This window comes from uncultured Arthrobacter sp. (assembly GCF_947493765.1).
Taxonomy (GTDB): Bacteria; Actinomycetota; Actinomycetes; order Actinomycetales; family Micrococcaceae; genus Arthrobacter_D.
The window spans coordinates 285,512-516,197 of sequence record NZ_CANLSZ010000001.1; the positions used below are offsets into that span (position 1 = coordinate 285,512).

Sequence of the window (230,686 nt, forward strand, 5' to 3'; positions counted from 1 at the left end):
CGTGGCGTCGAGGTGCGCGAACGTCGTCGCCGGGGCCGGGTCGGTGTAGTCGTCGGCCGGGACGTAGATCGCCTGCATCGAGGTGATCGAGTGACCCTTGGTCGAGGTGATGCGCTCCTGCAGCAGACCCATCTCGTCGGCCAGGTTGGGCTGGTACCCCACGGCGGACGGCATGCGGCCCAGGAGGGTGGAGACCTCGGAGCCGGCCTGCGTGAAGCGGTAGATGTTGTCGATGAAGAGCAGCACGTCCTGGTTCTGCACATCGCGGAAGTACTCCGCCATGGTCAGCGCCGACAGCGCCACGCGGAGGCGCGTTCCCGGCGGCTCGTCCATCTGGCCGAAGACGAGCGCGGTGTCCTTCAGGACGCCCGCCTCCTCCATCTCCACCCAGAGGTCGTTGCCCTCACGGGTACGCTCCCCGACGCCGGCGAACACCGAGGTACCGCCGAAGTTCCGGGCCACACGGGTGATCATCTCCTGGATGAGGACCGTCTTGCCCACGCCCGCGCCGCCGAAGAGACCGATCTTGCCGCCCTTGATGTAGGGGGTGAGCAGATCGATGACCTTGATGCCGGTCTCGAGCATCTCCGTGGAGCCCTCGAGGGAGGCGAAGTTCGGGGCCTTGCGGTGGATGGGCCAGCGCTCGGTGATCTCGAGGGCCGACTCCTCGACGTCGAGGGGCTGACCCAGGACGTTGAAGATGTGGCCCTTGACGCCGTCGCCCACGGGCACGGAGATGGCCGATCCGGTGTCCTGGACCTCGGAGCCGCGGACCAGGCCGTCGGTCGCCTGCAGGGAGATCGCGCGGACGAGGTTGTCACCCAGGTGCTGGGAGGTCTCGAAGGTGATCTTGCGGGTCTCACCGTTGAGGGTCACCTCGGTGGTGAGGGCGTTGTACATCTCGGGGATCGCATCGGCCGGGAACTCGACATCGACGACCGGGCCGATGACACGTGCAATACGGCCGGTGGCACCGGGGGTCACGGAGTCCGAACCGCGTTCAACAGTCTGGGCAGTCATCTCTCTCACTTCATTCATGTAGCTGGCTTAGGACATAAGTCTAGTGCTGCGCCCGGCGTCCGCGAGGGCCCCGGGAGTGCCGTCAGGACGCGCTCAGCGCGTCCGCACCGGCCACGATCTCGGAGAGCTCCTGGGTGATCTCCGCCTGGCGGGCCGTGTTGCGGAGCCGCGTGTACTTCTTGATCAGCTCGGTGGCGTTGTCACCCGCGGACTTCATGGCACGCTGGCGTGCCGCGAGCTCACTCGCCGCGGACTGCAGCATGGTCGCGAAGATCCTCGACTCGATGTAGCGCGGCAGGAGTGCGTCCAGGACCTGTTCCGGCTCCGGCTCGTACTCGTAGAGCGGCAGCAGCTCGCCCGACTGCTGGACATCCTCCTCCACCACCTCGAGGGGCAGGAGGCGGAGCACGGAAGGCTCCTGGACCACCATGGAACGGAACTTCGTGTAGACGATGTGGATCTCGTCCACCCCGCCCTCCTCGAAGTCCGCGAGGAACGTGGACAGCAGCGCCTCGCCCACCTCGCGGGCGGTCTCGAACTCGGGCGCGTCGGTCCCGCCGGTCCAGACCCGCTCGTAGTCGCGGCGCCGGAAGTCGAAGTACTGCTGGGCCTTGCGCCCGATCAGGTAGGAGTGCACTTCCTTGCCCTCGGAGCGGAGCACCTCGAACAGTCCTTCCGCCTCCTTCAGCGCACTCGCCGAGTACGATCCCGCGAGACCGCGGTCGGAGGACAGGACGAGCACGGCGGCACGCCTGACCTCGCCGTGCTCCGTGGTCAGGGGGTGATCGATCTCCGACTGTGACGAGACGGCCGAGACGGCGCGGGTGATCGCATTGGCGTACGGCAGTGCCGCGGACACCCGCGAGCGTGCCTTGCCGATGCGGGACGTCGCGATCAGCTCCATCGCCTTGAAGATCTTCCGCGTCGACGTTGTCGAGGCGATCTTCTGGCGGTAGACCCGGATCTGGGCTCCCATGAATGTCCTTTCCTCCGCTCCCGGTCCGGGAGCGATTCTGCCTGGGTCCTGCTGGCCGGGAGGATCTGTTCTCCCGGCCGGGCAGGTCCGCTAGCGCCTCTGCCTGACGATCTTTTCCTGCTCCACCGAATCGGCGTCGATCGCCTCGTGCTCCTCGTGGCCGGGACCGAACCCGTTCGCGCCCTCGCCGAAGAAACCCTGCTTGAAGTCGGTGATGAGCGTCTTGAGTTCCTCCGCCGTGGAGTCCTCCATCTTGCCCGTCTGCTCCAGCGTGTTGAGGACCTGGGAGGTGTGTCCCAGGTGCTCCAGGAACTCCGTCTCGAAGCGATTGATGTCGTCGACCGGCACATCGTCCAGGTAACCGCTCGTTCCGGCCCAGATGGACACGACCTGCTGCTCCACCGGCATCGGCGAGTACTGCCCCTGCTTGAGCAGCTCCATCAGGCGCGCACCACGCGTCAGCTGCTGGCGGGAGGCCGCATCCAGGTCCGAGGCGAACATCGCGAAGGCCTGCATGTCGCGGTACTGCGCGAGATCCAGCTTCAACGTGCCCGAGACCTTCTTCATCGACTTCACCTGCGCGGCGCCGCCGACACGGGAGACCGAGACGCCGACGTCCACGGCCGGTCGCTGGTTCGCGTTGAACAGATCCGACTGCAGGAAGATCTGGCCGTCGGTGATGGAGATGACGTTGGTCGGGATGTAGGCCGAGACGTCGTTGGCCTTCGTCTCGATGATCGGCAGGCCCGTCATGGACCCGGCGCCGAGATCGTCCGAGAGCTTGGCACAGCGCTCGAGCAGGCGGGAGTGCAGGTAGAAGACGTCACCCGGGTAGGCCTCGCGTCCCGGCGGGCGCCTGAGGAGCAGCGACACCGCGCGGTAGGCCTCCGCCTGCTTCGAGAGGTCGTCGAAGACGACGAGGACGTGCTTGCCCGCGTACATCCAGTGCTGCCCGATGGCGGAACCGGCGTAGGGGGCGAGGTACTTGAAGCCGGCCGGGTCCGACGCGGGCGAGGCGACGATGGTCGTGTACTCCAGCGCTCCCTTGTCCTCGAGCGTCTGGCGCACGGCCGCGATGGTCGAGGCCTTCTGGCCGATGGCCACGTAGATGCAGCGGACCTGCTTGTTCACATCACCCGAGGCCCAGTTGGCCTTCTGGTTGATGATGGTGTCCACCGCGAGGGCGGTCTTGCCGGTCTGGCGGTCACCGATGATCAGCTGGCGCTGGCCGCGGCCGATCGGGATCATCGCGTCGATGGCCTTGAGGCCGGTCTGCATCGGCTCGTGCACCGACTTGCGCTGCGTCACGCCCGGGGCCTGGGTCTCGAGGGCACGGCGGCCCTCCGCGACGATCTCGCCGAGGTCGTCGATCGGCTGTCCCAGCGGGTCCACCACGCGGCCGAGGAACGCGTCACCGACCGGGACCGAGAGGATCTCGCCCGTGCGGTGCACCTCCTGGCCCTGCTCGATCCCGTTGTAGTCACCGAGGACCACGACGCCGATCTCGCGGGTGTCGAGGTTCTGCGCGAGCCCCAGCGTACCGTCCTCGAACTTCAGCAGCTCGTTGGCCATGACCGAGGGCAGTCCCTCGACACGGGCGATTCCATCACTGGCGGTGGTCACACGTCCTACTTCGACGCGCTCCGCGTTACCGGGCTCGTAAGACGCCGCGAAGTCGTTCAACGCACTACGGACATCTTCGGCGTTGATGGTCAATTCGGCCATCTCAGTCCCTGCTCTCCTGTGTTGTAGGTCCCCGTGACATTCCTGGCGACCAGTGTGTGATTCTGTGGTTGTGACTCGGCGGCAAGGGCGCGCATGCGCCTATCCCGCCAGCTTCCGGCGGAGCTCCGACAGCCGGGTGACGACCGTGGAATCCACCATCTCGTCCCCGACACTGACCCGGACGCCGCCGATGAGTGACGGATCGACGGTGACATTGATCTTCAGGTCACGACCGTACAGCCCGTTCAGACCCGCCTGCAGCCGTTCGAGCTGGTTCGGGAGCAGCGGGCGCGTGACGCTCACCTGGGCGATCCAGCGCTGCTGGCGTGCAGCCACCAGATCCAGGAAGCGCTCGACCAGTGCCGACGGCCGCAACCCGCGGGGGGCACGCACCGCCTGGGTGATCAGGAGGGACCCCGCGGGCCCCGCCTCCGGAACGAGCTTCAGGGCGAGCTCGATCTTCGCCTCGTCCGTGGCCTGCGCGTCCGACAGCGCCCGCTGCAGGGCGTGACTCGTGTCGACGACCCGGATGAACGAGAACAGTTCGTTCTCGAGCCGATCCAGCCCCTCCACACCGTCACCCTGCTCGGCGACCGCGATCACCACCGTGGCCGCGACCTGCTCCAGAGCGTCCCCGAGATCCCGGACGGAGGCCCAGCGCTCCATGACGAGGCTCCGCACGAGGCTGGTGGCCTCGGGCGACACGCGCCCGGCAACCAGCTGGTCCACGAGCGCGGCCTTGTCCTCACCGGTGCGGGAGGGATCCGTCAGCGCCCTGCGGAGCCCGGCATTGTCGTCGAGGATCGCCAGGACCCCGAAGAGGTCCTCGGCGAGGGACAGCTGTGCCCCTGACAGGTGCGGCTCCAGTCCGTCGAGTACCGTGGCCAGGGAGAGGCTCGATATTCCTGCCATTACCGGGTTGCACCTGCGCTCTGCGAGGAGGTCTCCAGGTCGGAGAGGAACCGGTCGACCACGCGCGCGGAGCGGTCGTCGTCGGCCAGTGACTCACCGACGATCCGGCTCGCCAGATCCGTGGCGAGCGTTCCGACCTCGGCCCGGAGCGAGACCAGCGCGGTCTGCCGCTCGGCGTCGATCTGGACCTGCGCCTGCTCGGTGATGCGTGCGGACTCCGCCGCAGCCTTCGCCTTCAGGTCGGCGAGGATCTGCGCTCCCTCGGCCCGGGCTTCCTCGCGGATGCGGTTCGCCTCGGTGCGGGCGTCCGTGAGCTGCTGCTTGTACTCGTCGAGCGCCGCGTTGGCCTCGGCCTGTGCGGCCTCCGCCTTGGCGATGCCGCCCTCGATCGCCTCCGTGCGCTCTGCGAACGTCTTCTCGAACGCCGGCATGACGTACTTGATGACGATGAACAGCAGGACGGCGAAGCCGACAACGGTCACCAGCAGTTCCCAGAGATTGGGGATCAGAGGATTGGAGCCCTCTTCCGCCGCCATAATCGCTGCATTAAGCATGTGTCACCCGTCTTTCTTCAACGTGTCGTCGATCTGTCGGGACGGCTGTCTAGGCGCCGATGACGAAGGCGAAGACGAGTCCGAGGATCGCGAGGGCTTCCGTCAGCGCCAGGCCGAGGAAGGCGATGGGCTGCAGGACGCGCTGTGCCTCGGGCTGGCGGGACACACCGTTGATGTAGGCCGCGAACACGAGACCCACACCGATGCCACCGCCGATTGCGGAGAGACCGTATCCAACGAGGTTGAGGCTACCCTGTACTTCCATTGTGTTCCTTTCAAGATGCCGCTGAGGTGCGGCAGGTTGCTTGGGATCATCCCCGACGGGGAAGACGTGTGTGAATCAGTGGGCGTCGGCGTGCAGCGCGCCTTCGATGTAGATCGCGGCGAGCAGCGTGAAGACGTAGGCCTGGAGGACCATGATCAGGGCTTCCAGCATGTACATCGCGACGAAGCCGATCAGGACCAGCACGCTGGTGCCCTGGAGGAGGATGCTCCCCGTGCCCACCATGTAGGCGATGGCGGAGCCGGCGAGGGTCACGATGAGGTGACCGGCGAGCATCGTCGCGAAGAGTCGGAGGGAGTGGGTCACCGGGCGGACGATGAAGTTCGAGATGATCTCGATCGGTACCACGATGATCAGGATGGGCCAGGGCACCCCGGCGGGGACGACGGCCAGCTTCAGGTACCGGAGTCCGTGCTTCTTCAGGCCGATGCCCACCCAGAGGACGAAGAAGATCGCGGCGATGGCGTACGCGCTGCCCGGGTGCGAGAAGGTGGGCACCTGCAGGAGCGGGATGGCGCCGAAGATGTTGTTCACCAGGACGAAGAAGAACACCGTGAAGAGCCAGGGCACGTACTTGAGGAAGTCACGCCCGCCGATGATGTCCTTGCCGATGGAGTTGCGGACGAAACCGTAGGCGGACTCCCCGAGGAACTGCAGCTTCCCGGGAACCAGCTGGTTCCGTCGCGAGGCGATGAGGAAGAAGGTCGCGATGAGGACCACCGAGAGGATCATCAGCAGCATCTGCTTGCCGAAACCCGGCTCCAGCAGCACGCCGTACTCGCCACCCCAGGGGAAGATGTTCGGGTAGTGGGTGTCCTCGATCGTCGGGGCGATGAAGCCCTCTTCGGTAGTTGTGGCCGGGAGCGCAAGCGCGATCAACGCGTTTCCTCTCTGCAGTGTCCATCGTTGGGCAGGATGTGTTCGGCCACGGTGTTACAGGTCCGACGCATGAAGCATGTGGGGATCATGGCGTTCCCGCACCGTCGTCGGGCGCCCGTGATCCGCCGGGCGGGTCCTGGGGGTGATGCCGGGTGAGGTTGTGCATGTGGGAGAGATAGAACCCTCCCACTGCACCGAGGAACGCTCCCGCCAGCACCAGAAAGCGCGTGTCGAGGACATAATCCAGGCCCCAGCCTATCAAACTCCACACCAGGATCCCGCCAACGATGTAGCTGAAGACGGCGATCCCGGCGTTGTAGCCGCCGTTGGAAAAACGCCCGTCGTCGCGGTCCGCGGGGGGCTCCACGGGGCCGTCCGTCCCGCGTGCCCTATCCCTCACTGCGACCTCGTTCCTGCTGCCGGTCCGGGGCGGGGTCGACCGGCGTCAGAGCCGGGGCCGTCTCGTCGTACAGCAGGGTGCGGATGCGCGAGAAGGCGACGACCTCCGCGATCTGCCAGGTGATCACGGTCGAGAGGGCGCTGATGAAGAACCAGGTGCTCTCCAGCCAGGCAGGGGTGCCGAAGAGGAACAGGACGGCCCCGAAACCCACCACCTTGACGGCGTAGGTGAGGACGAACAGGCCCAGGGCCCCCGAGGGATTGGAGGCCCCGACGAAGTGCCCGATCAGCAGGGAGATGGCGAAGAACACCATGACGAGACCGGAGCCCAGCAGCGCGCTCAGCACGGCGCCGGGCGTGGCCGCGAGGAACGCCGCGGCAGCCAGGACCAGGCCCGTCGCCCCTCCGGCGAGGGCGCTCCGGGCGAGGATGCCCAGCCAGGGGGAGGGCGTGGGGTTCGATGCCCCGATCAGGGTGGGGTGTCCGGCTCCGGTGGCCGGGGGATCCGGTCGTGGCACGCGCTGTCCGCTCTGTCGATGTCGCCTGGCAGCGCCCTCCTGCTCGTCAAGGACGGCTGGTCCGTGGGACGCGGCGGGAGGGCCTGTGGTGGACGACGGCTCCGGTGAGCCCGCGCGTCCGCGCCTCGTAGCCTACCGCACCGCGGCGGCCGGGCCTCAGACCCCCGCACCCGCGCGGGAGGCCCGGACGGCGCGGAACATGCGGGGAGAGTAGAGGTACACCGCGACCACGACGGCCGTGAACAGCGAGGCGCTCACGGCCAGGGGCGGTGCCGCCGTCGCCGCCACGAAGCCCGCTGCGCCGGTGAGAGCCGACATGATGCTCACGAAGACCGCCACCTGCACGTGGCTCAGGCCGGTCTCGGTGAGGCGCTGGTAGACGTGCTGGCGGTGCGCGGCGTACAGCCGCTCACCGCGCCGGGCGCGCTGCAGGAGCGTGGTGAAGGTGTCCGCGAGGTAGATGAGCACCGGCGAGAGGAGGTACTCGAGGTACACCCCCGCCAGCAGGCCGGTCACGGCGATCGCGGCGATGGCCGCTCCGAGCAGGTAGCTGCCCACGTCGCCCAGGAAGACGAACCCCCGACCGAGGTTCCAGGGCAGGAACCCCGCGAAGGCGGCCGCGACCACCAGCCCCGACACGGTGAGCCAGAGCTGGTCGCTCAGCATGCCGGCCCACGCGTAGAAGAGCCCGACCACGATCCCGTGCATCCCGGAGATGCCGTTGATCCCGTCCATGAAGTTGGCCGTGTTGATGTAGGTCGCCACGGCGATCGCGCCGACCGGGACCCACCAGTAGCTGCTGTCCTCGATGGTCGTCGCCAGCGCCGCGGTACCGATCACGCCGATGAGCAGCTGGACGGACGCGCGGATCCTGATCGACAGTCCGCGGAAGTCCTCGATCCACCCCAGGGCGGCAGCAGCGCCGGTCATCGCGATCACCGCGAGGACGAGCGAGCGGTCGACGGCGACCAGCCCGGTGGCGAGCGAGAGCACCAGGGCCACGAGGACGGCCGCGCCGACGGCCAGGCCCATGCCGCGGATCACGGGCGTGGAGTGCGAGGACCTGTCGTTCGGGATGTCGATGACACCCAGTCTCCGGAGCAGGGGCGCCACCACGAACGGCAGGAGGACGGAGAGACCGAACGCCACGACTCCCACGAGGAGCAGGAGCGGGTTCACGGCACACGCCCCTCGATGGTCGGAAGGGCGGGATCGTCCACCGGCGGGTCCAGCCGGCGGGCGCCGAAACCGCCCTGGGTCTTCCACTGCCGCAGGCTCAGTCGATCGGGGTCCAGCGCCGCGACCGAGGTGTGCGAGATCTTCGGGTGCAGCGGCCGGGAGTCGTCCTCGCCGATGCCCATGAGGTCCTCGTGCATCTTCTCCCCCGGGCGCAGGCCGGTGAAGACGATGCCGATGTCCTTCCCGCTCATCGCGATCATGCGCTGTGCCACGTCGAGGATCTTCACGGCCTCCCCCATGTCGAGGATGAGCACCTCGCCTCCCCTGCCGATCGCCCCGGCCTGGATGACGAGCTGGCAGGCCTCCGGGATGGTCATGAAGAAGCGCGTCACGGCGGGGTCGGTCACGGTGATGGGACCTCCGGTCCGGATCTGCTCCGTGAAGAGGGGGAGCATGGACCCCCGGCTGCCGATGACGTTGCCGAAGCGCACGGAGACGTAGCGCTGCCCGGTCCGTTCCGCGTGCCACGACGTGAGCTTCTCCGCCACGCGTTTGGAGTGGCCGAGAGCACTCGTGGGATCGGCCGCCTTGTCCGTGGAGATGTTGACGAAGTTCGTGACCCCGACGGCGCTCGAGGCACGCAGCACGTTGAGCGTGCCCTGCACGTTCGTCTTCCAGGCCTCCTCCGGGTACTGCTCCAGGATGGAGACGTGCTTGAGGGCGGCGGCGTGGAAGACGACCTCCGGCCGGCGGTCCTCGAAGATGTCGAGGAGGGCGTCGGCGTCCCGGATGTCGGCCAGGACGGTGTCGCGCCCCGTGAGCAGTCCGCGGCCCGTGAGGGTGATCTGGGTGGACTGCAGACCGGTCTCGTCACGGTCCAGCATGATGAGTTCGGACGGGGAGAACGCCGCGAGCTGGCGGCAGAGCTCGGAGCCGATCGACCCGCCGGCCCCCGTCACCAGTACGCGCTTGCCCGTCACGTACCCGGCGACCTCGTCGGGATGGATGTCCACCGGACGCCGTCCGATGAGATCCTCCACGGCCACCTCCCGGAAGTCGGTCATGGCGGCCCCCGCGGCACCGGCGCCGCCCAGGATGTCGCGCAGGGGTGGCAGGACGAGGACCTTGATCCCCAGGCCCGCCACCAGGTCCGAGACCCGCCGCACCTGGGCCGCCTCCACCTCGGCGAACGCGATCACGAGGACCGAGGCCTGGGTCCTCGCGGCGATCGCCGGCAGGTCGTCGATGGTCCCGAGGACGGGGACGGAGGACAACCGGAGGTGCTTCTTCGAGGCGTCGTCGTCGATGAGGCCCACCGGGAAGTACGGGGACCCCGGATCCTTCATCATGCGGTCCACGAGCGAGTTGCCGAGGAAGCCCGCGCCGTAGATGAGGGTGCGCTGGGCGTCCTCCCCCGGCTTGGCCTTGCTCTCGACGTACATGCGCTTGAGGTACCGGGTGGCCGCCAGGAACATGCAGGCGAAGGGGAACGCGATGATGCCGATGCTTCGCGGCACGGCGAGCACCGGGAAGAACGCGACACTCACCAGGACGAGGATGACGCCCACGAGGACCGCCACGATCACCAGGAGTTTCGCCTCGTGGAAACTGCCGAAGCTGTATCTCCCCCGGTACAGCGCGAAGCTCAGCCCCACCACGAGCTGGGCCACCACGGCCACGGCGCAGAAGACCACAATGCCGGGATCGTTGATCTCGTTGACCAGCAGCTCGTAGCGCAGGATCAGGGCGAGCAGGATCGCGACGATCCAGGCGGCGGCGTCGAGCAGGTACTGCGACCACAGCCAGATCGCCGGTTTGTCGCCGGAGGACGCCCCTCCGGCGGAGCCTGAGGTTCCGGAGGCGCCCCGGTGTTCGTTGAGTCCCATATGTCCTAACGGTGCCATGCAGGTGACCACCGCGTTCCCGGTGATCGGCGCCCACCCGCGGCGGAGGAGCCAGGACGGGCCGGGCGGGGTCGGAACACGGTGCAATAGACTGCTTCTACGAAGAGAATACCAACTGCACCACCTGTGCCTGATCCGTTGCGCACCGCCCGGCGCGGCCCGGAAGGAACCCGTTGCACGATCCGGACGCCGACGCCCAGCACGTGTTCATCGTCATCACCACCTTCAACCGGGCCGGTCTCCTGGACGAGCTGCTCCGGTCGATCGCCCGGCTCGACCCCCTCCCTGGAGGCGTCGTCGTCGTCGACAACGCGAGCACCGACGGGACGGCCGACGTCCTCGCCGCGGCACGGCTGCCCTGTCCGCTGCTGATCGAGCGGCTGCCGCACAATGTCGGCGGTGCCGGCGGATTCGCGGCCGGCATGGCCCGCGCACTGGACGAGGGTGCCGGGTGGCTCTGGCTCATGGACGACGACGTCGTCGTCCTTCCCGCTGCGCTGGAGTCCTTCCGCCCGTGGATGCGGCGCTACCCGTGCATCCACGGCAGGCGGTACGACGCCGCGGGCGAGCCCTTCTTCTGGCAGCACCTCCTCCACGAGTCCCTCGGGGTGCACCTGCCGGTGCGCGGGGACGTCTTCGAGGACTCCCCGGTCTTCCACACCAATGTGGGCTGTTTCGAGGGCATGCTGGTCTCCGCCGCCGTGGTGCGCGAGATCGGCCTGCCCGATGCCCGGTTCTTCCTCAACGGCGACGACCTGACGTACGGCTGGCTCATCTCCCGGCGTCATCCTGTGGCGTACGTCGACGCGTTCGTGCTGCGGAAGACCCGGGCGCAGCGCCAGATCGATCTCGGGGTGCGGCACCTGAACGACTCCAGTGACCTCTCACGCTTCTGCGGCATGCGCAATCGCGGGCACCTGGCGCGGTACCTCCGGCTCCACGGCAGCTACAGCAGGGTGGGGTTCGGGGTGGGGACGCTCCTCGCGGCCGGCAAGGAGCTGGTCCGGCTGGTCGCCGTCGAGCGCTCGCTCACCGGGCTGGCCCCGGTCTGGCGGGGCTGGCGGGCCGCACGGACCATCCTGCGCGATCCGCACTGGCGCCCCGAGCCCCCGTTCCGCGACCGGCGTGCGGGCGGTGCCGCGTGAGCTGGGCCGTGGTGGGCGGCTCGGGCTTCGTCGGAGCGGCGGTCCTCGACGCGCTCACGGCTGCCGGGATCGACGCCCGCACCGTTCCCGCACCCCGGCTCACCACGGAGGCGGAGAGCGCTGCCGCGCTCGTCGCGGAAGCCCACCGGTACGACGTCGGCGCACTGGGAACGGCGCTGCGCGGGCACGACGTCGTGGTCAACGCCGCCGGGATGGCGACCCCCTCGGCCCCTGCCGGGCCGGAGCTGCTGGGCGCGAACGCACTGCTTCCCGCCGTCGTCGCCTGCGCCGCGGCCAGGGCCGGCGTGCACCGCGTCATCCACCTCAGCAGCGCCGCGGTGCAGGGCAGTGCCCGACGACTGGACGAGACGACCGCGGTGCAGCCGTTCTCCGCCTATTCACGCAGCAAGGCGCTCGGCGAGCAGGCGCTCACCGCACTGGACCCGCCGGAGCTCTCGGTGGTGATCCTGCGGGCCACGTCGGTGCAGGGCCACGGACGACCCACGACGGCGTCACTCGCGAAACTGGCGCGCTCGCCCCTGGCGTCGGTGGCCGCCCCCGGGACCGCGCCGTCGCCCGTCACGTCGGTCGGCGCGCTGGCGGACCTCGTCGTCGCGATCGGCCGGCACGGGGCAGCCGTGCCGGGCATCGTCCTGCAGCCGTGGGAGGGCCTGTCGGTACGGACCGTGCTCGAGGCCGCGGGCGGCCGGCCGCGCCTGCTCCCCGCCGTCCTGTGCAGGACCGCGGTCTCGGCCGGTTTCAGGATCTCGTCACTGCTGGGCGGCCGCCTCGACGGCCAGGTGCGCCGCGTCGAACTGCTCTGGTTCGGGCAGGACCAGGTGCCGGGGTGGGCCGCGGAGCAGGGACTCGCACCCCGGCCCGCGGTGCGGGACGTCCTGGCCCGGGCCGGTCGCGGCGACCGAGCCGGGCGGTAGCTGTGGTCGGCGGCCTCGGTCGGTAGCGCCTCGGCCAGTATGCCCGGCGTCAGAGCTTCAGGCAGCCGGGCCCCTGCCCTCCGGTGCTGCGTCTACCGCCGGCGCTGCGTCCGCCGGGTCCCTGTCCTCCGGTGCTGCGTCTACCGCCAGCTCGGCGTCGTCGCCTGCACCGGCGAGGCCCGGCACCACCTCCCGCAGCCGTGCCGCGGAGAGGTTTCCCTGCCGGACGATCCGGAGGACCTCGCCCGTCGCGTCGACGATGGTGGAGCCGATGCCGTCGGCCGCGGTCCGTGGACCGGCGTCCAGGTAGACGGCCACCGATTCGGCGAGCTGCGCTGCGGCATCGGCCGCCGTGGTGGCCGCGTCCTGCCCCGTCCGGTTGGCCGAGGAGACCGCGAGGGGGCCCGTGAGGGCCAGCAGCTCGAGTGCGACGTCGTCGTCGGGGACCCTCAGGGCCACGGTTCCCAACGTGTCGCCCAGGTCCCAGCTCAGGGACGGCTGCGCATGGCAGATGAGTGTGAGGGCTCCCGGCCAGAAGGCCTCCGCGAGTCGCCGGGCGTCCGGGTGGACCTCGACGGCGAGGCCGTCGAGCGTCTGGAGCCGCGGGATGAGGACGGGCGGGGGCATGTTCCGCCCGCGCCCCTTGGAGGCGAGCAGTGTCGCCACGGCCTGCGGGGAGAACGCGTCGGCCCCGATGCCGTACACGGTGTCCGTCGGCAGGACCACGCACTGCTTGCGCTCCACCGCCCGGTGGGCGGCGGCGAGGCCGTCGCGTCGCTGGGCAGGATCGGAGCAGTCGTAACTGGTAATCACGCACTCATCCTTCCACTGCGGAACCGGGCGGCGCACATCGCCCGCCGGCACCGGCATGCGCCCGCGGCGCGCCACCTCAGGAGGACGGCGGAGGGCCGAAGCCCCTGCCCCGCAGACCGCCCGCATAGGCGGAGAACCAGGCCCGCAGTCCCGGGAGGTCGCGCCGGGTGAGGAAGTAGTAGGGGAAGCCGATCACGTCCGCCCCGAACCAGCGGAGATTGCGGTGCTTGCGGGCCAGGTGCGCCCTGTTGCGGAAGTAGGAGAAGCGCTTGAAGTCACCCTCGGGGATCACCGGCGTCAGGAAGCCTCCGAAGATCGGTTTCATCTCGGACCAGGTCGCCGGATGGCGTACCGCGACACTCGTCAGCGTCCCGTAGCGGAGACCGGCCTTCCTCACGCGGGCCAGGAAGTCCACCTCGTCGCCGCGGATGAAGTACTTCATGTCGGGCAGGCCGATCGTCGAGAAGACCTCCGCCCGGATCAGGGCCCCGTTGAAGAAGTGCACCATGTCCGGGAGGTAGCCCCGGGCCTCCAGGGTCGCCCTGTCGTTCGTCAGCAGTCCGTTGATGCGGAAGTTGAAGGACAGCCGCGAGGGATCGGAGGTCGCCGCGACCAGCGGGCTGACGATGTCGAGGTCGTGCTCGCGTGCGGCGTCGAGCAGCGCCGCGAGGCACCGCTCGTCCTCGGGGTGGCCGTCGTCGTCCATCAGCCAGATCCACTGTGCACCGCTGGCGATGGCGGCGAGGATCGCGAAGGCGAACCCGCCGGCGCCGCCGAGATTGGCCTTTGAGCGGAGATAGTGGATGTTGCCCTCCGCGGCGTCGACGACGGCGGTGGCCGGCGTCGTGCCCGAATCCACGAGGGCGACGGTCCTGATGGGTGCGCTCTGCGCCGCGAGCTTCTGCAGCAGCAGCGCGAGTTCCGCCGGCCGGTCGTAGGTGACGGCGGCGACCGCCACCGTCGCGGGTGGTGCGGCGCCCTCGGTCCGTGTGGTCATGGTCTGGTCCCGTCCGTCGTCGACCCGCCGGGCCGGTCGCTGTTCCTCACGGCACTCGTTGCCCGGTCCCGGCCCGTGAGGTCCTGGTGCGTGGTGACCGCCTGCCACTGTCCTGCCTCCGCGAGGAAGCCCGCCACCGCGGGAGCCTGTACCTCGGCGTGCTCCATGACGAAGTAGCCGCCGGCTCTCAGGAGCCTCGCCGCGGTCCTCGCGGCGGCACGCGGCAGGTCCAGACCGTCCGCTCCCCCGCCGTAGAGGGCCAGGTGCGGATCGTGGTCCGCCACCTCGGGGTCCACGGGCACCGCGTCGGGAGGGATGTACGGCGGGTTGGACACGACGACGTCGAACGAGCCGTCCTGCTCCGGCAACGCCGTCGCCAGGTCGCCCTGCGTGAGCTGCACGCCGAACGGGGCGAGATTGCGGTCCGCCCAGGCCAGGGCCAGCTCGCTGAGCTCGACGGCGTGCACCTCGGCGCCGGGGACCTCGTCGGCGACAGCCGCCGCGATCGCGCCCGAGCCCGTGCCCAGGTCCACGATCCGGGGAGCGTCCAACGTCCAGGCGCGGTCGATCACGAGCTGCGCCACCGACTCCGTCTCCGGTCGCGGGATGAAGACCCCCGGGCCCACCGCGAGGTCCACCCGGCGGAAGGACGCCGTGCCGGTCAGGTGCTGCAGCGGGACGCGCTCCGCCCGCTGCTCGACGAGTGCCTCGAAGCCGTCCGGCACGCGGGCGCCGGTCAGGACCAGTGCCCGCAGGCGCCCCCGGGAGACGCCCAGCAGATGCGCGGCGAGCAGTTCGGCGTCCACGCGCGGGCTGGGCACTCCGGCCGCGCGGAGCCGCTGCTCGGCCGAGCGCAGCGCGTCCTCCACGCCTACTCGTCCGCGCCGATGGCGTCGAGCCGCGCCTGCTCGTCCAGCTCGATCGCCGACTGCACCACCGGCTCCAGATCGCCGTTCATGACGGCGTCCAGGTTGTACGCCTTGTAGCCGGTCCGGTGATCGGCCACGCGGTTCTCCGGGTAGTTGTAGGTGCGGATGCGCTCCGAGCGGTCCATCGTGCGGATCTGCGACTTGCGGATGTCGGAGTTCGCGGCGTCGATCTTCTCCTGCTCGTGCGCCAGGATGCGCGAGCGCAGCACCCGCATGGCCGCCTCACGGTTCTGCAGCTGCGACTTCTCGTTCTGCATCGCGACGACGATCCCCGTGGGCAGGTGCGTGATCCTGACCGCAGAGTCCGTGGTGTTGACCGACTGGCCCCCGGGCCCCGAGGAGCGGTAGACGTCGATCTTCAGGTCGTTCTGACTGATGTCGACCTCCTCCGGCTCGTCGACCTCCGGCAGGACGAGCACACCCGCGGCGGAGGTGTGGATGCGTCCCTGCGACTCGGTGACCGGGACGCGCTGCACGCGGTGCACGCCGCCCTCGAACTTGAGGCGGGCGTAGACGCCCTCGGCCGGGTCGTTGGAGGACTGCTTGATCGCCATCTGGACGTCCTTGTACCCACCGAGATCGGACTCGTTGGCGGAGAGGAGTTCGGTCTTCCAGCCGCGCGACTCGGCGTACCGCGTGTACATGCGCAGCAGGTCGCCGGCGAAGAGGGCTGCCTCGTCGCCGCCCTCACCACCCTTGACCTCGATGATCACGTTGCGGCCGTCGTTGGGGTCGCGGGGGATGAGGAGGCGGCGCAGGCGCTCCTGCGCCGCGGCGAGCTGACCCTCGAGGACGGGGACCTCGGCGGCGAACTCCGGGTCCTCCCCCGCCATCTCGCGGGCGGCCTCGAGATCCTCGTCGAGCGCCGTCCACCGGTTGTGCGCGTCGACGATGCGGCCGAGCTCGGCGTACCGGCGTCCGAGCTTGCGGGCCAGCGCCTGGTCCGCGTGGACGGCCGGGTCGGCGAGCCGGTCCTGCAGCTCGGAGTGCTCATCGAGCAGTCCCTGGATGGATTCGAACATCGGGTGTACCTCTTTCGGCGTGTGCAGCCAGTCTACGAAGGACGAGGTGGCAGGAATGACCGTCCGCCACGCGCCGGGCCGGTCGTTCCTGCTGTCTCGGCGCCGGCCTTAACAGCCGCAGCCGCTCGGGACACGACGGCTGGCGGCGTGTCCCGAACGGCTGGTGGAGTGCTAGTCGGAGTCCTTGGAGCCCAGCGTGGTCTTCTGGACCTGCATCAGGAACTCCACGTTGGACTGCGTCTCCCGGATCTTGTTGGTGAGCAGCTCCAGTGCCTGCTGGGTCTCGAGACCCGACAGCACGCGGCGCAGCTTCCACATGATCTTGACCTCGTCGGGCGAGAGGAGATTCTCCTCGCGCCGTGTGCCGGAGGCATTGACGTCGACGGCGGGGAAGATCCGCTTGTCCGCGAGATTGCGGGAGAGGCGGAGCTCCATGTTGCCGGTGCCCTTGAACTCCTCGAAGATGACCTCGTCCATCTTGGACCCGGTCTCCACGAGCGCCGTGGCGAGAATGGTCAGCGAACCACCGTTCTCGATGTTGCGCGCCGCACCGAAGAAGCGCTTGGGCGGGTAGAGCGCCGCGGAATCGACGCCGCCGGAGAGGATCCGTCCCGACGCCGGAGCGGCCAGGTTGTAGGCCCGCCCCAGGCGCGTCATCGAGTCCAGGAGCACGACCACGTCCATGCCCATCTCCACGAGGCGCTTGGCGCGCTCGATGGAGAGTTCGGCGACGGTGGTGTGATCGTCCGCGGGGCGGTCGAAGGTCGAGGCGATGACCTCACCCTTGACCGTGCGCTGCATGTCGGTGACTTCCTCGGGGCGTTCGTCCACCAGGACCATCATGAGGTGCACCTCAGGATTGTTGATCGTGATGGCGTTCGCGATCGCCTGCAGGATGAGCGTCTTGCCGGCCTTGGGCGGGGAGACGATCAGACCGCGCTGGCCCTTGCCGATCGGCGCCACGAGATCGATCACGCGGGGACCGATCTTCTTCGGGTCCGTCTCGAGGCGCAGACGGTCCGAGGGGTACAGGGGCACGAGCTTCGAGAACTCCACGCGGTCCGTGAGCTCCTCCGCCGGTTTGCCGTTCACCGAGGTGACGCGGACCAGGGCGTTGAACTTCTGGCGTGTGCTGGCCTGGGTCTCGCCCTCGCGGGGAGCGCGGATGGCTCCCACGACGGCGTCGCCCTTGCGCAGACCGTGCTTCTTGACCTGCGCGAGCGAGACGTAGACGTCGTTGGGGCCCGGCAGGTAGCCGGAGGTGCGGACGAAGGCGTAGCTCTCGAGGATGTCGAGGATGCCCGCGACGGGCAGCAGGACGTCGTCCTCGGTGACCTCGACGTCGTCGACGTCGGGGTTCTGGTTGCGCCCGCGCCGGCGGTCGTTGCGCTCGTTGCGGTCACGGAACCGGCTGTTGCGGTCCTCGGAGGAGTTCCCGCCGCGGTTGGACCGGTTGCGCCGGTTGCGGCCGCGACCCTCGTCGTCGTTCGAGGAGTTCGACCGGTTGTCGTTCCGGTTGTCACTCCGGTTGTCACTGCGCGAGCCGTCGTTCCGGTTGTCACTGCGCGAGCCGTCGTTCCGGTTGTCACTGCGCGAGCCGTCGTTCCGGTTGTCGTTCCGGTTGTCACTGCGCGAGCCGTCGTTCCGGTTGTCGTTCCGGTTGTCACTGCGCGAGCTGTCGTTACGCCCGCCGTCGTTGGCGGCGTCGTCCCCTGCCGGGCTGGTGCCCGCGGTGCCGGACGAGGAGTCGTCCCGCCCGTTGCGTGAGCGGCTGCGCCGATCGCCCCGGCCCTCGGACGACGCGGACTGGGCGTCGGTCGAGGCAGCGTTCTGCCCGCCGTCCCTGCCTGCGCTCTCGGAGCCGTCCTGGGCATCACCCTGGTCCGCCTGGGAGTCGGCGCGATCCTCGCCCCGACGGTTCCGGCGGTTGCGCGAGGGCCGACCTCCGGCGTCGCGGTCGGTGCGGTCCTGCTGCTCGCCGGCCGGGGCCGAGACGTCCGCGTCCGCCGTGTGGCTCTCGGTCGAACCGTCTCCCGTTCCGGCCTCGCCCGTGGACACCACACCGTCACTGCCTGCGCGGCGATTCCGGTTCCGGGTGCGCGGCTGGCGCTCCGCCGGAGCGGACTGCCCGCCGCCGGACCGGTCTTCCCCGGAGGCGTCCGCGGCGGCAGGAGCCTCGGATGCCGGCTTCTCCGCCGCGACCTTGGCCGTGTCGGCACCGCGTGCGCCGGAGCTCTTCTGACGGTCCGCCACGGCTCCACCGCGCTGGTGGTCGGAGATCGCGGAGACGAGATCGCTCTTGCGCATCCTCGATCCGCCGGTGATGCCGAGTTGACCGGCAAGAGCCTGCAGTTGTGCGAGTTTCAGGCCGGCAAGGCCGCTGCTCTTGGAAGCTGGTGCGCCGTCTGCTGCAGCGTCTTGGGTGGCCACACCTGGTAACAGGTCGGTGGTGTCAGTCACGAAGGATCCTTCCCCCTCGTCGGGCGGCCATCAGATCGGTGGTCCGCGGTGGTGTGCCCGTGCCGCTGTGCGGAGTGGGCGGCCGGTGATGGTCCGGCGTCGGCTGTGTACTGGGAGCCTGAGGATGTCCGCGTGCGGCAGCCCTGAGAGCCGCGCACGAGAAAAAGATCGGAGGCTACACCGAGGTGGGCAACTGCTGAAGGGGAGCTGCAGTGGTGCGGCGGTCTTCAGAGGACGGCCAGATCAGCAGGAGCACACGATGTCCGGTGGACGACGAGCGTCATCACGACGCCGGTGCCCGGGAACACGGTAGGACCGAGGGGCGCACGCTGTGCGCCGGAACGATCTCTACCCTTGGTGCACCTCCACATTAGCACCTTCCCGCTCCACCGCGAGCCTGATAATCCGCCAGTCGCTCGGCGTTTCGTCCTGCTCCAGCAACGCCCGCAGGGCGTCCTCCGCCGCGCGCGCATCGGACTCGCCCACGGCGAGGGTCAGGACGCTCGGGCCGGCGCCCGAGATGGTGCTGGCGAAGCCCTCCGCACGCATCCCGCGCATCAGGGTGGCGCTGGGCAGCATCGCCGGCGCGCGGAAGTCCTGGTGGAGTGCGTCCTGCGTCGCGGCCGGGAGCAGCGACGGATCGGCTCCGAGGGCATGGATGAGCAGGGCTGCGCGGCCCGCGTTGGCGGCAGCACTGCGGTGGGAGACCGATGTGGGCAGCAGCGCCCTCGCGCTCTCCGTGGACAGCGCGGTGTCCGGGACGGCGAGGACCGGGACGATGTCCGGGTGCACGTCCACCCGGGTGCTGTGGTACACCCGGCCGCTCTCCCACGAGATGGCGAGCGAGCCCAGCAGCGCCGGGGCCACGTTGTCGGGGTGGCCCTCGAGGGACGCGGCCCACTGCAGCAGCTGGGCCGGCGCGAAACGCTCCCCCGCGGGCAGCAGCGCGTTCCCCGCCAGGACCCCGGCGACGATGGCCGCCGCCGACGACCCGAGCCCCCGGCCGTGCGGGATGACGTTGAGCGTGTCGAGTTCGAGACCGTCCGCTCGGTACCCGGCCCGCTGCAGCGTACTGATCAGCGAAGCCGCCACGAGGTGCGTCCCGTCCGTCGGCAGGCCGTCGACACCCTCGCCCTCGGAGCGGACCAGGACCGTCCCGGAGGCGGAGGTACGCACGCGCACGGTGTCGTGGAGCGTCAGCGCGAGACCGAGGGCGTCGAAACCCGGCCCCAGATTCGCACTCGTGGCGGGCGCCCTGACGGCGATATCCTGTCCGGCCTCCACGGCGGGCAGGGCGAGGACGTCCGGCAGCACCGGTACGGCAGGCAGGCGGGCCATCTCAGTCCTCGAGACCGAGGGCCGCGGCCACGCTGACGACGTCGAACTCCACCTTGGTGGGTTGGATGTCGGCACCGTCCGCCGTCCGGAGGGCCCACTGCGGGTCCTTCAGGCCGTGCCCGGTGACGGTGATGACGATCGTCTTGCCCGTGGGGACCTTGCCCTCGGCGTGCTTCTTGATGAGGCCGGCGACCCCCGCGGCGGAAGCCGGCTCCACGAAGACCCCTTCGCGGGCGGACAGCCAGCGGTGCGCGTCGAGGATCTCCTCGTCGCTCACGGCCTCGATGAGTCCCCCGGAGTCGTCGCGGGCGGCGACGGCGAAGTCCCAGGAGGCGGGGTTCCCGATGCGGATGGCGGTCGCGATGGTGTCCGGCTCGGTGACGGGGTGACCCTTGACCAGGGGCGAGGCCCCTTCGGCCTGGAAGCCCCACATGATCGGGGTGCGCGTGGCGACGGGGGCTAGCTCACCGTGGTGCATGGAGGCGTACGGCGCGGCGTACTCCCTGTACCCCTTCCAGTACGCACTGATGTTCCCCGCATTGCCGACGGGCATCAGGTGGTAGTCGGGTGCGTCGCCGAGGGTGTCCACCACCTCGAAGGCCGCCGTCTTCTGCCCCTCGAGCCGCGCCGGGTTCACGGAGTTCACGAGGAAGACCGGGTAGGACTCCGCGAGCTTGCGTGCCACGTCGAGGCAGTTGTCGAAGTTGCCGTCCACCTGGAGGAGCTGCGCGCCGTGGGCGATGGCCTGGCTGAGCTTGCCCATCGAGATCTTGCCGTCCGGGACGAGCACCGCGCAGGTGATACCCGCCTGGGTGGCGTAGGCCGCGGCGGACGCCGAGGTGTTGCCGGTGGAGGCGCACACCACCGCCTTGGCGCCGGCGGCGACGGCCGCCGTCATCGCCATGGTCATGCCGCGGTCCTTGAAGGACCCCGTGGGGTTCATGCCCTCCACCTTGAGGTGGACGCTGCACCCGGTGAGCTCGGACAGGTGGCGCGCGTACACGAGCGGCGTGCCGCCCTCACCGAGCGTGATCACCTCCGTGGCGTCGGTGACCGGCAGGCGTTCGGCGTATTCGCGGATGACTCCGCGCCACTGGTGGGCCACTTAGATTCCCTCTACTCGAAGAACGGATGAGACGGCGGTGATGACCTCGAGCTCGGCGACCTGCCGCACGGTGGCTGCCAGGGATGCCTCGACGCCCCGGTGCGTGACGATGCGCAGCTCGGCCGTGGTGGAGCCGTGGGGCCCGCCCTGCCGGATCCGCTGGCGCATGGTCTCGATGGAGACCCCGTTGGCCGCGAAGATCTGGGCGATCCGCGCGAGGACGCCGGGTTCGTCGACCACCTGCAGGGCGATGCAGTAGCTCGTGCGCACGGCGTCGATGCCGAGGGCCGGCACCTGGGCGGTGGTCGTCTCCGTGCGGCCCGGTCCCCCGAGGACCCTGCGGCGCGCGGCACTCACGACGTCTCCCAGGACGGCGGAGGCGGTGGGCGTGCCCCCGGCGCCCTGCCCGTAGAACATGAGCTCGCCGGCGTTCTCCGCCTCCACGAAGACGGCGTTGAAGGCCCCGTGCACCGCCGCCAGCGGGTGGGTGCGCGGCAGCAGGGTGGGGTGCACGCGGACACCGATCCCCTCGGTACCGGACGGATCGGTGAGCAGTTCCGCGATGGCGAGCAGCTTGATGACGTAGCCGTCCTCCGCCGCGGCGGCGATGTCGTCGGCCGTGACGGACGTGATGCCCTCGCAGGAGACGTCCTCGAGGGCGAAGCGCGTGTGGAAGGACAGGGACGCGAGGATGGCGGCCTTGGCCGCGGCGTCGTGGCCCTCGATGTCGGCCGTGGGGTCCGCCTCCGCGTACCCGAGGTCCTGCGCCGCCTGCAGCGCGTCGGCGAACTGGGCCCCCGTGGAGTCCATCTGGTCGAGGACGTAGTTCGTGGTGCCGTTGACGATGCCGAGGACACGCGTGATGCGGTCCCCGGAGAGGCTGTCGCGGATGGGGCGGAGGATGGGGATGGCACCGGCGACGGCGGCCTCGTAGGACAGCTGCACCCCTGCCGCGTCGGCCTGCTCGTAGAGCTCCGGACCGTCCAGGGCCAGCAGCGCCTTGTTGCCGCTCACCACCGCGGCGCCGTGCGCGATGGCGCGCAGGATCAGCGACTTGGCCGGCTCGATCCCGCCCATGAGTTCGATGACGATGTCCGCGTCCGCGACGAGCGCGTCGGCGTCCGTGGTGAGGAGCCCGTCGGGCAGCTCGACGTCGCGCTCGGCGTCGAGGCTGCGGACGGCCACACCGACGAGGTCGAGCCGGGCGCCCGCGCGGCCGGCGAGGTCGTCGGCGTCGTCGAGGAGGATGCGGGCCACCTGCGAACCGACCGTGCCGCAGCCGAGCAGGGCCACGCGGAGCGCTCCTGCGGAAGATGGTGCTGGAGTGGTCATGGGCGTGCGTCTCCTGGATCGGTGGCGGGTTCGCGCTGGACGTCCCTGCGGAACAGGTCGTCCTCGGTCTCACCGCGGACGATCAGCCGGGCGACGCCGTCGGCCACCGCGACGACGGGTGGGCGCGTCAGGTAGTTGTAGTTGCTCGCGAGCACCCAGCAGTAGGCGCCGGTGCCGGGAACGGCGAGGAGGTCGCCGGCTCCCGTGTCCTCCGGGAGGTAGGCGTCACGGACCACGATGTCGCCGCTCTCGCAGTGCTTGCCCACCACGCGGGAGAGCACCGGGGCGGCCTCGGGCGGGCGCGAGGCCAGGACGGCGGAGTAGTCCGCCCCGTACAGCACAGGGCGGGCGTTGTCGCTCATACCGCCGTCCACCGACACGTACCTGCGCGGATGGGTGGCGGGCGCCCCCTGGCCCTGCTCGCTCGCGGCGGCGTCCACGCGCACGGTCTTCGTGGTGCCCGCGGTGTACAGGGTGAAGGTGGTGGGGCCCACGATCGCCCGTCCGGGCTCGATCGAGATGCGCGGCACGGCAAGGCCCAGCTCGCGGCAGGTGGAACCGACGACGCCGGCCATGGCCCGGGCGATCTCGGCCGGCGGGCGCGGCTCGTCCGCCTCGGTGTAGGCGATGCCGTAGCCACCGCCGAGATCGAGCTCGGGCAGTTCGACGCCGTGCCGGTCGCGGACGGCGGCGAGGAACCCCAGGAGCCGTTGCGCCGCGAGCTCGAAGCCCTCGGGCTCGAAGATCTGCGATCCGATGTGGCAGTGCACCCCGAGCAGTTCGATGCCTGGGTGCGCGAGGGCGTCGGCGACGGCGCGCTGCGCGGGGGACGTGCCGCCGCCGTCGGCCGGGCCGCGACCGGCCGGCGTATCGCTTGCCGTGTCGGTCGGCGCATCGGCCGGCACATCGGCGGCCAGGGACAGACCGAACTTCTGGTCCTCGTGGGCCGTCGCGATGAACTCGTGCGTGTGGGCGTGGACACCGGGGGTGAGGCGGAGCATGACGTTGGCGATCCGGCCGCGCTGCACCGCGAGATCGCCCACGAGGGCCACCTCCTGCAGACTGTCGACGACGATCCGTCCCAGTCCGGCGTCGATGGCCCGGGTGATCTCGGCGGCCGACTTGTTGTTGCCGTGCAGCCCGAGCCGGTGACCGGGTATGCCTGCGCGCAACGCGACGGCCAGCTCACCGCCCGAGCACGTGTCGAGGCCGAGGCCTTCCTCCCGGACCCAGTGCGCCACCTCGGTGCACAGGAAGGACTTGCCCGCGTAGAAGACGTCCACCCCGTCGCAGAGTTCACGGAAGGCGTTGTCGAACGCGTCACGGAAAGTGCGCGCGCGGGCGCGGAAGTCCCGCTCGGAGACGACGAACAGCGGTGTGCCGTACTGCTGCGCGAGTTCGGTGACACTGACGCCGTCGATCCGCAGGACGCCGTCGTCGCCGCGCTCCACGTCCTCGGCCCACAGCTTCGCGTCGAGTCGTGACGGATCCTCGGGGACGCTGAGCCAGGCGGGGGCGAGCGGTGACGCCGCCGCGGAGGCGGTCACCCTCACATCCGCTCCGGGGCGGAGACGCCGAGCAGGGTCAGGCCGTTCGCGAGGACCTGCTGCGTCGCATTGTTGAGCCAGAGCCGTGAGCGGTGGACGTCCTCCACCGGTTCGTCGCGGAGCGGCGCGATGCGGCAGGCGTCGTACCAGCGGTGATAGGTCCCGGCGATGACCTCGAGATGACGGGCCACGCGGTGCGGTTCCCGGAACGCCGCGGCCTGCGCCACGACGCCGGGGAACTGGCCGAGGGCCGCGAGCAGTTCGCCCTCCGTGGGGTGACTCAGCGAGGCGGCGTCGAACGCACTGGTGTCCACGCCCGCGGAGACGGCATTGCGGGCGACGGCGTGGGTGCGCGCGTGGGCGTACTGCACGTAGAACACGGGATTCTCGTTGGTGTGCCGGGTGAGCAGATCCAGATCGATGTCGATGTTCGAATCGGCCGAGAAGCGGGCCAGGGTGTAGCGCGCGGCGTCCACGCCGACGGCGTCGACCAGGTCCTCGAGCGTCACCACGGTTCCTGCGCGCTTCGACATCCGCACCGACGCGCCGTCCCTGACCAGATTCACCAGCTGACCGATCAGCACCTCGACGGCGTCGGGATCGTCTCCCAGTGCCGCGGCTGCGGCCTTGAGCCGGGCGACGTACCCGTGGTGGTCCGCCCCCAGCATGATGATGTTGAGATCGAAGCCCCGACGACGCTTGTTGACGAAGTACCCGATATCGCCCGCGATGTACGCCGGGGAACCGTCGGACTTGATGACCACGCGGTCGCGATCGTCGCCGAAGTCCGTCGACCTCAGCCACCAGGCGCCGTCCTCGAGGTACAGATTCCCGGAGGCCTTCAGCTGGTCCAGCAGTCCTTCCACGAAGTTGTCCTGGAACAGGGAGTGCTCGTGGAAGTAGACGTCGAAGTCGACGCCGAAGTCGTGCAGCGACGCCTTGATGTCACCGAACATCGCATCGACGCCCAGTGCGCGGAAGCGCTCGATGGCCTCGTCCCGCTCGAGATCCAGGATGCCCGGTTCCGCCGCGAGGACCCGCTGGGCGATGTCGACGATGTACTGGCCCGCGTAGCCGTCCTCCGGTGCGCCCTGACCCGTCGCCGACGCGTACAGCGAGCGCGCGAACCGTTCGGTCTGGGCGCCGTGGTCGTTGAAGTAGTACTCCCGCGTCACACTGGCACCCTGGGACTGGAGGATGCGGGCCAGGGCATCCCCCACGGCCGCCCAGCGCGTGCCACCGATGTGGATGGGGCCGGTGGGGTTGGCGGAGACGAACTCCAGATTGATCTTCTGACCCGCGAGCGCGTCGTTCGTCCCGTAGGCCGGGCCGGCCTCGACGATGGTGCGCGCGAGCTCGCCGGCGGCACCGACGTCGAGCGTGATGTTCAGGAAACCGGGGCCGGCGATGTCGACGCTCTTGACGCCGTCGATCCCCGCCAGGCGAGCACTGAGCAGCTGCGCGAACTCGCGCGGATTCATCCCCGCCTTCTTGCCGAGCTGCAGGGCGATGTTCGTGGCCCAGTCGCCGTGCTCGCGATTCTTCGGTCGCTCCACGCGGACCTCCGAGGGCAGCTCGATGCTGATGTCGCCGGCGTCGACGGCGGCCCGGAGGCATGCGGAGATGGCTGAGGAAAGTTCATCGGGAGTCACTCCTCCAGCATAGCGGCGCGGCTGCGCGGGGCCGGAGCGCGCGCCCTGCATGACGCACCTCCGGCTACCGTCCGGGACATCCTCAGGAACGAATGATGTCATGGGACTGTGGCACGACCTGCGCACGAGCACCAGAGCGTCCACGTCCCGCCGCGCGAACCACCGTCCGCCCGGGCCCGCCAGGTGATGTATCAGGAGCACCCCGTGACCAGAACACCCCCGACCGCCGTCCGTCCCGCAGCGCCGACCACGCCGACGTCCGTGTCGCAGTCCACGCCGCAGTCCGGCGCGCGCTTCCCGCACCACAGGCGCGCCCTCACGATGCTCGCCACCGTGTCGATCCTCGGGGCCGCAGGGTGCGCGGGAGCGGATGCTCCTGCCGACGACGCCGCCGATCCTGCCTCCGGGGCTCCTTCCGCCGACGCCCCGGCTGCGGCGAAACCCCCCGCCGCCGGACAGGTGTACCAGGACGGCGAGTACCGCGAGACCGGCAACTACCAGTCCCCTGCCGGGCCCGAGGAGGTCGGCGTCACACTCACCCTCGAGTCGGACGTGGTGAGTGCCGTCGAGGTGGAGCCCATGCCGGACAATCCGACCACCAAGGTCTACCAGGAGCGGTTCGCCGGAGGAATCTCCGAGGCGATCGTCGGCAAGAAGCTCGACGAACTCTCGGTGGACAGGGTGGCCGGTTCCTCCCTGACCAGTGGCGGCTTCAACGACGCCGCCGACAAGATCAAGAGCGAAGCCCGGCTCTAGATGTCTTCGGCCCACTCCTTTTGCTTCGTGGCGATCGGCACGAGCTGGCGCGTGGACAGCAGCATGCCCCTGCTGCCGGAGCAGCAGGCCGGACTCCTGCGCCTCGCCGAGAACTACGACGCGCTCTACTCCAGGTTCCGCGCCGATTCGGGCATCACCCGGCTGGCGGTTACCGGCGGATCGCTGCCGCTACCGCCGCATGGCGAGGCACTGGGCCGGCTGCTGCGCTCGCTGCACGAGCTGACGGACGGCGCCGTGTCGCCGCTGATCGGTGAACGGCTCGCCGAGCAGGGGTACGACGCCGCGTACTCCTTCGTCCCCACGATCGCGCCCTCCCCCGCCCGGAGTTGGGACGACGTCCTGGAATGGAGCGTGGACACGGTTACCGTGCGGGAACCGGCCCTGCTCGACGTCGGAGCCGCCGGCAAGGGCCAGCTCGTGGATCTGATGTTCGAGTACCTCGTCGCCGAGGGCCACGACGACGTGGTCGTCGATGCGAGCGGGGACCTGCGGCGGAGCGGATCCGGCTCCATCACCGTGGCTCTCGAGCATCCCTACGACGCGTCGCTGGCGATCGGGACGGTGGAGCTCGGTAGCGGCGCCCTGTGCGCCTCGGCGTCGAACCGGCGTGTCTGGGGCGACGGGCTCCACCACATCGTCGATGCGCGGACGGGGAGCTGCGTGGACACCGTCGTCGCCACCTGGGTCCTCGCCGCCGATGCCATGACCGCCGACGGTCTGTGCACCGCCCTGTTCTTCGCGGACCCCGCCGAGCTCTCGCGGTCCTTCGACTTCGACTACGTCCTGGTGTACTCGGACGGACGCGCCCGCTTCTCCGCATCCCTCCAAGGAGCCCTGTTCCCATGACCGCAGCACTGGACGCCCTGCTGGGACGACTGACCCTGTACCGGCTGATGCTCGCCCTGCTCCTGGTCCTCGCGGTCGAGGCATTTCTGCTCTCGGTCACGGGGCTGCTCGCCTACACGCCCGCAGAGCTCGCCGGTACCCTCGCGGCCGCGGTCGGGGGCACGTTCATCGGCACGCGTCTCATGGCCCTGATCCTGCGCCTGCGGCCTCACCAGGACTCCTCCCTCATCACGGGTCTGATCCTCTTCCTCATCATGTTCCCCTCGGACACCGCCGCCGGGCTGGGCGGCGTCCTCGCCGCAGGGGCTGCAGCGGGCACGTCGAAGTTCCTCCTGGCCTTCCGGGGCCGGCACATCGTCAACCCGGCCGCGATGGGCGCCGTCGTCGCGACCCTGTTCGGCGTGGGAGCGGCCGCCTGGTGGGTCGCCAACGCGTACATGCTGCCCGTCGTCGCGCTCGGAGCGTTCCTCATCCTCCACCGCATGCGGAAACTGTCCATGGGGGTGGTGTTCCTCGTCGTCGCCCTCGGTATCCTCGTCACGGATCTCGTCCTCGGAGGCATGGGGCTCGGGGCCGGTCTGCAGCTCGTGGTGACGTCGTACCCGGTCCTGTTCCTGCTCGGCTTCATGCTCACCGAGCCGCTCACGCTGCCGCCCCTGCGCCGGCAGCAATGGCTCTACGCTGCGATCGTGGCCGCCCTGTTCGCCCTGCAGCTCTCCGTCGGTCCGGTGTTCCTCGGCCCGGAGTACGCCCTGGTGATCGGCAATATGGTGGCCTTTTTCCTGGGCCAGCGCCGGAGTGTGCGGCTGGCCTTCTCCGGATCGCGGCAGCTCACCCGCACGAGCACGGAGCTCGTCTTCGACGCCGCTCGGCCCGTGCGGTTCAGGGCCGGCCAGTACATGGAGCTGGACCTGCCGCATCAGGGGGCGGACAGTCGCGGCAGTCGCCGGATCTTCAGCATCACCTCGGCACCCCAGCGAACCGATGCCGTGACATTCGGTCTGCGGACGTCGGAGTCCGGGAGTTCCTTCAAGAACGCGCTCCTGTCGCTGCCCGCGAGCGCCCGCGTGACCGGCACCGTCGTCGGCGGCGACTTCCTCCTGCCACGGGATGCGTCTGTGCCGCTGCTGCTCGCTGCCGGCGGTATCGGCGTGACCCCCTTCATCTCGCAACTCCGTGATCTGGCCGCCCGCGGGGAGGAGCGCGACGTCGTCCTGGTCTACGTGGTGCGGGACGATCAGGACGTCGCGTTCCAGGACGAGCTGGTGGAGCTGGGGACCCGCGTGGTGCTGTTCAGTCCGGGTGGCCTCGGCGCTCCGGCTCTTCCACCGGCGTGGACGCGCGCCGGGGCGGAGCCGACCGCGGAGCTGCTCCTCGCCGCCGTGCCGGATCTGACGGAGCGAACGGTCCTGGTCTCGGGGGCACCGCACTTCATCCGCGACCTCCGTCGCCTGCTCCGCGCCGCAGGCGTTTCGCGTGTGCGGACGGATGCCTTCCTGGGGTACTGAGTACTGTGACTCTTCGCCAGCGCGGCGACGTCCTGTCGAGGAGATCGACAGGAAGTAGCCGTGGCTGGGTACCAGGATGGACTGCAAATGATGAAGACGGCGGCCAGCCCCTACTATGTGAAGCCATGGAACTACGGTGCCTTTCCGAACGGGATATGCCCCAGGCGCTCCTCGCCCATCAGGAACTCGCAGCAGAGGAATTCGACTTCCTTCCGGGCTACGATCCCGGGACCGAGTGGAAGGATTTTCTCGAGCTCGTAGAAGCCGCTCGCCAGGGCCGACGTCTTCCTGCCAGCCACGTCGCCGCCACATTTCTCATTGCTGAAGCCGAGAACCACATTGTAGGACGGGTGACAATTCGCCATCGTCTGACGCCGTTCCTGCGGACCGTCGGCGGACACATCGGCTATGTCGTCCGACCCGGGTTCAGGAGACGTGGGTACGCACAGCAAATGCTGGGGCTCGCCCTGATCGAAGCGAAGCGACTGCGCATCGATCAGGCCTTGCTGACATGCGATGCGCACAACGATGCGTCCAGAACCGTCATTGAGAAGTGCGGAGGGGTCCTCGAAGCACCACTGGAGACTGACGCTGCTATGACAATGAAGCTTCGCTACTGGATCGACACATAGGCCTTGCTGCCGGCGCGCGTACTGACGCACTCCGTCAAAGGCTGCCTCCGGCGTCGGGCTCACCTCTTCCTGCAGGATCGGCTGCCTGCCGTTTTCCCACCCATGCGGCACCTGCTAAGCTCGACGAGTCCCATTCGGGCACGGGATCGATCCCGTCCCCGCCTTCGTAGCTCAGGGGATAGAGCGTCTGCCTCCGGAGCAGAAGGTCGTAGGTTCGAATCCTATCGAGGGCACACAACGACTCAGAGTTCACCGCCGTCGGCCCTTGGGCAGACGGCGGTTCTGTTTTCCCGGCTGGTTCCCCCCGTCGATCCCATTTTTCGCCGGTGGAAGTAGGGCAGGAACCGTCGTTCCCGGCGGCAGCTGCCTGAAGAGTGGGATCGACAATCTGAGTCTGACGCCGTGAACCACCACTCCCGGACCTTCCAGCAGGATGGCGGGCACCGACGACCCGCTGAGGCGATGCTGCGTCGCGCTGGGGATCCTGCGCGGTATACAGACATGGGGCAGGTAGCATCGGGCCCATGAATCGGGGGACAGCAGCAGGCCGCACGCGATTGGGCTCGGCCCTGGCAGCAGCAGGGCTGACGAACGGGCCGATCGAGCTCCTCGACTTCCTCATCCCGCTCTGGGCCGGCATAGCCCTGCACGCCACTCCTGCCCAGGTGGGGTTCCTCGTCGCCGTCGAGCTCATCGTCTCCTTCTTCACCCGTCCGGTTGCGGGATACCTGGCCGACACCAGGAAGCGCGAAGTCGTCGCGGCCCTCGGCGCCCTCCTCTACGGGCTCTCGTGCCTGGGTTATGCCCTGGCCGGGTCACTGTCGGTCGCCTATGGTGCAGCGGTGGTGGGCGGCCTGGGCGGTGCACTCCTCTGGGTGGCGCTCCGCGCCATGGTCGGGGAGCAGCTTCGATCGGATTCAGGAGTCTTCGCCCGCTTGATGTCCGTACAGGAAACCGGTGTGTGGATCGCTTTCGTCGCCGGTCTCCTGCTGCTGGGTCAGTTCGATTCGTTCCCACTGGTCTTCCGGGCCTGCGCCGGGGCATGCCTGATCGGCGCACTGATCCTGTTCCTCAGCCCAACCACGCCGACTGCACACCCCGCGCTTCAAGCCGACGGAACGGTCAACGACCACGAGGGTTCTCGGATCCCGGCACCGCCGGTCACCCGCAGCGCACGGGTCATGGTGCAGTCGCTGCGCCCGATGCTCATCGCCACCGTGGTGACAGCGTTGGCCGAGACCATGGTCGCGATCCTGCTGCTCCTGCGTCTTCAGCGCGACCTGGATCTGGACGTCATCGAGATCGCCTATGTCTTCCTTCCGGGGGCCATCGCCCTGGGAGTCCTCCCGCCGGTCCTCCACACCCTCGTCCTGCGGATCGGGCGCCGCAGAGCGATGGCCGCTGGTTCGGTCCTCAGCGGACTTTTCGCCATCTCCCTTGCCTATGCGGCCGGACCTGTGGTCGTAGCGGCCCTGTGGGTCCTGTGCGGCGTGGCCTGGGCGATGGTGATACCGATAGAACAGGCCGTCGTGACCGAGAAGTACCCACTCCAGCTCGGGGCGGCGATGGGAATCTACACCGCCACGACGCTCATCGGCGCAGCGATAGGAGCATCGCTCGCGGGAATCCTGTACGACGTCGTGCCGTGGCCCGTCACCTGCATGGTGGCGGGCGCCATCATCCTCTCGGGCGCCGTCCTGGGTCCGTGGGCCATCACCAGACTCGGCGTCGCGGACAAACCAGCACCGAGCACTCCCGAGCCTCGGCCCACCGGTCCCGTCGCGTAAGGGCGGTGGTCAGCCGACTGACTGCTGTAGCTCTAGTCCTGATCGCGCCGGTGCTCTCCGCAACGGGAGAGCACCCGACCGAGCCAATGGGATCCGACTAGAATCCCGTGCTCTCCAATCGTTCGTGGGAGATCCGCTCCCGCAGGTCGTCGTCGTTCTGCCGGGTTAGATTGGGGTGACCATCGCCGCAGTAGATGGGCTCGAGATCGAGTCGTGAACGGGGCCGGTGCCACTCAACGCGTTGCTGCGATGGCTCGCCGTCGCACACGCACCAAGTAGTAGAAGGAGAGGCGTTCAATGGACGACTTCATTACAGGAGGAGACTCTGGTCTGGTCATCGACTGGACCGAGATGCCGACCTACAACACCATCATGGCGATCGCCGCTGGTGCTGGTCTCATCTTCATCGTGATGATCGGACGCGCACTGACCCGCAATGAGCGTTTCAAGCCCGAGGGCTGGGCCCTGACGGCTGGCGTGCTCGGTTTCCTGTTGACCACGACCGGCCTGCACATGACCCTGACCTGGCCATTCGCGCGCTACTTCCCCTTCGACAACATTGTCTTCGGCGAGCCCAGCCTCGCCTTCGGGGTGCTGCTGCTGGCAACCGCCCTGTACCTCTGGAAGCGAGGCGGCCAGATCACCGAGGCCGAGGACCAGGCTGCAGAAGCCGCGAGCGTCGCTCGTCCGCTGGGGATCTTCGTCGTCGGCCTGGGCCTGGCTCTGTTCGGGATCGCCGCGGCGGGTCTCATCTTCCAGCTGTTCGCGGCCCCTCCTGAGGAGCCCGTCGCCGGGGTCTTCGCTGCCTACCCGATGGTCGAAGCAGTCTTCATCTCCGGGCTCTTCGCGCTCATCGGATTAGGCGCGGTGCTGTTCCCCCTCGCGCTCAACACGTTCTCGTCCCACGGGAAGCTGACGCCCCTCGTCCGCACTGTCGGGATTCTCTGGCTTGTGACGGGAATTGTCTTCCTGCTCTTCGGAGCAATGAACTTTTACACGCATATCGGCCTGATCGTCAATACCATGCAGTAGCCAGCTGTCCCTGTCAGTTCTGCCGGTAGTGGGCGGGAATCGACAGCCGTCCTACTCGTCGGGATGCGCGTCCGTCCTCTCGACGTCGTCACGACCCGGCATGATCACGCCGCCCAGTGCTTCGACCGATTTGAGCAGGACCTTCGTCAGTTCCGCGTGGGGCTCGGGCACTTCGTCCGCCTCGTACTCGAACCGAATGGGCTGAGTGGGGGCCAGCCAGACGCTCATGGCAGCACGTCGCCCGTCGATCTGCCCCGAGGACCTGAGGAACAGGCCCTTGCCCGCGCGAAAGGTCATGATGATCACCGCTTGCATGGAACGCGTCAGGTTGTCCGGCATGTCAAACACCAGGTCTGTCTGGTATCCACCGATTCGTATCGCACCCATAACAGCGTCCTCCCGTTAGCCCGTTACCTGCGTACGCCGAGAGTAGGCGGTTCTCGAGGTGAGCGGGAGTGCATCGATCACCGTCCACCGTCCACCGTCCACCGTCCACCGGGCAGACTGATCGGTATGAGCACCACCGGAAGTCCCTCCCCCGTCCTCCGCAGCGGTCCCATCGAGCTGCGGCCCTACACGGAGACGGACGAAGAAGCCTTCGTCGCCCTGTTCCAGGATCCCGAGGTCGTCCGGTACGTCGGCGACGGCCTGGAGACCGAGGAAGCCGATCGCGCTCTATTCCACCGCGTCTTCTCCGAGGTGTATCCCGTGGACAAGTTCGCAGTATGGGCTGTGCTCGCCGAGGGCTCCGTCGTCGGACACGCTGAACTCAAGCCGTCACCTCGCGACGACGTCGACGGCTGGGAGCTCGTCTATGCGATCCGGCGCTCCCATTGGCGCAGGGGCTACGGTCGCCTCGTGGCATCGCTTGTCATCCGCTACGGGTTCGACGAACTCCGACTGCCGATGGTGTTCGCGACCGTCGACCTGGAGAACACGGCTTCGCTGGCGTTGCTGAAGGGCCTCGGCTTCGCGCAGGTCGGGGAGACTGTCGACAACGGGCAGCGGATCGCGGTCCTGTCGATACAGGCGCCTGAGTGAGAGCTGGAGCGCGAAGCGCGGTCGATGATCAAGGGGACAGGCCGCCGTCGTCGCGGCACACTCTCCCTGTTTCACTCCACTGCGTACTTGAATCCGCGATGTGAGCCGACGAATCCCAGGCGCTCGTAGAAGCGATGGGCGTCCTGCCGTGCCTCGTCGGAGGTGAGCTGTACCAGCCGTGCCCCGACCGAGAGGGCAGCGCTTTCCATGACCCACCGCAGCATCGCTGAGCCGATGCCACTCGATCTGTTGCCGCTGCTGACGCGGACTGCTTCGACCAGCAAGCGGGTCGAGCCGCCCCGCGCCAATCCAGGAATCCGCGTCAGTTGCATCATGGCCAGTGGTTCGTGCTCGGCGCCACTTACCACGAGCAGGTCGTTGGAGGGGTCCGCGACAATCGCCCTGAGAGCAATTCCGTAGGCGTCAGCATCTGCATCAGCAGCGTTGTCACCCCGTGTCGCACTGATCGGGTCGTCCGCGAGCAGGAGCCTCAGCGCGTCGAGGTCGTCAGGGGTAGCCCTGCGTAGAGTGAGGTCCTGGTCCTTGACATGGAGGGGAACCGGAAGGTTCAGCGACTGAATCACTCCTGAAGTGTCCCACTCACCATCGGCAGTGTTCGGCTGCACGGTCGAGCCAGTGCGCAAGGACGCTTTCGCGCTCGTATGGGTTCAGATCGACGCCCCACGGCAACGGTCACGTCTTCTGGCGAACCGTGGAAGCGCCACGCGCTCTGACGTCGTCGACGGGGTGATCCCTGGGCAGATTGAACATTTCGACGAGCCGGTCGATGAGGAACCGATCATTAACGACGCCGACGACACCGCGTCGAGCAACAGGGTGCAGGAAGTCGTCGACGCAATTCGGTGCCGACGCAGTCACTGATCAACCGGCGCGTCCAAGAGTAGTTCAATCCCACCCCTGGCTGCTGGACCGTGGGATCGGGCGGTCGATCCCACTGCTGGCGGCTGAACTTTGGGAATGGGCGACGTCAGTCGGTCGATCCCACCGAAGCTACCGGAAAACTCGGACTGAACGGCGTCGGACGGTTGATCCCACGGTCAATCCCACCGCTGGCGGCTGAACCGTGGGATCGGTCGGTCGATCCCACCGAAGCTACCGGAGAAGTGGGAGCGGTCAGACCGAGTGCGGCGTCGCGGCCGCAACTGCCCTCGTGCTCTGGTGCACCGGCTCGCAATTCATCTGCTCGCGCGGCATTGCACCACAGTCCGAATATCGCGGCGGGAAGATGTCGGGCCCAGGAACCTGAGCATCCGACACGGAAACGGTCAGCACCAGTACACATCGCTGCGGTGGCCCGGGGTTATCTTTGCCACGACGACGACATTGTCATCGACGGTATACATGAGGCAGTAGTTCCCGACGCGAGCCCGGAGTCCGGCGCGCCCCTGGAGTGGCGTGGCTTCCGGCGGCCGCGGGTCCGTAGCAAGGAGTGCTATTGCTCCGCGACGACGGTCTCGATCCTGCTGGCCGATTCGCTTCAGCGCGCAGACCGCGGCGGGGCGCAACTCGATGCGGTACTTCACGTCCAGCCCAGGTCGGCCTTCACCTGCGCCCACGGGATGCCGGGGCCCTCCTCGGCCATCGCCTCGTCGAACGCCTTGACGTCCTCAGCGTCCTCGAAGGCCTCGAGCATCCGCTCGTACTGTTCAGGACTCACGACGACGGCTGCCTGTGTTCATGCGCTCGATACATGCTGCTTCGCCCTTGGCGCGGGCGATGACGTCGGAAAAGTGATTGCGCGCGTCGGCAATGCTGATGGTGGACCTGACTTGATCACACATTTGGTACATGGGGGTGTATATCAAAGAACGCAGCGAGGCAGCTGACCCAAAGCTCGTGTCAAGCTCGTCACCGTTCTGGGCTACCAGATCCACCTGGTGGAGACTGAAGCAGTGGTCCCGGCGGAACCGAACGCGCACGAACACAGCTGCAGTGAGTCATCATCGAGAAGGAACCTCATGTCACAGCACAAGATTCACGAGATCCGATTGGCGAGCTTCGTCGAGGAAACCTTCCAACCCGATAATTTCGACGTCGCTGAAGCCGAGATCGAGACGACACTCGAGGACGGCCAGGTGCTCGTCAAGGCTCTGCGTTTCGGTCTGAATGCCGGGTTGGCGAATCGCATCTCGGGTGGCTCCGGGCCGAGCACCCGCGCCCAGATGGCCGTGGGCGAGGTGCCGCAGAGTGATGCAGTCATGGAGGTGATCGAGTCGAAGACCGAGGACTTCTCCCCCGGCGACCTGGTGGTACAACAGTGGGCGCCGTGGCGGACCCAGGACGTGGTTTCCGCCAGCCACCTCCGCAAGATCCGGGACGAAGTGCGAGATCTGCCGCTGGAATACCACCTCACGGTCCTCGGCCACGTGGGCTTCACCGGCTGGGTAGGACTGGTCCATGTAGGTCAGGTGGACCCTGAGGATGTCGTCTTCGTCTCTGCTGCCTCGGGCGGCGTGGGCAGCTGCGTGGTCCAGTTCGCGGCGGCGAAGGGCGCCCGCGTGATCGGCAGCGCGGGCTCCGCGGAGAAGGTCGCACTGGTTCAGGACCTCGGTGCGGACTCCTGTATCAACTACCACGAGGGCGATCCGACGGAGCTTCTGGCCAGCGCCGCCCCCGACGGCATCACGCTCTACTTCGACAATGTGGGCGGGCCCCTGCTGGAGGCAGCACTCGACCAGTTGCAAATGCACGGGACAGTGGTGATCTGTGGAGCGGTGTCCCAGTACGGGCAGAAGTCGCCGCAGGGACCGTCCAATTACCTCCGGATGATTTCGCATGAACTCACGATGCGGGGCTTCGCGGTCACAGAGCACGAGGATCTGCGAACGGCCTTCGAGCAGGAGGTGGGCACGTGGGTGCGTGCTAGTACGGTCACCAGCCTGCACACGGTGTTCGAGGGCTTCGACGCAATTCCGGAGGCCTTCGCCGCCCAGCTCGGTGGTGGAACGCGCGGTCGTGTGATCGTGGCCCTGTAGCTGACGAGAGCGGTCGACGCTGATCTCGCCCGTGACACTCTGCCGTCAATGGTGCACCGGTCACGCATGCTGGATTAGTCGACGTCGGCCAGTCGATCCCACACTCGGCGGTTGAAGAGTGGGAGATCGGCGCGGAGACATCTTCCGATCCCACTGCTGGCGGCTGATGTCAGGGAAGGACGTGCCGATCCCACGGAAGCTGCGTGAAGAGTGGGGTCAACCGACGTGGACCGGTCGATCCCACAGTCGGCGGTTGAAGAGTGGGAGATTGGCCTGAATGCATCTTCCGATCCCACAGCTGACGGCTGACGTCCGGGAATGAACTGTCGATCCCACGGAAGCCGCGCGAAGAATGGGATCGACCGACGCAGCCTCTGAGGCAGCCTGACCCGCGACCCGGATCGCCGTCGGACCCCGGCCAGCGGCCCGGTGGCTTTGGTAGGCTCCACCCAATGTGACCCTCAGGGGTCCTGACAACCACTACCGGCGGGGGAATCGTGGGAACGAAGCGCATCGCGCATCGGCGAGGACGGACTCCGGGAACCACCCCTACGCCGTACGTCCTCACGGTAGTCGTGCTCGTCCTCGCCGTCCTGGCCGCAGGGTTCATGGGCGACTTCTCCGCCCGGCCCGTCATCGATGCAACGGTCAGCCCGGTGGAGCCCACGAGTATCCCCACGCCCTCTGCCGAGATGACACCCGCACCACAGGTCGACGACGGCGAGCGCATCGTGATCGACTCGAAGCTGACCATGGCGGTCTTCGTCCTGCTGGTCATCGCCCTCCTTGCCCTAGTGGTGCGCTATCTCCTGCGGCTGAGGTCCCGCCCGAGCATCAGGGGTGGGAGCCTCGACGAGGCACAGGTCCGCCCCGCAGGAACCCTGGAGCCCGTCGCCGAAGCATTACCGACCTGGACGAGGACGGCCGAGCAGCTCCTGGTGGACGATGCCGACACCTCCGACGCCGTGATCCGCTGCTGGCTGGACTTCGAGCAAATGTGCGCGAGCGCGGGAGTGCCGCGCCGAGCCACCCAGACGACGTCGGACTTCGCCTCCGCGGCTGCGCAGGCCCTCGATCTCCCGGTGGAGCCTCTGACCACCCTCAACCGGCTGTACCAGCGGGCCCGCTTCGCGCGCGGCCGCCAGGACGGCCACGGTGCCCTCGGACGGGCCGATCGCGAGCTCGCGCTGAGGAGCGTCCGGTTGCTGGCCGCTTCCACCGACGGTCCGGTCCGCCGGTGAAGCCCTCGGCCTGGGCCGTCACCGGCGTCCTGACCTTCCTCGCGCTCGTGGCTGCCTGGTTCTTCGGACTCGACCCGGCACACGCGGTGGTCCTCGTAGGAGCGGGTATCACTGCGGGGATCGCCAACGGCGTTCTGGAAGCCGTCGACGTTCCGCGCCCTGTGCTGAGCCCCCTTCCCCCACCGATCCTCGGGCTGGCCGATCTGCAGGCACTGGAGTTCTCCCTGTCCGCCAGGGAACCGGGCTCGCGGACGATCCTCGAGGTCCACACCCTGGCCCGGTCCGTGATCGCGCTGCGGGAGGACACCCGGAGGACCACGACGCTCCAGGCCTTCGCCACCGGTCCCGTACCCGTGATGCTCACGCACCGCGAACTCCGCGCCCTCATCGACGAGATGGAACGTCGCGTGCAGCACGCCGACCCGCCAGCACTTACCAGGAGAGCCCATGCCAAGCCCTGATCCGCGGAGCACCAGCACAGCAGTGAGCGACGCTCCGGGTACGGAGCGCACGACCGGGACTGCCACCGAGGCGGCCCGCGTGGGTCAGGAGGTGCTCGAGCGGACGGCGACCGTCGTCGTCGGCGCGGCCCCTGCGCTGCGTCTGGCTCTGGCAGCAGTGCTCGCAGGAGGCCATGTCCTGTTCGAGGATCTTCCCGGTCTCGGCAAGACCCTCGCGGCCAAGACCCTCGCCCAGGCCCTCGGCCTGGACTTCCGGCGCCTGCAGTTCACCCCCGATCTGCTGCCCTCGGACGTCACGGGCTCGTCGATCTTCAATCCGGCGACGCGTGAGTTCGAGTTCAGGCCAGGGCCCATCTTCGCGGGCCTGTTCCTGGCCGATGAGATCAACAGGACCTCACCCAAGACGCAGTCCGCCCTGCTGGAGGCCATGGCGGAGGGCCAGGTCTCCGCGGAGGGCACCACCCTGGTGCTCCGCCGTCCTTTCCACGTCTTCGCGACGTCCAATCCGATCGAGTTCGAGGGCACCTATCCCCTGCCCGAGGCCCAACTGGACCGCTTCATGGTCCGCCTGCGCTTCGGCTACCCGGGGCCGGGCGGGGAGCAGGACATCATCGCGCGGCGCATCGGACGACGCCGGGATGCCACGGAGGTCGCGAGCGTCACCTCCGCCGACGGACTGCTGGCCCTGCAGGCCGCCGTCGAGGCGGTGGACGTGGACGACGACGTCATCGACTACGCCGTGCGGCTCGCCACTGCGACCCGCAGCCATCCGGCCATCGAGGTGGGTGCCTCTCCGCGCGGCTCGCAGGCTCTGGTCCTGCTGGGCCGGGCACTCGCCGTGCTCGACGGCCGCGCCTTCGTCCTCCCCGAGGACGTGGTGGAGTCCGCCGTCGCCGTCCTCGCGCATCGGCTCACCCTGACGCCGTCGTCCTGGGCGCAGGGCGCATCGACGGAGCGGGTGGTCCAGGACGTCCTGGCCGAGGTTCCCACACCCCCGACCGTGCCGCGTGGCTAGGGGCACTGTGGCTGAAGGCAGTACGGCCCGGGGCAAGACGGCTGAGGGCACGAGGGCCGGCGGCGGTGCGGCCCGGAGCAAGGATGCCACCCGCTCCCCCGGCCGGGCGCTCGCCCTGATCGTCACGCTGATCTGCGTCATCGGGGGCCTGGTCTCGGGGCGTCCGGAGACCGTGGCCCTGGCGGCCCCGTTCGCCCTCCTCGCCCTCTCCGGACGGATCTCCAGCACGTCCAGCACCGCAGCAGACACCGTGACGGAGCCCTCCATCCGGATCCAGACGGAGCGACGGCTCGCAGGGGACAGCAGCAGACTCCGGCTCCTGGTCACGCCCCGCTCGACGGCGAAGCCATCGGCGTCGTCCCTCGTCGGTGTCACCCTGGCGGCTCCGGGGTGTCCCGCCGACGCGCTGGTCCTCCGGGCGGACGAGACCTGCCCTTTCCTCGCTGACATCCCCGTCTCCGGGGAGGTCGCCGTCCTCTCCTACGGCTCCGCCGGTTTCTCCGCCGACCTCACCGCCACCACCGACTTCGTCCAGGCCCCGCCGGTCCGGGTTACCATCCTCCCGCAGCTGGGCCCGAGCCTGGCCGGACCTGTGTCCAGGCGCCTGAGCGGACTCAGCGGCTCCCACACCTCGAGGCGTCCGGGCGAGGGCGGTGAGCTGAGGTCCATCGCCCCGATGCAGCCGGGAGATCAGCAGCGGCGCATCGACTGGCGGGCCACGGCACGCCGATCGGCCGACCAGGACAGGCTCATGGTGCGACGGACCTTCGCGGACGCCGAGGCATCCGTGTTCCTGATCATCGATCAGGCACATGATCTGCCGGCGTCCACCGAGGACTGGTTCGCCACGGGCACCGACGTCCTCGGTCAGGGCTCGCTGCACGTGGCCCGGACGGCGGCAGCCACCGTCGCGGCCTCGTACCTGGCCGCCGGCGACCGCGTGGGGCTCGACGATCTCTCCGGCACGCGGCGAGCGCTGCGCACGGCAGCCGGAGCACGGCAGCTCGAGCAGATCCGCACACGCCTCGCGGGCACCGCCGTCGTCCCGCGGCGCCGGCGACGCCGGGACCCCCTCCCGCCGCAGGGAGCCGTCGTGATGGTCTTCTCGGCCTTCCTCGACGACGAGCCGGCGCGTCTGCTGCGCCTCTGGCACGCGCAGGGTCACCCGGTGGTCGGCGTGGACTGCGTACCTTCCCTGGAGCGGACGGAGACCTCCGCCGCGCAGGCGAGCACCGTACGACTGACCCTGCTGCGACGCCGGCTGCTCCTCGAGGAACTCAGGGCCGAGGGCATCACCGTCCTCTCCGGCTCCGCGCGTCGTGCACCCAGAAGGGTGCCCGACGGCGCACCGGCCGCGGCGCCCGACGCGCCGCTCGTGGACGGCGCCCTGATGGATCTCGGGACCGGCCTGCGGCTGCTGGCACGCCGCGCGGGCAGGAGCACAGGGGCGGGCAGGAGCACCGCATCAGGCGCGGCCCCAAGCACGATCCGGAGCAACCGCTGATGATGCGCCGCTCCGGGCAGCCCGCCGGCGTACGGGCAGTTCCCGATCGCCGCGGACTCGTCCCCCTATGGACGCTCCGGTGCGCCACCGCTCTGACCGCCGTCCTGCTCGGAGGCGTGGTGTGGGACGGTATGGCGTGGGACGGGTCGGCGTGGATCGCGCTACCCCTCCTCGTGGTCGCTGCCGCCGCGATCCTGCCCTCGACCGGCCTCGTCGCGCTGTCCCTGCTCCTGCTGGTGGTCTCCTACGCCGTCAACATGCCACCGGGATGGCCCTGGCTCCCCGTCTTCGTCGCCGGTCTCCACGCCCTCTTCGTGCTCTATCTCCTGCTCCTGCCCCTCCCACGCCACGGCTGGATCAGCCTCCTGGCACTGCGCGAGCTAGCCCTGTCCTATCTGCGCATCCAGGCCCTCGCCCAGCCCATTGCGGTCCTCGCACTCCTCATCGACGACGACGGATCGAATCTCGCCGTCGTCATCATGGGCGTCGCTGCCCTGAGCAGCTGGTCGCTGTGGCTGGTGGTCCGGCGGACCCGGTAGGCACAGGTGCGAGGACCTAGACTGGGAGACAACCATGGCACTGACAATCTCCTACCCCGCCGATCTCCCTGTCTCCGAACGCCGAGCCGACATCATGGCCGCGATCGCCGCCAACCAGGTCACCATCATCGCGGGCGAGACCGGCTCGGGGAAGACCACGCAGATCCCCAAGATGTGCCTCGAACTCGGGCTCGCCGAGCACGGGCTGATCGGCCACACCCAGCCGCGCCGGCTCGCCGCCCGTACCGTCGCGGAGCGCATCGCCGAGGAACTGCAGGTGAGCCTCGGCGAGGAGGTGGGCTACCAGGTCCGCTTCACCGGCTCCGTGGGGCGGAGGACGAAGCTCAAGCTCATGACCGACGGCATCCTGCTGGCCGAGATCCAGCACGACAGGATGCTGCGCAAGTACAGCACCATCATCATCGACGAGGCCCACGAGCGCAGCCTGAACATCGACTTCATCCTCGGGTACCTCAAGCGCATCCTGCCGCAGCGTCCCGATCTGAAGGTCATCATCACCTCCGCCACCATCGATCCCGAGCGCTTCGCCGCGCACTTCGCGGCCGACGCCGCGGTCGAGGAGACCTCCCCTGCACCGATCATCGAGGTCTCCGGCCGCACCTACCCCGTCGAGATCCGCTACCGGCCGCTCGACCAGCCGCCCGGCGGGCTCGACGACGGCGATACCGCGAGCGGCGCGGACAGCGAGCTGGAGGAGGAGCGCGACCCGCTCGACGCCGTGTCCGACGCCGTCGACGAGCTGAGCGCGGAGGCCCCGGGGGACATCCTGGTGTTCTTCTCCGGCGAGCGCGAGATCCGCGACGCCGCCGAGGTGCTGCGCGCCCGCATCCAGTCGAGCGCACGCCTGCGGGGCACCGAGGTCCTCCCGCTGTTCGCCCGGCTCTCGCTGGAGGAACAGCACCGCGTCTTCCGCCCCACGGGGAACCACCGGCGCATCGTGCTCGCGACCAATGTGGCCGAGACATCGCTGACCGTGCCCGGCATCAAGTACGTGATCGACACCGGCACGGCGCGCATCTCCCGTTACTCGCACCGCACCAAGGTGCAGCGCCTGCCGATCGAGCGCGTCTCGCAGGCCTCGGCGAACCAGCGCTCGGGCCGCAGCGGCCGTGTCTCGAACGGCATCGCCATCCGCCTGTACTCGGAGGAGGACTTCGCCGCGCGGCGCCCGTTCACCGAACCCGAGATCCTGCGCACGTCCCTGGCCGCCGTCATCCTGCAGATGGCCGCCATGGGCGTCACGCGCGGGCCGAAGGACATTGCGGACTTCCCGTTCGTGGAGCCCCCGGAGTCGAAGGCCATCAACGACGGCGTCACCCTGCTGCGCGAGCTCGGTGCCCTGAAGGACGACGGCGGCCTCTCCCCCGTGGGCCGGCAGCTCGCCCAGCTCCCCGTGGACCCGCGCCTCGGCCGCATGATCGTCGAGGCGGGGAACCGCGGTGCCGTGAAGGAGGTCATGGTCCTCGCGGCCGCCCTGACCATCCAGGACCCGCGGGAGCGGCCGTCGGCGGACCAGCCCGCCAAGCAGCAGCAGGCCGCCGAGAAGCACAAGCGCTTCGTGGACGAGAACTCCGACTTCACGGCGTACCTGAATTTGTGGCGGTATCTGCAGCAGAAGCAGGACGAGCTCTCCTCCACCCAGTTCCGCAAGCTGTGCCGCACGGAGTTCATCAACTACCTGCGCGTGCGGGAGTGGCAGGATCTCTTCCAGCAGCTGCGCCAGCTCGCCAAGCCGCTCGGGATCACGCTGCACGCCGGACCCGTGGACCCCGTGGGCCTGCACGAGCAGATCCACGTCAGCCTGCTCTCGGGCCTGCTGAGCCATATCGGCCTCTACGACCAGCGCAAGCGCGAGTACGCCGGAGCGCGCGGCACACGCTTCGCGATCTTCCCGGGCTCCTCCCTGTTCAAGAAGTCCCCCGACTGGGTCATGGCGGCCGAACTCGTGGAGACGTCCCGGCTGTGGGCCCGCGTGGTGGCCCGGATCGATCCCCTGTGGGCCGAGCAGGTGGCTCCGCATCTGGTCAAGCGCTCCTACAGCGAGCCGCACTGGTCCCGGAAGATGGGCTCGGTCATGGCCTACGAGAAGGTGACGCTGTACGGGGTGCCGATCGTGCCGCAGCGGCGCATCAACTACGGGCGGATCGACCGCGAGGTGGCCCGCGAACTGTTCATCCGCCATGCCCTCGTGGAGGGCGACTGGAAGACGCACCACACCTTCTTCAGCCGCAACCAGGCCCGCCTGGCCGAGGTGGAGGAGCTGGAGAACCGGCTGCGCCGCCGGGACCTGCGCGTGGACGACGAGACCCTGTTCGAGTTCTACGACCAGCGCATCGGCCCCGACGTCGTCTCGGAACGGCACTTCGACTCCTGGTGGAAGAAGGCGCGCCACGACCGGCCCGATCTGCTGGACTTCGACCCGGACCAGCTGCGCAGCGAGGACGCCGCCGATCTCGACGAGGCGGCCTTCCCGAGCACCTGGCACCAAGCAGGCTTCGAGCTGCCGCTGACGTACGAGTTCTCACCGCTGACCCCGGAGGCGCACGACGGCGTGACGGTCACCATCCCCGTCCTGTTCCTCAACCAGCTCGACTCCCGGCCGTTCCGCTGGCAGATCCCCGGCCAGCGCGTGGACCTCGTCACGGCGCTCATCAAGTCGCTCCCGAAGCAGGTGCGCAAGAACTTCGTCCCGGCCCCCGATGTGGCCCGCACCGCCGTCGCGGCCCTGGCGGCCGACGCGGATCCGGCGCAGGACGATCTCGAGACGTCCCTGGAACTCGTCCTGCGGCGCTCACGCGGTCACATCATCCCGCCCGGTTCCTGGAACTGGTCCGCCGTCCCGCAGCATCTGCTCATGATGTTCAGGGTCGTCGACGCCGACGGGCGCGTCCTGGACGAATCGCGTGACCTGGAAGCACTCAAGGAGTCCCTCGCCCCGGCCGTCAGCCGGGCCATCGCGCAATCGCTCGGCGCCACACCGGGCACCACGCAGGCACCGGGTCCCGGGGGGCGCGGCCCGGGAACTGCACGCGCCGGGACCGGTCCCGCGGGCCGGCAGGCGGGCGGCCGGAAGGACGGGCGCAACGAGGGGAGCAACGAGGGGCGCAACGACGGCGGTCGGCACGGCTCCCAGCGCGGGTCGCGTACCGATACGACACCGGCGGCCGGGGCCCCGGGTGCCGGCACGGTCCCGACGGGCGGCGTCGCCCTCGCGGAGGCTCCTGCCGTGGCGGAGCGCACCGGCGAGAGGAGCTGGGTCTTCGGCACCGTGGAGCGCGAGGTCTCGCGGACCGTGGCCGGTCATCGGGTCACGGGCTACCCCGCGATCGTGGACGAGGGCACCTCGGTGGGTCTGCGTGTCCTCCCCACGACCGGCGAGCAGGGCGCCGTCATGCGTGCCGGGATCATCAGGCTCCTGTCGCTGCGCATCCCGAGCCCCGCGAAGCACGTGCTGGAACACCTGAGCAACACGGAGAAGCTCACCTTCAGCCAGAATCCGCACGGGAGCGTCGCCGAGCTGATCGGCGACTGCACCCTGGCGGCGATCGACAAGCTCGTCCCGGCGGACCTGCCCTGGACCGAGGAGGCGTTCGACCAGCTGTACGAGGCGGTGCGCGCCGAACTGATCGACACGGTGTTCACCGTCACCGCGACCGTCGAGAAGGTGCTCTCGAGCACCCGGCGCATCCAGAAGCAGCTCAAGGGCACCACGAGCCTGGCGCTCATCTCGGCGCTGAACGACATCAGGAGTCAGCTGGAGCATCTCGTGTACCCCGGCTTCGTCGCGGCCACGGGCTACACGCAGCTCGCCCAGCTCCCCCGCTATCTCGCGGCGATCGAGGTGAGGCTGGAGAAGCTGCCCACGAACGTGCAGCGGGACGGGCTCGCCCTGGCCACGGTCCAGCGCCTCGAGGACGACTACGACGACGCCGTCGCGTCCCTCGCCGCCGGCCGCCACCGCCCTGAAGGCCTCGCCCGCGTGCGCTGGATGATCGAGGAACTGCGGGTCAGTCTCTTCGCGCAGGATCTGGGGACGGCCTACTCCGTGTCGGAGAAGCGGATCCGCACCGCGCTGAACGAGGCCCTCGCCGCCGCCCGGTAGCGGGGCGGTAGCGCAGCGCCCCGGTATCAGTCCGGGACGTGCTCGCCGTGGCCGGCGTCGCGCAGGGCATCGCGCAGCGTCTGCGCGGCCTCGTCCATCGCTGCCGGGTCGGGCGAGAGATCGACGCGCTTGACGTCGAAGTCCGCCGGTGACTGCGTGGGCCAGACGTGGACGTGGAAATGGGGCACCTCGTAGCCTTCCATGAGCACGCCCACCCGGCGGGCCTCGTACGCCTTCTCCTGGGCCGTGCCGATGATCTGCGCCACGGCCATGACCTTCGAGAGCAGCTCGGGCTCGGCGTCGAGCCAGTGCTCGACCTCCCGTCGCGGGACCACGAGGGTGTGGCCGGGCGTGATCGGCGCGATCGTCAGGAAGGCGACGACGTCGTCGTCCTGCCAGATGAATCGCCCCGGGATCTCACCCTCGATGATCTTCGTGAACATGGTCGCCATGGTTGCTCCTGCTGAGTCGGTCGGAGGGGCACCCCGGGCCGGGCCGTCCGGCAGCGCGACGGCACCGCGCAGCGGCGGTGGTCCGGGGCGTCCTGGGTGCATCCTCCGACGCTACCGCGACCGGACCCGGCGGACCAGTGGTGATCCGCCGGACCGGCACGGGGGGGGTATGTCCTGCCCGCTCAGGCTCCGGTGGCGACGGGTAGCCCCTCGGTGGTGGACCACTGCGACCAGGACCCCGGGAACAGGGAGGCGCTGATACCCGCGATGTCCAGTGCGGCGATCTCGTGGGCGGCGGTGATGCCGGAGCCGCAGTACACCGCGACGCGCCCCCGATCCGCACCGAGAGCGCCGAACCGGCGGCGGAGCTCCGCGGCGGGCCGGAAGCGCCGGTCCCGGCCGAGGTTCTCCATGGTGGGGGCGCTCACCGCGCCCGGGATGTGGCCGGCCTTCGGGTCCACGGGCTCCTGCTCGCCGCGGAAGCGTTCTCCCGCGCGGGCGTCGAGCAGGACGTCGACGGTCGCATCGTCGAGCAGGTCCGGGACGGCCACGACGGGCATGTGGCCGCAGGAGAGGGTCACGGAGCCCACGCAGTGCTGTTCCTCGCCGCCCTCGACCTCGAAGCCCGCGGCACGCCACGCCGTCAGGCCGCCGTCGAGCAGGCTGACGGAGTCGAAACCGGCGTCGCGCAGCAACCACCACAGGCGGGCGGCGGCGAGATTGCCGGAATCGTCGTAGGCCACCACGGTGGAGTCGTCGTCGAGCCCCCACTGCCGGGCAGCTTCCTGGAGCGCGTCGGTGTGGGGCAGCGGATGCCGGCCGAGTCCGGGGCCGCCCGGGGCGCACAGCTGCGTCTGAAGGTCCACGTAGACCGCACCCGGGATGTGCGCTGCGCGGTAGTTCTCGTGGCCGTGGGGGTCGCCCAGCGCCCAGCGTACGTCGAGCAGGATCAGCTGCGCACCGGAGGTCATCCGGTCCTGCAGTTCCTGCACATCCATCAGAGTCTTCATCGAGATCTCCTGTCGGAACGGGTGACCGGCACGTGAGGTCCTTCACGGCCGATCCTGATGGACGTCAGTCCACCACACCGGCGGGAGGACACCAAGCACTCCCCGTCCGCGCGACGCCGGGGCGGCAGGCAGCAGCCTTGTAGGCTGGCCCGATGGCCAGGTTCAGCTCAGCCGATCGATCGTGGTCCGACGACGCCGTGCGGCGGATCGAGGCCGACGGCAACAGATCAGCGGACACCCATCTGTTCTCCGTGCCCCTCCCGGAGCACTGGGGTGTGCAGGTCTACCTCAAGGACGAATCGACGCACCAGACCGGCAGTCTCAAGCACCGCCTGGCCCGGTCACTGTTCCTGTTCGGGCTCGTCAACGGCTGGATCACGGAGGGGACCACCATCGTGGAGGCCTCCAGCGGCTCCACCGCGGTCTCCGAGGCGTACTTCGCGCAGCTGCTGGGGCTCCCGTTCGTCGCCGTCATGACACGCACCACGAGCCCGGAGAAGATCGCCCTGATCGAGCAGTACGGCGGCACGTGCCGCTTCGTCGCTCACGCCTCCGAGGTCTACGCGGAGGCCGAGGCCGTGGCGCGGGAGACCAGGGGCCACTACATGGACCAGTTCACGTTCGCCGAACGGGCCACGGACTGGCGGGGCAACAACAACATCGCCGAGTCCATCTTCGGTCAGCTCGCCCTCGAGCCGCATCCGCTCCCGGACTGGATCGTGGTCGGCGCCGGGACCGGCGGCACGAGCGCCACGATCGGCCGCTACGTGCGGTACCACCGTCACCCCACGCGCCTCGCCGTCGTCGACCCGGAGAACTCCGCCTTCTACCCGGCGTGGGCGGACCCGGGATCCCGGCCCGCCGGGCGCCCCTCGCGCATCGAGGGCATCGGCCGGCCGAGACTCGAACCGAGCTTCGTGCCGAGCGTGATCGACACCATGATCCGGGTGCCCGACGCGGCGTCCGTCGCAGCGGCGCGTCATCTGCGCACCCTCACCGGCCTCCACGCCGGTCCCTCCACCGGCACCAATCTGTGGGGGGTGTGGCAGCTGGTGGCCGACCTGGTGTCCGAGGGACGCACCGGCAGCATCGTGTCGCTGATGTGCGACTCAGGGGACCGCTACGCCGCGACCTACGACGACGACGCCTGGCTCGCCGACCGCGGTCTGGACCCCTCCGGTCCGCTCGCGGTCCTCCACGACTTCTTCGCGACCGGCGTTTGGCCGGAGGACAGCCCCGGCACTGACACCGACTGACACCGGCGGATCCGGGAGTCCGAGGTCCGCCGGCCACGGGCGGCAGGTCGGCTGTCAGAAGTCACAGGTCAGAAGTCAGAGGTCCAGCTCAGAGCTCGACGCTCCCTCCGACCGACAGGTGCTCGAACTCCGTGCCGAACCGGGCTCCGAGCCGCGTGAGATGGCCCTCGACCAGCCCGAGTCCGGCGTCGTTGAGCAGCGCCTCATGGAGCTGGAAGGCGCGTGGGGCGCGGACCGAGATCATGAAGTCGAGGACCTCCTCGAGCTTCGACCACGGGGCGTGCACGGGCACGAGCAGAGTGTCCACCCGGACGCCGTCCGGCACGGTGAAGGAGTCCCCCGGGTGGTACAGCGAGTCCTCGACCAGGTAGCCGACGTTCCCGATGACGGGGATGAGCGGGTGGATCAGCGCATGCTGGTCGCCGAAGGTCCGCACGGCGAGACCGGCGGCGGAGAACTCCTCGCCGCCGCCCACGGCATGGAGGCGCCCGGCGCCGTCGCCGAGGGCCGGGCGGAGGGCGTCGACCGCCCCCTGCGGAGCCCACAGCTCCACCGCCGGGTTCGCCGTGAGGAACGCGACCACGCGGTCCTGGTCGAGGTGGTCGGCGTGCTCGTGCGTGACGAGGATCGCGGCAGCGCCGTCCAGGGCCTCGTCGACCTCCGAGAACGAGCCCGGGTCGATGACGAGCACCGCGCCGTCCTGCTCGAGCCGGACACAGGAATGGGTGAACTTGGTCAGCAGCATGGCCCCACCCTACCGGCGCCGACGCTGATAATCTTGACTCCTATCCAGGGCGTGAGGACGTCCGCGGAAGGGCAGTGAGATGATCCCCGAGGCAGTACCCGACGTCGCCGCACGCGGCTCCGCGGCCGCACCTGTGGCCGGCCGTGGCACCGGTCAGCGCGTGACGCGCCAGCGGCGGGCCGTCAGTGCGGCCCTCGACGATCTCGACGACTTCGTGAGCACCCAGGAACTGCACCGCGTGCTGCTCGACCGCGGCGCATCGGTCTCCCTCCCCACCGCCTACCGCATCCTGCAGTCCCTCGCGGACGACGGCCTGGTCGACGTGCTGCGCAATGCCGACAACGAGGCCGTCTACCGGCGGTGCGCCGTGGAACACCACCACCATCACCTGCTGTGCACGGAGTGCGGGACGGCGGTGGAGATCGAGGCACCCGCCGTCGAGCAGTGGGCCGGACGCATCGCCGCCGAGCACGGGTTCACGGACGCCGCCCACACGGTGGAGATCCAGGGTGTGTGCCCCGCGTGCACCGCGCGCCGTGCGGGTTCCTGACTCCCCCGAGGACAGTGGCTTCCGCGGTGCCGACGCTCCGCGTACCGCCCCCGGGGCCGGGTATCAGCTCGCAGGTGCGGCGACCGACCCACGCGGGGCCCTCGTCGCGGGGGCCGCTGTGCCCCGGCGCGCACCGACGGCCCGGCAGATGAGGTAGATGGCGAACGAGATCGTGGTGACGTAGGGACTGATGGGGATGCGCCCGCCGAGCGCCAGCAGGATCCCGCCGACCACGGAGATGCACGCGAAGGCGACGCTGAGGAGCACCACGCGGCCCGGCGCGGCGGTGATCCTCAGCGCCGCGGCCGCCGGGGTGATGAGCAGGGAGAGCACCAGCAGCGCCCCGACCACCTGGATGGACAGGGCCACGGCGACGCCCAGCAGCACCATGAACAGGATCGAGAGGCCGCGTACGGGCACACCGCGCGCCTCCGCCAGAGCGGCGTCCGCGCTGGCGAACGTCAGCGGACGCCAGATGAGAACCAGGGCGACGATCACGACGACGGCGCTGCCCACCAGGAGATTGAGCTGGACGTCGTCCACCGAGACGATCTGGCCGGTGAGAAGACCGAACTTGTTCGCGGCACGGCCCTCGTAGAGGGAGAGGAAGAGGATGCCCAGTCCCAGGCCGAAGGGCATGACGACCCCGATGATCGAGTTCCGGTCCCGGGCCCGGATACCCATCAGACCCAGGACGAGGGCCGCCAGGACGGAGCCCACGAGCGACCCGGCCACCACGTTCGCCCCGACGAGCAGGGCGAAGGCCGCTCCGGCGAAGGACAGCTCCGCGATGCCGTGCACGGCGAACGCGAGGTCGCGCATCATGACGAAGACCCCGATGAGCCCGCCGAGGAGACCGAGGACGGCCCCTGCCAGCAGCGAGTTGCGCACGAGCGGCAGGAGTTCGGCGTAGTTGTCGAAGGTGAAGACGGCGTGGAGTGCGTCCTGGAGATCCATGGCTCAGACGCCCTCGTGATGGTGGGTGGTGGCGTCGGGCAGTCCGACGACGACGATCCGGCCGTTGCTCTCGAGGACCTCCACCGGGCTGCCGTACAGGTCGGAGAGCACCTCGGAGGTCATGACCTCCGCAGGGGTCCCCACACGGAACCTGCCGTCGGCCAGGTAGAGGACCCGGTCCACGTAGTCGATCACGGGGTTGATCTCGTGGGTCACGAAGACCACGGCGCTGTTCTTCTCGTGGCACTGCCGGTCGATCAGGGCGCTCACCGCCTGCTGGTGGTGCAGGTCCAGCGAGAGCAGCGGCTCGTCGCACAGGAGCACGGCGGGGTCGGTCGCGAGGGCCTGCGCGGCCCGGAGCCGCTGCTGCTCACCGCCGGACAGGAGCCCCACCGGTGTGTCGGCGTAGGACTGCGCGCCGACATCCTCGAGGAGCGACCCCACGCGACGGGTGTAGTCCCTGCTCCTCAGTCGCAGGCCCCAGCGGTGACCGTCCACGCCGAGGCCCACGAGATCGCGCGCCCGGAGCGGGGTGTCCGGGGGGAAGGACTTCTGCTGCGGGATGTAGCCCAGCGCGCGGGATCCGCGGGCGACGGGCCGGCCGTCGATGGCCGCCGTCCCCGCGTCGAGGTCCTGCAGGCCCAGCAGAACCTTCAGCAGGCTCGTCTTGCCCGATCCGTTGGGTCCCAGGACCGCGAGGAACTCCCCCGGCATGACGTCCAGGTCCAGGTCCTCCCACAGTGTGCGGCTGCCGAAGGACAGGGACGCCCCGCGCAGGCTGAGCGCAGGCCGGGCCGGTGCGCCCGTCCGGGTGGGTGCCTGCCCGGGGATGGTCGAGGTCATGCGTAACGGCTTCCTGTGGACGGGGCTGTGGTGGGTGTCCTTCATCCGCTCAGGACTCGAGCGCCGCGGCGATGTCCGCCGTGTTGGCGCTCATCCAGGACACGTAGTCCTCGCCGTCGGGCAGCGTCTCGCCGAAGTCCAGCACGGGGAGGTCCGCGTCCTCGGCGACCGAGCGGACCAGCTCGGTCTGCGAGCCCTCGGTCTGGTTGTTGTAGGCGAGGAACGCCAGGCTCCCCGAGGAGACGAGGGTGGTCATCTCCTCCATCGCTGAGACGGGGACATCCGTCCCCTCCTCGATGGCCTCCGTGAACCCGCCCGGCGTGACGTTCTCGAGCCCGGCGGCTTCCAGCAGGTACACGGGGACCGGTTCGGTGACGGCCACCCGGCCGCCGCCCCCGTCGGCGGCGAGGGTGTCGAGGCGGTCGCGAACAGGGGCGAGCTCCTCGGCGAACGCCTCGGCCCGGCGGTGGTAGTCCTCCGCGTTCGGCTCGTCGAGGCGGGCGAGTTCGTCGGCGACGGCGCCGGCGAGATTCTCCATGGCGGGCAGGCTGTACCAGACGTGCTCGTTGGCGTCGGGCCCGCCGTCCTGCCCGAAGCCATCGAGCCCCGACACCGTGACGGCACTGAGTACGGACCGGTCGGTGTCCTCGGCGAGGCGGGCCAGGAAGGGGTCGTAGCCGCCCCCGTTGTCGATGACGAGATCGGCCTTGGAGACCGTCAGCTTGTCCTGCACGGTGGCCTCGTAGGAGTGCGGATCCTGGCTGGGCCCGTCCACGATCGACGTCACGTCCACCTCCTGGCCCCCGACACGTGCGGCGATGTCGCCGAACACGTTGGTGGAGGTGACGATCGAGATGCGGTCGTCGCCCGGGGAGCCTCCGGTGTCGGAAGTGTCGGAGGCGTCGCCGCCGGCCCCGGAGCCGCAGCCCGCGAGGGCGAGGACGGACGCCAGGAGCAGGAGGGGTGCTGCCGGACGGCGGTACGGGGGCATCGGGACCTCGATCAAACTAATGAGAACTGTTTGCAATAACGGTCCGAGCCTAACCCATCGGGCAGGGTCGGCGTTCACGCATCACCTCACGGACTCGTGCGCGCCGCCCGTACCTCCGTTCCTCCGGGCCCCCTGGTTCTGGGTCGCATCCCGGATCTCACCGATGAGCTGCTCGATGACGTCCTCGAGGAAGAGGACCCCGCGCGTCGCGCCGTCCGGACCCAGCACGCGCGCCAGGTGTGACCCGGTGGCCTGCATGACCGACAGGGCGTCCTCGATGGCGTCGTCGACCGCGAGATTGGCGAGCGTACGCACCCTGTTCTCCGTGATGGGCCTGCGGTAGACGGCCTGCGGCAGGGACATGATGTCCTTCAGGTGCATGTACCCCGTCAGGTTGCCGTGCTCGTCCACCATGACGAACCGCGAGAACCCCGTCCGTCCCACGGCCCGCTCGAAGTCCTCGGGCGTGGCGTCGGTACGGACCGTCACGAGCTCGCCGAGGGGCACCATGGTGGTCTCGGCGGTCTGCCCGGAGAACTCCAGGGCCCCCGAGATGAGGCCGGACTCGTCGTCCACCAGGCCGCTCTTGGTGGACTCCTCCACGATCGACTGGACCTCCTCCAGCGTGTAGGTCGAGGACAGCTCGCTCTTGGGTTCCACCCTGAGGGCCCGGAGGATGTGGTTGGCCATCCAGTTCAGCGAGCTGATGACGGGGTTGACCACGCGCGCGATCATCACGAGCGGCGGGGCCAGCACGAGTGCGGCCTTGTCCGCCACGGACACCGAGATGTTCTTGGGCACCATCTCCCCGAACGTCACGTGGAGGAAGGTCACCAGGACCAGCGCCAGGCCGAAGGCGATCCCGCCGGCGAGCGCCTCCGGGACACCGACCGCCTCGAGCGGCAGGACGAAGAGGTGGTGGATGGCCGGTTCGGCCACCTGCAGGATCAGCAGGGAGCAGACCGTGATGCCGAGCTGGGCGCAGGCGAGCATCAGCGAGACGTGCTCCATGGCCCACAGGGTGGTCTTCGCGCGCTTGGACCCCTCGTCCGCGAGCGGTTCGATCTGGCTCCGGCGTGCGGACATGATCGCGAATTCGGCGCCCACGAAGAAGGCGTTGCCGAGGAGCAGCACCACCAGCCAGAGGATTCCTGCCCAGTCGCTCATCGCTCACTCCTGATCGCCGTGCTGCCCGCGAAGGCGGAGCGGGAGCCACGGTCCGCGCGACCCTCGTCCTGCGGGACCGCCTCGTGTTCGGCGACGACGGCGGGGTCGCCGTCGTCCTCCGTCCGGGGTGCCGGCCGGAACTGGATCCGGTCGATCCGGCGGCCGTCCATGCGCTCCACCGTCAGCGTTCCGGTCGGCAGTTCCACGGTGTCACCGGGCTCGGCGATACGCCCCAGCTCGGCCATCATGAAGCCGCCGACCGTCTCGTACCCGGCCTCGTCCGGGACGGCGCTGCCGGGGATCTGCACCGACACCTCGTCGGGGCGCATGAGTCCCGGGAAGAACCAGTCCCCCGCGGCGCTCTGGAGCACACCGGGCGTGGAGGTGTCGTGCTCGTCGGCGACCTCGCCCACGATCTCCTCGACGAGGTCCTCGAGCGTGACCACGCCGGCGGTGCCGCCGTACTCGTCGAGCACCACGGCCAGCTGCAGATTGGCCTCGCGCAGTTCGCTCAAAAGGGAGTCCAGGTGCACGGTCTCGGGGACCCGCAGGACGTCGGTCAGGATGGTGCCGGCCGGCAGCTCGGCGCGCTTGTGCCGGGGCACGGCCACGGCCTTCTTCACATGGACCACCCCGCGGATGTCGTCGGCGGAATCACCGAGCAGCGGGAACCGGGAGAAGCCGGTGCGGCGTGCGGCGTCGACGACGTCGGCCACCGTCTGGTCCGAGTCGATGGCCTCCATGCGGTTCCGCGGGGTCATCACGTCGGCCGCGGTCTGCTCCGAGAAGCTGAACGTGCGGGCCAGGAAGTTCGCGGTGCCCTGGTCGAGTGTGCCCATCTCCGCCGACCGGCGGACCAGGGAGGACAGCTCCGATGCCGTCCTGGCGCCGGAGATCTCCTCCTTCGCCTCGAAGCCGAAGATGTTGAGGACCCGGTTCGAGAAGCCGTTGAGCAGGATGATCGCCGGCTTGAAGACCGCCGTGAACATGAGCTGCGGGCGGGCCAGGGCGCGGCCCACCCGGAACGGCAGGGCGATCGAGAGATTCTTGGGGACGAGTTCGCCCATGAGCATGGAGAGCAGTGTGGCCAGGGCCATGGCGATGACGAGCGACGCCGAGGTGATGAGCGCCTCCGACAGGCCGAGGGCGGCCAGCGGGGTCTCGAGCAGGCGGCCCACCGAGGGTTCCATGACGTACCCGGTGAGCAGCGTGGTCAGGGTGATCCCGAGCTGACAGCTCGAGAGCTGCGTCGACAGGGACTTGAGGCAGCGCAGCAGGGGTTCGGCCCGGGTGTCCCCCTCGTCGATCGCCCGCTGCACGTAGGTCTGGTCGAGCGCCACGAGGGCGAACTCGACGGCCACGAAGAAGCCGGTCCCGAGGATGAGCAGGAGGCCGGCCGCCAGATAGATCCATTCCACCGCGGCTAGCCTTCCCTCTGGGTGCCGGGGAGAACCGGCGGGCCGTGTCTGAGGGGGTCCGCTGCGTCGGAGGACAGCGGCGCCTGGTCCGGGGCGGACCCGGTCGGCCGGTCCGTGTCGGACGTCAGGAGCGCAGGGGCGGGGGCTGGGAGGTTGCCGGCGTCGAGCCGGCTCCTAGAAGGACTGTCCATAAGACGGCCAGTTTACCGGTTCGGACACCGCGGAGCCTACGGATCGCCGGCCGGCTGCGCACCGGACCCCTCCCGGCGCGGCCCGGCGTCACCAGCTCTGCTGCAGCGGCCGGCCCTCCTCGTACCCGGCCGCCGACTGCACGCCCACGAGTGCGCGCTCCCGGAACTCCTGCAGCGAGGTGGCCCCGGCGTACGTCATGGAGCTGCGCACGCCGGCCGTGATCAGGTCCACGAGATCCTCCACCCCGGGGCGGACCGGGTCGAGGTACATCCTGGACGTGGAGATCCCCTCCTCGAACAATGACTTCCGGGCGCGGGCGAAGACGTCCTCGCGCTGCGTCCGGTTCTGCACGGCGCGGGCGGAGGCCATCCCGAAGCTCTCCTTGTACCGGCGGCCGTCGCTGTCCGTCTGGAGGTCCCCCGGGCTCTCGAACGTGCCGGCGAACCACGAGCCGATCATCACCTGCGAGGCGCCGGCGGCGAGTGCGAGGGCGACGTCGCGCGGGTACCGCACACCGCCGTCGGCCCACACGTGGGCCCCCAGCTCGGCGGCGGCCTGCGCGCACTCGTGGACGGCGGAGAACTGCGGACGACCCACGGCGGTCATCATCCGCGTGGTGCACATGGCACCCGGTCCCACGCCCACCTTGACGATCGACGCACCGGCCGCGACCAGGTCGCGCACGCCGTCCGCGCTGACCACGTTGCCGGCGACGATCGGCACCGCCGGGTCGAGACCGCGGACGACGGCGAGCGCGTCCAGCATCTTGCGCTGGTGGCCGTGCGCGGTGTCCACCACGAGCACGTCGACGCCGGCCTCGAGCAGGGCCTCGGCCTTGGCGCCGACATCGCCGTTGATCCCGACCGCGGCGGCGACCCGGAGGCCCCCGGCCGCGTCCACCGCGGGCGTGTAGATGGTGGAGCGGAGCGCACCCGTGCGCGTGATGACGCCCACCAGGACGCCGTCGCGCACCACCGGCGCCAGGGGCACCCGCGCCCGGTCCAGTTCCTCGAAGGCCCGCTGCAGGGCCTGCGCTCGGTCGACGTCGAACAGGGACGCCTCCAGGGCGGCGGGAGCCGGGCGCATCACCGCATCGAGGGAGGCAAAGCGGTCCACCCCCTCGCAGTCCTCGGCACCCACCACGCCCACGCAGGTGCCGGCGCCGTCGACCACGAGGACGGCGCCGTGCGCACGCTTGTGCATGAGGTGGAGCGCATCGATCACGGTGTGGTGCGGCTCCAGCCTCAGGGGTGTCTCGAAGACCGGGTGCCGGCCCTTGACCCACGAGGTGACCTCGGCGATCACCTCCGCCGGGACGTCCTGGGGGAGGACTCCGATACCGCCGCGCCGCGCGATGGTCTCCACCATGCGCCTGCCGGTCACCGCCGTCATGTTGGACACGACGAGCGGGATCGTGGTGCCGCTGCCGTCGTCCGAGGAGAGGTCCACGTCGAAACGGGACACCACCTCGGAGGCCGAGGGCACGAGGAACACGTCGGAGTACGTGAGATCGGTGGTGGGCGGGGTGATGAAGCGCATGGATCTCCCTGGTCTGGGGCCGGTCGGACAGCCGCGAAGAGTCTAGTGGCCCGGCATGGCTGATTGGATTGTTCTTCGATCCTGTCACTACACTTGAACAGGGTCCGGACCCGGCGTCACGCCGATCCTGCCGACCGCTTCGCGCTCAGGGCAACTTACGGAAGAGGCGTATACGACGTGCCAGAACAGACCAGCCACCGTCTACCTGAAGAATTCGGCGGGAACGAGTGGCTTGTTGACGAGCTGTACGAGCAATTCCGCAAGGACCGCCACTCGGTGGACAAGAAGTGGTGGGAGCTGTTCGACTCCTTCGATGCCGAGTCCGAAGCCGGCTCCGGCTCCGGCTCCGGCAAGGACGATCAGCAGCAGGCCCGGAAGGGCCCGGACGCATCGGCGGGCCAGGCCCACCGCACCCCCCCGGCTCCGGAGCGGGCGCCCGACGCGCCGAGGTCGGATCCTCCCACGAGGGAACTGCCCGTCGTGAAGGCCGAGGCGGAAGCACCGAAGGCCTCGGGCGAGAGCCCGGCCAGCACGCAGCAGAGCGGCAAGCCCCCCGTCCCCAACGAGCCGGCGAAGAAGGCCGAGCCCGCGCGGGACGAGAAGCAGACCACCCCCATCCCGGCCCAGCTGCCGGCCTCGGACCGCTCCGACCAGATGGACGAAAACAAGGTCAGCGTGCTCCGCGGCCCCGCGAAGGCGATCGCCACCAACATGGAGGCCAGCCTCACGGTCCCCACCGCCACCAGCGTGCGGACCATCCCCGCGAAGCTCCTGATCGACAACCGGGTGGTCATCAACAGCAATCTGGCCCGGGCACGCGGCGGCAAGGTCTCCTTCACGCACATCATCGGCTACGCGATCATCCGTGCCCTGGCGCAGTTCCCGTCCCAGAACGTCTACTACGACGTCGTCGACGGGAAGCCGTCCTCCGTGCAGCCCGCGCACGTCAACTTCGGCCTGGCCATCGACATGCCCAAGCCCGACGGCACGCGGTCGCTCGTGGTACCGAACATCAAGAAGGCCGAGACGCTGAACTTCTCGGAGTTCTGGACCGCCTACGAGGAACTCGTCAAGAAGGCGCGCTCCGGCAAGCTCGGCGCGGACGACTACGCCGGCACCACGGTGTCCCTGACCAACCCGGGAGGCATCGGCACCGTCCACTCCGTCCCGCGGCTGTCGAAGGGGCAGGCCTGCATCATCGGCGCCGGCGCCCTCGAGTACCCGGCCGAGTTCCAGGGGTCCAGCGAGAAGACCCTGGCCAAGCACGCGATCAGCAAGACCATCACGCTGACCTCCACCTACGACCACCGGGTCATCCAGGGTGCCGGCAGCGGCGAGTTCCTGCGCATCATCCACCAGCTCCTGCTGGGCGAGCAGAACTTCTACGACGACATCTTCGAGTCCCTGCGGATCCCCTACGAGCCCGTGCGCTGGAGCGCGGACATCCAGGTGGACCCGATGGACCAGATCAACAAGGTGGCGCGGATCCAGCAGCTGATCCACGCCTACCGTGTACGCGGCCACCTCATGGCGGACACGAACCCGCTGGAGTACGTGCAGCGCAAGCACGCCGACCTCGACATCCGCACCCACGGCCTCACGCTCTGGGACCTGGACCGCGAGTGGCCCACCGGTGGCTTCGGCGGCAAGCCCACACTCAAGTTCCGCACCATGCTCGGGGTGCTGCGCGATGCGTACTGCCGCACCACGGGCATCGAGTACATGCACCTGCAGGATCCGGTGGAGCGCCAGTGGTTCCAGGACGAGCTCGAGCACCCGTACTCGAAGCCCGACCGCGAGGAACAGCTGCGCATCCTGGAGAAGCTCAACTCCGCGGAGGCCTTCGAGACCTTCCTGCAGACCAAGTTCGTGGGGCAGAAGCGCTTCTCCCTCGAGGGCGGGGAATCCCTGATCCCCCTGCTCGACGCCGTGCTCTCCGGGGCGGCCGACGACGGCCTCGACGAGGTGGCGATCGGCATGGCCCACCGGGGGCGGCTCAACGTCCTGACGAACATCGCCGGGAAGACCTACGCGCAGGTCTTCCGGGAGTTCGAGGGCACCCAGGATCCGCGGTCGGTCCAGGGCTCGGGCGACGTCAAGTACCACCTGGGCACCGAGGGGACCTTCACCTCCGACGCCGGCAACCGGACCAAGGTCTACCTCGCCGCCAATCCCTCGCACCTGGAGGCCGGGGACCCCGTCCTCGAGGGAATCGTCCGGGCCAAGCAGGACCTCCTCGACCAGGGTGAGAACTTCCCGGTGCTTCCCATCCTGATCCACGGTGACGCGGCCTTCGCCGGTCAGGGCGTGGTGGCTGAGACCCTGAATCTGTCGCAGCTGCGGGGGTACCGCACGGGTGGCACCATCCACGTGATCGTGAACAACCAGGTGGGCTTCACCACGAGCCCCACCTCCTCGCGGTCCTCGGTGTACTCGACGGACGTCGCCAAGATGGTCCAGGCGCCGGTGTTCCACGTCAACGGGGACGACCCCGAGGCCGTGGTGCGGGTGGCCCAGCTGGCGTACCAGTTTCGGCAGCGGTTCAACAAGGACGTCGTCATCGACATGGTCTGCTACCGCCGCAGGGGCCACAACGAGGGTGACGATCCCTCGATGACGCAGCCCATGATGTACAACCTCATCGAGGCGAAGCGCTCGGTGCGCAAGCTCTACACCGAGGCGCTCATCGGCCGCGGGGACATCACCCAGGACGAGGCCGAGCAGGCGCTGCGGGACTACCAGGAGCGACTCGAACGGGTCTTCGCCGAGACGCACGCCGCGCAGACCTCGCCCATCCCGGTCATCACCGACGACCCGGAGTCCGTCGCCGACCTGGAGCGACCCTTCTCCCAGCAGTCGGAGAGCGGGGACCGCTCGGTGCCCGAGACCGCGATCAGTGCGGACCGGCTCGCGCGGATCGGCGCGGCGCACACGGCCATCCCCGAGGGATTCACCGTGCACCCGAAGCTCAAGGCGCTCCTCGAGAAGCGGGAGCAGATGTCGCGGGAGGGCGGGATCGACTGGGGCTTCGGCGAGATGGCCGCCTTCGGCTCGCTGCTGACCGAGGGCGTCCCGGTGCGGCTCGCCGGCCAGGACTCGCGCCGCGGGACCTTCGTGCAGCGCCACGCCGTCTTCCACGACCGCGTGACCGGCCGCGAGTGGCTGCCGCTGGACGATCTCGCCGAGGACCAGGCGCCGTTCATGATCTACGACTCGCTGCTCAGCGAATTCGCGGCCATGGGCTTCGAGTACGGCTACTCGGTGGAGCGGCCCGACGCGCTCGTGATCTGGGAAGCGCAGTTCGGTGACTTCGTCAACGGCGCGCAGACCATCATCGACGAGTTCATCAGCTCCGCGGAGCAGAAATGGGGGCAGCGCTCCTCCCTCGTGCTGATGCTGCCGCACGGCTACGAGGGTCAGGGACCCGACCACTCGTCCGCACGGATCGAGCGGTTCCTCCAGATGTGCGCCGAGGAGAACATGGTGGTGGCCAATCCCAGCACCGCGGCCTCGCACTTCCACCTGCTGCGCCAGCACGCCTACCGCCGTCCGCGGAAGCCGCTGGTCATCTTCACCCCCAAGCAGCTGCTGCGCCTGAAGGCCGCGGCCAGCTCGGTCGAGGACTTCACGCAGGGCAGCTTCCGGCCCGTCATCCCCGACGCGCTGCGCAGTGCGGGCGAGGACGTGAAGCGCGTGATCCTCGTGTCGGGCAGGCTGTACTACGACCTCCTCTCGAAGCGGGAGAAGCTCGAGGACACCACGACGGCGATCGTCAGGGTGGAGCAGCTGTATCCCCTGCCGCTCGAGGAGATCACGGCGGTCCTGGCCGAGTACCCGCAGGCGGAGATCGTCTGGGCCCAGGACGAGCCCGCCAACCAGGGCGCCTGGCCGTTCATGGGGCTGCATCTTCCGCCGGAGGTGGACCGTCCCATCCGCCTGGCCTCGCGACCGGCGTCGGCCTCCACCGCCACCGGCTCGGCGAAGAACCACGGCATCGAGCAGGAGGTCCTGCTGAAGAAGGCCTTCGGGGGCTGACGCGGTACCCGTACGATGTCGGGTGGGATCCTGATCCCACCCGGGATCCGAGCGCGCACGGGCCCGCCCCGGCGCCGATCATCCGACGACCAGCACATCGAGGGACCAGTGGACTTACGCAGAATCCGGCTTGCAGCAGTGGGCGACGAACTCCTCGCCGGTCTCGGTGATCCCCGGTCCCTGGGCTGGATGGGTCGCGTGCTCGCCCGGACCCGGCCGGACAACGCGTCGGTGGAGGCGTACACCCTCGCCGCTCCCGGGGAGGGAACGGAGGCGCTGGCGAACCGCTGGCTGTCCGAGACCGGACGGCGCTTCGCCGAGGGCCACGAGAACCGGCTGGTGATCGGGCTGTCCGACCGCGATCTCGATCTGGACCTGTCCACCGCGAGGAGCCGCCTGAATCTCGCGAACATCCTCGACGGAGCCTCGCAGATGAGCGTGAAGGCCCTCGTGGTCGGCCCGCCCCCGGGCCTCGACGCCGAGCGGAATCGCCGGCTCGCCGATCTGTCCGCCGCGTTCGGTGACGTCACCACGCGACGCAAGCACGTCTTCGTCGACACCTTCACCCCGCTCCTCGCGCACGAGCAGTGGCGCAACGATCTCGCGGCCAACGAGGGCCTCCCGGGTCAGGCCGGCTACGGCCTCATGGCGTGGCTCGTGCTGCACCGCGGGTGGTACCAGTGGCTGGACATCCCGGCGCCCGAGTAGACACCCGCCGGCCCGCGTAGACCCTCGCCGGATCAGCAGAGCCCCGGGGGCGGCCCACGCCGCCCCCGGGGCTCTGCTGATCCCGGAGGAACTGCGGTGCCGATCCACTCACGTCTCGCCGCGATAACGAATCGGTGAGTGGTTGCTCACTGAGTGTCGAGGGCAACAATCATTCGCTATGCTTTCCCCGTGTGATCGCCGTCACGACGGTGATCCGCTTCGGGGGACCTTCCTGTGTTCCTCGCACCCAGCACAGTAAGGACTATCGAATGCGTAACAAGCGCACCATGTCGCTCGCCGCTCTCTCCATCGGAGCCCTCATGCTCAGCGCGTGCGGTTCGGCCGGCGGGACCTCCGACTCCGACTCCGCCTCGTCGTCGGGCTCGAACGAGAATCTGGCATCGACCATCACCATCGCGATCAGCCAGGCACCGACCGCCTACAACGGCAACACCGCCGCCACGAACGCGGTCTACAACACGTACGTCGACAACCTGTCATCCAGCGCCTTCGTGTCGTACAGCCCGTCAGGATCGCTCGAGCAGAACACCGATTTCGGAAGCTACGAGAAGACCAGCGACGATCCGCTGACGGTGAAGTACACCATCAACGAGGACGCCGTCTGGTCCGACGGCACCCCCATCGACTACGACGACGTCCTGCTGAGCTGGGCCTCCATGTCGGGGACGCACCCCACCGGCGAGACGGACGAGGAGACCGGCGCCGAGGCCGACCTCTTCCAGGCCTCCTCGACCAACGGCTTCTCCCAGATGAAGATGATCGAGGGCGAGGCTGGCGACAAGGAGTTCGAGGTCGTCTTCGACGAGCCCTACGCCGACTGGGAGGCCCTCTTCACCACCGGGGTCTTCATGCCGGCGCACATCGCCGCCGAGCAGGGCGGCCTGTCCGCCGACGGCGACGGCGCGGAACTCATCGACGCCATCAAGAACGACGACCGCGATGCCCTCACCCCCGTGGCCGAGTTCTGGAACACCGGCTGGGCCTACGAGGCCGATCTGCCCACTCTCCCGGACCTCGCACTGCTGCCGTCCTCCGGCCCGTACAAGCTCGACAACGCCGTCAACGGCACCCTCACGCTCAAGAAGAACGAGGAGTACTGGGGCGAGGAGCGGGAGGGCCAGACCGAGACCATGGTCTTCAAGACCGTCGTCGACGAGGAGGCCGTGCAGGCCCTCCAGAACGGCGACGTCGACATCATCGACCCCTCGAGCCCCACGGTGGACACCAAGACAGCCCTGGAGCAGATCGGCGAGACCGTCACCGTGGACACCGGCCAGTCGTTCACGTTCTCGCACGTGGACCTGGACCAGCGTCCCGGCGCGGTGTTCGAGGATCTGAAGGTGCGCCAGGCGTTCGCGGCCTGCATTCCGAAGGCCGACATGGTAAACAAGTTCGTCACCCCGGTCGATCCCGAGGGCTCCGTGCTGAATCTTCGAGAGTACCAGCCGAGCCATGACGATTACCAGACCGTGCTCGACGGCGCCCCCGCCGCCCAGGGCGACGGCGTCGCCGACATCGAGAAGGCCAAATCCCTGCTCGAGGAGGCCGGCAAGACGGAGCCCGTCAAGGTGTCCATGATGTTCGCCTCGACGAGCCAGCTGCGCGCCGACCAGGTCTCCCTCGTGAAGGACTCCTGCGACAAGGCCGGCTTCGAGATCACCCCGCAGCCCGAGGCCGAGTGGAGCGCCAAGCTCCCGCAGCCCGGAGCCTGGGACGCCGTGATCTTCGGCTGGTCCGGTAGTGGCCTCGTGGCCTCCGGTCAGTCCATCTACGTCACCGACGGGGAGCAGAACTTCGGCGGCTACACCAATGAGGAGGTGGACAGCCTCTGGGACGACATCGCGACCAGCACCGACGCCGAGCAGGTCGTCCCGCTGAAGACCGAGCTCGAGCAGGCACTTGCCGACACGCAGTACAACGTGGTGCTCTACGCGAACCCGAGTCTCGCGGGGTACACCTCGGATCTCGAGGGTGTCGAACTGAATCCCACGCAGACCGGCATCACCTGGAATGCCTACACCTGGACGAAGCAGAACTGACAGCGGCTTCCCCATGAGTGCATGAGGACGGGCAGGCCTGCGGGCCTGCCCGTCCCCGTGCCAGCTCTCGCCATCACCTGCAGCGCCTCCTAGGAGCCCCGTGTTCTACTTCATCGCCAAGCGCACCGTCATCTCGTTCTTCATCATGCTCGCGGCCACCACCCTCATGTACTTCCTCACCATCTCCTCGGGCGACCCCTTCGAGGATCTGGGTGAGACGAGCGGCCCGCAGAAGGCGGCGACCATCGCGGCCCGCACCGCCGCCATGAATCTCGATGTGGCGCCGATCCCCCGCTACTTCCTCTGGTTGCAGGACGTGGGTCACTGCCTCGTGCCCGGCGGGGTCTCCTGCACGCTCGGCCAGGACCGCACCGGGGCCGCGGTCCTCCCACAGCTGGAGAACGCCATGGGCTCCACGCTGCGCCTCGTCGTCGTCGCGACGGTCCTCGCCCTGGTCCTGGGCGTCGTCGTCGGGATCGTCACGGCGATCCGCCAGTACAGCACGTTCGACTACTCGATCACCTTCGTCTCGTTCCTGCTGTTCTCCCTGCCGCTGTTCTGGCTGTCCACCCTGCTCAAGCAGTACCTGGCGATCGACCTGAACACGTGGCTGGACAATCCGCAGTTCTCGTATCTCACGATCGCCCTGATAGGGGTGGTCGCCGGCGTGATCTGGGCGGTCGTCGTCGGCGGCGACCGCAGACGTCGGCTCGTCGTCTTCGGCGTCGCCGCCGTGGTGACGGCCCTGGCGCTCTATCTGCTCCTCGTCACCGGCTGGTTCGTCACCCCCGGGTTCGGCGTGGTCGGCATGCTCGTCTCCGCCGTGGGCATCGCCGTGCTGTGGACGGCACTGCTCGCAGGGTTCCGCCGCCGCCGGGTGCTCAACGCCGCTCTCGCCGCGGCAGGCGTGAGCTTCGCCGGCTACCTCGTGTCCATCCAGCTGCTCGACGATCCGAACTGGCTCGTGCTGGTCGCGCTGGTGATCGTGCTGGCGGTCGTCTGCTACGTGGTGGCCGGTCTCATCGGCGGCCCGTTCCGCGCGCAGGCCGCGAGGATCGGGGCCGTCATCGCGGTCTCCATGAGCCTGCTGATCGTCGTGGATCGCCTCCTCCAGGCGTACCCCACGCTGTCGGCCAAGGCCGGCGGGCGTCCCATCCCCACCACCGGATCGCAGTCGGCGAACCTCGAGGGCACCTTCTGGGAGATCAACCTCGACTACGCGCTGCACCTCATCCTGCCCACGATCGCCCTGACGCTGATCTCCTTCGCCACCTACACCCGGTACACCAGGGCCAGTCAGCTGGACGTCATGAACCAGGACTACATCCGCACGGCGAGGGCCAAGGGCCTGAGCGAACGCACGGTCCTGGTCAAGCACGCGTTCCGCAACGCGATGATCCCCATCACCACCCTCATGGCGTTCGACTTCGCGGGCGTACTGGGCGGCGCGGTCATCACGGAGCAGGTCTTCGGCTGGAACGGCATGGGCAAGCTCTTCGTCGACGGCATCAATGCGGTGGACCCGGGCCCGGTCATGGCGTTCTTCCTCGTGGTGGGTACCGCCGCTGTGCTCTTCAACATGCTGGCCGACATCGCCTACGCCTTCCTCGACCCGCGCATCACCCTGAGCTAGGACATCCCCATGAGCAACAACGACAAGCAGCGGGACGATTCCCGCCCCTCCGTGGAGCTGTCGGAGCTGACCCTGCTGAGCCAGGACTCCGACATCGCGGGTTCCCCGCGCACCCGGGACCAGACGGCGCGCGTCCAGACCGAGGCCAAGAGCCAGGGCAAGCTGATCCGCGAGAGGTTCTTCCGGCACAAGGGAGCCCTCGCCGGCATCACGCTCCTGGTGCTGATCTTCATCCTGGCCTTCAGTTCCATCGGGTTCGCCGGGATCCCCGGCTGGTGGGACAAGGAGTACGACGTCCTGGCCGACCGCTTCAACGAGGGCAGGCCCACCCTGACGCTGTGGCCCTTCAGCCTCGGCGAGCACCCCTTCGGGCAGGACGTCCTGGGCCGTGACTACTTCGCCCTGACCATGCGCGGCACGCAGACCTCGCTCATCATCGCCTTCATCGTGGGGCTCGTGGCCATGGTCATCGGTACCACGGTCGGTGCGATCGCCGGCTACTTCCGCGGCTGGACCGAGGCGTTCCTCATGCGCATCACCGACGTCGTCATCACCATCCCCACGCTGGTCATCGCCGCGGCGGTGGCGGGCATCGTCGCGAAGGCGGGCATCATCCCGTTCGCCCTGTTCCTCGGGGTGGTGACGTGGACGGGCCTGGCGCGGCTGGTCCGCGGTGAATTCCTGTCCCTGCGGGAGAAGGAGTTCGTCGAATCGGCCAAGTCGGTGGGCGCGAGTTCCGCCCGGATCATCTTCCGCCACATCCTGCCCAACACGGTGGGCGTCATCATCGTCTCGACGACGCTCGCCATCTCGGGGGCCATCCTCCTGGAGACGGCCCTGAGCTACCTAGGGCTCGGCGTCACCGCCCCGGACACGTCCCTCGGCAAGGCCATCAACGACAATCGCTCCGCCCTCACGGTGCGGCCGTGGCTGTTCCTGTGGCCCGGCGCCTTCATCATCGGGATCGCCCTGGCGGTCAACTTCATCGGTGACGGCCTCCGCGACGCGTTCGATCCCAAGCAGACAAGGGTGAAGCAGTAATGAGCTCCAGCACAGTCGTCATCTCCGACGAACAGACCCCCGTCCACAGCGGCCCCATCCTCGAGGTCTCGGGACTCGGCGTCGAGTTCAATGTCGACAACGAGTGGGTCATGGCGGCCGAGGACGTCTCCTACCGGATCCGTCCCGGCGAGATCCTCGCGATCGTGGGCGAGTCCGGCTCCGGCAAGAGCATGTCATCGCTGGCCCTGCTCGGTCTGCTCCCCCGCAACGGGCGCTGCACGGGCAGCGCGAAGATGCAGGGTAACGAACTGATCGGCGCTCCGCAGAGCACGCTCCGGAAGATCCGCGGCAACGACATCGCCATGATCTTCCAGGAACCCATGACGGCGCTGAACCCCGTGCTGACCGTGGGCGAACAGATCCGCGAGGCCATCGAGCAGCACACCGAGCTCTCGCCCGCCGATGCGAAGAAGCGCGCCATCGAGCTGCTCCTCATGGTCGAGATCCCCGAGGCCGAGCGGCGGTACGACTCCTACCCGCACCAGTTCTCGGGCGGCCAGCGGCAACGCGCCATGATCGCCATCGCCCTCGCGAACGACCCGATGCTGCTCATCGCGGACGAACCCACGACGGCGCTCGACGTGACGGTGCAGGCCGAGGTGCTGGATCTGTTGCGTACCCTCAACAAGCGGCTCAACAGCGCCGTCCTCCTCATCACCCACGACATGGGGGTGGTGGCCGATCTCGCCGACCACGTGGTGGTCATGGAGAAGGGCAGGATCGTCGAGGCCGCGCCGACCGCGCAACTGTTCTCCTCCCCCACCCAGGACTACACGAAGCAGCTCCTCGGCGCCGTCCCCCACCTCGGCTCGAAGGTCGGCGGCGTGCTGACCGACGTCGAGGTGGTGGACGGACGCCTGGAGCTCCACGAGGAGTACGCGGAGGAGGCCCGGCGCGCGCAGGCGGAGCACAGCGCCTCCGGGGTAGAGCCGGCCCTCGAGCTCGTGGACGTGGACATCGAGTATCCGGGGCGCTTCCGCCAGCCCGCCTTCAAGGCCGTCAGCGGGGTGTCGATCACCATCAATCCGGGTGAGGTCATGGGCCTGGTCGGCGAGTCGGGGTCGGGGAAGTCGACGATCGCGCGTGCCGTCACGGGTCTGATCAGGACCTCCGGCGGGAGCATCTCCATCAACGGGACGGACATCACCACGCTCAGCGCCCGCAAGCTCAAGCCGCTGCGCAAGAGATTCGCGATCGTCTTCCAGGATCCCGCGGCATCCCTGAATCCGCGCCTGTCCATCGGCGACAGCATCGGCGAGCCCCTGCTCCTCCATGAGAAGCTCGGGCGCGAGGAGCTCGACAAGCGCGTGGCCGGCCTCCTGGACGACGTCCAGCTGCCGATCGCCTTCCGCAACAGGTATCCGCACGAGCTCTCCGGCGGGCAGCGGCAGCGCGTGGGTATCGCCCGCGCCCTGTCCCTGCGTCCGGATCTGCTCGTCGCCGACGAGCCGACCTCCGCACTCGACGTCTCGGTGCAGGCGGCCGTGCTCGAGCTGCTGCAGGATCTGCAGCGGGAGCGGGGCTTCGCCTGCCTCTTCGTGAGTCACGACCTCGCCGTCGTCGAGCTCCTCGCGAGCCACATCGCCGTCCTCAACAAGGGTCGGCTCGTGGAGCAGGGCAGCACCGAGCAGGTGCTCAAGTACCCGAGGGACCCCTACACGCGCCGTCTGCTCGCGGCGGCTCCCGTGCCCGATCCGCAGGAGCAGTCGAAGCGCCGCGAGCAGCGCTCGATCATCCTGGCCGCGGGGACCACCGAGTAGCGCCACCAAGTAGGGCCACCGAGCAGGTCCACCGGGCGGGCTCACTCAGTGGACCCCGCAACGTGAGGAGCCCCTGTCGTACGCGACAGGGGCTCCCCACATCTGCAACCGGTGATCGATCAGTGGCGGAAGACGATCTTGCCGAAGACCTCGCCGTCGAGCATCCGGCGGAATCCGGCCGCCGCCTCCTCGAGGGGAAGGACGGTGTCAATCACCGGGCGGACGCCGGTCGCGACGAGGAAGCGGGTGAGCCGGAGCATCTCGTCCCGGGTCCCCATGGTGGAGCCCAGGACCCGGAGCTGGAGGAAGAACACGCGGTTCAGATCGGCCGACGGCGCCGGGCCGCTCGTCGCACCGCAGGTGACCACGGTGCCGCCCGGAACGAGGGAGCGCAGGGAATGGGCCCAGGTGGCCTCACCCACCGAATCGAAGACGACGTCCACGCGCTCCGGCAGCCGGGCTCCGGCGTCGAACACCTGATCCGCGCCGAGGTCCAGCGCGCGCTGCCGCTTCTCCTCGCTGCGGCTCGTCGCCCAGACCCGGAAGCCCGCAGCCGAGGCCAGGGCGATGACGGCGGAGGCCACCCCGCCTCCGGCGCCCTGCACGAGCACCGTCGAGCCCGGAGCCGCGGGCGAGACCGTGAAGAGCATGCGGTACGCGGTGAGCCAGGCCGTCGGCAGGCAGGCTGCCTCCTCGAAGGAGAGCTCCGCGGGCTTGGGCACGAGATTGCGCTCCGGGACCCAGACGTAGTCCGCCATGGTCCCGGGGTGACGTTCGGAGAGCAGGGAGCGGCTGGGATCGAGCGTCTCGTCGCCGCGCCACTCGGGCGAGGACACGACGCCGTGGACGATCACCTCGTTGCCGTCGTCGTCGATCCCGGCCGCGTCGCAGCCGAGAATCATCGGCAGCCGCTCCTCGGGAAGCCCCACGCCCTGCAGCGACCACAGGTCGTGGTGGTTGAGGCTGGAGGCGACGACCTCGACCCGCCGGAAGCCCTCCGGTGCGCCCGGTGCGTCCAGCTCCCCGATGGTGAGGCCGCCGAGGGGGTCGTCTCCGGACTGGGTGGCAGCATAGACCGCGCGCATACGTGAGCTCCTTCGGTGGCGGATGATCCTCCTCATCCTAGGTGAGCGCATGCGGCACGTCACCGGCGGTGTGGGATACTTGGATGCAGCCCTGCGGATCCGGAACGTCAGAAGGAGAGAGCCATGAGCAAGCGAGCACGCAAGAAGCGCGATCGGAAGCGCGGCGGCGCGAACCACGGTAAGCGCCCCAACGCCTGACCAGGCGTCAGCAATGACGAGAGAACCTCCGGCACCCATGGGTGCCGGAGGTTCTCTCGTTGAGCTGTACTTCTCGGTCATTCAGCTGTACTTCTCGGTCAGCCGTACTGGTGCGCGCTCGTCCCAGCGCCTGATGATCCTAGCGCCGGATCAGTGGTCCACGGTCTTGAGGTGATTGATGCGCCCCAGGATGGTGGCCTTGAGCGTGGCCGGGGCCACCTCGGTGCAGGAACGCTTGACCACCGAGCGGATCACACACTCGAGATCGTGCTCCTCGGCGCACTGGGGACACCCGTCCAGATGGTCCTTGATCTCCACGAGGTCCTGGTGGGAGAGTGCCCCGTCCAGGTACTCGTACAGCCGTTCGATCCTCGAGTCGGCGCAGTCGCCGAGGCTCTCGCAATCGCTCATTTCGTCGTCTCCTGTTCCTTGCCGACCGGAGCCGCGACCTTCGACGCGGCAGCGCTTCCTTCACTGGTTCCTGCAGTACCCGCCGTCCCGCGCCCGAGCCCGCGCTCGTAGGCGTACTCGGCGAGGATCTCGCGCAGCAGCTTGCGCCCGCGATGCAGCCGGGACATGACCGTGCCGATGGGGGTGTTCATGATCTCGGCGATCTCCTTGTACGCGAAGCCCTCCACGTCGGAGAAGTACACCGCGAGGCGGAAGTCCTCCGGGATGGCCTGCAGCGCACGCTTCACGTCCGAGTCGGGCAGATGATCGAGTGCCTCCACCTCGGCGGACCGCAGTCCGGCGGAGGTGTGCTCGGCGGCCTTGGCGAGCTGCCAGTCCTCGATGGTGTCCGAGTGGGACTGCAGCGGTTCACGCTGCCGCTTGCGGTACAGGTTGATGTACGTGTTGGTGAGGATCCGGTACAGCCAGGCCTTCAGGTTCGTCCCCGGCCGGTACTGGTGGAACGCGGAGAAGGCCTTCGTGTAGGCCTCCTGCACCAGGTCCTCGGCGTCGCTGGGATTGCGTGCCATACGCATGGCCGCCGAGTAGAGCTGGTCCACGTACTGCATGGCGTCGCGCTCGAACCGCGCCTTGCGGTCGCTGTCCGACTCCGTCGAGACGTCCAGCTGGGCGTCCTCGGCCTGGTTGCTGCCTGCGGGGGCTGTTGTATTCATCGAGCTGAAGTCTACTCGTCCGCGCTGTCGCGGCACCGTGCCGACCACGCGCCGTGGCGCCGTCGACAACTGGAAATCCGGTCTCTCGACCGTCGTGGTGCGTGTGCCCGTCATCCGTGTCACCTCTTTCCGTTACCCCTGGTGCAACCTCTCCTCCGGTCCCCTTATTCCGATCAGCATTCCGGTCCGCCCGCCCACTCCCGCCGTCGCGGCCCACGGATCGCCCCGTCCCGGCGGCCGTGCCAAACTAGACTCAGCATGCTTGGTACAACACAATCGAGCCCGGCCCAGGCCGCCGGGAACCTGGAGGCAGTTATGACCCTTGTCCGTGTACTCGCCCGACCGCTCATCGCCGGCAGTTTCGTGTTCTCCGGCGTCGAGCGCCTCCGCACGGCCGGCGCCACCGCCCCCCAGCTCAAGCCCGTCCTCGCCGGTGTCACCAAGGTGGTCCCCTCCGCCGCGGCGGTGACGAGCAACGAGAAGCTCGTGGGCCAGGTCCTCGGCGCCACCCAGATCGGGGCAGCCCTGCTGCTGGGCATCGGCCGGTTCTCCCGGTTCTCCGCCCTGCTCCTGACGGTCACCGCCACCGTGAACACGCTGGTGGACTACCGCTCCGCGGACTCCGCCACCCCCGAGGACAAGAAGGCACGGCGGTCGCAGCTATTGAAGAACCTCTCCCTGATCGGGGCCGTGCTGCTGGCCTCGGTGGACACGAACGGCAAGCCGGGCATGGCGTGGCGCGCAGGTCACCTCGCCGAGGGCGCCCGCAAGAATGCGGTGGGCCTGAGCAAGGATGCACGCAAGCAGCTGAAGAAGGCCGACAAGGCCGTCCGCAAGACCGCCTCCGACGTCGTCGGTTCCTAGGCACATGGCGGCACCATCAGGTGGGGGCGCGGGGCACGGGCTGTGGCCGGCGCCCCACCTGACGGGCCCTGTGGACGCGGAGATCTCCATCCCGGGATCGAAGTCGCTCACGAATCGCTTCCTGGTCCTCGCGGCGCTGGCCGACGCGCCGAGCATCATCAGGAGGCCGCTCCATTCCCGTGACACCGCGCTGATGATCAGGGCCCTGGAGGACCTCGGGGCGGTCGTCGACGAGCTCCCGGCGCATGCGGACGCGGACCCGGACTCCGGCCCCGATCTGCGCGTGAGCCCGCTGCCGGACCCCACGGCCGACGGCCCGCGGTCCATCGACTGCGGCCTCGCGGGGACCGTGATGCGCTTCGTGCCGCCCCTGGCCGCGCTGGTCCGCGACGTCACCGTGTTCGACGGCGATCCGCACGCGCGCCGTCGTCCGATGGGGAGCACCATCGCCGCCCTGCGCGGGCTCGGCGTCCGCGTGGACGACGCCGGGGCCGGCAGCCTCCCGTTCCGTCTCCACGGGGAGGGGAAGGTCGACGGCGGCCGGCTCGCCATCGACGCCTCCGCGTCCTCGCAGTTCGTCTCCGCCCTCCTGCTCGTGGCAGCCCGCTTCACCGACGGGCTGCACCTCGAGCACGTGGGCGGATCCGTGCCGAGCCTCGATCACATCCGGATGACCGTGGAGCTGCTGCGCTCCGTCGGCGTCGCCGTCGACGACTCCGAGCCGAATCACTGGCGCGTCTCCCCCGGGAGGATCCGCGCCTTCGACGTCGCCGTCGAACCCGATCTCTCCAACGCCGGCCCCTTCCTCGCCGCCGCGGCCGTCACGGGCGGAACCGTCCGTGTGCGGAACTGGCCGGTCGGCACCACCCAGGTGGGCGATCGCTGGCGGGAGATCCTGCCGCTCATGGGGGCGTCGGCGGAACTCGACGGCGATCTCCTCACCGTCACCGGCGGGTCCTCCCTGCGCGGCGGGGTCTTCGCGGAGACGTCCGAACTCGCACCCACCGTCGCTGCCCTGTGCGCCCTGGCGACGACGCCGTCCACCCTCACCGGCATCGCCCACCTGCGCGGGCACGAGACGGACCGGCTCGCTGCCCTCGTGGCCGAGATCAACGCCCTGGGCGGCGACGCGGAGGAGACGGCCGACGGTCTGCTGATCCGGCCGGCCCCGCTGCAGGGCGGCGTCTTCCACACCTACGACGATCACCGCATGGCGACGGCGGGGGCCATCGTGGGTCTCGCGGTCGAGGGCGTCGAGGTGGAGAACATCGGCACCACGGCCAAGACCATGCCCGACTTCCCCGAGCGCTGGGCCACCGTGACGGGCACGCATCCTCCGGCCGGCAGCCCGGCGCGCGCGGAGCCCTCCGTATGAGCGAGGCCGGCAACCGCCGCGGCTCACGCGCCTGGGACGAGTCGGACGTGCGGATCCGGCCGAACAAGAAGGGCTCCCGCCCCCGCACCAAGAACCGGCCCGCCTACGAGGACGCCGTGACCGGCCGGATCGTGACCGTGGACCGCGGTCGCTACACCGCCGTCGTCGACGAGGACACGGCGCAGGAGCGGATCGTGGTCGCCGCGCGGGCCCGTGAGCTGCGCCGCGAGCCCGTAGTGGCCGGGGATCTCGTGGCACTCGTCGGGGATCTCACGGGTGGCCCGGACTCACTGGCCCGCCTCGTGCGGATCCAGGAGCGCCGGACGGTGCTGCGCCGCAGTGCCGACGACACCGATCCCGTGGAGCGCGTGGTCGTCGCCAACGCCGACCAGCTGGTCATCGTGGTCGCCGCCGCCAATCCCGAACCGCGGACCGGCTTCATCGACCGTGCGCTCGTGGCGGCCTACGACGCCGGGATCGAGCCGCTGCTGTGCATCACCAAGGCGGATCTGCGGGACCCGGCAGAGCTGCTCGCCAACTACGAGCACCTCGATCTGCGCGTGATCGTGAGCCGGACAGACGACGGCGTGGGCGTCGAGACCACCTCCGACGACGGCGACTCCGCCCGGCTCTCCCACGGCGCCGTGGACGCCCTCCGGGCCGAGCTCGACGGCCAGGTGAGCGTGCTGCTCGGCCACTCGGGTGTCGGGAAATCGACCATGGTGAATGCGCTGACCGGCTCCGCGCGCGCCACGGGCGGCGTGAACGCGGTGACGGGCAGGGGGCGCCACACCTCGTCGTCGGCCCTGGCCCTGAAAGCCGCCGACGCCTCCGCCGGGACCTGGATCATCGACACGCCGGGGATCAGGAGCTTCGGCCTGGCCCACGTGGACGCCGACCGGATCCTCCAGGCCTTCCCCGACCTGGAGCCGGGCACGGAGCGCTGCGAGCGCGGGTGCCTCCACGACGCCAACGCCGTCCACTGTGGGCTCGACAGCTTCGTGGAGGAGGGTCTCGCAGGCGACTCCGGGCCGGTCCGGCTCGCGAGCCTGCGCCGCCTGCTCAGCGCCGGGAGCGCCGACCCGCGCGGACCGGCCCATGACGCCAAGGAGCTCGGACACCAGTGATACAGCCGATCGCTGGTAGACTCAGGAACGTTGTTGTTTGCGCATTATGATTCTGAGCCTTGACCCTCCACCTGGAGTTCGACAGCTTGTGACGATAAGCGGGTAACGAACACCACGATGAGCCCCGAACGTCGGGGCACTCAAGGTAAGGAAGTACAGCATGGCTACTGGCACAGTGAAATGGTTCAACGCCGAAAAGGGCTTCGGCTTCATCGCTCCCGATGACGGCGGCGCGGATGTCTTCGCCCACTTCTCGGCGATCAACTCGAACGGCTACCGTTCCCTCGACGAGAACCAGAAGGTCGACTTCGAGACCACCCAGGGCCCCAAGGGCCCCCAGGCCGAGAACATCACCGTTCTCTAGTCCTCCCGGTGCCGCTCCGCGCGGCGCAGGACGCAAAGCCACCGCAGGGCGCGAGCCCGCGGTGGCTTTTCGCTGTCCGCACCCGTTCCGCCCCGCTCCTGGCTGCCGAGCCGGGGCACGGGAAGTGCCGGTCCAGACGATAGGTTGATCGATATGAGTTACACGCAGGGCTACAACGACGACCTCCGGCTCGCCCACATCATGGCCGACTCGGTGGACGACCAGACCATGTCCCGTTTCAAGGCGCTCGATCTGCGGATCGAGACGAAACCCGACCTGACGCCCGTCACCGACGCCGACAAGAGCGCGGAGAACGCCATCCGCGGTCAGCTCTCCCGGGCCAGGCCCCGCGACGCCGTCCTCGGCGAGGAGTTCGGCAGTACCGGCTCGGGCTCCCGCCGGTGGGTGATCGATCCCATCGACGGCACCAAGAACTTCATCCGCGGGGTTCCGGTGTGGGCGACGCTGATCTCCCTGATCGACGAGGGCCGGCCCGTGGTGGGCCTCGTGAGTGCTCCGGCGCTGGGCAAGCGCTGGTGGGCCGCGGAGGGGACGGGGGCGTACTCCGGCAAGTCCCTGGCCGCCGCGCACCGCCTGCGCGTCTCGAACGTCTCCCGCCTCGCCGACGCCTCGCTCTCCTACTCCAGCCTGTCGGGCTGGCGGGAACGCGGCGCCCTCGCCCGCTTCGTGGACCTCACCGACCAGGTGTGGCGATCGCGCGCCTACGGTGACTTCTGGTCCTACTGCATGGTGGCGGAGGGCGCGGTGGAGATCGCGTGCGAACCGGAACTCAATCTCTACGACATGGCGGCCCTCGTGCCCATCGTGACGGAGGCCGGTGGCCGCTTCACCTCGCTCGACGGTGAGGACGGTCCCTTCGGCGGCAACGCGCTGGCCACCAACGGCACCCTCCACAGTGACGTACTGCGGCTCCTCAACCCCGACGTGGATGACCTGCTCTAGCACCTCCCCCGCTGCCTCCGGGTCCCGCCGGTGACGTCCGGGCCCCGCCTCGGCGGCGAGCGCCGCCTGGACCTGGCGAGTGCCTACCTGTCCGGGGCCGACCGCTACGCCCGGGTGCGCCCCGGCTACCCGGCGGGGATCGTCGACTGGATCGTGGACCGGACCGTGCCGGACGCCGTGTCTGATGACGGTGTGCCCGATGAGGGTGCGAAGGATGAAGGCGTGTCCCAGGGCGCGGTGTACGCGGCCGACGTCGGAGCCGGCACCGGGATCTTCACGGGCCTCCTCGCGGACCGCGGGCTGCACGTGAGCGCCGTGGACCCGTCGGAGGAGATGCTGGGGGTCCTGTCCCGGCAGCTGCCGGAGGTCCCGGTGATCGTGGGAACCGCCGAGGAGTCCTTCCTGCCCACGGCATCCGTGGACCTGGTCACACTGGCGCAGACCTGGCACTGGTGCGATCATCCCGCCGCCGCCGCCGAGGCCGCACGCGTGCTGCGCCCGGGCGGCCGCCTCGCAGTGGTGTGGAACCAGCTGGACGTCTCGCGACCGTGGGTCCACCGGCTCTCGCGCATCATGCACGCCGGGGACGTCTACTCCCCCGCGTACCGTCCGGAGTTCGGACCGCTCTTCGCGCCACCCGAGGACCTGCTGGTCCGCTGGACCCAGGAGCTGACGGCGGCCGACGTCGTCGACCTCGCCCGTTCCCGCAGCTACTACCGGCGGGCCTCACCGGAGCTGCGCGCCCGCGTGGACGCGAATCTGCTGTGGTACCTGACGGACTATCTGGCGTTCACCCCCGACGCCCGCCTCAAGCTGCCCTACTACACCCATGCCTGGCGTGCGACGAGGAAAACAGTGGAGGACCACGCGCAGCAGCGTTATATTTAGGCATGCCTAAAAATTTGCGGCCGGGTGGACGACGGAAGCTCTCCGTCGGTGCCGGGCTGACGATCCTGGGCATCGTGCTGACAGGGTGCGCTGCTCCGGCTCCTCCCGAGGACGCCGATGAGCGGCCGCTGGTCCTGACCACCTTCTCCGTCCTCGCGGACCTGGCCGACGAGGTCGGCGGCGGTCACGTGCGGGTCGAGTCGATCACGAAGATCGGGGCCGAGATCCACGGCTACGAGCCCACGCCGTCGGACCTCGTCGGCGCGCAGGACGCCGATCTCATCCTGGACAACGGGCTGGGGCTGGAGCGCTGGTTCGAGCGCTTCCTCAATTCCGTCGACGCGCCCCACGTGGTCCTGTCGGAGGGTGTGGAGCCGGTGGACATCCGGTCCGGGGACTACTCGGGCCTGCCCAATCCGCACGCCTGGATGTCCCCGGTGGCCGCGCAGACCTACGTGGCGAACACCGTGACAGCGCTGTCCGATCTCGATCCTGCCCACGCCGCCGAGTACGAGGCGAACGGCCGGAGGCTCACCACGGAGCTGGAGGGGATCGCCTCGGACTTCCGCGCCGGGCTGCGGGGCGCGGCGTCGAGGGCACTCGTGACGTGCGAGGGAGCCTTCTCCTACCTGGCGCGGGACGTCGGGCTCCGGGAGGCCTTCATCTGGCCCGTGAACTCCGACGCCGAAGGAACCCCGCGGCAGGTCCGGGAGGTGATCGACTTCGTCACCGAGCACGACGTCCCCACGGTCTTCTGCGAGTCGACCATCAATCCCTCCGCCCAGGAACAGGTCGCCCAGGCGACCGGCGCCACTCTGGGCGGCACCCTCTACGTCGACTCCCTCTCCGAGGCGGACGGCCCCGTGCCGGGCTTCCTCGACCTGATCCGCTACGACCTGCGCGTCATCACCGAAGGACTGACCCCATGACCTTGACGGACACGCAGCGCACCACCCCCGTGATCGAGGTGGACCGCCTCGGCGTCACGTACGGGCAGGTCCGCGCCCTCCAGGACGTGAGCCTCTCCCTGGCACCGGGCAGGATCTGCGCCCTCATCGGTGTCAACGGTTCCGGGAAGTCCACGCTCTTCAAGGCCCTCATGGGCCTCGTGGCTCCGGATACCGGTGGGGTCTCGCTCTTCGGCCTGCCGATCGCGGACGCCCGCCGGCGCCAGCTCGTGGCGTACATGCCCCAGACCGAGGACGTCGACTGGACCTTCCCCGTCTCCGTGGCCGACGTCGTCACGATGGGGATCTACGGCCGCCTCGGACCCACCCGGCGGCTGCGGGAGGCGGACCGCACCGCCGTCGACGTCGCACTCGACCGGGTGGGACTGGCCGAGCTGCGGCGCCGACAGATCGGCCAGCTCTCGGGTGGCCAGCGCAAGCGCGTCTTCATCGCCCGGAGCATCGCCCAGGACGCCCGGCTGCTGCTGCTCGACGAACCGTTCGCGGGGGTCGACAGGACGAGCGAGCGCACCATGGTCAGCCTGCTCAAGACCCTGCGCGACGAAGGCCGGTCGGTCCTGGTCTCCACCCACGATCTCGCGGGTGCCCCGGCGCTGAGCGACGAGGCCATCCTCCTGCACGGCAGCGTCCTGGCGCACGGCCGGCCCGCCGAGGTCCTCACCCCCGACAATCTCGCCCGCGCCTTCGGCCAGGCGGCCACCACCCCGGAAGACGAGGCCTGACATGGATGTCCTGGCGTTCCTCCTCGAACCCCTCCAGTACGGGTTCCTCACGCGCGCCCTCGCGGTCACCCTCGCCGCCGCCGTCGTCGCCGCCGTCCTGTCCTGCTGGCTCATCCTCATGGGCTTCTCGCTCATGGGCGACGCCGTCTCCCACGCCGTCCTGCCCGGTGTGGCCCTCGCCTACATCGTGGGGATCCCCTTCTCCATCGGCGCGTTCGTCTTCGGGGCCGGCGCCGTGGCCCTCATCGGGATCGTCCGCTCCACCACCCGGCTGAAGGCGGACACGGTGATCGGCGTCGTCTTCACCGCGCTCTTCGCCTCTGGCCTGGCGATCGTCTCGGCCACGCCGTCGCAGATAGACCTGATGCACATCCTCTTCGGGAACGTGCTGGGCGTCTCGGCGGGCGAGGTCTGGCAGGTGCTGGTCCTCGGGGCCGTCACGCTGGTGGTCCTGCTGCTCAAGCGGCGCGATCTCACGCTGCTCGCCTTCGACCGCACCCATGCACACGTGATCGGGATCAACACCCGCCGGCTCTCGGCCCTGCTGCTCGGGCTCCTCGCGCTGACCGTCGTCGTGGGCCTCCAGGCCGTGGGCATCATCCTCGTCGTCGCCATGCTCGTCACCCCCGGCGCCACCGCGTTCCTGCTCACGCGCAGCTTCGACCGCATGCTCGTCCTCTCGGTCTCGCTCACGGTCGTCGCGTCGGTGGCCGGCATCTACGCCAGCTACTACCTGGACATCTCCACGGGCGCGGCGGTGGTGCTGTGCCAGGCACTGGTCTTCACCGTGGTGTACCTCGTGGCGCGGCCGGACGGGCTGCTCTGGCAGCTGGGGCGCCGCCGGCGCTCGGGCCGGACCGGGCGCGGCAGCTCCCCGGCACGGAGCGGAGGCGCGGTCGAGGCAGCCCCGCCCGGCGACCCCCTCCCGGGCCGTGCGCGCACGGGCGACCCGTTGACCGGCACCGCACGCTCCTCGGACGCCTGATGGTCACGCGGCGCGGCCATGTGCTGAGCATCGAATCCACGAGCGTGCAGGACTACGTCAAGGTCCTGTACACCTCCACCGAGTGGCGGGGCGGTGCGATCACCGCATCGCACCTGGCCACCCGCCTGTCGGTCGCGAACTCCTCCGTCACGGGCATGGTCGCCAAACTGGTCGACCTGCGGCTGGCGGAGCACCGCAAGTACGGGCCCATCAGCCTCACCCCGTCCGGCCGCACGCTCGCACTGGCCATGGTGCGGCGGCACCGCCTCATCGAGACCTTCCTCGTCCGCGAGCTCGGGTACGGCTGGGACGAGGTGCACGACGAGGCGGAGCTGCTCGAGCACTCCGTCTCGGCCGCGTTCATCGAGCGCCTCGCCGCGAAACTGGGGCAGCCCACGCGGGATCCGCACGGGGACCCCATTCCCGGCCGGGACGGCTCCGTGCTGTACCCCGACGCGTGCCGCCTCGACGCCCTGGAGGAGGGTCGGACGGGGCCGCTGGTCCGGGTCAGCGACGACGACCCCGGTATTCTGCGTTTCCTCGACCGCAACGGCATCGCCCTCGACGCCGAGCTCGGGCTGGCGCACGGCACCGGAGCCCGCCCGGAGCTCCTCGTGGGGGGCGCCGCCGCGCCGCTGGTGGTCGATGCAGCGCTCCCCACCGCGCTGTGGATCGGGACGGACCGGTCCCGCACGGAGCGCGCGGTGGATCGGACCGCGTCCTGAGTCCGTCGTCGTGAATCGCGCCGCCACGGTCCCCGCTCCTAGACTGAGCGGGTACCTCACACCCCTACACCCGGAACCGGAGCCACTCCATGACCTCTCTCGGCCTTGAGGAGGAGTACCTGCTCCTCGACCCGGACTCCGGACTGCCGGCGGATCACGCGGCCGAGGTCCAGGAGCTGCTCGAGGCCCATCCCGGGGTGACGCCGGAGGAGATCCAGCGCGAACTGCTGTCCTGCCAGATCGAGACGGCCACGCCCGTCTGCCAGAGCCTGGCCGAGGCGGAGGGGTCCCTGCTGAACTTCCGCCGCACCCTGGCGGAGTCGGCGTCGAGCGTGGGCAGCCTCGCCGCCGCCACCGCGACGGCTCCGTGGATACACCAGGACTACCCGTCGCTGACGGACAAGCAGCGCTACGAGGATCTCCGGGTGAGCGCCCCGGGCATCGTCGGTGACCAGTTCGTCAACGGCCTGCACGTGCACGTCGAGATCCCGGACCAGGAGAGCGGCATCCGGGCCCTGAACCGCATCCGCCCGTGGATCCCCCTGCTGACCGCCCTGAGCGTCAATTCCCCGTTCTGGCTGGGGCGCGACAGCGGCTTCGGGAGCTGGCGCGTGATCCACTACCGCCGGTGGGCCGTGCAGGGCATCCCGCCCGTGTTCGCCGACGTCGCCGACTACGAGCGTCGCATCACGCGACTCAGCAGCACCGGCGCCATCCTCGACCGCGGGGTCCTCACATGGGTGGCACGACTCTCGGACACCTTCCCCACGATAGAGCTCCGGGCCTGCGACGTGCAGCTCGAGGCCCGCGACTCCGTGCTCCTCGGCGCACTCACGCGGGCCCTCGTGGTCACCGCGCTGGGTGAGGCGACGGCGGACACTCCCCCGGTGGATCCTGATCCCGAGCTGCTGGACGCGTCACTGTGGCAGGCGGCACGGGACGGGATGCAGCACCACCTCATGGACCTGCGCACGGCGGTACCCGTGCCGGCCGACAGGCTCCTCGAGTCCTTCCTCGACCACGTGGGACCGGCCCTGGAGTCAGAGGGCGATCTCGCCGACGTGACGGCGAGCCTGGCGACCATCGCGGAGCAGGGCACCGGCTCGGAACGCCAGCGGCGGGCACTGCACGACGGCGGCATGGCGGCCCTGCTGTCCCTCTACAGGGAATCGCTCACCGGGGCGCAGTGATGGGCTGAACGTCCGGGTTGTGCGTCGCGGGCGGGCGGTCCGGGCTGCGGGTCCGGGTTGTGCGTCGCGGGCGGGCGACGCATCCTAGCGCTGCCGGCTGTCCCGCCGCAGCAGCCCCACGATGAGGCACAGCAGCCCGAGCAGCAGCGGCAGCAGGGTGTACAGGGTGTGCGTGCCGCCGAGATAACTCATGATGAAGATGAAGACGAAGGTGCCGCTCACCAGGAGCCAGCCGAGCACGATGAGGGCGCGGCCCCGCTTCGGCGGGGGCAGCGGCGGCAGCCACGACGGCGGCCTGTCAGTCCAGCTCATGGGCCCAGTGTAGTTCTCGGCGCCGCTCCGGTGCCGGGCCCAGATTCAGTAGGACGGTGCAGCCGGTAGACCCATGTAGTGCTCGAGGGTGGACAGATTATGGCTCCGCATCTCCGACGCAATGGTAAGACCCACATAACGCAGATGCCACGGCTCGTAGGCGTAGCCTGTAATTGATGTCTGCCCTTGCGGGTATCGCACGATGAAGCCGTATCGCCATGCATTCTGTGCCGCCCAGACCCCGGAAGGTGTTCCGCCGAAACATTCCTGCAGCCCGCACGCCCCGTTGGCGTTGCCGATGTCGATCGTCAACCCCGTCTGATGTTCGCTGTGCCCGGGTCGCGCCGAAATGAGATCCGCCGTGGCCTGACCGTACTGCTGCACATAGGAGGCATACAGCGATGCCTGCGTGTCGTAGGATCTGTAGCCGCTGACGGGGACCATCGCCACCCCTGCCGCCCTTGCGCCCGAGAGCAGCCGTGTGAGTTGCTGTGCTGCGTCGTTTCGCATGAGCGGACCCTCGACTCCTACCAGCGGGCCCGGGGTGTAGCGCACTGGAGTAAGGGGGCGGCGCTTGTTCACGACAACCACCGGCGAGGCGGCGACGTCGATGTCCCGAGATACGCGTGCACCACCAGCTGCTGTCCACGAGATGCGTCCCCGTTGATAGGTCTGGGTACATGTGGCGGCAGAGCAGGATTCATTCGACACCGGATACCCCAGGGCACCGTTCTCGTACTTCTCTGCAGCCCACGCGGCCCTGATCGCACCAAGGGAGACTGCCGCACCCGTCGTTCGAGACCAGTGAATTACGCCGCCCTGGTACTTTTGGTAGCAGCCGCCGCCGCGTAGACCGCAGATCTCATTCGTCGTGGGGAACCCCAGCTTACCGTTCTCGTACCGCGATCCCGCCCATGCCCTCCGAATCCCTCCATGGCTGGTATGGGCTCCACTGGCCGGCGACCAAACGATATAGCCCTTCTGGAAGCTTTGGTAACAGCCATTGTCGCGAAGCCCGCAGATCTCCGCGCTCACCGGATACCCGAGGAAGCCGTTCTCGGACCGGAATTGACGCCAGGTTCCGCGGATAGCTCCCCACGTGGCTTGGGCCCCGGTCGCGGGGGACCAAATAATTGCACCGTGCTGATAGCTTCGGTAGCACCCCCCGGCCCTCAATCCGCAGATCTCCGGGCCAGTCGGTACCCCGAGCTTCCCGGCGCTTCCGCCAAGCGCCGCGTATCGTGTATCGATGGGCGTCGCAGCCTGGGCCGCCGGCACCGAGATGAACCAACTCGACAGCAGAGCGCATAAGAGAACACCCAGCAGGCGCGCCGAGGTGGGCCACATGGTGTCCTCCGGTGATCGAGTTGTGTCGTCAAGCATAAGCACCCTCGACGGTCGATTCCACCCGTGGACGCAAAAGCGCCCCACCGGATCCCGGTGGAGCGCTTCTGTGATTCGTGGAGATGGCGGGAATTGAACCCGCGTCCGATGCAGTGTAGTCAGGGCTTCTCCGTGCGCAGTCCGCGTCGGTTTTTCTCGGCTCCAGCCATCGTGCGGACGAGTGGCTGCCAAGCCCAGTTGTATGAGTGTCCCCCCGGTCCCTACAACGAGGACCGAGAGCAGTGGCCCTCTAAATGACGCCAGGATCCGGGGCGAGAGCAAACCCGGGCTGACGGACTAGCTAGGCTGCTTAGGCAGCGAGAGCGAAGTCAGTGCGCTTTTGTTCGGCACTTATTGTTTTACAAGGAGCGTTTACGAGATAACCCTGTATCCTCGGCACGCTTCCCCTGTCGCGACTAACATCGTCGAAACCTGTCATCCCCATGTTCAGTTATCAAGTGGTGCGGTACTGCTTGGTGCGTCTCTTCGATACAACACTTCTTTGATACAACACCGGTGGGGCTTCACGCCCTGCCAGCTCATCCAGTCTACCGCACGCGAGGCCGTGGCCGCGAGCACTCAGCCCCCGAGGTTCTTCTCACGCATGGCCCTCAGCGCCTCGCGGTTGTCCTGCTTCTCGCGGAGTGTCTGTCGCTTGTCGTAGTCCCGCTTTCCCCGTGCGACGGCGAGCTCCACCTTGGCCCGGCCGTTGAGGAAGTAGAGCTGCAGCGGTACCAGGGTGAAGCCCGATTCCTTGATCTTCTGCGAGATCTTGGTGAGTTCCTCGCGGTGCAGCAGCAGTTTCCGGCGGCGGCGCGCAGCGTGGTTCGTCCAGCTGCCCTGCGAGTACTCGGAGATGTGGATGCCCTCGAGCCAGAGCTCGTCGTTGTAGAAGACCGCGTAGCCGTCGATCAGCGACGCACGCCCCGCCCGCAGGGACTTCACCTCGGTCCCCATCAGCGCCAGGCCGGCCTCGTAGGTGTCGAGCACGGCGTAGTCGTGATAGGCCTTCCGATTGGTGGCCACCACTTTCCGGCCACTTTCCTTCGGCACGGCAGAACTCCTTCTTCGCTACTGCTGCGGCTGCGGATCCGCGGGAGGACAGTGTCCTCCATCCTACGACCCGGGACCGGCGGACACTGCTCCACCCGAGCCGTCGGTGACGCTAGCTGTCCTGGGCCTCGTTGCGGTTGTCGGTCCGCCACCGGATGCCGGCGTCGATGAAGTCGTCGATCTCCCCGTCGAAGACCGCCGAGGTGTTGCCCACCTCGTGGTTCGTCCGGAGGTCCTTGACCATCTGGTACGGGTTCAGCACGTAGGAGCGCATCTGGTCACCCCAGGACGCCTTCACGTCACCGGCGAACGCCTTCTTCTCCGCGTCCTCCTGCTCCTTCTTCAGGAGCAGGAGCCTCGACTGCAGCACGCGCATCGCTGCGGCGCGGTTCTGGATCTGCGACTTCTCGTTCTGCATGGAGACAACCACGCCGGTGGGCAGGTGCGTGAGCCGGACGGCCGAGTCGGTGGTGTTGACCGACTGCCCGCCGGGCCCGGAGGACCGGAAGACGTCCACGCGGATCTCGTTGTCGGGCACCTCGATGACGTCCGTCTGCTCGATGAGCGGGATCACCTCCACGGCGGCGAAGGAGGTCTGGCGGCGGCCCTGGTTGTCGAAGGGGCTGATGCGGACGAGCCGGTGGGTCCCTGCCTCCACGGACAGGGTGCCGAAGGCGTAGGGTGCCTTGACCTCGAAGGTGGCGGACTTCAGGCCTGCCTCCTCGGCGTAGGAGGTGTCGAGGATCGCGGTGGCATACCCGTGCCGCTCGGCCCACCGGAGGTACATGCGCAGCAGCATCTCCGCGAAGTCTGCGGCGTCCACTCCCCCGGCACCCGACCGGATGGTGACGACGGCCTCGCGCTCGTCCCACTCGCCGGCGAGCAGGGTCACGATCTCGAGGTCGTCGAGGGCCTTGCCGAGGGCGACGAGCTCACGCTCCGCCTCCTCCAGGGAATCCTGGTCCGCCTCGTCCTCGCCCAGTTCCACCAGCACCTCGAGGTCGTCGATGCGGCTCTCGAGGGTCTCGAGCCGCTCGAGGGCGGACTGGCGGTGGGAGAGTTTCGAGGTGACCTTCTGCGCCGCGGCCGGGTCGTCCCACAGGTCAGGGGCGCCGGCTTCCTCGCTGAGTTCCTCGATGTCCTTCCGGATCCCCTCCACGTCGGAGACCTGCTCGATGGACTGGTACTGGGCGCGAAGGGCGCGGATCTCTGCGGGAAAATCGGTGGTTGCCATGGTGGTTCCAGCCTACGTCATCGCCGTGGGCGCCCTCTGGGTGGCCGGGCCTCACCTGACCAGCTGGGCCCGGGCATCGGCCCGGGCCGCTATGCGGATGCCCGCGGGCAGGAGACCGTTGATGATCGGCGGACGCACCACCGCGGTCAGGACGACCCTCGCCGTCCGGCCGTCGGGCGCACCCGTGGCCGGGTCGACGGAGAGCTGCTCGAAGCGGGCGTCGGCGCCGGTGGCTGCGAGATAGCCCGCTGCGGACTGCTCGACCCCGGCCCCCTGGAGCACGGGCAGGGGCGCCGTCGGCCCCCCTTCCCCGCCTCCGCCCCCGACGTCGATGCTGTAGTCGTCGGCCGCGGCGAGCGCGGCGCCGTCGGCCACCGAGAGCAGCTTCTTGTGCTCGATGTAGACGGCCGTCACCGCGAGGACGACGGTGACGACGAGCAGGGAGATCAGCAGATAGCCGATGATCAGCACGCCCACCTGACCGCTGTCGCGCTGCGGACCTCCCGTGGCTCGGGCTGCGGTCCTGCCAAACGGAGCCGCGCGCCTGCTCACCCGAACCGCTCCACCATCTGCGTCGCTGTGGCGTCCACGGTGGAGGCCGAGGGCGTGGTCCCGCCGATCGCCGGGACGAGGGGCAGCGGCACCTCGAGACGGACGGCGACGGTCACGGCGGACCCCGGCGCGAGGCACTCGGCGCTGCAGGAGATCTCCACCGCGGACTGGTCCCCGGCGAACCCGAAATCGGCCAGAGCGATGCGCGCCGCCTCCCGGGCCCTCACCTCCCCTTCGGCTGACGTCGACGCGTCGGCATAGACCTTCGCGGCCTGGTCGGCAGCGCCCACGACGGCGAACGACCCCGCCTGGAGCCGGCCGACCGTCAGCACGAGATACACCACGGGAATCAGCAGCAGGACTCCGAGGAAGACGAATTCCACGACGGCGCTGCCCCGTTCGCCGTCGTCCTCCTGGCCGATGGCTGCCGGTACCCTCCGGCGCAGGCCCGGCCGACGGCGGCGGAGGAGCTCAGGTCGGCAGGGCCGCATGACCGCGCACCTCCAGCGTGCCGGCAGGGCCGAGCAGTCCGACGACGGGCAACGGCGCGCGGATCACCACCTCGAGGGTTCGCACGCCGCCGACCGTGCTCTCACCCACGGAGACGTCGGAGGCGTAGGCCTCGGAGAGGGAGCCCTCGATCAGCTCGCGGGCGCGTGTGGCGGCATCCGCGGGCCGGCGATCGGCCAGGGTGCCGTACCGCGCTCCCGACGACGCCGCGTCGATCAGCGTGTTCCGCACGTGCAGAACCAGAGTCAGCTGGAGGATCGCGACGAAGATGACCGTCAGGAGACCCCCGATGAGGACGAAATCGACCACGGCGGCGCCACGCTCGCCGTCGTCGTGCGGCTCCTCCGGCCCGGCACGAACAAGCCGCAGCAGGGGCGCCACGTCAGGGCGAGACCTGGTCGATCGCCTGGTTGAACAGTCCCTCCAGCGCCGGGCCGGCGATGGCGAGCAGCGCCGCGACCAGTACGGCGGACATCAGGGTGATCATCACCCAGCCCGGGACGTCACCCCGTTCGGGATCATCCGTCCCGGGGCGTGGTGCCGTGACCGCACGGCCGAGGGCAGAGATCAGGGCTGCCAGGAGCACCAGCGCGCCGAGGGTGGAGCGGGTCAGGATCGTCATGGGATTCTCCCTGCTGTAGTGATGGGTCGGTGTGGGGCGAACATCAGAAACCGAGATTGATCAAAGCGATGCCGGGATAGACGGCGAAGAGCACGGTCAGCGGAAGGACACCGAACACCAGGGGCACCATCATGGCGATCTCCTTCTTCCCGGCCGATTCCATGAGGTCGCGTTTCGCGAGGTCCCGCACGTCCTGCGCCTGCGCCCGGAGAACATCTGCCAGGGGTGTGCCGCGCTGCACGGCCACGGTGATGCCGTCCACAAACCGGGCCAGTGGGGCGAGGCGGGTCCGGCGGGAGAACTCCTGCAGGGCCTCCACCAGCGGCCTTCCCGCGCGGGTATTGGCCAGCACCAGGGAGAACTCGCCGGCGAGTTCTCCGTTCGCCGTCCTGCTGATCCGCTCGAGTGCTCCCGTGGTGCTCTCCCCCGCCGAGACCGCGAGCGCCATCAGTTCCGCCAGGCTGGGGAACTGGGCGAGCATGCGTGCCTCCCGGCGTCTGATGTCGACGGAGAGGGCATAGTCCCGTCCCACGAACCCCAGGACGGCGCACGCCAGGATGACCACGACCGCCAGAGGTACACCGATGGACCCGGAGGCTACGAGCAACACCATCACGAGGGTGGATCCCGCGAGGGCTGCCGCCGCCCACAGCAGCTGCTGTGCCCTGAAGTCCGCCGTCGACTGGTCGCGTCCGGCCTGGGCGAGCCGGCGGGTGAGTGCCGCCGTCGCAGGATTGAAGCGGTGGGACCAGCGGACGGCGTCGGCGAGGATGGGGCGGACGATCCGCTCGAGGGGCCCGAACGGTGTGACGTTGGCAGGGGTGTCGGCAAGGAGCCGTGATCCCACGTCGACCGCGCGGAGTTGCGGTGCGACGCGCGCGGTGAGCGTCGTGGGCCGCATCGGTGGAAGGCGCACGAGCACGACCCACAGGCCGCACCCCAGTCCGATGCCGCACAGGGCAGCGAGGGCCACCCCGGGATTCATCGCATCACCCGCTGGTCCTCGGGCAGCGCCCCGATGCGCAGCATGATGCGATAGCAGAGCACGGAGATCAGCAGGCCGCCGAGCAGCACCATCACACCGCCGGCGGTGTTGTAGGCACGGATCGCCTCCGGCCGGGTGGAGAGCAGGAGGAGGACGAACCAGGGCGCTGCGACCGCCAGGCGCGCGGCGTTGATGGTCCAGGACTGACGTGCTTCGAGCTCGCTGCGGGTCCGTGCGGCGTCCCGCAGGAACTCGGACAGCGTCCCGAGGAGCCGCCCGAGGTCGGACCCACCCACATCGCGCGTCAGGCGCAGCGCCTCGACGATGCGATCGGCCACCGGATCCGCGAGACGCTCCTTCAGGCGGCTGAGGGCATCGTCGAAGCGCCCGCCCGCCCGGTAGTCCGCTCCGAAGGTCCGGAAGGCCGGCCGCAGTTCGAGCGGCCCCTTCTCCCCGAGCTGGATGAGCGCCTCCGGCAATGAGAGACCGGCGCGGATGGCGGAGCGGAGGTGATCCACCACCTCGGGCCACAGTTCGCGCAGCGAGGCCGTGCGTCTCGCTGCGCGCCACCTGACGATCGAGACCGGCAGGAGCGCACCGAAGAGGGCGAAGCACAGCGCGATGGGCGGTGAGCCGGTCAGGACGACGCCGACCAGCATCACGAGGAGCCCGACCGCTGCGCAGGAGGCGAGCAACCCCTTCGGCGAGACCCGCTCCACTCCGGCACGCGCCAGGAGATCCTTGAGGGGCGCCCGGCGGGCCTTGCCCGGACGACGGCGCTCCGGGCGCTCCCAGAAGGACCACCAGATGAGCAGGAGGCCCGAGCCGAGGGCGACTCCGAGTGCCGCGCTCACGCCGCGGATCCCAGCAGGGCCGCGATGTCCACACCCGCGGCTGCGAATTTGTCCTCCGCCGGCATGCCGCTCGCCGCGAGGTGCAGGGCTCCGTCGATCCGTCTGAAGACGTAGGAGGACTCGATCACCCCGTTCTCGACGCGTCGGCCGAGGGCCATGATCTCCATGACTCTGCGCTGGCCGCCGGGGAGCCGGGCGCAGTGCACCACGAGGTCGATGCAGGAGGCCACGGTGGGCACCACGAAGCTGCTCGAGATGTTCTCCCCGGCCAGCAGGGGAAGCGTGCAGATCTTCGTGATCGCGTCGTGCGCACTGTTGGCATGGACGCTGCACATGCCCGGGAGCCCGCTGTTGAGCGCGATGAGCATGTCGAGGCTCTCGGCCTCCCGCACCTCCCCCACGATCAACCGGTCCGGCCGCATCCGCAGGGCCTCCTTGACCAGGCGTCGCAGCGGGATCTCGCCGTGTCCCTCGAGATTCGGTTGCCTGCACTGCAGTCCGACGACGTCGCGCAGCGGCAGCTGGAGCTCGAAGATCTCCTCCACGGTGATCACGCGCTCCCGGGGGCCGATCGAGGCCCCGAGGCAGTTGAGCATGGTGGTCTTCCCCGCCTGCGTGGCACCGGAGACGAGGACGTTGAGCCCGCTCGCAACTGCCACACCGAGGAAGCGCGCCGCCTGCGGGGACAGGGTGCCGAGCTCCACGAGGTGCTCCAGTCTCGAGGCGCGCGCAATGAACTTCCGGATGTTCACGGACCAGTGTTTCCGTGTCACCTCGGGGATGACCACGTGCAGTCGCGAGCCGTCGGGCAAGGACGCGTCGACGAAAGGCGACGAGACGTCGAGACGGCGCCCGGAGGACTTCAGCATCTTCTCCACGAGATCGCGCACCTGCTGGTCGGTCAGCGAAAGGGCGGTGAGCTCGGACTCGCCGTCGCGCGCCACGTACACCTCGGACGGCGCGTTGATCCAGATCTCCTCGACGGTCGGATCATCCAGGAGCGGCTGCAGGGCTCCGAATCCGGCGACGGCATCGAAGATCTGTTTCCGCGCGGTGTCGAGCCTGCCCAGTGGTGGGACGACGCCCAGGACCGAGCGGTCCTCGTAGTCGGCCACCGCGTCGGTCACTAGGAGCTGCACCTCTGCGGCCTGCAGCGTCGGGTCCAGTCCGCGCCTGCGGATCAGCTCCCGCACCTCGCCCTCGATCAAGCGCACTGCATCCATCGCAACCCCCGCGAGCCCTGACACCATCGTCGGCCGACCGGCGGAGCCACTGCGGTCCGCGCCGAATTTCACCCTACTGAAGGGGGGTGCAGCCCGGAAAGAGGAACAGCGATATGTGAGTATCCCGACCCGGGATCAGGAGTAGTCCTCCACAGGCGACACGCGGAAGGAGCCCCCGCTTACTCGCAGGTTTAACCCAGCATTCCTACCGCTCTTCCGAAAGCCCCGTCACGGCGATTCCGGATGGGTAGTCTGCACGGGATTCATTTAGCTGGCTGACGCCCGGATTCTGCTGGAGAAACCCGTGACCTTGCCCTTCCATGCCCGGCTTCTGTGTGCCGCCTTACTGTCCTTTGGTCTCATTGGCAGTGCGGTTCCCGCAGTAGCACTCGATGCACCACCGACCCCCTCCCCCTCGGCGACCCCACCGGCGGCTGCGCCGATCGAGACGACGCCGGCGTCACCGGCCGAGGCGACGCCCGCCCCGCAGGACACTACGACGCCGTCGGAGGCTCAGCCGACGCGGACCTCGCCGACAGAGGCGGCATCGGCTCCGGCCGCGCCGACAGCGCCGAAAGCCGCTCCGGAGAAAATTACGTCCTTCGTGCCGGATCTGAACTGGAATCCGCTCGATGACCCCGATTCGAATGCCCGATATGGCGAGCACTACGTGGACCAGAGCGACGGACCTGGCTCGGCAGCACCGTCGACCACGGACGGCAGCGGCGGTAGTGCCGCGCTGGCACCGCGGACAGGCACCTTCAAGGTCACGCTGGTCACCGTGCAACTGTCGGGGAAGACAGTTGCCGATACCAATGCGATCAACTTGACGGCGGCCCGCAACTCGATCATCAATGCGAACAACTACTGGAACTCCTCCTCCGCCGGACGGCTGTCCTTCACAAAAGTGAACGAATACAGGCATCAGTCCGCCGCCAAGATCACAGACTCCTACGGCGTCATCATGGACAAGGTGACTCGCGAGCTCGGATGGCAATACCGCCCGTACGAGGCGCTGGTGATCTTCGTTCCGCATGCGGATCTGAGCTACAACGGCTCCTGGGGAATCCTGGGTGGCGGCTTCACTGATGGACCGACCAGCGGCCGCGTGATCATGCCGTACCCCTCCGCACTGACGAACAACGTGGTCGCGCACGAGTTCGGCCACGTCCTCGGCCTGCACCACGCCAACTCCCTCGCCTGCAGCAATGGGCGCTCCGATGTGTCCCGCTCCGGCGGCACATGGACGGACCGCGAGTGCTACTCGGCGGAGTACAGCGACACGACCGACCTCATGGGCTACGCACAGGTGAGCTCGCCGCGGGTCAATGCCTTCATGTGGGAGTACGGCGGCTTCGGGAACGGGCAGGAGATCCGGAACCTCGGCACGCCGACGGCGGCAACGAGGGTGAGTCTCAAGCCATGGGCAGGGACAGCGACGGCACGCGCGGCGAAGTTCACCGACCCGGTGAGCAAGGAGGTCTACTACCTCGAGGCACGTCTGGCCGTGGGCTACGACAGCCAGACGGCTGTCGGCGGCAACGAGGGTGTGAAGATCACCAAGCGGGACAATCTCGGGTGGAGTGGCAATGCGTCGATCGTCCTGACACCCGACAGCCGGCGCTCCGGCTGGGGAAACACCTCGCTGACCTGGCAGCAGGGTCAGACCTTCACGACCTTCGCCGGGACCAAGGTCAGGATCGATTCCCTGACCTCCGCAGGCGCGACCGTGACCGTGACGCCGAAGGTGATCGCGCCGGTGGCTCCTGCGTTGGATCGGACGGAGTTGCGTTTCAGTGGGCCTGATTTCACCGGTGATGGCATCACCGACCTGTTCCATCGACGTGCTGATGGCACGTTGTGGGTCAGCCCAGGCACCACAGGAAATACCTACGGCACTCCCCGCAAGATCGGCACCGGGTGGAGTTCTTTCAATCAGGTCTTCGCTGTCGGCGACTTCAACGGAGATCGACACGCGGACCTGGCAGCGAGGAAGACCAACGGCGAACTATGGCTGTACCCCGGTAACGGTTCGGGCGGGTTCCTGAAGAGTTCTCGCATCGGCACCGGCTGGCAGAGCTTCGACACTGTCCTCGGGGTGGGAGACGTCACCGGTGACGGGCGGGCAGATATCGCCGCCAGAAACGCGGGCACCCTGTCGATCTACCCTGGATCGGGAACAAGCGGCTTCAAAGCACGCATCACGTCAGGCACCTCCTGGCAGGGACTGAAGTTCGCCAGCGGCATCGGCGACTACAGCGGCGATGACGCCCCGGATCTCATCGCCCGCGATACCGCCGGCAAGCTTGTGATGTTCCGCAGCCTGCGCAACGGACAATTCGCACCCGCGAAAATCGTCGGATCAGGATGGGGCGGTTTCACCGACGTCATGGTCGGTCAGGACGTGAACCGTGACGGGCGTGCAGATACCGTGGCACGTTCCTCCGATGGACGTCTGACGGCCTACCTCGGAAACGGCTTCGGCGGCTACCTCAAAGAAACCATCGCCGCCGGACAGTGGAACTTCACCGAGACCATAGACGGCACGGACTTTGACTCCAACGGGACCGCCGATCTCCTGACCATCAACTCTGCAGGGGCCCTGGCTCTCCACTCCGGTACCGGAGCCGCCAGCACCACAGCACCCCGACAGATCGGTCGCGGCTGGCAGAACTTCACCGAGGTCATGAACGGACGGGACTTCGACGGCAACGGTAAACCAGATCTCATCGCCCGCACCAAGACCGGAAACCTCGTCCTCTACACCACCGACGGCACCGCAAGATTCACCGGGCAACGTACCATCGGCACCGGCTGGAACGGCTTCACCGACATCATCAGCCCCGGCGACTTCAACGGCGATTCCCGCCCCGACCTCATCGCCCGCACCAAGGACGGCACGCTGTTCCTCTACCCAGGAACAGGAACCGGAACCTTCAAGAAAGCGACCAAAATCGGAACCGGCTGGAACACCTTCACCACTATCGCCCCAGCCCACGACATCAACGGGGACAAAAAAGCCGACCTCCTGGCCATCACACCCCAAGGCACCGCCTACATCTACCCCGGAAACGGAACAGGAGGATGGAAGCCCCGCATCAAGACCACCGAATATTGGTCAGCCACCACCATCCCCGCCGCAACACGCAACTTCGCCATGCCCAACCAAACCGCAACCCTCACCCCTGGTCGAAACGGCTCCCTCACCCTCCGCAACCTCAAACCCACCGGAGAACTCAACACCATCACCCTCAACACCGGAAAACTCTAAGGAACATCATGGTTTCGTCTACTACGAGCCGGAGGACGTGTTCCTCTGTAAGACTTCGTGCCGTCCTCAGTATCAGCGTCGCAGCTCTCATCTCAGCTGCTGTCGTGGGCACATCTCTTCCCGCCACAGCATCATCGCTTTCCACATTCCCCGCGGACCAGGCACCACAAGCCCAGATTTCCCCTTCGACGGAGGAGAACTTGCCAGGCGCGGAGATCGAGACTGGCCTTACTCCTCCTGTCACCCCTCCTACCGAAGCATCTCCTGATGAGGGAGAAGCCGAACAAGCTGAAGAAAACGCAGTGGACCCGCAGGTGGGCAAGTTCGGCGCCGAAATGGGACAGGGAGTGAAACGAGCCGCGGCCGGCCTGGAGACGGCCCTGTCCCGGCAGGAGCTCCTCGATCGCGAAGCGGATGCTGAGTCGGCAAAGGATGACTCGACAGGGTCGTCCGCCATGAGTGGCTCGACGTGGCGCCCCAGCGGCGTTCAAGGCATGGATGTCAGCGCCTGGCAGGGGAATGTCGACTGGAAGTCCCAATGGGCGCTGGGCGCGCGCTTCACGTACATCAAGGCAACAGAAGGCACCTTCTACAAGAATCCGGAGTTCTCGCCCCAATACAGCGGTAGTTCCGCGGTCGGGATGTTGCGAGGGGCCTATCACTTTGCTCTGCCCAACCTGACCTCGGGTCGCGAGCAAGCCAATTACTTCCTCGACAACGGAGGCGGATGGTCCGCCGACGGTCAAAGCCTCCCCCCACTCCTCGACATCGAGTACAACCCCTACGGGGCCGATGTGATGCCCAGCGGTAGGGGTGATACCTGCTACGGCATGACGCCCTCCCAGTTGATCTCCTGGGTCCGCGATTTCTCGAACACCGTCAAAGCCCGAACCGGACGCCTTCCGATGATCTACACAACGGCGAACTGGTGGAACTACTGCTTTGCCAGCACAACGGCATTCGGCGATCATCCACTGCACCTGGCTGCCTTCAACAACGTGGGAGCGGGTGCCTTGCCTGCGGGCTGGACGAGGTATTCCGTCTGGCAGTACAGCGAATCGGGTCCCTTCGCGGGGGACTCCAACCAGTGGCCGGGCTCCTACGCATCACTGGAAGCCTTTGCGCGTAATGCCAGCACTGTGCCTGTTGCGCCTGCGCCTGCGCCGGTTGCTCCTAGGCCCGTGGCTCCGGTGCCGGTGGCTCCTGCGTTGGATCGGACGGAGTTGCGTTTCAGTGGGCCTGATTTCACCGGTGATGGCATCACCGACCTGTTCCATCGACGTGCTGATGGCACGTTGTGGGTCAGCCCAGGCACCACAGGAAATACCTACGGCACTCCCCGCAAGATCGGCACCGGGTGGAGTTCTTTCAATCAGGTCTTCGCTGTCGGCGACTTCAACGGAGATCGACACGCGGACCTGGCAGCGAGGAAGACCAACGGCGAACTATGGCTGTACCCCGGTAACGGTTCGGGCGGGTTCCTGAAGAGTTCTCGCATCGGCACCGGCTGGCAGAGCTTCGACACTGTCCTCGGGGTGGGAGACGTCACCGGTGACGGGCGGGCAGATATCGCCGCCAGAAACGCGGGCACCCTGTCGATCTACCCTGGATCGGGAACAAGCGGCTTCAAAGCACGCATCACGTCAGGCACCTCCTGGCAGGGACTGAAGTTCGCCAGCGGCATCGGCGACTACAGCGGCGATGACGCCCCGGATCTCATCGCCCGCGATACCGCCGGCAAGCTTGTGATGTTCCGCAGCCTGCGCAACGGACAATTCGCACCCGCGAAAATCGTCGGATCAGGATGGGGCGGTTTCACCGACGTCATGGTCGGTCAGGACGTGAACCGTGACGGGCGTGCAGATACCGTGGCACGTTCCTCCGATGGACGTCTGACGGCCTACCTCGGAAACGGCTTCGGCGGCTACCTCAAAGAAACCATCGCCGCCGGACAGTGGAACTTCACCGAGACCATAGACGGCACGGACTTTGACTCCAACGGGACCGCCGATCTCCTGACCATCAACTCTGCAGGGGCCCTGGCTCTCCACTCCGGTACCGGAGCCGCCAGCACCACAGCACCCCGACAGATCGGTCGCGGCTGGCAGAACTTCACCGAGGTCATGAACGGACGGGACTTCGACGGCAACGGTAAACCAGATCTCATCGCCCGCACCAAGACCGGAAACCTCGTCCTCTACACCACCGACGGCACCGCAAGATTCACCGGGCAACGTACCATCGGCACCGGCTGGAACGGCTTCACCGACATCATCAGCCCCGGCGACTTCAACGGCGATTCCCGCCCCGACCTCATCGCCCGCACCAAGGACGGCACGCTGTTCCTCTACCCAGGAACAGGAACCGGAACCTTCAAGAAAGCGACCAAAATCGGAACCGGCTGGAACACCTTCACCACTATCGCCCCAGCCCACGACATCAACGGGGACAAAAAAGCCGACCTCCTGGCCATCACACCCCAAGGCACCGCCTACATCTACCCCGGAAACGGAACAGGAGGATGGAAGCCCCGCATCAAGACCACCGAATATTGGTCAGCCACCACCATCCCCGCCGCAACACGCAACTTCGCCATGCCCAACCAAACCGCAACCCTCACCCCTGGTCGAAACGGCTCCCTCACCCTCCGCAACCTCAAACCCACCGGAGAACTCAACACCATCACCCTCAACACCGGAAAACTCTAAGGAACACTGACCCGGTGAAGGCGCGTTCAGGGGATCCCTCGAAGAGGGCTTTACTGAACGTGCCTTTGCCGGAGCAGTTCAAGTTCACTCCATTGTCACGGTGCCGCACTTCCCTTTTCTGCTTCGCCCTCTGGGTCATCACGAAGGACTGTGCGAGAAAGACCTGCCGGTCGGCCGTCCTCCCACGGACGCTCGGCCTCATCCAGAGCAATACGTCTCGAAAGCTTCGTCAAGATTCCCTCCGTCTGACGGAAGCGCTGATGCGTCGTCGAAATGTACACGAGGAACGAGACAATGAAGGCATACAGCATAAGATCGGTCCCACGACCCACGCCTACTACACGGGCCAGTTGAGTGAGGATCTCGGGAAAGAAGATGGAGAGGACGGCCGCCACTGCGAATAACAGAACCATAAGACGGCGTACAGCCATGTGCTTTGCATTGGATCCACCGCGGATAAGCACCAGGGAGAAGAGGATGACGGCGACGACAAGCACTATTTGCACGATGAATATCATGAGTATTACCTAAAGAGCAGATCCGCGAGGATGTTCACAGAATTAAGAAGAGATTGGCCCTTTGCTTTTGAATAGTCCGTGTAGATGATTTCGACCGGGTGTTCCGTCCATCGAGGCTTGAGAGCGACGAGCACTTGAATCAGCTCGGAGGCATGAGCCATCCGATTCTGAGTCAGATGCAGATGCGCCACCACGTCGCGATTGAACGCGCGCAATCCGTTGTGAGCATCGGTGAGGTTCATTCCCGTACTCAAACGGGTTTGCAGAGCTGCTGTTCGAAGCACTAGCCGCTTGAGCGCCCCGATCTTGGTGCGTCCGTCGAGGAACCGCGAACCGAGAACGACATCGGCCTCTCCTGATTCGAGCCGTCTGACCATTGCCAGTGCATCCGACACCCGATGCTGACCGTCAGCGTCGAACGTCACGATGGACGACATGTGAGGGTCGAGCAGCGCGTACTCGAATCCAGTTTGGAGGGCGGCTCCCTGCCCCAAATTCACCGGGTGTTGAACAACGACCGCTCCAGCAGTTCGAGCAGCTTCCGCCGAGCTGTCGGTGCTGCCGTCATCCACGCAGACGATGTGCGGAAAGACTTCGAGGAGATCACGGATGACGGATCCGATGACGGGAGCCTCGTTGAACAGCGGGATCACGATCCAAGTACGACTCACAGTCCCAGTATCGCACGGGGTGTGCTTGACCCCCGGTGCTGACGCTCACCAAGGTCGTTGTTGCTGCATCCGAGCGCACTTCCGAGTCCAGATCCATCGAGTACCCACAGGTGCTCCGATGAACTGCTAGCGCTTCAACACATGGACTAGGGCGACGACACCTCGCACAAGATCGGCTTGTGTACGGGACCTCAATTGCCAAACGGCTCGTATTGCGCGCGTATCCGCAGCCATGACCACGTCCGCCATGCGCAGCTCGGCGCCAAAAGTTCGATCCTTCAGAACGGCCAGGGCAAGTCGACGTGAACGCAGATTGTCGTGGCACAGTCTGCTCAGCATCCCCACCGGGCCGCCGGCGGAAGACAACCTATATGCCATGCGCTCGGCGCGTCCGGCAGGGGCCAAGGAAAGGGTATGCGACCCATCTGCCGTGTGTGTGTAGTTCGCAGCAAATTCGACAAGAGAAAGCGACACTGTTCTGATCGAGCTCGCGCGTGCGCGAACGTCCTCAAGTACTTCGCGACTGGCGTCGTCCATCACCACGAGGACTCTCACATCTCTGGCCGCCCCGATGTCCGGACCGCCCGGAGCTTGGACCTGACGCCCTGCTCGTGGTTCTTTAGTTTCCGCTTCTTCATGACGCTCGGCTTTCTTCCGGTCCCCTGCATCAGGCGGCGTCAAACCAGGCAGAGGGAAGCCGACGCTTCTGGTCAGTTCCTCGATCACGGGCGCCATCAAGGTCGAGCGGAGAAAGGACTGACCATAGTCCCATGCTGCCGACCAGCGAGCTTCGTCGGGTTCTTGAAGCTGTTGAGCACATCGACGCAACGCCGCGCTAATGCCAGTAGCTGTCAATTCCGTGGCAGGAAACCAAAGAGGATAGTCGCGGAGCAGGTCAGTGGCCGCGTTGCCATGCTCGTGTGCGGAGACGATCGGCAGCCCGGTTGCCAGATACTCGGCCGTTTTACCACCGGTAACATATTTGCCCGAGGCGAGTAGTAGGATCAGCGCGTCTAGATCCTTATAGAAGCGAGCGACTTCGCGTTTGGGCACCGGACCGCCGTATTCGATGCCGTGCCTCCTTACGCCGTCGAATCTACGGAGGAGCTCAGGCGCTGCGCTTCCGCTGGAGCTGAGCTTTCCCCGGATCTGCGCCGTTGCCGCAGGCGTCTTTCTGCCACCAGTCAGGCCAAAGGCCTCAACCCATCCGTCAAGAAATGCATCCAAGGGATTGTTCTCATGCTGAAGGGTGCCGAGGTACCCGAACGACGGCGTTGCTCTGCGCCTTGCAGTGGGCCGACCGTGTCCGGGCTGCGGGTCGAAACCGTTGGGAACAACGCGCATCTTGGCAGCAGTAGCGGGATATCTGCGAACGTACTCGTCCTGAATCGGAGCATTTACGAACCAGACCTGTAGGGCCTCTTGCAGAAATGTCGCCTCCAACTTCCCATTGCTGGACCGAGGTGAGAAATTGTCGGATCCAGTGATGGTATTGAAGGCCCATGCATCCCGGTAGTCCAAGACGTAAGGAACGTCGGGCAAGGAACGCGCCACTGCAAACGACACGTAGGGGCTCGCCGACGCGATGACCAAGTTGACCGGGTGGTGCCGGTGGACCTCGCGAGCAGCCTTCGACGCCGGCTTCAACCACAGTCCGTGGAATGCTTCCGGGAATGAACGACGACTGCGGAGAGACTTCAGTCGCTCCCACACGTAAGGAGCCTCAATGCGCAACCTCGAGTAGTCCCGCAGATCACCTCTTGCATGATCCTCTGATCCGCCGTCGGACACTCTGACAACCTGCACCGACGAGTCAATGGAATCCAGGAGGCCCGTATCAACGCCCGAGATCTCGGACCACGTTTCTCCATCGATTGTAAGAACGGTGACGTCCCAGCCAGCTGCGGCGAATGCATTGGGTACGGCTAAAGAACGGTAGACCGAGGATGCGGTACTCGGAGGGTACGCGAAGCCTATGTACAGCAGGTGGGGCTTAACGTTCGATGCAATTTTCACGTCGCTTCTTCCTCTATCTGCTCGGCCAATGCCTCGGCATATACGGTCCTCAACCGGTCGACCAGGCGCCTGGCGTTACGATGTCTGTTTACGTCGGCCGGACCACCCGCCGTTGAGAGGTGGTCCGCAAATCACCAATGGCTTCTGGAACGTCAGGGCGCCGGCCCGAGCGCACCGTCCGCGGGCGCTGCGCTCTCGCCCGCCGTTCTGGACGTACCACCGCTCGGTGAGCGGAAAAAACAGCGCCAGTTGGGCTGGATTCGGTCGTGCGTCCGCTGCATCCCACTCCGCGTCCACGTGCCACGCATCCGACGCCATGGCTCCCCTTCGCCGCGCCCTTCAGACATAGTCGCCGAACCGACACCTGCGCAGACGAACAGATGTGTGACGCGAGTGCTTCCCGGCATGCATGTCATCCTCTCACGCTGCTTGTACGTCCCCTGGACCAGCTAGGGTGCTAAAGAGGAGAGCCACGTAGGATGGAAGGCGTGCCTGCTGCAGGTACACCCCTGCTCCCCCGCCGCTTCGGAGAACCGATGAAAGAACTGTTCCGCGTCCTGCGCGAACTCATACCTATTCTCCCTGCCAGGGCGCGACGTTTCATCATCGTCTTCGGTCTGGCACTTTCCCTCCTGTCCCTGCTCGAGGCGGGGGCACTTGGCGTGTTCGCCGTGATCATGACCCAGATTCTTGGTGGTGGTGATCTTCAGCTGCCCGTTCTCGGCACAGTGTCCCGCGACATGAGCCTGTGGCTGCTGGTCGCCTCCACTGCCCTTATGATCGTGAAATCCTTCGTCAGTATCTGGATGCAGTGGATCTCTACCCGGAAGTTTGCTCAGTTCGAGCTCGAAATCGGCACCCACCTCTTCAATAGCTACATCCGCTCGCCGTGGACCGAACGAATGAAGCGATCAACGGCTGAGCTGGTGCGGCTCATCGACGTCGGCATTGCCAACACGATCGCCGGCGTGTTGATCCCCGCCGTCACCATTCCATCGCAGATCCTCACTTTCCTGTCGGTACTGGGCATCCTGGTGGTCACGCAACCGTTGACCGCTCTGCTCACCGTGGTTTACCTCGGCCTAATCGCCGGGGTGCTCTACGTCTGGTTGACGAAGAAGTCCTATGTGGCAGGGCGGGTCAACCGGGACTCGGCTATGCGCATGGCGACCCTCGTGTCCGAGATGATCTCCGCGCTGAAGGAGATTACCCTCCGTGATAAGGCGCAGGAGGTGGGCGACGTCGTTTTCGTCAGTCGATCACGCGCAGCGCACTCCCGCTCGAACATTCGATTCCTCGCGGCTGTTCCGAAGTTCGTCGTCGACATGGCGCTGCTCGGCGGGTTCCTTCTTATCGGCAGCGTGTCTTTCCTGACCGGTGGCCTGGAGAGCGCGCTCGCGGCCGTCGCCATCTTCGGCATCGCCGGGTTCAAGATGGTACCGTCCCTCACCGCAGTGCAGTCACAGCTTGCCCTGACGCAGTCCACGCTGCCGTACACGAGCATTGTGTTGGAAGACATCAAGCGCATGGATTCCTACAGCAACCGCGACGAGAACATCGGCGGCTTGCGGATAGGAGCCGAGCCTCGAATGTTGACACTCAAGGGTGTCGGGTTCACTTATCCTGGAGCATCGTCGCCGGCGGTGAGCGACATAGAGCTCGCGGTCCCGATCGGATCGTCGGTCGGCATTGTCGGCCAGTCCGGCGCAGGGAAGTCCACCCTCATTGATATCCTGCTGGGTCTACTGACCCCGTCCGCAGGGTCGATGCATCTCGATGGCGTACCCCTCGAGGACGTTCTGGCCGACTGGCGGTCCAGGGTGGGTTACGTCCCTCAGGACGTCGCCATTTTTGATGGATCGATCGCACAGAATGTCGCTCTCACCTGGAGCGATGACTTCGACGAGCAAAGAGTCCGCGAGGCTCTGCGGAAGGCGCAGCTGCTCGAGACCGTCGAAATGAGAGCCCGCGGAATCCATGGGAGGGTGGGCGAGAGAGGCTTGGCGCTGTCCGGAGGCCAAAGACAGCGGCTCGGCATTGCACGAGCGCTCTATGTGGATCCACTCGTCCTCGTGCTCGACGAGGCGACCAGCGCGCTCGATACGGCGACCGAAGCTGCAGTGGCGGACGCGATCGGAGAACTGCACGGCGAGATCACAGTCATCTCCGTGGCGCATCGGCTGTCCACCATCAGGCACAGCGACCAGGTGTGCTTCATGAGTGATGGCTCGATCATCAGCCGAGGAACCTTTGACGAGGTGGTCGCAGGGAATACCGAGTTCGCTCAGCAGGCGATGCTGGCTGGTCTCACTCCGGACGATCAGCCTGTCAAGAACTCATAAATCGAGGTTTTCAGGTCGCGTGCCGATTACGCTCCCACATCGGAGCATCCGGCAACTGCTCTGTAGAGTGCATCGAGTTTCGGAATGTACGAGGCAGCGTCGTACCGGGGTACGGCCCAGGTAGAACTTCCGAATCGGCTCGCTGCCAGCCTAGGGTCATCCAGTGCGGTGAGCACCTGTGCAACGACGTCGTCGACCGGACCCTCCATGACCGGCGGGACGGTACCGTCGTCGGGCCTGGCAAGACGAGTTCCCAGAGCTGCCATCGGAAGACCCATGCACAGGGCTTCGAACTCACTTGTCGCGAAGTTGTTGGTCGCTTGTCCGATGGCAACGTGCGCGTTCGACATCACTTCATGAAATTCGGACTGAGGCATCCGCGGCAGCAACTCCACCCCGGCCGCGCGCGCTGCTTCAGCTCCCGGTCCCCAGTCAAGTCCGACCAAACGCGCACGGTTCCGTGCTGCGCGAAAGAGAGCTGCAGCCAACTCAAGCTGACCGTCGACCCCCTTGTCCGCATCCCAGCGCGAAACGAACAGAATGCTCGGTTGCACCGCATCAGGGGACCATGGCGGCAATATCGAGGCATCCACGAGCGCCGGAAGGAACTCGGCATCCGATCGAGCCGCAAGCGCATTGTCCGCTGTGTCGTTGTTCGCGTAGAAGACGTGAGCAGCCTCGTCCACAGCACGTTGGATCTCACCGTGGAACTGCGAATCCTTCCACTGCCGACGGATGTCGGACCCATGAAGGGTCAACACATACGGTCGCTTCGGGACCCCTGCTTCACGGAGAAGCCGAGCGGAGGTCCCGTAATGCACGTGAACCACATCGGCCCGGCCGACCGCCACCATACGGCGTGCCCGGTACGGGATATAGGTGGCCTTACGGCGCAGCGGCCCTCCCAGCACAGGGCGCATCGGCCGGACGAGAGAGGGCGGGAGATAGTCCCAGCGCAGCCCCGTTCTTGCTGCTGCGGTCACCATGGACCGCGCCACAGATGCACAATCGTTGAACTGCAGGACCTTTGGGGTCACGTTGCTTTCCTGCTACCGACGAGAGCGTCAATAGCACGCGCCCACTCTTTGACCTGCTCCTCGGCCGACAGCTTCCGTGCTGCAAGCGCAGATGCGCGTTTGTAGTCGGCAACCCCTTCGGGCGTCAACGCATCAAGGGCAGCCGCGAGTGCCTCTGCAGTGAAATTCTCGGTGACGACACCAATGCCCTCGGCGCGGACGATCGCCGCCATCTCCGGCGACGGGCCGATCACGAGCCCGAGTCTGGCCTGGACGAAGTCGAAGAACTTGTTCGGAAGCGACCAGGCAAAGTTGAAGTTGATAGGAGGAAGGACATACACCCCTACGTCGTAATCGTTGAGCGTCCGGGACAGCTCTGCATACGGCACCGGAGCGTGGAGGGCTACATTCGGCATCGAGTCCACGCGACGTCGTAGCGACTCGTAGTACGGACCCTTGTTCTGCGTCAGGTACAGGTCCAGCGTCGCATTACCCGCGAGCATTCCCATGGCATCGAGAGTGAGCTCGATGAACCGCCCGTGCTGTGCAGCGCCGGAGTGGACGAGCCGGATAGGATTCCCCACTGCACCTGGCTCGAAGTCCGAGAACGGAGCCGCGTTCGTGACAACGGAGGCATGGAGACCGAACTCGCGTCGGTACTCGTCTGCAATGTGGCCGGCAACCGTTGAGACCGAATCCGCCTGCGTTGCGAAGTGCCGTACCAGCCAGCGCATGAAGGGACCGACGAAGATGCGCCACCTGAGGAGTTCTTCCTTGGTGCGCGGGTGATACTCATGGAGGTCCAGGTGGACGCCGTGTACCGATTGTAGGGACAGGGCGAGCCCGGCGGTGTCGATGTCGTTGGCCAGAACGACGTCGAACGAACGCCCGGCGAAGCGAGGTCGCAGATGAGCGATGACGGGGTTCGTCCAATAGGCGCGGCGGTAGGCACGGAGGATCACCGCGATCCTGTCGTAGTCCCATTCCTTGAGGTTCGCCGGTATCTCGATATGACTCGCCACTCCGTCGGGTGCATCCCCATACCCGCAGGTCGTGATCTCGTATCGATCCTTGAACAAGGCAATCTGCTTCAAGATCCGCGCGTCCGAACGGAGGGGAGAAAAGGAGATGATCAGGAGGCGCGGGGCAGACATGCGCACCATCATGTCAGCCCTCCCAGGTCCAGTCCATTTGCGCAGCACACCTGGGAAGGCCTGGGTGACGAGCCGCTTCATGAAGTCCCACCTGGATGAAATAGAGTATCCCGCAGTGTCTAGCTGTAGGAGTGACCGCCCCATGCGTCCCCGCGAGAACCGAACTCCGCGAGTTCCAGTGACGATCGACGCTGTCATTCCACTGCACGACACGGCCCGTCCATTCCGTCGAACGGTGGCCTCCCTCCTGGATCAGCGGGCGTCGCTCGCAGAGATCGGAGCAAGGCTGACAATTTCGATCATCTGCCACAACATCGCCGTCGAACCTGTGCGGTCGGCACTCGGACCCCAGTCGGCAGACAATGACATCGTGCTGGAGCACTTCGTCGACGGAATATTCTCGCCCGCCGGTCCGAAAAATCACGCCCTCGCCCGGGCTGCGGCAGAATTCGTCACCTTCGTCGACTCCGATGACTATCTGGAACCCGGGGCGCTCAGCAGCTGGGTGACACGCGCCGAAGCCACAGGTGCTGACGCAGTTCTGGCCCCGATCCGCACCCCTGAAGGGGCCATCCTCGCGACTCCGGGGCTGCGCCCGACCAAGCCCAGGACCCTGGACCCAGTGAAGGACGGACTGGCTACCCGTAGTCTGCCGTACGGATTACTCCGCACCGCTTCATTACGCCGGATCGGGTTCCGCTTCACGGAAGGTCTGAGGGTCGGAGAAGACCTCGAGCCGACATTGAGGCTACTTTTCAGCGATTGCCTCATCACCTATCCGTATGGTGGGGGCGCCTACAGTCAGACCGATGATGCTGCGGCAGGTCGGGTGACCGCTGCTGTGGCCCCGCTACGTGAGGAGTTCCGCTGGCTCGATCTCCTGGCCACACAGGAGTGGTTGCTGGCACTGCCCCTGACCCATCGGCGCTCGATCGCATTGAAGCTCATGAGGATCCACGGGGTGGGCGCCCTGCTCCGCCGCGGCGACGCGCTCGCACCGAGCACTCACCGGTGCGGGAGTGCCCCTGACGATGCGCGCACACTGTGGAATGCGGACGAGCAGGACGCGTGGCTGACGATCCAGCGCACCATCGAGGGGATCGCCGGGGGCGAGCTCGCGGCGCTCAGCCGGGCGGATGCCCGGCTCGTCGAGGCAGCTGGCAGGACGGCCGGTCCTGCAGATTTTGCCGCTGCAGCCTCGTACCACCGATCGTCGACCCGGCATGACGAACTCCTGACGAGGAGGCTGACCCGTGTCCTGACCCGCGATGCGATCATCCGGCGCTACATTCGGGACAAGCGACGGCGCTCACGCGGGGTATTCGACGCTGCCAGCGACGCACGCGGGCCCGGGATGACGCGCAGCTCAGCGGAGTAACGCGGCCGCGGGCAGGAATCTCAGTGGCGACTCGGGATCCAGTGCCGACCCCAGCGACGACGGTAGGACGGTGGCCATGCTCCCGAAGCGTCGCCGCGACAGGGCACGCTGCCGCAGTACTTCCGAGTCCAATGAGGGATCCAGGATCGCCTTCGCCAAGCGGCGGTCTGCGAGGCTCAGCGGACGCAGGGCGCCTGGCGCTCGCCGCAGCAGCGCCGACATGACGCCCGCGAGCTCCGTCCGATCAGCAGCGGACCAGCCACCTGACTCATACCGTGTCTGGACCAAACCGAAGACGTGCACCCGCACCAGTTTCACCACGATCGCGCGCCGTTCAGCGTCGCTGAGGCCCTGGAACCATTCGCCGGCCACCAGTGACCTGACGAATTCGAGCTCCACCGGCACGGGCCGTCGGGCGAAGCTGACACGGTCCACCGCCTGGGCGCCGACAACGTAGCGCCCGGCGCCGCGGGCGTAGTCGATCCTGCCCCCTCCGAACCACAGCTTCGACGTGAACTCCTGGTCATCCCCGGTGGGAAGACCAGGCGTGAATCGGAGCGACAGCCGCGCGATCTCAGTCCGGCGTACCAGTCCCAGAGGCGCTGTGCGGTACGACAGTCGATCCTTGATCGGGTGCAGGGCACGGTGGCGTCCGGCGCGCAGCACCGGGGTGCGGATGATCCGGCCGTCGGCGTGGCGTTCCGGGGCGATCACGGCATCGGACCGGAATCTCTCCGCCAGCGTGAGCCAGTCCGAGATGGCTCCGGGCTCCACCGTGTCGTCGCTGCCCATCACCCCGACGTATCTGGCGGTCGCGCGGGCGATGCCGTGATTGAGCGGTCCCGCAGGGCTCGCGATGCCGTCCTGCAACTCCAGAAAACGGACGCGGGTTCGTGATGCCTCGGGCAGCCGGGCGGAGATCCGCGTGACCGGGATGTTGTGGCAGACCACAGTGATCCTCAGGCCGGCGGGCCGATCGGTGGCGAGGCCGCCGTCGAGCAGTGAGTCGACCGCCGCCGCGATCGGGCGCTCCTCACTGTGGACAGCGATGACCATGTCGACTTGCGGTGCCGGCCCGGTCAGATCAAGGGATTCGTGGGTCACGGAAGAGCTTTCCTGGCTCGCCTGGTGTTCGATCGGAGCTCTGCAGCCTCGTAGGCCATCGTGAAGAGATCGGCCACGACCCGCGCGTTGAACCGTTCCCGAACGGGTCCGGCAAGACCCTCCGGGGTGCTGTGCTCGAGCAGGGCACCCGCTTCGATGATCGCCTCCCCCAGTGTCTCGGCCGTGGGCGTCTCCACGAGCACGCTGTTGGTCGCGTCGCAGTAGTCGTCGTAGCCGCCGGCGACGGCGGCCACCACCGGCCGCCCGCACGAGAGCGCCTCGGCGGCGGCGGTGAAGAAGTTCTCCTGCTCGGAGGGGAGGAAGAACAGATCCGCTTCCTCCATGCGCGCGAAGATCTCATCGGGTGGTAGCGCACCGCGCAGGTGGATGAGCTCGGCCACCTGCGCGGTCGATGCCCGCTGCCGCATCTGGTCCTCGAGCGGGCCCTCGCCTACCCATTCCAGGTGCACGGCCCGGCCGTGTTCGGTCAGCCACTGTACGGTTTCGAGGGCTAGGAGGGGTCGCTTGCGTGGCACGAGCCCGCCAACGGCGACGAGCCGGAGCCGCTCCGCCCGTGGCCAGGGTCGTAGTGGGCGGCTGTTGTCGACGACGCACGGGACCACCCGCGATGCACCCGGCCGGGCGAAGAGCTGCAACCGCTCGGCGAGTTCCGTGGTGACCCCGGTGACGCCGTGAGGGAAGCGCAGGAGATGGCGAAGCCACGCGAGGCGCTGCCAGGCGGGCCCCACGCTCGCCGGATTCGTGACCCCGTTCCAGTGCTCGGTGTGGAGCCAGGGCAGGCGGACGGTGAGCCATACCGGCAGCATCAGGAGAATCGTGGAGAAAGCCATCGAATGGACGATGTCCGCCTCCTTCATCTCCCGTCGCAGAAGGGCGTGGACCGACAGGATGCTCCAGGGCTTCCGCAGATTCAGGGAGACGCGTAAGACCTCGACGCCGTCGACGTCGTCCGTCCTGGGTGCCGCGGATGACCGCAAGCGGATATGGATCACGCGAACAGCATGTGCCGACCGGATCGCCTTGACATGCTCGTGGTTGAAGGGAGCTTCAGTGGGCGCTTCGACGGAAGGGTACCAAGTGGACACGGCGAGGATCTTCATGCGGCACCGGAGTCTTCGATGATCGGTTCGACGATCAGCGTCCGCTCGGTTGCCGATCTTCCTTGGGAAGGAACCGGTATCACTCCCTGGGCTGCAGCCCCTTGCCTACGCTGGTCGGTCACCGGGCAAGGCTATCGCACCGCAGAAGGACGCAGGGGACTACGGACGCCGTGGTAATCTTGCCAAGTTTGCCGGTCGTCCGCGTCCGAGCGTCGGACCGATGGATCACTTTAGCTACAGGAGTCATGATGTCCTGGTGGGACCTCCTGCCGACCCTGGCAATGACAAGTGCGCTACTCACCCTTCCGGGCCTGAGCCTGGCCGCCGCGCTCAACGTGCGGGGCGCCCTCTCGCTGGGTCTCGCGCCCGTCCTCTCGGTAGCGATGGTCGGAACCGCGGCGGTCCTCCTGTCGCTCCTCGGTATCCGCTGGTCCCTGATCAGTTTCGTGGCTACCTCCGCGGGATTCGTCCTCGCCGGACTCCTCGTGAAGCACCTTGCCTTCCACTCCCGCTGGCTGGAGTTCTCGTTCCAAATGGATCGACGCACCGTACTGGGAGCCCTGGCTGGTCTTCTGACAGGTGGAGTCGCCTCTGCCTACAATCTCACCCGCATCTTTGGCAGTCCAGGCAATATCGCCCAGCGGTACGACAACGTGTATCACCTCAATGCCGTCCGGTGGGTGCTCGATCAGGGGGACGCGTCCACGCTGACGCTGGGACGCATGCTGAGCCCTACGGCCGAGATCGCTCTGTATCCGGCCGCCTGGCACGGCTTCGCAGCATTGATCGTGGAAGTGACGAACCAGCCCATCCCGGTTGCCGTCAATGCGCTCAACATCGTCATCGCCTCGCTGGTGTGGCCGATCGGCGTCATGCTTCTCGCGCGTATCGTCTTCGGCGCCTCAGCCGTACTGATCGCCCTGGTGGGTCTCTTCTCCGCCGGGTTCACGGCTTTTCCCATCGGCCTCATCGACTTCGGACCGCTCTACCCGAACTTGCTGTCCTACGCTGTTTTGCCGGCAGCCCTTGCGTTGGCGGTCCTGATTCTCGGGGTACGACCACGAGAGGACACCACTCTCGGCGTGATCCTGCTGGCGTTCCTGACCTCGATCGTCGCGCTGATGCTTGCTCAGCCGAACGGCTTGACGGCGCTCCTTGCCCTGTCGCTGCCGGTCGCGATCGTCAGTTGGTTCCGCTGGTCAAAGCTCAGATTCAGGCGACGCGGAGCCCGCGGCGTGCTGGTGCCGCTGCTCGTCGCCGTCGTGTTCACCAGTGGCGTCGTCGTCATCTGGCGAGCCCTGCTCCTCGGGTACAACACGTGGTTGCCTTTCACCCGGTACTCCAACGCCATCGGGCAGGCGATCACGAGCGCACCCCACGAGCGCGACATCCCCGTGGTCATCGCGGTCTGTACAGCGATCGGGCTACTTCGCCTCATCCGGGCCGGGGGCCACGGGTGGCTCCTGGGAGTCTACGGAGTTGCCGTTGCGCTCTATGCGGTGTCGGCGGCAGAACCCCGCGGCGCCTTCCGTCAGGTGATGGTAGGTAGCTGGTACCAGGATCCGCAGCGCCTGGCTTCACTTCTTCCTCTTCCGACCGTGCTCATCGCCGCATTCGGAGCAACCGGGCTTCTCATGTGGCTGTGGAATGGCGTACTGCGCTTCTCCTCGGAACCATCGCCGTGGGTACGAGCGGTAGCAGGAGCCGTCGTCGCCGTCGTGGCCATCCTTGGGGGTCTCGAGAGCCAGCGTGGTCCGATCGACGAGATGGTGATCGAGAGCAGGCAGAACCACACGTGGGAGGGGAACCCGACCATCCTCTCGCTCGATGAGCTGGCTCTGCTCGAACGGTTGGACGACGAAGTGCCCGAAGATGCCGTGATCGCCGTCAACCCTTGGAACGGTGGATCTCTCGCATACGCGATCAGCGGTCGTGCAGTGACCCAATACCATATGAGCTCGCGAGCACTACCGCCCGATCTTTCCGTTCTTTCCCACAGGCTCGACGTCGCCACCTACGACTCGAGGGCCTGCTCGATCGCCAGAGAGGAGAATGTCGAGTACGTGCTCGACTTCGGCCACTACTACCTCCTGGACCGGCTGGAGGCCGAGGACTATCCCGCATTCGACGACGTCGCCGACGCCCCCAATCTGGAGCTCGTCGACCGCGAGGGCGATGCAAGGCTCTATGAAGTGACCAATTGCTTCTGAGGTAGGCTCATCGTTCGACGAAGGGCTTTCACACTGCGCGGAGATGAGTGATGGCTTCGCTCACGCTGCCGTCCTTCACGATGCGCCCGTGTTCGAGCACGACGCCGCGCTCGCAGACCTTGCTCACCATGTCAAAATCATGGCTCACCACAACGAGCGTCTTTCCCGCCGCGTTCAGCTCCTTGATCTTCGCGAGGCACTTCTTCTGGAAGGGCTCGTCGCCGACCGCGAGGATCTCGTCGATGAGGAAGATGTCGGGATCCGTGTGGACAGCTACCGCAAACGCAAGGCGGAGATACATCCCGGAGGAATAGAAGCGGACCTCGGTGTCGATGAACTCTCCGATCTCGGAGAACTCGACGATCGAGTCGAACTGCTGCCGTATCTGCTTCTCCGTCATGCCGAGAATGGATCCGTTGAGGAACACGTTGTCCCGGCCGCTGAGATCCGGATGGAAGCCGGCGCCCACCTCGATCAGACCGGCAACCCTACCCCGTACCCGGACGGAGCCCGCGTCGGGCAGCATCACTCCCGAGATGTGTTTGAGCAGCGTCGACTTCCCGGAGCCGTTGAATCCGAGCAGGGCGACTGTCTCCCCCTGCTGGACCGTGAGATTCACGTCGTCCAGTGCGGCGAATTTCCGACTGAGGTCGCCCTTACGTCCTTTGACGAGCCACAGTGCGGCCTCCTTGATGGACCGCGTATGGCGCAGGACAAAGCGTTTGTCGAGTTTTCTGATTTCGATCGAGACGGACATTCACAGCTCCTGGGCGAATCGGCCCTCGAGCCGGCGGAAGACCAGCTGCCCGAGGATGACGACGATCAACGAGATGGCCAGACCTACGGGTACCCAGACCGAGAGGAAGGACGGCGGCAGACCCTGGGTCTGCTCGGCCGTCGGCATCCAGAAGGCGAAATGGAAGGACTCCACCCCGATGGTGATCGGGTTGAGTAGATAGATGTCGAGCGCGGCCTCCCCCAGTTGGTCACGGACCATGGTCCACGCGTAGAGGACGGGGGATGCCCAGGTGGCGACCATGAGCAGCATGTCGACGAAGTTCTCGGCGTCCCTGAAGTAGACGTTGACAGCGCCGAAGATCAGGCCGAGGCCCGTGGCGAGGAAGGCCACGATCAGGAATCCGACGACGGCAGTGCCGAGCTGGAGCACGGAGGGTGTCCAACCCGTCAGGAGACAGGCCCCCACGAGGATCACCATCTGGGGCAGGAAGTGGATCCCGGAGACCCAGATAGCAGAAACCGGGAAGAGCTGACGCGGCAGGTAGATCTTCTTGATCAGGCCGCCGTTGGTCACGATGGACCGCGAGGCATTGCTCAGTGCTTCCGAGAAGAAGTTGATCAGCACGATCCCTGAGAACAGATAGATTGCGTAGTTCGGCAGACCGGCCGGGTTGCGCTCGCTCTGCTCGAGGCCGAGGAAGATGCCGAGGGCAATGTAGAAGACCACGAACTGGATACCGGGTTTGACATAGGACCACAGCAGGCCCAGGATCGAGCCGCGATAACGGACCTTGATCTCCTTGTCCACCAGGAGCTTGAGCAGGAATCTACTTCCCACCACATCCCGGACGCCCCCGCCACGACCCGGTGCTACCAGACCGACTGCGCCGTCGCCGGCTCGTGAAGCGCCAGCGCTCACGCCCCGGTCCCGGCGTCCGTGCCAGGAGCAGTGCCGTCCAGCCCGAAGGTCCGGCGCCAGGCATTCTGTGAGGTGAAGTCGGGCAAAGCTGCCCGGTACTGCTCGGCCAACTCGTCCCACCGGAGATACAGACGACGGTGGAGGTCGGCGCTGCGCAGCGCCAGCTCGCGTGCCTTCTGGGCGTCTCGCTTGTGCCAGGAGGCCCCGGTGCCGTCCGAGGACGTGACCAGTGCCGAGTCGAGCTGCGCCAGCCGCCACCAGCGCGCATCGACGGCTGCGACATGGGCTTCCGGGTTCTGGGTCGCGGCCACGGAAACGGGTTTCACCTGGTGCGCGGCACTTGCGATCAGTCGCGCGACAGCACCGGATCGGCTCCGTGCAGGGGCTGGACTCTTGCCCTTGTGTGGCGGCTTGCTACGTCTCACGGCTGGGAAGTCGGCAAGATCCTTGGAGACCTGCGCATCGTCGAAGGAAGCTCGCGTGGCGCGGACCTCGCCCAGTTTGGAGCCGATGGTGCGGTGGAGGTGCTCGGGCCCTGACAGCACGTCCTCCAGCGCCTGCAGGCGCAACTCCACTGCGGAGTACTGCATCGACAACAGGTGACGGGCGTCGACGCCCAGGCTCTCCTTCGGCATCCGTCCGCCGCGCTTGTACGGCGAGTAGATGAGCGTTGCGACCCAGCGGTTCCGCTGGTGGTAGTAGGCCTGCCAGTCGATCGTGTCGTCCTTCTCCGTCCACGGCATGTGCCACACGGCGGCTCCAGGCAGTGACACGGTCGTGAAGCCGTGTGCTTTGGCCCGGATCCCGTACTCGACGTCGTCCCATTTGATGAAGACCGGGAGGGCGAGGCCTATCTGACGGATGATCTCGGTGGGGATGAGGCACATCCACCACCCGTTGTAGTCGACGTCCACCCGGCGGTGCATCCACGGCGTCGTGCGGAGGTTGCTGCTCCCGAAGTCGTGGGCTTCCCGTGTGTTCTCCGCTCCGCCGTAACTGAAACGGTAGGGTTGCACCGCCTCACCGAAGTTGTGCATCACGGCGCGCTCGAACAGGTTGAACATGTGCCCGCCGACAATGGTGGGATTGCGGGTGAAGTCCGCGAACTGGGCGGCGCGGAGAATGCCCTCGGTCTCCATCTCGACGTCGTCGTCGAGGAGCATGACATAGGTGCTCTGCCCGTCATCGACGGTCTCCAGCATGCCTCGGGCGAAGCCTCCCGACCCGCCCAGATTCGCCTGTTCCACGATCTCGAGACGGTCGCCGAGTGACGCCGCGGCATCATCGATACCGGCTTCCTCCCGGACCTTCTGCGTGCCCTGATCGGTGACGATGACCCTGTGCAGGACTGGGAGGAGGTCCGGCGAGGCGCCCAGTGCCTTGAGATTGCGGACGCAGTAGTCGGGCCGATTGAAAGTTGTCACGGCGATGGACAGCTTCCCGGCCTGGAAGCCGTCCGGCTCGGGGACACTCCATTCGGCGCTGGTGAGCAGGACGGCGCCACTATGGGCTGCCAGGTCGAACCAGTACCAGCCGCCATCTCCGAAACTCGCGATCGGGAGGTCGAAGACCACCGGAGCAGACCGCGACCCGGTGCGCGTGCTGCTCACCCGGTTGGCGGTGCCCCTGGAGGTCGACCGGTAGACGACGACGGTCGCATCGCCCTCGAGCTCGACGGTCAGACGCACCATGCGGACACTCGTGTGAGCCTGCCAGTAGCTCGCCGGGAAGGCGTTGAAGTAGGTGCCGAGTGACACTCGCTCGTGGGCAGGGAGCGACAGGGTCCGTCGATCCACCACGTAGTCGGGGTGCACATCGGCCCCACCGGACGCTGCGGTGTCCACCTCTCTGGTGCCAGGCCTGTGCTCGGGCACCCGCTGGAGGTTGTTGAAGTCCACATACAGTGGCATGGTGTCGAGGTCCCCGGTCTCCGGGAACACCACACGATGGATCGTCTTCCAGGTTGCCTCGACACCGTCCGAGGTCGGCTTCTGGTCAGCTGCTGCAGTAGTGGTCACGCGTCCACTCCTCCACTCTCAAGCGGGGTGCCGTCACTGAAGTGCGGCTTGATCTTGTTGTCGTACATGGTCAGGGCGGATCCGATGGCCATGTGCATGTCCAGGTACTTGTAGGTGCCGAGGCGCCCGCCGAACAGGACGGAACTCTCGGCCTTGGCCAGATCACGGTAAGCGAGCATCTTCTGGCGGTCGTCCGCTGTGTTGATGGGGTAGTACGGCTCGTCACCCGACTCGGCGAATCTCGAGAACTCGCGCATGATGACGGTTTTCTCGGTCTGGTAGCCGCGCTCGGGGTGGAAGTGGCGGGGCTCGATGATCCTCGTGAACGGTGTCTCGGCGTCGTTGTAGTTGACCACGGAAGTGCCCTGGAAGTCCCCGGTCTCGAGGACCTCCTGCTCGAAATCGATGGTGCGCCAGGACAGCTCGCCCTCGGCGTAGGCGAAGTACCTGTCCACCGGTCCGGTGTAGATGATCGGCACCGTCCCGACGAGATCCTTCTTGTTCAGCGGCTGCGACTCGTCGAAGAAGTCGGTGCTGAGCTGCACCGTGATGTTGGGATGGTCCGCCATCCGTTCGATCCACGCCGTGTACCCGTCGGTGGGGAGCCCCTCGTACGTGTCGTTGAAGTACCGATTGTCGTAGTTGTAGCGCACCGGCAGCCGCGAGATGATGCCGGCCGGCAGATTCTTCGGGTCGGTCTGCCACTGCTTGCCGGTGTAGTGCTTGATGAAAGCCTCGTACAGCGGCCGCCCGATCAACTGGATGCCCTTGTCATTGAGATTCTGCGGGTCGGAGCCTGCAAGCTCTCCGGCCTGCTCCTGAATCAAGTCCCGCGCCTCGTCGGGCGTCAGATTCGCCCGGAAGAACTGATTGATCGTCGCAAGATTGATCGGGAGGGAGTACACCTCGCCGTTGTGGACGCCGTAGACCTTGTGGACGTAGTCGGTGAAGGTCGTGAACCTGTTCACGTACTCCCAGACCCGCTCGTTGGAGGTGTGGAAGAGATGCGCTCCGTACTTGTGGACCTCGATACCCGTCTCGGCGTCGCGCTCGCTGTAGGCGTTCCCCCCGATGTGGTCACGCCGATCGATCACCAGCACCTTCAGCCCGAGGTCGCTGGCGGCCCGTTCCGCGACGGTCAGGCCGAAGAAGCCTGCTCCTACGACGACGAGATCAGCAGTCACACGATCAATCCTCCAAGATGGGTGCACCGGCTCCTGGAGCGGCGGTAGGCGCCCGACCGCCCCAGGCAGGAGACATCACCAGAATGCGCGGTACGAGACGTATAGGTTCGCGTTCTAGGCTACCGGAAGCCGGGTAGCGTCCTGATCTCCACCATGATTCCGACACGGCCCAAGCTCTATCGGCCTCGTGCCGGGTCGGGCTTTGGGGAGGTTAAGCTTCTAGTCATGCGAATCTTGAGTGTGGTCGGCGCCCGTCCCCAGTTCGTGAAACTGGCACCCATCGCTCAGGCGATGAAGGGCGAGGCCGAGCATCTGATCGTCCACACCGGCCAGCACTACGACGCCATGATGTCCGACGTGTTCTTCCAGGACCTCGGTATTCCTGAACCCGATTTCAATCTCGGCGTCGGGTCGGGCAAGCACGGACAGCAGACGGGCGCCATGCTCGGAGGCCTCGAGACCATTTTCGAGGACGTACGTCCGGACTACGTGCTGGTCTACGGTGACACCAATTCCACCCTTGCGGCAGCCCTGGCCGCGGTGAAGCTCCATGTGCCACTCGCTCATCTCGAGGCGGGCCTACGATCGTTCAATCGGCGCATGCCCGAGGAGCACAATCGCGTCCTCACCGATCATGCGGCGGATCTCCTGCTGGCGCCCACCGAGGTCGCGATGGCCCACCTGGAGCACGAGGGCCTCGCAGAACGAAGTGTCCTCGTCGGTGATGTCATGACCGATGTCCTCTTCAGCACACGGGCAGCCGTGGAAGCCCGCAAGGAGGAACTGCCGGGGGGTGTGAGCAAGGGTGGCTACTACATCTGCACCATTCACCGACCCGACAACACCGACGATCCCGAGCGCCTGGGCCAGATCGTCGAGTCCCTGGCGCGCCTGGACAGGCCGGTGATTCTATTGGCCCACCCTCGTCTGGTGGCGCTCGCTGGTAAGCACGGCATTCACCTCGAATCGGGGTCCATCCGGCCCGCGTCCCCGCTTGCCTATCCCCAACTGGTCAATGCTGTCATGAACAGTGCAGGGGTCATTACCGACTCGGGTGGTCTTCAGAAGGAGGCCTTCCTACTGCGTGTTCCCTGCACGACGATCAGGCCGGAGACCGAATGGGTGGAGACTGTGAGACTTGGCTGGAACGTACTGGTCTCCGAGGATCTGGCTACCCTCACAGCCGTCGTCCAGCGTCCGATGCCCGAGCCGACCGTCGCTACCCCTTACGGCGAGGGCCGGGCGGCAGAGCAGGTCGTCAGGGCGATCCTCGGGTGATCGGCGGATCGTAGTGATGACGATGCGTCTGGGTCGACCCTAGACGCATCGCTCAGCGCCTTGTCCTCTGATCGATGTCAGTCAGGACGTTGGCAACGTCGTCTCCGACGCGGGTCAGCGAGTAGTTGTCCTCGACCCAGGCAGCGAGACGCTGCTTCTCGCTGTGTGGCCTTCTGGTGGCGAGAAGTCGGCGCATCGCCTGCGCCACGTCATCAGCGTTCCATTCGACACTCAGTCCCAGGTTCTCTCCGGCGATGATGTCCTTCAATGGACCGACCCCCGCATAGATCACCGGCGTGCCACAGCTGAGGCTGACGAAGGCCTTGGTGGCGAAGGCGAAGTCGTATCCCTTCGCGGGCCGCACCGATGCAAGCCCGGCGACTGCTCCCCTCAGAACGCTCGAGAGATATTCGCTGTCCACCGTGCCGGGAAATGTGATGCGTTCTCCCGCAGGCACTGAGCGGTCGAGGAGTTCATCCCTTTCGACGCCCTGACCGTACATGATCAACCGGACGTCCGGAAATTCCGCCATCACTTTCAGGAAGCCATCAACGAAGACACCGGCACCCTGGATCTCGGACATGGTACCCGCATAGACGAAGTACCGGCCAGGCTCGGGCGTGGCCCGGCCCTCGACGGAGAACTTCCGGGTGTCGACACCCGTCCCTACGTTCACTACACGCTCAGGACGGCTAGTGAGGCGGACAACTGCATCTGACACACCCGGCGAGACCGTGAGGACATAGCGTGCTGCGGACAGGACGTACCGCTCGAGAGTGCGGAGCAGCAGGACGACCGGTGCGGCAACGCCGATCCCGGCGGCAGCGACAGAGCTGACATCCGCCGCGAAGTAGATGAACGGCCGCCTACGTAGTGCAGCAGCTATGCGGACCATCAAGCCGGTGGTGGGCGGCGGTTCCACGATGACGACGTCGAATGCCCGTCCGAACAGGAGGCGGAACAGGAGTGGGATGTCGAAACTTGCGTACTGCAGATATCCGCGGACAGCGCCTGTTCCGTCCCGCAGGACGGGCCATCTTCGAACTGTCGGGCTTGACCGTTCGGCTCCGGGCGCGCGTGTCGTGTAGACGGTCACCTCGTGGCCGCGCTTCTCCAGTTGACGGACCGTCGCAGCCAATCGGTAGGCGGCAGCGCCGGTCTCCGGTTCGAAGATGCGTGTCGCGACTGCAATGCGGAGACCCACGGTCAGAGGTCGCGGACGACGCCGTCGCGTGCCGCCTCGATGATGGCTTCGGCGACACGAAGGGTGTTCAGGCCCTCGCGCATGGTCACCGTATTGTCGGCGACTCCGAGGGCCGCGTCACGGAACGCCTCGAGCTCGGAACGGAGGGGCTCACGCTTGGTGAGGGCCAGCCGGGTGATGTTGCCCTCCGACACTCCCCTGAAGTTGGAAACGGCTTCCCATTCCGTCGTGAAGGTCCCGTTCTCGTAGAACGTGAGGTCAGCGGTGAGGGTGTCGGCGACGAAGGCTCCCTTCTCCCCTGTCACGACGGTGACGCGCTCCTTCATCGGCGAGAGCCAGTTCACCAGGTGACTGGTGATGACGCCGTTCTCGAGCTGACACGATGCCGTGACCATGTCCTCGTGGGCCCGACCGGATCGAGTACTGGTGCGCGCCGATACCGAGACGAACGGTGACTGCGCCAGCCAGGACGTCAGATCGATGTCGTGCGTACCGAGGTCCTTCACCACACCGACATCCGCGATCCGGGCAGGGAACGGACCCTGCCGTCGCGTGGCGATCTGGTACACCTCGCCGAGGTCGCCCGAGGCGATCCGGCTCCTCAGGGACTGCAGCGCGGGGTTGAAGCGCTCGATATGCCCCACGGCACCCACCAGGCCGGCTTCTTCGAAGGCCTCGACCAGATTCAGGCCCGCCTGCACGGTGTCCGCGATGGGCTTCTCGACGAGGGTGTGGACACCGGCGGCTGCGAGTGCCAGACCCACCTCCTCGTGGAGCCCGGTGGGTACCGCGCAGACCGCCAGGTCGAGACCCTGACCGATGAGCTCGTCGATGGAACCGCAGAGCTCCAGATCACCGGCGGCTCCGTGCGGGTCACCGTAGGCATCGGCGACGGCGACGAGCTGCAGACCCTCGACCTCGCGGATGGCCCTCGCATGGTTCCTGCCCATCATGCCCAGCCCGATCAGGCCTACCCTCAGATCAGCCATGAGCTAGGCACCGGCCTTCGCGAGCGCGTTGACCGCTGTGACGATCCGGTCGAGGTCCTCCGCGTCGAGCGAGGGGTGGACGGGGAGCGAGAGGACCTCGCGGGCGGCGATCTCCGTGTTCGGCAGGTCCTCGGTCCGTCGGAAGGAGGGCAGCCGGTGGTTGGGAATCGGGTAGTAGACACCCGAGCCGATGTTGTATTCGTCCTTCAGTGCGGCGGCGAAACCGTCGCGGTCGCTTTCCACCCTGATGGTGTACTGGTGGTAGACGTGCACTGCGCCCTCGGCCACGGCCGGCGGGACGACACCCTCGAGATTTGCGGTGAGGAACGCCGCGTTCGACTGGCGCTGTTCCGTCCACCCGCCCACCTTGGTCAGCTGCACCCGGCCGATGGCGGCGTGCAGATTCGTCATCCTGGCATTGAACCCCACCAGTTCGTTCTCGTACTGGCGTTCCATCCCCTGATTACGCAGTAGACGGAGGCGGCGTTCGATATCCGGGTCTCCGGTGGAGACCATGCCGCCCTCGCCGGAGGTCATGTTCTTGGTCGGGTAGAGGGAGAACATGGCGAAATCGCCGAACGTGCCGACCTGCCGCCCGTCGAAGGACGCTCCGTGTGCCTGCGCGGCGTCCTCGAAGAGCATGATGCCGCGATCGTCGGCGAGCTGCCGGTATGCGGCGAGATCGGCCGGGTGACCGTAGAGGTGCACCGGCATGATGCCCTTGGTCTTCTCGGTGATAAGACTGGTGACGTGGTCGACGTCCAGGCAGTAGTGGTCGAGCTCCACGTCCGCGAAGACGGGCGTGGCACCCGTGAGGGCCACGGAGTTGGCGGTCGCCGCGAAGGTGAACGACGGGACGATGACCTCGTCGCCCGGCCCGATGCCCGCGGCGAGCAGACCGAGGTGGAGTCCTGCCGTCCCCGAGTTGACCGCGACGGCGCCCCGGCCGTCGAGGAGCACATCCGAGAACTCCTTCTCGAAGGCGGCCACCTCGGCGCCCTGCGCGAGCATGCCGGAGAGCAGCACGGCGTCGACGGCGGCGCGTTCGTCTTCTCCGACGATCGGTTTCGCTGCGGGAATGAATTCAGTGCTCATGCTTCTACCCCTACCAGTGTCAGTTGTCCGTTCGATTCCTCGTACCGCTCGGCCGTCTCGGGACAGACCCAGACGCCGTCGACGTCGTGCAGTGGGCGGCCTGCACGGCCGACCCAGCCGATGCGTTTGGCGGGTACACCCGCGACCAGGGCGAAGGGCGGCACGTCCTTCGTGACCACCGCGCCCGCCGCTACGGTGGACCACGCCCCGATGGTGACGGGCGCAACGCATACGGCGCGCGCCCCGATGGCCGCGCCCTTCTCCACCGTCACTCCTACCGGCTCCCAGTCCTCCGAGCTCTTGAGTCCGCCGTCGGGGGTGATGGAGCGGGGGTAGGTGTCGTTGGTCAGCACGACGGCGGGCCCGATGAAGACGCCCTCCCCCAGCACCGCCGGTTCGTAGACGAGCGCATAGTTCTGGAGCTTCGAATTGGCTCCGACACGGACGCCGGTACCCACATAGGCCCCGCGCCCGACGATGCAGTTCTCACCGAGGTGAGCGTCCTCGCGGACCTGGGCGAGATGCCAGATCTTGGACCCTTCTCCGATGGAGGCGTTGGGCGATACGTCAGCCGTTTCAGCGATGTAGCTCATGATGCTTTGATTCCTCTCTGCAGCTGCCGGAGCCGCCTGTGGAGCTGCGACGCCGAGGGAAGTGCATGGTGGTCAGGCCCGCCCGATGACCCGGTAGTCCACATCGGCCCACTGCTCCGGGCTGCTCACGCGGCGCCCGTCGATGAAGGCCTTGATACCCGGCAGATCGGAGGAGGTCAGTCCGGCGTACTCCTCGTGGTTGGCCTGCACCACGGCTGCGTCGATTGCCTCGCCGAAGTGGTAGGGCGCGAAGCCGAGCTTCTCGAGTTCCTCGTCGGTGTACATCGGGTCGTTCACGACGGCGACGGCGCCGCGCGAGGTCAGGGCATCCACGGCGGCGAACACACCGGAGAAGGCGGTCTCCTTGACGCCTCCGCGGTACGCGGCGCCCAGCACCACGACCTTCGCTCCCGTGAGGTCCCCGTACACGCCCTCGAGGAGGCCGATCGTGTAGTCCGGCATCCCGGCGTTGGCCTCACGCGCTGCTCGGACCACCGTGGCCGCGGGGTCGTTCCACAGGTACAGGCGCGGGTAGACGGGAATGCAGTGCCCGCCGACGGCGATGCCCGGCTGGTGGATGTGGCTGTACGGCTGCGAGTTGGAGGCCTCGATGACCTGGTAGATGTCGATGCCGACCGTGGAGGCGTACCGGGCGAACTGGTTGGCCAGTCCGATGTTCACATCGCGATAGGTGGTCTCCGCCAGTTTGGCGAGCTCCGAGGCTTCCGCGGACCCCAGGTCCCATACTCCGTTGCCGCGCTGCAGGTCGGGCCGATCGTCGAAGTCCAGGACGGCCTCGTAGAAGTCCACCGCACGCCGGGCACCCGCGGGCGACAGACCGCCGACGAGCTTCGGGTACTTGCGCAGGTCCTCGAACACGCGGCCCGTCAGCACCCGCTCCGGGGAGAACACGAGGTGGAAGTCCTCGCCTTCCACGAGTCCGCTACCGGACTCGAGGGCCGGCTTCCAGCGGTCCCGGGTGGTGCCCACGGGCAGTGTCGTCTCGTAGGAGACCAGGGTGCCGGCGGTGAGGTGCTTCGCGAGCTCGGCAGTGGCGGCGTCCATCCAGCCGAAGTCGGGCTGCGCCTCCGCGTCGACGAAGAGAGGAACCACGAGCACGACGGCGTCGGCGCCCGGAACGGCGTCGGCGTAGTCGGTCGTGGCTCGCAGGTTGCCCGCGGGCACCAGCTCCGAGAGCTTCTCCTGGAGGTGGGCCTCGCCCGGGAACGGCTCGCGTGCCTCGTTGACCATTGCCACAACTGCAGCGTTCACGTCCACGCCGATGACCTCATGGCCCTTGGAGGCGAATTGCACCGCCAGCGGCAACCCGATTTTGCCCAGGGCAATGACAGCAATTTTCACGTGAGAGCACCTTTTCGTCTTCATGTCCCGCTCGAACGCAGCGGTTTATTCCCCCACCAGCGTATAGGTACCAGCCCACACCGCCGTTCAAAGTGCTGCCGCGCGTCGGGTATCCCTCCAACACCTGCAGCCGTCGAACGGGGCGGACGAGACGGTGTCCACATGCACCGCCGACATCCGCGCGCCCGGAGGCCCGCTCCCTAGTCTCGGACCAGCAGGACTGCGTCAGGAGGCTCCATGGATCTTCACATCACCCTCGTGGACGCTCCGCCGGCGGTGTCCCCTGCCCGCGAGATCGTCGTCGACACCGACGTGCTGCGCTCCGGCGCCACGCTGGCGCAGCGGCTCGAGGCCGCAGGGCACCGTGGCCCGTTCACCGTGGACGGTGTGCCCCTCGCAGCTCTGTCGCCCCTGGCCGGAAAGCTGCCGAACGGCGCGGTGGTCGTGGCGGGCCTCCGGCCCGCCCCTCCCCGGGCGGAGCGGCTCCCCCACCTCGTCCTCGTGGTCCGGTCGGGGCCCGACGCCGGCCAGGTGGTCCCGCTCACGCGCGGCAGCTATACGATCGGGCGCACCGACAGCGACATCGTCATCGCCGATCCGGCCCTGTCGCGACGCCAGGCGCTCCTCACCGTGGGCGAGGACACCATCACGCTGGAGGACCTGGGCTCGGTGAACGGCACCCTGGTGGACGACGAACCCATCACGACGGCGGTGATCACCGTCGCTGCGGTTGTCGCCTTCGGGACGAGTCGGTGCGGCCTCGAACTGGTCGACGGCGCCGAGTGGCTCCCCTCCGCGGTGCGCGACGTCCTCGCCCCGCTCCCCCTCGGCGTCGACGTCCCGGCCAGACCCTCGCGCATCCTCGTACTCACCGCCTTCCTGCCGCTGGTCCTCGGCGTCGTCCTCGCCCTGACCACCGGGATGTGGTTCTTCCTCGCCTTCAGTGCCCTGTCCGCCGTGACCGGCATGGTCCCGCTCCTGACGTACCGCCGCAGCTCGAAGGACTTCGCCCACACCGTGTCCCGTGCCGCCGGGCAGGACCGCGACCGCCGGAGCCGTGCCGTTCCTGATCCAGGACAGACGGCCCTCGATGCCCTGCGCCACGGTGCGGGTCCGATGCCGCGGGGGAACCGGCAGGAGCGTCACCCACCGACACTCGCCCTGCTGCGCCTGGGCCTGGCGTCACAGGCGGCCCGGCTGTCCGTCGACCGGGCCGACCAGGGCTTCGTCCCGCCCGTCCTGCCGGACCTGCCGCTCCTGGTGCCGTGCGCGATCGGTGCTGACGGCGCCGCGCCGAACCGCGTCACGGTGACCGGTGAGGCCGACGCCGTCCGCGCCCTGGCGAGGGCGCTGCTGCTGCAGCTGGCCCACCCGGCCGCCGATCCTTTGCCGGTCCTGTGCTGGGGTCCACCCTCCCAGGTGCCCCGCAACGCACGCTTCCTGCCCCACGTCCGGCTCAGTCACGACGCCCGAGTGCTCGCATCGCTCGCGGCCGGCTCGCCCCTCCTCCTCGTCCTCCAGTTCTCGGACGATCTCCCCGACCTCGGTGCTGCACCGCACGTCTGCGTCTTCCGCTTCCGCCCGGGCGACACGCTGTCCGACCAGGAGCTGTCGACGGATCACGTGCGGCTCTGCTCCGGGGGAGCACGGGCCCGGCTCGGCGGCATCGATCACGACCTCCGGGCCGACGGCGTCGCCAGCCACGTGTTCGAGCGGACAGCCCGTCTGCTGGCCCGTTCGAAGCCACCGATCGACGCGCGGGCGGGGCTCGCGGCGGGCACGGCGGGCGGACTCCCCCGCTCGGCCTCCCTGTGGACCGGGGACCTGAGCCCCGGAACCCTGGCGGCGACGGCGCGGCCCCGGTGGGCGCGGGCGGATCCCCGACACCCCGTGGTCCACCTGGGCCGGGCTGCGAGCGGCGATCTGTTCCTCGACCTCGTCGACGACGGCCCGCACCTCCTCGTCGCCGGGACCACGGGCTCCGGCAAGTCGGAGTTCCTGAGAACCCTCGTGCTGGGCCTGGCGGTGGATCAGCCGCCGGAGCTGCTGACCATGCTGCTGATCGACTACAAGGGAGGCTCCGGCCTCGGGTCCCTGGCCGCACTGCCGCACTGCGTGGGCAGCCTCACCGATCTCTCCTCCGAATCCACCGCGCGGGCCCTGACCTCGCTGAGGGCGGAACTCCGGCGGCGCGAGACACTCTGTGCCGATCACGATGCCTCCGATCTGGTGGACCTGCGCCGCGTGGACCCCGCCGCATGCCCTCCGCGACTACTGGTGGTCATCGACGAGTTCAGGATGCTGAGCGAGGACGTCCCCGGCGCCGTGCAGGATCTGCTGAGGATCGCCGCCCTCGGGCGCTCGCTGGGGGTGCACCTCGTGCTCGCCACGCAGCGGGCCCAAGGTGCTGTGACACCTGACCTCCGGGCCAACATCACCTCGTCCGTCCTCCTGCGGGTCCAGACGCCCATGGAGTCCCACGATCTCCTCGGGTCCGGTGCGGCCGCCGAGATCGGCGTCGACTGCCCGGGCAGGGCCTATCTGCGCCGCGGCGGAGAGGTACCGGTGGGCTTCCAGGTGGCCTCGTCCTCCTTCCTGCCCCCGGCGTCGACGACGACCGGGTGGCAGGATCTCGCCGCGTACGTCACCGGAAAGGACCCTGCCCCGCACGCAGAACCTGGATCTGATCCCGCACCCGTCGCCGGCGTGCTCGACAAGGCGGTGAAGGCCCTCGGTGCTGCTGCGGGCAACTCCTCCGCTCTGCAGCTGCCCCGTCCCGTCCTCCCACCACTGCCGCCGCTCCTGCCGCCGGCCGCCGTGTCCGGATACCAGCCGGCGGACCGACCGGGGTGCTGTCCGCCCGGGGGCGCGGTGCCACTGGGTCTTGCCGACTTCCCCGCCGCACAGGACCAGCGCCTCCTCCTGTGGCATCCGGGCGGCCACTCCCATCTCGCCCTGGTCGGTCCGGGTGGGAGCGGAAGCACGGCAGCCCTTGCGTCCGTCGTGTCACGACTGCCGGTGATCGACCCCGATCTGCATCTGTATCTGCTCGACGGCGACGGCTCGCTGACCGCAGCGCGCGGATTCACCCAGGTCGGCGCCCACGTGCAGTCCCACGAGACGCACAGGGCAGCCCGGGTGCTCTCCCGGCTGGCGTCGCTGCCCCTGCAGGAGCCGGGCTCCCGGGCCCACGTGGTCGTCGTGATCACCGGCTGGGGCCACTGGAGTACCCGGTTCCGGCAGGGTCGCTCCCTCGAGGCGGAGGAGGACCTGCACACGGTGGCGCGCGACGGCGCGACCCGCGGCGTGAGTATCCTCATCAGCGGTGACCGCGAGCTGACGACCGCCCGCTTCTTCGCCCTCCTCCCCAACCGCGTGTATCTGCCGCTCGGCGCGCACCAGGAGACCACGCTCACCTGGCCGAAGCTCCCGCTGCTCGACGCCGTCGCAGGGCGTGGTCTCGCCCAGGGACCGATCACGGGTGCCTCCGGCGACGGCGCCTGCCAGCTCATCACCGATCCGGCCGGACAGGACACCGGCGCCGATCCGCCCCGGCCACCCGCGACCCCTCCCTTCCCCGTGCACCCGCTGCCACGCTTGATCCGGGTCGACGAGCTCCGCCCGGGGCCCGGCGGACGAGGGAGCGGCCCTGCCGCTGCCATCCCCGTGGGGGTGCATGGAGACGATCTCGCCACGTTCTCGGTCTCCCTGCTCCCCGGCGAGGTGTACGTGGTGCTGGGGCCGCCGGGCTCCGGGCGCTCCACCGTGCTGCGGGTGTTCGCACGATCGCCCGGACACCGCCGGGCGCCGCGCCGCGTCCTGGCTCCCCCGGCGGGTGCAGGGGCGACCGAGTACTGGCGGGAGGTGCGGGACCGCGGATTCGGCCGGGTCCCGCCCGAACGGGTCATCATCGTGGTCGACGACGCCGATCGGCTCCCCGCGGACGTGCAGCAGATTCTCAGCGCCCTCGTGACCGCGGGAGCTGCGGCCGTCCTCTCCGCCACACCCGGCCCTGCCCTCCTGACGCGGGTTCCCCTCTCCCTGCACGCCCGGGGCTCGGGCCGCGGGATGATCCTGGCACCGAGGACGCCGGCCGACGGCGACTTCTTCGGGCTGCGTCTTGAGGTGGAGGGTCCGCCCCTGGCCGGACGCGGCTGGGCCTGCGAGCCGTCCGGGGCCGTCCAGCTGCAGATCGCGTGGCCGGCGGACGAACCCGACGCCGTACCCCTGCCGACGGCTCCGGGCGACGGTTCGGCTAGAGCATTTTTCCGGAGCCCGCCGGGCGCACCGTGAACTGGACCACGGGCCTCGAGAAGAGCGTCACGATGACCGCGGCAGCCGGCACCAGCAACAGGACTCCGAGCAGCGGGTTGCCCGCCGAGAAGTAGGGGAACGAGAGGATCACGAGGAACAGCTGGACCACGAGTGCGGGTGAGCGCGGCCAGCGGAAGCCGGTGGAGAGCCGGCGCGCGAGCGTGACCAGACCGACCGCGAGCAGGACCAGCAGGACTGCCATGAACACGGACCCGCCCACGGAGAGGGGATCCGCCCCGAAGAGGATGAGCACGAACCGGACCGCGAGCAGGAGCAGGGCCGCTGCCTGCACCACCAGGACACCGCTGATCAGCAGGACGCCGGGGGGCCGGACGGCGGGCTGGGGTGCGGGATCGACGGTCACACCCGAACCCTACCCGACAGCGCCGAGGCCCCGAGTGCCCTCGCAGGGCAGCTCCGCTGTGACCGACCCCTCACCTGTCAAGGCAAAGAGGGCCGGGAAAACACTTGTTTACCCGTTGGGAACATGACAGCCTTAAAAGCAGTTGAGACCCGGGGGCCGAGATCGGCCCCTTTACTATGTGGCCCCTCGTGAATGTTTTCACAAGTATGGCGAGCGAGGCCGAAGGAGAATGTGATCATCATGGATTGGCGAAGTCGCGCAGCATGTCTGGACAAGGATCCGGAGCTGTTCTTCCCCGTCGGCAATACCGGACCGGCGTTGCTGCAGATCGAGGAAGCCAAGAGCGTGTGCCGCCGCTGCCAGGTCCAGGAGACCTGCCTCCAGTGGGCCATCGAGTCCGGTCAGGACGCCGGGGTGTGGGGTGGGCTGAGCGAGGACGAGCGCCGCGCACTCAAGCGTCGCGCCGCCAGGGCGCGCCGCGCCTCGTAGGCGTCGGAACAGCGCAGACCCCAGCGCACCGGTACCGGGACGCTGAGTACCGGAACGACGCAGAGCAGAGCACGGCGGTCGCAGGACCGCCGTAAGCCAAGGGCCACCCATCGGGTGGCCCTTCGGCGTTCCCGCCCTTTCGCGGCACGTTCCCGCACCGGCCCCGGCGTATTCCCGCACCGTTCCGGTGCTGTTCCTGTCCGGACCGCGCGGGGCAGGCGCGTGCCGGACTACGGTGAGCCGTCCAGCGGGAGATAGAGCTCGAGCACGACGGTGGTGCCTCCGCCCGTCCGGTTGCTCCAGGTGATCGTGCCGTCGAGTTCACTCGTCACGAGGGTCCTGACGATCTGCAGGCCGAGACCCTCGGCGTGACCCTGCGGCGGGAGACCGATGCCGTCGTCGCTGATCGTCACCCGGAGGATCTCCTGGCCGCCGGACTCCGTCCGACGATCCGCGATCAACCACACGGTGCCGGCCCGGCCGGCGAGCCCGTGCTCCACCGCGTTCGTCACCAGCTCGTTGATGACCAGTGCCAGCGGTGTCGCCAGATCGCTCGGGAGCTCCCCGAAGTCACCGCTGCGCTCCGTCCGGACGGTCTGCGTGGGGGACGCGACCTCGGCGCTCAGGAGGAACTGCCGTCCGATCAGCTCGTCGAAATCGACGCGCTGGGCGAGACCCTGCGACAGCGTCTCGTGCACCAGCGCGATGGTCGAGACGCGGCGCATGGCCTGGTCGAGCCCCAGCCTGCCCTCCTCGCTGACCATCCTCCGGGACTGCATGCGCAGCAGCGCCGCCACCGTCTGCAGGTTGTTCTTCACCCGGTGGTGGATCTCGCGGATCGTGGCGTCCTTCGAGACCAGTTCCAGCTCACGGCGGCGCAGCTCGGAGACGTCCCGGCACAGGACGAGGGCGCCGAAACGCTCCTTCTCGTCGCGCAGCGGGATCGCCCTGAGGGACAGGCTCACGCCGTGGGACCCGATCTCGGTCCGCCACGGCATCCGCCCGGTGACCACGAGGGGCAGGGTCTCGTCGACCAGGCGGCGGTCCTTGAGCAGCGCCGTCGTGATCTCCGCGAGTGTCCGCCCCTCGAGCGTCTCGACGTCGCCCAGCCTGCGGAACGCGGAGACACCGTTGGGGCTGGCGTACTGGACGATCCCGTCGACGTCGAGCCGGATCAGGCCGTCCCCCACGCGGGGCGCACCGCGGCGCGCGCCGGTCGGCGTGGCGAAGTCGGGCCACAGCCCCAGGGTGCCCATGCGCAGGAGGTCGTCCGCGCACTGCCGGTACGTCATCTCGAGTCGCGACGGCATCCTCGACGTCGACAGGTCCCGATGGGTGGTCACGACGGCGAGGGTGCGCCCGTTGCGGACCATCGGGACGGCCTCGACCCGCATCGCGGCCGCGGTGGTGGGGCCCGTGTCGGCTGCACGCCCGATCTTCTGGGAGGCCCACGCGGCGTCGACGAGGGGCTGGAGGTCGGCACGGATGCGCTCGCCCACGAAGTCGGTGTGGAAGACCGTGTGCGTGGTCGACGGCCGGGCGTGCGCAAGACTGACGTAGCCGCCGTCGTCCAGCGGGAACCACAGGGCCAGGTCCGCGAACGCGAGATCGGCGACCATCTGCCAGTCCCCCACGAGCAGGTGCAGCCACTCGGCGTCGCCGGGCTCGAAGCCCTCGTACTCGCGGATCGGGTCCGTGAAAATTGCCATGGGATCTCTCTGTCACCGGGTCCGGATGGATGCCGGTGCCCAGTCTTCCACCCCGGCCGGTCCGGACCGACCGGGGCCTGCGTCGGCCGCTGCTCAGCGAACGCCGTCAGCGCGCGCCGTTCAGCGAATGCCGCTCAGCGCACGCCGCCCGACAGGAGCCGTCAGCGCACGCCGCTCAGCGCACGATGGACCGCAGCAGGCGCAGGGCCACCGAGAGCGAGGAGATGTCGTCCTGCTCGAGGAGATTGACCTCGGCGAACATGTTCGAGGCCCGCTGCAGCTGGTCGGCGTTCTGCTCCTGCCACGCCAGCAGCCGCTCCCCCGCGTCGCGGTCCTGCAGGTCCTGCGACGCCCGCATCACGGCGACGCAGATGTCCGCCGTGGTGGAGTAGAGGTCGTCGCGCAGTGCTGCCCGCGCGAGTGCCTGCCACCGGTCCGTCCGTGGGAGCTTCGTGATCCGCTGCAGCAGGTTGTCCACCTCGAAGCGGTCGTAGACGGCGTAGTAGACCTTCGCGATGTTCTCCACCGGCTCGTCGACCCGCCGGGTGCTGTAGGCGATGTCCAGCAGGGCGAAGGACTCGAACTGCTCGGCCCAGTGCCGGCCGAGCTCCTCCGGCAGCTGCCACTGGGACGCCGTCGCCATGCCCTCGCGGGCCCGCTCGTGGTCACTGCCCTGCAGGTACTCCGACAGGTGCGTGCGGAACGGCGCGATCAGCGGCTTGAAAGCCGCGACGTCCTCGTCCACCGAGGTGCCCTGCGCCACGTGGTTCACGAACCAGCGCACCCCACGGTCCAGCAGCCGGCGCAGGTCCAGGTAGACCGTGGTCCACCGGTCGGTCGGGAAATCCGCCGGCAGGGCGGAGAGCGCCTCGACGGTCTCGTCCAGCGCGTAGATCTCGCGCAGCGCCACGAACGCGCGGGCGACCACGGACTCGGGCACCGAGGTCTCCTCCATCACCCGGAACGCGAAGGTGATGCCGCCGAGGTTGATGATGTCGTTGGCGACGAGGGTCGAGATGATCTCCCGGCGCAGCGGGTGCGTGTCGAGCAGGTCGTCGAAGCGTTCCACGAGCTGCCGCGGGAAGTAACGCCGCAGGGTCCCCCGGAAGTACGGGTCGTCGGCGAGATCCGAGGCGGTCAGCACCCGGCTGAGCTCGATCTTCGCGTACGCGGCCAGCACCGCGAGTTCGGGCGAGGTGAGCCCCTGACCGGCGTCGACCCGCCTCCTGAGCTCCGCCGTGGTGGGCAGCGCCTCGAGGGTGCGGTCCAGGTCCGCCTTGTCCTCCAGCCAGTCGATCATGCGCTCGTAACTGGGGCTGAACTCGATCACCTGGCGTCGGTCGTTGAGCAGCAGGATGTTCTGGTCGATGTTGTCCTGCAGCACCAGGTCGGCGACCTCGTCGGTCATGGAGTGCAGGAAGTCGGCACGCTCCTCCGGCTGCAGCCGCCCGGCGCGCACCATCCGGTCGACGAAAATCTTGATGTTGACCTCGTAGTCGGAGCAGTCCACCCCGGCGCTGTTGTCGATCGCATCGGTGTTGAGGATGACGCCGGAGAGCGCCGCCTCGATGCGTCCGCGCTGGGTCATGCCCAGATTGCCGCCCTCGCCCACGACGCGCGCACGCAGCTCGCCGCCGTCCACGCGGATGGCGTCGTTGGCGCGGTCCCCGACCTGGGCGTGTGTCTCGTCCGCCGCCTTCACATACGTGCCGATACCGCCGTTGTAGAGCAGGTCGGCGGGGGCGCGGAGGATGGCCTTGAGCAGTTCGGGTGGGCTCAGCTTGGTGACCGAGGCGTCCAGGCCCAGCGCCTCGCGTACCTCGGCTGACACGGGGATCGACTTCGCCTGCCGCGGGTAGACGCCGCCGCCGGCGCTGATGAGCCGCGTGTCGTAGTCCTCCCAGCTCGAGCGCGGCAGCTCGAAGAGGCGGCGCCGTTCGGCGAAGGACGCCTCGGCGTCGGGGTCCGGGTCGAGGAAGATGTGGCGGTGGTCGAAGGCCGCGAGCAGGCGGATGTGCCGGGAGAGCAGCATGCCGTTGCCGAAGACGTCGCCGCTCATGTCGCCCACACCGACCACCGTGAAGTCCTGCGTCTGCGTGTCGACGTCGAACTCGCTGAAGTGCCGCTTGACGGACTCCCAGGCGCCGCGCGCCGTGATGCCCATGGCCTTGTGGTCGTAGCCCACCGATCCGCCGGAGGCGAAGGCGTCACCGAGCCAGAATCCGTACTCCGCGGAGAGCTCGTTCGCGATGTCGGAGAAGGAGGCCGTCCCCTTGTCCGCCGCGACCACCAGGTAGGAGTCGTCGTCGTCGTGCCGCACCACGCGCGTCGGCGGCAGGATCGACTCGGTGGAGCCGTTGGTGACCACGTTGTCCGTGATGTCGAGCAGGCCGCGGATGAAGGTCCGGTAACTCGCCTGGCCCTCGGCCATCCACGCCTGCCGGTCGGCGGCGGGATCCGGGAGCTGCTTCGCGAAGAACCCGCCCTTGGCGCCGGTGGGGACGATCACCGCGTTCTTCACGGTCTGCGCCTTCACGAGGCCGAGCACCTCCGTGCGGAAGTCCTCCCGGCGGTCCGACCAGCGGAGACCGCCGCGGGCCACCTTCCCGAAGCGCAGGTGCACGCCCTCGATCTGCGGCGAGTACACCCAGATCTCGAACCTCGGGCGCGGGAAGGGTGCTCCCTCGATCCGCTCCGTCGCGAACTTGAAGCTCACGTGCCGCTTGTCCTGGAAGTAGTTGGTGCGCAGGGTCGCCTCGATGAGATTGACGAAGATGCGCAGCACCCGGTCGGCGTCGAGCGTGGGGACCTCCTCGAGCCCCTGCTCGAGCCCGGTGCGGGCCGCGGCGCTCGCCGCCTCGCGGTCGCCGTCGAGGTCGGGGTCGAAACGCGCCATGAACAGGGCGATCAGGCCCCGGGTGACCACGGGATTCCTCATGAGCGTGTCGGCCACGAAGTCGTAGGAATTGGCGTTGCCCAGCTGGCGGATGTACTTCGCGTAGGCACGCAGGATCAGCACCTGCCGCCACCCGAGCTCCTCGCTCAGGACGAGGCGGTCCAGCGGATCGGACTCGCTGTTCCCGACGACGGCGGCCCGGAACGCCTCCTGCAGCAGGGTCGCCGTCCCCAGCGGTGAGACGCCGGCGGGGTACTTCAGCCCCAGGTCGTAGAGGAAGAACGTGCGTCCGTCGGACCGCGTCACCTTGAACGGGCGCTCGTCCAGGACCTCGAGACCGAGATTGTGGAAGTAGGGCAGGATCCGGGTGAGACTCCTGGCCTCGGTGAAGTACAGCTTCAGCCGCGCGTCCTGCGCGTCGTTCGGCGCCGCCCCCGAGGGGACGTAGACCCGGAGTGTCGGCGCCCCCGATTCCGCGGCGGCCAGCTCCTCGAAGCGGGCGATGTCCTCGAGGGCGTCCTCCACCTCGTAGGCCACCCGGTAGCTGGGAGGGAAGGACTCCGCCCAGAGAGCCGCGAGGGGCTCGGCCGTGTCCTGCTCGAACCGCTGCCGGGCCACCTCCTCGATGCCCTCGGACCAGGAGCGGGCCGCATGGACCAGGCGGCCCTCGAGCTGCTCGGCGTCGACGGGGGGCAGCTCGGTGCCGCGCGGCAGGCGGATCCGGAAGAACAGGCGGGCCAGGGCCGACTCGCTCAGTCGCGCCTCGAAGTCGATGGACTCGGCGTGGAAGGCCTCGCGCAGCTCGCCCTCGATCCGCAGCCGCACATTCGTGGTGTACCGGTCGCGCGGCAGGTACACCAGGGCCGACATGAAGCGACCGTAGATGTCGGGGCGCAGGAACAGGCGCGTGCGACGCCGCTCCTGCAGCCGGAGGATCCCGAGGGCGGTGGACACCAGATCCGAGACCTCGATCTGGAAGAGCTCGTCACGCGGGTAGGTCTCGAGGATGGACAGCAGGTCCTTGCCCGAGTGGGAGTCCGAGGGGAAGCCGCAGCGCCGCAGCACCTCCGAGACCTTGTCGCACACCAGGGGGACGTTGAGGACGGAGCCGGTGTACGCACTGGTGGCGAAGAGTCCGATGAAGCGCCGCTCGCCGTCGACCCTGCCCTGCGCGTCGAAGCTCTTGACGCCGATGTAGTCGAGGTATGCCGCCCGATGGACCGTGGACCGGGAGTTCGCCTTGGTGATGACGAGGGCCCGACGCTCGCGGGCCTTGGCCCGGCCTGCCTCGGTGAGCTGCTGCACGGCTCCGCCACCGCCGCCGTGCCGGAGCAGCCCCAGCCCGCTGCCCTCGCGGACGCGGAGGGCGTCGGCCCCGTTCTCGTCCTGCACGAGGTCGTACTCCTTGTACCCGAGGAAGGTGAAGTTCCCGTCCTCGAGCCAGCGGAGGAGGTGCCTCGCCTGCTGCAGATCGGGGATGTCCCCGCCGCCCGCGACGTCGCCGAGCGATGCCGCGATGGTGCTCACCTTGCCGCGCATGGCCGCCCAGTCCTCGACGGCGGACCGGACGTCCCGCAGCACCCGGTGCAGCCCCTCCCGGACCTCCTCCTTCGCCGCGGCATCGGGCAGGCGCGAGACCTCGACCGACATCCACGACTCGATGTGCGTGGTGCGCTCGCCGGCACCGTCCGGTCCGGCATGGACGGGGAGCGCCGCCGTGTCGCCGCTCGAGGCACCCGCCGTCGACGGCACCCGCTCCAGCGTCTCCAGCGTGTGCGTCGCCCCGCTGCGCCCGGCGACGAACGTGGGGTGCACCACGAGGCGGATGGCCGCGTTCTGGCGCACGAGTTCGGCGGTGACGGAGTCGACCAGGAAGGGCATGTCGTCGGTGACGATGAGGACGATGCTGGACACGCCCTGGTCCAGGATGTCGATCACGGCAGTGCCCGGTTCGCGGGACTCGGCCAGCGTCCGGTGGGCCAGGGCCCGCTCCCGGAGGTCGGCGGGGTCGTAGGCGAGGGCGTCCTCGCGAGCGAGGTGCTCGAAGTAGTTCCTGACGAATTCCTCCCCTGACGTGTCCGCGATTGACTGATCCGTTAGCCGGGATCCAGACGACATGGGGAGAGCCTCCGTTGTGAAAGGAAAGGCCGCTCCGTTGCGACCTCTTATCCGCGAAGCCTAGCGGGGTTGGAGGGAAACTTCACGTTGCGCGGGCTGCGCCGGAGCCGCCGTCGCCGCGCGTCGTTCGGCGCAACATCGGCGAGTTCGGCGATGGCGCGGCGCAGCGGTGACGCGGGCGCCGTCTCGAGCAGGGCCGTACCCGCCAGGAGCGCCTGGTCCGCCGCTGCGTGGTCGATCGGGAGGAAGGCCGCGATGTCCGTGGACGGGCCGAAGCGCGCCCACGCCTCCCGCAGCTGGGTCTCCGGGGACCGACCCACGGCCGCGGCCCTGACCTTGTTGAACACGACGCGGGGCGCGCACGTGGGAACGATCTCCACGAGCTCCGTCAAGGCCTTCACCATGCGCGGCACGCCGATCGCATCCGCGCCGCCCACGGCGAGGACGACGTCGGCGGCCTCCAGGCAGCGCAGCGTGGCCCCGTTGCGTCGCGGGGCGAGCGTGTCGAAGCTCAGTTCCTCGTCCGCCTCGAGGCAGAACCCGCAGTCGACGACGGTCACCTCGGCCAGGGAGCGGGCGGCTTCCAGGACATGGCCCAGGGCCGCCGGACGCACCTCGGGCCAGCGGTCGGCGCGGGTGATGCCCGTCAGGACCCGCAGGCGACCTCCCTTGATGGCGACACTCACGGCGATCCGCTCGAGGGCTGCGGGCGAGAAGCCGCCCTGGTCGGCGATGCGGCAGGCCTGTGCGAGCCCCGCCGATTCGTCCAGCAGCCCGAGACAGGCGCCGACACTCGCCGCGTAGGTGTCGGCGTCCACCAGCAGCGTCGAGGTCCCCGCCGCCGCCAGTTCCGCCGCCATGTTGATCGCCACGGTGGTCCGTCCCGGGCTCCCCACCGGACCCCAGACCGCGACCACCCGCCCGTCCCCGGGCGGCCCCGCCGTGTCGGCGAGCGCGGCCCGGGCCGGTTGCGGCACGTCGAAGGGGTCGGCGAACGCCAACGAGCCACGCGGCGGCGGGTCCTCCTCCTCGAACTGCTCGACGGCCCGCGAGACGGCGTCGGCGAGGGTCGCCGGGGCCACGCCCTGGTCGACGTACACCACCCCGTCCACGGCCTCCGCGCCCGGCGTCGCCGCAGGCTCGGACAGGGCGACCACGACGACGCCGGCGAAGTGCAGTCGCGTGATGAGCGAGACCGTCAGCTCCGCGGCGCCGGGCGCGAGGATGACCGCACGGGCGAGTCCGCTCTGGCAGGCGGCGACGAGTTCGGCCAGGTCCTCGCACCGGCGCACCACCGTGACCGGGCCCCGGAGCTGCTCGAGCCCCGGCACGAAGGCGCTCGCCACGCCGCCGAGCGTGATGACCGGGATGCTCACGAACCCGCACCGAGATTCAGGACGACGGCGATGCGGGCATCGTTGGACAGGGCGTCGAGCAGGTCGGGCATCGCCTCGTCGCCGACGAGCACCTGCACGAGGGTCGAGGTGCTCGCGCCGAGGGCCGATTCCCCGACCGTCAGCTCGGCCACTTCCGCGGCCTCGAGCAGCAGCCGGGGTTCCTCATAGCTGTTCGTGTCCGTCCGCAGGGAGACCCACACGTCGACGCGGTCCCCCGTGCCGGTTCCCGAGGGCAACGGATCCTCGACGGTCAGCCCCACGGGCTTGCGGTCCAGGGCGTCGGCGCGTCCGAGCGAGGCCGTGGGGATCAGCTCCCCCGCGGTGACGAGCCTCGTCACCACCGCACCGTCCGGGATCTGCTCACCGGCCGACAGGTAGGAGCCTGCAGCGTCGCCGAGGCGCACCGGCACCGCCACGACGTCGTCGGGCGTCAGCGGCGACCCGACCGCCACGTTCTGCCGCGCCGAGTACACCTCCGTGGTCGTGTTCTGGCTGTCCAGGAGGGCCACGACGCCGGCGGTCGAGGCCAGCACCAGCAGGAGGCCGATGAGCAGGCGCGGGTCCTTCCACGACGGCTTCCTCAGGCGCGGGGCCTCTCCTGTGGGCTGGGCGATCCGTACGTCGGTGCTCACTCTCGTCCCCCATCGGGTCCGTGGCGCCCGCATCCGGCACCCCTGACCGCCATTGTTGTGTACGGCGGCTCCGATGGGAACCGGTCGCTGCCAAATCACGGTGCGGTGTGGATATCCGCCGGAGAGGACGGATGCGGTGGCAGACTTGAGCCGTGACCGAACCAGCAGGAGAGGGGCCGTAGTGGTCGAGCGACGCTTCCTCACCCTCGCCGATGTGGCCGAGGTCCTCAACATCAGCTCGTCGCAGACCTACGCGCTCGTGCGCTCGGGTGAACTGCCGGCCATCCAGGTGGGCGGACGTGGCCAGTGGCGAGTGGAGACCCGCGTCCTCGAGGACTACATCACCAGGGCCTACGAGAAGACCGCCTCCGGCCTCCGGAACGACGACGCAGGCCTGCCCCCGGCCTGACGGACGTCACGGTCCGCGAGGTCACGAACTCCCTGGTCACGGCTCCTGGTCACGGCTCCTGATCATCATCTTCGGCAGACTGCGGCGGAACGCCGTCCCGTCGACCCTCGCCCGATCCCTCACTCCGAGGCGGTCGCCGCATCGAGGGTGTCGATGGAGGCGAAGGGCACGGTCAGGAGATCGCGCATCACCGTTCCCCTCCTGCCCTCCCCCGGACCGGTGAGACCGAGATCGAGGAAGTCGGCACCGACGCGATCGATCACGCCCGTGGTGCGTGTTGCCGGTGCCACCAGCCAGATCGACACCTGCACCCGGTCCCGCGAGAGCGCCCGCAGCGCGGACCCCAGTCCGAGCCTGGCGCCGACGCCCGTGAGCGGCTGACCCACGCCCCGGCCCAGCCCGCGGATGCTGCTGAGCGAGTCCAGCGGCACGATGATCGAGCGGCCCTCCACGAGGACGGCGATCCACGCCGAACCGACCGTGGTCAGCCTCCCGGTGAGGGACCGGCCTCCGCGGGTGGTGACGCCGAGTGGACGGTCGAGGTGTCCGGCCAGGCGCTGGACGAGGGTGAGGCGCGACTGCTCGGCCCTGGTCCGTTCCCGGATCTCGCTCTCCTGCTCCCGGGTGGCGGCCGACTCCAGCTGCGCCTCCAGATCGTCGAACAGGGCATCCCAGCGCATCACCTCACGATAGGCAGGGCCGATCGACCGGTCAACGACTGTGCACAAGAAAACTGGGTCTCGACAAACGACATCAAACTGCATCAAACTGATCCAAAAGAAGCACACGGACGTACTCGAGGTGGGGATCATGACGAGACAGGCTGACGCACTGCAGGCGGGGCTGATCCTGCTCACCGGGGCTGTGCTGCTGGTGGCAGGACGCACGCTGCACGGATCGACGGCATCCGTCGGTGTCGAGGACACCCTCGCCGTCGGGCTCTCCGTCGCAGGCCTGGGCATCATCGGTGTGTGGATCCTCGCGCTGCTGCTCGCGCTGGCGTCCGAGCTGCTGCGGCGGCGGGGCCCGTCACCGGCCGCCACCTGGGCTGCACGCTGGACTCCGGCGACGATGCAGCGCCTCGCCGTGGCCCTTCTGGGCCTCAACGTCCTGGCCGTCCCGGCCGTGGCCCAGGCAGCGCCGGCCCCGTCCGGTGCCGCGGGCATCGCCCTCCCCGCGCCGGCGGAGCACGGGGGCTCGGACGTCCTCCTGCGGTCCCCGGACCGGACCGCCCCTGCCTCCGCCGCTGCCGCTACCCCTGCCCCTGCCTCCGCCGCTGCCGCTACCCCTGCCTTGGAGAGTTCCGGGTCCGTCCCGCCCGCGGGGGATGCAGGCACTCCCGGCGCTCCCGGATCGCCCTACTGGACTCCGCAGGACCTCCCGTCCCCCGGATCCGACGCCGCGGGAACACCGCGACCGGCACCCACGTGGGCCACGCCTGCACCCACGCCGCTGCCCACCGGGGACGCCGGCGCGCCCGCCACGGACCGCGGGTGGGAACCTGCGCCGATACCGACCGACGGCGGACCCATGGTCCGCGCGGAGACACGACCGCAGGTGGGGCCCGCGGAGATCGTGGTTGCACAGGGTGATTCGCTCTGGTCCATCGTGGCGGCCCAGCTCGGCCCCCTGGCGACCGCGGCCGACGTGGCCGCGACCTGGCCCGGCTGGTACGAGGCGAACGCGTCGACCATCGGGCCCGATCCCTGCCTCCTGCTCCCCGGCCAGGTTTTGCGGGCTCCGGCCTAGGATCCCGACTCCGACCCCGACCCCGACCCCGCAGCAGCGAACGCAGACACCCTGTGGAAAGGAAGCGCCATGTCGACCGTCAGCAGACTCCGTGAGAACACCGTCCATCAGCTCGCCGAGGCCAGCGGGGCGCCACGCCCGGTGCGTCAGCCGATGCGTGCGCGGCCCCGGGACGCGGCGCCCGTCATCGAGCTCCGCCCCTGTACGGGTGACGCCGAGGGCGGTGCACCACCGGAGGAGGGACGTGCACGGATCGACGCCGCCCCCCGCCGGCTGGATCACGATGCGGATCCGGATGCGGATGCGGAATCCGAGACGTCCCGACGGGTTGCCCGGATTGCCCGGTCCGTGGCACAGGGGGCACTCGAGGTGCTCGCGGGCACCCGGCCGCTGCAGCAGCTGGCCCGCTGGCTGGATCCGGAGAACTACGAGCGGCTGCAGCTGCGCACCAATCTGGTGCGCTGCATCACGCAGCCGGTCCATCGGGTCGGGGCGGCACGTACAAGCACCCCGCGGCATGTCCTGATCCGGTCCGTCCGCATCTGTGAGGTCACCAGCGGCATCTACGAGGCGTCGGTGGTCGCCTTCGACCAGAAACGGGTCCGCGCCATCGCCCTCAGGATCGAGCAATGGCGCGGGTCGTGGCGGATCACCGCCCTCGAGATCGGCTGAGCTACTTCTTCCGGGTCTTCTTGCTCCTGGTGGGCGCCACCTCGGCCTTGGTCCGCTCCACCTGGACCTCGGCCTCGCCCTGGGCGTTGGGGGCGATGAAGTTCAGCGTGGCGGGTTTCGCCGGAGCATCGAGCCCTGCTGCCTTGATGGACGGGGCCTGGACCAGGCTCCGGCCGTCGGTGACACCGGGCAGGCCGGTGGCGGCCGGTGCCGACACCTCGATCTCCATGTTGAAGAGGAACCCGATGCTCTCCTCACGGATCGACTCCATCATGGCCTGGAAGAGGATGAAGCCCTCGCGCTGGTACTCGACGAGCGGATCGCGCTGCGCCATGGCGCGCAGCCCGATGCCCTCCTTCAGGTAGTCCATCTCGTACAGGTGTTCCTGCCACTTCCGGCCGATGACCGACAGGACCACGCGGCGCTCCAGTTCGCGCATGGCCTGCTCGCCGAGCGCCTCCTCACGGGCCTGGTAGGCGAGCTTGGCGTCGGAGAGGATCTCCGCGTGCAGGAAGTCGCGCGTGAGCCTGGAGGCACCACCGGCTTCCTCGATGACCTCCGCCGAGGTGAGCGTGATCGGGTAGAGCGTCCTCAGGTTCGTCCACAGCAGGTCGTAGTCCCAGTCGTCGCCGTGGCCCTGCTCCGTGGCCTCGTCCACCATCGCGGTGATGACGTCCTCGAGGAAGAACCCCACCTTCTCCTTCAGGTCCCCGCCCTCGAGGATGCGGCGGCGGTCACCGTAGATGGCCTCACGCTGCCGGTTCAGGACGTCGTCGTACTTGAGGACGTTCTTGCGCTGCTCCGCATTGCGGCCCTCCACCTGGCCCTGCGCGTTCTCGATGGCCTTGGACACGAGCTTCGACTCGAGCGCGACGTCGTCGGGCATCGTGGAACTGTTCATGATCCGTTCCGCACCGCCGGAATTGAAGAGCCGCATGAGGTCGTCGGTGAGCGAGAGGTAGAACCGGGAGCGGCCGGGATCACCCTGGCGGCCCGACCGGCCACGCAGCTGGTTGTCGATACGGCGCGATTCGTGGCGCTCGGTCCCCAGCACGTACAGACCGCCCAGCTCGCGGACCTCCAGCTGCTCGGCCTTGACCGCTTCCTTGGCCGCCTCGAGCGCGCCGGGCCATCTCGCCTCGTAGGCCTCGGCGTCGTCGGCCGGGTCCAGTCCCAGCTTCTCGAGGGCGGCGACGGCGTTGAACTCCGCGTTGCCGCCGAGCATGATGTCGGTGCCGCGCCCGGCCATGTTCGTGGCGACGGTGATGGCGCCCTTGCGGCCGGCCTGGGCGATGATGGCGGCCTCACGCGCGTTGTTCTTCGCGTTGAGCACCTCGTGCCGCACCCCGGCGCCGGCCAGCTGCTTCGAGAGGTACTCGCTCTTCTCCACACTGGTGGTACCGACCAGGACCGGCTGACCGGTCTTGTTGCGCTCGAGGATGTCCTTCACGACCGCCTCGAACTTGGCGACCTCGTTCTTGTAGATCAGGTCCGAGAGATCCTGACGGATCAGTTCCCGGTTGGTGGGGATGGGGACGACGCCGATCTTGTACGTGGACATGAACTCGGCCGCCTCGGTCTCGGCGGTACCCGTCATGCCGGAGAGCGTGTCGTACAGGCGGAAGTAGTTCTGCAGGGTGATCGTGGCGAGGGTCTGGTTCTCGGCCTTGATGTCCACCCCCTCCTTCGCCTCGATGGCCTGGTGCATGCCCTCGTTGTAGCGGCGGCCGGCGAGGATCCGGCCGGTGTGCTCGTCGACGATCATGACCTCCCCGTTGAGCACGACGTAGTCCTTGTCGGCCTTGAAGAGTTCCTTGGCCTTGATCGCATTGTTGAGGAACCCGATGAGAGGCGTGTTCGCCGACTCGTAGAGATTGTGGATGCCGAGGTAGTCCTCGACCTTCTCGATCCCGTCCTCGAGCACACCCACCGTGCGCTTCTTCTCGTCCACCTCGTAGTCGACGTCGACGGAGAGCTTCTGCACCACCTTGGCGAACTCGTTGTACCAGCGGTTGACGTCGCCCGAGGCCTGACCGCTGATGATCAGGGGTGTCCGGGCCTCGTCGATGAGGATGGAGTCCACCTCGTCGACGATGGCGAAGTTGTGACCGCGCTGGACCAGCTCGGTGGAGCTCCAGGCCATGTTGTCGCGCAGGTAGTCGAACCCGAACTCGTTGTTCGTCCCGTAGGTGATGTCGGCGGCGTACTGCTCCCGGCGGGTGGCGGGGTCCTGCTTCGACAGGATGCAACCGCTCGTGAGGCCGAGGAAGCGGTAGACACGCCCCATGAGATCCGACTGGTACTCGGCCAGGTAGTCGTTGACCGTGATCACGTGGACGCCCTTGCCGCTGAGGGCGTTCAGATAAGCGGGAGCCGTCGCCACGAGGGTCTTGCCCTCGCCGGTCTTCATCTCGGCGATGTTGCCCAGGTGCAGGGCAGCGCCGCCCATGAGCTGGACGTCGAAGTGGCGCAGGCCGAGGGTCCTGCTCGAGGCCTCTCGCACGGCCGCGAACGCCTCGGGGAGGAGATCCTCCAGCGATGCACCGTCCGCGTGGCGCTTCCTGAGCCGATCGGTCTCCCCGCGCAGGTCGGCGTCGGTCATGTCCCGGAATTCGTCCTCGAGGACATTGATGGCGTCAGCGTAGTTCCGGAGTCTCTTCAGTGTCTTCTTATCGCCGGTCCGAAGTACTCGTTCAAGAAGTGATGGCACTGGTCTCTGCTCCCAATCTGATGCTGCCCAAGATGGCCTGTCTAGTGTACTTCGACGACCGGATCGCCGCGTCGGTTCCCCGCCGGACCGCGCCGACGAGGATCCCTACCGGCTCAGGCTAGCCTGCCCGCCTCCACGGCGAGCGCATGCGCCAGGTCCCCGCGATCCTCGACGACGACGTCGTCCAGTCCCAGCCAGCGGGCCAGGAGGCGCAGCTCGTCCGCGAGTTCCGCCGCGGTACCGGGTGGCGCTCCGGTCTCGGCATGGGCGCCGCGCACGAGCAATCGTCCAGAGGCCCTGTCCGCCTTGAGATCGACGCGGGCGACGATCGCGTCGCCGAGGAGGAAGGGCAGCACGTAGTACCCGTGGATCCGCCGGTCCGCCGGCGTGTAGATCTCGATGCGGTAGTGCACGCCGAACAGGCGGTGCAGGCGGTCGCGGTCGAAGACGAGGGAGTCGAACGGACTCAGCAGCGCCCGCCCGCCGGCCCGCCTGGGGCGGACCGCTGCGGGGTGCAGGTACCACCGCTCCTGGCCCCGGTCCACGGTGACCGCCTCCAGGGACCCCGCCGCCACGAGGTGGTCGAGCGCGTCACGCGTGGGACGGACGGGTGTGCGGAAGTAGTCGGCGATCGATCGGGCGGAGGCCACCCCGAGGGCCCCTGCTGCGCGCTCGGCCAGGACGGCCAGGGCCGCGGGCCGCTCGATCTCCAGCGTGGCCAGGGCGGGCTCGGGGAGCACCCGGCTGATGGGTGCGTAGCGGCGCTCGAACTGGGAGGTGCGGCCGGCGGATCCGAGGAGGCCACGGCCGAAGAGGTCCTCCAGGACGCGCTTCGCCGCGGTCCACCGCCAGCCCCAGCCGTCGGCGGGCCGCGTGGGGTCGGCACCGAGGCGCCGCTGGATCTCCGAACCGGTCAGCGGGCCGCTGCGGTCGAGGAGTTCGAGGATGGTGGTCTCGAGCAGGGTACGCTGGGCCTGCGGCAGGCTGCCCGCCCCCATCCAGGTGCGGCGCTGCCAGGCGCGCAGGTGCGGGAAGAGTTCGGGCGGGACGAGGCTCGCCTCGTGGGCCCAGTACTCCACGAGTCGCCGGGGCGCCCGCGCCGACAGCGCATCCAGGAGGGCCGGCTCGTAGGGTCCGAGGCGCGAGAACAGCGGCAGGTAGTGCGAGCGCGTGAGGACGTTGACGCTGTCGAGCTGCAGGACCTGCAGGCGCCGGACCGCGGTGTCGATCCTCCGGCGGGTCGGCTCGGTCTCCGGTCGCGGCCGGTGCAGCCCCTGGGCGCCGAGGAGGATGCGCCGGGCCTGGGCCGTGGTCAGATCGGGCATGGGCTCCTGTGCGGGCTGCTGCACGGACCTGCCCCCGCGTTCCGGCGCGGGGGCAGGTGGATGACTGGTTGCTGTTCGGGAGCCTCAGCTCCCGGGGACGATCAGGCCGACGCCGCTTCCTCGCCGCGGTAGGCGAGGAGCTGCTCACGCGACGGCGCGGTGCCGTCCAGTCCCTCGGCGTCGAGCGAGATCACTCCGTAGGTCCACCCCTGCCTCCGGTACACCACCGAGGAGGCTCCCGTGGCGGAGTCGACGAAGAGGTAGAAGTCGTGGCCCACCAGTTCCATGTTGTCGACGGCGTCGTCGAGCGTCATCGGCGTGCCGGAGAAGACCTTCCGGCGGATGAGGACCGGCGAATCACCGGCGGGCACGTCGTCCGGCGAGGCATAGGGATCGCCGTCCTGCTGCGAGGCCGGTCGGGCCGCCTCCGCGGCCCCCTGGGACTCCTGGTAGAGGGGCTGGCCGGGATCCGCGGGCTCGAGCCCGGCGGTCGCCGTCCGCACGGCGACGGGCGTGTGGCGTCCGTGATGGACCTTCCGGCGGTCGCGGGCCCGGCGCAGTCGCTCGAGGAGCTTCGCATAGGCGAGATCGAAGGCGGCGAACTTGTCCGAGGCCGAGGCTTCCGCGCGGACCACCGGTCCCCTGCAGATCACCGTCAGTTCGACGGTCAGCGACGTGTCCGCCATGCGTGCGTTGGGTTCCTTGGTGATCTTCGCGTCGACCCGCTGTACCTTGTCGCCGAGCTGCTCGATCTTGTCGATCTTCTCGGTCGCGTACTCACGGAACCGGTCCGATACCGCAAGGTTCCGGCCATTGATCTCAAACTCCATGGTGCCCTCCACATCGTCAAGGTGACACAACGGCGGCCGCGCGCTGTGCAGAGCCGCCGCCGAGGGGTACGTTCCGTCACTGAGTTGTACCCATGCCTCACGGTAGTTCACCCCGGTGCTTTATTCACCCATCGGCGGGAGATGTCTCGTCCGTATGTCCCCGCGCGTCCGCACCGGAGGAACGGCCGGCCTCCCCCGCGGGCGGGACAGCCGCCACCACGACGGCGCCCAGGACCGTGGCACCGCAGGCCACCAGGACACGGTGCACCTCCCCGAGGGTCGCCCCGGTGGTCAGGACGTCGTCCACGATGACGCACTCGCGTCCGGACAGCGTGCTCCGGGCCCGTGCCGCCACCCCCATGGACCCGAGCACGGTGGACCGGCGACGACGCCGACCCAGCCCCTTCTGGCCGCCGGCATCCGGAAGGACCGCCGCGCGGAGCTCGCGGACGGACGGCAGGCCGTGCCGCCGGGCGAGCCGTGCCACGAGCGCCGCCCACGGGCGGTGCCGGACGACCGGACCGAGCACTGTTCCCGCGGGCAGGGAGGCGCTACGCTGCAGGCGCGCCAGGAGCAGCATCACCGGATCGTAGCCGCGGCGACGTCGCGACGACGCCCGCGTCGGCACGGGGACGAGGAGGACGCCCCCTCCCGCCGGAACCCCCGCCCCGCCGGTGTCCGCGGGGACCGCGGCGTGCAGCGCGCCCGCGAGTGCCGCCGCGACGGGTGCGGCCAGATCCACGTGCCCGTGGTTCTTGTAGGCCAGCAGCACCCGGGCCACCACGCCTCCGTACCGACCCGCCGCGACGACCGGCAGGGGCCCGAAGCCGTGGTCCGCGGGGCGCACCGGGTCCGGCGGCGGGACGTCGGGCAGGGACTCGGCTCCGGCCTCCGCGCGGAACGGCCGTGCGGTGGACCGCCTGAACCGGGTGAGGCACGCGCGGCACAGGGAGGAGTCCCAGGCGCCGCACTGCACGCACGACGCGGGCAGCACGAGGGTCCCGAAACCGCGGAGCGCACCCGCGAGGCGCTGGTACGGACGCCCGAAGTACACGGCGTCCAGCCCGCGGGACAGGGCCGCTCTGCTGGGATCCACGCCTTCAGCAGAGCACGGCTGCGCACCGGAGGCGGGCCGGAGCACAGCTATGTGGACGACCTCACCCGGGGAAGGCGGGGTCGACCACGTCGATGTTCTCGTCGACCCAGCTGTTGCCGATGCGCCGGTAGAGGGTCTCCCCCGCCTGCGCGTAGAACATCTCCTCGGCGTCCGCTCCTGCACTGATCCCGAGGACGCCGTCGAGCGTGGCCATCGCCTCCTGCTCGCCGTCCAGATGCAGCACCACCGGCTCCGCCGTGACGGTGGCACCGACGGCCGAGGCGACGATGGTGCTCTGCCCCGCCCACTTGGCGGTGTCGACGTCGACCGCGGTGGGAATGGACAGCGGCGACGTCAGGGTCTGGGGTACGCCCTCGGGGGACCGCGTGATCCCGCTCAGGACCACTTCCGCCGCACCCCCGCGATCGGTGACGACCAGGGCACGGGCTCCGTCCCGCGAGACGCGCAGATCGAGGACCTCCTGGTCCCCGAGCCAGCTCGCCGTCAGCACGGCGGCGTCCCGCTCCGCCCCACCGGGCGGCACGGCGAGGACCTCGCTGCGCCCGCCGACGGAGCGCGCCGTCCAGACCCAGTTCTCGGTGTCGAAGGACGGCTGGGTCAGCGCCGTACCCACGGCGATCCTGCGTGCCTCGCTGCCCGGCGCCGCGACGTACAGCGCCTTGCGCGCGGCGTCCACGAAGGCATAGGCGCTGCCCGAGACGGAGGCCGCCGGATCGCGCGGCCCGAGCTCGGCCACGGACGGCAGGCCCTCGATCGGCGCGACCCGGCCGTCGCGCACGGAGACCAGCTCGTCGTCGGAGACCGCCACCTGCTCCCCTCCCACGTCGGGGGAGAGCTCGGGCACCACGAGGTCAGGGGACGGCGGGCCCAGCTCGATGGGCTGGTCGGTGGTCATCTCCACCGAGGTGACATCGTTCAGGCCCAGCAGATTGACCTGCAACTGCTGGTTCATCTGCTGCAGGCTCAGATTCGTGGCGTTCTCGAGGACCTGGGAGGACAGTTCCACCGTCGCGGTTCCCGAGGTGATCGGCACCGAGTCCCGGGCGAGGCTCACACCCTCCGGGAAGGCGCTCGTGACGGAGCCCTGGAGGTAGGGCACCGGACCTGCCAGCATGGCCCCGACCACCCGGGCCGTCACGCCGGTGCGACGGACGAACCAGCGGGCGTCGGGCACCCAGTACCGGTAGGTGCTGCTGTAGAAGTAGAGGTCGTGGGAGAGCAGGAGATCCCGCGCGCTGCTCTGGGCGAGCATGATCCCGTCGGGGATCTCGTCGATCCGCCACTGGCCGTCCACCTGCACCAGGCGCACGTCCATGGTCTCCGTCGCCGGCACCACGCTGTTGGTCCGCACGCCCGCCGCGTCGATGATGCCCGTGGTCTCGAGCTGGATCTGGTACGCGCCCTCGGCCTCGCGCGCCTCCACGCGTGGATCGGAGCGGAACAGCACGATCCGCTCCTCCGGCTTCCAGGTGTCCTGCAGCTCCGGGGTCAGGTACTGGCGGGCCACGCTGTAGCCGTCGCTCGTGCCGGTCCCCGCGGTGATGAAGTCGAGGAGGATGCGCACGGGACTCGCGTCGACCGCCGGGCCCCGGGGATCGAACACCGCCGCCACCCCGCCGGTCTCGCCGTCGGAGGCGGAGATGACCCCCACCGGACCGTCCGTCGGGATCGCCGTGCAGGCGGACAGGAGCAGGCACATCAGCAGCGCCGTCAGGACGCCGATCGGGCCGGTAGTGGCGCGGCATGACCTCCCGGCCGGCGTCGGCGTCGTGTTCGTCGTCGTCGTCGTTCTAGGGGGTCTCACGGCGCTGTCCCACCTCCTGTACTTGCTGGGCCCGCCCGTCGGCGCCGATCTGCCCGGGATCGTCCGCCCCGGACCCGCTCGTCCCGACGGCGTCCGTGGACGCCGCGGTGGTGATCGGCGCGGGCGGGAGCGCCACCGGGGAGGACGCCAGATCGATGTCCTGGCGTCGCGGCAGGGTGAGCCGGAAGCACGACCCCTGCCCGGGCTCCCCCCAGGCCTCCAGCCACGCCCTGTGGAGGCGGGCGTCCTCGGTCGCGATGGACAGCCCCAGCCCGCTGCCCCCCGTGGTCCTGGCACGGGCCGCATCGGCCCGCCAGAAACGATCGAACACGCGTGAGGCCTGGTCCCCCGTCATGCCGATGCCATGATCACGGACCGCCACCGCGACGGCCTCCGGGCTGCAGTTGATGTGGATGTCGACCGGCCTGCCCTCCCCGTGCTCAAGTGCATTGACGATGAGATTGCGCAGGATCCTGTCGATCCGCCGCGCATCCGCGTCGACGATACAGCTCGATTCCGTGGAGATGATGGTCACCTCCGAGCCGAGCCGCTCGGCGAGCGGCCAGGCGCCGTCGATCGCGTGCTGCACCAGCTGCACGATGTCCACCGACTCGGCCTCCAGCGTCGCCGCGCCGGCGTCGAAGCGGGAGATCTCGAGCAGATCGGCGAGCAGGGCCTGGAAGCGCTCCACCTGGTCGAAGAGGATCTCGGCGGATCTCCTGTTGATCGGGTCGAAGTCCTCCCGGGCATCGTGCAGCACCTCGGCGGCCATGCGCACGGTGGTCAGCGGGGTGCGGAGTTCGTGCGAGACGTCCGAGACGAAGCGCTGCTGCATCTGCGACAGCTGGGCCAACTGGTTGATCTGGTCCTGCAGGCTGCCGGCCATGTGGTTGAACGAGACCCCGAGGCGCGCCACCTCGTCCTCCCCGCTGACCTCCATGCGCTCCTGCAGCTGACCCGCTGCGAGCTTCTCGGACACGGCCGCGGCATGGCTGACCGGGCGGACGACACTGCGGGTGACGTACCAGGCGATCGCACCGATCATGACCAGGAGGATGAGACCCGAGATCGCCAGGACGCGCTGGATGTAGTTCAGGGTCGCCTGCATGGTGGACAGGTCGTAGAAGACGTAGAGCGCGTAGGGCGTCTGCTCCGGCGGGAGGGTCACCCGGGTACCGAAGGCGACTCCGGGGGCCTCGACCTCGCCCCTCTCGGTCACCGGGATCACGATCGGGGACCAGTAGATGTCCTCGCCGTCCGCGACGGCGGCCTGGAGGTCCTGGGGCAGCATGCGCGCCGTCGCACCCTTCTGGCTGGACGTGGTGGGGATGACGATCTCCTCACCGGAGATGGGTGCCAGGATGGCCTCGCGCGGCGAATCGGTGTCGTTCCCGGCCAGGGCGGTGACCGAGTCGAGCACCAGGCGGCTGATCGTGTCCCGATCGGTGGCCGGGGAGTCCCGGAAGACGGCCTTGTACCGGGTGAGCTCGGTGGTCGCCTCGGCGCTGAACTGATCGAAGCGCTGGTCGTAGAGCGCACCGGCGATCTGGGTGGACAGGAAACCGCCCACCGCGACCGACGACGCCGAGGTCAGCAGCATCGTCGCCACCACGGTGCGGAACTGCAGCGACCGCCTCCAGTGCGCCGCGATCCTCCGGAGCACACCGCGGAAGCGTGCCGGAGCCCCCTGGACACGGCCCACGGCCGGGTGGGCGCCGGCTGACCCGCCTGCCACGGACGGCTCGTGCGGCGGGGCTCCGTCGGCGCCCGCCAGGTCAGGCCTGACCGGCTCGGTAGCCGACACCACGCACCGTCAGGACGATCTCGGGCGCCTCCGGGTCACGCTCGATCTTCGACCGGAGCCGTTGCACGTGTACGTTGACCAGCCGCGTGTCGGCGGCATGCCGGTAGCCCCAGACCTGTTCCAGGAGCAGCTCCCGGGTGAAGACCTGCCACGGCTTCCGGGCCAGCGCCACCAGCAGATCGAACTCGAGCGGCGTGAGCGACACGCGCTCCCCGGCCCGGGTGACCTCGTGGCCCGCGACGTCGATCGTGACGTCCTTGATCCGCACGGTCTCGGGGGCCTTCGACTCGGCCGGTCGCAGCCTGGCGCGCACCCGGGCGACGAGCTCGGCGGGCTTGAAGGGTTTGGGGACGTAGTCGTCCGCGCCGGACTCGAGTCCCCGGACGACGTCGGAGGTGTCCGACTTGGCGGTCAGCATCACGATGGGGACGTCCGACTCGGCGCGGATCTGACGGCAGACCTCGATCCCGTCGATGCCGGGGAGCATGAGATCCAGCAGCACGATGTCCGGGTTGCTCGCACGGAAGACACCGAGTGCGGCATCGCCGTCCGCGCAGAACACGGGATCGAAGCCGTCGTTGCGGAGAACGATGCCGATCATCTCGGACAGGGCTTCGTCGTCATCGACGACCAGGATGCGCGCCTTCATGCCTCAATAGTGTCGTACGGGGCCCTCAAGTCCCAACAGCGCCGCCGGGCGCCCGACAGGGCGTGTTGTCCGCACGCCGCTCCGCATCCCTCCGCGGAGGGATGCGGTGCCTATGATGCTAGGGAGGGAGGGAGGCGAGCCGTGCTTCCCGGACGATCGACCGGAGGAACACCATGAGTGATCCGGACAGCCGGCCGGGCCAGGGACCGGGCCCCGACCCGGATGGAGCCCGCGGCGGTGGGTGGACCGGCGCGGACGACGACGGCCAGGCCTCGTCACCGTGGCAGCCCCCCGGACGGTCTCCGGCGCAGGGCTGGGGCGAGCAGTACGGAACCCGGGGCCACGGCCCGGCGTTCGGGGGCCCCGGGCAGTTCCACCCTCCCTGCCCGATATATCGGGCACCCCCGAAACCGGGTGTCATCCCGCTCCGCCCGCTGGGCCTCGGGGAGATACTGGACGGAGCGTTCCAGGCCTGCCGCAGGAACCCCCTCGCCACCTTCGGCACCGCGATCCTCCTGCAGGCCGTCGTCGCCGTGGTGGTCGTGCTCCTGTTCGGCAGTCTCGCCTCCTCCCTGGCGGTGTTCGAGGCGACCGATCCCAGCACGGAGAGCATGATCGGTGCCCTTGCCGGCCTGGGCGTCTTCGCCTCGGTGTCGGGCATCGTCTCCGCCGTGGCACTGCTGCTCCTGCAGGGCATCCTCGTCATCCCGATCGCGCGCTCCGTGATCGCTCAGAGGACCTCCTTCGGCCAGGCCTGGCGCCTCGCCCGGCCCCGCCTGCTGCCGCTGCTCGGCTTCGGGCTCCTCGCCTTCGCCGCCACCGCCCTCGGCGTGGTGCTGCTCGTGGGGATCTCGGTCCTCGCCATCGCCGGCCTCGGCACCGATTCCGCGCTCCTGATCGTGCCGCTCGCGCTCGGCGCCGTCGTGGTCCTGGTCTGGGCGAGCATCAAGCTCGTGGTGGCCCCTGCTGCGCTGATGCTCGAGGGCACCGGACCGTGGGCGTCGATCAGGCGCTCGTGGGTACTGACCCGCGGCAACTGGTGGCGTACCTTCGGCATCGTGCTGCTGACCAGCGTGATCGTCTCGGTGATCAGCTCCGTCATCGCCGCTCCGCTCACCTTCGTCGTGACCCTGCTGATCGGTTTCGGCTCGAGTTCCTCCGCCGCGCCGGACGTCCTCGAATCGCTTCCCGTCCTGGCCGCCACACAGGCCATCACGGCCCTGTTCACCGCCGTCGGCTACGCGTTCCAGGCCGGAGTCACGGCGCTGCTCTACGTGGACCTGCGGATCTGGCGGGAGGGGTTCGACGTCGTGCTGATGCGCGAGCACGAGAACGCCGGCACCACGACGACGGATGTCATCCCGGGAGGGACCACCTCCTTCGGTCATCGGGGCGGGTCCACCTGATACCCGCGGCGGTGGACGCGCTCACGGCGCGACGGGCCGGCCCGTGATCCTCGGAGCCCTCACGCCCGACGCCGATGAGGCACGCCGGCTCCTCGACGAGGAGCTGTCGAAGCGCGTCTACGTGGAGGCCCGACCGAATCTCGCGGAGCGGATCGTCGAGGACCTCCTGCGCGCCGTCGGCAGGCTCCTCGACGGACTGGGAGCGCTCGGGCCGGGGCCCGGGACGGTCGTCCTCCTGCTCGGGGCCGGGATCGTCGTCGTCCTCGCCGTGATCCTCGTCAGGCCGCGCGCCGATCCGCGGGGTGCCCGACCGGAGCCGGACGTCTTCACCGGCGACGTGAGGCGCTCGGCCGCCGGGCATCGCAGCCGCGCCGTCGACCGCGCGGCTGCTGGGCACTGGAACGAGGCGATCGCCGAACTGCTCCGCGCGATCATCCGCTCGGCGGAGGAACGCGTCCTCGTGGACGAGCAGCCGGGCCGGACGGCGTCAGAGGCTGCGGCGCAGCTCGGCGGCGTGTTTCCCGCCCTGGCCGGGGAGGTCGCCTGGCTCGCCGAACTGTTCAACGAGACCCACTACGGGCGAGGGACCGCGTCGGACCAGCAGTATCGCCGGGCAGCGGAGGTGGACGCCCGGTTCTCCGCCCATCCCGTACGCGGGGCAGCCGCCGAGAGCCCGGCGGCACTGCGGTGAGCGCCCGCACGCGGCGTCCCGGCGCGTCGGCGGTCCCGGCGGCCGTGTCGAAGTCGAAGTCGAAGTCGAAGTCGAAGTCGAAGTCGAAGTCGAAGTCGGCGTCGAAGTCGGAGTGGGAGTCGGCGTCGAAGTCGGAGTTGGAGTCGGCGTCGGCGTCGGCGTCGGCGTCGGAGTTGGAGTCGGCGTCGGCGTCGGCGTCGGCGTCGATGGACCATGCCGGCGGGCCCGAGCCCATGGGCGACGGCGGCAGCGCCCGAGCGACAGCACGGCACCGGATCCGGGGCGCACGTCCCCTCGTGGTGGGCGCCGTCGTCCTGGCGCTCACGGTGCTGATCACCCTCCTCTCCGGCACCGGGGAGGAGGGTGCACCGCTCTCCCCGGAGAATCCCGGCCCCGAGGGGGCACGGGGCGTGGCGCAGGTCCTCGCGGACGAGGGCGTGGACGTGGAGCGCCCCGGATCCTTCGACGAGGCCCTGGCGCTCCTCGACGCCGGACCGGCCACACTGTTCCTCAACGACGCCCGGCAGTACCTCAGCGCCACGCAGATCGCCACCCTGACCACGGCGGCGGACCGCTCGGTACTGGCCGGACCCGGGGCACGGCAGCTCACGGCACTCGGGGAGGACATCGACCTCGTGGGGCCCCTGCCCTTCGACCCGGGTGGCGACACTCCCCCGCCGGAGGCGGCATGCGCCGATCCCCGAGCGAGCGCTGCCGGGACGATCACCGCCACCGGCTCGCTCTACTCGGGGCCCGTCGAGTGCTTCCCGTCCGCCACGGGCGACCCGCCGGGGGGCCTGTACGTCACGGGCGCCGACGGATCCGTGGGGGTCCTCGGCGCGCCGGGCGTCCTCGCGAACCGATCGATCACGGCCGAGGGCAACGCCGCCCTCGCGCTCCAGCTCCTGGGGTCGTCACCGGCGCTCGTCTGGTTCGAGCCCACCGGAGCCGACGTCGCCTCGGTCGGCGAAGGCATCGACCCGCTGACCCTCCTCCCGCCCTGGGTGGACCTGCTGCTCGCCTGGCTCCTCGTCTGTGCCGTCCTCGCCATGCTCTGGCGGGGCCGGCGGATGGGCCCGCTCGCCACCGAGCCCCTGCCCGTCCTCGTGCGCGCCGCGGAGACGGCGGAAGGGCGTGCGCGCCTCTACCAGGACGCGCGCTCCGTCGAGCACGCAGCCGCGACGCTCCGATCGGGCACGCTCACGCGCCTGGCACGGAGTCTCCGGGTGGACCACTCCGCCCCGGCGTCAGAGATCATCGATGCCGCCGCGCGCAGGAGCGGGTACCCGCGCGAGGAGCTCGAGCGACGCCTGCTGCACCGCCCCACCACGAACCGTGAGCTCGTGCCCTGGTCGCAGGGACTGCTCGACCTCGAGAAGGAGATCACCCCGCCATGACCCATCCCGACCAGATGCAGGACATCGCCGATCAGGACGCCACCGACGGCGAGTCGACGCGCGCCGCGCTCCTGCGTGTCCGTACGGAGGTCGGCAAGTCGATCGTGGGCCAGGACGCGGCGGTGACCGGTCTGCTCATCGGCCTGCTCGCCGACGGCCACGTCCTGCTCGAGGGCGTGCCCGGCGTCGCCAAGACCCTGCTCGTCCGGACCCTCGCCACGGCCCTGGACCTGGACACCCGGCGTGTGCAGTTCACCCCTGACCTCATGCCCGGTGACATCACCGGGTCCCTCGTCTACGAGGCGAGGACCTCCGGGTTCAGCTTCCGGGAGGGCCCGGTCTTCACCAATATCCTGCTCGCCGACGAGATCAACCGCACGCCACCGAAGACCCAGGCGGCGCTGCTCGAGGCGATGGAGGAGCGGCAGGTCTCGGTGGACGGCACCTCCCGCCCGCTACCCGCGCCGTTCATCGTCGCCGCCACGCAGAACCCCGTCGAGTACGAGGGCACCTACCCCCTCCCCGAGGCCCAGCTCGACCGCTTCCTGCTCAAGCTGACGCTCCCGCTGCCGCAGCGCGACGACGAGATCGAGGTGATCCGCCGCCACAGCGTCGGCTTCGACCCCCGGGATCTCCACGCCGCGGGCGTCCGGGCCGTCGCGGACGCCTCGGACATCGGGCGCGCACGGGCCGCGGTGGCGCGCGTCGCCGTCGCCCCCGAGGTCCTCGCCTACATCGTGGACCTCGTGCGCGCCACGCGGGTCTCGCCGTCGTTCCAGCTCGGAGTCTCCCCGCGTGGTGCCACGGCCCTGCTGAACACCGCGCGGGCCTGGGCGTGGCTGTCCGGGCGGTCCTTCGTCACGCCCGACGACGTCAAGGCCCTCACCCTGCCCGCCCTGCGGCACCGGGTGGCGCTGCGCCCCGAGGCGCAGATGGACGGGGTCGACGCCGACGCCGTGCTCGGCACCATCCTCAGCACCGTCGCCGTCCCGCGGTAGACCAGCCCGTCCCCGCCCCGCCCACCGCACCCGAGAGGAGCCCTCCATGGTGATCACCGGACGCCTCGTGCTCCTGGCACTGCTCGGCGTCGTGCCCGTCATCGTGTATCCGGGCAGCACCTCGATCCTGCTGTGGGCGCTGCTGCTGATCGTGCTGGCGGCTCTCGACGTGGCTCTCGCGGCGTCCCCGCGCCGGATCGGCATCACCCGCACACTGCCCGACGGCGTGCGCCTGGGCGAGGAGTGCGACAGCGCCCTCGTGCTGCGGAACCACACCGCACGAAGGATGCGGGCGACCTTCCGCGAAACCTGGCAGCCCTCGGCCGGGGCGCGGGATCCCGAGCAGAGGGTCGCCCTGCCCCGGGGTGAGGCACGTCGGAGGACCGTCCGCCTGCGTCCGGTACGCCGGGGGATCCTGCGGGTCGACACCGTCACCGTCCGCAGCGCCGGACCCCTCGGTCTGGCCGCCCGGCAGATCACCGTGCCGGCACCGGGCGTGCTCCGGGTGCTCCCGCCCTTCCACTCCAGGCGGCACCTCCCCTCGAAGCTCCGCAAACTGCGGGAGCTCGACGGCCGCTCCGCCGTGCAGCTCAGGGGGGCGGGCACCGAGTTCGACTCCCTGCGCGACTACGTCCGCGGCGACGACGTCCGATCCATCGACTGGCGCGCGACGGCGAGGCGCCGCGGCACGGTGGTCCGCACCTGGCGGCCCGAGCGGGACCGGCGTGTCGTCGTCGTGCTCGACACCTCCCGCACGTCGGCGGGTCGCATCCTCGACGAACCGCGGCTGGACACCGGGATCGAGGCGGCGCTGCTGCTCTCCGTCCTGGCCGAGCGCGGCGGCGACAAGGTGCACTTCCTCGCGTTCGACCGCAGGCTCCGGGCGCGCGTCGACTCCTCGGCACGCGGAAACCTGCTGAGCGCCCTCGTGACCGCCATGGCACCCCTGGAGCCGGAACTGATCGAGGCCGACTGGTCGCGGGTGCCCGCCCAGGTGCGCTCCGCCTCCCCGCACCGGTCGCTCGTGGTGCTGCTGACCTCCCTCGACTCCGGGTCCGTGGAGGAGGGCCTGCTGCCCGCCCTTCCGGGCCTGACCGAGAGGCACGTGGTGGTGGTCGCCTCGGTGCGCGATCCACGGCTCGAGGACCTGCGGGCCGACCGGTCCACGGCGTCCGCCACGTTCCGTGCGGCGGCCGCGGAACGCGCCCTGCTGGACCGGGCCGCCGTCGCCCGGCAACTCCGCCTGCTCGGCGCCGAGGTGGTCGACGCCGTACCCGCGGAGCTGCCGCCCCGGCTCGCGGACACCTACATCCGCCTCAAGGCGGCGGGACGCCTGTGACTGGCTTCGAGTGTCGACGCCCGTCCGAGCCTGCGGGCCCACGGACTGTTCACGGCCCGCATCATGGTTGACTGGGTGTCCGAGCGACGGAAGTGGGCGGCATGATCTCGATCTACCAGGAAGCGATGGGACGCGAGTTCGGCAGGCTCCAGCCCGAACTGCGCGAGTACTTCGGTCTCCACGCCGAGAGTGGCCTCGCGGGATTCGGGCGCGGGGTGTTCGACGTCGCCGGCTGCACCGCTTGGTTCGCGCGGCCCGCCTTCCGGCTCACCGCGCTCGAGAACGCCTTCTTCCCCGAGTACAACAGCGATGTCCCCTTCACCATCAGGAACTACCCGCACCTGGATCCGTTCGGCCGCCCGTCGCTCACCGCGCGGCGCGAGCTCGACTTCGGGACGGCCCTGCGCGTCTTCGAGGACACCACCTCGCTGCAGGACGGTGTGCTGACCGACTACGTGGGCCGGCACCGCCGCATGGCCACCCTGCTCACGTGCACGGCAACCCGCGAGGGGCGCATCCGCATGGTCTCCTCACAGACCCGGATCTTCGCCGGACTCCGCCTGCCCCTGCCCGACGCCGTCGGCGCGCTCGCCTACGTGGAGCAGTGGTGGGACGACACCACGGGACTCTTCAAAATCACCACCCGCGTGGTCCACCGGCAGCTCGGCACCCTTCTCGTCTATGCCGGTGGTTTCGACTACACGCTCGAGGAGTTCGACGGCGTCCTGCCCGAGGGTGCCCGGCCGGACCGCTGGGAAGCCCGCGTCTGAGCCACTTCGCCGCCCGGAGCTCAGCCCTCGGCTCGGAGCTGGTCCAGGGCGTCGGCGGCGCGGACCAGTCTGGTGAGCATGGCCACGGCATCCGCGGGCGAGCGCCCGGCCGGTCCGGGGAGCGTGGTGACGGTCAGGGCGGAGAGCGCGGCGACGGGCAGACCCACGCGGTTCCAGGCGGCCCGTACCGGCTCGACCAGCGAGCTGACCTGAGGCACCGGGTGCCCGGGATCGAGGATGGCGAGCCAGAGCCGACGTCCGCCCTCGACGTCCTCGGCCAGGGCGTCCCACTGCCGGTCGGAGACCGCCGACAACTCCAGGACGAGGGCCTCCACCGCACTCGAGCGGGCGGCCTCGAACGCCACGTCTCCCCGTCCCGGAGCGACGACCGTGCCGGTCGCCCCGGCGGCGAGCGCGGAGTCCGTCACGAGGTCCCACGCCTCCGTGGCCTCGCGGCGATCGATCGCCCGGAGGGTCCGGTAGCCACTGGCGGTCGGGATGCTCCCGGTGAGGACGGCCTCCGCGGCCGGCTCGTCGAGCTGGAGCAGTATCCCCGCCCCGCGCGCCACGGAGGCCACACGCCGGACCAGCTCCGCCGCCCCGGCTGCGAGCGACGCGTACAGCTCCCGCCGGGCACCGTGATCGAGGAGTACCCGTTCGCCGCTGTGCAGATGGACGCCGGCCGCCAGTGAGAGCGGGCCCTGCAGATGCAGGACCAGGCGCGACGCCGGTCGCTCCTCCGCCCCGGCGATGTCCCCGAGGGCGTTGATGTCCGAGGAGAGGGCCGACTCGGCGCGCCGCTGGTCCTTGCCGGGCCGCTGGGTGAGGCGCCACCCGTGCGGCTGGAGATCGAAGGGCAGCTCGACCAGCATGCCGAGCGTGCGTCCTGTGGCGTCACTGCCCGGTCCGCGGGCCGGGAGGGCCGGAAGGAACGGCGGATTGACACCTCCGAGTTCGCCGCGGATCGCCCGGTTCGCCTCGAGCGGGTCCACTCCGGGCCAGTCACCGGCCCCGGTGGCGGTCACCGCGGATCCCCCGGCGTCGCCGTCCTGCTCCCTGCTGTCCTCACGCACGCTCGTCGCGCCCCTCCGCCGTGTTCTCGGACGCGGGACGGCCGGCACCCGGTGCGGGTCTCCGGCTCTCGGAGATGGCCTGGTGGTGCTGGATCACCTCGGAGATGATGAAGTTGAGGAACTTCTCGGCGAAGGCGGGATCGAGCTGGGCCTCCTCCGCGAGCATCCTGAGCCGGGCGATCTGGGCCGACTCCCGCTGCGGGTCGCCCGCCGGCAGATCGTGCTCGGCCTTCAGGTGCCCCACACGCTGCGTCGCCTTGAAGCGTTCGGCCAGGAGGTAGACGAGGGTCGCGTCGATGTTGTCGATGGAGCTCCTCACGGAGAGGAGTTCGGCCATCACCTCGGGGGCCACGTCCCCTGCGAGCGAGGATGCTGCCGGATCGAAACCACTGTGCGGGTGCGTCATGCCACCAGTCAAGCAGACGCCGTCGGCGGGCCGTGCACTACCCCTGCAGGGCGGCCGGCTCGGGACGGAGCGCGGACCGCGCGGAATCGATGGTGGCCTGGCCGAGCACGCGCGTGCCCTGGTAGAGCACCACCGTCTGCCCGGGCGCCACACCGCGCATCGGCTCCACGAGGCGCACCACGAGCTGCTGCGCGCCGTCGTCGTCCCGCTCGACCCGCGCGCGGGCAGCCACCGGGTCGCCGTGCGCCCGCACCTGGGCCATGCAGTCGAACTCCTCGCCCGAGCGCGCCTCGTGGATCGGCAGACCTGCCCAGGACACCTTGATGCCGCGCATCTCGTCGATGGCGAGCAGATGCTCCGGACCGACCACCACTTCGTTCTGCTTGGGGCGGATCTCGAGTACGAAGCGCGGCTTGCCGTCCGCTGCGGGCGTGCCGAGCTTGAGGCCCCGGCGCTGCCCCACGGTGAAGGCGTTCGCCCCGGGGTGGCTGCCGATGCGCTCGCCGTCGACGTCGAGGATGTCGCCCTCGGTCAGCTCGATGCGCTCCTCGAGCCAGCCGCGCGTGTCGCCGTCGGGGATGAAGCAGATGTCGTGGCTGTCGGGCTTGTTCGCGACGGAGAGCCCGCGGCGCTCGGCCTCCGCGCGGACCTCCGCCTTCGACGGCGTGGCCGCCAGCGGGAACATGGAGTGCTCGAGCTGCTCGTGCGTGAGGACCCCGAGCACGTAGGACTGGTCCTTGGCCCAGTCCGCTGCCCGGTGGAGCTCCGGGTTGCCGTCGGCGTCGCGGAGGACGGTGGCGTAGTGGCCGGTGCAGACGGCGTCGAAGCCGAGCGCGAGTGCCTTCTCCAGCAGCGCGGCGAACTTGATGCGCTCGTTGCAGCGCATGCAGGGATTGGGTGTGCGGCCCGCCGCGTACTCGGCGATGAAGTCGTCGACGACGTCCTCCTTGAAGCGCTCCGAGAAGTCCCAGACGTAGTACGGGATGCCGAGGATGTCGCAGGCGCGCCAGGCGTCGCGGGAGTCCTCGATGGTGCAGCATCCCCGGCTGCCGGTGCGCAGCGTGCCGGGCATGCGGGAGAGCGCCAGGTGCACGCCGACGACGTCGTGCCCCGCGTCCACGGCGCGCGCCGCCGCCACTGCGGAGTCGACGCCGCCGCTCATCGCTGCCAGAACCCTCATGATGAAAAACCCGTTCCTGCCGTCTGGATGGTTGATGCGTGCCCGGCCATGCCGGCCTTGCGTGCCCGTGTGTAGGCTTCGCCGATGGCGGCTACCACGGCGGCAACGTCGTCGGCCGTGGATGTATGCCCGAGACTGAACCGTTGCGCGCCGCGGGCCTCGTCCTCGCTCAGCCCCATGGCCAGCAGCACGTGGGACGGGCGGGGGACGCCCGCCGTGCAGGCCGAGCCCGTGGAGGACTCGATGCCGGCCAGATCGAGGAGGAACAGGAGCGAGTCCCCCTCGCAGCCGGGGAAGGTGAAGTGCGCATTGCCGGGCAGTCTCGTCCCCTCGACAGCGGGGTGCGTCACCCCGCGCAGCACGGCCTCCGGGACCTCCCGGGAGATCCCCTCGATGAGTCGGTCACGCAGCGCCGCGAGTCGCGGCTCCTCGACCGGGAGGCGCGCGACGGCGTCCTCGGCCGCCGCGGCGAAGGCGGCGATGCCTGCCCGGTCGAGGGTGCCTGATCTGATGTCGCGCTCCTGGCCTCCCCCGTGCTGCACGGGCATCAGGGTGACGGCTCTGCCCACCAGGAGTGCCCCGACGCCCACCGGTCCACCGATCTTGTGGGCGCTGACGGCCATGGTGGCGAGCCCGGAGTCGGCGAAGGAGACCGGGATCGAGCCGAAGGCCTGCACCGCGTCGCTGTGCACCGGGATGCCGTGGCGGGCGGCCTCGGCCACGACCTCCCGGACGGGCTGCACCGTCCCGACCTCGTTGTTGGCCCACATCACGGTGACCAGTGCCGTCCGGTCGGCGCCGTCCGCGAGCGCCGCGCGGAGTGTGTCGAGGGACACCAGGCCGGTCTCGTCGACGGGCAGCCAGCGGACCTCGGCGCCCTCGTGGCGTTCGAGCCACTCGACGGCGTCCTGCACGGCGTGGTGCTCCACCGCGCTGCAGAGGATCCTCGTGCGGCGTGGGTCGGCTGCTCTGCGTGCCCAGTACAGGCCCTTGACTGCCAGATTGTCGGCTTCGGTCCCGCCGGAGGTGAAGACGATCTCGGAAGCGTGGGCCCCGGCGGCTGCCGCCACGCGCTCCCTGGCGTCCTCCACCGAGCGTCGGGCACGGCGGCCCGAGCCGTGCAGGGAGGAGGGGTTCCCGCCCCGGCTGAGTTCGTGGGTGAGTGCGGCGAGCGCCGGCGCCAAGATCGGCGTGGTCGCCGCGTGGTCGACATACACGGGCATGCCTCGATTCTACGGGCGCCACGCCGTCGGGCCGATTCCGGTGCTTCCTTGTGCCCCGGACACTGTGGCTGCTCGCCCGGTGCTCGGCTGTGCGGTCATCTCTCCCACTGTTCACGCCCGGGCAGTGGGAACGACGCACCACTCCCTGCCCGCCCCGTCGTCCCTCCCAGTGCTCGCCCCCGAATACCGGGAACGATGCAGCACTCCCCGCCGGCACGGCACACCCTCCCACTACTCGAGCCCGGTCGGTGGGATTGAGCGCCCGTTCCCACTGGTGGACCCCGAGTACTGGGAACGACGCACTACGCCCAACCTGCACCGTCGTCCCTCCCACTGCTCGCCCCCGAGAACTGGGAACGACGCACTACGCCCCGCCCGCACGGCACCCCCTCCCAGTGCTCGAGCCCGGTCGGTGGGATTGAACGCCGGTTCCGCCCCTCCTGGCCGCCCTTCCCACTGCTCGCCCCCGAATACCGGGAACGATGCAGCACTCCCCGCCGGCACGGCACACCCTCCCACTACTCGAGCCCGGTCGGTGGGATTGAGCGCCCGTTCCCACTGCTGGACCCCGAGAACTGGGAACGATGCACCACTCTCCGCCTGCACCGTCGTCCCTCCCGCTGCTCGCCGCCGAAAACTGGGAACGAAGCACTACGCCCCGCCCGCGCCGTCGTTCCTCCCACTGCTCGAGCCCGGTCGGTGGGATTGAAGGCTGGTTCCGATCCGCTCAGGCCCCCTTCCCACTGGTGGAACCGGAGTACTGGGAACGATGCACTACTCCCCGCCTGCACGGCACTCCCTCCCACTACTCGAGCCCGGTCAGTGGGATTGAGCGCCCGTTCCCACTGCTCGCTCCCGAGTAGTGGGAACGACGCACTACGCCCAACCTGCACGGCCGTCCCTCCCACTGCTCGCCCCCGAGAACTGGGAGCGACGCACTACGCCCCGCCCGCGCCGTCGTCCCTCCCACTGACGAACCCCGAACACCGGGAGCGACGCAGCACCGATCCCGGACCGCCACCGCGGTGGAGCGCTGTCGGGACGCGACCCGGCCACGCAATACCATGGGCGGTATGAACGAAGCGTCCGCCCCATGATCACCGCCCTCGTCCCCGCGTCCAGCGGGGAGATCGACGACGACGCACTGCACCGCATCTACGCCTACCCTGCGACGTCCGAACCCTACGTCCGTTTCAACTTCATCGCCGCGGCCGACGGCGCCGCCACGACGGGCGGGCTCTCGGCAGGGCTGGGGAACGACGGCGACAAGCGGGTCTTCGCCGTCCTGCGGCGCCTTGCCGACGTCGTCCTGGTCGGGGCGGGAACCGTGCGGGCCGAAGGGTACGCGGGCGATCTCGTCGATGCGGATGCACGCTCCTGGCGGGCGGCCCGGGGTGCGGCTGCGCATCCGGCGATCGCCGTCATCTCGGGCAGTCTGGACCTCGACCCGGCGAGCGATTTCTTCACCGACGCCCCTGTGCGTCCGCTCGTGCTGACGAGCAGCAGCGCCCCGGCCGGGAAGCGCACGGTCCTGGCCGCCGTGGCCGACGTCGTCGACTGCGGCACGGACCGGGTGGACGCCCCCGCGATCCTGGCGGAGCTCGGCCGCCGAGGCCTGCCGAAGATCCTGTGCGAGGGTGGTCCCGCCGTCCTCGGCGACTTCACCGGCTCCGACGTCGTGGACGAGCTCTGCCTCTCGATCAGCCCGGTGCTCGCCGGCGGCGCCGGCCCCCGGATCGCAGTGGGCGAGAGTCCCGACGAGCCGATCGGGCTGGTCCTGTCCTCGCTGCTCACGGAGGACTCCGCGCTCTACACGCGCTACCGCCGGGCCCACTGAGCCCCCGCGACCGCTCCACTCCTCATCACCGAAAGGCTGCATAGATGGCAGAGGCACCACGGAAGTCGTTCTACGACATCCTCGGCGTGTCCCCCGGAGCAGATGCCAGGCAGATCAAGAGCGCCTACCGCCGGGCGGCACGCGCCGCCCACCCGGACCTCGGTGGTAGTGCCACGGCGTTCCACGACGTCGCGGTGGCCTTCGAGACGCTGGGCGATCCCCAGCTCCGGAAGCGCTACGACGCCGACACCGGCCGTCCGTCCGCCGTCCGCCCGTCCGGAGCGAACCCCACTGCCGGCGGGACCGGCACGACGACGGCGCGATCCGCCCCGACCCGCCCGAGGCGCACCACGACGGACGACGAGGACGCCGCCGGCGCGCCCCCGATCTATTTGCCCGCATTCTCCCCCGGCAGTCCTCCGGCCGTGCCGCTGATCCTCGCCGGCCGGCAGCTCCACGGGTCCGTCCGGCAGCCCGGGATTCTCGCGCGCCTGTCCTCCGGGTCGCGCAGCCGCACCGACGGCGAGACCCGGACGGCCGCGCTGCTCGAGCGTGCCCTCCTGCCCGGATACCCCGCTGCACGGCTCGTCAACGGCGTCGTGTTCGACGACCGGGACAGAACGACAGCCGGCCACGTGCTGCTCGCCGGGTACCGGATCGCCGTGATCGACTCCTTCACGGCACCGCCGGGGAACTTCTCCTGGGACGGCCGTGTCCTGCGGCACCAGGGCCGCAGGATCGACCTCGGGTTGCCGCAGACGGTGCGCGCCGTCCAGGAGCTGTTCCCCGATCTCAATGTGGCGGGCTGGGTGGTGGTGCACGGGGCTCCGGACAACCCGTTCGCTCCCGTGATCGACGTGCCGCCGGGCTTCGACCGGTCCTCGCCCACCACCGTCCAGGTGGTGAACGCAGGAACGGCCGTCCGCACCATCCGCTCCTTCCTCGCCGCGGGACCGTCGCCGAACGTGGTGCAGCTCCCGGTCCTCGCGCGGCTGCTGGCCCTCACCGAAAGCTAGGATGATCCGGTGTTCCGCATCCTGTTCCACACCCCCGAGATCCCCGGCAATACCGGTGCGGCGATCCGCCTCGCCGCCGTCGCCGGAGCGGAGCTCCACCTCGTGGAACCGCTCGGCTTCAGTCTCGAGGATTCCAAACTGAGGCGGGCGGGCCTCGACTACCACGATCTCACCGTCCTCCACGTGCACAGCAGTCTCGAGACCGCCTGGGCCGCACTGCGACCCGAGCGGGTCTTCGCCTACACCTCCGAGGGCGATGTCGCCTACACCGACCTCGCCTACGAGCCCGGGGACGTGCTGCTCTTCGGCCGCGAATCGGACGGCCTCCCCGACGACGTGAAGCACGACCCGCGCATCACAGCCCGGGTACGCGTCCCCATGCTGCCCGCACGCCGATCGCTCAATCTGGCCAATACCGCATCCATCGTCCTCTACGAGGCCTGGCGTCAACAGGGCTTCGCCGGAGCACTGTGACCTACGATCTGGAGTTCCCATGACCGCCCGCCCTGCAGCGACCCTGCCCGACGACGGGGCCGAGGACTACGACCGTCTCGCCCCCGCGGTCTGGAACCCCGTGAGCAACGCCGTGGTGGCCGCGGCGGACATCCTGCCGGGGGAACGGGTCCTCGACGTCCACGCGGGCACCGGCTCCGGGACGGTCCCCGCCGCGCAGCTGGCCGGCCCGGGCGGACACGTCGACGCCGTCGAGCGCTCGGCGGCCATGCTGACCCTGGCCAAGGCCAAGACCGAGGCCCTCGGCCTCGGGAACGTCTCCTTCAGCCACTCCGATCCCGCAGGGTGGAACTCCGCGGAGCAGTACGACGCCGTCATCAGCTCCTACGGGGTCTTCCTGCTCCAGGACATGGACGCCGACATGGACCGTATCCTCACCCTGCTGCGCCCCGGCGGCCGGATCGCCCTGAGCACCTGGGACCAGGGCGCCCTCACGCCCTTCGGTGATCTGCTCCTGGAGGCGATCCGCTCCACCGGCGTGCACCCGTCCGCCGAGGCCGCCACCGTCCCGGTCTTCGTCGAGAACTGCCGGAGGCTCGCGCCGGAGGAGCGACTGCAGGAGTGGCTCCTCGCGCGTGGCCTGAACGACGTGGGCGTGGAGAAGCTCGGACTGACCGTCCCGCTCGAGGCGGACCACGCGTGGTCACTCGCCCTGGCCAGCGGGTACCGCGGCCTCCTGCCCGAGGAGCCGGAGGCCCTGCAGCGCGTCCGCACCGCCCTGGTGGACAGCCTCGGTGACGATTTCGTGCTCTCGGCGGACTCCCTGATCGCCGTCGGCACCGTGGGTCCTGACGCCTGAGGACACCGGCCGCCCATCCGCCTGCCCACCGGATCCGAATTCCTCGTGTCAGGTAGGTCAACGCGGAAGAGGCAGGAACACCAGGATGGTTCATACACGGCAGGGCCTGTTGCGCAGCCTCCGCCGCGAGCCATCGACCCATATTCAGTTTCGACGCACCGGCACTTTATGCTGGAACCCTATGGATACGCCACGAGCACACCGGGTCAGCCCGATCGCCGCTGCACGGCAGGATCCGGGGTCCGACGCCGGTGGCACCCCCACCCTGACGGACCTGCTGGTCCGCGTGGCGCGGCAGGACCGGTCCGCGTTCGAACTGTTCTACGAGCAGACGAGTCGACGGGTCTACGGACTAGCGCGACGCGTCCTCATCGATCCCGATCTGAGCGAGGACGCCACCCAGGAGGTCTACCTCCAGGTCTGGAACACCGCCGAACGCTTCAACCCGGCCCTCGGCAGTCCCATGGCCTGGCTGATGACCCTGGCACACCGACGCGCGGTGGACAAGGTGCGCTCCGAGCAGAGCGCCACCGATCGCGAGGCGCGCTACGGCGCCGCCACACAGACCATCGAGCACGACGACGTCGTGGACACCGTGACGCAGCGCCTCGAGGCGCAGAGCGTGGTCGACTGCCTCGGAACACTCACGGAGACGCAGCAGGAATCGGTCCGGATGGCCTATTATGGCGGGTTCACCTATCGGGAGGTCGCCGAGAAACTCGGCGTCGCCGTGCCCACCATCAAATCGAGGATCCGCGACGGCCTGATCCGACTCAAGACGTGCCTGGGGGTTTCCTGATATGCCGGACAAGAACATGAGCAGGCAGTTCGCCGACGATCTCGAGACCGATCTGGCCCGCGGCCACGTCCTCGAGTGGGCGGAACTGTACGCCCTCGACGCGATCAGTGCCGACGAGCGCCGTGCCATCAAGGCCTTCCTCCAGGATGCCGACTCCTCCGTCGCGTCGATCTTCTCCGACCGGGTCCGCACCTGCCGGGACACGATCACGGCCACCTACACCACGGCCCCGCTGGACCCGCCGGCCGATCTCTTCGAGCGCATCCTCGCGCAGCTTCCCGGTGGTGCGGGCGGAGTACGCGCTCGCACCATGTCCGGATCGACGCCCGCCGGACCTGCGCCGGTCGCCCCTGCCGAGAAGGACGGCGACGTGGTGGCGGGAGAGCGCCGCGACGAGCTGTCGGAGCGCCGCGCGAGGAGGACCTCGCGGTCCGGGCGGGCGGCGCGATGGACCATGGCCGCCGCAGCGGCCGCTGTTCTCGTCGTGGGTGGTGTGACGGTGTCGCAGAATCTGCAGGAGAGCACGCTCGAGGACCAGGTGCTCCAGGCCCAGGACGTCAGGACCGAACAGCTCCGCCTCGAGGCCGGCGGCACCGCGGATCTCGCGGTCTCCGGTTCGGAGGACGCCGCGGTCGTCACGCTCACCGGGGTTCCGGCACCGGCCGAAGGATCGGTCTACCAGATGTGGCGCATCCCCGCCGACGGGTCGGCCCCCGTCTCGGTCGGCACCATGACGGAGGACGACGTCGACGGCGGCAAGTCCACCGAGATCACGGACATCAGCGGCCTCAGTGCCCTCGCCATCACCGTGGAGCCCGAGGGCGGGTCGACCACGCCGACGCTGCCCATCGTCGCCCAGATCCCCCTCGGGGCCTGAGCCGGGTCCTGACCGACCTCCGGCCGACGTCGGAGGTCGACGCGTGGTCGGATCAGAAACCGGCGATGGTCTGGTCGGTGTTGATGCCGACCACATGGAAGGCCTCGGCGCTGCGCCCCTCGCCGAGACCGCCGCGGCGGGCGTTGTCCTGCAGGATCGCCCTCACCCTCGACTGCATGCGGTCCACGTCGGGATGCTGGCTCTCGTGGGCCATGATGGCCGCGAGCTTGAGGTCCTCGGCACCGGTGACGTCGATGAAGCGGTTCTCGAGATGCGCGGGCCCGGCGTAGAACCACATCCACGGCACCTTGAAGCTCGTGATTCCCGCCGCCTCGAGTTCCGGGTAGGCGTACGGGTTCTCCACCGCCGGGTACACGGCCCTCGTGACCGCCTCACCACAGGCGAGGTGGTCCGGGTGGCTCTTCTGGATCATGTCCCAGCTGCGCTCGGGATGCATGGAGAGCACGATGTCCGGCCGGACCTCCCTCATGCGCCGGACGATACCGCGGATCACGGCGTCCGTCGGTTCCAGGTGCCCGTCGGCCTCTCCCAGGAACGTCACATCGGTGACGCCGACGCGTGCCGCGGCCGCGCGTTGCTCCTCCCGACGCAGTGCCGCCAGCCCCGGCCTGTCCTCGTCGGAGAACCCGCCGGCGTCGCCGTCGGTGAGGATGCAGTAGCTCACCGACGCCCCGGCCGCGGTCCAGCCCGCGATCGTCGCCGACGCACCGAAGTCGATGTCGTCGGGATGGGCGGCGACGGCGAGGACGCGTGCGGGAGCGGTGGTGTCCCAGGGATCCGCCATGGGCTAGAGCCCGCGCTTCCGGATCTCCTCGGTGGCCTGGGGCAGCACCGAGAAGAGATCACCGACGATCCCGAAATCGGCGATCTCGAAGACCGGCGAATCGGCGTCCTTGTTGATCGCGACGATCACCTTGGAGGTCTGCATCCCGGCCCGCTGCTGCACGGCCCCGGAGATCCCCACGGAGACGTACAGCTGGGGAGCGACCGTCTTCCCGGTCTGGCCCACCTGGGCGGAGTGCTCGATCCAGCCCGCATCGGTCGCGGCCCGGGAGGCGCCCACTGCTCCGCCGAGGGCGTCCGCGAGCTCCTCCAGCGGGCCGAAGTCGCCGTCGACACCGCGTCCACCCGCCACGATCACCCGCGCCTCCGTGAGCTCGGGACGGCCGCTGACCGGCTTGTCGACCCGGCCGGTGATGCGTGCTGCCGGGGCCAGCTCACCCACCGGGACCCGGATCTCGCGTGGTGCCTGTGGTGTCCCGGCCTCCGCGGCGTCGACGCTGTTCGGTTTCACCGTCAGGATGGCGCGCTCGGTGGTCACACGGCAGTCGACCGTGTAGGACCCGGCGAAATCGGCCTTGGTCGCGACGAGATCGCCGTCCAGGGAGACGACATCGGTCACGACTCCGGCCTCGAGGCGGATACCGGCCCGCGCTGCGATCTCCTTGGCCTCGTAGGAGTTCCCCAGCAGCACGACGTCGGCCGCGGCGGTCCGAGCGGCCTCCGCCAGGAACGCCGCCTTGCCCGCGACCAGCACCCCGGACACCTCCGTGTCCGGCCGGTAGCACTCCCCGACGCCGTAGGACCCGACGCCGTCGAGGTAGGTCTGCTCGGCGTCGTCCGCGAGCGCCACGGCGACGTCGCCGAGGGATCCCGCCAGCGAGAGGAGTTCGCGTTCCCCCTTCGCGAGGCTGGCTCCGGGGTGGTCGAGGAAGACGAGGACAGTGGTCATGGCTGGGATCTCCTGGAGGAAGAGGGGCGGCGGGTCAGAGGAGCTTCTGGCCGGCGAGGAAGTCGACCAGCCGGATGCCGGCGTCGCCCTCGTCGGTGATGATCACACCCTGGCTGCGCGGCGGTCTCGGCTCGGCCGCCTCCACCCTGGTCCACGATCCCGGGAGACCCACCTCGTCGGCCTGGACTCCGCAGTCGGCGAGGGACAGCACCTGGATCTGCTTCTTCTTCGCCGCCATGATGCCCTTGAAATTGGGGTACCGGGGATCGTTGATCTGATCCGTCACGGACACCAGCGCGGGCAGGGGCGCCTCGATGGTCTCGGCGAACGTGTCGTTGTCACGGCGGGCGGTCAGGGCCCAGCCGTCGTCCGTCGGCGTCAGTTCCAGCGACGCCGCGAAGGTCACCTGGGGAAGCCCGAGTCGCTCGGCCAGCTGTGCCGGTACGAGCGAGGTCTCCCCGTCGGTCGAGGCCATCCCGGTGAGGATCAGGTCGAACGGTCCCACCTGCTCCAGGAGGGCGGCGAGCGCCCGTGAGGTCGCCGAGGCGTCGGAGCCGAACAGTGCCTCGTCCGTCAGGTGCACGCCGTCGTCGACCCCGATCTGGAGGGACTTCTTCACCGCGTTGACCGCTGCCGCCGGGCCCATGGTGATGGCCGTGATCCGATGACCGGCCCCCGCTCCCCCGTGCGCCTCGACGAGCTGCAGTGCCGCCTCCAGGGCGTACTCGTCGAGCTCGGAGAGAATGCTCTCGGACCTGACCGTCGTCAGGTGATCGCCGCCGATGTGGCGGTCGAACTGTGCGTCGGGTACGTGCTTCACCAGGACCGCGATGCGCAGCCCGTCTGCCGTGGCCTCGTCCATTGCTGACCTTCCTCGATCGGGGATCTTCCCGCGTCCTAGCTAACCACAGTGGGCTGACGGTTTCCGGCGACCGGAACCGATGGAAAAGGCGGCCCCCGGTGGGAGCCGCCTCGTCCGGCATGGCCGGGAGGATGCTAGCCGGCCGGCACCTCACCCAGCGTGACATCCATGGTCATGGTCTGCCCGTTCCGGAGGATCTCCACCTGCACCTGCTCCCCCACCCGCTGCATGCGGACGGCGGCCGTCAGGGATTCCGGGTCGGTGATCGTGTAGCCCGCCACCTCGGTGATCACGTCACCTGCCTCGAGCGCTGCGTCCTCGGCGGGCGAGCCGGGCTCCACGTTCTCCACGAGGGCCCCGGAGGAGAACGGGGACGAGGTCGGCGATCCATCCGCCGAGGCGGGCGAGATGCTCACGCCGAGGAAGCCGTGGGTGGCCTCACCGTCGGCGATGATCTCGTTCGCGATGCGCTCGGCGTACGTGATGGGGATGGAGAAGCCAACGCCGATGTTGCCCGTGGTCTCACTCGATCCCCCCGAGGCGATCGCCACGTTCACCCCGATGATCTTCCCGTCCGTGTCCACGAGCGCCCCGCCGGAGTTCCCCTGGTTGATCGCGGCGTCGGTCTGGATCACGTTGAGATAGATGGAGCCCTGCGACTGCGGCTGGGGTGCCGACGAGTCGCCGGGCGGGAGGAAGTTGAACCCGTCCTTGTTCTCCGACCCCGAGCTGTCGGGCTGCTGCTCCGGTACGGCGGAGGAGGCCACACTGATGGTCCGGTTCAGCGTGGACACGATCCCGTCGGTCACCGTTCCGCTCAGACCCAGCGGTGAGCCGATCGCGATGGCCGTGTCTCCCACGTTCAGCGCGTCGGAGTCCCCGAGGGTGGCGGCCGTGAGCTGCGGCGCATCGATCTTGACGACCGCGAGATCGCTGAGGGGATCCGTCCCGACCACGGTGGCCGGGAAGAGCCGTCCGTCGTTGAGGCGGACCTCGATGGTGGGGTCCGACACCTGGCCGCCGAGCGTCACCACGTGGGTGTTGGTGAGGATGTGCCCGTCGGTGTCGAGGATGATGCCCGAGCCCGTGCCGCTGGAGTCCCCACCGCTCACGGCGATGGTGACCACGCTCGGCGAGGCGGTGACCGCTGCGCCGGTGATGCTGTTGACGTCGTCGGAGTTGTTGACCACGACCGACTGCGGCGCGGACCGGACGGTACCCGCCGTGGAATCGGGTTCCAGGGCGTTGTAGCCGGCAGTCGCCACGCCACCGCCGATCAGCCCGGCCACGAGGGCTCCGGCAGCGAAGGTCGCCACACTTACCCGGCGGCGGTCGCGCGGTGCCCTGGTCCCGTCGGTCCCGTCGGTCCGGGAAGGGCCGGAGCCGCTCGCATCACCGTAGAAGGGCTGATGGCCCGCGTAGGCGGGGTGCGGCGTGGATTGCGCGCCGGTGCCCCCGGCGGTGCGGGACGGGGGTGTCAGCGGCTGGGGCGGCAGTGGTCGATCGGAGGTGCCCGGCTGCTCGTTCATCGAAAGTCCTCTCGTTGCTGTTGACCACATCATGGCAAGAGTCGCTGAGCATCAGGCGTGCACTTCCTGAATGCTTCCTGGACGTCCGCTGACATCGCTCCGATGCCGACGATCGAGCCGACGATCCAGCCCACGATCGGGTGGTACCGGTTGGACTGCTGCACACCCGGTCCACCCCAGTATCCTCCGTTCGAGCAGCGGGGACACGACGGATCCACGCCCGCTCACCCTAGAGGTCCTGCCGGGCAGCAGGCTAACGGGTCGCCCGCCCGGCCGGCGACGACGGTTCGTTCGGGGCGCGGGCGCCCCGGTGGACGCTCCGGTGGCCCGACCATAGAATCGGACGACAACAGGGAGCCTCCGGCGTCCGCCAGCCCCAGTCGCGGGATCGGTAAGGTCCGGGGGACGTGCTGAAGGGTCGGACATGCGATTGACGAGCAGGCGCGTACGCGTCTCTGCTGTGCTGGGAGCCCTCGTGGCGATCCCGCTGATAGCGGGATCGACGGCGTTCGCCGACGAGCCGGTCACCTTCGACACCGGGAACTACGTGATCGACGACGCCGGCGTCCTCAGCCCTGCCGAGGAGGACCAGCTCCAGGCCGCCATCGAGGACCTGCGGTCGTCCGAGGGTTTCACCGTCCGCGTGGCCTACGTCGACACCTTCGAGAACCCGGCTGCCGCTGGGGACTGGGCCAGTCAGGTGGCGACGGCGAACGCCCAGTCGGCCGATGAGGCTGTGCTCGCGGTCGCGGTGGAGCAGCGCCAGGTGGGGTTCAGTGCCGGGCAGAGTTCGGCGATCTACTCATCGGTCGAGGACATCCGGACGAACGACGTGATCCCGGAACTGGGGCAAGGAGACTGGCTCGGAGGTGGCCTCGCCGCCGTGGCGGGTACCGAGGCGGTTCTCTCCGGGAACACAGGCAGCACGGATACCTCGTCTGACGGCGGAGGACTCGGCGGTCTGGTGCTCGTGGGCGGGGTCGTCGCCGTCGCCGGCGCCGGTGGCTATCTGCTGCTGAAGAAGCGCGGCGGCACCAGCGCCCAGCGCAAGCGCGAGCAGTACGGGTACGGACCGTCGCCGTCGCCGGACGGCGAGGTGATCGACCCGCTCGCCTCGGTCAGCGTGGAGGACCTGCGCAAGCGCGCCGGCAGCCTGCTGATCGCAGCGGACGACGCCATCAAATCCAGCGAGCAGGAGCTCGGCTTCGCCGAGGCACAGTACGGTGCACCCGCGATCGCCACCTTCGCGGAGGACATCGCCGCCGCGAAGCGCCACATGGGCGAGTCCTTCAAACTGCAGCAGCAGCTCGACGACCACATTCCCGACACCGAGGAGCAGCAGCGTCAGTGGCTCGGTGAGATCATCCGCCGCTGCGAGGACGTGAACGCGTCCCTCGAGGAACACAAGGCCGACTTCGACGGCCTGCGCGAACTGGAACGGAACGCGCCGGAAGCACTGGCCCGCGCCCGGTCCGCGGCCGCCGACGCCGGTCGGCGCCTTGCCGCGGCCGAGCAGACCCTCGGTACCCTGCAGGCCCGCTACAGCGAGACCGCGACCACCCAGGTGGCGGACAACATCGACCAGGCCAGGGACCGGCTCGCCTTCGTGGACAGTGCAGCACAGGAGGCCGGTGAGCGCATGGACGCCGGGGACACCGGTCGCGCCGTCGTCGCCGTCCGGGCCGCCGAGGAGGCCGTCCACCAGAGCACTGTCCTCCTCGACGCGATCGACCGGAGATCGGACGAGCTCGCCGCCGCCGAGACGGAGCTGGAGCGCGCGCTGCCCGACACCGAGCAGGACCTGGCGCAGGCCCGGGCCATGGACCGCGCCGGTCAGTACCGTGATCTCGCCGGCCCGATCGCGGCCGTCGAGGCTGCGGTGGCCACCGTGCGGGAGGAACGACGCCGGAGCCGCAGCAATCCGCTGGCGCTGCTGGAACGTCTCGAAGCGGCGCACGCCCAGCTCGACGCCGCTCTCGGGGGCGTGCGGGACCAGGCGGAGAACGCGCGCCGGGCGCAGGATTCGCTGCAGCACGCACTCATCGCCGCGCAGTCCGGCATCTCCGGTACCGCCGACTACATCCGCGCGCGGCGGGGCGGGGTGGGCCGCGAGGCGCGGACCCGCCTGGCCGAGGCCGAGCGGAACCTCGACCACGCCGTCGACCTCCAGCGCTCTGATCCCGTGACGGCCCTCTCCCATGCCCAGCAGGCGGCGATGCTCGCCGACCAGGCCGCGCAGCTCGCCGAACAGGACGTGAGCGGCTTCGGCCGCGGCGGCGGAGGCTACGGTCGACGCGGGAACGACGGCATGGGCGGTGCGCTGCTCGGCGGGATCCTGCTCGGGTCCATCCTCAACGGCGGCGGCGGGTTCGGCGGAGGTTTCGGAGGAGGCTTCGGCGGCGGGCAGGGCGACGGCGGCGGATTCGGCGGCGGCGGCGGCAGTTTCGGCGGCGGCGGGTTCGGCGGGTTCGGTGGGGGCGGAGGCGGCTTCGGCGGGTTCGGCGGCGGGGGCGGCGACTTCTAGACAGCGGGCGACGGCGTCCAGCAGGACACAGAGACCATCAGGAAGAATCGAAAGGCAAATCAATGACGAAACAGTCAATCTTCGGACGGATCGCCCAGCTCACGCGGGCGAACATCAACTCCCTGCTCGACCAGGCCGAGGACCCGCAGAAGATGCTCGACCAGATGGTCCGCGACTACACGAACAGCATCGCCGAGGCGGAGAGCGCGGTCGCCCAGACCATCGGCAACCTGCGCATGATGCAGGAGGACTACAACGAGGACCTGGAGAACTCCCGCAGCTGGGGCAACAAGGCCCTGGCGGCGTCGCGCAAGGCCGACGAGTACCGGACCTCCGGCAACACCGCGGACGCACAGAAGTTCGACAACCTGGCGAAGGTCGCCATCCAGCGCCAGATGTCCGCCGAGAACGAGGCCAAGGGCGCCGAGCCCACCATCGCGTCGCAGACGGAGATCGTGGACAAGCTCAAGGACGGCCTCAACCAGATGAAGGGCAAGCTCGGGGAGCTGACCGTCAAGCGTGATCAGCTGATCGCCCGTTCCCGCACGGCCCAGGCCCAGCAGCAGGTGCACGACGCCGTGAAGAGCATCGACTTCATGGATCCCACGAGCGAGGTGGGCCGCTTCGAGGAGAAGATCCGGCGCGAGGAGGCCAAGGTCCGCGGACAGCAGGAACTGGCGTCGTCGAGCCTCGACGCGCAGTTCGAGAGCCTCGAGGACCTCGGGGAGCAGACCGAGATCGAGGCGCGCCTGGCCGCCCTGAAGTCCGGCGCCGGCAGCCAGTCCGCCCTCGGACGGGGCAACGGGACCGAGGGGTCGAACGAGGCCCCCTCGAGCACGGGTGGAAGCACCTTCTGATCCTCCCGCCGTGCCGCGAGGGCGACGCCGTCCGGTGAAGGGTCGCCCGCAGAGGGCAGTGAGCGGCGGAGCGCGGTAGGCGCAGGGTGACGGGGGAATCACGGCCATGAGGCTGTGGTTCCCCCGTTCTTCCGTCCACGCCGCCGTGTCAGTGGCCGCCGGTAGATTGTCGGTATGGCTGTCACTCTCGTCTGGTTCCGCGACGATCTGCGTATCTCCGACAACCCCGCGCTCACGGCGGCTGCACAGGGCGGGGACGACGTCGTCGCCTGCTACGTGCTGGACGAGGAGACCGAGGGCATCCGGCCTCTCGGAGGGGCCTCCAGGTGGTGGCTGCATCATTCGCTCGAGGCCCTCGCGGCGTCACTCGACGAGCTCGGGATTCCCCTCGTCCTGCGGCGCGGTGCCGCCGGGGAGGTGCTCCCCCGGCTCGTCGACGAGTGCTCGGCCCGCGCCGTGGTGTGGAACCGCCGCTACGGCCTGGCCGAGCGGACGGTCGACGCCTCTCTCAAGGCGGGGTTCTCCGAGGACGGCGTCGAGGCCACGAGCTACCAGGCGAATCTGCTGTACGAGCCGTGGGAGGTCACCTCCGGGTCCAAGGAACCGTACAAGGTGTTCACGCCGTTCTGGCGGGCCTGCCTCGCGTTCCGCACGCCCCGCACGCCGCTCCCGGCGCCCGAGGCCCTGCGCGGCCCGCACCTGGCGTCCGACGAGCTCGCCTCCTGGACGCTGCTCCCGACCACGCCGGACTGGTCCGAGGGTCTGCGCGAGGCCTGGACACCGGGCGAGGCCGGCGCCCATGAGCGCCTCGACGACTTCCTCGACAGCGCCGCCGGTTATAAGGCGGCCCGCGAGCGACCGGGGACCGAGGGCACCAGCAAACTGTCCCCGCACCTGCGCTTCGGCGAGATCAGCCCGTTCGAGGTGTGGCATGCGGCCCAGGATCACAAGGACACCTCGACGGCGGAGGACATCCGGGTCTTCGGATCGGAACTCGGCTGGCGGGAGTTCAGCTGGCAGCTGCTCTACTTCAACCCCGATCTCGCCACCGTGAACTACCGCCGGGAGTTCGACGCCTTCGCGTGGGAGGACCCGTCGCCCGCCGATCTCGGTGCCTGGCAGCAGGGGCGCACCGGCTATCCCCTCGTGGACGCCGGCATGCGCCAGCTGTACGAGATCGGGTGGATGCACAATCGCGTCCGCATGGCCACGGCCTCCTTCCTGATCAAGAACCTCATGATCGACTGGCGCGTGGGCGAGCAGTGGTTCTGGGACTGCCTCGTCGACGCCGACGCGGCATCCAATGCGTCGAACTGGCAGTGGGTAGCGGGGTCGGGCGCTGACGCGAGCCCCTACTTCCGCATCTTCAACCCGGTGCTGCAGAGCAGGAAGTTCGACGCCGAGGGGAAGTACCTCCTGCGCTACGTGCCGGAACTCGCGGCTGCGGACAATCTGCACGAACCGTGGAAGGGATCGGCTCCCGGCTATCCGGAGCCGATCGTGGATCTCAAGGAGTCTCGGGAACGTGCGCTGAGCGCCTACAAGGAGCTCCCGAAGGCCTGATGCTCCCCCGTGCTGCCCGGACCCCGCGAAATGGTTCGGGCCGCACGGCGACGGCCCTCCCCGGCACGTAACGGCCCTCCTCGGCAGTTGTCCAGCAGTCAAGCAAGAAGTCCGGCCCACCAGGTGGACCGGACTTCTCCGTTGGTACTTCTCTTCTATTGTTGCTTCTTCTGTTGTTGCTTCCGTTGCGGGGACAGGATTTGAACCTGTGACCTCTGGGTTATGAGCCCAGCGAGCTACCGAACTGCTCCACCCCGCGGCGTGTTAGTAACGTTACCGGCCGCGGGGTCGGGAGGCAAATCGACCGGCCTCCCGACCCCGCGTGCTCGGCGATGAGCTATCCGCCGGCACCTCCCGAGACGCGCTCCTCCGCGTCCAGGGCCCGCTGGAGGGCGCTCTTCAGCCGGTCCTGCGCGTCACCGTAGGCGGCGAAGTCGTTCGCTGCCAGGGCCGCGTTGCCGTCCTGGATCGCCGCGTTCGCGTCGTCGAGTGCACTGCGCAGGTCGGCGGCCGGATCGTCCGTCGTACCTCCGGGGGTGCCACCCTCGGAGGGAGTGGGTGCCGGCGTCGCGGACGGGGTGGGCGCGGGGGTCTCGCCGTCGCCCTCCACAGGCGGGGCTGCGGGATCGTCCGGGGTCTCCCCGACGTTCTCCTCGTCGCCCGCCGTCGCTCCGGAATCACCGCCGAACACCTGGTCCAGCGCCTCGGCCAACGTGGGCGCGAAGCCGACGTTCTCACCGAAGCTCACCAGGACCCGGCGGAGGACCGGGAAGGACGAGCTGCCGGAGGACTGCACGTACACCGGCTGCACGTAGGCGATGCCGCCGCCGATCGGCAGCGTCAGCAGGTTGCCATTGATGACCTCGGAAGCGCCCTGGCGCAGCAGGTTCAGCTCCTGCGACACCGTGGTGTCCGAGTTGAACAGGTTCTGCGCCTGGCCGGGGCCCACCACCGAATCCTGACCGGAGCTGTCGAGCAGGGTCAGGCGGCCGTAGTCCTCGCTCTTGACGCCGTCCTCCCCCGTGCTCGCGTCACCGTTGGCGGCGAGGAACCCGTACAGCACGTTCCGCGGGGTCTGGCCCGGCGGAACGTAGGGGATGTACGGCGTGGTCAGCGAGAACGCAGCCTCGTCGTACTGGGGCATCTGCAGCGTCAGGTAGAACGGCGGCTGCCGGGGCGTGGACGCCGTCGTCGCACCGTCCGAGGCGGCACCAGGATCGGCCGGCACGCTCCAGGCCTCGCTGTTGTTGAAGAACTCGTCCGTCGCGGTGACGTGGTACCGCGCGAGCAGTTCGCGCTGCACCTTGAAGAGATCCTCCGGGTACCGCACATGGGCGAGCAGGTCCGAGGACATCTCGCTGTAGGGCTTGAGCGAGGACGGGTACACGTTCTGCCAGGACATCAGGACCGGGTCCTCATCGTCCCACGCGTAGAGGTCGACGGAGCCGTCGTAGGCGTCCACCGTGGCCTTCACCGCGTTACGGATGTAGTTCACGCGGTCCGCCGGGAGGGCGGTCGCGAGACCCTCCGCCGTCTGCGAGTCCTGCGTGGCCGACTGCAGCTCCTGCTCCGTGGAGTAGGGGAAGTTGGCGCTCGTCGTGTAGCCGTCGATGATCCACTTCACCCGGCCGTCCACGATCGCGGGGTAGCTGTTGCCGTCGAGGGTCAGGTAGGGGGCCACCTTGCGCACCCGTTCCACGGGGTCCCGGTCGTAGAGGATCTGCGACTCGCTGTTGACCTGGTCGGACAGGAGCAGATCCGTGGACTGGAACTTCAGCGCGTAGACCAGCCGGTTGAAGGCGTTGCCGACGTTCGGCCCGCCGTCCCCGCTGAAGGTGGTCCGCGAGTCGGTGTCCGAGTTCTCGTCCTGCGGCCGGTCGATTTCCGCGGGGTCCTGGTCCTCCGGCGCACCCACCACGGAGTAGTCGGGCGATTCCTCGCCGAAGTAGATCCTCGGCTCGTAGGTGGACTCGTCGCCGAGCACGCCGGTCGAGGGGATGCCGGACTGCAGGAACTCGGGCCGGCCGTCGGGCTGGACGGTGGAGCCGGCCGCGGCGACCACGCCGTAGCCGTGCGTGTAGAACACGTGCTCGTTCACCCAGCCGTCCGGGACGCCGCTCGTGTCGAGCTCGCGCACGGCGATCACGGTGTCCTGGATCTCGCCGTCGATCTCGTAGCGGTCCACGTTCAGCGTGTCGGGGAACTGGTAGTACTGGCGGAACTGCTGGAGCTGGCTGAAGGCGTCGGAGACGAGATTCGGGTCGAGCAGGCGGATGTTCGCCGTGGTCTCGCCGTCGTCACCCAGTGCCCCCGACGTCGGGACGCTCTCCGGCGTGTAGGCGGAGACCTCGACGTCGTCGAGCCCGTAGGCCTCCCGCGTCAGCTCGATGTTGCGGTCGATGAACTCGCCCTCACGGGAGAGCAGCGACGGGTCCACCTGGAAGCGCTGCACGATGGCCGGGTAGATGCCGCCGGCGAGCAGTGCGGTGACGATCAGCATCGCCGTCCCGATCAGGGGCAGCCTCCAGCGACCGATGAAGGCGGAGACGATGAACAGGACGGCGACGATGATCGCGGCGACGGCGAGGATGGCCTTCGTCGGGATGACGGCGTTCACGTCGGTGTACAGCGCGCCCGCCCAGTCGTCCTGGTTCAGCAGCGTCCCGTAGCGGTCCAGCCAGTAGTTGACGCCCTGCAGGACGAGGAACAGCGCCACGACGACGGCGATCTGGATCCGCGCGGCCTTCGTGGTGAACAGGCCCTTCTCCTCGAGGCGGATACCGCCGTAGAGGTAGTGGGTCAGGATCGTCGCGATGGCACTGATGATGACGACGCTGATCAGGAAACCGGTCACGAAGCCCAGGAAGGGCAGCGTGAACATGTAGAAGGAGTAGTCGAGCCCGAACTCGGGGTCCTGCCGGTTGAACGGCTCCTGCCGGAGGAAGAGGAGCACCTGCTGCCACTGCGACGACGCAGCGGTGCCGGCGAATGCGCCGAGCACCACCGGGATACCGAGCATGAGCAGGCGGCGGATGGGTTCGAGCTGCGCCTGATAGCGGTTGAGATTGTCCTGGATGGCGCTGTCGGGTGCGTAGATGGGCCTGCTGCGGAACGCGATGCGAAGACTGAGGTACACCGCCCCGGCCATGATCAGGAACGCCACGAGGAACAGGGCGATCCTGGTGAGATTCTCGGTCACGAACACCTCGAGGAACCCGAGTTGGTCGTACCACAGCACGTCGGCGTAGACCTGGGACAGGTACACGAAGGCCACGACGATGACCGCGACGACGATGATCGTCGGTATGAGCGGGTTGCGGCGCCGGTTTGCTGATCCTCGTGGTGTGCTCGGGCTACTGCCGAACGATCGTTCTGGTCCGGATGTCACATATACCTCATCATTAGGTGCTGCGGGTCACGATGGCCGTTCTTCGGCCCCGCTACCTGCCTCGTGAAGCAGAAGGCAGCGTGCACGGACGCCATTCCTGCTCTCATTCTGCCCTCTCCACGTCCGGGCCGACCAATTCGGTTCCGCGCAGGAGCAGGACACCCCGGATCGTCACCCAACCGTGTCCTTCCGGACCCGCTCCCCCATGCGCCCCCGGAGGACGCCGGTCGCGTGCCCGTCCGGTCCGCCGGCAGAAGAGTCGGGTGCCCGTTCGGTCCGTCGGCAGGAGGGTCGGGAGGCGAGTCAGCAGGAGGCGAGTCCGGCGGCGTCGCCCCCCTCCCCGAGGGTCTCGACGGCCTCGACGGCGTCGTCGAGCGTGTCCACCCGGACGACCGTCAGCCCGTCCGGGATGTTCCCCGTCACCTCGTCGCAGTTCTCCCCCGGGGCGAGGAAGAACTCGGCGCCGCCCGAGCGTGCGCCCACGAGCTTCTGCGCGATCCCTCCGATGGGCCCCACCGCACCGCTCGAGTCGATCGTGCCCGTCCCGGCGAAGTGGCGTCCCCCGGTCAGATTGCCCTCCGTGAGGGTGTCGACGATCCCGAGGGCGAACATCATCCCGGCCGACGGGCCGCCCACGTCGTCCAGCTGGATGGTGATGGCGAAGGGGAAGTCGAACCTCGACGTGAGCAGGACCCCGAGCTGGTAGTCGCCCTCGTCGGACTCCTTGGGTGTGACGGACACGTCGGTCGACGCGCCGTCACGGGTCACGGCGAGGTCGACCGCTGATCCGTCGGCGTCGTTGAGTGCCTCGCGCAGCGCGGCGACGGTGCGGATCTCCTGCCCGTCGATGGAGCGGAGGATGTCGCCCTCCTCGAGGAGCCCGTCCGCGGCGGAGTCCTGGCCGAGACCGACGACGGCCAGCTCCTGGGTGTACCCGATGTCCTCGTGGGACAGGGCGGCAGCGATGGCCGACTCCTGGGAGGAGGTCATGGCGACGGCGTTCTGCTCCTGCACCTCGGAGGACGTGGTGCCCTCGGGGTACACGAGCTGTTCGGGGACGACGTCGTCGTCGGGGGTGGCCCAGGCCCGGATGGTGTCGAGGACGTTGACCTGCCCGTTCGGACCTCCCCGGACGAAGACGGTCGTGAGATCCAGCCGTCCCTCCGGCGGGAAACTCTCCGCGCCGTCGATCTCGATCAGCGGCTGCCCGTCCACCTGGCCGATCGTGTTGAAGGTCGGTCCCGGTGACTCGAGCACATAGGGAGAGGGCAGGAGGACCGCCGTCGCGCTCAGCACGACCGCGAGACCACCGGAGACGCCCATGGCGCGGAAGCGTGGATCGCGGGGACGCTCCGGTCCCTCGTGGCCGTCGGTCTCGGCGTGGGCACGCTGCGTCACGGATCTTCTCTCTGTAGTGGTGGCGGCCCGGCCTGCGAGCACCGTTCCTGCCCACCCAGCCTAGACGCTCGACCCTGGACGATCGCCGGGAGTTCCCCGGATCTTCGGCGGCATCCCTCCCCGTCCCAGCCCCCTCTGGCGACGCCGATCCACGGATGATTCGCTGCTTTGCCCTCAGCGAACGATGCGGGGCACGAGGGACGCCGACGGGCCCGGGCCGGTAGCGTGGAGCGGACAGCCGGCAGGGATGGCTCAATCCCGCCCGACCGGACCCGCCAAGCTACTCCCAGGACCGGTGGTATCAGTGACCAACCCATCCAACCCCTCGAACGGCGACGACGACACGCCCCAGGACCCGCTGTCCGAGATGCTGTCGAAGATGTTCGGCGGAGGGGCCGGAGGCTTCGACCCGCAGGAGCTCGCGAAAGCGGCAGGCCTGCCCTCCGATCCCTCCGCGATGGCCATGATGATGCAGCAGGTCCAGGCGATGTTCTCGGCATCCGGCGACGGCCCCGTGAACTGGCAGCTGGCCCACGAGCAGGCCCGCCGGATCGCCGCTGCGGACAACGACCCGTCCGTCTCCTCCCTGCAGCGCAGGAGCGTCGACGAGGCCCTGAAGCTCGCCGAGATGTGGCTCGACCCGGTCACCGACTTCCCGAGCACCGGTCAGCTGGGCCGTGCGTGGTCGCGGGCCGAGTGGGTGGAGGCGACCATGGCGACCTGGCGCCGCCTGACCGAACCCGTGGCCACGAGCATCGCCCGGGCACTCTCCGATGTGATCTCGGAGCAGCTCCCGGAGGAGATGAAGTCCATGCTCGGCGCCATGGGCGGACCCGCGTCGATGCTGCAGAACGTCGGTGGCGCGATGTTCGGCATGCAGCTCGGGCAGGCCGTCGGCGCCCTGTCGAAGGACGTCGTGGGCTCCACGGACATCGGTGTCCCCCTCGCGGACGGCCGTATGGCCCTGCTCCCGGCGAACGTGGCGGCCTTCGGCGAGGGGCTCGACATCCCCGAGCAGGAGGTCCAGCTCTTCCTGGCGGTCCGGGAGGCGGCCCACGTCAGGCTCTTCACCCAGGTGCCGTGGCTGACCGGCCACCTCCTCGGCAGCATCGAGCGCTATGCGCGCGGCATCCACATCGACATCAGCAAGATCGAGGAAGCCGCCCGGGACATCGACCCGACCAATCCGGAGAGCATGCAGGGTGCGCTGTCGCAGGGTGTGTTCATGCCCGAGCGCACACCGGAGCAGGAAGCGGCACTCGTGCGACTGGAGACCACGCTGGCCCTCGTCGAGGGATGGGTCGACGAGCTCGCGGCAGCTGCCGCGGCGAATCTGCCCTCCGCCGGCGCCCTGCGGGAGATGGTGCGTCGGCGCCGCGCGACGGGCGGACCGGCCGAGCACGCCTTCGCATCGCTCGTGGGCCTCGAGCTCCGGCCGCGCAGGCTGCGGGATGCCGCCGCCCTCTGGTCACGGCTCACCGAGGAACGCGGCGTGGAGGGCCGGGACGCCCTCTGGCAGCACCCGGACCTGCTGCCCACGGCGGAGGACCTCGATGATCCCGAGGGCTTCTCCGAGCGCCGGCGGTTGATCGAGTCCTCCGACGCCGACGTGGATGCGGCCCTCGAGCGCCTGCTCGCGGGCGACTTCGACGACCAGGAGCCGCAGGACCCCGACGCTGCGGCGGACACCTCGACGGATGGTCCGACGCGGTCCGATAGCGCCGGATCAGGCGCGGATCCCGACTCCGGCACGGGCTCCACTGGTGGCGACGTGGCGGACGACGACCGGGACGACGACCGGGATGTACCGGGGACCGATGACGGTGGGGACCCGAACCGCTAGCTCCGGCATCCGGGCTCCGCTGCTCTACGGAGCGGGCGCGGGGTCCTCGGGACCCTGCGCGGCCGGCTGTCCGTCCCGCGACCACCGCCGGGACGCGAACGAGGCGCCGTCGAGGAAAGCCTTCGCGGTCTCCGTCCGGGGGTAGGCCGCGAGCAGTCTCCAGAAGGCGGCGCTGTGCGAGGGCTCGATCAGGTGGGCCATCTCGTGCAGGATCACGTAGTCCACCACCCAGTCCGGCATACCCTGCAGCCTGTGCGACAGACGGATGGTCCGGTGCGCCGGAGTGGCCGATGCCCAGCGTGTGGTCTGGTTCGTGACCCACATGATCGCCGACGGCACGCCGCTGCCGTCGAGATAACGCCGAGCGAGGCCGGCTGCCCGCTCCCGCAGTGCGGGGAGCGGCAGGTCCTCGGGGATGGGGTCTGAAGGATATTTCGCCGCCATCTTCTCCACCATCCGGTCCACCCAGTGGCGTTCCTCCCGTGGGGAGAAGTGACCGGGGATCAGGACACGGAGGACGCCGTCCCGCAGGTCCGCGCTCACCGTGCGCCTGCGCCGCGCCGAGCGCCGGACCTCGACTCGCGGCCGGCCGGGAGCGGACCCCGGGTCAGGCGTTGTCACCGATGATCCCGAGGACGGCTTCACCGTAACGCTCCAGCTTCGCGGAGCCGATACCTGCCAGCTCGCCGAGCTGGTCGAGGGACTCCGGCCGGGCCTCCGCGATGGCGACGAGTGTCGCGTCGGTGAAGATCACGAACGCCGGGACGTCCTTCTCGCGGGCCTCGCCCAGCCGCCACGCGCGCAGTGCCTCGAACGTCTCCTCCTCGTAGCTGACCGGGCAGTCGTTGCATCGGCCGATCTTCCGCTCCGATCCCGTGAGGAGGGGACGCCGGCAGACCCTGCAGGTCACCGGGCCGGCACTCTTCCGCGCCGCCTTCGCGCGGGGTTGACGGAAGGATGCCTGCCCCGTCCCCGCGGGCCTGAGCGCGTCGAGGAAGCGGGACGGCTTCCGGCTGGCGCGTCCGCCCGGCGAGCGCGAGGTGGACCAGGACATGGCGAGATGCCGGCGTGCCCGGGTGATCCCGACGTACAGCAGGCGCCGTTCCTCGTCGACCGCCTCCTGGGTGTCGGCGAACGAGATGGGCATCAGCCCCTCACTGAGGCCCACGAGGAACACGGCATCCCACTCGAGGCCCTTGGCGGAGTGCAGGGAGGCCAGCGTGACGCCCTGGACCGTGGGTGCGTGCTGGGCCGCGGCGCGTTCCTCGAGCTCGGCCACGAAGAGCTGCAGGGTGAGGGCCTCGGGCCCGCGCCAGCGGGCGAGTTCGTCCGCGAGTCCCACGAGGGCCGCGAGCGATTCCCACTTCTCGCGGACGGCGCCGGAGTTCTGCGGCGCCACGGAAGTGTAGCCGAGCGAGGCGAGGACATCGCGCACCTGCTGGGGAACGTCCTCGTCGCCCTGGGTGCGCGCGGCCGCCCGCAGCTGAAGCAGCGCGTCACGGACCTCGCGGCGCTGGAAGAAGCGTTCGCCACCGCGGAGCTGGTAGCCGATGCCGGCACTGGCGAGGGCCTGCTCGTACGCCTCCGACTGCCCGTTGGTGCGGTACAGGATGGCGATCTCGCTCGCCTTGACCCCCTGGTCGAGCAGGGCACCGATGCGCCGGGCGCACTCCGTGGCCTCGGCCTCGTCGTCGCTGCACTCCGTGAAGACGGGTTCGGGGCCCGCCTGCTGCTGCGCGACGAGTTCGAGCGGCGCGGACCAGGTGGTGCCGGCCGTCGATCTGTCGGCCTCCCTGCTCCTGGCCGCCAGGAGGGTGTTCGCCGCCCTGACCACCTGGGGCGTGGACCGGTAGTCGCGCACCAGCCGCACCACCTGGGCACCCTCGTAGCGCTTGGTGAAGTCGAGCAGGTGGCGCGAGGAGGCTCCCGTGAAGGAGTAGATGGTCTGGCTCGCGTCGCCGACCACGCACAGCTCCCGCCGCTCACCCAGCCAGAGGTCGAGCAGTCGCTGCTGCAGCGGCGAGACGTCCTGGTACTCGTCCACCACGAAGTGCCGGTACTGGGCACGGACGGTCGCGGCGATCCTCTCGTCGTCCTCGAGGATCCCGACGGTGCTGAGCAGGACGTCCTCGAAATCGATCAGATTGCGGTCGAGCTTGAGGTCCTCGTAGGCCGAGAAGATGCGCGACACCGTGGTCAGGTCCATGCCCGCGGGCTCCGACCTCCCGACGGCAGCACCCATGTAGGCGTCGGGGGTGAGCATGGACACCTTCGCCCACTCGATCTCCGCCGCGACATCGCGGATGGCGGCCCGATCGGTGGTCACACGCAGCCGACGCGCCGACTCGGCGATGAGCTGCGCCTTGTGGTCCACGAGCGCCGGCAGTGTCCCGCCCACGGCCTGCGGCCAGAAGTACTGCAGCTGACGCAGTGCGGCCGCATGGAAGGTCCGGGCCTGCACGCCGCCGGCCCCGAGATCCCGGAGCCTCGTCCGCATCTCGGCGGCGGCCCGCGCGGTGAAGGTCACGGCCAGGACCTGCTGCGGCTTGTACACGCCGGTGCCGACGCCGTAGGCGATGCGGTGGGTGATGGCGCGGGTCTTGCCCGTCCCAGCCCCGGCCAGCACGCAGAGCGGACCGCTGAGCGTGGTGGCGACCATCCGCTGTTCGTCGTCGAGCCCCTCGAGGATGCTGTCCTCGAGCAGGACGCCGGTCATCGCTCACCGGTCCGGGACGGCTCCTCGTCCAGCGGACCGCCGTACCAGCGCTCGATCAGCGCACGGGCGATGGACACGCCGCCGGCGACGGCGATCGACCCGTCGCGGAGTTCCGTGAACAGCTCTGCCCGGGTGAACCAGCGCAGGGAGCGGATCTCGGAACGATCGGGGCGGACGTCGGTGGTCGCGGCGTGCGCGGTGAAACCGAGCATGAGGGAGGCGGGGAAGGGCCACGGCTGCGATCCGAGGTACTGGGGCGAGTCGACCGTGATGCCGGCCTCCTCACCCACCTCCCGGATGACGGCTGCCTCGAGGGACTCCCCGGGCTCCACGAAGCCGGCGAGCGTCGAGTAGCGGTTCTCGGGCCAGGCCACGGCCGATCCGAGGAGCAACCGGTCCTCGTCGTCCACGATGGACACGATGATGGCGGCGTCGGTGCGCGGGTAGTGCTGCGACCCGTCGTTGGGGCACTGGCGCACCCATCCGGCGTCGCGCACCTCGGTGGGCGTGCCGCACCGTGGACAGTGCGTCGTGGTCTCGTGCCAGTTGGCAACGGCTGCGGCCTCGACGAACAACCCGGCGTCCCGGGCGTCGAGCGAGGTGGCGATGTCGCGCAGTCCCAGCCACTGGTCGAGGGGAGCCAGCCGGGGGTCAGCCTCCTCGAGCATGGCGAGGATCACATGGTTCCCGGCGTCGACGGCTCCCTCGTTGACGCGCCCCAGATAGACCAGGATGCCGTGCGTGCCGATGTCGGCGGGGGTGACCAGGGCCAGCGCTTCCGCGGTGACGGGCGCCGTCCCGTGCGCGACCGGCAGCACCTTGGTGCCGTCCGTCTCCCAGAGCGTCTCGAGGAACTGCTCGGTGATCCTCGACTCGCCGTTCCGGTCCGAATCGGCACGTGAGAGCTGTAGTGCTCCGAGCGGAGGCTGCGCGAGGGTCCGGAGGGTTTCTTCCATGCCTCTACGGTACGTTCCCGCAACCCCAAAGAGGCATTCTGCGCCGACAGGTGGAGGAGCAGTGCAGGACCGAAGACGAGTAGTGCATCTGGCGACTCACCGGACCCCGGGTCGAAAAGCGATGCCCCGACGCCCTACCGTTGAGGGTGTGAAACGCACACCCATGGAACTTGCCGCCGTCGCCAGCGCCGCCGTACCCGGCCTGGCTCCGACGGGCGTGGCCGGCACTCCCGACGATGCTGTGGATTTCGACTCCGCGCAGCTCGTGGACGCGTCCGGGAAACAGTGGCGGGTCCGTGCGCCGAGGCACGCAGAGGCGAGCATGCGGCTCGAGACCGAGGTGCAGGCACTCCGGGCCTTCACCCCGGCGGTGAAGGCGGAACTGCCGTTCCTGATCCCCCATCTCGCGGGCAGTGTGCGCCAGGGGGAGCTGAGCACCTTCGTCTACTCCCACCTCGCCGGCAGCACCGCGACGCTGTCGGCGCTGGCCGGCGGGGACGGCGCCGTCGCGACGGAGATAGGGCGCGTGATCGCCGCCATCCACGACCTCCCGAAGGAGCTGGTCCAGCGAGCTGACCTGCCCAGCTACGAGGCCGACGAGTACCGGCAGCGCAAGCTGAACGAGCTCGATCAGGCGGCGACCACCGGGCGGATCCCTTCGATCCTGTTGCGCCGCTGGGAGCACGCGCTCGAGGACGTGAGCCTCTGGCGGTTCGGTCCCACCGTGGTCCATGGTGATCTGCACGAGGACCACCTGCTCCTCTCGGGGGCACGGGTGTCCGCCGTGATCGGCTGGACCGACCTCTGCGTCGCCGACCCGGCGCAGGACTTCGCCTGGCTCGCAGCGGCCGAGGACACGGACTTCGTCCACGCGGTCCACGAGGCCTATGCCGCCGCCCGGGCCGGAGCCGTCGATCCACATCTCTCCCGGCGCGCGGCGCTCGCGGCCGAGTTCGCCCTCGCGCAGTGGCTGGTCCGGGGTGTCACCCTCGGGGACGACTCGATGATCCGCGAGGCCGAGGAGATGCTCGCAGCGCTCGAGGCCGACGTCGAGTTCCTCGAGCGGGAGCAGCACGAGGCCGCCGAGCGCGCCCGCCGCGCCGAAGAGGAGCGGATCGAGTGGGGCGATGCGGAGGGATCCGACGAGCACACCTCGTCCCCCCGGCCGGGTCCTGCCGCCCAGCACGGCGCGACGATCGTGGGGACGACGTCCTCGTCGCGGTGGTCGGGGGATGCCGAGGTATCCGGCGCGGAGGACGACGGCGGGGACACAGCTGATGGGGACACGGCTGATGAGTACAGCGAGGACACAGCTGGTGAGGACGGCGGCGCGGACGAGCCGCACGGGCTGTCGGCATCCGACGGGGACGCCGACGAGGACGGACCCGGATCAGGACAGGCACCCGGACCCGGATCAGGACAGGCACCCGGACCCGGATCAGGACAGGCACCCGGACCCGGACACGACCGGAGGCTCCCCGGACCGGACGACGGACCCCGGCCGGGCACGGCGTCCGGCTCGTCCCTGGCCTATGCGCGGCTGACCGCCGGACGGCGCGGCACCGTGGGGCAGGGCCGCACGGCCTCGGGGGACGGCGGGACGGGCCCGGGGTCACCCGACGAGCTGGAGACGACAGCCCTTCCCATCGTGTCCTCCGGCCGCTGAGGGCAGGCCACCGCATCAGGCCCGGGAGTGGTCCGGGCCGCTCTCCTGCGCCGCGACGACGATAGCCTCGAGTTCCGCTGCGTCCCCGAGATCGTGCGGACGCACCACGAGGTTGTCGGCGACGTAGAAGAACGCTGCCCGGACCTTCTCGAGCGGGACGTCCTTCAGCCTGGACCACGCCAGTCTGTAGACGGCCAGCTGGACCGCCTTCGCCGCACGCAGTCCGGGAGCCGGCGGGCGGCCGGTCTTCCAGTCGATGAGATCCCATCCGCCGTCGGCGTCGCGGAACACCGCGTCGATCCGCCCGCGGACCACCACCCCTCCGATCCGCGTCTCGATCGGTGCCTCCACGGCCTCCGGCTGGCGCAGTGCCCACTCGGACCGCTCGAAGATCGCGGCCATCTCCCCCAGCCCGAGCGACTCGTCCACGTATGCGTCCGCGCCCCCGGGATACTCCCCCAGGTCGAGCATGCCCGCCGACCCGTAGAACTCCTCGATCCAGGCATGGAACGCCGTTCCCTTACGCGCCGCCGAGCCCGGTCTGCGAGGCAGCGGCCGGCGCAGGTTCCGCATGACGGCCTCCGGATCCTCGCGCAGTTCCACCAGGGTGGACGCCGAGATGTGCGCGGGCAACGCCAGCGGTAGCCGTTCGCCCTCCCGGCGCTGGCGGGCCAGTGCCAGCCGCACCTCGCGACCCCACCGCCCGTCGTCGCCGTCCTCCTCCGGAGCGGCCGCGGCGGTCTGCTCGAGGACGGCCTGCGCCGCCCGCTCCATGGCGGGGCGCCGTGGGCCCAGCGGATCGATGGGCCAGGTGGCCTGCTCGGGCCGGGCGTTCGCCGGGTTGGTGTCGCCGATGTCGGCGTCCGTGACCCAGTGCGGCATGGAGATGCCCGGGCTCCCTGCTTCGGCGAGGACCGTGAGCGATTCGAGGAAGGAGGACGTCGCGGACGGCTTCGAGCGCCCGCCCGACCACGCGGACGAGGTGCAGACCAGCACCTGTTTCGCACGGGTGAAGGCGACATAGGCGAGGCGGCGTTCCTCCCGCTCCGTGTGGGCCCTCGCCTCCCCGGCGAACTCCGTCTCGCTGGCCAGCCATGCCTTCTGGTCCTGCTGTTCCCAGTCCCACTGCGGCAGCTGCGGCGCGTCACCACGCAGGGGCCAGGGGATGGCCGAGCTGCCGCTGCTCCAGCGCGAGTCCCTGTCGCCGGGGAAGGATCCCGCGTTGAGGCCCGGGACGAACACCACGTCCCATTCGAGGCCCTTCGAGGCATGCACCGTGAGCAGTTGCACGGCGTCCCGGCTCGCCTCCAGCTGCGTCACGGGCAGGCCGTCCTCCTCCTGGTCGGCGGCCTCCAGCCACGCGAGGAACGCCGGCAGGTCGACGCGGTCGGCGGTGGCGACGAAGCCGGCCACGGCCTCCGTGAAGGCGTCGAGGTTCCGGCGCGCCTCGTTGGTCCCCACGCCGGGTTTCGCGGCCACTTCGATGTCGAGCAGGATGGTGCGTTCGACCTCCCCGATCATGCTGCCCAGGTCGTCGCCCACGAAGCCGCGGAGCACCCGCAGTTCCTTCCGCAGGGACTCCAGGCGCTGCCGCGCGGTGTCGCTGAGGACCCGGCCGGACGAGGACACCCAGTCCGACGGCGGCAACTGGTCCACGGCCTCCACCAGACTGCCTGCTTCGGCCGTGTCCGGTGACACGATCGCGTCGCGGAGCTGGTCGTCGTCGATCTCCTCCTCCGCCGCCGTCCCGCGCCTGAACATCGCCTCCCGCCTTCGCGCGAGGTGCCGCGACCAGTCCCCGAGCGCCATCAGGTCGGCCGGTCCGATCCGCCATCGCGCTCCGGACAGGAGCCGGAGCATCGAATCCGATCTGTCGGGGTCGCCCAGGACCCGCAGGGTGGCGAGCAGGTCGACGATCCCGGGTGTACGCAGCAGGCCACCCAGCCCGACCACCTGCACCGGGATGCCGGCCCGCTCGAGCTCCCGGCGGATGGGGGCGAACTGCTTGCGCCCCCGGCACAGGACGGCCATGGTGGGCGGCAGGGCCACACCGTTGTGCGAGTCGAAGGAACGACGACGCTGGCGCAGCACCTCCCGCGTGATCGCCTCGGCCTCGCTGAGGGTCGGACCGGGCGCGCCCGCACCATCGGTGGCTGTGCCGAGGACGGGGGCGTCGGTCAGGAACCGTCCCAGGCTTACCTCCCCGACCGGTGCCCCGGGACGCGCGTCCAGGCTCGGGACCTGCTGGGCAGGGGTGGTCCGCAGCCAGGGAGCCGGGGTGTTCAGCGGCGCGGCCACCGTGTTCGCGGCCTCGAGGATGGAGGTGGAGTTCCGCCACGCGACCGACAGGTGGGCCACCGGCGACGGAGCCCGCCGGTCGGTGTCGATCGTCGGGAACGCCGTGCGGAAGGTACCCAGCTGACCGGCCGACGCTCCCCTGAACCCGTAGATCGACTGGTGGGGGTCACCGACGGCGGTGACCGAGCGGCCGTCCGCGAACAGGCGCGAGAACAGGACCATCTGCGCGTGCGACGTGTCCTGGAACTCGTCGAGCAGCACCACCCGGTACTTCTCGCGCTCCAGCAGCCCTGCTTCGGGGATGTCGCGGGCGATCCGCGCCGCGAGGGAGACGAGGTCGCCGAAGTCGAGCTGCCTGCGGGCGAGCTTCGCAGCGGCATAGGTCTCCACGAGCTCCGTGACGGTGATGCGCGTGCGGAGTCTGTCGAGCAGCTCCTGCACCTTCTGCGTGGGCGCCTTCGTGGTTCCGTCCACGTAGGCCCGCGCGGCGACGTACTCGAGGTGGCGCCGGAGCTCCGCGCGCACGGTCGCCGGGCCGACGAGGTGCTCCGCGCACTCCCCGGCCATGTCGAGCACCGCCTTGACGAGCGTGCTCTTGGCTGCCGTGAAGTGCGCCCATTCGCCGTCGTACGCCTCGACGACGGAGTGGGCCAGCTGCCATGACTGCGCTGTCCCGAGCATCACGGAGTCGCGCTCGACGCCGATCCGCAGCCCGTAGTCCTGCACGATCCCGTTCGCGAAGGAGTGGTAGGTGGAGATGGCCGGATCGAGGCGATCCACCACGTCCGCGCCGGGGGCGGCCGCGTCGTCGCTCCCGAGTGCTGCGTAGAGCTGCGTCAGCCGCAGGCGGACCCGCGAGGCGAGCTCCCCGGCGGCCTTGCGCGTGAAGGTGACGCCGAGGATCTGCTCGGGGCGCACGAGCCCGTTCGCGACGAGCCAGACCACCCTGTCCGCCATGGTCCGCGTCTTGCCCGACCCGGCGCCCGCGATGACGAGCAGTGGCTCCAGGGGCGCCTCGATGACCCGCGCCTGGTCCTCGGTGGGGTACTGGACCGGGGCTCCGGGGTCGGTGTGCAGCAGCTCCGCGAGCGCCCTCGCCGAGTAGGTCGGAGCCGGTGTCGCGCCGGCCACTACTGGGTCACCTGCCTGCCCTCTTCGCAGAGCGGACAGATCTCGGGCAGCCGGCAGCCGCTGCCGCCGAATCCGGACCGCCGCGGATCATGGACGGTGTCGAAGGAGGCGGCCGCCATCAGGGCCGCCGCCTCCTCGATCATGGCCAGCGCCCAGGTGTCCTCGTCCCCCACGGCGCGCTGGTCCTGGACCGCGACGGTCTTAACCTTCGTGCCGAGGTGCACGAGCGAGGCGCCTCCGGGCGCTTCGCGCACCGGGACATCACCGGCCCCGCTGTCGTCGGGCTGAGCGGTGTCGGGCTGAGCGGCGTCGGGCTGAGCGGCGTCGGCCCGGGCAGCGTCCACCTGCGACGGGGCGGCAGCTCCGTACGCCACGGCCGTCTGATAGGCGGCGAGCTGCGGGTGCCGCTCGATCTCGGCGGCGGTCGGTGCGCTCCTGCCCGTCTTCAGGTCCACGACGACGGCGCGGCCCCCGGCGTCGCGCTCGAGGCGGTCGATCTGCCCACGGAGCCGGGCCGTCCGCTCCGCACCCTCCACGAGCACGGTGAGATCCACGGAGAAGTCCACCTCCGTGGCCTGCAGGGTGCGTCCCGACTTCCTCATCAGCAGCACATAGGTGGCGAGCTTGCGGACCATGCCCTCGGCCCTCCGGAAGTCCGCCTGCCCCTCCCAGCTGTTGCCGATCCCCAGTCGGGGCCACCGGCGCTCGAGTTCCTGCGTGTACTCCTGGCCGGTGGCATCGGGGAGATCCTGGGCGATCTGGTGGACGAGGGTGCCGAGGGAGCGCGCGAAGTCGGTGGTCCGCTCTCCTCCGGCTGCGGAGACGAACCAGCTCAGGGGTGAGGTCAGCACGGACTCCACCTTCGAGGGCGAGACACTGATGGGCTGGTCCGCCGGGACCACGGGAGCAGCGCTGCTCAGCTCGGCGAGCCCCCACCACTGGGCCGGATGGGCGCCCGGCACGGGCGGCTCGGTCACGGCCATGCGCCCCAGGTGCCGCACGGCCTCCCCCGTCAGTACCGTGCCCGCCTGCGGATCCTGCGCCACCCGGCGCAGCTCCGCGACCAGGGCCCGCAGGGTGAGCGGCCGCAGCACCTCCGTGCGGGGCCTCGCCTCGACACCCGGCGGAAGCGGATCGAGCACGTCGAGGAACGGCGATGCCTGCTCGTCCTGGGACGAGACGGCGCAGCACACCAGTTCCTCGCCGGCGCGGGACACCGCGAGCGAGAAGGTGCGCAGCTCGTCGAAGCGGATGTCCTGCAGCAGGGCGACCGGGTCGCGGGTACTGCGGAAGGACTCGCCGTGATCGAGCAGGGCCCGCAGCTCCCCGGACCCGAGGAGCTCGCCGCGGAGCCGGAGATTCGGCCAGACGCCGTCCTGCACACCGGCGACGACGACCATGGGCCAGTGCCGCCCGGCCGCGCTGGCCGGGGTGAGGACGGAGATGGAGGCCTGACGGCTGGTCCGCTGGGCCAGCGTGTCCATCGGGATGTCCTGGTTGAGGATGTACTCGAGGAAGAGCTCGGGATCGGCGCCGGGCACCTGCTCCACGAAGCGCTCCGCCGTGGTGAACAGGGCCATCATGGCGTCCAGGTCGCGGTCGGCGCGGGCGGAGAACGGTCCTTCGGACAGGGCCGCGGCGGACCACTGCTGGGCGAGACCCGATGCCGACCAGAGGGCCCAGAGGACCGTCTCCGCATCGGCGGCGATCTCGTCCGCCGCTGCCCGGCCCGCCTCGAGCATCCGGTACAGCCGCCGGACGGGCGCTCCCTCGGAGGAGAGTTCGGCGATCTCCTCCGGGGAGGAGAACAGGGTGGCGAGCAACTCGTCACTCGTCCGGCCTCCGCCGCGCTGGAGTTCGATGCGCCGCAGGTGCTGCCGCAGCCGGCGGAGCTCCAGACTGCCTGCTCCGCCGATCCTGGAGGTGAGCAGGGAGATGCAGAGCTCGGTGTCGAGCTGCGCGCTCCCCACGGCCACGGCGTAGAGATCGAGCAGGGGACGTACGGCCGGCTCCTCGCGGATTGCCGTCTCGGCGGCCGGGACGTTCACGGCGATCCCCTGCGCGGTCAGGTAGCGCTGGACGGCCGCCACCTGGGTACCGTTCCGCACGATCACCGCGATGTCGTCGAAGCTGCGCCCACCGAACAGGTGGGCCTCGAGCACCTGCTGGGCGATGAAGCGCTGCTCGTGGAACACGCTGTCGAGCACGTGCACGGAGACCGCCCCGCCTCGCCCCGGAGCAGTCTCCCCGGCACCGTCCGGGCGTCCCTCCGCCTGCGACCCTCCGCGTGCGGCCGGGAGCGAGCGGTAGGCCGTGCTGACACCGGTCGTGGCGATACGGGCCGCCACGTTGGTCCAGGCGTCCGCCAGCGGGCCGCCCAGGGTCAGCGATCCGGGAAGCGTCAACGTCGTCAGTCTGCTCCGGCGCCCGAAGAGGTCGGACAGACGTCCCGCCAGATCGGGGCGCGCACCCCGGAAGCCCTGGGCCACCGTGTCGGGGCAGGCGGTGATGACGACGTCGTTACCCGCACCGATCAGGCCCAGCAGCGCGTGGATGCCGGGGTTGGCCTCCTGGTAGTCGTCCACCAGGACCAGCTGCAGGCGGGCTCGTTCCCGGTCGAGGAACTCCCGGTCCGTCTCGAGGATCTCGCGGGCCGCCGTGAGGATCCCCGCCGGGTCGAAGGCCTCGGGCATGCGCAGATCGAGGACATCGCGGTACTCGCGGTAGAGCTGGGCGGCGGCGATCCAGTCCGGCCGGTCGAACCGCTCCCCCCAGGTGGCGAGCTCCTCGGCGGATACCGCGTACTCGCTCACGCGGTCGAACAGATCACGGATCTCCTGCCGGAAACCCCGTGTGGGCAGCGCCAGGGCCAGGCTCGCCGGCCAGGAGGGACCGGGAGCGCCGTCCTGCCCGTGACCTGCGAGGAGCTCCTTGATGATCAGGTCCTGTTCCGCTCCCGAGAGGAGGCGCGGGGTGCGCCCGATCCAGGGCATCCGGCCCTCGGCGCGGGCCCGCCGGATGAGGTCGAAGGCGTAGGCGGACCAGGTCCGGGCCGGTGCCGTGCTGATGCTGCGGTCGAGCTTCGCCGTGAGGTCGTCGCGGACCCGGGTCGCGGCGGCGCGTGTCGGCGCGAGCACCAGGAGACCCTCGGGGTCGAGCGTCCCGGCCCCGATCCGGCGGACGGCCAGCTCGGTGAGCAGGGAGGACTTGCCGCTGCCCGGGGCACCGAGGACCAGCACCTGCCCGGACAGGTGCCGCAGCGATTCCAGTGTCGCCTCGTAGCCGCTCGTGAGCTGTTCGGCCGAGCCGTCCCCGCCGGCGCCGGAGGGACGGGCGGGAGCGGCGTCGACGGTGCTGGTCATGATCCAACCCCACCACACTCCACGGACAATCAGCGCTCATCCCACGGACGTACCGGGGTCCGTGTCCCTGCCGTCCCCCACGGCGTGGAGGACGGCGCCGAGGTTCTCGATCGCGGTCTGCTCCTGGGCGGTGGGCCACCACCGGGCGAGCACGAGGTCAACACGGTAGTCGGCGTCGTCCATCGCCTCGGCGGGTACCCGCAGGGGTGTGCCCTCGGCGTCGTAGTGTGGCCTGGCCCGACCTGCCAACCCGCCGGCCGGGAATCCGCCGGAGCGCAGCACGCGCCACCACGGGACCTCCCGCGTACTGCGCGAGAGGGCGCGCCCGACCTGGCGCGGACCGCCGCAGCCCAGCAGCTCGGCGACATCGCCGTAGGTCAGGACACGCCCGGCAGGGATCAGCTCGGTGACGGCGAGGACGGCCCCCGCGTAGGCACCGGGGTCCACGGCCGGCGCGGCTCCCGCGGCCCCGCGGCCCACCGCTGTCGTTCCGCGGGCGGCCTCCGGTGCTTCCATGTGCTCAAGACTAGGCGGCGGTGCCGGTTTCCGCGGGGCGGCGAACCCCGATTGGTCGGACCCCACCGGTAGCGTGAGGCCATGACGAGCTGGCACGAGGAACCACGGGCGGCCTTCGACCTGGAGACGACGGGACGCGATCCGGCGGGCGCGCGCATCGTCACCGCGACGGTCGTCCTCGTGGACGGGGACGGTGAGATCCTCGAGCACCACGAATGGCTGGCAGATCCCGGCGTCGAGATCCCGGAGGGTGCCGCCGCGATCCACGGGATCACCACGGACCACGCACGGCGCCACGGTCTCCCCGCGGCGGAGGTGGTGCAGGGCGTCGCCGCCGTCCTGACGCGACTGTTCGACGACGGCGTGCCCGTGCTGGCCTACAACGCGCGGTACGACTTCACGGTGCTCGCGCAGGAGGGCCTGCGCCACGCCGTCGGCACGCCCGTCCCCTCACCCGTGATCGACCCGTACGTCATGGACAAGCAGGCCGATCGGTACCGCCGGGGCAAGCGCACGCTCACGGCGGTGTGCGAGCACTACGGCGTGGGTTTCGAGAACGCGCACACCTCCGCCGCCGATGTCCTGGCGACCCTGCGCGTGGGCCGGCTCCTCGCGGACCGGTACGCCTTCCTCCGCAAGTCTGCTCCTGACCTCCATGCCTCGCTCGTGGTGTGGGCGGCCCATCAGGCGGCGAACTTCGAGGAGTATCTCCGGCGGACGGAGCCCGACGCCGTCATCGAGCGCGACTGGCCCGTCCTGCGGTGTGCCGGGGAGAATAGGAGCACCGTGGAGGACAGGACCACCGTGGAGGACAGGACCGCTGTGGAGGACAGGACCGCCGTGGACGCCGGGCGCCCCGCTGCCCCTTGACGCCCGTGGCTATGCTGTCGCCATGTCGAAGTCGGTCGCTCTGATCCGAGGCGTGGGAGGACCCACCGCGCTGCGGATGCCCGCGCTGCGCTCCGCGCTCGAGGACGAGGGGCTCGAAGGGGTGGCGACCCTGCAGGTCGCGGGGAACGTCGTCTTCGAGCCGAGGGGCCGTCCGGCCTCGGCCTGCGCCGAGCTCGTCAGGCGAACCGTCCGTGAGAGCTTCGGCCACGACCTCCCCGTCCTCGTCCGATCCCACCGACAACTCGCCGCCGCCGCGCGCCGCAACCCGTTCGTCGGAACGCAGGAGGGCCGCTGGGTGATGACGGTGTTCCTCGACCGACCACCACGGGCGGACACCGTGCTCGATCCGGCCGGCGGCACCCCGGATCTGTTCGTGGTGGACGGCGCGGAGGTGTTCGTGCGCCACGCCGAGTCCGTGGCGACGTCGAAACTCCAGGCCACGTGGTTCGAGAAGCGACTCGGCGTGATCGGCACCGCCCGCAATGCCAACACCGTCGCGAAACTTGTGCGGCTCACGGCCTGACCGTCGACGACTCGCCGCCGCGGCGGTCGCGGTCGCGGTGGCGGTGGACACCCTTGCTCAGGGAGGGGCTCAGTCGGTCGGCACCGCCGTCGCGGCAGCCTGCGCCGCCGCCGGCAGGGCCGCGAGGACGCGCTCCATGGCGGCGTCGTCGTGCGCCGCCGAGAGGAACCACGCCTCGTACACCGACGGCGGCAGATAGACGCCGGAGTCGAGCATGGAGTGGAAGAACGGCCCGTAGCGGAAGGCCTCCTGGCCCTGCGCGTCGGCGTAGTTCCACACCCCGTGCGCCGACGTCCCGAAGGCGACACTGAAGAGATTCCCCGCGCGCTGGATCGAGTGATCCACCCCGGCCTCGGCGAGCGCGCCCGAGAGGGCGCCGCTCAGCTCCAGGGAGCGCGCGTCGACGTGGCGGTAGACCTCGTCGGTGGCGGCGGTCAGCGTCGCGACACCGGCGGCCATGGCGATCGGGTTCCCCGACAGCGTGCCGGCCTGATAGACCGGGCCGATCGGCGCGAGGTGGTTCATGACGTGCGCGCGACCACCGAGCGCCGCGGCCGGGATGCCGCCGCCGATGACCTTGCCGAAGGTGAGCAGGTCCGGGGTCCAGGGGTGCTCGGCGTCGTCCGCCCCGCCCGTGAGCTTCCAGTACCCGCCGGGGTGGGTGCGGAAGCCGGTCATGACCTCGTCGACGATGAACAGTGCGCCGTGCTCGGCGCTGATGCGGCTGAGGAAGGCGTTGAAGCCCGGTGCAGGTGTCACCACGCCCATGTTGGCCGGGGCCGCTTCGGTGATGATGGCCGCGATGCTCCCGCCGTGCGCGCGGAAGGCCTCCTCGACCGCTTCGACGTCGTTGTACGGCAGGACGAGGGTCTCCGCCGTCGTCGCCTCCGTGACACCCGCCGATCCGGGCAGCGCCAGGGTCGCGACACCCGACCCGGCCGCAGCGAGCAGGCTGTCCACGTGCCCGTGGTAGCACCCGGCGAACTTCACGATCAGATTCCGCCCCGTGAATCCGCGGGCCAGGCGCACGGCCGTCATGGTGGCCTCGGTGCCGGTGGAGACCATGCGCAGGAGCTCGACGGCGGGCACGCGCTCCTGCACGAGCTGCGCGAGCTCGGCCTCCGCGGGCGTCGAGGCGCCGAAGGTGAGCCCGTGGTCCACGGCGCGGTGGACGGCGGCGATGACGTCGGGATGCGAGTGGCCCAGCAGCGCCGGGCCCCACGATCCGACGAGATCCACGTACTGCGTGCCGTCGGCGTCGGTGACATAGGCGCCCTGCGCGTCGACGAGGAAGCGCGGCGTCCCTCCCACCGATCCGAAGGCGCGGACCGGGGAGTTGACGCCGCCGGGCATCAGGGCGCGGGCGCGCTCGTACAGGGTGTCCGACGTGGTGGAGGGCGTGGTCATGGGGTTCCTTAGCTGTGGTGGTCGTCGAGCCAGAGCGCCAGCTCCGAGGCCCAGTAGGTGAGGATCAGCTGCGCACCGGCGCGCTTGATACCGAGGACGGACTCCTCGATGGCGCGCCGCCGGTCGATCCAGCCGTTCGCCGCCGCGGCCTCGATCATGGCGTACTCCCCCGAGATCTGGTAGGCCGCCACGGGCACGGGCGACATCGCGGCGACATCGGCCAGGATGTCCAGGTAGCTCATCGCGGGCTTGACCATCACGAGGTCGGCGCCCTCCTCGAGATCCAGCTCGACCTCCAGGAGTGCCTCCCGCCGGTTCGCCGCATCCATCTGGTAGGTGCGGCGGTCACCGGTGAGCTGGGAGTCGACCGCCTCGCGGAAGGGCCCGTAGAAGGCGGAGGCGTACTTCGCGGCGTAGGCGAGCACCGTGGTGTCCTGGTAGCCGGCCTCGTCCAGGGCCTGCCGGATGACGGCCACCTGCCCGTCCATCATCCCGGAGGGGCCGAGGACGTGCGCGCCGGCGTTGGCCTGCTCCACGGCCATCTGCGCGTAGAGCGCCAGAGTGGTGTCGTTGTCCACGGCGCCGGCGTCGTCGAGCACCCCGCAGTGCCCGTGGTCGGTGAACTCGTCGAGGCAGACGTCGCTCATGACGACGAGTGAGTCCCCCACCTCGCTCCTGACGTCGGCGATCGCCCTGTTCAGGACGCCGTCGGGATCGATCCCCGCGCTGCCGGTCGCGTCGCGGTGCTCGGGGATGCCGAACAGCATGATCCCGCCCACCCCGCGCTCCACGGCCTCCGCCGCGGCGCGCCTGAGCGAGTCGGTGGTGTGCTGGACGACGCCGGGCATGGACGAGATGGGCGAGGGTTCGGTGAGGCCCTCGCGGATGAACGCCGGCAGGATCAGCTCCGCCGGGTGCACGCGGTACTCGGCGACCATGCGCCGCATGGCGGGGGTGGATCGCAGCCTGCGCGGCCGGTGCTGGGGGAAGCTCATGGTCGATCTCCGTTCGGTCTGGGGCAGATGGTCTGTCGTGGTCTGGCAGCCGCCCGCGTCCCGGACGGCGGCGGCGATGCCCTCCGGCGTGGGGCTGGCCGCGGTCGCCGCCGGGCCCCACCCCTCGACGCGCAGTGCCGCTGCCGTGGTGCGGCCGATGGCGACCGCCGTGAAGGTACCCGGTCCGACGCCGGCGGGTCCGCCGGTCAGTCTGTCGCGGAACTGCCGCACGGTGCTGGGGGCGGTGAAGACGACGATCGGCCGTGCGGGACCGGCCAGGAGGTCGAGGGCGGCGGGCACACCGAGCAGCGGCGGCCGGGCGCCGGCCTCCTCGACGCCGGGGACCCTGCGCTCAGGGTCCGCCGGGGACGCCACCGTGCGGTAGGCCTCGACGCGCCGCACGGACCAGCCCAGCCTCGTCAGGCCTGCACGGAGGTCCTCGGGTGCGAGGTCGGACTGCGGCAGGAGGACATCACCTGTGCCGCGGGGGAAGACCGCGAGGATGCCGGTGGCCGACTCGTCGTCGGGGACCAGTGCGACGTCCATGCCCATGCCGCCGAGGAGCTCCGCCGTCGCCGAGCCCACGGCCACCACCCGGGCTCCTCCCGCGCGGACCGCGTCCGCCAGCGTGGTTCCGGCTTCGCGGGCGATCAGCTCCAGCGCCTGCACGGTGTTGCCGCTCGTCACCACGAGCCAGGCATAGGCACCCCGGGCCAGCGCAGCGAGTTCACGGTGGACGGCATCGGTGTCGCCGGGCAGTTCGGTGTCCGTGAGGGGCAGGGCGAACGGTGCGAAGCCCGCGCCCTCCAGCGCGGCCTTCAGGCGTACGGCGCGTGCCGGATGACGCAGGACGATCACCGGCCGGCCCGGTCCGTCGGGTGCCACGGGAGCCTAGGAGGTCAGCGGCGCGATGGCGGCCGCGCCCGCGGCGAGGAGTTCGTCGGCCAGCGCGTGACCGAGCTGCGCCGCTGCATCGGCGTCCGCGGCGGGGGCAGAGCGCGTGAGCCGGAGGATCGACCGGCCGTCGAGGCTGCAGACCACGGCCTCCAGGGCCAGCTCGTCGCCCCGCAGGTGCGCGAGTGCTCCGATCGGGGCGCTGCACCCGGCCTCGAGGCGACGCAGGACGGCGCGCTCGGCCGTGACGGCGAGTCGGGTGGGCGCGTGGTCGTAGGACGCCAGGGCCTCGCGCACGCCCGGTGCGGTACCGCCCTCGCGGCACTCCACCGCCAGGGCCCCCTGCCCGGGCGCCGGCAGCATCACCGCGGGATCGACCAGTTCGGTGATGGCCTCCTCCCGCCCCAGCCGCCGCAGGCCTGCGGCCGCCAGGACCACGCCGTCGAGGTCTCCGGGCGCACCGATGACGAGCCCGGCCACACGGCCGAGGCGCGTGTCCACGTTCCCGCGGATGTCCACCACCTCGATCCCCGGGCGGGCGGCCCGGAGCTGCGCCGCTCGGCGCGGTGAGCCGGTTCCCACCCGGGCGCCGTCCGGCAGCGTGGCGAGCGTGAGACCGTCCCGCGCGCACAGGGCGTCGCGGACGTCCTCCCGCTCCGGTACCGCTGCGACGGTCAGCCCGTCCGCGGGCAGCGTCGGCAGATCCTTGAGCGAGTGCACCGCCAGGTCGCAGCGCTCCTCCAGCACGGCGTCGCGCAGCGCCGCGACGAAGACGCCCGTGCCGCCGATCTGTGAGAGCGAGCCCTTCAGGACATCGCCCTCGGTACGTACCCGCACCAGTTCGTAGGACGACCCGGCGAGTTCCGAGACCCGCTCCGCGACGGTGGTGGTCTGCGTCATCGCCAGGGCACTGCCCCGGGTCCCCACCCTGATCGTCGCCATCACTCGCCGGGGTTCGGCAGCGGGGTCCCTACGGTGGAGTCGACGGCCGCGACGGTGGGCTTCTCCCCCCGCCGGTTGGCGCAGCAGTTGGGCCGGCACACGTCGAACCAGGGGCCCAGGGACGTGGTGGAGGGACGGTCCGCAATGTTGTTCTCGACGGTGCGCTCGAGGATCAGGTCCACGAGGCCCTCGACGAACTTCCGGTGGGTGCCCGGCGTCGGCACCCGGTCCGCGACCATGCCGAGCTCGGCACAGGTCTCCTTCGCCTCGGTGTCGAGGTCCCAGGCCACCTCCATGTGGTCGGAGACGAAGCCGAGGGGCACGATCACGACGCCGCGCACCCCGTTCTCGTAGCGGTCCCGCAGTGCGTCGCTGATGTCCGGTTCGAGCCAGGGGATGTGCGGTGCGCCGGAGCGCGACTGGTAGACGAGCGACCATTCGACGTCGGCCGCCTCGGGGATGCGCTCGAGGACCGCCTGGGCGGTGGCGAGGTGCTGCGCCACGTACGCGCCCTCCTCGTAGGCCGGACCGCCGTCGGCGTCCCGCGGACCCGCGGCCTCGGCGTCGCCCATCGGGATGGAGTGCGTGGAGAACATGATGTGCACCGGGGCGTCGGCGGCGCCCTGCTCGGCCAGACCGGCACGGACCGTGGCGAGCCCGGCGGACACGCCCTCGACGAAGGGCTCCACGAATCCGGGGTGGTCGAAGTACTGGCGCACCTTGTCCACCTCGAGCCGGCCCTCGAGGCCGGTCTTCACGAGCGCCATCCCGAGGTCCTCGCGGTACTGCCGGCAGCTCGAGTAACAGGAGTACGCACTCGTGGTGACGGCGAGCACCCTGCGGTGCCCGGCGTCGTACGCCTCCTGCAGGGTGTCCGCGATGAACGGCTCCCAGTTGCGGTTGCCCCAGTACACCGGCAGATCGATCCCGCGCCGCCGCAGCTCGGCCTCCATGGCGGCCCGGAGGGCGCGGTTCTGGCTGTTGATGGGGCTCACGCCTCCGAACGCGCGGTAGTGGTGAGAGACCTCCTCGAGACGCTCGTCCGGGATGCCGCGGCCGCGGGTCACATTGCGCAGGAACGGGATGACGTCGTCCTGCCCCTCGGGGCCGCCGAAGGAGGCGAGCACGACGGCGTCGTACGCCTTGGGCGCCATCCGGCCGTTCTCGTCGATCCCCTCGCGTGGGTCGAATACCTGAGTGGTCACTGGAGTACCTCTGCAATCTCGTGGTGGGTGATCCGCCGGCCGGTGAAGAACGGCACTTCCTCGCGCACATGGCGGCGGGCCTCGGTCTCCCGGAGGTGCCGCATGAGGTCCACGAGGTCCACGAGGTCGGGGGCCTCGAGTGCCAGGATCCATTCGTAGTCGTTCAGGGCGAAGGACGACACCGTGTTGGAGAGGACCTGCGGGTACTTGCGCCCCTTCATGCCGTGGTCCATGAGCATCTCGCGGCGTTCCTCCATGGGAAGGATGTACCACTCGTAGGACCTGACGAACGGGTACACGCACACCCACTCGGCCGGCGCCACGCCCCGGGAGAACGCCGGGCTGTGCGACTTCGAGAACTCGGCGTCCCGGTGCACGCCCATGGCGGACCACTCGATCTCGGCTCCGGCGAAGGCCCCGGTGCGGCGGAGCTTCCGGACGGCTGCCTGCAGGTCCTCGGCCCGGGGTCCGTGCAACCACACCATGACGTCGGCGCCGGCCCGCATGGCGGAGACGTCGTAGAACCCGCGGAGCACCACGCCGTCCTGCTCGAAGCCGGCGAGGGCCTCCTCGAGTCCCGCGACCTCGGCGTCAGCTGGGCCACCACTGCGCCGGAAAACGGTCCAGAGGGTGTAGAAGAGTTCACCGGGGGCGTCGTCGCCCGCTCCGGTCTGCTGTGCGGCGTGGGTGGGGTTGCTACCGGTTGGCTCAGTCATGACTACAGTTTGCCCCTGTCCGGAGACGATCCGAAATCTTTTTCTTCTACCGTTCGTAGAAGCGACGAACATCACACGGGAGGTCCCGACCCATCGCCTCCCGCTCCGGCCGGCAGGGCGTCCGCGAGCGCCTCCGCCCGGGCACGCGCGTCGTCGATGACCGCCACGAGTCCCGTCCCCGCGAGCCACCCGCCGGTGACGGCGAGGGAGACCGCATGGTCCGCCAGCAGGGCCCTGATCCGGGCCACCCGCTCGCGGTGCCCCACGGCGGCGTGCGGCAGGGCGCCGGCCCAGCGCACCACGTCGTGATCGCGCACGTCCGCCGGCCCGACCGGGATGCCCAGGAGCGCGGAGGCGTCGGCGAGGGCATGGCGGAGCAGGACGTCGTCGTCACTCGCGATGCCGACGTCGGCGGGACGGTCCCCCACGCGTCCGAAGGACAGGCGCAGCACGTGGCGCCCGGGGCCGGCCTGCTCGCGCAGCCACGCCCACTTGGCGGTGGAGTGCGTGAGTGCCTTCGCGGCGACCCCCTCGACGCCGCGCGCCACGAGCACCCCCGTGCCCCGCGGCCGGACGTCGAGTGCGGGGAGGTCCACGAGCAGGGTCACCAGGGCCACGCCCGGCACGGGAGCGGGCCGTTCCGCGGCCAGGGCCGGCAGGCCCGGGGACAGCAGGTCGACGGCGGCCCTGCCCTCGGTGGCGACGACCACGCCGTCGGCGACGAGGCGCCGCTGCGCTCCCGCGCGGCCGGTCATGACGCTCCAGCCGTTCCCGGTGCTCGTCAGGTCCGTGACCTCCTCCCCCGTCCAGAGCCGAGCCCCGGCGGCCTCGAGGTCGGTGACGAGGCGGTCGCGCAGGAGCGCGATCCCGCCGTCGATCCCGCCCACCGCCGCGCCGGCCGGGGCCGCCGCGCGGAGAGCACCTGCGGCGGCCCCCAGCGATCCGAGCCGCGCCATCGTCGCGCGGAGTCCCGGTGCCACGGAGTCGACGTCGAGATCGTCGGGGTCGGCGGAGAAGACCCCGCCCGCAACGGGAGCCACGAGCCGCGCGAGGATCTCGTCGCCCATGCGGGTGCGGACCAGTTCTCCGAGGCTGACACCCGCCCGGGTGGCGAGGGAGCCCACCGGCAGGACGCCGTCCTGCGCGGCGCGCCGCGCTCCCTCCGGGGAGATCATGGCGCTGATCAGGGGATCGGTGGGATCCGCCGGGATCCCGAGCACCCCGGAGTTCGGCAGCGGCAGGGCGGACGCCTGCAGGTCCGGTCCGGGTAGCTGGACCCAGGCGCCGGTCGCCTCGGGTGTCACGAGCCGCTCACCCAGGCCGAGCTCGGCGGCCAGTGCCGGCACGGTCGCGGAGCGCGTGGAGAAGGATTCCGCGCCGCTGTCGAGCCGGAGACCTCCGAGCACCCGACCGTCCACGGTGCCCCCGAAACGGTTGGAGCGCTCCAGCAGGGTCACCCGGACCCCGCGCCGGAGCAGCGTGCGCGCGGCCAGCAGGCCCGCCATACCCCCGCCGATCACCACGGCGCTGTGCTGCCGCGCCGGACCCGCGTGGTCCCGGGCTGCGGCGTCGGCGCGCCCGGTCACGGCTAGGGCTCCAGCGAGTGGATGAGCTCCACGACGCGCGTGAGCACGGCGGGATCCGTCTCGGGCGGTACGCCGTGCCCGAGGTTCACCACGTGTCCCGGTGCCGCGGCCCCGGCGGCGAGCACGTCCCGGACGTGCCGCTCGAGGACGGGCCACGGTGCGGGGAGCAGGGCCGGGTCGATGTTGCCCTGCAGCGGTACGGTACCGCCCAGGCGCCGGTCGGCCTCGTCGAGCGGCAGCCGGTAGTCGACGCCGATCACGTCCACCCCGACGTCGTGCATCGCGACGAGCAGTTCGGAGGTGCCGGTGCCGAAGTGGATCAGGGGCGCGCCGAGGCCGCGCACGTGGTCCAGGGCCCGACGGGAGGCCGGCGCCACATGGGTGCGGTAGTCGGCCAGCGAGAGCGAGCCCGCCCAGGAATCGAAGAGCTGGGCTGCGCTGGCGCCTGCCTCGAGCTGGGCGCGCAGGAACATGCCGGACGCGTCCGCGGCCCACTCGGTGAGGGCCCGCCACGTGTCGGGATCCGCGTGCATCATGGTGCGCGGCCCGAGATGGTCCCGGGACGGCTTGCCCTCGACCATGTAGGCGGCGAGGGTGAAGGGGGCTCCGGCGAACCCGACGAGCGGCGTCGACCCGAGCTGCTCCACGGTGAGTGCCACGGCCTGCCGGATGGGCTCGAGGGCCTCCGGTGTGAGGCGCGGCAGGGCGGCGACGTCGGCGGCCGAGCGGATCGGTGAGCCGAGGACCGGCCCCACACCGGGAACGATGTCCACGTCCACACCGGCGAGCTTGAGCGGGATGACGATGTCGGAGAAGAAGATGCCCGCGTCGACGTCGTGCCGCCGGACCGGCTGCAGCGTGATCTCCGAGGCCAGCTCCGGGACGAGGCAGGACTGCAGCATGTCGGTGCCCTCACGCAGGGCGCGGTACTCGGGCAGTGACCTCCCGGCCTGGCGCATGAACCACACGGGGCGCCGGTGCGGCCGCTGGCCCCGGTAGGCGCGGATGAGTGCCGAGTCGGACGTACGTCCGTCGACCAGCGGGTGCGATGCTCCAAGGTCCATGCACCCGATTCTGCCGAAGATCCCTGCGGAGCGTTAACCGGTGGAGGCGGCCCAGCCCTGCAGCGCCGCTCCCGTGCGCAAGATCACTTCGCCTCGGGTACCACGGGTCCCGCGGATCGGCGCGGGATACCCTCCCGGGTAAGGCCAACCTATTCAGGGAATGGGAGGGGACCTCGGTATGCTGAAGTCACTGTGGTACTTCTTTCACTCGTAGCGACCCACTCGGATGTGGACCTGGAAACCGTAGCCCGACTCAGCGTCGGAGCGCCCCAGGTCCCGTCGGTGGTGCTCGCCGACGACAGGTCCGTCGCGGGCGCCGTCGTCCTGGCCACGTGCAACCGCTTCGAGATCTATGCCGAGGCGCCGTCCGCGGAGGACGTCGAGGCCGCCCGCTCGGCGATCATCTCCACCATCAGCGAGTACTCCGGCATCCCCGAGCAGTCCGTCTCCTCCTCCTTCCGCACCCACACCGGGCAGGACGTGGCGGAGCACCTCTTCGCCGTCGGCGCCGGCCTCGACTCCGCCGTGATCGGCGAGCGGGAGATCGCGGGGCAGGTGCGGCGGGCCCTCATCGAGGCGCAGGGCTCCGGTGCGGCCAGCGGCTCCCTGGTGCGCCTGTTCCAGGCGGCCTCGAAGACCGCCAAGGACGTGGGAGCGCAGACCGCCCTCGGCTCCCGCGGACGCTCGATCGTCTCCGTGGCCCTCGAGCTGGGCAGCGACCTCTCGGCCGACCCCGACTGGTCCCGGAAGTCGGTGGTCCTGTTCGGGACGGGCGCCTACGCCGGAGCGACCGTCGCGGCGCTGAAGGACAGGGGCTGCACCGACATCTCCGTCTTCTCCTCCTCGGGCCGGGCCGAGGCCTTCGTCGCATCCCGCGGTGGCACCGCCGTCTCCGCCGCCGGGCTGGCCGGCGCCCTGGCGCAGGCCGACGTCGTCATCGGGTGCAGCGGCAGCGACGCCCGCATCGACGCCGCCGACCTCGAGCGCGTGCGCGCCGACAGCACCTCGCCGCTGCTCGTGATCGACCTGGCCCTGAGCCACGACTTCGACCCTGCCGTAGGACTGCTCGACGACGTCGAGCTCATCACGCTCGAATCGGTCCGCGCAGCTGCCCCCGACGAGCAGGCCGATTCCCTGGTGCAGGCGAGCGACCTCGTGCGGGACGCGGCACGCGCCTTCGAGGAACAGCAGGGTGCACGCGCGATGAACGCCTCGATCGTGGCCCTGCGCCGCCACACGCAATCGGTGCTGGACTCCGAGATGGAGCGCGTCCGTGCCCAGCACGGCTGCACGGCCGCCGCGGAGGAGGTGGAGTTCGCGCTGCGCCGCATGGTGCGCCAGCTCCTGCACGTGCCCACCGTGCGGGCACGTGAACTCGCCGCCGAGGGACGCCAAGAGGACTACGAGGCAGCGCTCGAAGCCCTGTACGGGATCGATGTGGCGCAGTCCGGCGCACCGAGCGCCACCGCAGGCCGGCCTCCCCGGGCAGTGCCCGGCGACGGCGCCGCGGACGCGGCATGCCCGGTGGACCTGGGTCGTCCCGCGCGCGGAGCCTGAGCCGCGACTTCCTCGGCATGGGCTTCGACGACGGGAATGACCTCCGGTACGTGGGTATCGTCGGCGCCGCTCGCACCGCTTCACTACGTGGGTTCCGCCGGTACGTGAGTCCGACCAGTAGGTGAGTCGGTCCAGTACACGGGCCCGTCCAGTACACGGGCCCATCCAGTACGCGGGCCCGTCTAGTACGTGAGCTTGTCCGGTTCGATCCTGCGGACCCACTCCGTGATGCCGCCCTCCACCGAGTGGACGTCGGTGTGCCCCCGGCCGCGGAGGAACCGGACCACCTCCGCCGACCGGACCCCCGATTTGCAGTGCACGTACGCCGTCCGCGCGGGATCGACGACGGTCTCGCCGTCGAGGATCCGCGCCTTCGGGACGAGCACGGCGCCGTGGATACTCACGATCGCGTACTCCTCGGGACTGCGCACGTCCAGCAGGTCGAAATCCGCCCGGCCCTCGGAGCGCGCCGCGAGGAGCTCCGCGAGATCGTCCACGGAGACCACCGGTACTGCCGCGTCCGGATCGGCTGCCACCGTGTCCGCCGCGCCGGTCGCAGCGGAGGGCAGGCCGCAGAACTGCTCGTAGTCGACGAGTTCGGTGATGGGCGGGCTGGTCGGGTCCGGCCGGACGCGCAGTTCCCGCCAGCTCATCGCGAGCGCGTCGAAGACCAGCACCCGGCCGAGCAGGGTGGTTCCCACACCCGTGATGAGCTTGATCGCCTCGTTGACCATCACGGAGCCGATCTGCGCGCACAGGACCCCGAGCACACCGCCCTCCGCGCACGACGGCACGGACCCCGCCGGCGGCGCCTCGGGGAAGAGATCCCGGTAGGTGGGTCCGTGACCCTGCCAGAAGACGCTGACCTGTCCGTCGAAGCGCAGGATCGAACCCCACACGTACGGCTGGCCCAGGATCGCGGCGGCGTCGTTGACGAGGTACCGGGTGGCGAAGTTGTCGGTGCCGTCGATGATGAGGTCGTACCCGGAGAAGAGCTCGAGAGCGTTCGAGCGCTCCAGCCGCTGCTCGTGCAGCACCACCTCGACGAGCGGATTCACCTCCGCGACGCTCAGGCGTGCGGATTCGGCCTTCGACCGTCCGAGGTCGGCCATGCCGTGGATGACCTGGCGCTGCAGGTTCGACAGCTCGACGTCGTCGTCGTCCACGATGCCGAGCGTGCCCACACCCGCTGCCGCGAGGTAGAGCAGCGTCGGGGAACCCAGCCCCCCGGCTCCGATCACGAGGACACGTGCCTGCCGGAGGCGCAGTTGCGCCTCCATCCCGAACCCGGGAATGATCAGGTGCCGGGAGTAGCGCTCCGCCTCCTCCCGGGACAGGGTGCCGACCGGCTCCACCAGCGGAGGAAGCCCTGCCGGGCTGTCCGCCGACGGCGGCACGGCGACGTGGGCCAGGGGTCCGGAAACAGTCATACCCAAGGGTATGGCGCATCGACGCGGCGATGCCACCGCGGGACCGGCCGGTAAACTGGCGCTACCCGATCGCAACAGCTGAGGACCCCTACGTGAGTGCACAACCGACCACCGGACGCGCCGTACGGCTCCCGCGGGACGAGCGTCGACGTCAGCTCCTGGCAGCGGCACAGGCGGTCTTCGTGGGCAACGGCTACCACGGGGCCGCCATGGACGACATCGCCGATGCCGCCCGGGTCAGCAAGCCGGTGCTCTACCAGCACTTCCCCGGCAAGCGCGACCTGTACCTGGCCCTGCTGGACAGCCACCTCGCGGAACTGACGGAGCTGTTGATCGATGCGCTCCGCTCCACCGACGACAACGATCTGCGCGTCCACGCGACCATGCGCGCGTACTTCCAGTTCATCGCCCAGGACAGCCGGGCGCATCGACTGGTCTTCGAATCCGACATCAGCAACGAGCCCGACGTCAGCAGTCGTCTGGAGGCGTTCAACGCCCACTTCGCGAGCGCCATCGCGGACGTGATCGCCGACGACACCCAGCTGTCCAGGGTCGAGGCGACCCTCCTGGGCCGGGGCCTCGCCGGGATGGCGCAGATCAGCGCCCGCTACTGGCTCGAGACCGACGGCAGCCTCGACATCGATGCCGCCGCCGAGCTGATCTACCGTTTAGCTTGGCGCGGAATCAGCCGCTTCCCCAAGGAGATCTAGAGTAGGTTCCAGAGAGCATCAGGAACACTACACAGGAGGCACGCGCCGTGGAAATCAAGATCGGTATCCAGAACATCAACCGCGAGATCGTCATCGATTCCACCGAGAGCGCCGACGCCATCGCCGAGCTGGTGGCCAAGGCCATGGGCGACGGCGGCGACCTCCGCCTCAAGGACTCGAAGGGCCGCCAGGTCATCGTCCCGACGTCGGCCCTGGGGTACGTGGAGATCGGCGCCGAGGAGACCCGGCGCGTGGGCTTCGGCGCACTCTGATCCCACGTTCCGACCCCGCCCGGCAGCAGGAGGGCCCGCACCAGACCTACCCGGTCGGGTCCGACCCTGCCCGGCAGCAGGAGGGCCCGCACCAGACCTACCCGGTCGGGTGCGGGCCCTCCTGCATCCGGCTACGCCGTCAGGCCGAGGGCGCTCATCCGCCGGGAGTGGTTGCGCGTGAGTTCGGAGAAGAACGTCCCGCTGGGCTGGGTGGGGCCGTCCTCGCCGGCGAAGAGCAGTCCCGCGAGATTCTCCCGCTCGATGCCCACCCGCTGCGCCTGGGTCAGGGCCTCTCCCACGAGCCGCCGACCCCAGAGGGCGCAGCGTGACGCGAGCCGCGGATCGGCGGAGAGGGCTTCCTTCAGCCGGCCCCGGAGGTGTTCCGCGGCGTCCCCCGAGTCGATGACGGCGATCAGCTCGCGGGTCCTGGCGTCCAGGTTGTGCGCCAGCGAACGGTAGAAGTCCCGCGAGAAGGCATCGACGACGTACGCCTTCATGAGCGACTCGTACCAGTCGCCCGGCCGCGTCCGCTCGTGGAAGGAGTCGATGGAGGCGCAGAACGGAGTCATGGCGTCCTCGACGGTGATGCCCAACCCGTCCAGGAACCGGCCCACGAGCTCGAAGTGCTCGAACTCCTGGACCGCGAGCCGCCCGAGGCTCGCACGATCGGCGAGGCTCGGCGAGAACCTCGCATCGGAGGACAGCCGCTCGAATCCGGACAGCTCCGCGTAGGCGATCGCGCCGAGCAGATCCGCGACGAAGCGGACGTAGTGGGGATTGTCGAACGGATCCTCGCCGATCCCCACTCCGTCCGCAGGAGCTGAGGGACCTGCCTCCGAGGCATTCCGCGACTCGGCGGCAGGAGGGGCCATGCTGTCGGGGGCGCCGTTGTTCATGCTGCTAAGAGTACGCAATCGCCGGGGAGCGGCAAGCCGTCGGACCGGCCCGGGATGCCACGCTGCTGCGCCGTCCCGGGGCCGCTGTCCGTGATGTGCGTTACCGTGAACCCCGTGCCAGCGAAGCCACCGGATCCCGAGCAGGACACGCAATCACTCCTCGCCCGCTCGCTGAGCCTGCTGCGCGCGGAACTCGATCTGCGTGAGGACTTCCCCGAGGAGGTCCTCCGGGAGGCGGCCGCCGCGGTGACCGCCCACCGTCCCCCGGCCGAGGATCTGCGGGAGCTGCCCTTCCTGACCATCGATCCGCCCGGCTCCACCGATCTGGACCAGGCCATCCACCTCGGACGTGCCGGTGCGGACGGAGCCGGCTACGACGTGCGGTACGCCATCGCCGATCTTCCCGGCTTCGTGCCGGCTGAGGGCGCCGTCGACCTCGAGGCCCGGCTCCGCGGCCAGACCATGTACGCCCCGGACGGCCGGATCCCGCTGCACCCGGACGTGATCTCCGAGGGAGCCGCGAGCCTGCTGCCGGGACAGGACCGCCCGGCGTTCGTCTGGCACTTCCGGCTCGACGCCGCGGGAGCTGTCGGCTCCGTCTCGGTCCGCCGCGCCACCATCAGGAGCCGGCGGCAGCTCACGTATGCCGAGGTGCAGTCCGCGATCGATGCGGGGACCACGGACCACCAGTTCCGCCTCCTCGAGGAGATCGGTCGGCGCCGCATCCGGCTGGAGCTCGAGCGCGGGGGTGCCGGTCTGACCCTGCCGCGCCAGGAGATCACCCACGACGGCGGACGGTACGCCATCGTGACCGAGCCCGCCCGGCCCTGCGAGGACTGGAACGCGCAGCTCTCCCTGATGACCGGCATGGCTGCAGCACGCATCATGCTCGACGGCGGCATCGGGATCCTCCGCACCATGCCCGCGCCCGACGACGGCGCGCTCAGGAAGTTCCGCCTGCAGTCCGAGGCCCTCGGGCATCCGTGGCCCGAGGAGCTGCCGTACGGGGCCTTCCTGCGCACCCTCGACGTCGGCGAGCCCCGGCAGCTCGCCCTCATGCATGCGGCCGCCGCGCTCTTCCGCGGCGCCGGGTACACCGTGTTCGACGGCGAGGTGCCCGAGGACACCGTCCAGTCGGCGATCGCCGCACCCTATGCCCACACCACCGCACCCATCAGGCGGCTCGTGGACCGCTTCGTCCTCGTGATCTGCGCGGCGCTGTGCGCCGGGGAGGAAGTACCCGGGTGGGCGCGGCGGGCGCTGCCCGCTCTGGGGTCCGTCATGGCGTCCTCGGCCCAGGTCGCGTCCCGGCTCGACTCCGGCGCGCTCGACGCGGTCCAGGCAGCGCTGCTGAGCGGGCGGATCGGCGAGGCGTTCCCCGCCGTCGTGCTGCAGGGGTCCCCACCGGCCGCCGAGGACGCCCCCGGCAGGCAGGCGCCCCGCCCGTCCGGCGTCGTCCAGGTGACCGATCCCGTCCTCGAGGCGGTCTGCTACGGCGAGCTGGTGGCGGGAGAACGGGTCACCGTGGTCCTGCTGGAGGCGGACATCGCGCGCCGTCGCCTGCGCTTCGAGGTGAAGCCGGCCGACGCGTGATCGACGCGGCCCGGAATGACGCCCGGCGGGGGCTGGCGGGGTAGAGTTGACAGCGTAGTAATGGATGCCCGGTCGTTATCACGTCCTCGATAACCCGCAGAACCTACTCGATCCCGAGTTTTCCCGCAGGCGCAGGTCCTACTCCCCCGCCCGCACGCAGTCGCAAGCCCGCGATCGGCTTCCACTGGACGCCCTGCGCCCGTCGATACGCTCCGCCCCGCCCGAAGTCGGTCCGGTGCGTCGAGCCTTCGCCGCCGCACGGCCTGAAATGAACGGTAGAACGTGCAGAACACAGAACACACCACAGACACTCCCCCGGCCTCGGATGCACACCACCTCGTCGCCGACGACGCCCCGGACGCCATCGACGTCGAGGAGACCCTGGTCTCCACCGACGAGCCGCACGCGGAGGTCGTCGAGACCTTCGCCGACTTCAACGTGCGGCCCGACATCGTCGAGTCGCTGGCCGACGCCGGGATCATCCACCCCTTCCCCATCCAGGCGATGACGCTGTCCATCGCGCTCGGCGGGCACGACATCATCGGGCAGGCGAAGACCGGCACCGGCAAGACGCTCGGGTTCGGCATCCCGGCGATCCAGCGGGTCGTGGGGCCCGAGGATCCCGGCTACGAGAAGCTGCCCGTGCCCGGCGCGCCGCAGGCCCTCGTGGTGGTCCCCACCCGTGAGCTCGCCGTGCAGGTCGCCGGGGACCTGACGACGGCGGCGAAGAAGCGCAACGCGCGCATCGTCACCATCTACGGCGGCCGAGCCTACGAGCCGCAGATCGAGGCCATCAAGCAGGGCGTCGAGATCGTGGTCGGTACCCCCGGACGCCTGATCGACCTCTACCGGCAGAAGCTGCTGGTGCTGAAGAACGTCAAGATCGTGGTGCTCGACGAGGCCGACGAGATGCTCGATCTCGGCTTCCTGCCCGACGTCGAGACCCTGATCGCCGCGACCCCGCCCGTGCGCCAGACGCTGCTCTTCTCGGCGACGATGCCCGGCCCCGTGATCGCGATGGCCCGCCGCTACATGACCCAGCCCACGCACATCCGCGCTGCGGATCCCGAGGACGAGGGCATCACCAAGAAGGACATCCGCCAGGTCATCTACCGGGCGCACAACCTCGACAAGGCCGAGGTGGTGGCCCGCATCCTGCAGGCGAGGAATCGCGGACGCGCCATCATCTTCTGCAAGACCAAGCGCACCGCCGCGAAGCTCTCCGAGGAACTCATCGACCGCGGCTTCGCAGCCGGCGCCATCCACGGCGACCTGGGGCAGGGAGCCCGCGAGCAGGCCCTCCGGGCCTTCCGCGGCGACAAGATCGACGTCCTCGTCGCCACCGAGGTGGCCGCGCGCGGCATCGACGTCGACGACATCACGCACGTCATCAACTACCAGTGCCCCGAGGACGAGAAGGCGTACCTGCACCGCGTGGGCCGCACGGGCCGTGCCGGCAAGAAGGGCACTGCCGTGACCTTCGTCGACTGGGACGACGTCCCGCGCTGGGGACTGATCAACAAGGCGCTGGGGCTGGACACTCCCGAGCCCATCGAGACGTACTCCTCCTCGCCGCACCTCTTCACGGATCTCGACATCCCCGAGGGCACCAAGGGTCGCCTGCCGCGCAAGGAGCGCAAGCTCGCCGGCATCGACGCCGAGGCCCTGGAGGATCTCGGCGAGACCGGCAAGCGCGGCGGCGCACCCACCGGCCAGGACCGTTCCGCAGGTCGCGGGTCCGGCGGGCGCGACTCGGGCGGTCGCGGATCGGGTGGCAGCCGATCGGGTGGCAGCCGATCGGGTGACAGCGGAACAGGAGGACGCTCCGGGCAGGGCGGCGAGGCATCGCGTGGATCGCGCGGGCGCGGGCGCGGTGGCGATCGTGCAGCGGAGGCCGCCTCGGCGGACAGCCCGGCAACGGACACCAGGGCATCAAACAACCGGGCATCGGACAAGAGGGCATCGGACAACCGGGCGACGACGGACCCGGCCGGCACCGAGACGTCGGGTCGTCGCCGCCGACCGGTCGGCGAGGGCGAGGCGCCCTCGGGCGAGCGTCCCCGTCGCAGCCGGACCCGGCGGCGCAACGGCGAGGTCGTCGCCAAGTCCGCCGGCGGCACGGAGGACTAGCTCTCCGTGAGTGGACTCCCCGCGCCGTCACCGCTGCCCTCCTGGAGCGGTGACGGCGCCAATCTGGTGGTGCACGCCGACAACGCGGAGTTCCTGCCCACCCTGCCGGATGCCGCCTTCACCCTCGTCTACGTGGACCCGCCCTTCAACACCGGGCGCGTGCAGCGCCGGCAGCAGCTGAGCATGCGGCGCGCCGAGGCGGGCGCCGGTGACCGGGTGGGCTTCAAGGGACTGTCCTACTCGACGGTCAAGGGGACCCTCGCGAGCTACGACGACGCGTTCGAGGACTACTGGGACTTCCTGGCCCCACGGCTCATCGAGGCGTGGCGCCTCCTCGCCGACGACGGCACGCTCTACCTGCACCTCGACTACCGCGAGGTGCACTACGCCAAGGTGATGCTGGACGCCCTGTTCGGCCGCGACAGCTTCCTCAACGAGATCATCTGGGCCTACGACTACGGTGCGCGGACCACGCGGAAGTGGCCCGCCAAGCACGACAACATCCTCGTGTACGTGAAGAACCCGTCCACCTACCACTTCGACAGTCAGGCTGTGGACCGGGAACCCTACATGGCACCCGGGCTCGTGACGCCGGAGAAGGCCGCACGCGGGAAGCTCCCCACGGACGTGTGGTGGCACACCATCGTGTCCCCCACCGGGAAGGAGAAGACCGGCTATCCCACCCAGAAGCCCGAGGGGCTGCTGCGGAGGGTGGTCGCGGCGAGCAGTCGCGAGGGCGACTGGGTGCTGGACTTCTTCGCAGGCTCCGGCACCCTCGGCGCCGTCTCCGGGAAACTGGGGCGCCGGTTCGTCTGCGTGGACAGCAACCCGCAGGCCATCGACGTCATGAACGCGCGCCTGACCCCCTGGCTCTGAGTTACCCTCGGGGAGGCCGTCCTCCGGGCTCGGGACTCATGAGCTGCGACTCACGGTTGGGGACTCACGGTTGGGGACTCACGGTTGGGGACTCACGGCTGGGGACTCAGGGGGCGGCGCCTGTGGCGGTACCCGTCGCCAGACCCTGGATGGCCTCGAGCACCTCCGGGGCGGTCAGATTCTCGCCCAGCAGATTCGGCTTCCCGCTGCCGTGGTAGTCGCTGGAGCCCGTCACGAGCAGTCCCCGCTCGCGCGCGATCCTGCGCAGTGCCACCTGCGCGGCGGCAGGGTTGTCCCGGTGCTCCACCTCGAGACCCAGCAGGCCGGCGTCGATCATCTCCTCCAGATCCGCGCCACCCACCACCGCACCCCGGTTGGACGCCGAGGGGTGGGCGAACACCGGGACCCCTCCGGCAGCACGGATGAGACCGACGGCCTCGGCAGGGTGCGGCGCGTAGTGGCTGACCCAGTAGGGTGAGCGCGCCGTGAGGACGCTCTGGAAGGCCTCCGAGCGGGTCCGGACGATCCCCAGGCTCACCAGCGCGTCGGCGATGTGGGGCCGTCCCACCGTGGCGCCCTCGCTCACGTGCTGCGCCACGAGGTCCCAGCTGATGGGATAGTCCACCGACATCAGGTCCACCATGCGCCGGGCACGGGTCAGCCGCGCCGTCCTGGAGCGTTCGATCTCCGCGTGCAGGCCCGGATGCAGCGGGTCGTGCAGATAGGAGAGCATGTGCACGCTGATACCCGTGTCCGTCCGGCAGGAGACCTCCATGCCCGGGATGAACGTGATCCCCAGTCCGTGCGCCGCACTCCGCGCGCGGTCCCACCCCGCCGTCGAGTCGTGGTCGGTCAGTGCGACGGCGTCCAGCCCGGCGGCCGCGGCGGATCCGATGAGGACCTCCGGGTCCTCTGTGCCGTCCGAGACGTTGGAGTGCGTATGCAGGTCGATCCTCACCGGGTCCAATCTACGCGCCGGCGGCGGCATCTCGGTCCATGCCCGCGGGGCCGGACTTCCCCGCCCGGTCACAGCGGTGAGACGATGGCAGGATGAGTACCGCCGACATCGATTCCGCAGCCCACAACCCCACCGACTCGCCGGAGGGCCAGCCCCTGTCCGACCGCAACGAGAACCGGTCGCAGCGCCCCGACTCCGACGCCTTCAAGGCGTTCATGGCCAGTGAATGGGCGCCCGACACCGCGACACTCCCGGACAGGTCGCCCGTGGCGGAGCACGCCGCACGACGCCGGCGCGCCGTCTCCGACCGCTTCCCCGGCGAGCGCGTGGTCGTTCCGGCGGGGCCTTTCAAGGTGCGCTCCAACGACACCGACTACCGCTACCGGCCGCACTCCGGGTTCGCGCACCTGACCGGTCTCGGCCTGGACCACGAGCCCGACGCCATGCTGGTGCTCGAGCCGGTGGAGCACGGGCAGGGCGACGACGGCGGGAACCACACCGCCCGGCTCTACTTCCGTGAGCTCGCGGGCCGGGACAGCGCGGAGTTCTACGCCAACGCCCGGTACGGCGAGTTCTGGATCGGCCGTCGTCCGTCGATGGCGCAGCTGAACGCCCAGCTGGATCTCGCCACCGCCGACCTCGGTGAGCTGGAGGTCGCCATCACCAAGGACGCCGGGGTGGCCGAGATCGGCGGCATCGGCATCCGGCTCCTCCGCGAGGTGGACCCGGCCGCGGATGCCCTGGTGGACACCTCGCGCATCAACACCGGGGTGGACCTCGAGAAGGCGGACGCCCTCGATGCCATGCTCGCCGAGTTTCTCTCCGAACTGCGCCTCATCAAGGACCCGTGGGAGATCGAGCAGATGGAGGCCGCGGTGGCTGCGACCGTGGACGGCTTCCACGAGGTGATCCGGACCCTGCCGCGGGCCATCTCCCACCCACGCGGTGAGCGCGTCGTCGAGGGTGCGTTCTTCACGCGGGCCCGGGAGGAGGGCAACGACCTCGGGTACGACACGATCGCCGCCGCCGGCAACAACGCCACCACGCTGCACTGGATCCGCAACACGGGCCAGGTCAAGGCCGGCGAGCTCCTGCTGCTGGACGCCGGCGTCGAGGCCGAGAGCCTCTACACCGCGGACATCACCAGGACCATCCCCATCAACGGCACGTACACGGACACGCAGCGCGCCATCTACCAGGCCGTGCTCGACGCGGCCGACGCCGGGTTCGCCGCCGCCCAGCCCGGTCGGAAGTTCCGCGAGATCCACGATGCGGCCGTGACGGTGCTCGCCGAGAACCTGGACCGGTGGGGTCTGCTGCCGGTGTCACTGGACCAGGCCCTGGCACCGGACGGCCAGCACCACCGCCGCTGGATGCCGCATGGCACCAGCCACCACCTCGGCATGGACGTCCACGACTGCGCCCAGGCCAAGCGTGAGCTCTACCTGGACGGCGTCCTCACGGAGGGCATGGTCTTCACGATCGAGCCGGGTCTGTACTTCAAGGCCGAGGATCTCGCCGTCCCGGAGGAGTACCGCGGGATCGGCGTGCGGATCGAGGACGACATCCTGATGACCGCCGACGGACCCGTCAACCTGAGCGCCGCGCTCCCCCGCAACCCCGACGACGTCGAGGACTGGATCGCCGGGATCTGGGGCAGCACCGGCGAGTAGCGTCCGCTCCGCCACCGGGCCGGACGACGGAAGGCAGGGACCTCGAGGTCCCTGCCTTCCGTGTCTCCCGACGCCGGTGCGTGCCGCCCGCGTCGAGCTTCTGATCGGTCGAGCTGCTGATCAGGATCCGTTCAGCTGCGGCGCTCCGGTGCGGACGATCCACCGCGCTCGGCGTCGTCCGCCGGGGACTGTCCGCCGCGCCCTTCGGACTGCTGTGCCGGATCGCCGGCCGGGCGATCCTCGACGCGCTCCCCGTACTGGGGCCGGCCGTCCGGGAGATCGGGGAACTGGCCACGACGCGGCCCGCTGGTCCCCGGTCCGGCGGTCTGGTCGGCGGTGACCGGGTCCTGGGCGGGCTGCGGCGGCAGCGCGGGTGGCTGCTGGCCGGCGAAGGGATCGTTCCACTGGGCCGGCCGGTCGGGCGCGGGCTGGGAAGGCCGCTGGCCCTGCCACCCGGTGGAGCCGGCGACCGGGTGCTGGGCCTGGCCCTGCATGGGGAGCTGCTGCAGCAGCTTGCGCGCCTCGGCTGCGAGGGTGGGGTCCACGAGGACGTCGTAGCTGGTCGCGATGACCTGGCTCGTGGAGGTGAAGTCCCGCTTGCCGCGCTGGAAGGCGTAGGTGATCACGCCGAACAGGAGCCAGAAGATGGCACCGAGGGCGATCGAGGACGTGATGGTGATGCCGGACTCGCTCCCGGCGAACAGACTCAGGATGAGGCCAACGAAGAGACCGAACCAGGCACCCGTGGCTGCGCTGCCCAGGGCGACGCGCGGATAGCTGAGCCGTCCGGTGACGCGCTCCACCGCCTTGAGGTCGTTGCCGACGATCGCGACCTTCTGCACGGCGAACTTGTGATCGGCGAGATAGTCCACCGCCTTCTGCGCATCGAGGTAACTCGTGTAGCGGCCGATGATCTCGCCCGTGGGCAGGGTTCGGCCCTGGTCGCGGGAGGCGGTGGTTCCAAGTGGCGTCGACATGAGTCCTATTCTGGCCCACGGCCCGTCGCCGGGACAGTGGTATCGCCGCTGGTGAACGCCGCCGGTTCCCCGACGCGGCAGGACTCCGATGCCGGTCGGCGCGAGCGTGCCCGATAGCCTAGGGCGGTGACTACAAATCCGACCCGCGTCTTCGTCGCCCGGCTCCTGGGCCTGGACGTCTTCGACCCGCTCGGAGACCGCCTGGGCCGCCTCCGGGACGCCGTCGTGCTCGATCGCGGTGCCGCCGGCCCGCCCCAGGTGGTGGGTCTCGTCGTGGAGGTCCCCGGCAAGAAGAGGGTGTTCGTCCCGATGACCCGCATCACCTCGATGGACGCCTCCCAGATCATCTGCACAGGGCTCGTCAACCTCCGGCGGTTCGAACAGCGCGGGGCCGAGATGCTCGTGGTCGCCGAGCTCTTCGACCGGCGCCTCACGCTCCGTGACGGCAGCGGCAGTGCCGTGGTGGAGGACAGCGCCATGGAACGCGATCGCAGTGGCGACTGGCACGTCTCGCAGCTGTACGTGCGCCGCGGTGGGTCCTCCACCTCGCCCCTGCGCGGCCTGCGCCGCGGTGGGGAGCGCCTGATCATCGACTGGCTCGACGCCTTCCACGGCCCCGCGAGCGAGCCGCAGGGCGCGTCCCAGTACGTGGCGCAGCACGAGGATCTGAAGGCCGCCGACTTCGCCGACGCCCTCCACGAGATGAACGACAAGCGCCGCGTGGAGGTGGCCGGGGAGCTGCAGGACGACCGTCTGGCGGACGTGCTGCAGGAACTGCCCGACGACGACCAGGTCCAGATCCTGTCCTCGCTGACGCGTGAGCGTGCGGCGGACGTCCTCGAGGAGATGGACCCCGACGACGCGGCCGATCTCCTCAACGAACTGCCCGAGGCCGAGAAGGAGGAACTGCTGCAGCTCATGGAGCCGGAGGACGCCGAGGACGTGCGTCGCCTGCTCGAGTACGAGGAGGACACGGCAGGATCGCTGATGACCACGGTCCCGGTCATCCTGCCGCCGGAAGCCACCGTCGCGGAGGCCCTCGCCCATGTGCGCCGCGAGGAGCTCACTCCCGCCCTCGCGTCGGCGATCTTCGTCTGCCGCCCACCGCTCGAGACCCCCACGGGGCGCTACCTCGGCGTGGTCCACATCCAGCAGCTGCTGCGGTACCCCCCACCGGAACCGCTGGGCAACATCATCGACACGGATCTGGAGGCCGTCGGTGACCAGGCCGCCGTGAGCGACGTCTCGCGGATCCTCGCGACCTACAATCTGAACTCGGTTCCCGTCATCAGTACCGAGGGTCGACTCGTCGGCGCCGTCACGGTCGACGACGTCCTGGACCATCTGCTGCCCGACGACTGGCGGGCACAGGACGATGCATCGGAAGCGAAGCGAGGTGAACGCCGTGGTTGAGAGGATCAGGTCGAGTTCGAGTGGGCTGGACATGCCCCGCGAGAGCCGTATGCGCCTCCTGCCGCGCCTGCGTCCGAACCCGGACGCGTTCGGCAGCGCCACCGAGAACTTCGCGCGCTTCATGGGCACGCCCCAGTTCCTGTTCTACATGACCGTGTTCTGCGCGGTGTGGCTGCTGTGGAACACGCTGGCACCGGAGGGCCTGCGCTTCGACAGCGCCGCGATCGGGTTCACGCTGCTGACGCTCATGCTCTCGCTGCAGGCCTCCTACGCCGCTCCCCTGCTGCTCCTGGCCCAGAACCGCCAGGACGACCGCGACCGCGTCTCGCTCAAGGAGGACCGCCAGCGCGCGGAACGCAATCTCTCCGACACCGAGTACCTGACCCGCGAGATCGCCGAGCTGCGCATCGCCCTGCGGGAGGTGGCCACCCGCGACTACGTCCGCTCCGAACTGCGGTCCGTCCTGGACGAGGTCCTGGAGACGGCGGACGGCCAGGAACTGATGCTGCAGCGGCGCAAGCCGCGGAAGTCCTCGGACACCGCCGCCACGCCGAGGGTGCAGCCCGCGGGGAGGAGACAGTCGCGGTGATCTTCCCCCCGCCCAGCGAGCAGGCGGTACGCGACGCGCTCGCCACGGTGATCGACCCCGAGCTGCGCCGTCCCATCACCGAGCTCGGCATGGTCGCGTCGGTCGCCGTCGAGGGCGGCACCGTGCGCGTCGGGATCCTGCTCACGATCGCCGGGTGTCCGCTGCGTGGCACCATCACCGACGACACCGAGGCAGCGCTGTCGCGCGTCGAGGGCGTGGACGAGGTGGTGGTGGACCTCGGGGTGATGAACCAGGAGCAGCGTGACGCCCTGAAGGACCAGCTCAAGGGCCCCGGTGGCCGGCGCGGCATCCCGTTCGCCGATCCGACGTCGCTGACCCGGGTCTACGCCGTGGCGAGCGGCAAGGGTGGCGTCGGGAAGTCGAGCGTGACGGTCAACCTCGCGGTGGCCATGGCGGCACGCGGGCTCCGGGTGGGGATCGTCGACGCCGACATCTACGGCTTCTCCGTCCCGGCGCTCATGGGCATCAGCCAGCAGCCCACACGCGTGGACGAACTCATCCTGCCGCCGGTCGCGCACGGCGTGAAGGTGATCTCCATCGGCATGTTCGTCGAGGGCAACCAGCCCATCTCCTGGCGCGGCCCCATGCTGCACCGCGCCCTGGAGCAGTTCCTCACCGAGGTCTACTTCGGCGACCTCGATGCCCTCTTCCTCGATCTGCCACCCGGCACGGGTGACATCGCGATCTCGGTGGCCCAGTTGCTCCCCTCCGCCGAGCTCCTGGTCGTCACCACCCCGCAGAGCGCCGCCGCCAGTGTGGCCGAGCGTGCGGGAGCCATGGCCGCGCAGACCGGGCAGGGCATCGCCGGGGTCATCGAGAACATGTCCTGGCTCGAACTGCCCGACGGCGGGCGGCTCGAGCTCTTCGGAGCGGGTGGGGGTGCCCTGCTGGCCTCCCGGCTGGCCGACACGCTGTCGACCGAGGTACCGCTGCTCGGCAGCATCCCCCTCGAGCAGAGACTGCGCGAGGGCGGGGACGAGGGCCTGCCCCTCGTGCTCGGGACCGGATCCTCCGCGGCGAGGGACGAACTGGTGAGGATCGCCGCTCTCCTCGCCGGGCGCCCGCGCGGCCTCGAGGGGCTGACGCTCCCCGTCACGGTCGCCTGAGCCGCAGGAGCGTCCCGGGCAGGATCTGTGCGACCACCCGCCGGTCGGGCTAGGTGGCCTCCGGATCGTAGGGGGCGGCCGCCCCCGGCACCAGCCGGGGTCCCAGCGGCACCGACGGGCCCGGGCCCACCTGCAGGGCCGCCGCGGGAGCGGCCGCCGGAACAGCGGTCGGCGCTCCGCTGCTCACGGGTTTGAAGACGTCCTCCATGTCATCGAGGAGCGCCTCCTTGATGATGCGCCGTGGGTCGTACTGGCGCGGATCGAGCTTGCGCCAGTCGACCTCGTCGAGTTCCGGACCCACCTCTTCCCGGAGCTGCTCACGCGCCCCGGTGGCCATGCGCCGCAGGCTCCGCACGAGCCTCGCCAACTGGGCGGCGTACTCGGGGAGGCGTTCGGGGCCGAGCACCACGACGGCGATGATCGCGAGGACCACCAGTTCGAGGCCATTGATTCCCAACACGCGAGAAGCCTACCTTCCCGCAGGTGACGTACCGCATCCGCAGGCCCGCCCGACGCCGGATCCGTGCCCGCAGCCGGCCCTGATCAGCGCTCCTGCGGGTGTGTCATGACAGACAGCCCCCGCATGATCCGGTCCAGCGTGGAGCCCTCCTGACGGGACGGCGTCGACAGTCGGGCGTAGTCCGTGGTGACGAGCCGGTTGAGCGTCTGCGGCATGGCAGCGGGTGGCAGCTCGGAGACCACCGTGTAGGTGACCGTGGCTGAATCGAGCACGACGACCCAGGGGTCTCCGGAGCGGACCCAGAGATCACGCCCCACACCGCCCACGTGGTCGAAGCCGTCCTGCTCGACCGTCCTGCCGGTCGCTGCGTTCACCGGCTCCGCCGTCGTCGCACCATCTGTCCCGTCGACCTTCCGCTGCTCGTAGACGGTGACCTCGTCCCCGTCGCGCTCCAGGACGAGCCGGAGCGTGGGCATCCCGCCCATGCTCATACCTCCGGCGCTCCTGAGCGTGAAGCCGAGGGACGTCAGCGCGGGACACGCCCATCCCTCCGCCCGCAGCGTCTCCAGCTGGTCGGCATCGAGGGCAGTCGGTGTTCGGGGCACCATGGACTCCCAGCCGGCACGCAGCGCCGTCGGACCGGCGGCTCCCGCCGTCGCCTGCTGCGGGGCTCCCGCCACGTAGGCGCTGCCGAGGACCGCCGCAGCCACGACGGCCGAGACGGCGGTCGCGGCGATCAACCCGCGACCGCGACCCGGCGCGCGGCGGGACCGGTGGTGCGCGGGGGCTGCGGGGCCCCGGCGACCGTCGTCCGGGCGACGACCATCAGATGATCCGAGGACGTGCGTGGACCCGTGGACGTCGGTGGACCCATGGACGTCGGCGAACTCATGGACCTCGGAGGACCCTGGGGCGGGGGCGGGTTCCGGGACCTCCGAGGCACAGGGAGGGCGTGCCGTGCCGGAGAGGAGCCGGCGCTGGAAGTCCGGATCGAGGGACGGACGCTGCAGCCCGAGGAGGGCGCTCTTGTGACCACGCAGCCGGCCCACAGCTGCCGTGCAGGGCCCGCAGAGGTGGACATGGCGCTCGACGGCGAGCCTCCTCCGGTCGGACAGCTCACCGTCCACGAGGTCCTGCAGGGAACGCCGCGGATGGAACACGGCGCTACCCCAGACCGGCGACCCGCGGCACGCCGAGCGAGGTGCCGCTGCCCCCGGCGGGCCGGGGATCACGGTGTGCGAGCTTGGCACGGAGCATCGTCCGCCCGCGGTGGATCCGTGAGCGGACAGTGCCGAGCTTGACCCCGAGTGCCCGCGCCACCTCGTCGTAGGCCAGGCCCTCGAGATCGCACAGGACGACGGCGGCGCGGAAGTCCGGGGGCAGTTCCTCGAGCGCCGCCTGCACGTCGATGTCCAGGTTGTTGAACTCGAAGCTGCGCTCGGGACCGGGGTGCCTGCTGGCCAGCCGGCTCTCCGCCTCCTCGGTCAGACCGTCGAAGCGGATGCGGGTCCTGCGCCGGGCCTGATCGAGGAACAGGTTCGTGGTGATCCGGTGCAGCCAGCCATCCAGCGTGCCGGGCCTGAACTTCGCCAGGGACCTGAAGACACGCACGAAGACCTCCTGCGTGAGATCCTCGGCGTCGAACTTGTTGCCGGTGAGCCGGTACGCGAGGCGATACACCTTGGGCGAGTAGTTCGTGACGACGTCCTCCCAGGAGGGTGCCACCCAGGGGTTGCCGTGCTCGTCGAGGACGGGCGCGTCCGTTCCGTCGACGCTCTCCACATCCGGCTGTCTCGTCTCAACGCTAGACATCATGTGCCCCTTCTCGCCCGAACTCCCGGAAGGACCTCGGCCGCTCCTACCCGGAGCCGGTCGGTCCCAGCAGTGATTCGGCACTGCTCCGCTGGTGGATGTCCAGCACCAGAAGACTTTCGCACCAAGCTGGGAACTGGCTGGCAGCCCCGGTCGTACCCGGTCCGTGGTCCCCGGACCCGCCGGTCACGTCGGGACAGGAGGTCCGCTGCAGGGCAGGCTCCCCCTCGGAGGCGTGCACGGCACAGTAGTGTTGGGTCCGGGCCCCGGCCCGCCACCAACCACCGACCGCGTGCAGGGCAACTCCCGCGCGGCGTAGAACGAAGGGAAGTCCATGGCCGCCGACAAACACAGCAGCTGGTCCTATACGGAAGGGCTCCCCGACGAGGACGACATCCTCCTCCGGGCGCGCGAGCGGTCCCACGAACTCGGGGTCTCGCCGGTCACGCCCGCGGTCGGCGCCGCCCTGACCGTCCTCGCTGCCGCGTCGAAGGCCTCCACCGCCGTCGAGGTCGGGGCGGGTGCGGGAGTGTCCGGCGTCTGCCTGCTGCGGGGGCTCGGGCGCCAGGCCGTCCTGACCACCATCGACGCCGACGTCGACCACCTTCGCGCGGCGAGGGAGGCCTACGCGGAAGCGGGCATCCCCACCAACCGCACCCGTACGATCTCCGGGCGGGCCTCGGACGTGCTGCCGCGACTGACGGACCGGGCCTACGACCTCGTGTTCCTCGACGCCGACAAGGCAGGACTCCCTGGGTACGTGGAGCAGGCCACGCGGCTGCTGAAGTACGGCGGCATGCTCATCGTCAACGACGCCCTCGATCAGGACCGGGTGCCCGAGCCCGCAGTACGCGAGGCCTCCACGACCACCCTCCGCCAGGTCGGCAGGCTGGTCCGCGAGAACGAGGCCCTGGTCTCGGCGCTCCTGCCCACCGGTACGGGACTTCTCCTGGCCGTGAAGCAGCGCTCCTGACCACCCGGGCCGGTGTTCCCCGGCCCGGCAGCGGCCCTAGGTGGTGACGGTCAGGAGGCAGTCCTTGAGCTTGCCCGCCTCCTCCGCGTTGAGCTCGACGACCAGACGGCCACCGCCATCGATCGGGACCCGCATGATGAGGCTGCGCCCCTCCTTGGTGACTTCCATCGGTCCATCGCCGGTACGCGGTTTCATGGCAGCCATAGGGGAATCCCTTTCAACAGGGCGCAACCGCCAGCAGCGGTCGACGCATCAGTAAGCGGTGCCCCGTGCCGGTTCCCGAGGGGGCCGGCGGTGCACGTCATCGTCTCCATTATTCAGCACAAGCCGTGCACCTGCTAATTCGGATGGGGCGTGGATCACATCCGCCGGGCCTAGGGCGGAAAATCCCCGTCCAGCCCCGACGGGGTCCAGCCCCAGAGCCAGTCCACCCAGACGACCTGGAGCACCACCGAGACAGGCACCAGGAGCCACAGCGGGCGTGGTCCGCGGTGGGCGGCGGCGAGCGCGAGCGGGAACAGCGGCAGGAGGATCCGCCAGGTGCTCGACTGGGGATCCCAGAAGGCCGCCAGATAGAGCATGTACCCGGCGCACCACGACCACAGGACCGGACCGAGGGACCGCACGACCGGGGTCAGGAGGAGACCTGCCACGGCGAGCAGGAGTGCGAGCAGGAGGAGCCCTGCGGCCACCGGTCCGAGCAGCGCGGCCGGCCTCGCGAACCAGGGCACGAAGGGTACGAGTGCTTCCGCTCGCCAGGCCGTCTCCGTCGCCACGTACGCGTCGCGCTCCCCCGTCACGAACCAGGCCGCCATCGGCCAGGTGATCGCCGCCAGGGAGGACACCACGCCGAGGAGGAACAGGGGCAGCAGCTGCCCGGTCGCATCGTGGCGCTCGGCCGACCCGTTACCGGTACGGGCGCGCCAGACCGCGTGGAGGAAGAGGATCCCGATGGCGAGCGCGAACGGTACGCCCACCGGGCGCGCCAGTCCCATGAGCACCACCACGGGCATCGCCGCAATATAGCGGTGCGTGGACACGAGGTGCAGAGCCCATGCCAGCAGGAGCAGCAGGAGGGACTCGGCATAGGGGACCTGCAGGACGGCTGCCACGGGTGCGAGGGAGACGAGGACGACGCCTGCCAGGGCCGTCCCGTGACCGGCGCGGAGGCGGAAGAGCCTGTAGATCGCCAGCGAGGCTCCGGCGGACGCTGCCAGTGCCACGCTCGGTGCCACGATCCCCCAGCCCAGTCCCGTCACCGCGTCGAGGCCACGGACGAGGCCCGGGAAGAGGGGGTAGAAGGCCCACTGGTTGGGCTCGACGGCGCCGAGCGCGCCTCGCGGCAGCTCCACGGGATAGCCCTCCCGGAAGATCCGCTCGTACCAGCCGCTGTCCCAGTAGTTGATGAAGACGCCGTAGCCGGGAGCGGGGCCGGACCACGGGCTGGGGCCCTGCCGGGCGGCGGCGAGCAGGAGGATTCCCGTGGAGACCAGACGTCCGACGACGAAGACCACCAGGACCTGGACCACCCAGGTCCCCGACGTTCCGTCTCGGGAGGGTCCGGCCACGGAACGGCTCATCGAACGGCCCGGTGAACTGCTCGGCGGGCGGCTCGGCGGACAACTCGGCGGTCTGCCCAGCAGACGGCCCAGCGGGCGGGTCGGCGGTTGACCCGGCGGGCGGGTCATCGCCGCTGCGGGTCGCCGGGTGGACCGTCGTCCCCGTCGGTCGCGGCCCCGCCGCGCACCCAGCAGTCCCGGAGGTGGTCGTCGACATAGCCCGTGGCCTGCAGCATCGCGTAGGCCGTGATCGGCCCGACGAAGCGGAACCCCAGTGTCCGGAGCTCCTGGGCCAGGGCGGTGCTTTCGGGCGTGCTCGCCGGGACGTCCGAGAGATCCACGGGCGCTGGACCGTCCGGGGGCCGGTGCGCCCGGAGGACACAACCGAGGCTCGTCCCCGCCGGGAGCGCCAGGAGAGCCCGGGCGTTCGCGATCGTCGCCTCGATCTTGCGGCGGTTCCGGACGATGCCCGTGTCCGCCATGAGCCGCTCGACATCCTCGGGGCCGAACGCCGCTACTGTCTCCGGGTCGAAGGCGGCGAACGCCCGGCGGAACGCGGGTCGCTTCCGCAGGATGGTGATCCAGCTCAGGCCCGACTGGAAGGCCTCGAGGCTCAGGCGTTCATACAGACCCTGTTCGCTGCGGACCGGCCTGCCCCACTCCTCATCGTGGTAGCGCTCGTACTCTGCGCTGGAGACGGCCCAGCCGCACCGGGCCCGGCCGTCCGACCCCAGCACCGCAGGGCTCACCGGACGGCGTCCCGCTCCGCCAGCTGCGCACGCAGGTGCAGGATCTCGTCGTCGCGCTCGGTGAGTGCAGCGGCCAGCCTGTCCAGGACCTCGTCCACCTGGTCCATCCGGTAGCCCCGCAGACCGAGACCGAACCGGACGGCGTCGACGTCGCTCGCCGAGACCTGCGCCGGCAGCAGCACAGGCGGCAGGGAGGCCACCGGTGGGACCAGGCCGAGGTCGTCGCGGCCCGGCACATCGCTGCGCCCGGACCGGGCCCCGTCCGGGCCGGGACGACGCCGTCCGGCCCAGGACGGCAGCGGACGCCCCGATACCAGCAGGGCCGTTCCCCCCACAAGGAGGATGGCGAGGATCACCAGGAAGATAGTCACACCGCAATGGTGCCAGAGGAGGCGGGACGCGGTGCTCAGGCGTCGCCCGGGCTCCCCGCCGACGTCGTCATGATCCGCACCGCTTCCTCCGCCGTGTCGACCAGCTGCACGAGTGAGAGGTCCTGCTCCGCGATGGTCCCCTCGGACACCAGCGTCGCCCGGAGCCAGTCGAGCAGGGGCCCCCAGTAGTCCACGCCGACCAGCACGATCGGGAACGAGGTCACTTTCCGGGTCTGGACCAGGGTGAGCGCCTCGAACAGTTCGTCGAGTGTGCCGTAGCCGCCCGGCAGCACCACGAAGCCGCTCGCGTACTTCACGAACATCGTCTTCCGGGCGAAGAAGTAGCGGAAGTTGACACCCAGATCCACCCATTCGTTCATGCCGGCTTCGAATGGCAGCTCGATCCCGAGACCCACGGAGATGCCGCCCTCCTCGCACGCCCCCTTGTTGGCAGCCTCCATGGTGCCCGGACCACCTCCGGTGATGACGGCGAACCCGGCCTGCACGAGCAGCCGGCCCACCTCCTCGCCCATCGCGTAGTAGCGCGACTCCCGGGCCGTCCGCGCGGACCCGAAGACGCTGACGGCCGGTCCCAGCTCGGCGAGCGCCCCGAATCCCTCCACGAACTCGCTCTGGATCCGCAGGACACGCCAGGGATCCGTGTGGGTGAAGGCGCCCGAACCATGGTCGTCCAGCAGGATGCTGTCGGCCTGCGCACCCGTCGCCTGGCCACGCCGCAGGACCACGGACCCCTTGCGCCTGGTGGAGGGAGTGGACGCAGCGGGCCCGGAGGACGCGCTGCCGTCGTCGGGCGAGGGACGCTGGTAGGAAGACATCCCCATAGGCTAGCGAACCCCCGGCGCAGACCCTCACGCAGCGCCGCGGGCTTGGTTGCTCTTGGATCACGATTGACCACTTCGCGCGGCTGCGTAGTGACACCCCGGGATTGTTCGCTAGATTTCTCCCATGACACCTGAGCCTCAGCCGACCGGATCGTCGACCCCGGCGGGTCCGCTGGTCCAGCTGAAGAACGTCAACAAGCATTTCGGTGAACTGCATGTGCTCCGCGACATCGATCTGGAGGTCTGCCGCGGCGAGGTCGTGGTGGTCATCGGACCGTCCGGGTCGGGCAAGTCGACGCTGTGCCGGGCCATCAACCGCCTCGAGACCATCGACGACGGCGAGATCACCATCGACGGGAAGGTGCTCCCCGCGGAGGGCAAGGGCCTGGCGAAACTGCGCGCGGACGTGGGCATGGTCTTCCAGTCGTTCAATCTGTTCGCCCACAAGTCCATCCTGGAGAACGTGACCCTCGGTCCGATCAAGGTCAAGGGCATGAAGAGCGCAGCCGCGAAGGAACTGGCCATGTCGCTGCTCTCGCGGGTGGGCGTCGAGAACCAGGCGCAGAAACTTCCCGCACAGCTCTCCGGCGGCCAGCAGCAGCGCGTGGCGATCGCGCGTGCGCTGGCCATGCAGCCCAAGGTCATGCTGTTCGACGAGCCTACCTCGGCCCTCGACCCGGAGATGATCACCGAGGTCCTCGACGCGATGGTCGTGCTCGCCAAGGAGGGCATGACCATGATCGTGGTGACCCACGAGATGGGATTCGCCCGCAAGGCGGCCGACCGCGTGATCTTCATGGCCGACGGCGCGATCATGGAACAGGCCACGCCGGAGGAGTTCTTCACCAGTCCGCAGACCGATCGGGCCAAGGACTTCCTCGGCAAGATCCTCGCGCACTGACCCAGCACCACCCGTACACCTCACGGCCTCCGCGGAGGCCACGACGCAAGGAGATCCAATGCGCAGAACCCGTTACGCGGCAGCAGCCATGGCCGCCGCAGCCGCTCTGACCCTGTCCGCCTGCGGTGGCGGTGACGACGCGAGTCCCTCCGGGGAGAGCGGCGACGCCGGCGGCGAGACGGTCCGCATCGGCATCAAGTTCGACCAGCCGGGCCTCGGCTACGACGAGGGCGGATCGTACTCCGGCTTCGACGTGGACGTCGCCAAGTACGTGGCGAACGAGCTCGGCTACTCCGAGGACCAGATCGACTTCGTGGAGTCCCCGTCCGCGAACCGCGAGAACATGCTCGCGAACGACCAGGTGGACATGATCTTCGCGACCTACTCCATCACCGACACCCGCAAGGAGACCGTCGACTTCGCCGGGCCGTACTTCATCGCCGGGCAGGATCTGCTGGTCCCCACCGACAGCGACATCACCGGGCCCGAGGATCTCGAGGGCAAGAACCTGTGCTCGGTCACGGGCTCCACGTCGGCGCAGAAGATCAAGGACCAGTACCCGGGTGTGCAGCTCGTGGAGCAGCCCGGCTACGCGGAGTGCGTCACGGCGATGGGCGGCGGCCAGATCGACGCCGTCACCACCGACGACATCATCCTCGCGGGTCTCGCCGCGCAGGACGCCAATGCCGGCAAGTTCAAGGTGGTCGGCAACACGTTCTCCGAGGAGAAGTACGGCGTCGGCCTGCCCAAGGACAGCGACCGGTGCGAGGACATCAACGCGGCCATCACCAAGATGATCGACGAGGGCGACTGGGAGGAAGCACTCACCAGGAACACGGAGGGTGCCGACTACAGCTACAACGAGGACCTGAACCCCCCTGAGCCCGACGACTGCGCCTAGTCGTCCGTCCCCTGGTGGGGTCCACCCGCGCGGGTGACCCCACCAGGGTCATGCTCCTCAACAGATACGGGGTGATCCGTGGAGAACTATCTCTCCCTCTTCGAGACGTACGACGTGCCCGCTGCGTTCTGGGTCAACATCCAGCTCTCCTTCTGGGCCGCCATCTGGGCGCTGGCCCTCGGCACCGTCCTGGCGCTCTTCCGCATCTCCCCGGTCCGGAGCCTCCAGTGGTTCGGCGCGGCCTACGTCAACATCTTCCGCAACACACCCCTGACCATCATCCTCGCCTTCGGCTTCCTCGGACTGTTCTCCGTGATGCAGATCAACCTGGCCCAGGACCTCAATCTGAGCCTGTTCCGGATCGCGATCGTCGGCCTGTCGCTCTACCACGCGGCCTTCGTGTGCGAGGCCATCCGCAGCGGCGTCAACACCGTTCCCCTCGGCCAGGCCGAGGCAGCCAGGGCCATCGGCCTGGGCTTCCTCCCCGCCGCCCGGCTCATCATCCTGCCGCAGGCCTTCCGGGGGGCCATCGCTCCCCTGGGGAACGTCCTCATCGCGCTGATCAAGAACTCGACCGTGGCGGCGGCAGGCTCGGTCGCGGCCGAGTCGTCGAGCCTCATGAAGACCATGATCGAGTTCCGGTCCGATCTCGTGATCCCCATCTTCTTCACCTTCGCCCTCGGCTTCGTGATCCTGGTGATCCCCATCGGACTCCTGACCACCTGGGCCTCACGGAAACTGGCGGTGGCACGATGAGCGCTCAGCAGGTCCTCTTCGACGCACCCGGGCCGCGTACGCGCCGGATCATCCTGATCTGCAACATCGTCGGCGTCCTGATCGTGCTCGCCCTCCTCGCCTGGATCGTCTCCGCACTGGCCGACAAGGGGCAGTTGACGGCGAGCATGTGGACGCCGTTCCTCCAGGCGCGGACGTGGGAGTTCTTCATCCTGCCCGGCCTCCTCAACACGCTCAAGGCCGCGGGCATCGCGATCCTCACCTCCGTGGCCTTCGGTCTGCTCTTCGGGATCGGCAGGCTCTCCCACATCGCCCCGATCCGCTGGGCCGCCGGCGTCGTCGTCGAGTTCCTCCGTGCCGTCCCGGTCCTGCTGATGATGATCTTCTTCTGGCTCGCGCTCGGCCGGTCCGGCGTGGTGGAGCCGCAGGATGCGCCGCTGATCGCCGTGATCCTCGCGCTCACGCTCTACAACGGCTCGGTGATCGCGGAGCTCGTCCGCTCCGGCGTCCACGGGCTGCCGAAGGGCCAGCGCGAGGCGGGCATGGCGATCGGCCTGACCCGGAACCAGTCGCTGCGCAACATCGAGGTGCCGCAGGCGCTGATCGCGATGCTGCCCGCCCTCATCAGCCAGTTCGTCGTCATCCTGAAGGACTCCGCGCTCGGCTACATCATCACCTATCCGGAGCTGCTGCAGTACACAAGGCGCCTGGGGGTCGGCGAGGGCAATGTGATCCCGTCACTGCTCGTCGCCGCGACCATCTTCATCCTGATCAACTTCGCGCTGTCCAGCCTGGCCACGCGGCTGTCCTCCCTCCTGACGTTCCGGACCAGGGTCCGCAGGCCCGCGAAGGACGTGGTCGTGATGGACCCCGCCTCGACCTGAGCCTACTCCTCACCGCGGACGCGGCCGGACCCTGATCGGACCGGACTGATCGGACCGGACTGATCGGACCGGCCGGGTCGAGCCCGACTGATCGGGCCGGCTTCGTTAGCCGGTCTGATCGGGTCGGCCCAGTCAGGCCAGCCAGGTCAGGTCAGCCAGGTCAGCAGCGCGTCGAGGCAGGCACGGATCGCGTCGGCATGGACGTGCTCGTCGTCGGTATGCGCCAGCAGGGCGTCCCCCGGGCCGAAGTTCACGGCGGGGATGCCGAGGGCACTGAAGCGGGCCACGTCGGTCCAGCCGTATTTCGGCTTCGGATCGGCGCCGACGGCTGCCACGAAGGCGGCTGCCGCGGGGTGCTGCAGCCCGGGACGGGCGCCGGCCGCGGTATCCGTCCGCTCCACGTCGAAGCCCTCCAGCAGCGTCCGCACGTACGCCTCCGCCTCGTCCGGGGTCTTGTCCGGCGCGAAGCGGTAGTTCACCTCGATGACGGTGCTGTCGGGGATGACATTGCCGGCCGTTCCCCCGGTGATCCTCACGGCGTTCAGGCTCTCGCGGTAGTCGAGGCCGTCCACGTGCACGGTGGCGGGCTCGTGGTCGCGGAGGCGCACGAGGACCTCGGCGGCCCCGTGGATGGCGTTCACACCCATCCAGGCGCGGGCGGAATGGGAGGCCTTCCCCGCGATGCGGACGTCGAAGCGGGCGGTGCCGTTGCATCCGCCCTCCACCGTGCCGTCCGTCGGTTCGAGCAGCACAGCGAAGTCGGCGGCCAGCCAGTCGGGACGGGATACGGCCACCCGGCCCAGGCCGCTGAGGGATGCCTCGACCTCCTCGTGGTCGTAGAAGACGAAGGTGATGTCCCGGCTCGGGGTGGTGAGCGCGGCGGCGAGCGCCAGCTGGACCGCGACGCCGCCCTTCATGTCCGTGGCCCCCCGGCCGTACAGGGTCCCGCCCTCCCAGGTCGAGGGCACCGTGCCGCGCGCGCCCGGCGTCGTCGGGAGGGGCACGGTGTCGAGGTGACCGGCCAGGATCACGCGCTCGCCACGCCCGAGCGTCGTCCGCGCCATCACGCAGTCGCCGTCGCGCACCACCTCGAGGTGGTCGAGACCCCTCAGGGCCTGCTCCACGGCATCGGCGAGGGCCTCCTCGTTGCCCGAGACACTCCCGATGTCGATCAGGCGGGCGGTCAGCTGGGCCACGTCGGAGGTGGGGTCGAGCTCCGGGGCAGGGGTCTGGATCATGGCGCAACACTATCGCTCGGTAGACTGCAGCCATGACTTCCCCCATGTCCACCCCCTCCCCCGACGGTGCCCGGCGTTCGGCCGGCGGAACCGGTCTCGCGACGATGGCGGCCGACGGTTCGGTGCTCGACACCTGGTTCCCCGCCCCCTGGCTCCGGGAGGCCCCTCGCCCGACGGACGGCGCCGACCCCGCCGGCGACACCAGCACCGGTACCGACCACGCGGCGCCCGACCACACGGAACTCCGCGACACCCTGGAAGGTCTGGCCCGGGACGGTGCCGACGACGCCCGGAAGGTGACCCAGCGCGTCGTCGAGCTGACCATCGATCCCGACACCGCCCCCGCGAGCACCGAGGACGCCTACCTGCGGCTCCAGCTGCTCTCGCACCGGCTCGTACGGCCCAACACGATCAATCTCGACGGCATCTTCGGCCTGCTCGCCAACGTCGTATGGACCAATCACGGACCCGCCGCCGTCCAGGGCTTCGAGACCGTCCGCGCCGCCCTGCGCGCCCGCGGGCCCGTGGCCGTCCACGGCGTCGACAAGTTCCCCCGCATGACCGACTACGTGGTCCCGGCGGGCGTGCGGATCGCGGATGCCGATCGGGTGCGCCTGGGCGCACACCTCGCCGAGGGCACCACCGTGATGCACGAGGGCTTCGTGAACTTCAACGCGGGCACGCTCGGCCACTCCATGGTGGAGGGCCGCATCTCGGCGGGCGTGGTCGTGGGCGACGGTTCGGACATCGGCGGTGGAGCCTCGATCATGGGCACGCTCTCCGGAGGCGGGACGGCACGCATCACGCTCGGCGAGCGCTGTCTGCTCGGCGCCGAGTCGGGGGTGGGCATCTCCCTGGGCGACGACTGCGTGGTCGAGGCGGGCCTGTACCTGACCGCCGGCACCAAGGTGATGCTGCAGGACGGCTCGTTCGTCAAGGCCCGCGAGCTCTCGGGCGAGGACGGCATCCTCTTCCTGCGCAACTCGGCGACCGGCGTGGTGGAGGCCCGTCCCCGCACCGGCCACGGCATCGCCCTCAATCCGGCCCTGCACGCGAACTGACCCATGACGCCGAGCGCTGGCTCCCGTGCCCGCCGGCGATGGACCGGCGCCGTCCTCGCCGGACTGCTCGTGGTCGTCGGAGGAGCGGTGGTCGTCAACCAGGCCGGCGGTGGTGAGATGCTCGTCCGCGAGCGCTGTACGGCCACCGTGGGCACGGAGACCTTCGACCTCTCGCCCACGCAGACCGAGAACGCCGCCCTGATCGCCGGGGTGGCCGTGAACCGCGGACTGCCCGCCAGGGCTGCCTCGATCGCTATCGCGACGGCGTTCCAGGAATCACGGCTGGAGAACATCGACTACGGGGACGACGCCGGACCGGACTCCCGCGGTCTCTTCCAGCAGCGTCCGTCACAGGGCTGGGGCACCGAGGAGCAGATCATGATGCCGCTGTACGCGGTGGGTG

Annotated in this window: 196 protein-coding genes, 2 tRNA genes, 1 other RNA gene and 2 pseudogenes (2 of these 201 cut by a window edge); 84 read left to right on the forward strand and 117 right to left on the reverse strand. The window is 69.3% G+C overall.

Translation table 11 applies throughout. From position 1 onward, the window contains the following. From atpD to Q0747_RS01440, 11 genes are all read right to left on the reverse strand, one after another. On the reverse strand, positions 1-1,020 hold the 5' portion of the coding sequence (gene atpD, locus Q0747_RS01390; protein ID WP_148600454.1) for a F0F1 ATP synthase subunit beta. The gene continues 444 nt to the left of window position 1, outside the view; only the first 1,020 of its 1,464 coding nucleotides appear in the window; the start codon lies at positions 1,018-1,020; its stop codon lies beyond the left edge, outside the window. Between the two features lie 82 nt (positions 1,021-1,102). After that, entirely contained in the window at positions 1,103-1,996 is an 894-nt protein-coding gene (locus Q0747_RS01395) for a F0F1 ATP synthase subunit gamma (RefSeq protein ID WP_298251468.1), read from the reverse strand. Between the two features lie 90 nt (positions 1,997-2,086). Beyond that, positions 2,087-3,721, reverse strand: coding sequence for a F0F1 ATP synthase subunit alpha (atpA, locus tag Q0747_RS01400; protein ID WP_298251469.1), 1,635 nt, complete (start codon positions 3,719-3,721; stop codon positions 2,087-2,089). A 99-nt stretch (positions 3,722-3,820) separates the two neighbouring features. Continuing rightward, entirely contained in the window at positions 3,821-4,633 is an 813-nt protein-coding gene (locus Q0747_RS01405) for a F0F1 ATP synthase subunit delta (RefSeq protein ID WP_298251470.1), read from the reverse strand. Then, positions 4,633-5,187 (reverse strand): F0F1 ATP synthase subunit B, encoded by a 555-nt coding sequence (locus tag Q0747_RS01410; protein ID WP_298251471.1) that lies wholly within the window; start codon positions 5,185-5,187, stop codon positions 4,633-4,635. The genes Q0747_RS01405 and Q0747_RS01410 overlap by 1 nt, the downstream gene beginning before the upstream one ends. A gap of 49 nt (positions 5,188-5,236) precedes the next feature. Next, positions 5,237-5,452, reverse strand: coding sequence for an ATP synthase F0 subunit C (locus Q0747_RS01415; protein ID WP_136454312.1), 216 nt, complete (start codon positions 5,450-5,452; stop codon positions 5,237-5,239). A 75-nt stretch (positions 5,453-5,527) separates the two neighbouring features. Then, positions 5,528-6,349, reverse strand: coding sequence for a F0F1 ATP synthase subunit A (gene atpB, locus Q0747_RS01420; protein WP_148600459.1), 822 nt, complete (start codon positions 6,347-6,349; stop codon positions 5,528-5,530). Between the two features lie 85 nt (positions 6,350-6,434). After that, positions 6,435-6,716, reverse strand: a complete 282-nt coding sequence (locus Q0747_RS01425) for an AtpZ/AtpI family protein (RefSeq protein ID WP_298251749.1) — start codon at positions 6,714-6,716, stop codon at positions 6,435-6,437. 22 nt (positions 6,717-6,738) lie between these two features. Then, positions 6,739-7,266, reverse strand: coding sequence for a hypothetical protein (locus tag Q0747_RS01430; RefSeq protein WP_298251472.1), 528 nt, complete (start codon positions 7,264-7,266; stop codon positions 6,739-6,741). Between the two features lie 156 nt (positions 7,267-7,422). Beyond that, positions 7,423-8,445 carry a glycosyltransferase family 4 protein gene (locus tag Q0747_RS01435; protein ID WP_298251473.1) on the reverse strand — a complete coding sequence of 341 codons (1,023 nt, stop codon included), beginning with the start codon at positions 8,443-8,445 and terminating at the stop codon, positions 7,423-7,425. Then, the gene (locus Q0747_RS01440) at positions 8,442-10,331 is read right to left on the reverse strand and encodes a nucleoside-diphosphate sugar epimerase/dehydratase (protein ID WP_298251474.1); all 1,890 of its coding nucleotides are present in this window, start codon (positions 10,329-10,331) and stop codon (positions 8,442-8,444) included. The genes Q0747_RS01435 and Q0747_RS01440 overlap by 4 nt, the downstream gene beginning before the upstream one ends. A 191-nt stretch (positions 10,332-10,522) precedes the next feature. On the opposite strand from Q0747_RS01440, the gene Q0747_RS01445 reads away from it, so the two are divergent. Both Q0747_RS01445 and Q0747_RS01450 read left to right on the forward strand, forming a co-directional pair. Next, the gene (locus tag Q0747_RS01445) at positions 10,523-11,494 is read left to right on the forward strand and encodes a glycosyltransferase (protein ID WP_298251475.1); all 972 of its coding nucleotides are present in this window, start codon (positions 10,523-10,525) and stop codon (positions 11,492-11,494) included. Next, entirely contained in the window at positions 11,491-12,429 is a 939-nt protein-coding gene (locus tag Q0747_RS01450) for an NAD(P)-dependent oxidoreductase (RefSeq protein WP_298251476.1), read from the forward strand. The genes Q0747_RS01445 and Q0747_RS01450 overlap by 4 nt, the downstream gene beginning before the upstream one ends. Positions 12,430-12,486: 57 nt before the next feature. On the opposite strand, the gene Q0747_RS01455 is transcribed toward Q0747_RS01450, so the two are convergent. From Q0747_RS01455 to argS, 10 genes are all read right to left on the reverse strand, one after another. Next, positions 12,487-13,242 (reverse strand): L-threonylcarbamoyladenylate synthase, encoded by a 756-nt coding sequence (locus tag Q0747_RS01455; protein ID WP_298251477.1) that lies wholly within the window; start codon positions 13,240-13,242, stop codon positions 12,487-12,489. Between the two features lie 76 nt (positions 13,243-13,318). Continuing rightward, complete coding sequence (locus tag Q0747_RS01460; RefSeq protein WP_298251478.1) at positions 13,319-14,239, reverse strand: glycosyltransferase; 921 nt, start codon at positions 14,237-14,239, stop codon at positions 13,319-13,321. Further along, on the reverse strand, positions 14,236-15,108 hold the full coding sequence (gene prmC, locus Q0747_RS01465) for a peptide chain release factor N(5)-glutamine methyltransferase (RefSeq protein WP_298251479.1): 873 nt from the start codon (positions 15,106-15,108) through the stop codon (positions 14,236-14,238). Before prmC ends, Q0747_RS01460 begins: the two co-directional genes overlap by 4 nt. Positions 15,109-15,110: 2 nt before the next feature. After that, the gene (gene prfA, locus Q0747_RS01470) at positions 15,111-16,190 is read right to left on the reverse strand and encodes a peptide chain release factor 1 (protein WP_298251480.1); all 1,080 of its coding nucleotides are present in this window, start codon (positions 16,188-16,190) and stop codon (positions 15,111-15,113) included. A gap of 171 nt (positions 16,191-16,361) precedes the next feature. After that, positions 16,362-18,650, reverse strand: a complete 2,289-nt coding sequence (rho, locus tag Q0747_RS01475) for a transcription termination factor Rho (RefSeq protein ID WP_298251481.1) — start codon at positions 18,648-18,650, stop codon at positions 16,362-16,364. A gap of 348 nt (positions 18,651-18,998) precedes the next feature. Further along, the gene (thrB, locus tag Q0747_RS01480) at positions 18,999-19,988 is read right to left on the reverse strand and encodes a homoserine kinase (protein ID WP_298251482.1); all 990 of its coding nucleotides are present in this window, start codon (positions 19,986-19,988) and stop codon (positions 18,999-19,001) included. A 1-nt stretch (position 19,989) separates the two neighbouring features. After that, positions 19,990-21,093, reverse strand: a complete 1,104-nt coding sequence (gene thrC, locus Q0747_RS01485; RefSeq protein WP_298251483.1) for a threonine synthase — start codon at positions 21,091-21,093, stop codon at positions 19,990-19,992. Continuing rightward, positions 21,094-22,425 (reverse strand): homoserine dehydrogenase, encoded by a 1,332-nt coding sequence (locus Q0747_RS01490; protein ID WP_298251484.1) that lies wholly within the window; start codon positions 22,423-22,425, stop codon positions 21,094-21,096. Continuing rightward, a complete protein-coding gene (locus tag Q0747_RS01495; RefSeq protein ID WP_298251485.1) occupies positions 22,422-23,972 on the reverse strand; it encodes a diaminopimelate decarboxylase in 1,551 nt (516 codons plus the stop codon). The genes Q0747_RS01490 and Q0747_RS01495 overlap by 4 nt, the downstream gene beginning before the upstream one ends. 2 nt (positions 23,973-23,974) lie before the next feature. Further along, a complete protein-coding gene (gene argS / locus Q0747_RS01500; RefSeq protein WP_298251486.1) occupies positions 23,975-25,624 on the reverse strand; it encodes an arginine--tRNA ligase in 1,650 nt (549 codons plus the stop codon). A gap of 204 nt (positions 25,625-25,828) precedes the next feature. Between argS and Q0747_RS01505 the strand changes: the two genes are divergently transcribed. From Q0747_RS01505 to Q0747_RS01535, 7 genes are all read left to right on the forward strand, one after another. Beyond that, positions 25,829-26,380: an FMN-binding protein gene (locus Q0747_RS01505; RefSeq protein WP_298251487.1), complete on the forward strand. Its 552-nt coding sequence runs from the start codon at positions 25,829-25,831 to the stop codon at positions 26,378-26,380. Continuing rightward, positions 26,381-27,247: an FAD:protein FMN transferase gene (locus Q0747_RS01510; RefSeq protein WP_298251488.1), complete on the forward strand. Its 867-nt coding sequence runs from the start codon at positions 26,381-26,383 to the stop codon at positions 27,245-27,247. Continuing rightward, the gene (locus tag Q0747_RS01515; protein ID WP_298251489.1) at positions 27,244-28,755 is read left to right on the forward strand and encodes an FAD-dependent oxidoreductase; all 1,512 of its coding nucleotides are present in this window, start codon (positions 27,244-27,246) and stop codon (positions 28,753-28,755) included. Before Q0747_RS01510 ends, Q0747_RS01515 begins: the two co-directional genes overlap by 4 nt. A 125-nt stretch (positions 28,756-28,880) precedes the next feature. Next, positions 28,881-29,387 carry a GNAT family N-acetyltransferase gene (locus Q0747_RS01520; RefSeq protein WP_298251490.1) on the forward strand — a complete coding sequence of 169 codons (507 nt, stop codon included), beginning with the start codon at positions 28,881-28,883 and terminating at the stop codon, positions 29,385-29,387. Between the two features lie 160 nt (positions 29,388-29,547). Beyond that, positions 29,548-29,620: transfer RNA gene (locus Q0747_RS01525), tRNA-Arg, on the forward strand. Between the two features lie 291 nt (positions 29,621-29,911). Next, on the forward strand, positions 29,912-31,174 hold the full coding sequence (locus Q0747_RS01530) for an MFS transporter (RefSeq protein WP_298251491.1): 1,263 nt from the start codon (positions 29,912-29,914) through the stop codon (positions 31,172-31,174). A 297-nt stretch (positions 31,175-31,471) separates the two neighbouring features. Beyond that, positions 31,472-32,206, forward strand: coding sequence for a DUF981 domain-containing protein (locus Q0747_RS01535; RefSeq protein WP_298251492.1), 735 nt, complete (start codon positions 31,472-31,474; stop codon positions 32,204-32,206). A 51-nt stretch (positions 32,207-32,257) separates the two neighbouring features. Here the strand turns inward: Q0747_RS01535 and Q0747_RS01540 are convergent, their stop codons facing one another. After that, a complete protein-coding gene (locus Q0747_RS01540) occupies positions 32,258-32,593 on the reverse strand; it encodes a hypothetical protein (RefSeq protein WP_298251493.1) in 336 nt (111 codons plus the stop codon). A 126-nt stretch (positions 32,594-32,719) separates the two neighbouring features. Between Q0747_RS01540 and Q0747_RS01545 the strand changes: the two genes are divergently transcribed. Continuing rightward, positions 32,720-33,247: a GNAT family N-acetyltransferase gene (locus Q0747_RS01545; RefSeq protein WP_298251494.1), complete on the forward strand. Its 528-nt coding sequence runs from the start codon at positions 32,720-32,722 to the stop codon at positions 33,245-33,247. A 71-nt stretch (positions 33,248-33,318) separates the two neighbouring features. On the opposite strand, the gene Q0747_RS01550 is transcribed toward Q0747_RS01545, so the two are convergent. Beyond that, complete coding sequence (locus tag Q0747_RS01550; RefSeq protein WP_367277635.1) at positions 33,319-33,873, reverse strand: GNAT family N-acetyltransferase; 555 nt, start codon at positions 33,871-33,873, stop codon at positions 33,319-33,321. Positions 33,874-33,883: 10 nt separating this feature from the next. Here Q0747_RS01550 and Q0747_RS01555 point away from each other — a divergent pair, with 10 nt between their 5' ends. Further along, complete coding sequence (locus Q0747_RS01555) at positions 33,884-34,129, forward strand: hypothetical protein (protein WP_298251495.1); 246 nt, start codon at positions 33,884-33,886, stop codon at positions 34,127-34,129. Between the two features lie 404 nt (positions 34,130-34,533). Here the strand turns inward: Q0747_RS01555 and Q0747_RS01560 are convergent, their stop codons facing one another. Both Q0747_RS01560 and Q0747_RS01565 read right to left on the reverse strand, forming a co-directional pair. Next, positions 34,534-34,824, reverse strand: coding sequence for a type II toxin-antitoxin system RelE/ParE family toxin (locus tag Q0747_RS01560; protein ID WP_367277636.1), 291 nt, complete (start codon positions 34,822-34,824; stop codon positions 34,534-34,536). Next, entirely contained in the window at positions 34,788-34,925 is a 138-nt protein-coding gene (locus tag Q0747_RS01565) for a hypothetical protein (protein ID WP_298251497.1), read from the reverse strand. Before Q0747_RS01565 ends, Q0747_RS01560 begins: the two co-directional genes overlap by 37 nt. A 301-nt stretch (positions 34,926-35,226) precedes the next feature. On the opposite strand from Q0747_RS01565, the gene Q0747_RS01570 reads away from it, so the two are divergent. The 7 genes from Q0747_RS01570 to hrpA all read left to right on the forward strand — a co-directional run bounded on the left by Q0747_RS01570 (position 35,227) and on the right by hrpA (position 45,126). After that, complete coding sequence (locus Q0747_RS01570; RefSeq protein ID WP_298251498.1) at positions 35,227-36,243, forward strand: NADP-dependent oxidoreductase; 1,017 nt, start codon at positions 35,227-35,229, stop codon at positions 36,241-36,243. A gap of 497 nt (positions 36,244-36,740) precedes the next feature. Further along, positions 36,741-37,484, forward strand: a complete 744-nt coding sequence (locus Q0747_RS01575; protein WP_298251499.1) for a DUF4129 domain-containing protein — start codon at positions 36,741-36,743, stop codon at positions 37,482-37,484. Next, positions 37,481-37,945: a hypothetical protein gene (locus Q0747_RS01580; protein ID WP_298251500.1), complete on the forward strand. Its 465-nt coding sequence runs from the start codon at positions 37,481-37,483 to the stop codon at positions 37,943-37,945. Before Q0747_RS01575 ends, Q0747_RS01580 begins: the two co-directional genes overlap by 4 nt. Next, entirely contained in the window at positions 37,932-38,960 is a 1,029-nt protein-coding gene (locus Q0747_RS01585) for a MoxR family ATPase (RefSeq protein WP_298251501.1), read from the forward strand. Before Q0747_RS01580 ends, Q0747_RS01585 begins: the two co-directional genes overlap by 14 nt. Before the next feature lie 7 nt (positions 38,961-38,967). After that, complete coding sequence (locus Q0747_RS01590; RefSeq protein ID WP_298251502.1) at positions 38,968-40,464, forward strand: DUF58 domain-containing protein; 1,497 nt, start codon at positions 38,968-38,970, stop codon at positions 40,462-40,464. Continuing rightward, the gene (locus Q0747_RS01595) at positions 40,464-41,003 is read left to right on the forward strand and encodes a hypothetical protein (protein ID WP_298251503.1); all 540 of its coding nucleotides are present in this window, start codon (positions 40,464-40,466) and stop codon (positions 41,001-41,003) included. The genes Q0747_RS01590 and Q0747_RS01595 overlap by 1 nt, the downstream gene beginning before the upstream one ends. A gap of 34 nt (positions 41,004-41,037) precedes the next feature. Beyond that, entirely contained in the window at positions 41,038-45,126 is a 4,089-nt protein-coding gene (gene hrpA / locus Q0747_RS01600; RefSeq protein ID WP_298251504.1) for an ATP-dependent RNA helicase HrpA, read from the forward strand. A 26-nt stretch (positions 45,127-45,152) separates the two neighbouring features. Here the strand turns inward: hrpA and Q0747_RS01605 are convergent, their stop codons facing one another. Further along, the gene (locus Q0747_RS01605; protein WP_298251505.1) at positions 45,153-45,578 is read right to left on the reverse strand and encodes an HIT family protein; all 426 of its coding nucleotides are present in this window, start codon (positions 45,576-45,578) and stop codon (positions 45,153-45,155) included. 182 nt (positions 45,579-45,760) lie between these two features. After that, the gene (locus tag Q0747_RS01610) at positions 45,761-46,588 is read right to left on the reverse strand and encodes a sulfurtransferase (protein WP_298251506.1); all 828 of its coding nucleotides are present in this window, start codon (positions 46,586-46,588) and stop codon (positions 45,761-45,763) included. 152 nt (positions 46,589-46,740) lie between these two features. Between Q0747_RS01610 and Q0747_RS01615 the strand changes: the two genes are divergently transcribed. Then, complete coding sequence (locus Q0747_RS01615) at positions 46,741-47,844, forward strand: PLP-dependent cysteine synthase family protein (protein ID WP_298251507.1); 1,104 nt, start codon at positions 46,741-46,743, stop codon at positions 47,842-47,844. An 88-nt stretch (positions 47,845-47,932) separates the two neighbouring features. Here Q0747_RS01615 and Q0747_RS01620 read toward each other — a convergent pair whose 3' ends face one another. Then, a complete protein-coding gene (locus Q0747_RS01620) occupies positions 47,933-48,589 on the reverse strand; it encodes an MBL fold metallo-hydrolase (protein ID WP_298251508.1) in 657 nt (218 codons plus the stop codon). Positions 48,590-48,668: 79 nt separating this feature from the next. On the opposite strand from Q0747_RS01620, the gene Q0747_RS01625 reads away from it, so the two are divergent. Then, positions 48,669-49,139: a Fur family transcriptional regulator gene (locus Q0747_RS01625; protein ID WP_298251509.1), complete on the forward strand. Its 471-nt coding sequence runs from the start codon at positions 48,669-48,671 to the stop codon at positions 49,137-49,139. Between the two features lie 63 nt (positions 49,140-49,202). On the opposite strand, the gene Q0747_RS01630 is transcribed toward Q0747_RS01625, so the two are convergent. From Q0747_RS01630 to Q0747_RS01655, 6 genes are all read right to left on the reverse strand, one after another. Beyond that, a complete protein-coding gene (locus Q0747_RS01630) occupies positions 49,203-50,096 on the reverse strand; it encodes a metal ABC transporter permease (protein ID WP_298251510.1) in 894 nt (297 codons plus the stop codon). Between the two features lie 3 nt (positions 50,097-50,099). Further along, positions 50,100-50,939: a metal ABC transporter ATP-binding protein gene (locus tag Q0747_RS01635; protein WP_298251511.1), complete on the reverse strand. Its 840-nt coding sequence runs from the start codon at positions 50,937-50,939 to the stop codon at positions 50,100-50,102. Positions 50,940-50,988: 49 nt separating this feature from the next. Next, complete coding sequence (locus tag Q0747_RS01640) at positions 50,989-51,930, reverse strand: metal ABC transporter solute-binding protein, Zn/Mn family (protein WP_298251512.1); 942 nt, start codon at positions 51,928-51,930, stop codon at positions 50,989-50,991. 81 nt (positions 51,931-52,011) lie between these two features. Further along, the gene (locus Q0747_RS01645) at positions 52,012-53,097 is read right to left on the reverse strand and encodes a hemolysin family protein (protein WP_298251513.1); all 1,086 of its coding nucleotides are present in this window, start codon (positions 53,095-53,097) and stop codon (positions 52,012-52,014) included. Next, a complete protein-coding gene (locus Q0747_RS01650; RefSeq protein ID WP_298251514.1) occupies positions 53,094-54,515 on the reverse strand; it encodes a hemolysin family protein in 1,422 nt (473 codons plus the stop codon). Before Q0747_RS01650 ends, Q0747_RS01645 begins: the two co-directional genes overlap by 4 nt. 279 nt (positions 54,516-54,794) lie before the next feature. Next, on the reverse strand, positions 54,795-56,246 hold the full coding sequence (locus Q0747_RS01655; RefSeq protein ID WP_298251515.1) for a GuaB1 family IMP dehydrogenase-related protein: 1,452 nt from the start codon (positions 56,244-56,246) through the stop codon (positions 54,795-54,797). A gap of 177 nt (positions 56,247-56,423) precedes the next feature. Here Q0747_RS01655 and Q0747_RS01660 point away from each other — a divergent pair, with 177 nt between their 5' ends. The 6 genes from Q0747_RS01660 (at position 56,424) to Q0747_RS01685 (ending at position 67,504) form a co-directional block, all read left to right on the forward strand. Next, on the forward strand, positions 56,424-60,281 hold the full coding sequence (locus Q0747_RS01660; protein WP_298251516.1) for a multifunctional oxoglutarate decarboxylase/oxoglutarate dehydrogenase thiamine pyrophosphate-binding subunit/dihydrolipoyllysine-residue succinyltransferase subunit: 3,858 nt from the start codon (positions 56,424-56,426) through the stop codon (positions 60,279-60,281). Positions 60,282-60,389: 108 nt separating this feature from the next. Beyond that, positions 60,390-60,989 carry a GDSL-type esterase/lipase family protein gene (locus Q0747_RS01665; RefSeq protein WP_298251517.1) on the forward strand — a complete coding sequence of 200 codons (600 nt, stop codon included), beginning with the start codon at positions 60,390-60,392 and terminating at the stop codon, positions 60,987-60,989. 269 nt (positions 60,990-61,258) lie between these two features. Further along, entirely contained in the window at positions 61,259-63,049 is a 1,791-nt protein-coding gene (locus Q0747_RS01670) for an ABC transporter family substrate-binding protein (protein WP_298251518.1), read from the forward strand. Between the two features lie 100 nt (positions 63,050-63,149). Then, a complete protein-coding gene (locus tag Q0747_RS01675; RefSeq protein WP_298251519.1) occupies positions 63,150-64,682 on the forward strand; it encodes an ABC transporter permease in 1,533 nt (510 codons plus the stop codon). 9 nt (positions 64,683-64,691) lie between these two features. Next, complete coding sequence (locus tag Q0747_RS01680) at positions 64,692-65,723, forward strand: ABC transporter permease (protein WP_298251520.1); 1,032 nt, start codon at positions 64,692-64,694, stop codon at positions 65,721-65,723. Next, positions 65,723-67,504, forward strand: coding sequence for an ABC transporter ATP-binding protein (locus Q0747_RS01685; RefSeq protein WP_298251521.1), 1,782 nt, complete (start codon positions 65,723-65,725; stop codon positions 67,502-67,504). Before Q0747_RS01680 ends, Q0747_RS01685 begins: the two co-directional genes overlap by 1 nt. A gap of 119 nt (positions 67,505-67,623) precedes the next feature. On the opposite strand, the gene Q0747_RS01690 is transcribed toward Q0747_RS01685, so the two are convergent. The 3 genes from Q0747_RS01690 to Q0747_RS01700 all read right to left on the reverse strand — a co-directional run bounded on the left by Q0747_RS01690 (position 67,624) and on the right by Q0747_RS01700 (position 69,911). Next, complete coding sequence (locus Q0747_RS01690; RefSeq protein ID WP_298251522.1) at positions 67,624-68,589, reverse strand: zinc-binding dehydrogenase; 966 nt, start codon at positions 68,587-68,589, stop codon at positions 67,624-67,626. A gap of 348 nt (positions 68,590-68,937) precedes the next feature. Next, positions 68,938-69,198 (reverse strand): mycothiol system anti-sigma-R factor, encoded by a 261-nt coding sequence (gene rsrA / locus Q0747_RS01695; RefSeq protein ID WP_298251523.1) that lies wholly within the window; start codon positions 69,196-69,198, stop codon positions 68,938-68,940. Beyond that, positions 69,195-69,911, reverse strand: coding sequence for a sigma-70 family RNA polymerase sigma factor (locus tag Q0747_RS01700; protein ID WP_298251524.1), 717 nt, complete (start codon positions 69,909-69,911; stop codon positions 69,195-69,197). The genes rsrA and Q0747_RS01700 overlap by 4 nt, the downstream gene beginning before the upstream one ends. Positions 69,912-70,226: 315 nt before the next feature. Here Q0747_RS01700 and Q0747_RS01705 point away from each other — a divergent pair, with 315 nt between their 5' ends. The 11 genes from Q0747_RS01705 to Q0747_RS01755 all read left to right on the forward strand — a co-directional run bounded on the left by Q0747_RS01705 (position 70,227) and on the right by Q0747_RS01755 (position 80,082). Then, entirely contained in the window at positions 70,227-70,775 is a 549-nt protein-coding gene (locus Q0747_RS01705; RefSeq protein ID WP_298251525.1) for a DoxX family protein, read from the forward strand. A 4-nt stretch (positions 70,776-70,779) separates the two neighbouring features. Beyond that, positions 70,780-72,150: a 3-phosphoshikimate 1-carboxyvinyltransferase gene (gene aroA / locus Q0747_RS01710; RefSeq protein ID WP_298251526.1), complete on the forward strand. Its 1,371-nt coding sequence runs from the start codon at positions 70,780-70,782 to the stop codon at positions 72,148-72,150. Further along, positions 72,147-73,277: a ribosome small subunit-dependent GTPase A gene (rsgA, locus tag Q0747_RS01715; RefSeq protein WP_298251527.1), complete on the forward strand. Its 1,131-nt coding sequence runs from the start codon at positions 72,147-72,149 to the stop codon at positions 73,275-73,277. The genes aroA and rsgA overlap by 4 nt, the downstream gene beginning before the upstream one ends. Before the next feature lie 160 nt (positions 73,278-73,437). Further along, the gene (locus Q0747_RS01720) at positions 73,438-73,641 is read left to right on the forward strand and encodes a cold-shock protein (protein WP_136454193.1); all 204 of its coding nucleotides are present in this window, start codon (positions 73,438-73,440) and stop codon (positions 73,639-73,641) included. Positions 73,642-73,794: 153 nt separating this feature from the next. Beyond that, on the forward strand, positions 73,795-74,604 hold the full coding sequence (hisN, locus tag Q0747_RS01725; protein WP_298251528.1) for a histidinol-phosphatase: 810 nt from the start codon (positions 73,795-73,797) through the stop codon (positions 74,602-74,604). Between the two features lie 30 nt (positions 74,605-74,634). Further along, positions 74,635-75,492: a class I SAM-dependent methyltransferase gene (locus Q0747_RS01730; RefSeq protein WP_298251529.1), complete on the forward strand. Its 858-nt coding sequence runs from the start codon at positions 74,635-74,637 to the stop codon at positions 75,490-75,492. A gap of 2 nt (positions 75,493-75,494) precedes the next feature. Further along, a complete protein-coding gene (locus Q0747_RS01735; RefSeq protein WP_298251530.1) occupies positions 75,495-76,421 on the forward strand; it encodes a metal ABC transporter substrate-binding protein in 927 nt (308 codons plus the stop codon). Continuing rightward, positions 76,418-77,182: a metal ABC transporter ATP-binding protein gene (locus tag Q0747_RS01740; protein ID WP_298251531.1), complete on the forward strand. Its 765-nt coding sequence runs from the start codon at positions 76,418-76,420 to the stop codon at positions 77,180-77,182. Before Q0747_RS01735 ends, Q0747_RS01740 begins: the two co-directional genes overlap by 4 nt. A 1-nt stretch (position 77,183) precedes the next feature. Further along, positions 77,184-78,167 (forward strand): metal ABC transporter permease, encoded by a 984-nt coding sequence (locus Q0747_RS01745; RefSeq protein WP_298251532.1) that lies wholly within the window; start codon positions 77,184-77,186, stop codon positions 78,165-78,167. Beyond that, on the forward strand, positions 78,167-78,892 hold the full coding sequence (locus Q0747_RS01750) for a metal-dependent transcriptional regulator (RefSeq protein ID WP_298251533.1): 726 nt from the start codon (positions 78,167-78,169) through the stop codon (positions 78,890-78,892). Before Q0747_RS01745 ends, Q0747_RS01750 begins: the two co-directional genes overlap by 1 nt. An 89-nt stretch (positions 78,893-78,981) precedes the next feature. Next, on the forward strand, positions 78,982-80,082 hold the full coding sequence (locus Q0747_RS01755) for a glutamate--cysteine ligase (RefSeq protein WP_298251534.1): 1,101 nt from the start codon (positions 78,982-78,984) through the stop codon (positions 80,080-80,082). A gap of 84 nt (positions 80,083-80,166) precedes the next feature. Here the strand turns inward: Q0747_RS01755 and Q0747_RS01760 are convergent, their stop codons facing one another. The 13 genes and pseudogenes from Q0747_RS01760 to Q0747_RS01815 form a co-directional block, all read right to left on the reverse strand. Beyond that, positions 80,167-80,394: a hypothetical protein gene (locus tag Q0747_RS01760; RefSeq protein WP_298251535.1), complete on the reverse strand. Its 228-nt coding sequence runs from the start codon at positions 80,392-80,394 to the stop codon at positions 80,167-80,169. A 45-nt stretch (positions 80,395-80,439) separates the two neighbouring features. Continuing rightward, on the reverse strand, positions 80,440-80,904 hold the full coding sequence (locus Q0747_RS01765; protein ID WP_298251536.1) for a D-alanyl-D-alanine carboxypeptidase family protein: 465 nt from the start codon (positions 80,902-80,904) through the stop codon (positions 80,440-80,442). Positions 80,905-81,027: 123 nt separating this feature from the next. Further along, positions 81,028-81,777 (reverse strand): annotated as a pseudogene (locus Q0747_RS13895) (LGFP repeat-containing protein); the annotation flags it as partial. Between the two features lie 75 nt (positions 81,778-81,852). Next, positions 81,853-82,220: a transfer-messenger RNA gene (gene ssrA, locus Q0747_RS01770) on the reverse strand. A gap of 136 nt (positions 82,221-82,356) precedes the next feature. Next, a complete protein-coding gene (gene smpB, locus Q0747_RS01775) occupies positions 82,357-82,830 on the reverse strand; it encodes an SsrA-binding protein SmpB (RefSeq protein ID WP_148600511.1) in 474 nt (157 codons plus the stop codon). 112 nt (positions 82,831-82,942) lie between these two features. After that, positions 82,943-84,064: a peptide chain release factor 2 gene (prfB, locus tag Q0747_RS01780; protein WP_298251537.1), complete on the reverse strand. Its 1,122-nt coding sequence runs from the start codon at positions 84,062-84,064 to the stop codon at positions 82,943-82,945. 51 nt (positions 84,065-84,115) lie between these two features. Continuing rightward, positions 84,116-84,616 carry a pilus assembly protein TadG-related protein gene (locus Q0747_RS01785; RefSeq protein WP_298251538.1) on the reverse strand — a complete coding sequence of 167 codons (501 nt, stop codon included), beginning with the start codon at positions 84,614-84,616 and terminating at the stop codon, positions 84,116-84,118. After that, positions 84,613-85,107 (reverse strand): hypothetical protein, encoded by a 495-nt coding sequence (locus tag Q0747_RS01790; RefSeq protein ID WP_298251539.1) that lies wholly within the window; start codon positions 85,105-85,107, stop codon positions 84,613-84,615. The genes Q0747_RS01785 and Q0747_RS01790 overlap by 4 nt, the downstream gene beginning before the upstream one ends. Then, entirely contained in the window at positions 85,088-85,507 is a 420-nt protein-coding gene (locus Q0747_RS01795) for a TadE/TadG family type IV pilus assembly protein (RefSeq protein ID WP_298251540.1), read from the reverse strand. Before Q0747_RS01795 ends, Q0747_RS01790 begins: the two co-directional genes overlap by 20 nt. A gap of 1 nt (position 85,508) precedes the next feature. Continuing rightward, entirely contained in the window at positions 85,509-85,748 is a 240-nt protein-coding gene (locus tag Q0747_RS01800) for a hypothetical protein (protein WP_298251541.1), read from the reverse strand. Between the two features lie 43 nt (positions 85,749-85,791). Next, positions 85,792-86,733 (reverse strand): type II secretion system F family protein, encoded by a 942-nt coding sequence (locus tag Q0747_RS01805; protein WP_298251542.1) that lies wholly within the window; start codon positions 86,731-86,733, stop codon positions 85,792-85,794. Beyond that, positions 86,730-87,587 (reverse strand): type II secretion system F family protein, encoded by an 858-nt coding sequence (locus tag Q0747_RS01810; RefSeq protein WP_298251543.1) that lies wholly within the window; start codon positions 87,585-87,587, stop codon positions 86,730-86,732. The genes Q0747_RS01805 and Q0747_RS01810 overlap by 4 nt, the downstream gene beginning before the upstream one ends. Then, entirely contained in the window at positions 87,584-88,810 is a 1,227-nt protein-coding gene (locus Q0747_RS01815; protein ID WP_298251544.1) for a CpaF family protein, read from the reverse strand. The genes Q0747_RS01810 and Q0747_RS01815 overlap by 4 nt, the downstream gene beginning before the upstream one ends. Positions 88,811-89,414: 604 nt before the next feature. Between Q0747_RS01815 and Q0747_RS01820 the strand changes: the two genes are divergently transcribed. Further along, positions 89,415-92,081 (forward strand): FG-GAP-like repeat-containing protein, encoded by a 2,667-nt coding sequence (locus Q0747_RS01820; RefSeq protein WP_298251545.1) that lies wholly within the window; start codon positions 89,415-89,417, stop codon positions 92,079-92,081. A 302-nt stretch (positions 92,082-92,383) separates the two neighbouring features. After that, the gene (locus Q0747_RS01825; protein ID WP_298251546.1) at positions 92,384-94,789 is read left to right on the forward strand and encodes a GH25 family lysozyme; all 2,406 of its coding nucleotides are present in this window, start codon (positions 92,384-92,386) and stop codon (positions 94,787-94,789) included. A gap of 95 nt (positions 94,790-94,884) precedes the next feature. On the opposite strand, the gene Q0747_RS01830 is transcribed toward Q0747_RS01825, so the two are convergent. The 3 genes from Q0747_RS01830 to Q0747_RS01840 form a co-directional block, all read right to left on the reverse strand. Further along, positions 94,885-95,307, reverse strand: a complete 423-nt coding sequence (locus tag Q0747_RS01830; protein WP_298251547.1) for a DUF2304 domain-containing protein — start codon at positions 95,305-95,307, stop codon at positions 94,885-94,887. Between the two features lie 5 nt (positions 95,308-95,312). After that, complete coding sequence (locus Q0747_RS01835; protein ID WP_298251548.1) at positions 95,313-95,978, reverse strand: glycosyltransferase family 2 protein; 666 nt, start codon at positions 95,976-95,978, stop codon at positions 95,313-95,315. 126 nt (positions 95,979-96,104) lie between these two features. Continuing rightward, on the reverse strand, positions 96,105-97,994 hold the full coding sequence (locus tag Q0747_RS01840) for a glycosyltransferase (RefSeq protein WP_298251549.1): 1,890 nt from the start codon (positions 97,992-97,994) through the stop codon (positions 96,105-96,107). A 488-nt stretch (positions 97,995-98,482) separates the two neighbouring features. Here Q0747_RS01840 and Q0747_RS01845 point away from each other — a divergent pair, with 488 nt between their 5' ends. Then, on the forward strand, positions 98,483-100,336 hold the full coding sequence (locus Q0747_RS01845; protein ID WP_298251550.1) for an ABC transporter ATP-binding protein: 1,854 nt from the start codon (positions 98,483-98,485) through the stop codon (positions 100,334-100,336). A 26-nt stretch (positions 100,337-100,362) separates the two neighbouring features. Here the strand turns inward: Q0747_RS01845 and Q0747_RS01850 are convergent, their stop codons facing one another. Together Q0747_RS01850 and Q0747_RS01855 are read right to left on the reverse strand one after the other, a co-directional pair. Next, a complete protein-coding gene (locus Q0747_RS01850; protein WP_298251551.1) occupies positions 100,363-101,373 on the reverse strand; it encodes a glycosyltransferase in 1,011 nt (336 codons plus the stop codon). Continuing rightward, positions 101,370-102,587 (reverse strand): glycosyltransferase family 1 protein, encoded by a 1,218-nt coding sequence (locus Q0747_RS01855; RefSeq protein ID WP_298251552.1) that lies wholly within the window; start codon positions 102,585-102,587, stop codon positions 101,370-101,372. Before Q0747_RS01855 ends, Q0747_RS01850 begins: the two co-directional genes overlap by 4 nt. 97 nt (positions 102,588-102,684) lie before the next feature. Here Q0747_RS01855 and Q0747_RS01860 point away from each other — a divergent pair, with 97 nt between their 5' ends. Continuing rightward, entirely contained in the window at positions 102,685-103,884 is a 1,200-nt protein-coding gene (locus Q0747_RS01860) for a glycosyltransferase family A protein (RefSeq protein ID WP_298251553.1), read from the forward strand. Here Q0747_RS01860 and Q0747_RS01865 read toward each other — a convergent pair. Both Q0747_RS01865 and Q0747_RS01870 read right to left on the reverse strand, forming a co-directional pair. Then, positions 103,873-104,988: a glycosyltransferase family 2 protein gene (locus Q0747_RS01865; protein ID WP_298251554.1), complete on the reverse strand. Its 1,116-nt coding sequence runs from the start codon at positions 104,986-104,988 to the stop codon at positions 103,873-103,875. The two genes, Q0747_RS01860 and Q0747_RS01865, sit on opposite strands and share 12 nt — an antisense overlap. Beyond that, a complete protein-coding gene (locus Q0747_RS01870) occupies positions 104,985-106,001 on the reverse strand; it encodes a glycosyltransferase family 4 protein (protein WP_367277637.1) in 1,017 nt (338 codons plus the stop codon). The genes Q0747_RS01865 and Q0747_RS01870 overlap by 4 nt, the downstream gene beginning before the upstream one ends. A 389-nt stretch (positions 106,002-106,390) precedes the next feature. On the opposite strand from Q0747_RS01870, the gene Q0747_RS01875 reads away from it, so the two are divergent. Then, positions 106,391-108,319 (forward strand): DUF6541 family protein, encoded by a 1,929-nt coding sequence (locus tag Q0747_RS01875; RefSeq protein ID WP_367277649.1) that lies wholly within the window; start codon positions 106,391-106,393, stop codon positions 108,317-108,319. Positions 108,320-108,347: 28 nt separating this feature from the next. Here Q0747_RS01875 and Q0747_RS01880 read toward each other — a convergent pair whose 3' ends face one another. From Q0747_RS01880 to glf, 4 genes are all read right to left on the reverse strand, one after another. Continuing rightward, positions 108,348-109,076, reverse strand: a complete 729-nt coding sequence (locus tag Q0747_RS01880) for an ABC transporter ATP-binding protein (protein ID WP_298251557.1) — start codon at positions 109,074-109,076, stop codon at positions 108,348-108,350. Then, positions 109,077-109,895 carry an ABC transporter permease gene (locus tag Q0747_RS01885; protein ID WP_298251558.1) on the reverse strand — a complete coding sequence of 273 codons (819 nt, stop codon included), beginning with the start codon at positions 109,893-109,895 and terminating at the stop codon, positions 109,077-109,079. It lies immediately after the preceding gene. 77 nt (positions 109,896-109,972) lie between these two features. Further along, positions 109,973-111,994 (reverse strand): glycosyltransferase, encoded by a 2,022-nt coding sequence (locus Q0747_RS01890; RefSeq protein WP_298251559.1) that lies wholly within the window; start codon positions 111,992-111,994, stop codon positions 109,973-109,975. Continuing rightward, on the reverse strand, positions 111,991-113,178 hold the full coding sequence (glf, locus tag Q0747_RS01895) for a UDP-galactopyranose mutase (RefSeq protein WP_298251560.1): 1,188 nt from the start codon (positions 113,176-113,178) through the stop codon (positions 111,991-111,993). The genes Q0747_RS01890 and glf overlap by 4 nt, the downstream gene beginning before the upstream one ends. Before the next feature lie 225 nt (positions 113,179-113,403). Between glf and wecB the strand changes: the two genes are divergently transcribed. Continuing rightward, a complete protein-coding gene (gene wecB / locus Q0747_RS01900; protein WP_298251751.1) occupies positions 113,404-114,456 on the forward strand; it encodes a non-hydrolyzing UDP-N-acetylglucosamine 2-epimerase in 1,053 nt (350 codons plus the stop codon). 52 nt (positions 114,457-114,508) lie between these two features. Here the strand turns inward: wecB and Q0747_RS01905 are convergent, their stop codons facing one another. The 5 genes from Q0747_RS01905 to Q0747_RS01925 form a co-directional block, all read right to left on the reverse strand. Further along, a complete protein-coding gene (locus Q0747_RS01905; RefSeq protein WP_298251561.1) occupies positions 114,509-115,660 on the reverse strand; it encodes a glycosyltransferase in 1,152 nt (383 codons plus the stop codon). A 2-nt stretch (positions 115,661-115,662) separates the two neighbouring features. Beyond that, the gene (locus tag Q0747_RS01910) at positions 115,663-116,649 is read right to left on the reverse strand and encodes a Gfo/Idh/MocA family protein (protein WP_298251562.1); all 987 of its coding nucleotides are present in this window, start codon (positions 116,647-116,649) and stop codon (positions 115,663-115,665) included. Between the two features lie 3 nt (positions 116,650-116,652). Then, entirely contained in the window at positions 116,653-117,744 is a 1,092-nt protein-coding gene (locus Q0747_RS01915; RefSeq protein ID WP_298251563.1) for a DegT/DnrJ/EryC1/StrS aminotransferase family protein, read from the reverse strand. Continuing rightward, positions 117,741-118,337 carry an acyltransferase gene (locus tag Q0747_RS01920; RefSeq protein WP_298251564.1) on the reverse strand — a complete coding sequence of 199 codons (597 nt, stop codon included), beginning with the start codon at positions 118,335-118,337 and terminating at the stop codon, positions 117,741-117,743. Before Q0747_RS01920 ends, Q0747_RS01915 begins: the two co-directional genes overlap by 4 nt. A gap of 72 nt (positions 118,338-118,409) precedes the next feature. Then, the gene (locus Q0747_RS01925; protein ID WP_298251565.1) at positions 118,410-119,699 is read right to left on the reverse strand and encodes a nucleotide sugar dehydrogenase; all 1,290 of its coding nucleotides are present in this window, start codon (positions 119,697-119,699) and stop codon (positions 118,410-118,412) included. A 237-nt stretch (positions 119,700-119,936) separates the two neighbouring features. Here Q0747_RS01925 and Q0747_RS01930 point away from each other — a divergent pair, with 237 nt between their 5' ends. Next, positions 119,937-123,992 carry an FtsK/SpoIIIE domain-containing protein gene (locus Q0747_RS01930; protein WP_298251566.1) on the forward strand — a complete coding sequence of 1,352 codons (4,056 nt, stop codon included), beginning with the start codon at positions 119,937-119,939 and terminating at the stop codon, positions 123,990-123,992. Here the strand turns inward: Q0747_RS01930 and Q0747_RS01935 are convergent. After that, a complete protein-coding gene (locus Q0747_RS01935; protein ID WP_298251567.1) occupies positions 123,955-124,377 on the reverse strand; it encodes a hypothetical protein in 423 nt (140 codons plus the stop codon). The two genes, Q0747_RS01930 and Q0747_RS01935, sit on opposite strands and share 38 nt — an antisense overlap. A gap of 240 nt (positions 124,378-124,617) precedes the next feature. Here Q0747_RS01935 and Q0747_RS01940 point away from each other — a divergent pair, with 240 nt between their 5' ends. Continuing rightward, positions 124,618-124,866: a WhiB family transcriptional regulator gene (locus tag Q0747_RS01940; RefSeq protein WP_148601585.1), complete on the forward strand. Its 249-nt coding sequence runs from the start codon at positions 124,618-124,620 to the stop codon at positions 124,864-124,866. Between the two features lie 230 nt (positions 124,867-125,096). Here Q0747_RS01940 and Q0747_RS01945 read toward each other — a convergent pair whose 3' ends face one another. The 4 genes from Q0747_RS01945 to Q0747_RS01960 all read right to left on the reverse strand — a co-directional run bounded on the left by Q0747_RS01945 (position 125,097) and on the right by Q0747_RS01960 (position 133,618). Then, a complete protein-coding gene (locus tag Q0747_RS01945) occupies positions 125,097-126,575 on the reverse strand; it encodes a sensor histidine kinase (RefSeq protein WP_298251568.1) in 1,479 nt (492 codons plus the stop codon). 175 nt (positions 126,576-126,750) lie between these two features. Further along, a complete protein-coding gene (locus tag Q0747_RS01950) occupies positions 126,751-131,589 on the reverse strand; it encodes an NAD-glutamate dehydrogenase (RefSeq protein WP_298251569.1) in 4,839 nt (1,612 codons plus the stop codon). Positions 131,590-131,636: 47 nt separating this feature from the next. Beyond that, positions 131,637-132,965, reverse strand: a complete 1,329-nt coding sequence (locus Q0747_RS01955; protein WP_298251570.1) for a chromosome partitioning protein — start codon at positions 132,963-132,965, stop codon at positions 131,637-131,639. Next, entirely contained in the window at positions 132,962-133,618 is a 657-nt protein-coding gene (locus Q0747_RS01960; RefSeq protein WP_298251571.1) for an SAF domain-containing protein, read from the reverse strand. The genes Q0747_RS01955 and Q0747_RS01960 overlap by 4 nt, the downstream gene beginning before the upstream one ends. 181 nt (positions 133,619-133,799) lie before the next feature. On the opposite strand from Q0747_RS01960, the gene Q0747_RS01965 reads away from it, so the two are divergent. Beyond that, positions 133,800-134,027 carry a helix-turn-helix domain-containing protein gene (locus tag Q0747_RS01965; protein ID WP_298251572.1) on the forward strand — a complete coding sequence of 76 codons (228 nt, stop codon included), beginning with the start codon at positions 133,800-133,802 and terminating at the stop codon, positions 134,025-134,027. Positions 134,028-134,146: 119 nt separating this feature from the next. On the opposite strand, the gene Q0747_RS01970 is transcribed toward Q0747_RS01965, so the two are convergent. After that, complete coding sequence (locus tag Q0747_RS01970) at positions 134,147-134,707, reverse strand: hypothetical protein (RefSeq protein ID WP_298251573.1); 561 nt, start codon at positions 134,705-134,707, stop codon at positions 134,147-134,149. A 130-nt stretch (positions 134,708-134,837) separates the two neighbouring features. Here Q0747_RS01970 and Q0747_RS01975 point away from each other — a divergent pair, with 130 nt between their 5' ends. Further along, positions 134,838-135,776 (forward strand): LysM peptidoglycan-binding domain-containing protein, encoded by a 939-nt coding sequence (locus tag Q0747_RS01975; RefSeq protein WP_298251574.1) that lies wholly within the window; start codon positions 134,838-134,840, stop codon positions 135,774-135,776. Positions 135,777-135,845: 69 nt separating this feature from the next. Next, a complete protein-coding gene (locus tag Q0747_RS01980; RefSeq protein WP_298251575.1) occupies positions 135,846-136,448 on the forward strand; it encodes an Rv3235 family protein in 603 nt (200 codons plus the stop codon). 1 nt (position 136,449) lies between these two features. Here Q0747_RS01980 and secA read toward each other — a convergent pair whose 3' ends face one another. The 7 genes from secA to mtrA all read right to left on the reverse strand — a co-directional run bounded on the left by secA (position 136,450) and on the right by mtrA (position 146,687). Next, the gene (secA, locus tag Q0747_RS01985; protein ID WP_298251576.1) at positions 136,450-139,158 is read right to left on the reverse strand and encodes a preprotein translocase subunit SecA; all 2,709 of its coding nucleotides are present in this window, start codon (positions 139,156-139,158) and stop codon (positions 136,450-136,452) included. Between the two features lie 113 nt (positions 139,159-139,271). Next, positions 139,272-140,483, reverse strand: a complete 1,212-nt coding sequence (locus Q0747_RS01990) for a winged helix-turn-helix domain-containing protein (RefSeq protein WP_298251577.1) — start codon at positions 140,481-140,483, stop codon at positions 139,272-139,274. 101 nt (positions 140,484-140,584) lie between these two features. Next, positions 140,585-141,313 (reverse strand): ribosome hibernation-promoting factor, HPF/YfiA family, encoded by a 729-nt coding sequence (gene raiA, locus Q0747_RS01995; RefSeq protein WP_298251578.1) that lies wholly within the window; start codon positions 141,311-141,313, stop codon positions 140,585-140,587. A gap of 124 nt (positions 141,314-141,437) precedes the next feature. Further along, positions 141,438-142,409: a ComF family protein gene (locus Q0747_RS02000; RefSeq protein WP_298251579.1), complete on the reverse strand. Its 972-nt coding sequence runs from the start codon at positions 142,407-142,409 to the stop codon at positions 141,438-141,440. A 61-nt stretch (positions 142,410-142,470) separates the two neighbouring features. After that, a complete protein-coding gene (locus Q0747_RS02005) occupies positions 142,471-144,234 on the reverse strand; it encodes an LpqB family beta-propeller domain-containing protein (RefSeq protein ID WP_298251580.1) in 1,764 nt (587 codons plus the stop codon). Beyond that, positions 144,221-145,969, reverse strand: coding sequence for an MtrAB system histidine kinase MtrB (gene mtrB / locus Q0747_RS02010; RefSeq protein WP_298251581.1), 1,749 nt, complete (start codon positions 145,967-145,969; stop codon positions 144,221-144,223). The genes Q0747_RS02005 and mtrB overlap by 14 nt, the downstream gene beginning before the upstream one ends. Before the next feature lie 40 nt (positions 145,970-146,009). Beyond that, positions 146,010-146,687, reverse strand: a complete 678-nt coding sequence (gene mtrA, locus Q0747_RS02015; RefSeq protein WP_298251582.1) for an MtrAB system response regulator MtrA — start codon at positions 146,685-146,687, stop codon at positions 146,010-146,012. Positions 146,688-146,860: 173 nt separating this feature from the next. Here mtrA and Q0747_RS02020 point away from each other — a divergent pair, with 173 nt between their 5' ends. From Q0747_RS02020 to Q0747_RS02045, 6 genes are all read left to right on the forward strand, one after another. After that, entirely contained in the window at positions 146,861-148,093 is a 1,233-nt protein-coding gene (locus Q0747_RS02020; protein WP_298251583.1) for a hypothetical protein, read from the forward strand. Between the two features lie 43 nt (positions 148,094-148,136). Continuing rightward, positions 148,137-148,784: a DUF4129 domain-containing protein gene (locus Q0747_RS02025; RefSeq protein ID WP_298251584.1), complete on the forward strand. Its 648-nt coding sequence runs from the start codon at positions 148,137-148,139 to the stop codon at positions 148,782-148,784. Continuing rightward, complete coding sequence (locus tag Q0747_RS02030) at positions 148,781-150,181, forward strand: DUF4350 domain-containing protein (protein ID WP_298251585.1); 1,401 nt, start codon at positions 148,781-148,783, stop codon at positions 150,179-150,181. Before Q0747_RS02025 ends, Q0747_RS02030 begins: the two co-directional genes overlap by 4 nt. 14 nt (positions 150,182-150,195) lie before the next feature. Further along, positions 150,196-151,179 (forward strand): MoxR family ATPase, encoded by a 984-nt coding sequence (locus tag Q0747_RS02035; protein WP_298251752.1) that lies wholly within the window; start codon positions 150,196-150,198, stop codon positions 151,177-151,179. 46 nt (positions 151,180-151,225) lie between these two features. Next, positions 151,226-152,518, forward strand: coding sequence for a DUF58 domain-containing protein (locus Q0747_RS02040; RefSeq protein WP_298251586.1), 1,293 nt, complete (start codon positions 151,226-151,228; stop codon positions 152,516-152,518). A 101-nt stretch (positions 152,519-152,619) separates the two neighbouring features. Then, positions 152,620-153,288: a DUF4166 domain-containing protein gene (locus Q0747_RS02045; RefSeq protein ID WP_298251587.1), complete on the forward strand. Its 669-nt coding sequence runs from the start codon at positions 152,620-152,622 to the stop codon at positions 153,286-153,288. Between the two features lie 20 nt (positions 153,289-153,308). Here Q0747_RS02045 and Q0747_RS02050 read toward each other — a convergent pair whose 3' ends face one another. The 4 genes from Q0747_RS02050 to Q0747_RS02065 are packed head-to-tail and all read right to left on the reverse strand — an operon-like array spanning position 153,309 to position 157,170. Beyond that, positions 153,309-154,361 (reverse strand): hypothetical protein, encoded by a 1,053-nt coding sequence (locus Q0747_RS02050; RefSeq protein ID WP_298251588.1) that lies wholly within the window; start codon positions 154,359-154,361, stop codon positions 153,309-153,311. Beyond that, complete coding sequence (locus Q0747_RS02055; protein WP_298251589.1) at positions 154,354-154,767, reverse strand: chorismate mutase; 414 nt, start codon at positions 154,765-154,767, stop codon at positions 154,354-154,356. Before Q0747_RS02055 ends, Q0747_RS02050 begins: the two co-directional genes overlap by 8 nt. 37 nt (positions 154,768-154,804) lie before the next feature. Then, positions 154,805-155,947, reverse strand: a complete 1,143-nt coding sequence (mnmA, locus tag Q0747_RS02060) for a tRNA 2-thiouridine(34) synthase MnmA (protein ID WP_298251590.1) — start codon at positions 155,945-155,947, stop codon at positions 154,805-154,807. Further along, positions 155,944-157,170 carry a cysteine desulfurase family protein gene (locus Q0747_RS02065; protein ID WP_298251591.1) on the reverse strand — a complete coding sequence of 409 codons (1,227 nt, stop codon included), beginning with the start codon at positions 157,168-157,170 and terminating at the stop codon, positions 155,944-155,946. Before Q0747_RS02065 ends, mnmA begins: the two co-directional genes overlap by 4 nt. Positions 157,171-158,263: 1,093 nt before the next feature. Here Q0747_RS02065 and Q0747_RS02070 point away from each other — a divergent pair. The 6 genes from Q0747_RS02070 (at position 158,264) to Q0747_RS02095 (ending at position 163,011) form a co-directional block, all read left to right on the forward strand. Then, positions 158,264-159,007 carry a pyrimidine reductase family protein gene (locus tag Q0747_RS02070; protein WP_298251592.1) on the forward strand — a complete coding sequence of 248 codons (744 nt, stop codon included), beginning with the start codon at positions 158,264-158,266 and terminating at the stop codon, positions 159,005-159,007. Positions 159,008-159,051: 44 nt separating this feature from the next. Beyond that, positions 159,052-160,023, forward strand: a complete 972-nt coding sequence (locus Q0747_RS02075) for a J domain-containing protein (RefSeq protein ID WP_298251593.1) — start codon at positions 159,052-159,054, stop codon at positions 160,021-160,023. A 9-nt stretch (positions 160,024-160,032) separates the two neighbouring features. Beyond that, the gene (locus Q0747_RS02080) at positions 160,033-160,497 is read left to right on the forward strand and encodes a tRNA (cytidine(34)-2'-O)-methyltransferase (RefSeq protein ID WP_298251594.1); all 465 of its coding nucleotides are present in this window, start codon (positions 160,033-160,035) and stop codon (positions 160,495-160,497) included. A gap of 19 nt (positions 160,498-160,516) precedes the next feature. Beyond that, positions 160,517-161,335, forward strand: coding sequence for a class I SAM-dependent methyltransferase (locus Q0747_RS02085; protein ID WP_298251595.1), 819 nt, complete (start codon positions 160,517-160,519; stop codon positions 161,333-161,335). A gap of 181 nt (positions 161,336-161,516) precedes the next feature. After that, positions 161,517-162,134, forward strand: a complete 618-nt coding sequence (sigK, locus tag Q0747_RS02090) for an ECF RNA polymerase sigma factor SigK (protein ID WP_298251596.1) — start codon at positions 161,517-161,519, stop codon at positions 162,132-162,134. 1 nt (position 162,135) lies between these two features. Next, entirely contained in the window at positions 162,136-163,011 is an 876-nt protein-coding gene (locus Q0747_RS02095) for an anti-sigma factor (protein ID WP_298251597.1), read from the forward strand. Between the two features lie 52 nt (positions 163,012-163,063). Here the strand turns inward: Q0747_RS02095 and Q0747_RS02100 are convergent, their stop codons facing one another. The 4 genes from Q0747_RS02100 to Q0747_RS02115 all read right to left on the reverse strand — a co-directional run bounded on the left by Q0747_RS02100 (position 163,064) and on the right by Q0747_RS02115 (position 167,155). Then, on the reverse strand, positions 163,064-163,816 hold the full coding sequence (locus tag Q0747_RS02100) for a PIG-L deacetylase family protein (RefSeq protein ID WP_298251598.1): 753 nt from the start codon (positions 163,814-163,816) through the stop codon (positions 163,064-163,066). A 3-nt stretch (positions 163,817-163,819) separates the two neighbouring features. Then, a complete protein-coding gene (locus tag Q0747_RS02105; protein ID WP_298251599.1) occupies positions 163,820-164,764 on the reverse strand; it encodes an electron transfer flavoprotein subunit alpha/FixB family protein in 945 nt (314 codons plus the stop codon). A gap of 34 nt (positions 164,765-164,798) precedes the next feature. Beyond that, positions 164,799-165,626: an electron transfer flavoprotein subunit beta/FixA family protein gene (locus Q0747_RS02110; RefSeq protein WP_298251600.1), complete on the reverse strand. Its 828-nt coding sequence runs from the start codon at positions 165,624-165,626 to the stop codon at positions 164,799-164,801. A 134-nt stretch (positions 165,627-165,760) separates the two neighbouring features. Beyond that, positions 165,761-167,155 (reverse strand): S1C family serine protease, encoded by a 1,395-nt coding sequence (locus Q0747_RS02115; RefSeq protein ID WP_298251601.1) that lies wholly within the window; start codon positions 167,153-167,155, stop codon positions 165,761-165,763. Positions 167,156-167,579: 424 nt separating this feature from the next. Here Q0747_RS02115 and Q0747_RS02120 point away from each other — a divergent pair, with 424 nt between their 5' ends. The 3 genes from Q0747_RS02120 (at position 167,580) to Q0747_RS02130 (ending at position 172,099) form a co-directional block, all read left to right on the forward strand. Beyond that, positions 167,580-169,679 carry a YgcG family protein gene (locus Q0747_RS02120; RefSeq protein ID WP_298251602.1) on the forward strand — a complete coding sequence of 700 codons (2,100 nt, stop codon included), beginning with the start codon at positions 167,580-167,582 and terminating at the stop codon, positions 169,677-169,679. A 62-nt stretch (positions 169,680-169,741) separates the two neighbouring features. Further along, positions 169,742-170,536: a PspA/IM30 family protein gene (locus Q0747_RS02125; protein WP_298251603.1), complete on the forward strand. Its 795-nt coding sequence runs from the start codon at positions 169,742-169,744 to the stop codon at positions 170,534-170,536. A gap of 174 nt (positions 170,537-170,710) precedes the next feature. Then, a complete protein-coding gene (locus Q0747_RS02130; protein ID WP_298251604.1) occupies positions 170,711-172,099 on the forward strand; it encodes a deoxyribodipyrimidine photo-lyase in 1,389 nt (462 codons plus the stop codon). Positions 172,100-172,284: 185 nt separating this feature from the next. On the opposite strand, the gene Q0747_RS02135 is transcribed toward Q0747_RS02130, so the two are convergent. The 3 genes from Q0747_RS02135 to Q0747_RS02145 all read right to left on the reverse strand — a co-directional run bounded on the left by Q0747_RS02135 (position 172,285) and on the right by Q0747_RS02145 (position 176,885). Next, positions 172,285-172,358 (reverse strand) — tRNA-Met (locus Q0747_RS02135). 78 nt (positions 172,359-172,436) lie between these two features. After that, complete coding sequence (locus tag Q0747_RS02140; RefSeq protein ID WP_298251753.1) at positions 172,437-175,394, reverse strand: UPF0182 family protein; 2,958 nt, start codon at positions 175,392-175,394, stop codon at positions 172,437-172,439. Between the two features lie 396 nt (positions 175,395-175,790). Next, on the reverse strand, positions 175,791-176,885 hold the full coding sequence (locus Q0747_RS02145; RefSeq protein ID WP_298251605.1) for a PDZ domain-containing protein: 1,095 nt from the start codon (positions 176,883-176,885) through the stop codon (positions 175,791-175,793). A 367-nt stretch (positions 176,886-177,252) separates the two neighbouring features. Between Q0747_RS02145 and Q0747_RS02150 the strand changes: the two genes are divergently transcribed. Further along, on the forward strand, positions 177,253-178,728 hold the full coding sequence (locus Q0747_RS02150) for a zinc-dependent metalloprotease (protein WP_298251754.1): 1,476 nt from the start codon (positions 177,253-177,255) through the stop codon (positions 178,726-178,728). A 24-nt stretch (positions 178,729-178,752) separates the two neighbouring features. Here the strand turns inward: Q0747_RS02150 and Q0747_RS02155 are convergent, their stop codons facing one another. The 3 genes from Q0747_RS02155 to nudC all read right to left on the reverse strand — a co-directional run bounded on the left by Q0747_RS02155 (position 178,753) and on the right by nudC (position 182,400). Beyond that, complete coding sequence (locus Q0747_RS02155) at positions 178,753-179,271, reverse strand: M48 family metallopeptidase (protein WP_298251606.1); 519 nt, start codon at positions 179,269-179,271, stop codon at positions 178,753-178,755. A 64-nt stretch (positions 179,272-179,335) separates the two neighbouring features. Then, entirely contained in the window at positions 179,336-181,444 is a 2,109-nt protein-coding gene (locus Q0747_RS02160; RefSeq protein WP_298251607.1) for an ATP-dependent DNA helicase UvrD2, read from the reverse strand. Then, entirely contained in the window at positions 181,441-182,400 is a 960-nt protein-coding gene (nudC, locus tag Q0747_RS02165; RefSeq protein WP_298251608.1) for an NAD(+) diphosphatase, read from the reverse strand. Before nudC ends, Q0747_RS02160 begins: the two co-directional genes overlap by 4 nt. Before the next feature lie 163 nt (positions 182,401-182,563). On the opposite strand from nudC, the gene Q0747_RS13900 reads away from it, so the two are divergent. Then, positions 182,564-184,066: a phosphotransferase gene (locus tag Q0747_RS13900; RefSeq protein WP_367277640.1), complete on the forward strand. Its 1,503-nt coding sequence runs from the start codon at positions 182,564-182,566 to the stop codon at positions 184,064-184,066. 15 nt (positions 184,067-184,081) lie between these two features. Here the strand turns inward: Q0747_RS13900 and Q0747_RS02175 are convergent, their stop codons facing one another. From Q0747_RS02175 to Q0747_RS02185, 3 genes are read right to left on the reverse strand one after another with little or no spacing between them, the layout of a single operon-like run. Beyond that, a complete protein-coding gene (locus Q0747_RS02175; protein ID WP_298251609.1) occupies positions 184,082-187,495 on the reverse strand; it encodes an ATP-dependent DNA helicase in 3,414 nt (1,137 codons plus the stop codon). Further along, on the reverse strand, positions 187,495-190,857 hold the full coding sequence (locus Q0747_RS02180; protein WP_298251610.1) for an ATP-dependent DNA helicase: 3,363 nt from the start codon (positions 190,855-190,857) through the stop codon (positions 187,495-187,497). The genes Q0747_RS02175 and Q0747_RS02180 overlap by 1 nt, the downstream gene beginning before the upstream one ends. 36 nt (positions 190,858-190,893) lie before the next feature. Further along, the gene (locus Q0747_RS02185) at positions 190,894-191,373 is read right to left on the reverse strand and encodes an MGMT family protein (RefSeq protein WP_298251611.1); all 480 of its coding nucleotides are present in this window, start codon (positions 191,371-191,373) and stop codon (positions 190,894-190,896) included. Positions 191,374-191,454: 81 nt separating this feature from the next. On the opposite strand from Q0747_RS02185, the gene Q0747_RS02190 reads away from it, so the two are divergent. Together Q0747_RS02190 and Q0747_RS02195 are read left to right on the forward strand one after the other, a co-directional pair. After that, the gene (locus Q0747_RS02190; RefSeq protein ID WP_298251612.1) at positions 191,455-192,243 is read left to right on the forward strand and encodes a 3'-5' exonuclease; all 789 of its coding nucleotides are present in this window, start codon (positions 191,455-191,457) and stop codon (positions 192,241-192,243) included. Between the two features lie 22 nt (positions 192,244-192,265). Further along, complete coding sequence (locus Q0747_RS02195; RefSeq protein ID WP_298251613.1) at positions 192,266-192,787, forward strand: DUF1697 domain-containing protein; 522 nt, start codon at positions 192,266-192,268, stop codon at positions 192,785-192,787. Between the two features lie 69 nt (positions 192,788-192,856). Here the strand turns inward: Q0747_RS02195 and hemL are convergent, their stop codons facing one another. From hemL to hemE, 8 genes and pseudogenes are all read right to left on the reverse strand, one after another. Further along, the gene (gene hemL / locus Q0747_RS02200; protein WP_298251614.1) at positions 192,857-194,194 is read right to left on the reverse strand and encodes a glutamate-1-semialdehyde 2,1-aminomutase; all 1,338 of its coding nucleotides are present in this window, start codon (positions 194,192-194,194) and stop codon (positions 192,857-192,859) included. An 8-nt stretch (positions 194,195-194,202) separates the two neighbouring features. Further along, complete coding sequence (hemB, locus tag Q0747_RS02205; protein WP_298251755.1) at positions 194,203-195,189, reverse strand: porphobilinogen synthase; 987 nt, start codon at positions 195,187-195,189, stop codon at positions 194,203-194,205. 84 nt (positions 195,190-195,273) lie between these two features. Beyond that, positions 195,274-196,074: pseudogene (locus tag Q0747_RS02210) on the reverse strand (uroporphyrinogen-III synthase); the annotation flags it as partial. A 6-nt stretch (positions 196,075-196,080) separates the two neighbouring features. After that, positions 196,081-197,025 (reverse strand): hydroxymethylbilane synthase, encoded by a 945-nt coding sequence (gene hemC, locus Q0747_RS02215; RefSeq protein ID WP_298251615.1) that lies wholly within the window; start codon positions 197,023-197,025, stop codon positions 196,081-196,083. Next, a complete protein-coding gene (locus Q0747_RS02220) occupies positions 197,025-198,179 on the reverse strand; it encodes a ferrochelatase (protein WP_298251756.1) in 1,155 nt (384 codons plus the stop codon). The genes hemC and Q0747_RS02220 overlap by 1 nt, the downstream gene beginning before the upstream one ends. A gap of 47 nt (positions 198,180-198,226) precedes the next feature. Beyond that, complete coding sequence (gene hemQ, locus Q0747_RS02225; protein WP_298251616.1) at positions 198,227-198,946, reverse strand: hydrogen peroxide-dependent heme synthase; 720 nt, start codon at positions 198,944-198,946, stop codon at positions 198,227-198,229. A 71-nt stretch (positions 198,947-199,017) separates the two neighbouring features. Next, positions 199,018-200,532 (reverse strand): protoporphyrinogen oxidase, encoded by a 1,515-nt coding sequence (gene hemG, locus Q0747_RS02230; protein WP_298251617.1) that lies wholly within the window; start codon positions 200,530-200,532, stop codon positions 199,018-199,020. A gap of 2 nt (positions 200,533-200,534) precedes the next feature. Further along, positions 200,535-201,596, reverse strand: a complete 1,062-nt coding sequence (gene hemE, locus Q0747_RS02235; RefSeq protein ID WP_298251618.1) for a uroporphyrinogen decarboxylase — start codon at positions 201,594-201,596, stop codon at positions 200,535-200,537. A 192-nt stretch (positions 201,597-201,788) separates the two neighbouring features. On the opposite strand from hemE, the gene Q0747_RS02240 reads away from it, so the two are divergent. Then, the gene (locus Q0747_RS02240; RefSeq protein WP_298251619.1) at positions 201,789-203,153 is read left to right on the forward strand and encodes a glutamyl-tRNA reductase; all 1,365 of its coding nucleotides are present in this window, start codon (positions 201,789-201,791) and stop codon (positions 203,151-203,153) included. A gap of 182 nt (positions 203,154-203,335) precedes the next feature. Here Q0747_RS02240 and moeB read toward each other — a convergent pair whose 3' ends face one another. After that, complete coding sequence (moeB, locus tag Q0747_RS02245) at positions 203,336-204,583, reverse strand: molybdopterin-synthase adenylyltransferase MoeB (RefSeq protein ID WP_298251620.1); 1,248 nt, start codon at positions 204,581-204,583, stop codon at positions 203,336-203,338. A 92-nt stretch (positions 204,584-204,675) separates the two neighbouring features. On the opposite strand from moeB, the gene Q0747_RS02250 reads away from it, so the two are divergent. Both Q0747_RS02250 and Q0747_RS02255 read left to right on the forward strand, forming a co-directional pair. Then, positions 204,676-205,293 carry a TetR/AcrR family transcriptional regulator gene (locus Q0747_RS02250; RefSeq protein WP_298251621.1) on the forward strand — a complete coding sequence of 206 codons (618 nt, stop codon included), beginning with the start codon at positions 204,676-204,678 and terminating at the stop codon, positions 205,291-205,293. A gap of 47 nt (positions 205,294-205,340) precedes the next feature. Beyond that, positions 205,341-205,565 (forward strand): DUF3107 domain-containing protein, encoded by a 225-nt coding sequence (locus Q0747_RS02255; RefSeq protein WP_298251622.1) that lies wholly within the window; start codon positions 205,341-205,343, stop codon positions 205,563-205,565. A 131-nt stretch (positions 205,566-205,696) separates the two neighbouring features. Here the strand turns inward: Q0747_RS02255 and Q0747_RS02260 are convergent, their stop codons facing one another. Beyond that, positions 205,697-206,461 carry a ferritin-like fold-containing protein gene (locus Q0747_RS02260; RefSeq protein WP_298251623.1) on the reverse strand — a complete coding sequence of 255 codons (765 nt, stop codon included), beginning with the start codon at positions 206,459-206,461 and terminating at the stop codon, positions 205,697-205,699. Between the two features lie 114 nt (positions 206,462-206,575). On the opposite strand from Q0747_RS02260, the gene Q0747_RS02265 reads away from it, so the two are divergent. From Q0747_RS02265 to Q0747_RS02275, 3 genes are all read left to right on the forward strand, one after another. Further along, the gene (locus tag Q0747_RS02265; RefSeq protein WP_298251624.1) at positions 206,576-208,054 is read left to right on the forward strand and encodes an RNB domain-containing ribonuclease; all 1,479 of its coding nucleotides are present in this window, start codon (positions 206,576-206,578) and stop codon (positions 208,052-208,054) included. A gap of 363 nt (positions 208,055-208,417) precedes the next feature. After that, positions 208,418-210,184 (forward strand): DEAD/DEAH box helicase, encoded by a 1,767-nt coding sequence (locus Q0747_RS02270; protein ID WP_298251757.1) that lies wholly within the window; start codon positions 208,418-208,420, stop codon positions 210,182-210,184. Between the two features lie 6 nt (positions 210,185-210,190). Beyond that, positions 210,191-211,060 (forward strand): site-specific DNA-methyltransferase, encoded by an 870-nt coding sequence (locus Q0747_RS02275; protein WP_298251625.1) that lies wholly within the window; start codon positions 210,191-210,193, stop codon positions 211,058-211,060. A gap of 106 nt (positions 211,061-211,166) precedes the next feature. On the opposite strand, the gene Q0747_RS02280 is transcribed toward Q0747_RS02275, so the two are convergent. Then, entirely contained in the window at positions 211,167-212,018 is an 852-nt protein-coding gene (locus tag Q0747_RS02280; protein ID WP_298251626.1) for a PHP domain-containing protein, read from the reverse strand. Between the two features lie 92 nt (positions 212,019-212,110). Here Q0747_RS02280 and Q0747_RS02285 point away from each other — a divergent pair, with 92 nt between their 5' ends. Beyond that, positions 212,111-213,691, forward strand: coding sequence for an aminopeptidase P family protein (locus Q0747_RS02285; protein ID WP_298251627.1), 1,581 nt, complete (start codon positions 212,111-212,113; stop codon positions 213,689-213,691). A 131-nt stretch (positions 213,692-213,822) separates the two neighbouring features. Here the strand turns inward: Q0747_RS02285 and Q0747_RS02290 are convergent, their stop codons facing one another. Continuing rightward, positions 213,823-214,668 carry a general stress protein gene (locus tag Q0747_RS02290; protein WP_298251628.1) on the reverse strand — a complete coding sequence of 282 codons (846 nt, stop codon included), beginning with the start codon at positions 214,666-214,668 and terminating at the stop codon, positions 213,823-213,825. A gap of 126 nt (positions 214,669-214,794) precedes the next feature. On the opposite strand from Q0747_RS02290, the gene Q0747_RS02295 reads away from it, so the two are divergent. Genes Q0747_RS02295 through Q0747_RS02305 form a run of 3 tightly spaced genes read left to right on the forward strand, consistent with a single transcriptional unit; the run spans position 214,795 to position 217,797 of the window. Next, entirely contained in the window at positions 214,795-216,081 is a 1,287-nt protein-coding gene (locus tag Q0747_RS02295) for a magnesium transporter MgtE N-terminal domain-containing protein (protein ID WP_298251629.1), read from the forward strand. 31 nt (positions 216,082-216,112) lie between these two features. Then, positions 216,113-216,670 (forward strand): DUF1003 domain-containing protein, encoded by a 558-nt coding sequence (locus Q0747_RS02300; protein WP_298251630.1) that lies wholly within the window; start codon positions 216,113-216,115, stop codon positions 216,668-216,670. Further along, positions 216,667-217,797 carry an Mrp/NBP35 family ATP-binding protein gene (locus Q0747_RS02305; protein ID WP_298251631.1) on the forward strand — a complete coding sequence of 377 codons (1,131 nt, stop codon included), beginning with the start codon at positions 216,667-216,669 and terminating at the stop codon, positions 217,795-217,797. The genes Q0747_RS02300 and Q0747_RS02305 overlap by 4 nt, the downstream gene beginning before the upstream one ends. A gap of 49 nt (positions 217,798-217,846) precedes the next feature. On the opposite strand, the gene Q0747_RS02310 is transcribed toward Q0747_RS02305, so the two are convergent. The 3 genes from Q0747_RS02310 to sigE all read right to left on the reverse strand — a co-directional run bounded on the left by Q0747_RS02310 (position 217,847) and on the right by sigE (position 220,072). Next, on the reverse strand, positions 217,847-218,257 hold the full coding sequence (locus Q0747_RS02310; protein ID WP_298251632.1) for a twin-arginine translocase TatA/TatE family subunit: 411 nt from the start codon (positions 218,255-218,257) through the stop codon (positions 217,847-217,849). Positions 218,258-218,340: 83 nt separating this feature from the next. Continuing rightward, a complete protein-coding gene (locus tag Q0747_RS02315) occupies positions 218,341-219,417 on the reverse strand; it encodes an anti-sigma factor (protein ID WP_298251633.1) in 1,077 nt (358 codons plus the stop codon). Between the two features lie 4 nt (positions 219,418-219,421). Next, positions 219,422-220,072 carry an RNA polymerase sigma factor SigE gene (sigE, locus tag Q0747_RS02320; RefSeq protein WP_298251634.1) on the reverse strand — a complete coding sequence of 217 codons (651 nt, stop codon included), beginning with the start codon at positions 220,070-220,072 and terminating at the stop codon, positions 219,422-219,424. 331 nt (positions 220,073-220,403) lie between these two features. On the opposite strand from sigE, the gene Q0747_RS02325 reads away from it, so the two are divergent. Continuing rightward, the gene (locus tag Q0747_RS02325) at positions 220,404-221,042 is read left to right on the forward strand and encodes an O-methyltransferase (protein WP_298251635.1); all 639 of its coding nucleotides are present in this window, start codon (positions 220,404-220,406) and stop codon (positions 221,040-221,042) included. A 36-nt stretch (positions 221,043-221,078) separates the two neighbouring features. On the opposite strand, the gene Q0747_RS02330 is transcribed toward Q0747_RS02325, so the two are convergent. The 5 genes from Q0747_RS02330 to Q0747_RS02350 all read right to left on the reverse strand — a co-directional run bounded on the left by Q0747_RS02330 (position 221,079) and on the right by Q0747_RS02350 (position 224,563). Continuing rightward, entirely contained in the window at positions 221,079-221,246 is a 168-nt protein-coding gene (locus tag Q0747_RS02330; RefSeq protein WP_087076540.1) for a DUF3117 domain-containing protein, read from the reverse strand. A 170-nt stretch (positions 221,247-221,416) separates the two neighbouring features. Next, a complete protein-coding gene (locus Q0747_RS02335) occupies positions 221,417-222,610 on the reverse strand; it encodes a hypothetical protein (protein WP_298251636.1) in 1,194 nt (397 codons plus the stop codon). Between the two features lie 116 nt (positions 222,611-222,726). Beyond that, a complete protein-coding gene (locus tag Q0747_RS02340; protein WP_298251637.1) occupies positions 222,727-223,350 on the reverse strand; it encodes a DNA-3-methyladenine glycosylase I in 624 nt (207 codons plus the stop codon). Continuing rightward, positions 223,347-223,721: a DivIVA domain-containing protein gene (locus tag Q0747_RS02345; protein WP_298251638.1), complete on the reverse strand. Its 375-nt coding sequence runs from the start codon at positions 223,719-223,721 to the stop codon at positions 223,347-223,349. The genes Q0747_RS02340 and Q0747_RS02345 overlap by 4 nt, the downstream gene beginning before the upstream one ends. A gap of 35 nt (positions 223,722-223,756) precedes the next feature. Then, positions 223,757-224,563 (reverse strand): TIGR00730 family Rossman fold protein, encoded by an 807-nt coding sequence (locus Q0747_RS02350; RefSeq protein ID WP_298251639.1) that lies wholly within the window; start codon positions 224,561-224,563, stop codon positions 223,757-223,759. Positions 224,564-224,735: 172 nt separating this feature from the next. On the opposite strand from Q0747_RS02350, the gene Q0747_RS02355 reads away from it, so the two are divergent. From Q0747_RS02355 to Q0747_RS02370, 4 genes are all read left to right on the forward strand, one after another. Continuing rightward, complete coding sequence (locus Q0747_RS02355; RefSeq protein ID WP_298251758.1) at positions 224,736-225,464, forward strand: amino acid ABC transporter ATP-binding protein; 729 nt, start codon at positions 224,736-224,738, stop codon at positions 225,462-225,464. A gap of 58 nt (positions 225,465-225,522) precedes the next feature. Next, positions 225,523-226,365 carry a glutamate ABC transporter substrate-binding protein gene (locus tag Q0747_RS02360; protein WP_298251640.1) on the forward strand — a complete coding sequence of 281 codons (843 nt, stop codon included), beginning with the start codon at positions 225,523-225,525 and terminating at the stop codon, positions 226,363-226,365. 78 nt (positions 226,366-226,443) lie between these two features. Then, positions 226,444-227,121 carry an amino acid ABC transporter permease gene (locus Q0747_RS02365; protein WP_298251641.1) on the forward strand — a complete coding sequence of 226 codons (678 nt, stop codon included), beginning with the start codon at positions 226,444-226,446 and terminating at the stop codon, positions 227,119-227,121. After that, on the forward strand, positions 227,118-227,984 hold the full coding sequence (locus Q0747_RS02370) for an amino acid ABC transporter permease (protein WP_298251642.1): 867 nt from the start codon (positions 227,118-227,120) through the stop codon (positions 227,982-227,984). The genes Q0747_RS02365 and Q0747_RS02370 overlap by 4 nt, the downstream gene beginning before the upstream one ends. 146 nt (positions 227,985-228,130) lie before the next feature. On the opposite strand, the gene dapE is transcribed toward Q0747_RS02370, so the two are convergent. Further along, positions 228,131-229,222: a succinyl-diaminopimelate desuccinylase gene (gene dapE, locus Q0747_RS02375; RefSeq protein WP_298251643.1), complete on the reverse strand. Its 1,092-nt coding sequence runs from the start codon at positions 229,220-229,222 to the stop codon at positions 228,131-228,133. A gap of 32 nt (positions 229,223-229,254) precedes the next feature. Here dapE and dapD point away from each other — a divergent pair, with 32 nt between their 5' ends. Continuing rightward, positions 229,255-230,283 carry a 2,3,4,5-tetrahydropyridine-2,6-dicarboxylate N-succinyltransferase gene (gene dapD, locus Q0747_RS02380; protein WP_298251644.1) on the forward strand — a complete coding sequence of 343 codons (1,029 nt, stop codon included), beginning with the start codon at positions 229,255-229,257 and terminating at the stop codon, positions 230,281-230,283. 3 nt (positions 230,284-230,286) lie between these two features. Further along, positions 230,287-230,686, forward strand: the beginning of a protein-coding gene (locus Q0747_RS02385) for a hypothetical protein (protein ID WP_298251645.1). Its footprint extends 449 nt past the window's final position; 400 of the gene's 849 nt are visible here — the first part of the coding sequence; the start codon lies at positions 230,287-230,289; the stop codon falls past the right edge of the window.

Coding starts and splice junctions, on each gene's coding strand:
- Q0747_RS02110 (WP_298251600.1), bottom strand. CDS start 165,626: ATGGACGAGGCCACGGCAGACGGGCTGCGCATCGCGGTCCTGGTGAAG.
- Q0747_RS01690 (WP_298251522.1), bottom strand. CDS start 68,589: ATGCGCGCGGTCTATGCTGCCACCCAGTCCGGAGACGACCCCCTCGGC.
- prfA (WP_298251480.1), bottom strand. CDS start 16,190: ATGTTCGAATCCATCCAGGGACTGCTCGATGAGCACTCCGAGCTGCAG.
- Q0747_RS13900 (WP_367277640.1), top strand. CDS start 182,564: ATGGAACTTGCCGCCGTCGCCAGCGCCGCCGTACCCGGCCTGGCTCCG.
- Q0747_RS02095 (WP_298251597.1), top strand. CDS start 162,136: ATGCCGGACAAGAACATGAGCAGGCAGTTCGCCGACGATCTCGAGACC.
- Q0747_RS01720 (WP_136454193.1), top strand. CDS start 73,438: ATGGCTACTGGCACAGTGAAATGGTTCAACGCCGAAAAGGGCTTCGGC.
- Q0747_RS02290 (WP_298251628.1), bottom strand. CDS start 214,668: ATGTCGACGCCACTTGGAACCACCGCCTCCCGCGACCAGGGCCGAACC.
- Q0747_RS01735 (WP_298251530.1), top strand. CDS start 75,495: ATGCCTAAAAATTTGCGGCCGGGTGGACGACGGAAGCTCTCCGTCGGT.
- Q0747_RS02195 (WP_298251613.1), top strand. CDS start 192,266: ATGTCGAAGTCGGTCGCTCTGATCCGAGGCGTGGGAGGACCCACCGCG.
- Q0747_RS01545 (WP_298251494.1), top strand. CDS start 32,720: ATGAGCACCACCGGAAGTCCCTCCCCCGTCCTCCGCAGCGGTCCCATC.
- Q0747_RS02300 (WP_298251630.1), top strand. CDS start 216,113: ATGCCCCGCGAGAGCCGTATGCGCCTCCTGCCGCGCCTGCGTCCGAAC.
- Q0747_RS02160 (WP_298251607.1), bottom strand. CDS start 181,444: ATGACCGGCGTCCTGCTCGAGGACAGCATCCTCGAGGGGCTCGACGAC.
- Q0747_RS01980 (WP_298251575.1), top strand. CDS start 135,846: ATGTCGACCGTCAGCAGACTCCGTGAGAACACCGTCCATCAGCTCGCC.
- hemC (WP_298251615.1), bottom strand. CDS start 197,025: ATGGCGACGATCAGGGTGGGGACCCGGGGCAGTGCCCTGGCGATGACG.
- raiA (WP_298251578.1), bottom strand. CDS start 141,313: ATGGAGTTTGAGATCAATGGCCGGAACCTTGCGGTATCGGACCGGTTC.
- Q0747_RS01815 (WP_298251544.1), bottom strand. CDS start 88,810: ATGGATGCAGTGCGCTTGATCGAGGGCGAGGTGCGGGAGCTGATCCGC.
- Q0747_RS01920 (WP_298251564.1), bottom strand. CDS start 118,337: ATGAGCTACATCGCTGAAACGGCTGACGTATCGCCCAACGCCTCCATC.
- Q0747_RS01655 (WP_298251515.1), bottom strand. CDS start 56,246: ATGCGCTTCATCACCCCGCCCACCACCGATCTCACGTACTCCGACGTG.
- Q0747_RS01705 (WP_298251525.1), top strand. CDS start 70,227: ATGACCCTTGTCCGTGTACTCGCCCGACCGCTCATCGCCGGCAGTTTC.
- Q0747_RS01680 (WP_298251520.1), top strand. CDS start 64,692: ATGAGCAACAACGACAAGCAGCGGGACGATTCCCGCCCCTCCGTGGAG.
- Q0747_RS01915 (WP_298251563.1), bottom strand. CDS start 117,744: ATGAGCACTGAATTCATTCCCGCAGCGAAACCGATCGTCGGAGAAGAC.
- hemL (WP_298251614.1), bottom strand. CDS start 194,194: ATGACCACGCCCTCCACCACGTCGGACACCCTGTACGAGCGCGCCCGC.
- aroA (WP_298251526.1), top strand. CDS start 70,780: ATGGCGGCACCATCAGGTGGGGGCGCGGGGCACGGGCTGTGGCCGGCG.
- Q0747_RS02120 (WP_298251602.1), top strand. CDS start 167,580: ATGCGATTGACGAGCAGGCGCGTACGCGTCTCTGCTGTGCTGGGAGCC.
- Q0747_RS02035 (WP_298251752.1), top strand. CDS start 150,196: ATGCAGGACATCGCCGATCAGGACGCCACCGACGGCGAGTCGACGCGC.
- Q0747_RS01645 (WP_298251513.1), bottom strand. CDS start 53,097: ATGAGCGACTGGGCAGGAATCCTCTGGCTGGTGGTGCTGCTCCTCGGC.
- Q0747_RS02350 (WP_298251639.1), bottom strand. CDS start 224,563: ATGGGGATGTCTTCCTACCAGCGTCCCTCGCCCGACGACGGCAGCGCG.
- thrB (WP_298251482.1), bottom strand. CDS start 19,988: ATGGCCCGCCTGCCTGCCGTACCGGTGCTGCCGGACGTCCTCGCCCTG.
- Q0747_RS01940 (WP_148601585.1), top strand. CDS start 124,618: ATGGATTGGCGAAGTCGCGCAGCATGTCTGGACAAGGATCCGGAGCTG.
- dapE (WP_298251643.1), bottom strand. CDS start 229,222: ATGATCCAGACCCCTGCCCCGGAGCTCGACCCCACCTCCGACGTGGCC.
- Q0747_RS01945 (WP_298251568.1), bottom strand. CDS start 126,575: ATGGCAATTTTCACGGACCCGATCCGCGAGTACGAGGGCTTCGAGCCC.
- Q0747_RS02105 (WP_298251599.1), bottom strand. CDS start 164,764: ATGACCACTGTCCTCGTCTTCCTCGACCACCCCGGAGCCAGCCTCGCG.
- Q0747_RS01405 (WP_298251470.1), bottom strand. CDS start 4,633: ATGGCAGGAATATCGAGCCTCTCCCTGGCCACGGTACTCGACGGACTG.
- Q0747_RS01595 (WP_298251503.1), top strand. CDS start 40,464: ATGATGCGCCGCTCCGGGCAGCCCGCCGGCGTACGGGCAGTTCCCGAT.
- Q0747_RS01610 (WP_298251506.1), bottom strand. CDS start 46,588: ATGAAGACTCTGATGGATGTGCAGGAACTGCAGGACCGGATGACCTCC.
- Q0747_RS01740 (WP_298251531.1), top strand. CDS start 76,418: ATGACCTTGACGGACACGCAGCGCACCACCCCCGTGATCGAGGTGGAC.
- hemQ (WP_298251616.1), bottom strand. CDS start 198,946: ATGACTGAGCCAACCGGTAGCAACCCCACCCACGCCGCACAGCAGACC.
- sigE (WP_298251634.1), bottom strand. CDS start 220,072: ATGATGTCTAGCGTTGAGACGAGACAGCCGGATGTGGAGAGCGTCGAC.
- rsgA (WP_298251527.1), top strand. CDS start 72,147: ATGAGCGAGGCCGGCAACCGCCGCGGCTCACGCGCCTGGGACGAGTCG.
- Q0747_RS01750 (WP_298251533.1), top strand. CDS start 78,167: ATGGTCACGCGGCGCGGCCATGTGCTGAGCATCGAATCCACGAGCGTG.
- Q0747_RS01395 (WP_298251468.1), bottom strand. CDS start 1,996: ATGGGAGCCCAGATCCGGGTCTACCGCCAGAAGATCGCCTCGACAACG.
- Q0747_RS01440 (WP_298251474.1), bottom strand. CDS start 10,331: ATGGGACTCAACGAACACCGGGGCGCCTCCGGAACCTCAGGCTCCGCC.
- Q0747_RS01620 (WP_298251508.1), bottom strand. CDS start 48,589: ATGCTGCTGACCAAGTTCACCCATTCCTGTGTCCGGCTCGAGCAGGAC.
- Q0747_RS02100 (WP_298251598.1), bottom strand. CDS start 163,816: ATGGCGGATCCCTGGGACACCACCGCTCCCGCACGCGTCCTCGCCGTC.
- Q0747_RS01540 (WP_298251493.1), bottom strand. CDS start 32,593: ATGGGTGCGATACGAATCGGTGGATACCAGACAGACCTGGTGTTTGAC.
- Q0747_RS02070 (WP_298251592.1), top strand. CDS start 158,264: ATGATCACCGCCCTCGTCCCCGCGTCCAGCGGGGAGATCGACGACGAC.
- Q0747_RS02185 (WP_298251611.1), bottom strand. CDS start 191,373: ATGGAAGCACCGGAGGCCGCCCGCGGAACGACAGCGGTGGGCCGCGGG.
- Q0747_RS01790 (WP_298251539.1), bottom strand. CDS start 85,107: ATGCGGCCCTGCCGACCTGAGCTCCTCCGCCGCCGTCGGCCGGGCCTG.
- Q0747_RS01700 (WP_298251524.1), bottom strand. CDS start 69,911: ATGAATACAACAGCCCCCGCAGGCAGCAACCAGGCCGAGGACGCCCAG.
- Q0747_RS01670 (WP_298251518.1), top strand. CDS start 61,259: ATGCGTAACAAGCGCACCATGTCGCTCGCCGCTCTCTCCATCGGAGCC.
- Q0747_RS01930 (WP_298251566.1), top strand. CDS start 119,937: ATGGATCTTCACATCACCCTCGTGGACGCTCCGCCGGCGGTGTCCCCT.
- Q0747_RS02065 (WP_298251591.1), bottom strand. CDS start 157,170: ATGCCCGTGTATGTCGACCACGCGGCGACCACGCCGATCTTGGCGCCG.
- Q0747_RS01755 (WP_298251534.1), top strand. CDS start 78,982: ATGACCTCTCTCGGCCTTGAGGAGGAGTACCTGCTCCTCGACCCGGAC.
- hemB (WP_298251755.1), bottom strand. CDS start 195,189: ATGAGCTTCCCCCAGCACCGGCCGCGCAGGCTGCGATCCACCCCCGCC.
- Q0747_RS01875 (WP_367277649.1), top strand. CDS start 106,391: ATGACAAGTGCGCTACTCACCCTTCCGGGCCTGAGCCTGGCCGCCGCG.
- Q0747_RS02285 (WP_298251627.1), top strand. CDS start 212,111: ATGAGTACCGCCGACATCGATTCCGCAGCCCACAACCCCACCGACTCG.
- Q0747_RS01800 (WP_298251541.1), bottom strand. CDS start 85,748: ATGACGATCCTGACCCGCTCCACCCTCGGCGCGCTGGTGCTCCTGGCA.
- Q0747_RS02045 (WP_298251587.1), top strand. CDS start 152,620: ATGATCTCGATCTACCAGGAAGCGATGGGACGCGAGTTCGGCAGGCTC.
- Q0747_RS01585 (WP_298251501.1), top strand. CDS start 37,932: ATGCCAAGCCCTGATCCGCGGAGCACCAGCACAGCAGTGAGCGACGCT.
- Q0747_RS01640 (WP_298251512.1), bottom strand. CDS start 51,930: ATGCCCCCGTACCGCCGTCCGGCAGCACCCCTCCTGCTCCTGGCGTCC.
- rsrA (WP_298251523.1), bottom strand. CDS start 69,198: ATGAGCGATTGCGAGAGCCTCGGCGACTGCGCCGACTCGAGGATCGAA.
- Q0747_RS01410 (WP_298251471.1), bottom strand. CDS start 5,187: ATGCTTAATGCAGCGATTATGGCGGCGGAAGAGGGCTCCAATCCTCTG.
- Q0747_RS01625 (WP_298251509.1), top strand. CDS start 48,669: ATGATCCCCGAGGCAGTACCCGACGTCGCCGCACGCGGCTCCGCGGCC.
- Q0747_RS01630 (WP_298251510.1), bottom strand. CDS start 50,096: ATGGATCTCCAGGACGCACTCCACGCCGTCTTCACCTTCGACAACTAC.
- Q0747_RS01615 (WP_298251507.1), top strand. CDS start 46,741: ATGGCCAGGTTCAGCTCAGCCGATCGATCGTGGTCCGACGACGCCGTG.
- Q0747_RS02260 (WP_298251623.1), bottom strand. CDS start 206,461: ATGAACAACGGCGCCCCCGACAGCATGGCCCCTCCTGCCGCCGAGTCG.
- Q0747_RS01685 (WP_298251521.1), top strand. CDS start 65,723: ATGAGCTCCAGCACAGTCGTCATCTCCGACGAACAGACCCCCGTCCAC.
- Q0747_RS01760 (WP_298251535.1), bottom strand. CDS start 80,394: ATGAGCTGGACTGACAGGCCGCCGTCGTGGCTGCCGCCGCTGCCCCCG.
- Q0747_RS01880 (WP_298251557.1), bottom strand. CDS start 109,076: ATGTCCGTCTCGATCGAAATCAGAAAACTCGACAAACGCTTTGTCCTG.
- prfB (WP_298251537.1), bottom strand. CDS start 84,064: ATGGCAACCACCGATTTTCCCGCAGAGATCCGCGCCCTTCGCGCCCAG.
- Q0747_RS01765 (WP_298251536.1), bottom strand. CDS start 80,904: ATGCGAAACGACGCAGCACAGCAACTCACACGGCTGCTCTCGGGCGCA.
- Q0747_RS02325 (WP_298251635.1), top strand. CDS start 220,404: ATGGCCGCCGACAAACACAGCAGCTGGTCCTATACGGAAGGGCTCCCC.
- Q0747_RS02085 (WP_298251595.1), top strand. CDS start 160,517: ATGACCGCCCGCCCTGCAGCGACCCTGCCCGACGACGGGGCCGAGGAC.
- Q0747_RS01515 (WP_298251489.1), top strand. CDS start 27,244: ATGACCGCAGCACTGGACGCCCTGCTGGGACGACTGACCCTGTACCGG.
- sigK (WP_298251596.1), top strand. CDS start 161,517: ATGGATACGCCACGAGCACACCGGGTCAGCCCGATCGCCGCTGCACGG.
- Q0747_RS01535 (WP_298251492.1), top strand. CDS start 31,472: ATGGACGACTTCATTACAGGAGGAGACTCTGGTCTGGTCATCGACTGG.
- Q0747_RS02020 (WP_298251583.1), top strand. CDS start 146,861: ATGAGTGATCCGGACAGCCGGCCGGGCCAGGGACCGGGCCCCGACCCG.
- Q0747_RS01605 (WP_298251505.1), bottom strand. CDS start 45,578: ATGGCGACCATGTTCACGAAGATCATCGAGGGTGAGATCCCGGGGCGA.
- Q0747_RS02150 (WP_298251754.1), top strand. CDS start 177,253: ATGCTGTCGAAGATGTTCGGCGGAGGGGCCGGAGGCTTCGACCCGCAG.
- nudC (WP_298251608.1), bottom strand. CDS start 182,400: ATGGAAGAAACCCTCCGGACCCTCGCGCAGCCTCCGCTCGGAGCACTA.
- Q0747_RS02125 (WP_298251603.1), top strand. CDS start 169,742: ATGACGAAACAGTCAATCTTCGGACGGATCGCCCAGCTCACGCGGGCG.
- Q0747_RS01975 (WP_298251574.1), top strand. CDS start 134,838: ATGACGAGACAGGCTGACGCACTGCAGGCGGGGCTGATCCTGCTCACC.
- Q0747_RS02370 (WP_298251642.1), top strand. CDS start 227,118: ATGAGCGCTCAGCAGGTCCTCTTCGACGCACCCGGGCCGCGTACGCGC.
- Q0747_RS02115 (WP_298251601.1), bottom strand. CDS start 167,155: ATGAACGAGCAGCCGGGCACCTCCGATCGACCACTGCCGCCCCAGCCG.
- Q0747_RS01910 (WP_298251562.1), bottom strand. CDS start 116,649: ATGGCTGATCTGAGGGTAGGCCTGATCGGGCTGGGCATGATGGGCAGG.
- hemE (WP_298251618.1), bottom strand. CDS start 201,596: ATGGACCTTGGAGCATCGCACCCGCTGGTCGACGGACGTACGTCCGAC.
- moeB (WP_298251620.1), bottom strand. CDS start 204,583: ATGACTGTTTCCGGACCCCTGGCCCACGTCGCCGTGCCGCCGTCGGCG.
- Q0747_RS02075 (WP_298251593.1), top strand. CDS start 159,052: ATGGCAGAGGCACCACGGAAGTCGTTCTACGACATCCTCGGCGTGTCC.
- Q0747_RS02055 (WP_298251589.1), bottom strand. CDS start 154,767: ATGACGCACCCGCACAGTGGTTTCGATCCGGCAGCATCCTCGCTCGCA.
- mtrA (WP_298251582.1), bottom strand. CDS start 146,687: ATGAAGGCGCGCATCCTGGTCGTCGATGACGACGAAGCCCTGTCCGAG.
- wecB (WP_298251751.1), top strand. CDS start 113,404: ATGCGAATCTTGAGTGTGGTCGGCGCCCGTCCCCAGTTCGTGAAACTG.
- dapD (WP_298251644.1), top strand. CDS start 229,255: ATGACTTCCCCCATGTCCACCCCCTCCCCCGACGGTGCCCGGCGTTCG.
- Q0747_RS01990 (WP_298251577.1), bottom strand. CDS start 140,483: ATGCCCGATCTGACCACGGCCCAGGCCCGGCGCATCCTCCTCGGCGCC.
- Q0747_RS01745 (WP_298251532.1), top strand. CDS start 77,184: ATGGATGTCCTGGCGTTCCTCCTCGAACCCCTCCAGTACGGGTTCCTC.
- Q0747_RS01530 (WP_298251491.1), top strand. CDS start 29,912: ATGAATCGGGGGACAGCAGCAGGCCGCACGCGATTGGGCTCGGCCCTG.
- Q0747_RS02220 (WP_298251756.1), bottom strand. CDS start 198,179: ATGGCGCCCAAGGCGTACGACGCCGTCGTGCTCGCCTCCTTCGGCGGC.
- atpA (WP_298251469.1), bottom strand. CDS start 3,721: ATGGCCGAATTGACCATCAACGCCGAAGATGTCCGTAGTGCGTTGAAC.
- Q0747_RS01805 (WP_298251542.1), bottom strand. CDS start 86,733: ATGAATCCCGGGGTGGCCCTCGCTGCCCTGTGCGGCATCGGACTGGGG.
- Q0747_RS01950 (WP_298251569.1), bottom strand. CDS start 131,589: ATGTCGTCTGGATCCCGGCTAACGGATCAGTCAATCGCGGACACGTCA.
- hisN (WP_298251528.1), top strand. CDS start 73,795: ATGAGTTACACGCAGGGCTACAACGACGACCTCCGGCTCGCCCACATC.
- Q0747_RS02130 (WP_298251604.1), top strand. CDS start 170,711: ATGGCTGTCACTCTCGTCTGGTTCCGCGACGATCTGCGTATCTCCGAC.
- Q0747_RS01970 (WP_298251573.1), bottom strand. CDS start 134,707: ATGCGCTGGGATGCCCTGTTCGACGATCTGGAGGCGCAGCTGGAGTCG.
- mnmA (WP_298251590.1), bottom strand. CDS start 155,947: ATGAGGGTTCTGGCAGCGATGAGCGGCGGCGTCGACTCCGCAGTGGCG.
- Q0747_RS01830 (WP_298251547.1), bottom strand. CDS start 95,307: ATGATATTCATCGTGCAAATAGTGCTTGTCGTCGCCGTCATCCTCTTC.
- Q0747_RS01570 (WP_298251498.1), top strand. CDS start 35,227: ATGTCACAGCACAAGATTCACGAGATCCGATTGGCGAGCTTCGTCGAG.
- Q0747_RS01490 (WP_298251484.1), bottom strand. CDS start 22,425: ATGACCACTCCAGCACCATCTTCCGCAGGAGCGCTCCGCGTGGCCCTG.
- Q0747_RS01460 (WP_298251478.1), bottom strand. CDS start 14,239: ATGACCACACGGACCGAGGGCGCCGCACCACCCGCGACGGTGGCGGTC.
- Q0747_RS02180 (WP_298251610.1), bottom strand. CDS start 190,857: ATGACCAGCACCGTCGACGCCGCTCCCGCCCGTCCCTCCGGCGCCGGC.
- Q0747_RS01520 (WP_298251490.1), top strand. CDS start 28,881: ATGGAACTACGGTGCCTTTCCGAACGGGATATGCCCCAGGCGCTCCTC.
- Q0747_RS01855 (WP_298251552.1), bottom strand. CDS start 102,587: ATGAAGCGGCTCGTCACCCAGGCCTTCCCAGGTGTGCTGCGCAAATGG.
- Q0747_RS02330 (WP_087076540.1), bottom strand. CDS start 221,246: ATGGCTGCCATGAAACCGCGTACCGGCGATGGACCGATGGAAGTCACC.
- Q0747_RS01635 (WP_298251511.1), bottom strand. CDS start 50,939: ATGACCTCGACCATCCCCGGGCAGGCACCCACCCGGACGGGCGCACCG.
- hrpA (WP_298251504.1), top strand. CDS start 41,038: ATGGCACTGACAATCTCCTACCCCGCCGATCTCCCTGTCTCCGAACGC.
- Q0747_RS02360 (WP_298251640.1), top strand. CDS start 225,523: ATGCGCAGAACCCGTTACGCGGCAGCAGCCATGGCCGCCGCAGCCGCT.
- Q0747_RS02040 (WP_298251586.1), top strand. CDS start 151,226: ATGGTGATCACCGGACGCCTCGTGCTCCTGGCACTGCTCGGCGTCGTG.
- Q0747_RS01510 (WP_298251488.1), top strand. CDS start 26,381: ATGTCTTCGGCCCACTCCTTTTGCTTCGTGGCGATCGGCACGAGCTGG.
- Q0747_RS01415 (WP_136454312.1), bottom strand. CDS start 5,452: ATGGAAGTACAGGGTAGCCTCAACCTCGTTGGATACGGTCTCTCCGCA.
- Q0747_RS02190 (WP_298251612.1), top strand. CDS start 191,455: ATGACGAGCTGGCACGAGGAACCACGGGCGGCCTTCGACCTGGAGACG.